Source organism: Algibacter luteus, assembly GCF_030344935.1.
GTDB lineage: Bacteria > Bacteroidota > Bacteroidia > Flavobacteriales > Flavobacteriaceae > Arenitalea > Arenitalea lutea.
In genome coordinates this window covers 2,858,772-3,089,457 of sequence record NZ_CP128313.1, presented here as the reverse complement: position 1 = coordinate 3,089,457, position 230,686 = coordinate 2,858,772, and the positions used below count along the sequence as shown (strand labels likewise).

Annotated in this window: 200 protein-coding genes, 6 tRNA genes and 1 other RNA gene (2 of these 207 only partly in view); 126 read left to right on the top strand and 81 right to left on the bottom strand. The window is 33.5% G+C overall.

Features of this window, described 5'->3' with window-relative positions:
* Positions 1–1,099, bottom strand: partial view of a pyridoxal phosphate-dependent aminotransferase gene (locus O5O44_RS13080; protein WP_289194718.1) — the 5' portion only. It extends 92 nt beyond the left edge of the window; only the first 1,099 of its 1,191 coding nucleotides appear in the window; its start codon is at positions 1,097–1,099; the stop codon falls past the left edge of the window.
* Between the two features lie 123 nt (positions 1,100–1,222).
* Between O5O44_RS13080 and O5O44_RS13075 the strand changes: the two genes are divergently transcribed.
* A complete protein-coding gene (locus O5O44_RS13075; RefSeq protein WP_289194717.1) occupies positions 1,223–2,548 on the top strand; it encodes a retropepsin-like aspartic protease in 1,326 nt (441 codons plus the stop codon).
* A 61-nt stretch (positions 2,549–2,609) separates the two neighbouring features.
* Here the strand turns inward: O5O44_RS13075 and O5O44_RS13070 are convergent, their stop codons facing one another.
* A complete protein-coding gene (locus O5O44_RS13070) occupies positions 2,610–3,026 on the bottom strand; it encodes a DUF1573 domain-containing protein (protein ID WP_019387828.1) in 417 nt (138 codons plus the stop codon).
* A gap of 296 nt (positions 3,027–3,322) precedes the next feature.
* Between O5O44_RS13070 and O5O44_RS13065 the strand changes: the two genes are divergently transcribed.
* Complete coding sequence (locus O5O44_RS13065) at positions 3,323–5,959, top strand: valine--tRNA ligase (RefSeq protein WP_289194716.1); 2,637 nt, start codon at positions 3,323–3,325, stop codon at positions 5,957–5,959.
* A 10-nt stretch (positions 5,960–5,969) separates the two neighbouring features.
* On the opposite strand, the gene O5O44_RS13060 is transcribed toward O5O44_RS13065, so the two are convergent.
* The 7 genes from O5O44_RS13060 to rsfS form a co-directional block, all read right to left on the bottom strand.
* Positions 5,970–6,356 (bottom strand): hypothetical protein, encoded by a 387-nt coding sequence (locus O5O44_RS13060; protein WP_289194715.1) that lies wholly within the window; start codon positions 6,354–6,356, stop codon positions 5,970–5,972.
* A 73-nt stretch (positions 6,357–6,429) separates the two neighbouring features.
* Entirely contained in the window at positions 6,430–6,696 is a 267-nt protein-coding gene (locus O5O44_RS13055) for an acyl-CoA-binding protein (protein ID WP_019387825.1), read from the bottom strand.
* Positions 6,689–7,345, bottom strand: a complete 657-nt coding sequence (locus O5O44_RS13050; RefSeq protein ID WP_289194714.1) for a phosphatidylserine decarboxylase family protein — start codon at positions 7,343–7,345, stop codon at positions 6,689–6,691. The genes O5O44_RS13055 and O5O44_RS13050 overlap by 8 nt, the downstream gene beginning before the upstream one ends.
* Positions 7,335–8,159, bottom strand: a complete 825-nt coding sequence (locus O5O44_RS13045) for a phosphatidate cytidylyltransferase (RefSeq protein ID WP_289194713.1) — start codon at positions 8,157–8,159, stop codon at positions 7,335–7,337. The genes O5O44_RS13050 and O5O44_RS13045 overlap by 11 nt, the downstream gene beginning before the upstream one ends.
* A 1-nt stretch (position 8,160) precedes the next feature.
* Positions 8,161–8,769, bottom strand: coding sequence for an LUD domain-containing protein (locus O5O44_RS13040; protein WP_019387822.1), 609 nt, complete (start codon positions 8,767–8,769; stop codon positions 8,161–8,163).
* A 121-nt stretch (positions 8,770–8,890) separates the two neighbouring features.
* On the bottom strand, positions 8,891–10,855 hold the full coding sequence (gene ftsH, locus O5O44_RS13035) for an ATP-dependent zinc metalloprotease FtsH (protein WP_289194712.1): 1,965 nt from the start codon (positions 10,853–10,855) through the stop codon (positions 8,891–8,893).
* Between the two features lie 8 nt (positions 10,856–10,863).
* The gene (gene rsfS, locus O5O44_RS13030; protein WP_019387820.1) at positions 10,864–11,235 is read right to left on the bottom strand and encodes a ribosome silencing factor; all 372 of its coding nucleotides are present in this window, start codon (positions 11,233–11,235) and stop codon (positions 10,864–10,866) included.
* Positions 11,236–11,328: 93 nt separating this feature from the next.
* Here rsfS and O5O44_RS13025 point away from each other — a divergent pair, with 93 nt between their 5' ends.
* Positions 11,329–12,060 (top strand): biotin--[acetyl-CoA-carboxylase] ligase, encoded by a 732-nt coding sequence (locus tag O5O44_RS13025; RefSeq protein WP_289194711.1) that lies wholly within the window; start codon positions 11,329–11,331, stop codon positions 12,058–12,060.
* On the opposite strand, the gene O5O44_RS13020 is transcribed toward O5O44_RS13025, so the two are convergent.
* Together O5O44_RS13020 and pyrE are read right to left on the bottom strand one after the other, a co-directional pair.
* On the bottom strand, positions 12,057–12,452 hold the full coding sequence (locus tag O5O44_RS13020) for an SRPBCC family protein (RefSeq protein WP_019387818.1): 396 nt from the start codon (positions 12,450–12,452) through the stop codon (positions 12,057–12,059). The two genes, O5O44_RS13025 and O5O44_RS13020, sit on opposite strands and share 4 nt — an antisense overlap.
* A gap of 65 nt (positions 12,453–12,517) precedes the next feature.
* Positions 12,518–13,162, bottom strand: coding sequence for an orotate phosphoribosyltransferase (pyrE, locus tag O5O44_RS13015; protein WP_289194710.1), 645 nt, complete (start codon positions 13,160–13,162; stop codon positions 12,518–12,520).
* A gap of 249 nt (positions 13,163–13,411) precedes the next feature.
* On the opposite strand from pyrE, the gene O5O44_RS13010 reads away from it, so the two are divergent.
* Together O5O44_RS13010 and O5O44_RS13005 are read left to right on the top strand one after the other, a co-directional pair.
* Positions 13,412–17,998, top strand: a complete 4,587-nt coding sequence (locus O5O44_RS13010) for a T9SS type A sorting domain-containing protein (RefSeq protein ID WP_289194709.1) — start codon at positions 13,412–13,414, stop codon at positions 17,996–17,998.
* 142 nt (positions 17,999–18,140) lie between these two features.
* Positions 18,141–18,722 carry an NUDIX hydrolase gene (locus tag O5O44_RS13005; RefSeq protein ID WP_289194708.1) on the top strand — a complete coding sequence of 194 codons (582 nt, stop codon included), beginning with the start codon at positions 18,141–18,143 and terminating at the stop codon, positions 18,720–18,722.
* Between the two features lies 1 nt (position 18,723).
* Here O5O44_RS13005 and O5O44_RS13000 read toward each other — a convergent pair whose 3' ends face one another.
* Complete coding sequence (locus O5O44_RS13000; RefSeq protein ID WP_289194707.1) at positions 18,724–20,457, bottom strand: M14 family metallopeptidase; 1,734 nt, start codon at positions 20,455–20,457, stop codon at positions 18,724–18,726.
* A gap of 96 nt (positions 20,458–20,553) precedes the next feature.
* On the opposite strand from O5O44_RS13000, the gene O5O44_RS12995 reads away from it, so the two are divergent.
* Positions 20,554–22,167 carry a SulP family inorganic anion transporter gene (locus O5O44_RS12995; protein WP_019388836.1) on the top strand — a complete coding sequence of 538 codons (1,614 nt, stop codon included), beginning with the start codon at positions 20,554–20,556 and terminating at the stop codon, positions 22,165–22,167.
* Positions 22,168–22,304: 137 nt separating this feature from the next.
* Here the strand turns inward: O5O44_RS12995 and O5O44_RS12990 are convergent, their stop codons facing one another.
* The 3 genes from O5O44_RS12990 to O5O44_RS12980 all read right to left on the bottom strand — a co-directional run bounded on the left by O5O44_RS12990 (position 22,305) and on the right by O5O44_RS12980 (position 24,378).
* Complete coding sequence (locus O5O44_RS12990; RefSeq protein ID WP_289194706.1) at positions 22,305–22,760, bottom strand: HEAT repeat domain-containing protein; 456 nt, start codon at positions 22,758–22,760, stop codon at positions 22,305–22,307.
* A gap of 57 nt (positions 22,761–22,817) precedes the next feature.
* Entirely contained in the window at positions 22,818–23,273 is a 456-nt protein-coding gene (gene coaD, locus O5O44_RS12985; protein WP_289194705.1) for a pantetheine-phosphate adenylyltransferase, read from the bottom strand.
* A 121-nt stretch (positions 23,274–23,394) separates the two neighbouring features.
* Positions 23,395–24,378 carry a D-alanine--D-alanine ligase gene (locus O5O44_RS12980; protein ID WP_289194704.1) on the bottom strand — a complete coding sequence of 328 codons (984 nt, stop codon included), beginning with the start codon at positions 24,376–24,378 and terminating at the stop codon, positions 23,395–23,397.
* A gap of 402 nt (positions 24,379–24,780) precedes the next feature.
* Here O5O44_RS12980 and O5O44_RS12975 point away from each other — a divergent pair, with 402 nt between their 5' ends.
* Both O5O44_RS12975 and O5O44_RS12970 read left to right on the top strand, forming a co-directional pair.
* Positions 24,781–25,338, top strand: coding sequence for a PASTA domain-containing protein (locus tag O5O44_RS12975; RefSeq protein ID WP_019388832.1), 558 nt, complete (start codon positions 24,781–24,783; stop codon positions 25,336–25,338).
* A gap of 3 nt (positions 25,339–25,341) precedes the next feature.
* Positions 25,342–26,376 carry an RluA family pseudouridine synthase gene (locus O5O44_RS12970; RefSeq protein WP_289194703.1) on the top strand — a complete coding sequence of 345 codons (1,035 nt, stop codon included), beginning with the start codon at positions 25,342–25,344 and terminating at the stop codon, positions 26,374–26,376.
* 50 nt (positions 26,377–26,426) lie between these two features.
* Here O5O44_RS12970 and O5O44_RS12965 read toward each other — a convergent pair whose 3' ends face one another.
* A complete protein-coding gene (locus O5O44_RS12965) occupies positions 26,427–27,587 on the bottom strand; it encodes a tetratricopeptide repeat protein (protein ID WP_289194702.1) in 1,161 nt (386 codons plus the stop codon).
* 222 nt (positions 27,588–27,809) lie between these two features.
* Between O5O44_RS12965 and yaaA the strand changes: the two genes are divergently transcribed.
* Positions 27,810–28,568, top strand: coding sequence for a peroxide stress protein YaaA (yaaA, locus tag O5O44_RS12960; RefSeq protein WP_289194701.1), 759 nt, complete (start codon positions 27,810–27,812; stop codon positions 28,566–28,568).
* On the opposite strand, the gene O5O44_RS12955 is transcribed toward yaaA, so the two are convergent.
* Complete coding sequence (locus tag O5O44_RS12955; RefSeq protein WP_289194700.1) at positions 28,569–28,703, bottom strand: 30S ribosomal protein THX; 135 nt, start codon at positions 28,701–28,703, stop codon at positions 28,569–28,571.
* Positions 28,704–28,837: 134 nt separating this feature from the next.
* Between O5O44_RS12955 and O5O44_RS12950 the strand changes: the two genes are divergently transcribed.
* The 3 genes from O5O44_RS12950 (at position 28,838) to O5O44_RS12940 (ending at position 31,170) form a co-directional block, all read left to right on the top strand.
* Positions 28,838–29,518, top strand: a complete 681-nt coding sequence (locus tag O5O44_RS12950; protein ID WP_289194699.1) for a uracil-DNA glycosylase family protein — start codon at positions 28,838–28,840, stop codon at positions 29,516–29,518.
* A 122-nt stretch (positions 29,519–29,640) separates the two neighbouring features.
* Entirely contained in the window at positions 29,641–30,927 is a 1,287-nt protein-coding gene (locus O5O44_RS12945; protein ID WP_289194698.1) for a DEAD/DEAH box helicase, read from the top strand.
* Positions 30,928–30,939: 12 nt separating this feature from the next.
* Positions 30,940–31,170: a VF530 family protein gene (locus O5O44_RS12940; RefSeq protein WP_019388826.1), complete on the top strand. Its 231-nt coding sequence runs from the start codon at positions 30,940–30,942 to the stop codon at positions 31,168–31,170.
* A gap of 81 nt (positions 31,171–31,251) precedes the next feature.
* Here the strand turns inward: O5O44_RS12940 and O5O44_RS12935 are convergent, their stop codons facing one another.
* The 11 genes from O5O44_RS12935 to O5O44_RS12885 all read right to left on the bottom strand — a co-directional run bounded on the left by O5O44_RS12935 (position 31,252) and on the right by O5O44_RS12885 (position 43,208).
* On the bottom strand, positions 31,252–32,202 hold the full coding sequence (locus O5O44_RS12935; protein ID WP_289194697.1) for a sugar phosphate isomerase/epimerase family protein: 951 nt from the start codon (positions 32,200–32,202) through the stop codon (positions 31,252–31,254).
* Positions 32,203–32,214: 12 nt separating this feature from the next.
* Complete coding sequence (locus O5O44_RS12930; protein ID WP_289194696.1) at positions 32,215–34,836, bottom strand: chondroitinase-B domain-containing protein; 2,622 nt, start codon at positions 34,834–34,836, stop codon at positions 32,215–32,217.
* Positions 34,837–34,976: 140 nt separating this feature from the next.
* Positions 34,977–35,429, bottom strand: a complete 453-nt coding sequence (locus O5O44_RS12925) for a tRNA (cytidine(34)-2'-O)-methyltransferase (RefSeq protein WP_289194695.1) — start codon at positions 35,427–35,429, stop codon at positions 34,977–34,979.
* A gap of 54 nt (positions 35,430–35,483) precedes the next feature.
* Positions 35,484–36,563 (bottom strand): T9SS type A sorting domain-containing protein, encoded by a 1,080-nt coding sequence (locus O5O44_RS12920; RefSeq protein WP_289194694.1) that lies wholly within the window; start codon positions 36,561–36,563, stop codon positions 35,484–35,486.
* 64 nt (positions 36,564–36,627) lie between these two features.
* Positions 36,628–37,392 carry a tryptophan synthase subunit alpha gene (gene trpA, locus O5O44_RS12915; RefSeq protein ID WP_289194693.1) on the bottom strand — a complete coding sequence of 255 codons (765 nt, stop codon included), beginning with the start codon at positions 37,390–37,392 and terminating at the stop codon, positions 36,628–36,630.
* Positions 37,393–37,510: 118 nt separating this feature from the next.
* A complete protein-coding gene (gene trpB, locus O5O44_RS12910; protein ID WP_289194692.1) occupies positions 37,511–38,692 on the bottom strand; it encodes a tryptophan synthase subunit beta in 1,182 nt (393 codons plus the stop codon).
* Complete coding sequence (locus O5O44_RS12905; protein WP_289194691.1) at positions 38,689–39,321, bottom strand: phosphoribosylanthranilate isomerase; 633 nt, start codon at positions 39,319–39,321, stop codon at positions 38,689–38,691. The genes trpB and O5O44_RS12905 overlap by 4 nt, the downstream gene beginning before the upstream one ends.
* Before the next feature lie 126 nt (positions 39,322–39,447).
* The gene (gene trpC, locus O5O44_RS12900; RefSeq protein WP_289194690.1) at positions 39,448–40,236 is read right to left on the bottom strand and encodes an indole-3-glycerol phosphate synthase TrpC; all 789 of its coding nucleotides are present in this window, start codon (positions 40,234–40,236) and stop codon (positions 39,448–39,450) included.
* On the bottom strand, positions 40,233–41,225 hold the full coding sequence (gene trpD, locus O5O44_RS12895; RefSeq protein WP_289194689.1) for an anthranilate phosphoribosyltransferase: 993 nt from the start codon (positions 41,223–41,225) through the stop codon (positions 40,233–40,235). The genes trpC and trpD overlap by 4 nt, the downstream gene beginning before the upstream one ends.
* A gap of 8 nt (positions 41,226–41,233) precedes the next feature.
* Positions 41,234–41,800: an anthranilate synthase component II gene (locus O5O44_RS12890; protein WP_289194688.1), complete on the bottom strand. Its 567-nt coding sequence runs from the start codon at positions 41,798–41,800 to the stop codon at positions 41,234–41,236.
* Between the two features lies 1 nt (position 41,801).
* A complete protein-coding gene (locus tag O5O44_RS12885; protein WP_289194687.1) occupies positions 41,802–43,208 on the bottom strand; it encodes an anthranilate synthase component I family protein in 1,407 nt (468 codons plus the stop codon).
* Positions 43,209–43,505: 297 nt separating this feature from the next.
* Here O5O44_RS12885 and O5O44_RS12880 point away from each other — a divergent pair, with 297 nt between their 5' ends.
* From O5O44_RS12880 to O5O44_RS12860, 5 genes are all read left to right on the top strand, one after another.
* Positions 43,506–44,051: a TlpA disulfide reductase family protein gene (locus tag O5O44_RS12880; RefSeq protein ID WP_289194686.1), complete on the top strand. Its 546-nt coding sequence runs from the start codon at positions 43,506–43,508 to the stop codon at positions 44,049–44,051.
* 6 nt (positions 44,052–44,057) lie between these two features.
* Complete coding sequence (locus O5O44_RS12875; RefSeq protein ID WP_289194685.1) at positions 44,058–44,675, top strand: thioredoxin family protein; 618 nt, start codon at positions 44,058–44,060, stop codon at positions 44,673–44,675.
* Positions 44,676–44,779: 104 nt separating this feature from the next.
* On the top strand, positions 44,780–45,100 hold the full coding sequence (locus tag O5O44_RS12870) for a rhodanese-like domain-containing protein (protein ID WP_019388812.1): 321 nt from the start codon (positions 44,780–44,782) through the stop codon (positions 45,098–45,100).
* A gap of 4 nt (positions 45,101–45,104) precedes the next feature.
* Complete coding sequence (locus tag O5O44_RS12865) at positions 45,105–45,500, top strand: rhodanese-like domain-containing protein (protein ID WP_289194684.1); 396 nt, start codon at positions 45,105–45,107, stop codon at positions 45,498–45,500.
* A 211-nt stretch (positions 45,501–45,711) separates the two neighbouring features.
* Positions 45,712–45,981 (top strand): hypothetical protein, encoded by a 270-nt coding sequence (locus O5O44_RS12860; protein ID WP_019388810.1) that lies wholly within the window; start codon positions 45,712–45,714, stop codon positions 45,979–45,981.
* A 219-nt stretch (positions 45,982–46,200) separates the two neighbouring features.
* Here O5O44_RS12860 and ssrA read toward each other — a convergent pair.
* Positions 46,201–46,595, bottom strand: a transfer-messenger RNA (tmRNA) gene (ssrA, locus tag O5O44_RS12855).
* 282 nt (positions 46,596–46,877) lie between these two features.
* On the opposite strand from ssrA, the gene O5O44_RS12850 reads away from it, so the two are divergent.
* Positions 46,878–48,083 (top strand): NAD(P)-dependent oxidoreductase, encoded by a 1,206-nt coding sequence (locus O5O44_RS12850; RefSeq protein WP_289194683.1) that lies wholly within the window; start codon positions 46,878–46,880, stop codon positions 48,081–48,083.
* 34 nt (positions 48,084–48,117) lie between these two features.
* Positions 48,118–48,897 carry an SDR family NAD(P)-dependent oxidoreductase gene (locus O5O44_RS12845; RefSeq protein ID WP_289194682.1) on the top strand — a complete coding sequence of 260 codons (780 nt, stop codon included), beginning with the start codon at positions 48,118–48,120 and terminating at the stop codon, positions 48,895–48,897.
* A 14-nt stretch (positions 48,898–48,911) separates the two neighbouring features.
* On the opposite strand, the gene O5O44_RS12840 is transcribed toward O5O44_RS12845, so the two are convergent.
* The 5 genes from O5O44_RS12840 to O5O44_RS12820 all read right to left on the bottom strand — a co-directional run bounded on the left by O5O44_RS12840 (position 48,912) and on the right by O5O44_RS12820 (position 52,132).
* Positions 48,912–49,304, bottom strand: coding sequence for a ribosomal maturation YjgA family protein (locus O5O44_RS12840; protein ID WP_289194681.1), 393 nt, complete (start codon positions 49,302–49,304; stop codon positions 48,912–48,914).
* Between the two features lie 185 nt (positions 49,305–49,489).
* Positions 49,490–50,860: a cell envelope integrity protein CreD gene (creD, locus tag O5O44_RS12835; protein ID WP_289194680.1), complete on the bottom strand. Its 1,371-nt coding sequence runs from the start codon at positions 50,858–50,860 to the stop codon at positions 49,490–49,492.
* 52 nt (positions 50,861–50,912) lie between these two features.
* The gene (locus O5O44_RS12830; RefSeq protein ID WP_019388805.1) at positions 50,913–51,206 is read right to left on the bottom strand and encodes a winged helix-turn-helix domain-containing protein; all 294 of its coding nucleotides are present in this window, start codon (positions 51,204–51,206) and stop codon (positions 50,913–50,915) included.
* Positions 51,207–51,212: 6 nt separating this feature from the next.
* The gene (locus tag O5O44_RS12825; protein WP_019388804.1) at positions 51,213–51,428 is read right to left on the bottom strand and encodes a hypothetical protein; all 216 of its coding nucleotides are present in this window, start codon (positions 51,426–51,428) and stop codon (positions 51,213–51,215) included.
* 89 nt (positions 51,429–51,517) lie between these two features.
* Complete coding sequence (locus tag O5O44_RS12820; RefSeq protein WP_289194679.1) at positions 51,518–52,132, bottom strand: hypothetical protein; 615 nt, start codon at positions 52,130–52,132, stop codon at positions 51,518–51,520.
* A 91-nt stretch (positions 52,133–52,223) separates the two neighbouring features.
* On the opposite strand from O5O44_RS12820, the gene O5O44_RS12815 reads away from it, so the two are divergent.
* A complete protein-coding gene (locus O5O44_RS12815; protein ID WP_289194678.1) occupies positions 52,224–52,604 on the top strand; it encodes a DUF1801 domain-containing protein in 381 nt (126 codons plus the stop codon).
* A gap of 318 nt (positions 52,605–52,922) precedes the next feature.
* Here O5O44_RS12815 and O5O44_RS12810 read toward each other — a convergent pair whose 3' ends face one another.
* The 7 genes from O5O44_RS12810 to O5O44_RS12780 form a co-directional block, all read right to left on the bottom strand.
* Complete coding sequence (locus O5O44_RS12810) at positions 52,923–53,321, bottom strand: hypothetical protein (protein WP_019388801.1); 399 nt, start codon at positions 53,319–53,321, stop codon at positions 52,923–52,925.
* A complete protein-coding gene (locus O5O44_RS12805; RefSeq protein WP_289194677.1) occupies positions 53,299–53,907 on the bottom strand; it encodes an exosortase/archaeosortase family protein in 609 nt (202 codons plus the stop codon). The genes O5O44_RS12810 and O5O44_RS12805 overlap by 23 nt, the downstream gene beginning before the upstream one ends.
* A complete protein-coding gene (locus O5O44_RS12800) occupies positions 53,882–54,103 on the bottom strand; it encodes a PID-CTERM protein-sorting domain-containing protein (RefSeq protein WP_143148154.1) in 222 nt (73 codons plus the stop codon). The genes O5O44_RS12805 and O5O44_RS12800 overlap by 26 nt, the downstream gene beginning before the upstream one ends.
* 12 nt (positions 54,104–54,115) lie before the next feature.
* Positions 54,116–60,088 (bottom strand): MopE-related protein, encoded by a 5,973-nt coding sequence (locus O5O44_RS12795; RefSeq protein WP_289194676.1) that lies wholly within the window; start codon positions 60,086–60,088, stop codon positions 54,116–54,118.
* A 614-nt stretch (positions 60,089–60,702) separates the two neighbouring features.
* Positions 60,703–61,602: a sugar phosphate isomerase/epimerase family protein gene (locus tag O5O44_RS12790; RefSeq protein WP_289194675.1), complete on the bottom strand. Its 900-nt coding sequence runs from the start codon at positions 61,600–61,602 to the stop codon at positions 60,703–60,705.
* A 28-nt stretch (positions 61,603–61,630) separates the two neighbouring features.
* Positions 61,631–62,449: a 3-deoxy-8-phosphooctulonate synthase gene (gene kdsA, locus O5O44_RS12785; RefSeq protein WP_289194674.1), complete on the bottom strand. Its 819-nt coding sequence runs from the start codon at positions 62,447–62,449 to the stop codon at positions 61,631–61,633.
* Positions 62,450–62,648: 199 nt separating this feature from the next.
* The gene (locus O5O44_RS12780; RefSeq protein WP_072794762.1) at positions 62,649–63,008 is read right to left on the bottom strand and encodes a hypothetical protein; all 360 of its coding nucleotides are present in this window, start codon (positions 63,006–63,008) and stop codon (positions 62,649–62,651) included.
* A gap of 143 nt (positions 63,009–63,151) precedes the next feature.
* Here O5O44_RS12780 and typA point away from each other — a divergent pair, with 143 nt between their 5' ends.
* The 7 genes from typA (at position 63,152) to O5O44_RS12740 (ending at position 73,125) form a co-directional block, all read left to right on the top strand.
* Complete coding sequence (gene typA / locus O5O44_RS12775) at positions 63,152–64,951, top strand: translational GTPase TypA (protein WP_289194673.1); 1,800 nt, start codon at positions 63,152–63,154, stop codon at positions 64,949–64,951.
* A gap of 413 nt (positions 64,952–65,364) precedes the next feature.
* On the top strand, positions 65,365–66,666 hold the full coding sequence (locus O5O44_RS12765) for an O-antigen translocase (RefSeq protein ID WP_289194671.1): 1,302 nt from the start codon (positions 65,365–65,367) through the stop codon (positions 66,664–66,666).
* Between the two features lie 66 nt (positions 66,667–66,732).
* Positions 66,733–67,989, top strand: a complete 1,257-nt coding sequence (locus O5O44_RS12760) for an O-antigen translocase (protein ID WP_289194670.1) — start codon at positions 66,733–66,735, stop codon at positions 67,987–67,989.
* Positions 67,990–68,257: 268 nt separating this feature from the next.
* Complete coding sequence (locus O5O44_RS12755) at positions 68,258–69,613, top strand: phosphoethanolamine transferase (RefSeq protein ID WP_289194669.1); 1,356 nt, start codon at positions 68,258–68,260, stop codon at positions 69,611–69,613.
* Entirely contained in the window at positions 69,610–70,695 is a 1,086-nt protein-coding gene (locus O5O44_RS12750; protein WP_289194668.1) for a glycosyltransferase, read from the top strand. Before O5O44_RS12755 ends, O5O44_RS12750 begins: the two co-directional genes overlap by 4 nt.
* Before the next feature lie 188 nt (positions 70,696–70,883).
* The gene (locus O5O44_RS12745; RefSeq protein ID WP_289194667.1) at positions 70,884–72,017 is read left to right on the top strand and encodes a hypothetical protein; all 1,134 of its coding nucleotides are present in this window, start codon (positions 70,884–70,886) and stop codon (positions 72,015–72,017) included.
* A complete protein-coding gene (locus tag O5O44_RS12740; RefSeq protein ID WP_289194666.1) occupies positions 72,007–73,125 on the top strand; it encodes a glycosyltransferase family 2 protein in 1,119 nt (372 codons plus the stop codon). The genes O5O44_RS12745 and O5O44_RS12740 overlap by 11 nt, the downstream gene beginning before the upstream one ends.
* 11 nt (positions 73,126–73,136) lie before the next feature.
* Here O5O44_RS12740 and O5O44_RS12735 read toward each other — a convergent pair whose 3' ends face one another.
* Genes O5O44_RS12735 through O5O44_RS12720 form a run of 4 tightly spaced genes read right to left on the bottom strand, consistent with a single transcriptional unit; the run spans position 73,137 to position 76,384 of the window.
* Positions 73,137–74,075, bottom strand: coding sequence for a glycosyltransferase family 2 protein (locus O5O44_RS12735; protein WP_289194665.1), 939 nt, complete (start codon positions 74,073–74,075; stop codon positions 73,137–73,139).
* A complete protein-coding gene (locus tag O5O44_RS12730) occupies positions 74,072–74,962 on the bottom strand; it encodes a glycosyltransferase family 2 protein (RefSeq protein ID WP_289194664.1) in 891 nt (296 codons plus the stop codon). The genes O5O44_RS12735 and O5O44_RS12730 overlap by 4 nt, the downstream gene beginning before the upstream one ends.
* Positions 74,962–75,699 (bottom strand): class I SAM-dependent methyltransferase, encoded by a 738-nt coding sequence (locus O5O44_RS12725; protein WP_289194663.1) that lies wholly within the window; start codon positions 75,697–75,699, stop codon positions 74,962–74,964. The genes O5O44_RS12730 and O5O44_RS12725 overlap by 1 nt, the downstream gene beginning before the upstream one ends.
* 1 nt (position 75,700) lies before the next feature.
* The gene (locus tag O5O44_RS12720) at positions 75,701–76,384 is read right to left on the bottom strand and encodes a cell division ATP-binding protein FtsE (RefSeq protein ID WP_289194662.1); all 684 of its coding nucleotides are present in this window, start codon (positions 76,382–76,384) and stop codon (positions 75,701–75,703) included.
* A gap of 231 nt (positions 76,385–76,615) precedes the next feature.
* Here O5O44_RS12720 and O5O44_RS12715 point away from each other — a divergent pair, with 231 nt between their 5' ends.
* The 3 genes from O5O44_RS12715 to O5O44_RS12705 all read left to right on the top strand — a co-directional run bounded on the left by O5O44_RS12715 (position 76,616) and on the right by O5O44_RS12705 (position 82,054).
* Entirely contained in the window at positions 76,616–79,636 is a 3,021-nt protein-coding gene (locus O5O44_RS12715; RefSeq protein ID WP_289194661.1) for a tetratricopeptide repeat protein, read from the top strand.
* Between the two features lie 75 nt (positions 79,637–79,711).
* Positions 79,712–81,439 (top strand): TonB-dependent receptor, encoded by a 1,728-nt coding sequence (locus tag O5O44_RS12710; RefSeq protein ID WP_289194660.1) that lies wholly within the window; start codon positions 79,712–79,714, stop codon positions 81,437–81,439.
* 210 nt (positions 81,440–81,649) lie between these two features.
* Complete coding sequence (locus O5O44_RS12705; protein ID WP_289194659.1) at positions 81,650–82,054, top strand: hypothetical protein; 405 nt, start codon at positions 81,650–81,652, stop codon at positions 82,052–82,054.
* Between the two features lie 2 nt (positions 82,055–82,056).
* Here O5O44_RS12705 and O5O44_RS12700 read toward each other — a convergent pair whose 3' ends face one another.
* Positions 82,057–82,755: a class I SAM-dependent methyltransferase gene (locus tag O5O44_RS12700; RefSeq protein ID WP_289194658.1), complete on the bottom strand. Its 699-nt coding sequence runs from the start codon at positions 82,753–82,755 to the stop codon at positions 82,057–82,059.
* 82 nt (positions 82,756–82,837) lie between these two features.
* On the opposite strand from O5O44_RS12700, the gene O5O44_RS12695 reads away from it, so the two are divergent.
* Together O5O44_RS12695 and O5O44_RS12690 are read left to right on the top strand one after the other, a co-directional pair.
* Positions 82,838–83,329, top strand: a complete 492-nt coding sequence (locus tag O5O44_RS12695; RefSeq protein WP_289194657.1) for a YkgJ family cysteine cluster protein — start codon at positions 82,838–82,840, stop codon at positions 83,327–83,329.
* Positions 83,330–83,355: 26 nt separating this feature from the next.
* Positions 83,356–84,207, top strand: coding sequence for a sterol desaturase family protein (locus tag O5O44_RS12690; RefSeq protein ID WP_289194656.1), 852 nt, complete (start codon positions 83,356–83,358; stop codon positions 84,205–84,207).
* Here the strand turns inward: O5O44_RS12690 and O5O44_RS12685 are convergent.
* The gene (locus O5O44_RS12685; RefSeq protein WP_289194655.1) at positions 84,204–84,599 is read right to left on the bottom strand and encodes a DUF2721 domain-containing protein; all 396 of its coding nucleotides are present in this window, start codon (positions 84,597–84,599) and stop codon (positions 84,204–84,206) included. The two genes, O5O44_RS12690 and O5O44_RS12685, sit on opposite strands and share 4 nt — an antisense overlap.
* 67 nt (positions 84,600–84,666) lie before the next feature.
* Here O5O44_RS12685 and O5O44_RS12680 point away from each other — a divergent pair, with 67 nt between their 5' ends.
* The 24 genes from O5O44_RS12680 (at position 84,667) to O5O44_RS12565 (ending at position 106,684) form a co-directional block, all read left to right on the top strand.
* A complete protein-coding gene (locus O5O44_RS12680; RefSeq protein ID WP_289194654.1) occupies positions 84,667–85,944 on the top strand; it encodes a DUF2851 family protein in 1,278 nt (425 codons plus the stop codon).
* A 90-nt stretch (positions 85,945–86,034) separates the two neighbouring features.
* Entirely contained in the window at positions 86,035–86,262 is a 228-nt protein-coding gene (locus tag O5O44_RS12675) for a PspC domain-containing protein (protein WP_019388690.1), read from the top strand.
* A complete protein-coding gene (locus O5O44_RS12670; protein ID WP_019388691.1) occupies positions 86,259–87,278 on the top strand; it encodes a potassium channel family protein in 1,020 nt (339 codons plus the stop codon). The genes O5O44_RS12675 and O5O44_RS12670 overlap by 4 nt, the downstream gene beginning before the upstream one ends.
* A gap of 108 nt (positions 87,279–87,386) precedes the next feature.
* On the top strand, positions 87,387–89,090 hold the full coding sequence (locus O5O44_RS12665) for an alanine/glycine:cation symporter family protein (RefSeq protein ID WP_019388692.1): 1,704 nt from the start codon (positions 87,387–87,389) through the stop codon (positions 89,088–89,090).
* Between the two features lie 20 nt (positions 89,091–89,110).
* The gene (locus tag O5O44_RS12660; RefSeq protein ID WP_289194653.1) at positions 89,111–89,992 is read left to right on the top strand and encodes a ComEA family DNA-binding protein; all 882 of its coding nucleotides are present in this window, start codon (positions 89,111–89,113) and stop codon (positions 89,990–89,992) included.
* Positions 89,993–91,162, top strand: coding sequence for an acyl-CoA dehydrogenase family protein (locus O5O44_RS12655; RefSeq protein ID WP_289194652.1), 1,170 nt, complete (start codon positions 89,993–89,995; stop codon positions 91,160–91,162).
* Positions 91,163–91,408: 246 nt separating this feature from the next.
* Positions 91,409–91,603: a 30S ribosomal protein S21 gene (rpsU, locus tag O5O44_RS12650; protein ID WP_019388695.1), complete on the top strand. Its 195-nt coding sequence runs from the start codon at positions 91,409–91,411 to the stop codon at positions 91,601–91,603.
* A gap of 149 nt (positions 91,604–91,752) precedes the next feature.
* On the top strand, positions 91,753–92,643 hold the full coding sequence (locus O5O44_RS12645; protein WP_289194651.1) for a tyrosine-type recombinase/integrase: 891 nt from the start codon (positions 91,753–91,755) through the stop codon (positions 92,641–92,643).
* 35 nt (positions 92,644–92,678) lie between these two features.
* Positions 92,679–92,981, top strand: coding sequence for a ribosome hibernation-promoting factor, HPF/YfiA family (gene hpf, locus O5O44_RS12640; protein WP_019388697.1), 303 nt, complete (start codon positions 92,679–92,681; stop codon positions 92,979–92,981).
* Positions 92,982–93,082: 101 nt separating this feature from the next.
* A tRNA-Thr gene (locus O5O44_RS12635) sits at positions 93,083–93,156 on the top strand.
* Between the two features lie 33 nt (positions 93,157–93,189).
* Positions 93,190–93,271 (top strand) — tRNA-Tyr (locus tag O5O44_RS12630).
* A 61-nt stretch (positions 93,272–93,332) separates the two neighbouring features.
* Positions 93,333–93,405, top strand: a tRNA-Gly gene (locus tag O5O44_RS12625).
* Between the two features lie 94 nt (positions 93,406–93,499).
* A tRNA-Thr gene (locus O5O44_RS12620) sits at positions 93,500–93,571 on the top strand.
* Positions 93,572–93,639: 68 nt separating this feature from the next.
* Entirely contained in the window at positions 93,640–94,827 is a 1,188-nt protein-coding gene (tuf, locus tag O5O44_RS12615) for an elongation factor Tu (protein WP_019388698.1), read from the top strand.
* 64 nt (positions 94,828–94,891) lie between these two features.
* A tRNA-Trp gene (locus O5O44_RS12610) sits at positions 94,892–94,964 on the top strand.
* 47 nt (positions 94,965–95,011) lie between these two features.
* A complete protein-coding gene (secE, locus tag O5O44_RS12605; protein ID WP_019388699.1) occupies positions 95,012–95,209 on the top strand; it encodes a preprotein translocase subunit SecE in 198 nt (65 codons plus the stop codon).
* Positions 95,210–95,220: 11 nt separating this feature from the next.
* Positions 95,221–95,775 (top strand): transcription termination/antitermination protein NusG, encoded by a 555-nt coding sequence (gene nusG / locus O5O44_RS12600; protein WP_019388700.1) that lies wholly within the window; start codon positions 95,221–95,223, stop codon positions 95,773–95,775.
* A 74-nt stretch (positions 95,776–95,849) separates the two neighbouring features.
* Positions 95,850–96,287: a 50S ribosomal protein L11 gene (rplK, locus tag O5O44_RS12595; RefSeq protein WP_019388701.1), complete on the top strand. Its 438-nt coding sequence runs from the start codon at positions 95,850–95,852 to the stop codon at positions 96,285–96,287.
* A 20-nt stretch (positions 96,288–96,307) separates the two neighbouring features.
* A complete protein-coding gene (gene rplA / locus O5O44_RS12590) occupies positions 96,308–97,000 on the top strand; it encodes a 50S ribosomal protein L1 (RefSeq protein ID WP_019388702.1) in 693 nt (230 codons plus the stop codon).
* Between the two features lie 18 nt (positions 97,001–97,018).
* Positions 97,019–97,540, top strand: coding sequence for a 50S ribosomal protein L10 (gene rplJ, locus O5O44_RS12585; RefSeq protein WP_289194650.1), 522 nt, complete (start codon positions 97,019–97,021; stop codon positions 97,538–97,540).
* 64 nt (positions 97,541–97,604) lie between these two features.
* On the top strand, positions 97,605–97,982 hold the full coding sequence (rplL, locus tag O5O44_RS12580) for a 50S ribosomal protein L7/L12 (RefSeq protein WP_019388704.1): 378 nt from the start codon (positions 97,605–97,607) through the stop codon (positions 97,980–97,982).
* Between the two features lie 124 nt (positions 97,983–98,106).
* Positions 98,107–101,919: a DNA-directed RNA polymerase subunit beta gene (gene rpoB / locus O5O44_RS12575; protein WP_019388705.1), complete on the top strand. Its 3,813-nt coding sequence runs from the start codon at positions 98,107–98,109 to the stop codon at positions 101,917–101,919.
* 32 nt (positions 101,920–101,951) lie between these two features.
* Positions 101,952–106,253 carry a DNA-directed RNA polymerase subunit beta' gene (gene rpoC / locus O5O44_RS12570; RefSeq protein WP_019388706.1) on the top strand — a complete coding sequence of 1,434 codons (4,302 nt, stop codon included), beginning with the start codon at positions 101,952–101,954 and terminating at the stop codon, positions 106,251–106,253.
* 113 nt (positions 106,254–106,366) lie between these two features.
* Complete coding sequence (locus O5O44_RS12565; RefSeq protein WP_019388707.1) at positions 106,367–106,684, top strand: DUF3467 domain-containing protein; 318 nt, start codon at positions 106,367–106,369, stop codon at positions 106,682–106,684.
* 8 nt (positions 106,685–106,692) lie between these two features.
* On the opposite strand, the gene O5O44_RS12560 is transcribed toward O5O44_RS12565, so the two are convergent.
* From O5O44_RS12560 to O5O44_RS12550, 3 genes are all read right to left on the bottom strand, one after another.
* A complete protein-coding gene (locus O5O44_RS12560) occupies positions 106,693–107,280 on the bottom strand; it encodes a hypothetical protein (protein WP_019388708.1) in 588 nt (195 codons plus the stop codon).
* A 293-nt stretch (positions 107,281–107,573) separates the two neighbouring features.
* Positions 107,574–107,804 (bottom strand): (4Fe-4S)-binding protein, encoded by a 231-nt coding sequence (locus tag O5O44_RS12555; protein ID WP_289194649.1) that lies wholly within the window; start codon positions 107,802–107,804, stop codon positions 107,574–107,576.
* Between the two features lie 118 nt (positions 107,805–107,922).
* A complete protein-coding gene (locus O5O44_RS12550; RefSeq protein ID WP_289194648.1) occupies positions 107,923–109,512 on the bottom strand; it encodes a peptide chain release factor 3 in 1,590 nt (529 codons plus the stop codon).
* A gap of 693 nt (positions 109,513–110,205) precedes the next feature.
* On the opposite strand from O5O44_RS12550, the gene O5O44_RS12545 reads away from it, so the two are divergent.
* The 7 genes from O5O44_RS12545 to O5O44_RS12515 all read left to right on the top strand — a co-directional run bounded on the left by O5O44_RS12545 (position 110,206) and on the right by O5O44_RS12515 (position 131,695).
* Positions 110,206–127,245, top strand: coding sequence for a T9SS type B sorting domain-containing protein (locus O5O44_RS12545; RefSeq protein WP_289194647.1), 17,040 nt, complete (start codon positions 110,206–110,208; stop codon positions 127,243–127,245).
* A gap of 31 nt (positions 127,246–127,276) precedes the next feature.
* A complete protein-coding gene (locus tag O5O44_RS12540; protein WP_019387417.1) occupies positions 127,277–128,209 on the top strand; it encodes a PorP/SprF family type IX secretion system membrane protein in 933 nt (310 codons plus the stop codon).
* A 12-nt stretch (positions 128,210–128,221) separates the two neighbouring features.
* A complete protein-coding gene (locus tag O5O44_RS12535; protein ID WP_289194646.1) occupies positions 128,222–130,141 on the top strand; it encodes an OmpA family protein in 1,920 nt (639 codons plus the stop codon).
* 103 nt (positions 130,142–130,244) lie between these two features.
* On the top strand, positions 130,245–130,772 hold the full coding sequence (gene idi / locus O5O44_RS12530; protein ID WP_019387415.1) for an isopentenyl-diphosphate Delta-isomerase: 528 nt from the start codon (positions 130,245–130,247) through the stop codon (positions 130,770–130,772).
* Entirely contained in the window at positions 130,769–131,179 is a 411-nt protein-coding gene (locus O5O44_RS12525; RefSeq protein ID WP_019387414.1) for a 6-pyruvoyl trahydropterin synthase family protein, read from the top strand. Before idi ends, O5O44_RS12525 begins: the two co-directional genes overlap by 4 nt.
* A gap of 112 nt (positions 131,180–131,291) precedes the next feature.
* Entirely contained in the window at positions 131,292–131,561 is a 270-nt protein-coding gene (locus O5O44_RS12520; RefSeq protein ID WP_019387413.1) for a hypothetical protein, read from the top strand.
* 60 nt (positions 131,562–131,621) lie between these two features.
* A tRNA-Thr gene (locus O5O44_RS12515) sits at positions 131,622–131,695 on the top strand.
* 57 nt (positions 131,696–131,752) lie between these two features.
* On the opposite strand, the gene O5O44_RS12510 is transcribed toward O5O44_RS12515, so the two are convergent.
* Positions 131,753–132,454: a DUF4369 domain-containing protein gene (locus O5O44_RS12510; protein WP_289194645.1), complete on the bottom strand. Its 702-nt coding sequence runs from the start codon at positions 132,452–132,454 to the stop codon at positions 131,753–131,755.
* A gap of 571 nt (positions 132,455–133,025) precedes the next feature.
* Entirely contained in the window at positions 133,026–133,619 is a 594-nt protein-coding gene (locus O5O44_RS12505) for an alpha-ketoglutarate-dependent dioxygenase AlkB family protein (RefSeq protein ID WP_289194644.1), read from the bottom strand.
* Positions 133,620–133,657: 38 nt separating this feature from the next.
* Here O5O44_RS12505 and O5O44_RS12500 point away from each other — a divergent pair, with 38 nt between their 5' ends.
* Complete coding sequence (locus tag O5O44_RS12500) at positions 133,658–134,323, top strand: M15 family metallopeptidase (RefSeq protein ID WP_289194643.1); 666 nt, start codon at positions 133,658–133,660, stop codon at positions 134,321–134,323.
* A 52-nt stretch (positions 134,324–134,375) separates the two neighbouring features.
* Here O5O44_RS12500 and O5O44_RS12495 read toward each other — a convergent pair whose 3' ends face one another.
* Positions 134,376–134,723 carry a DUF6249 domain-containing protein gene (locus tag O5O44_RS12495; protein ID WP_019387408.1) on the bottom strand — a complete coding sequence of 116 codons (348 nt, stop codon included), beginning with the start codon at positions 134,721–134,723 and terminating at the stop codon, positions 134,376–134,378.
* 141 nt (positions 134,724–134,864) lie between these two features.
* On the opposite strand from O5O44_RS12495, the gene O5O44_RS12490 reads away from it, so the two are divergent.
* Positions 134,865–135,452 (top strand): RNA polymerase sigma factor, encoded by a 588-nt coding sequence (locus tag O5O44_RS12490; protein ID WP_289194642.1) that lies wholly within the window; start codon positions 134,865–134,867, stop codon positions 135,450–135,452.
* On the top strand, positions 135,433–135,831 hold the full coding sequence (locus tag O5O44_RS12485; protein ID WP_289194641.1) for a hypothetical protein: 399 nt from the start codon (positions 135,433–135,435) through the stop codon (positions 135,829–135,831). The genes O5O44_RS12490 and O5O44_RS12485 overlap by 20 nt, the downstream gene beginning before the upstream one ends.
* Positions 135,832–135,863: 32 nt before the next feature.
* Here O5O44_RS12485 and O5O44_RS12480 read toward each other — a convergent pair whose 3' ends face one another.
* From O5O44_RS12480 to htpG, 5 genes are all read right to left on the bottom strand, one after another.
* Entirely contained in the window at positions 135,864–137,105 is a 1,242-nt protein-coding gene (locus O5O44_RS12480) for a DEAD/DEAH box helicase (RefSeq protein ID WP_289194640.1), read from the bottom strand.
* A gap of 42 nt (positions 137,106–137,147) precedes the next feature.
* Entirely contained in the window at positions 137,148–137,786 is a 639-nt protein-coding gene (locus O5O44_RS12475) for an MOSC domain-containing protein (protein ID WP_289194639.1), read from the bottom strand.
* Positions 137,787–137,859: 73 nt separating this feature from the next.
* Positions 137,860–138,213 carry a DUF3566 domain-containing protein gene (locus tag O5O44_RS12470; protein WP_019387403.1) on the bottom strand — a complete coding sequence of 118 codons (354 nt, stop codon included), beginning with the start codon at positions 138,211–138,213 and terminating at the stop codon, positions 137,860–137,862.
* 139 nt (positions 138,214–138,352) lie between these two features.
* A complete protein-coding gene (locus tag O5O44_RS12465; protein ID WP_289194638.1) occupies positions 138,353–139,507 on the bottom strand; it encodes an iron-containing alcohol dehydrogenase in 1,155 nt (384 codons plus the stop codon).
* A gap of 285 nt (positions 139,508–139,792) precedes the next feature.
* The gene (htpG, locus tag O5O44_RS12460; RefSeq protein WP_289194637.1) at positions 139,793–141,703 is read right to left on the bottom strand and encodes a molecular chaperone HtpG; all 1,911 of its coding nucleotides are present in this window, start codon (positions 141,701–141,703) and stop codon (positions 139,793–139,795) included.
* A gap of 161 nt (positions 141,704–141,864) precedes the next feature.
* On the opposite strand from htpG, the gene O5O44_RS12455 reads away from it, so the two are divergent.
* On the top strand, positions 141,865–142,869 hold the full coding sequence (locus O5O44_RS12455; protein ID WP_026010026.1) for a 3-oxoacyl-ACP synthase III family protein: 1,005 nt from the start codon (positions 141,865–141,867) through the stop codon (positions 142,867–142,869).
* A 510-nt stretch (positions 142,870–143,379) separates the two neighbouring features.
* Here the strand turns inward: O5O44_RS12455 and O5O44_RS12450 are convergent.
* Positions 143,380–145,854, bottom strand: coding sequence for a TonB-dependent receptor (locus O5O44_RS12450; protein WP_289194636.1), 2,475 nt, complete (start codon positions 145,852–145,854; stop codon positions 143,380–143,382).
* Between the two features lie 106 nt (positions 145,855–145,960).
* Here O5O44_RS12450 and O5O44_RS12445 point away from each other — a divergent pair, with 106 nt between their 5' ends.
* A complete protein-coding gene (locus O5O44_RS12445; protein ID WP_289194635.1) occupies positions 145,961–146,323 on the top strand; it encodes a CoA-binding protein in 363 nt (120 codons plus the stop codon).
* Here the strand turns inward: O5O44_RS12445 and O5O44_RS12440 are convergent.
* A complete protein-coding gene (locus tag O5O44_RS12440; RefSeq protein ID WP_289194634.1) occupies positions 146,294–147,742 on the bottom strand; it encodes a sodium:solute symporter in 1,449 nt (482 codons plus the stop codon). The genes O5O44_RS12445 and O5O44_RS12440 overlap by 30 nt on opposite strands.
* A gap of 167 nt (positions 147,743–147,909) precedes the next feature.
* Here O5O44_RS12440 and recR point away from each other — a divergent pair, with 167 nt between their 5' ends.
* From recR to O5O44_RS12380, 12 genes are all read left to right on the top strand, one after another.
* On the top strand, positions 147,910–148,527 hold the full coding sequence (recR, locus tag O5O44_RS12435) for a recombination mediator RecR (RefSeq protein WP_289194633.1): 618 nt from the start codon (positions 147,910–147,912) through the stop codon (positions 148,525–148,527).
* 12 nt (positions 148,528–148,539) lie between these two features.
* Positions 148,540–149,640 carry a glycosyltransferase family 2 protein gene (locus O5O44_RS12430; RefSeq protein ID WP_289194632.1) on the top strand — a complete coding sequence of 367 codons (1,101 nt, stop codon included), beginning with the start codon at positions 148,540–148,542 and terminating at the stop codon, positions 149,638–149,640.
* Positions 149,641–149,726: 86 nt separating this feature from the next.
* The gene (locus O5O44_RS12425; protein ID WP_289194631.1) at positions 149,727–151,058 is read left to right on the top strand and encodes a dihydrolipoamide acetyltransferase family protein; all 1,332 of its coding nucleotides are present in this window, start codon (positions 149,727–149,729) and stop codon (positions 151,056–151,058) included.
* A 92-nt stretch (positions 151,059–151,150) separates the two neighbouring features.
* Entirely contained in the window at positions 151,151–151,927 is a 777-nt protein-coding gene (locus tag O5O44_RS12420; protein WP_289194630.1) for a 3'-5' exonuclease, read from the top strand.
* A gap of 160 nt (positions 151,928–152,087) precedes the next feature.
* Positions 152,088–152,699, top strand: a complete 612-nt coding sequence (locus O5O44_RS12415) for a fumarylacetoacetate hydrolase family protein (protein ID WP_019387392.1) — start codon at positions 152,088–152,090, stop codon at positions 152,697–152,699.
* Position 152,700: 1 nt separating this feature from the next.
* Complete coding sequence (locus O5O44_RS12410) at positions 152,701–153,042, top strand: Hpt domain-containing protein (RefSeq protein WP_019387391.1); 342 nt, start codon at positions 152,701–152,703, stop codon at positions 153,040–153,042.
* Between the two features lie 3 nt (positions 153,043–153,045).
* The gene (locus O5O44_RS12405) at positions 153,046–154,296 is read left to right on the top strand and encodes a competence/damage-inducible protein A (RefSeq protein ID WP_289194629.1); all 1,251 of its coding nucleotides are present in this window, start codon (positions 153,046–153,048) and stop codon (positions 154,294–154,296) included.
* A gap of 82 nt (positions 154,297–154,378) precedes the next feature.
* Positions 154,379–154,615, top strand: coding sequence for a 50S ribosomal protein L28 (gene rpmB, locus O5O44_RS12400; protein WP_019387389.1), 237 nt, complete (start codon positions 154,379–154,381; stop codon positions 154,613–154,615).
* 25 nt (positions 154,616–154,640) lie between these two features.
* A complete protein-coding gene (rpmG, locus tag O5O44_RS12395; RefSeq protein ID WP_007648529.1) occupies positions 154,641–154,823 on the top strand; it encodes a 50S ribosomal protein L33 in 183 nt (60 codons plus the stop codon).
* Positions 154,824–154,829: 6 nt separating this feature from the next.
* Positions 154,830–154,982 carry a DUF4295 domain-containing protein gene (locus O5O44_RS12390; protein ID WP_019387388.1) on the top strand — a complete coding sequence of 51 codons (153 nt, stop codon included), beginning with the start codon at positions 154,830–154,832 and terminating at the stop codon, positions 154,980–154,982.
* A gap of 275 nt (positions 154,983–155,257) precedes the next feature.
* Positions 155,258–156,232: a signal recognition particle-docking protein FtsY gene (ftsY, locus tag O5O44_RS12385; protein ID WP_019387387.1), complete on the top strand. Its 975-nt coding sequence runs from the start codon at positions 155,258–155,260 to the stop codon at positions 156,230–156,232.
* Between the two features lie 66 nt (positions 156,233–156,298).
* On the top strand, positions 156,299–156,727 hold the full coding sequence (locus tag O5O44_RS12380) for an SRPBCC family protein (RefSeq protein WP_289194628.1): 429 nt from the start codon (positions 156,299–156,301) through the stop codon (positions 156,725–156,727).
* Here the strand turns inward: O5O44_RS12380 and O5O44_RS12375 are convergent.
* The gene (locus tag O5O44_RS12375; RefSeq protein ID WP_289194627.1) at positions 156,724–157,797 is read right to left on the bottom strand and encodes a serine hydrolase domain-containing protein; all 1,074 of its coding nucleotides are present in this window, start codon (positions 157,795–157,797) and stop codon (positions 156,724–156,726) included. The two genes, O5O44_RS12380 and O5O44_RS12375, sit on opposite strands and share 4 nt — an antisense overlap.
* A 136-nt stretch (positions 157,798–157,933) precedes the next feature.
* On the opposite strand from O5O44_RS12375, the gene rimO reads away from it, so the two are divergent.
* Positions 157,934–159,244, top strand: a complete 1,311-nt coding sequence (rimO, locus tag O5O44_RS12370; RefSeq protein WP_289194626.1) for a 30S ribosomal protein S12 methylthiotransferase RimO — start codon at positions 157,934–157,936, stop codon at positions 159,242–159,244.
* A 3-nt stretch (positions 159,245–159,247) separates the two neighbouring features.
* On the opposite strand, the gene ttcA is transcribed toward rimO, so the two are convergent.
* Positions 159,248–160,069 (bottom strand): tRNA 2-thiocytidine(32) synthetase TtcA, encoded by an 822-nt coding sequence (ttcA, locus tag O5O44_RS12365; RefSeq protein WP_289194625.1) that lies wholly within the window; start codon positions 160,067–160,069, stop codon positions 159,248–159,250.
* Positions 160,070–160,120: 51 nt separating this feature from the next.
* On the opposite strand from ttcA, the gene O5O44_RS12360 reads away from it, so the two are divergent.
* Positions 160,121–160,798, top strand: coding sequence for a peptidoglycan DD-metalloendopeptidase family protein (locus tag O5O44_RS12360; protein ID WP_289194624.1), 678 nt, complete (start codon positions 160,121–160,123; stop codon positions 160,796–160,798).
* Between the two features lie 155 nt (positions 160,799–160,953).
* Here the strand turns inward: O5O44_RS12360 and O5O44_RS12355 are convergent, their stop codons facing one another.
* The 8 genes from O5O44_RS12355 to O5O44_RS12320 form a co-directional block, all read right to left on the bottom strand.
* Entirely contained in the window at positions 160,954–162,462 is a 1,509-nt protein-coding gene (locus O5O44_RS12355) for a cadherin domain-containing protein (protein ID WP_089263150.1), read from the bottom strand.
* Between the two features lie 95 nt (positions 162,463–162,557).
* Complete coding sequence (locus O5O44_RS12350; protein ID WP_289194623.1) at positions 162,558–163,244, bottom strand: N-formylglutamate amidohydrolase; 687 nt, start codon at positions 163,242–163,244, stop codon at positions 162,558–162,560.
* Positions 163,241–164,467: a glutamate-cysteine ligase family protein gene (locus O5O44_RS12345; RefSeq protein WP_289194622.1), complete on the bottom strand. Its 1,227-nt coding sequence runs from the start codon at positions 164,465–164,467 to the stop codon at positions 163,241–163,243. Before O5O44_RS12345 ends, O5O44_RS12350 begins: the two co-directional genes overlap by 4 nt.
* 1 nt (position 164,468) lies before the next feature.
* Positions 164,469–165,914 carry a RimK family ATP-grasp domain-containing protein gene (locus tag O5O44_RS12340; protein WP_289194621.1) on the bottom strand — a complete coding sequence of 482 codons (1,446 nt, stop codon included), beginning with the start codon at positions 165,912–165,914 and terminating at the stop codon, positions 164,469–164,471.
* A gap of 81 nt (positions 165,915–165,995) precedes the next feature.
* Positions 165,996–167,339, bottom strand: coding sequence for a GntP family permease (locus tag O5O44_RS12335; protein WP_289194620.1), 1,344 nt, complete (start codon positions 167,337–167,339; stop codon positions 165,996–165,998).
* A 151-nt stretch (positions 167,340–167,490) separates the two neighbouring features.
* Positions 167,491–170,844 (bottom strand): preprotein translocase subunit SecA, encoded by a 3,354-nt coding sequence (gene secA / locus O5O44_RS12330; RefSeq protein ID WP_289194619.1) that lies wholly within the window; start codon positions 170,842–170,844, stop codon positions 167,491–167,493.
* Between the two features lie 165 nt (positions 170,845–171,009).
* Entirely contained in the window at positions 171,010–171,231 is a 222-nt protein-coding gene (locus O5O44_RS12325; protein WP_019387375.1) for a DUF2795 domain-containing protein, read from the bottom strand.
* A gap of 380 nt (positions 171,232–171,611) precedes the next feature.
* Positions 171,612–172,184, bottom strand: coding sequence for a cob(I)yrinic acid a,c-diamide adenosyltransferase (locus O5O44_RS12320; protein ID WP_289194618.1), 573 nt, complete (start codon positions 172,182–172,184; stop codon positions 171,612–171,614).
* 160 nt (positions 172,185–172,344) lie between these two features.
* On the opposite strand from O5O44_RS12320, the gene O5O44_RS12315 reads away from it, so the two are divergent.
* A complete protein-coding gene (locus tag O5O44_RS12315; protein WP_289194617.1) occupies positions 172,345–174,432 on the top strand; it encodes a DUF5723 family protein in 2,088 nt (695 codons plus the stop codon).
* Positions 174,433–174,529: 97 nt separating this feature from the next.
* Here the strand turns inward: O5O44_RS12315 and O5O44_RS12310 are convergent, their stop codons facing one another.
* Positions 174,530–175,303 (bottom strand): O-methyltransferase, encoded by a 774-nt coding sequence (locus O5O44_RS12310; protein ID WP_289194616.1) that lies wholly within the window; start codon positions 175,301–175,303, stop codon positions 174,530–174,532.
* Between the two features lie 132 nt (positions 175,304–175,435).
* On the bottom strand, positions 175,436–177,310 hold the full coding sequence (locus O5O44_RS12305; RefSeq protein ID WP_289194615.1) for an ABC-F family ATP-binding cassette domain-containing protein: 1,875 nt from the start codon (positions 177,308–177,310) through the stop codon (positions 175,436–175,438).
* A 100-nt stretch (positions 177,311–177,410) separates the two neighbouring features.
* Here O5O44_RS12305 and O5O44_RS12300 point away from each other — a divergent pair, with 100 nt between their 5' ends.
* The 31 genes from O5O44_RS12300 to O5O44_RS12150 all read left to right on the top strand — a co-directional run bounded on the left by O5O44_RS12300 (position 177,411) and on the right by O5O44_RS12150 (position 211,830).
* Positions 177,411–178,205, top strand: a complete 795-nt coding sequence (locus tag O5O44_RS12300) for a polysaccharide biosynthesis/export family protein (protein ID WP_289194614.1) — start codon at positions 177,411–177,413, stop codon at positions 178,203–178,205.
* Between the two features lie 6 nt (positions 178,206–178,211).
* Positions 178,212–180,677, top strand: a complete 2,466-nt coding sequence (locus O5O44_RS12295) for an exopolysaccharide transport family protein (protein ID WP_289194613.1) — start codon at positions 178,212–178,214, stop codon at positions 180,675–180,677.
* 14 nt (positions 180,678–180,691) lie between these two features.
* Positions 180,692–181,564 carry an ABC transporter permease gene (locus tag O5O44_RS12290; RefSeq protein ID WP_289194612.1) on the top strand — a complete coding sequence of 291 codons (873 nt, stop codon included), beginning with the start codon at positions 180,692–180,694 and terminating at the stop codon, positions 181,562–181,564.
* On the top strand, positions 181,564–182,838 hold the full coding sequence (locus tag O5O44_RS12285; RefSeq protein ID WP_289194611.1) for an ABC transporter ATP-binding protein: 1,275 nt from the start codon (positions 181,564–181,566) through the stop codon (positions 182,836–182,838). The genes O5O44_RS12290 and O5O44_RS12285 overlap by 1 nt, the downstream gene beginning before the upstream one ends.
* The gene (locus O5O44_RS12280; RefSeq protein ID WP_289194610.1) at positions 182,835–183,977 is read left to right on the top strand and encodes a polysaccharide pyruvyl transferase family protein; all 1,143 of its coding nucleotides are present in this window, start codon (positions 182,835–182,837) and stop codon (positions 183,975–183,977) included. Before O5O44_RS12285 ends, O5O44_RS12280 begins: the two co-directional genes overlap by 4 nt.
* Positions 183,974–185,209 (top strand): UDP-N-acetylglucosamine 2-epimerase, encoded by a 1,236-nt coding sequence (locus O5O44_RS12275; protein ID WP_289194609.1) that lies wholly within the window; start codon positions 183,974–183,976, stop codon positions 185,207–185,209. The genes O5O44_RS12280 and O5O44_RS12275 overlap by 4 nt, the downstream gene beginning before the upstream one ends.
* Positions 185,210–185,221: 12 nt before the next feature.
* Positions 185,222–185,998 (top strand): glycosyltransferase family 2 protein, encoded by a 777-nt coding sequence (locus tag O5O44_RS12270; RefSeq protein ID WP_289194608.1) that lies wholly within the window; start codon positions 185,222–185,224, stop codon positions 185,996–185,998.
* A gap of 28 nt (positions 185,999–186,026) precedes the next feature.
* A complete protein-coding gene (locus O5O44_RS12265) occupies positions 186,027–186,977 on the top strand; it encodes a glycosyltransferase family 2 protein (protein ID WP_289194607.1) in 951 nt (316 codons plus the stop codon).
* A 4-nt stretch (positions 186,978–186,981) separates the two neighbouring features.
* Entirely contained in the window at positions 186,982–188,520 is a 1,539-nt protein-coding gene (locus tag O5O44_RS12260; RefSeq protein ID WP_289194606.1) for a DapH/DapD/GlmU-related protein, read from the top strand.
* An 11-nt stretch (positions 188,521–188,531) separates the two neighbouring features.
* Positions 188,532–189,314: a glycosyltransferase family 2 protein gene (locus tag O5O44_RS12255; protein WP_289194605.1), complete on the top strand. Its 783-nt coding sequence runs from the start codon at positions 188,532–188,534 to the stop codon at positions 189,312–189,314.
* 2 nt (positions 189,315–189,316) lie between these two features.
* Positions 189,317–190,153, top strand: coding sequence for a glycosyltransferase family 2 protein (locus O5O44_RS12250; RefSeq protein ID WP_289194604.1), 837 nt, complete (start codon positions 189,317–189,319; stop codon positions 190,151–190,153).
* A gap of 1 nt (position 190,154) precedes the next feature.
* Positions 190,155–190,934 carry a glycosyltransferase family 2 protein gene (locus O5O44_RS12245; protein WP_289194603.1) on the top strand — a complete coding sequence of 260 codons (780 nt, stop codon included), beginning with the start codon at positions 190,155–190,157 and terminating at the stop codon, positions 190,932–190,934.
* A 47-nt stretch (positions 190,935–190,981) separates the two neighbouring features.
* Positions 190,982–191,791: a glycosyltransferase family 2 protein gene (locus tag O5O44_RS12240; RefSeq protein ID WP_289194602.1), complete on the top strand. Its 810-nt coding sequence runs from the start codon at positions 190,982–190,984 to the stop codon at positions 191,789–191,791.
* Positions 191,775–192,848 carry a glycosyltransferase WbsX family protein gene (locus tag O5O44_RS12235; protein ID WP_289194601.1) on the top strand — a complete coding sequence of 358 codons (1,074 nt, stop codon included), beginning with the start codon at positions 191,775–191,777 and terminating at the stop codon, positions 192,846–192,848. The genes O5O44_RS12240 and O5O44_RS12235 overlap by 17 nt, the downstream gene beginning before the upstream one ends.
* Positions 192,848–193,774 carry a glycosyltransferase gene (locus tag O5O44_RS12230; protein WP_289194600.1) on the top strand — a complete coding sequence of 309 codons (927 nt, stop codon included), beginning with the start codon at positions 192,848–192,850 and terminating at the stop codon, positions 193,772–193,774. Before O5O44_RS12235 ends, O5O44_RS12230 begins: the two co-directional genes overlap by 1 nt.
* Complete coding sequence (locus O5O44_RS12225) at positions 193,771–194,838, top strand: glycosyltransferase family 2 protein (protein WP_289194599.1); 1,068 nt, start codon at positions 193,771–193,773, stop codon at positions 194,836–194,838. Before O5O44_RS12230 ends, O5O44_RS12225 begins: the two co-directional genes overlap by 4 nt.
* A gap of 7 nt (positions 194,839–194,845) precedes the next feature.
* A complete protein-coding gene (locus O5O44_RS12220; protein WP_289194598.1) occupies positions 194,846–195,994 on the top strand; it encodes a glycosyltransferase in 1,149 nt (382 codons plus the stop codon).
* Positions 195,995–196,062: 68 nt separating this feature from the next.
* Positions 196,063–197,217, top strand: a complete 1,155-nt coding sequence (locus O5O44_RS12215; protein ID WP_289194597.1) for an acylneuraminate cytidylyltransferase — start codon at positions 196,063–196,065, stop codon at positions 197,215–197,217.
* A 16-nt stretch (positions 197,218–197,233) separates the two neighbouring features.
* Positions 197,234–198,109 carry an N-acetylneuraminate synthase family protein gene (locus tag O5O44_RS12210; protein WP_289194596.1) on the top strand — a complete coding sequence of 292 codons (876 nt, stop codon included), beginning with the start codon at positions 197,234–197,236 and terminating at the stop codon, positions 198,107–198,109.
* 1 nt (position 198,110) lies between these two features.
* The gene (locus tag O5O44_RS12205; protein WP_289194595.1) at positions 198,111–198,932 is read left to right on the top strand and encodes a polysaccharide pyruvyl transferase family protein; all 822 of its coding nucleotides are present in this window, start codon (positions 198,111–198,113) and stop codon (positions 198,930–198,932) included.
* Between the two features lie 14 nt (positions 198,933–198,946).
* The gene (locus tag O5O44_RS12200; RefSeq protein WP_289194594.1) at positions 198,947–199,741 is read left to right on the top strand and encodes a class I SAM-dependent methyltransferase; all 795 of its coding nucleotides are present in this window, start codon (positions 198,947–198,949) and stop codon (positions 199,739–199,741) included.
* Positions 199,742–199,752: 11 nt separating this feature from the next.
* Positions 199,753–201,147 (top strand): UDP-glycosyltransferase, encoded by a 1,395-nt coding sequence (locus tag O5O44_RS12195; protein ID WP_289194593.1) that lies wholly within the window; start codon positions 199,753–199,755, stop codon positions 201,145–201,147.
* Positions 201,144–202,292: a glycosyltransferase family 4 protein gene (locus tag O5O44_RS12190; RefSeq protein ID WP_289194592.1), complete on the top strand. Its 1,149-nt coding sequence runs from the start codon at positions 201,144–201,146 to the stop codon at positions 202,290–202,292. The genes O5O44_RS12195 and O5O44_RS12190 overlap by 4 nt, the downstream gene beginning before the upstream one ends.
* Positions 202,289–203,818, top strand: coding sequence for a glycosyltransferase family 2 protein (locus O5O44_RS12185; protein ID WP_289194591.1), 1,530 nt, complete (start codon positions 202,289–202,291; stop codon positions 203,816–203,818). The genes O5O44_RS12190 and O5O44_RS12185 overlap by 4 nt, the downstream gene beginning before the upstream one ends.
* Before the next feature lie 2 nt (positions 203,819–203,820).
* Positions 203,821–204,816, top strand: a complete 996-nt coding sequence (locus O5O44_RS12180; protein WP_289194590.1) for a glycosyltransferase family 2 protein — start codon at positions 203,821–203,823, stop codon at positions 204,814–204,816.
* A complete protein-coding gene (locus tag O5O44_RS12175) occupies positions 204,816–205,766 on the top strand; it encodes a hypothetical protein (RefSeq protein WP_289194589.1) in 951 nt (316 codons plus the stop codon). The genes O5O44_RS12180 and O5O44_RS12175 overlap by 1 nt, the downstream gene beginning before the upstream one ends.
* 34 nt (positions 205,767–205,800) lie before the next feature.
* On the top strand, positions 205,801–206,919 hold the full coding sequence (locus O5O44_RS12170) for a glycosyltransferase family 4 protein (protein WP_289194588.1): 1,119 nt from the start codon (positions 205,801–205,803) through the stop codon (positions 206,917–206,919).
* Positions 206,919–207,992, top strand: a complete 1,074-nt coding sequence (locus O5O44_RS12165; protein ID WP_289194587.1) for a glycosyltransferase — start codon at positions 206,919–206,921, stop codon at positions 207,990–207,992. The genes O5O44_RS12170 and O5O44_RS12165 overlap by 1 nt, the downstream gene beginning before the upstream one ends.
* Positions 207,993–208,021: 29 nt before the next feature.
* Positions 208,022–209,368 carry an O-antigen ligase family protein gene (locus O5O44_RS12160; protein ID WP_289194586.1) on the top strand — a complete coding sequence of 449 codons (1,347 nt, stop codon included), beginning with the start codon at positions 208,022–208,024 and terminating at the stop codon, positions 209,366–209,368.
* The gene (locus O5O44_RS12155) at positions 209,365–210,378 is read left to right on the top strand and encodes a glycosyltransferase family 4 protein (protein ID WP_289194585.1); all 1,014 of its coding nucleotides are present in this window, start codon (positions 209,365–209,367) and stop codon (positions 210,376–210,378) included. Before O5O44_RS12160 ends, O5O44_RS12155 begins: the two co-directional genes overlap by 4 nt.
* A gap of 60 nt (positions 210,379–210,438) precedes the next feature.
* Positions 210,439–211,830: a sugar transferase gene (locus O5O44_RS12150; protein WP_289194584.1), complete on the top strand. Its 1,392-nt coding sequence runs from the start codon at positions 210,439–210,441 to the stop codon at positions 211,828–211,830.
* Between the two features lie 18 nt (positions 211,831–211,848).
* On the opposite strand, the gene O5O44_RS12145 is transcribed toward O5O44_RS12150, so the two are convergent.
* Both O5O44_RS12145 and O5O44_RS12140 read right to left on the bottom strand, forming a co-directional pair.
* Positions 211,849–213,018, bottom strand: coding sequence for a lipoprotein N-acyltransferase Lnb domain-containing protein (locus O5O44_RS12145; RefSeq protein WP_289194583.1), 1,170 nt, complete (start codon positions 213,016–213,018; stop codon positions 211,849–211,851).
* Positions 213,018–214,088, bottom strand: a complete 1,071-nt coding sequence (locus O5O44_RS12140; RefSeq protein ID WP_491524961.1) for a putative type IX sorting system protein PorV2 — start codon at positions 214,086–214,088, stop codon at positions 213,018–213,020. Before O5O44_RS12140 ends, O5O44_RS12145 begins: the two co-directional genes overlap by 1 nt.
* A gap of 116 nt (positions 214,089–214,204) precedes the next feature.
* Here O5O44_RS12140 and O5O44_RS12135 point away from each other — a divergent pair, with 116 nt between their 5' ends.
* Together O5O44_RS12135 and O5O44_RS12130 are read left to right on the top strand one after the other, a co-directional pair.
* Positions 214,205–214,951 (top strand): CDP-alcohol phosphatidyltransferase family protein, encoded by a 747-nt coding sequence (locus O5O44_RS12135; protein ID WP_289194582.1) that lies wholly within the window; start codon positions 214,205–214,207, stop codon positions 214,949–214,951.
* A 7-nt stretch (positions 214,952–214,958) separates the two neighbouring features.
* Positions 214,959–215,852 (top strand): DUF808 domain-containing protein, encoded by an 894-nt coding sequence (locus O5O44_RS12130; protein ID WP_289194581.1) that lies wholly within the window; start codon positions 214,959–214,961, stop codon positions 215,850–215,852.
* Here O5O44_RS12130 and lptB read toward each other — a convergent pair.
* The 4 genes from lptB to O5O44_RS12110 all read right to left on the bottom strand — a co-directional run bounded on the left by lptB (position 215,849) and on the right by O5O44_RS12110 (position 218,741).
* A complete protein-coding gene (lptB, locus tag O5O44_RS12125; protein WP_019387335.1) occupies positions 215,849–216,589 on the bottom strand; it encodes an LPS export ABC transporter ATP-binding protein in 741 nt (246 codons plus the stop codon). The two genes, O5O44_RS12130 and lptB, sit on opposite strands and share 4 nt — an antisense overlap.
* 67 nt (positions 216,590–216,656) lie before the next feature.
* Positions 216,657–217,004: a carboxymuconolactone decarboxylase family protein gene (locus tag O5O44_RS12120; protein WP_019387334.1), complete on the bottom strand. Its 348-nt coding sequence runs from the start codon at positions 217,002–217,004 to the stop codon at positions 216,657–216,659.
* Positions 216,997–217,824, bottom strand: coding sequence for a twin-arginine translocase subunit TatC (tatC, locus tag O5O44_RS12115; RefSeq protein ID WP_019387333.1), 828 nt, complete (start codon positions 217,822–217,824; stop codon positions 216,997–216,999). Before tatC ends, O5O44_RS12120 begins: the two co-directional genes overlap by 8 nt.
* Positions 217,824–218,741, bottom strand: coding sequence for a KpsF/GutQ family sugar-phosphate isomerase (locus O5O44_RS12110; RefSeq protein WP_434088355.1), 918 nt, complete (start codon positions 218,739–218,741; stop codon positions 217,824–217,826). The genes tatC and O5O44_RS12110 overlap by 1 nt, the downstream gene beginning before the upstream one ends.
* A gap of 243 nt (positions 218,742–218,984) precedes the next feature.
* On the opposite strand from O5O44_RS12110, the gene recQ reads away from it, so the two are divergent.
* The 5 genes from recQ (at position 218,985) to O5O44_RS12085 (ending at position 223,816) form a co-directional block, all read left to right on the top strand.
* The gene (gene recQ, locus O5O44_RS12105; protein ID WP_289194579.1) at positions 218,985–221,189 is read left to right on the top strand and encodes a DNA helicase RecQ; all 2,205 of its coding nucleotides are present in this window, start codon (positions 218,985–218,987) and stop codon (positions 221,187–221,189) included.
* A gap of 69 nt (positions 221,190–221,258) precedes the next feature.
* Positions 221,259–222,191, top strand: a complete 933-nt coding sequence (locus O5O44_RS12100) for a peptidylprolyl isomerase (RefSeq protein WP_289194578.1) — start codon at positions 221,259–221,261, stop codon at positions 222,189–222,191.
* Positions 222,192–222,340: 149 nt separating this feature from the next.
* Complete coding sequence (locus O5O44_RS12095; protein ID WP_289194577.1) at positions 222,341–222,763, top strand: hypothetical protein; 423 nt, start codon at positions 222,341–222,343, stop codon at positions 222,761–222,763.
* Between the two features lie 21 nt (positions 222,764–222,784).
* Positions 222,785–223,330 (top strand): YfiT family bacillithiol transferase, encoded by a 546-nt coding sequence (locus O5O44_RS12090; RefSeq protein WP_289194576.1) that lies wholly within the window; start codon positions 222,785–222,787, stop codon positions 223,328–223,330.
* Positions 223,331–223,816, top strand: a complete 486-nt coding sequence (locus O5O44_RS12085) for a GNAT family N-acetyltransferase (protein ID WP_289194575.1) — start codon at positions 223,331–223,333, stop codon at positions 223,814–223,816.
* Here the strand turns inward: O5O44_RS12085 and O5O44_RS12080 are convergent.
* Positions 223,813–224,370, bottom strand: coding sequence for a thioredoxin family protein (locus O5O44_RS12080; RefSeq protein ID WP_289194574.1), 558 nt, complete (start codon positions 224,368–224,370; stop codon positions 223,813–223,815). The genes O5O44_RS12085 and O5O44_RS12080 overlap by 4 nt on opposite strands.
* A 47-nt stretch (positions 224,371–224,417) precedes the next feature.
* On the opposite strand from O5O44_RS12080, the gene O5O44_RS12075 reads away from it, so the two are divergent.
* Genes O5O44_RS12075 through O5O44_RS12065 form a run of 3 tightly spaced genes read left to right on the top strand, consistent with a single transcriptional unit; the run spans position 224,418 to position 226,690 of the window.
* The gene (locus O5O44_RS12075) at positions 224,418–224,753 is read left to right on the top strand and encodes a tRNA-binding protein (RefSeq protein ID WP_289194573.1); all 336 of its coding nucleotides are present in this window, start codon (positions 224,418–224,420) and stop codon (positions 224,751–224,753) included.
* Positions 224,754–224,756: 3 nt separating this feature from the next.
* Positions 224,757–225,662 carry a bile acid:sodium symporter family protein gene (locus tag O5O44_RS12070; RefSeq protein WP_289194572.1) on the top strand — a complete coding sequence of 302 codons (906 nt, stop codon included), beginning with the start codon at positions 224,757–224,759 and terminating at the stop codon, positions 225,660–225,662.
* Positions 225,659–226,690, top strand: coding sequence for a lysophospholipid acyltransferase family protein (locus O5O44_RS12065; RefSeq protein ID WP_289194571.1), 1,032 nt, complete (start codon positions 225,659–225,661; stop codon positions 226,688–226,690). Before O5O44_RS12070 ends, O5O44_RS12065 begins: the two co-directional genes overlap by 4 nt.
* A 51-nt stretch (positions 226,691–226,741) precedes the next feature.
* On the opposite strand, the gene O5O44_RS12060 is transcribed toward O5O44_RS12065, so the two are convergent.
* The gene (locus O5O44_RS12060) at positions 226,742–227,125 is read right to left on the bottom strand and encodes a PUR family DNA/RNA-binding protein (RefSeq protein WP_019387321.1); all 384 of its coding nucleotides are present in this window, start codon (positions 227,123–227,125) and stop codon (positions 226,742–226,744) included.
* A 141-nt stretch (positions 227,126–227,266) separates the two neighbouring features.
* Complete coding sequence (locus O5O44_RS12055; protein ID WP_289194570.1) at positions 227,267–229,030, bottom strand: ABC transporter ATP-binding protein; 1,764 nt, start codon at positions 229,028–229,030, stop codon at positions 227,267–227,269.
* 203 nt (positions 229,031–229,233) lie between these two features.
* Here O5O44_RS12055 and nusB point away from each other — a divergent pair, with 203 nt between their 5' ends.
* Together nusB and O5O44_RS12045 are read left to right on the top strand one after the other, a co-directional pair.
* Positions 229,234–230,181 (top strand): transcription antitermination factor NusB, encoded by a 948-nt coding sequence (gene nusB, locus O5O44_RS12050; protein ID WP_289194569.1) that lies wholly within the window; start codon positions 229,234–229,236, stop codon positions 230,179–230,181.
* Positions 230,182–230,286: 105 nt separating this feature from the next.
* On the top strand, positions 230,287–230,686 hold the 5' portion of the coding sequence (locus O5O44_RS12045; RefSeq protein WP_019387318.1) for a DUF1573 domain-containing protein. The gene runs 74 nt beyond the window's last position; only the first 400 of its 474 coding nucleotides appear in the window; its start codon is at positions 230,287–230,289; the stop codon falls past the right edge of the window.

Genomic DNA, 230,686 nt, shown 5'->3' with positions numbered 1-230,686 from the left:
TTACACCTATGCCTGGAGTTGAGTAAAACCCTTCAGCTGGAGCAACCATAATCGTTTCATTATCTACTTCAAAATGCTCTAATAACCATTGCGCAAAATCGTCAGTATTTTTTACAGGCAACTCAACAATACAATAAAAGGCCCCTTGAGGTACTGCAACTTTTAGTTTATCTATTTTTTGTAATTCTGTAATTAATGTATTTCTTCTTTCAACATATTCCTTGATTACATCATCAAAATAACTTTGAGGTGTATCTAGCGCCGCTTCACTAGCTATTTGCGCATATGTTGGCGGACTTAACCTTGCCTGTGCAAATTTGAGTACCGTTTGCATAACGGTTTTGTTTTTAGAAACTAAACAACCTATACGCGCACCACACATGCTATATCTTTTTGACACCGAATCAATAACAACAGCGTGTTGGTCTATCCTTTCAGCCTGTAAAATTGAAAAATGTTTATGACCGTCGTAAACAAATTCTCTGTAAACCTCATCGGCCACTAAAAATAAATCATGTTTTATTGCTATTGCTGCAAGCTTTTTTATATCATCTTCAGTATATAAACAACCTGTAGGGTTCCCCGGGTTACAAATTAATATAGCCTTGGTTTTTGGAGTAATTAATTTCTCAAAAGTTTCTATTGAGGGTAACGCAAAATTATCGTCAATATTACACACTGCAGGAATTATATTAACACCTGAAGCTTTAGAAAATGCAATATAATTTGCATAAAAAGGCTCAGAAATAATTACTTCATCCTCAGGATCCATTATACTACTAAATAAAAAAAGTAGTGCTTCACTCGCACCTGTTGTAACAACTATGTCTTTATAAGTTACATAAATGGCATGTTTACTGTAATATTGAGCTAATTTTTTTCTGTATGTTTCAGATCCTTCAGATCTTGAGTAGGACAAGATTTCAATATCATTATTTTTAACCGCTTCTAAAGCAATTTCAGGGGTTTTAATATCCGGTTGACCGATATTTAAATAATAAATTTTTCTTCCCTTCTCAATAGCCTGTTCAGCATAAGGAACAAGTTTTCGAATCGGTGAAGATGGCATATCTCGACCTTTATTAGATATTGTTGGCATTATTAACTGTTTGGCTACAAAGTTGAGAAAATTATCTTAAAGTTTTTTTAAAATACGCTAGTAAATAAAAATGCTCGATTAAAGATTTGTAAATTGATATTCTAATTAATTAATTTCTCTTCGATGAATAAATGGTTTTATGCCTTATTGCTTGTTTTAAGTATATGCCTTTCTGGATATTCTCAAGATAAATTTGTTATTCAGAATAAAAAGCAATCGGATAAAATTCGATTTAAATCGGTTAATAACTTAATTATCATTCCTCTTGAAATTAATGGTGTTACACTTTCATTTTTATTAGACACGGGAGTGAGTAAACCAATAATATTTAACTTCTTAAACGTCTCAGATTCGCTAAAAATAAAAAATACTACTACAATTCATTTAAGAGGTTTAGGTGGAGGTGATACGGTAGAAGCATTAAAGTCTACCAACAACGTTATCAAAATAGGAGAGGCTGTCAAGTTAAAACAAGATTTATATGCTGTTTTTAATAATAATTTAAATTTTGCGCCTAGGTTAGGTGTTCCTGTTCATGGTATAATAGGTTTAGATGTATTTAAAGACTTGGTTGTTGAAATAAATTATGCTTCTGGCTATTTAAGGCTTACTATGCCTGAAAAATACAAGTATAAATCGTGCAAAAAATGCGAAAGAATCAATCTGGAGTTTTACAATGGTAAACCTTATATAAATGCCAAGGTTACCATAAAAAACAAGGAAATACCAGTTAAATTATTAATTGATTCTGGCGGTAGTGATGCTTTGTGGTTGTTTGAAGACGACTCTTTGGGTATTACATGTGGTGATAAATATTTTGAAGATTTTCTTGGTCTTGGATTAAACGGAAGTGTTTATGGAAAACGTTCTAAAATAGAAGCATTTTCATTAAATAGTTTTGTGCTTAAAGATGCCAATGTGGCCTATCCAAACGATGAGAATATATTTTTTGCAAAGAAAATAAAAGACAGAAATGGTAGTGTTTCAGGAAATATACTAAAACGGTTTAATATTATTTTCGATTACCAAAATGCAAAAATGACAATTTCTAAGAATAGTAAGTTTAAAGAGAGTTTTAGTTATAATAAAAGTGGTATGGAGCTTGCTCATGATGGGGTGAGAATACTAAGAGAAATTAAACGTAGCGCAATTAAAGCAAACAGTAATACTCAAAGTACTAATGATGGTATTGTTTTAGGCAACCAATATAAATTATCGTTAAAACCAGCTTATGCGATTGTTGAATTACGATCAGGTTCGCCCGCTGAGGAGGCCGGTTTACAAATAGGAGATATTATTATAAGTATAAACGGCAAGCAAACCTATCAATTATCACTTCAACAAGTTATGCATCTATTTTATGAAGAACATGATAAAAAAATGAAGATTAGAGTAGATAGGAATGGTAAATATTTAACATTCAATTTTAAACTAAAAAAATTGTTATAAGACATAAAAAAAGGCTTGAAAAGTTATTCAAGCCTTTTTTAATTAATGTGTTTATCTTTTACTATTGCTGCATAACGCTTTTTTCTTGTTTGTCAAGAACACTTACTTTACTAGGGTCAATGACTTCACCTTTAATTTTTAATGCAACAGTTGGAGTTTCAGCATTCGAAATTACCGTTATTGTTTTTCTAATTGGGTTTACTCTATTCGTATCATACTTAACCTCAATTTCTCCAGTTTTTCCTGGTAAAATTGGATCTTTAGGTTTTTTTGGTATTGTACATCCACAAGTAGATGAAACTTTAGATATTATTAAAGGTTCATTGCCAGTATTTGTAAATTCAAACACACGTACACCATTTGACCCTTTTTCTATTGTTCCGTAATCAATAACTTCAGATTTAAATTCAATTTTAGCTTGAGCGTTTACAGTAAAACTGATTAAACCAATAAATAAAATAGTAATTAATTGTTTCATGATTCTATTTTTTGTTGTTTTTTGTTTTACCCTGAAATCTTCAAGGTTTTGGTTAAAATTCGTTCATTTAACAAGTCAAACATAGTTACTTTTTCTACAACCTACAAAAATAATAGACGTAATGCAGGGATATTAACATATTCAACTCGTTCAAAAGTACGTATAGCTTTTAATGAAATAGCCCGTATACAGCTTAAATATGTTGTTTTCAATATTATCATTAAACTTATATGGCTTTCATAGAAAAAGAAATATAAGTACTTTTGCAAATCATTATTCAAAAACTATTCCAAAGCATGCAAATTCCATCAAAATATGATGCAAGTCAGGTAGAAAGTAAGTGGTACGATTACTGGATGAAACATAATTATTTTCATTCTACACCCGATGAAAGAGAGCCTTACACTATAGTTATTCCTCCACCAAACGTTACTGGAGTACTTCACATGGGGCACATGCTTAATAACACCATTCAAGATGTTTTAATACGTCGTGCACGTTTATTAGGTAAAAATGCTTGTTGGGTGCCAGGTACAGATCATGCATCTATCGCCACTGAGGCTAAAGTTGTTGCCAAGTTAAAAGAGCAGGGGATAGATAAAAATGACTTATCGAGAGATGAATTTTTAAAACATGCTTGGGACTGGACGCACGAATATGGCGGTGTGATTTTAGAACAGCTTAAAAAACTTGGATGCTCTTGTGATTGGGATAGAACCAAATTTACCATGGATGATGACATGAGTGAAGCCGTTATAAAAGTTTTTGTTGATTTATATGAAAAAGGTTTGATTTACCGAGGTTATAGAATGGTAAATTGGGATCCAGAGGCAAAAACGACATTGTCTGATGAAGAAGTAATTTATGAAGAAAAACAAGGTAATCTTTACTATTTAAATTATAAGATTGAAGGGAGTAATGATGCTTTAACGATAGCAACTACACGACCTGAAACCATTTTTGGTGATACAGCAATTTGTATTAATCCGAACGATGAGCGTTTTACGCACTTACGTGGAAAAAAAGCCATTGTACCAATTTGTAATCGAGTTATTCCAATTATTGAGGATGAATATGTTGATATTGAGTTTGGTACAGGTTGTTTAAAAGTAACACCTGCGCACGATGAAAACGACAAGGTTTTAGGAGATAAACATAATCTTGAAGTAATCGATATTTTTAATGAAGATGCATCGTTAAATAGTTTTGGCTTGCATTACCAAGGAAAAGATCGTTTTGAGGTAAGAAAAGATATAATTGAAGAACTAAAATCAGAAGGTGTTTTAATTAAAACTGAAACACATACCAATAAAGTAGGAACTTCAGAACGAACCAAAGCCGTTATTGAACCTCGCTTAAGCGACCAGTGGTTTTTGAAAATGGAAACCTTGGCTAAACCAGCAATTGAAGCTGTACTAGGAGAGAATCCAGATATTAATTTATTTCCAAAAAAGTTTGAAAACACCTATCGTCATTGGATGGAAAACATTCGCGATTGGAATATATCCAGACAATTAATGTGGGGGCAACAAATACCGGCTTATTACTATGGTGATGGAAAAGAAGATTTTGTTGTTGCTGAAAGTATTGATTTGGCATTAGAAAAAGCGAAACAAAAAACCAATAATCAAGAATTGGCAGTTGATAATCTTACGCAAGATAAAGATGCTTTAGATACTTGGTTCTCCTCGTGGTTGTGGCCAATTAGCGTTTTTGATGGTATTCGTAATCCTGACAATGAAGATATTAATTATTATTACCCAACAAACGATTTAGTAACCGGACCAGATATTTTATTTTTCTGGGTGGCTCGAATGATTATTTCTGGGTATGAATATAAAGGCGAAAGACCTTTTAAAAATGTTTATTTAACAGGATTGGTGCGCGATAAGCAGCGCCGAAAAATGAGTAAATCTTTAGGAAATTCTCCTGATGCTTTAAAACTTATTGAAGCATATGGTGCTGATGGTGTGCGTGTAGGTTTACTATTAAGTTCGGCAGCAGGTAACGATTTAATGTTTGATGAAGCGCTCTGCCAACAAGGAAAAGGTTTTGGTAATAAAATATGGAATGCATTTCGCTTAATTCAAGGTTGGGAAATCGATGAAAATATTCCGCAACCAGAAACAGCAAAAATAGGATTAGAATGGTACGAAGCTAAGTTTCAAAAAACTTTAATTGAAATTGAAGACCATTTTAGTAAATACAGATTAAGCGATGCCTTGATGAGTATTTATAAATTGATAATGGACGATTTTTCTTCTTGGCTTTTAGAAATTATAAAACCGGCATATCAAAAACCAATTGATGCAAAAACTTATAAATCGGTTATTGAAGCTTTAGAAAATAATCTTAAAATTCTTCATCCGTTTATGCCATTTTTAACCGAAGAAATTTGGCAATATATTTCTGAGAGAACGCCAGGAGAAGCATTAATTGTAGCTAAATGGCCTGAAAATAAAGCTATAAATGAAAATCTAATAACAGAGTTTGAATTTGCAGCAGAGGTTGTTTCTGGAATAAGAAATGTTAGAAAACAAAAGAATATCGCTTTTAAAGATGCGATAGGTTTTTCAGTGATTAATAATGAAAACATAAGTCCTAATTTTAATACCGTTATTGCGAAATTAGGAAATCTTGAAAGCATTAAAGAAACTTCTGAAGCCATTGATGGTGCATTGACTTTTAGAGTAAAATCTAACGAGTATTTTATTCCTATGGTTGGTGCTATTGATGTTGAGGCTGAAATCAAAAAATTAACCGAAGAATTAAATTATACTGAAGGCTTTTTGAAATCGGTGCAAAAGAAATTATCTAACGAACGATTTGTAGCAGGGGCTCCTGAACAAGTTGTAGCTAGTGAAAAGAAAAAAGAAGCAGATGCTTTAGCTAAAATCGAAACCTTGAAGGCAAGTTTAGCTAGCTTGAGTTAATTCGTTTATTCTATTCTTTAATTCCTGTCCAGGGAGCTGTAAATCCTCGTTTTGGACAATAGGTAATGCCGTAAAGTTTACCATCTTTTAAGTATCCTGAATGATAGTATTCATTGCTTTGATCTGTAGTGGAGAATGCAAAATACAATTCTGGCCAATTGTTATTTAGTATGCCGTTTGTAATTTCGCTACTGTAGAATGTTCCATTAAAGGCATTTTTATTTATAGTTTTCACGACAAAATATTGAAAATATTCATCAGAATCTGGAGTTGGCCTTAAGTCTATATTCCAATTACCAATAAAAGAATTGCTAGTTTCTGAAAGTTTTGAAGGTGTTTCTTGCGCTATACCATATTTTGGTAATGAAAGAAACAACATAAATATTAAATATTTCATCTTATAGTAATTATTATAAAACGAAGATACTCAATTCTTTATAAGGGGTCAATGGGTTTTATAATAGGGGTTTCTATTCTCTGTATAAAAAATAGTTATTTACCAAGTCGATGTAGTTTTGTTTAGCTTCGTCTTCGCTTAAGCTTTTAGCTTGAAATAGTGCATTGGTTTTAAAAGCATTAATTATAGGTTTTTTGCTTCTTGGTTTGCCGTAGTCGTTAGTTGCTTTTTTATAATAGGCATATAATTTTAAAAGTGTATCAGCGGGAAAAGGCTCGGTATGAGCATTAACGCGATCTACAGCCTCAAGAAATTCTATGTCTAATTTTTTACTACTCATTAATTTCTGCGATAATACTTTCGCCACCTCGAACTTTCTGGTTTAACGCAACCTTAATTTTAGTGTCTAATGGTAAGAATAAGTCCACCCTAGATCCGAATTTTATAAATCCAGATTCTCCACCTTGAATGGCTACATCGTCAACTTTTGCGTAATTTACAATACGTTTTGCTAATGCTCCAGCTATTTGTCTGTGTAATACTTTACCGTATGTTTTGTTTTCTACAACAACAGTTGTTCGCTCGTTTTCTTCACTGGCTTTAGGATGCCATGCTACTAAATACTTTCCAGGATGGTATTTACTAAACACCACTTTGCCTCCAATTGGATAACGCGTTACATGCACATTTATTGGGGACATAAATACACTTACTTGTAAGCGTTTGTCTTTAAAATATTCTTTTTCAAAAACTTCTTCAATCACCACTACTTTTCCGTCAACAGGTGATATAACTTGACCGTCGTTGAGAGCAGTGTTTCTTTTAGGGTTTCTAAAAAATTGTAATATTAAAAATAGTAATATTAACAAAGCGATCATGATAAGTGTTCTCAACCACATGATATCAATAAAATAATCAGTTAGTAAATAACCCCCAACAACAAGTATCAGAGTTATCACTATAATTTTATGTCCTTCTTTATGAAACATAGTTCAATATTTTTAAAAATAAATATACAAATGGTGCAGCAAAAATAATACTGTCAAGTCTGTCTAATAATCCGCCATGACCAGGCATGATTACACCACTATCTTTTACCTTAGCTTGTCTTTTAAATTTAGATTCTATGAGGTCGCCTAAGGTGCCAAACACACTAATTATAATGCTTAAAATTAGCCAACTTGTAAAATCTAAAGTCTCGGTAAAGGTAGTAATAAAATAACTTGCGATACATGAAAAAAACAACCCACCAATAAATCCTTCAACAGTTTTTTTAGGTGAAATAATTTCAAAAAGTTTTTGTTTCCCAAAGTTTTTTCCAACCAAATAAGCAAAAGAATCATTAACCCAAACTAAAATGAAAGCACCTAGTAAAATTTTTGGATTGTACGTGTCTTGAAAATAATTTGCTATTAATATTAAAAAAACAAAAGCACTAGATAAATAAAATGTGGTAAGTAAAAAGCGCTTGGTGCTAAATAACGGGATGCTTTTAATAGAAAATAAATCTTTAATTAAAAATAGATTTATAAATATGGATAAAACCGTTAAAATCTGTGTGGCTTCTTTTAATCCCGTATCTGTTTTGAGAACAACTTGCCAATATCCAAAAATAGCGTATATAATAATAAAAATAAGATACGGAATATTGCTTTTTAGCTGAATCAATTTTTTAAATTCGGCCAAACAAATAAGTCCGAAAACAAAAAATAGTAAACTTAGTGCATGTTCAAAACAAAGACTAATGAGTAATAATGCAACATAGATTAAACCAGAAAGTGATCGTACAAGCGTTTCCTTCATGTTATAAATCTTCTAACAGTAAAAGGTATAGGTTTTTAGCGCTACTACCATAACTCAAAAAATCTTTCTCATCGCCAGATTTAAAATGTTTAATGGTCGTAATATTTGTAGGGATGCGTTGTTTGTTTTTAGATTTAATTCCACGTAAACCTTCTCCAATATTTTCAACAATTTGGCTGGTTGTAGCAAAAACAATAAAATTAAAAGGAAGCTCTGGAAGTTTTTTTTCAAATATTTGTTTTGATGAAATTAATAATGATCCATCATTAGCAATCAAATTTTCACAAGTGGTTAAAAAATAAGTTGCTTCACTAATTTTTTTCGTTGGAAGTAAATGAGAGTTTTTGAATTTTTCTTTTAAATCAGAGTCCAACATTAAAACTTGTTCTTCTTCCCAACTATTTTCTTCGATAATATTCCCAAGATTACTGTAAATCTCAGTTAAATTTTCGCAATACAAGAACTTACCGCCATTAGCTTTAAAGTTTATAGTAAACCTTTCGTCTATTGGTAGTTTTATCTCCGGCATATATTTGCCACGGTCGTCAGATTTTAATTCTTCACCTGAACGTTCAGATTTAGAACCAAAAATTTTTCTAAAAAGACTCATTTAATGTGTTGCTATTAACTGAATATATTCTGAGGTTTTCCAAATATAAAAAATCTTAAATTAACCTTACGATTAATTCAAGATTTTTACCAAATGCTTAACAAATAGTAATGGTTTGGACTTATTCCTCTTCGTCTTTTACTTTATCACTAGAGTTTATAGGTTGCTCCTTTTCAAAAGCACGCTTTCCAAATATTTTTTCAAGGTTATCCTTGAAAATAACTTCTTTTTCTAACAATACCTCTGCAAGTTCTGTTAGTTTATCTTTATGTTCTTCTAATAATTTTATAGCACGTTCATATTGCTCCTCAATAATACGAGAGATTTCTTTATCTATAAGTTCGGCAGTCTGTTCGCTATATGGTTTTGTAAATCCGTATTCGCTTTGTCCAGATGAATCATAATAGGTAAGGTTTCCAATTTTATCACTTAGGCCATATACGGTAACCATGGCTCGAGCCTGTTTAGTAACTTTTTCTAAATCACTTAGTGCTCCAGTAGATATTTTATTAAAAATTACTTTTTCTGCAGCACGACCACCTAAGGCTGCACACATCTCATCTAGCATTTGCTCTGGACGAACAATTAAGCGTTCTTCTGGCAAATACCAGGCAGCACCTAATGAACGACCACGAGGTACAATTGTTACTTTTACTAAAGGTGCGGCATGTTCAAGCATCCAGCTAGTTACAGCGTGTCCAGCTTCGTGGAATGCCACTGCGCGTTTTTCGCTTGGCGTTATTATTTTGTTTTTCTTTTCTAAACCTCCTATAATTCTATCTACAGCGTCTAAGAAATCTTGTTTATCTACAGCTTTCTTACCTTGTCTCGCAGCAATTAATGCGGCTTCGTTACACACATTAGCAATATCGGCTCCTGAAAACCCTGGGGTTTGCTTTGATAAGAAATCTAAATCCAAATCTTTAGCTTTTTTCAAAGGTCTTAAATGCACTTCAAAAATTTCTTTACGCTCACGAACATCTGGTAAATCAACATATATCTGTCTATCAAAACGTCCAGCACGCATTAAAGCTTTATCTAGTATATCAGCTCTGTTGGTTGCAGCAATTACAATAACATTTGTATTCGTGCCAAAACCATCCATTTCAGTTAATAACTGGTTTAAGGTATTTTCACGCTCGTCATTACTACCAGACATAGCGTTTTTACCTCTTGCTCGACCTATGGCATCAATTTCATCAATAAAAATGATTGAAGGCGATTTTTCTTTGGCTTGCTTAAACAAGTCTCTAACACGAGAAGCACCAACCCCTACAAACATTTCAACAAAATCTGAACCTGATAGAGAAAAGAAAGGTACTTTTGCTTCACCTGCCACTGCCTTTGCTAATAAGGTTTTACCGGTTCCTGGAGGGCCTACAAGTAAGGCTCCTTTTGGGATTTTACCACCAAGCTTCGTATATTTTTCAGGAAATTTTAGGAAGTCTACTATTTCTTGAACTTCTTCTTTAGCCCCTTCAAGTCCTGCAACATCTTTAAAACTAGTTTTTACCTCTGTATTCTGGTCAAACAGTTTTGCTTTAGATTTTCCTATATTAAAAATTTGACCACCAGCACCTCCTCCGGCGCCACCAGACATACGTCTCATGATAAATATCCAAACACCAATTAAAAGAATAAATGGTAAAATACCCATGAGCAAATTCCCCCAATCGTTCGTTTCAGTATCAAAAGTTACAACTGGTTTTACAGAAAGGTTTTCTGTTAATTCTTTTAACTGATTTTCAAAATTTTGGAGGTCACCAAATTCAAACCTATAATTAGGTAATTTAGTCGCAGACGGTATAATTGTTTGAGGTTTAGAATTTTTATGAATTTCTTTGGCCTCGGCATCTTTGGTCAAATAAACTTTTGCTACACGTGTGTTTTTGACAATATCAACTCGCTCAACGTCACCATCTTCTAAATATCTAAAAAAATCTGATGGTGTTGTTTTATTTGCGTCTTGATAGGTGCTACCATTAAATAATTGATAGCCCAAAAACAATGCTATGAGTATGCCATAAATCCAATAAGGACTGAATTTAGGTTTTTTATCTTTTATATTTTTCTTTTCGTTTGCCATTCGTTTTTTTAGTAACTCGTTTCTATTATTGTTGTTTTAGCATCGCCCCAAAGACTCTCAATATCATAATAATCTCTTATATGTTTCTGAAAGACATGTACAACAACGTTTACGTAATCTATTAATACCCATTCGGCGTTATCTACACCTTCGGTATGCCATGGGTTATCTTTAAGTTCTTTGCTAACCTTTTTTTGTACAGAACTAACTATGGCGTTAACTTGCGTATTTGAAGTACCTTCGCAAATAATGAAGTAATCACAAACGGTGTTTTCAATTTCTCTTAAATCAAGAATATTTATTTCTTTACCTTTAACATCTTCAATTCCACTAATTATTACAGATATTAATTGGTCTGCACTTATTTTTTGTTTCGCCATTAATTATTTTTAATTTATGCAAAGTTATTATTTTTTTAGTTCTTTATACTTTAAAATAAGCATAAGATTTTAGAGTATTTTAATAACCTTTATATGCACTTAATCAAACTTAATGCCATTGGCTCCACAAATAGCTATTTAAAACACTTAAATGCTACAGAATCTATAGCGGATTATACTGCCGTAATAGCCGAAAACCAAACAGAAGGTAGAGGGCAAATGGGCACAATTTGGAACGTCGAAAATTCTAAAAACCTTACTTTTAGTGTGTTTAAAGACCTTTCTGAATTTCAATTTGAATCCGCCTTTTATATTAGTATGGTTGCTGCTTTATCTGTATATAGGACTCTCGATTTATTTTCTATTCCTAAACTAAATATTAAATGGCCTAACGACATTTTGTCAGAAAACAAGAAAATATGTGGTATTTTAATTGAAAATGTCATTAAGCAAAATACTGTAAATGCTTCAGTTATTGGAATTGGGTTAAATGTGAATCAAAATAATTTTGATAATTTACCTCTAGCATCTTCATTAAAATTGGTTACAGGCAAAACTTATGATTTAAATGAATTAGCTATTACGATTATCAATCAACTCAAAGAATATTTTTTATTACTAAATGATAATAAATTAAATGTGATAAAAAATGAATATGTTTCCTATCTATTTAGAAAAAATAAACCTTCAACATTTAAGGATGCGGAAGGTGTTATGTTTTCTGGATTTATAAAAGGTGTTTCTGAAACTGGTAATCTTCAAGTTTTGTTAGAAGATGAAATATTAAAGGAATTCGATATGAAGACTATTACCCTTTTGTACTAAATGGCTTTTGGAATACTGCTAGCCAATGTTTCAATAAATTTACTTATTGGACTTTTAATCATCATTGCCATCATTGGGTTAAAATCGCCAGTAAAATCTAATTTTACTTCACTTGAATCTGAGTTTACTTCTGTAATATTTGCGATAAGCGAAAAATCTATTTTACCCCCAGCAGCACCTAATACTATTTTATTTGGCGGGATAACTTCTTTTTTCTTTAGTATAATTTCTGGCATTCCTTTTAATGCGAAAAGAAATTTATCTTCACTTATAACTTCAAATTTACTTATGTTTTCAGGCATTAAAGATTCGAAGTTTTTTATATCAGCTAAAAAATTAAAGACATCTTCTGGAGATTTATCTACACTAATTTTTGGAGATTCTAAATTCATTATTTTTTTTAGTTATTAATTGTTAAGTGGTTTTGTAAAATCCAACTCCACCGTATAAAGCTATATCAATTAGCGTTCCATTTACTTGGATTGGAATTCCAATCTGATAATGTTTTTAATTCTTTCTCAGAAATATAATTGGTTTCTAGAGCTTCTTCAAGTAAGTTTTCATAGTTGCTTAATGTATTTAGTTGTATATTCTCTTTTTCAAAATTTTCAGCAGCAACATCAAAACCATAGGTAAAAATAGCAACCATTCCTTTTACGTTAATGCCGGCTTGTTTCAATGCTTTAACGGCATTTAAACTGCTTTTACCTGTGCTAATTAAGTCTTCTACCACTACAACATTTTGTCCGCTTTCTATAAAACCTTCTATTTGGTTTTTGCGCCCGTGTCCCTTAGCATCTGGTCTTACATAAATGAATGGTAAACCTAAATATTCGGCAACTAAAATGCCAATACCTATGGCTCCTGTTGCTACGCCTGCTATAACATCTGGTTTGCCATATTGTTTTTCAATATGTTTGGCCATGGTTTCGCGAATGTAATTTCTAATGGTAGGAAAAGATAATAGTATTCTATTATCACAATAAATTGGGGATTTCCATCCAGAAGCCCAAGTAAATGGCTCCTTTGGGCTTAGTTTTATAGCATTTATTTGCAATAAAACTTCAGCTGTTTTTTTAGCGGTGTCTTTGTCAAAAATCATGGTAGCAAAATTACGTATAAATTTAAATTTAACTCATTGTAATTAATATATAATCAGTTTTTTTTTAACTATTTAAAAAGCGGCTATTTATTTGTGTTCTTTCAATTTGCTTTTTACAAATAGGAAATAGATTACATTTAAATCTATTTTTTCGATAAAGCGTATTTTTTATTTGTTTAAATATATTTTACAAAAGTTAAACAAATAATATTATTGTTTAACTTTGAACAAAATAAATTAAACAATATCATGAAAGCAACACTACCAAGCCAAAGAACCAAATCTAGGAGCCTATTATTTTTTGCCTTTCTTTTTATTACATTTCAATCATTTGCAGATGTGACATGTGGAAATATTGAAGGATTCGAATTTACCAACGGACATGAGTCAACAACTTTATCTGATGGAGGTGTATACTCTATTGAGAATTTGCCTGATAATTTTTATATCAATTTGCATGTTGATGGTTATTCTCAGAGTGTACGTTACGTTTTGGAAAATTTAGATACTGGTAAGAAAATAAAAATTACTGAAAACTTATTACCATACACTTTTCCAGCTGGAAATAAACCTTGGTATCTAGGAAACGCCAATTATAAATTAACCGCATCATTATATAAATACGACTTGGGGTTTGGGCGTTGTGATACTAAAACAATTTATTTTACTCTCGGAGATACATGTAGTGCGGATGCCGGTGGCTTACATGCCAATGCCGATAGCGTTGTATTAAGTGGCGGTAAAGCGATGCTTAGTGCTACAGCGGATGGCAATATCAATATTCCAGAAGGATATAGCAGTATTTATGTCTTAACTTCAGGAACAGACTTAGTGATTGAAGCTGTAAACACAGATCCAGAGTTCACAGTAAACAGTGCCGGCTTATACACCATCCATACCTTAGTGTACGATGGCAGACCAGACAGTGCTAACTTTTTAGATTTAAGCATAGTAACTTTTGGAAGCACCACAGGTGTCGATGTATTAAATGTGGTAACCAATGCAGGTTTATGTGCGTCGTTGGATGTTGCAGGAGCACCAATTATGGTAGAAGACTGTAGTGCGGATGCCGGTGGCTTACATGCCAATGCCGATAGCGTTGTATTAAGTGGCGGTAAAGCGATGCTTAGTGCTACAGCGGATGGCAATATCAATATTCCAGAAGGATATAGCAGTATTTATGTCTTAACTTCAGGAACAGATTTAGTGATTGAAGCTGTAAACACAGATCCAGAGTTCACAGTAAACAGTGCCGGCTTATACACCATCCATACCTTAGTGTACGATGGCAGACCAGACAGTGCTAACTTTTTAGATTTAAGCATAGTAACTTTTGGAAGCACCACAGGTGTCGATGTATTAAATGTGGTAACCAATGCAGGTTTATGTGCGTCGTTGGATGTTGCAGGAGCACCAATTATGGTAGAAGACTGTAGTGCGGATGCCGGTGGCTTACATGCCAATGCCGATAGCGTTGTATTAAGTGGCGGTAAAGCGATGCTTAGTGCTACAGCGGATGGCAATATCAATATTCCAGAAGGATATAGCAGTATTTATGTCTTAACTTCAGGAACAGACTTAGTGATTGAAGCTGTAAACACAGATCCAGAGTTCACAGTAAACAGTGCAGGCTTATACACCATCCATACCTTAGTGTACGATGGCAGACCAGACAGTGCCAACTTTTTAGATTTAAGCATAGTAACTTTTGGAAGTACCACAGGTGTCGATGTATTAAATGTGGTAACCAATGCAGGTTTATGTGCGTCGTTGGATGTTGCAGGAGCCCCAATTATGGTAGAAGACTGTAGTGCGGATGCCGGTGGCTTACATGCCAATGCCGATAGCGTTGTATTAAGTGGCGGTAAAGCGATGCTTAGTGCTACAGCGGATGGCAATATCAATATTCCAGAAGGATATAGCAGTATTTATGTCTTAACTTCAGGAACAGACTTAGTGATTGAAGCTGTAAACACAGATCCAGAGTTCACAGTAAACAGTGCAGGCTTATACACCATCCATACCTTAGTGTATGATGGCAGACCAGACAGTGCCAACTTTTTAGATTTAAGCATAGTAACTTTTGGAAGTACCACAGGTGTCGATGTATTAAATGTGGTAACCAATGCAGGTTTATGTGCGTCGTTGGATGTTGCAGGAGCCCCAATTATGGTAGAAGACTGTAGTGCGGATGCCGGTGGCTTACATGCCAATGCCGATAGCGTTGTATTAAGTGGCGGTAAAGCGATGCTTAGTGCTACAGCGGATGGCAATATCAATATTCCAGAAGGATATAGCAGTATTTATGTCTTAACTTCAGGAACAGACTTAGTGATTGAAGCTGTAAACACAGATCCAGAGTTCACAGTAAACAGTGCCGGCTTATACACCATCCATACCTTAGTGTACGATGGCAGACCAGACAGTGCTAACTTTTTAGATTTAAGCATAGTAACTTTTGGAAGCACCACAGGTGTCGATGTATTAAATGTGGTAACCAATGCAGGTTTATGTGCGTCGTTGGATGTTGCAGGAGCACCAATTATGGTAGAAGACTGTAGTGCGGATGCCGGTGGCTTACATGCCAATGCCGATAGCGTTGTATTAAGTGGCGGTAAAGCGATGCTTAGTGCTACAGCGGATGGCAATATCAATATTCCAGAAGGATATAGCAGTATTTATGTCTTAACTTCAGGAACAGATTTAGTGATTGAAGCTGTAAACACAGATCCAGAGTTCACAGTAAACAGTGCCGGCTTATACACCATCCATACCTTAGTGTACGATGGCAGACCAGACAGTGCTAACTTTTTAGATTTAAGCATAGTAACTTTTGGAAGCACCACAGGTGTCGATGTATTAAATGTGGTAACCAATGCAGGTTTATGTGCGTCGTTGGATGTTGCAGGAGCCCCAATTATGGTAGAAGACTGTAGTGCGGATGCCGGTGGCTTACATGCCAATGCCGATAGCGTTGTATTAAGTGGCGGTAAAGCGATGCTTAGTGCTACAGCGGATGGCAATATCAATATTCCAGAAGGATATAGCAGTATTTATGTCTTAACTTCAGGAACAGATTTAGTGATTGAAGCTGTAAACACAGATCCAGAGTTCACAGTAAACAGTGCCGGCTTATACACCATCCATACCTTAGTGTACGATGGCAGACCAGACAGTGCTAACTTTTTAGATTTAAGCATAGTAACTTTTGGAAGCACCACAGGTGTCGATGTATTAAATGTGGTAACCAATGCAGGTTTATGTGCGTCGTTGGATGTTGCAGGAGCACCAATTATGGTAGAAGACTGTAGTGCGGATGCCGGTGGCTTACATGCCAATGCCGATAGCGTTGTATTAAGTGGCGGTAAAGCGATGCTTAGTGCTACAGCGGATGGCAATATCAATATTCCAGAAGGATATAGCAGTATTTATGTCTTAACTTCAGGAACAGACTTAGTGATTGAAGCTGTAAACACAGATCCAGAGTTCACAGTAAACAGTGCAGGCTTATACACCATCCATACCTTAGTGTATGATGGCAGACCAGACAGTGCCAACTTTTTAGATTTAAGCATAGTAACTTTTGGAAGCACCACAGGTGTCGATGTATTAAATGTGGTAACCAATGCAGGTTTATGTGCGTCGTTGGATGTTGCAGGAGCACCAATTATGGTAGAAGACTGTAGTGCGGATGCCGGTGGCTTACATGCCAATGCCGATAGCGTTGTATTAAGTGGCGGTAAAGCGATGCTTAGTGCTACAGCGGATGGCAATATCAATATTCCAGAAGGATATAGCAGTATTTATGTCTTAACTTCAGGAACAGATTTAGTGATTGAAGCTGTAAACACAGATCCAGAGTTCACAGTAAACAGTGCCGGCTTATACACCATCCATACCTTAGTGTATGATGGCAGACCAGACAGTGCTAACTTTTTAGATTTAAGCATAGTAACTTTTGGAAGCACCACAGGTGTCGATGTATTAAATGTGGTAACCAATGCAGGTTTATGTGCATCGTTGGATGTTGCAGGAGCACCTATTACGGTAGAAGAAGAAACGGAGATATGTACGGCAGATGCTGGAACTACGTACTCAAAAAATCCAATTCAATGTTTAGTAAGGAGGAGTGCAACAATTTCAGCTAAAACGAATAAACAACCAGTTATACCTAATGGATATCAACAATTATATGTTTTAACTGAAGCACATTCTTTAACCATATTAAATGTGTCAGATAGCCCAGTGTTTGAAGTAAACCATAGAGGTTTTTACAGAATTCACAGCTTAGTTTATAATCCAGATACTTTAGATTTATCTGTTGTTGTGCCAGGTCAAACAACTGGATTTGATGTAGTCAATTTAATTACAGAGAATAATATCTGTGCATCTCTTGATGTTCATGGAGCTATAAATATTGTATTAGGTTCGAAATGGTTTTGCTATTTCTTTAACAAATATTTCAATGGTGGAAATAGCGGAAAAAGTAGCTTATCGGCTAAAGGAGCTAATGATTTTAGTATTGATGGATTTGTAGATAAATATGATAGTTATGAAGCTTTCAAAAAAGATTTTATTAAAATGAATAGCATATCTAATTTTTTCCCAAACCCTGTAGTGCATAGTCTAAATGTTGAAATAGAGCTTATTGAAAATGAGGTTATGAATTATAATATCATTGATGTAAGCGGAAGAAGTGTGATGTCTGGAGTGGCTAATGATTTAGAATCTGGTTTACAAACTTTAAATACAAGTAGGTTGAATTCTGGAATGTATTTAGTGCAATTCTCATCGGAATATAGAACCATAACCAATAAAATTATAGTTAAGAAATAAGAAAAAGAAAGATTAAATGTTTAGAGAAAGTCGTTGTATTTACAACGACTTTCTTTTTTTTTGAAATAATTTATTTTTCAGAAGGTAAAAGTGTAAGTAAAAATGATATTTTTACCCTTCCAAAAAGTTAACTCTAACAAGTATGTATAAAGTTTTTGTTGGTGATAAGCCAATAATTTTAACCTCGGTCGTTGAGAAAGAAACCAACTTTAAAAATTATTTACTAAAAACCGTAAATATGGCTAAAGTGATTAGAAGGCTTAACAGAACATCGTTAAGTGAAGTTCGCTTAATACATAAAAACCCCGATAAAATATTAAAAAAATTTTTAAAGAAACTGCCTAATGTTATTGCTGGAGGAGGAAAGGTTTATAATGAAAAGGGAGAAATTTTATTTATTTATAGAAATGATAAATGGGATTTACCTAAAGGGAAAACAGAGAAAAAAGAATCCATTGAGGAAACTTCCATTCGAGAAGTAGAAGAAGAAACAGGCGTAAAAGGCTTAAAAATCACTAAACCATTAGATACAACTTATCATATTTTTAAGCGAAACGGTCGCTATAAAATTAAGATTACCTATTGGTTTGAAATGAAAACAAGTTATAATGGTAAATTAAAGGCTGAAGAATCTGAGGGCATCACTAAAGTTGCATGGTTAAATGGAAAAGAAATAGAAAAGGCTCTTGAAAACTCTTATGCTAATATAAAATTATTGTTGTAAGTTAATTTAATCGATATACAGGATACTGCATATGCGCTTTTTCATAGTATTCACTTTGTTTATACAACCAGTCTAACTGAGCATACCAGTTCGCATTAAATTCTGAATCGCTTTTTTTTCTTTGATCAAAAGCTTCACGTAAATCAGGATTATTTTCTAATAGTTCTAAAGCAATATCTTCCCAGACATATGGCGAAAAGCCTTCTTTTTGTTGCAAAATAGTATCAAAGAAGTTCCAGTTGAAAAACGAATCGATAGCTTGTGGTTCGAGAGTTTCTATCAAATACCTAATGGCTTCCTGTTCTGTATGTATGATGTAATCGCCTTTTTGAAAGTTTTTATTTTCTAAACTCGAACTAATTTGAACATTATAGTGGGGATAATGGCCTTCGTAAGCCATCCTTCTAGTGTCATAATCTGTAATTTTATAATGCTCAACTTCCAAAATAGTATCGTTTTCAAATCTTTTCATTTCAACCTTATTAAGCTTCAGTAAGTTAATAACTTGGTGCCAACCTTGAGGTATAATATATGCTGATGGAATTTCAATTATTTTAGTTGGTTTAAAGTAATTCTGATATTTTATAGTTTTAATAAAAGGCTTATTGGTGTCGTATTTTAATCGATTGAATCCAGTAACATCGCTTTTAATGGTTTTAGCTTCATATCCTTTAAAATTTAATTGTGATATTTCAGTGGTATCCACTTCCCAAAGCAACCTATAGGTTTTACTTTCATATAATCGTTTTATCTGCTCATTTTTAATTTTTGAAATGGTTTCACCATCTTCTTCAGTAATTGCAATCATACTTTTCAAAAGCTCATAAGTGCCCTCAACTCTTTGTTCGTAAGGTTTAAGCATGTGTGTTTCCACCATCATGCCCAAGCAATTAAAAAGTGTTGTATAGCCCGTTGAATATCTGGGGTAATCCATAAATTGAGAAAACCCTTTTTCAGGCACTTTGTTAAACACATTAACGTACGGTGTAATATCCCATTCTTTTTCAGCTAATTTTTGTTCTAATTTAGGCATCATTTCGGTATGTAAATAATGACCTAAATCACCTCCTAATTTATTGTGTTGCGTGAACAGATGGGTAAGTGTATATTGATAATTGGCACCATTACTAACGTGGGTATCAATAAAAACATCAGGTTTTACCAAATGAAAGATTTTTGAAAAGGTTTCGGCATTTTTAGTGTCACACTTTATAAAATCTCTATTTAAATCATAATTTCTGGCGTTTCCTCTAAAACCATATGCTTTTGGTCCGTTTTGGTTAGCTCTACTAGAGGTATTTCTATTTAAACTTCCACCAACATTATATATTGGAATAGTTGCCAAAATCGTGTTTTTCGGAGGTTCTATTCGCCCATGAACTAAATCTCTAAACAATAGCATGGTAGCGTCGATACCATCCGATTCTCCTGGATGAATACCATTATTTATAAAAAGAATGCGTTTATTTTTTCTAATCTCTGAAAAATCGAATTGGGTGTCTACATTAAAAGTTACCAAATGTAATGGTTTTCCTGAATCAGTTTCGCCTATAGAATCTATTGTAATTTGAGGATATGCTTCAGCTAAATTATTATAAAATTGAATTGTTAGTTGATAAGTCGCAGTTTCTAAACCATTAGAAATTTCAAAATGAGTTTCAAAGTTAAAATTTGGTTTTTCATTAGTTGTATTACAAGAAAATACAAAAATGAATAAGTAAAGCAGGCGTTTCATTTCAAACGATTTAGAATAAACTTTAACAAATATAACAATATGTACTTGTGAGTCTTTATATTAACTGTAAATTTGCACCTTCAAAAAAAAGCGACCATGACCGAGTTTATAAGAAGGCGAACAGCTAACGCCAAAAACGATATTTTAAGTGGAATTACAGTAGCTTTAGCCTTAGTGCCAGAAGCTGTAGCATTTGCATTTGTTGCAGGTGTTGATCCATTAGTCGGATTATATGCAGCCTTTATGATTGGTTTAATTACCTCAATTTTTGGAGGTCGACCAGGAATGATTAGTGGCGCAACAGGTGCATTAGCCGTAGTTATGGTTAGCTTAGTTGCCGAAGGAAATGCCATGGGAGCAGAAGGTGAGCAATTAGGATTATACTATTTATTTGCAACGGTTATTTTAATGGGAATTATACAAATGCTTGCTGGGGTTTTTAAGCTTGGTAAATTTGTGCGTTTAATTCCACATCCAGTAATGATGGGGTTTGTTAATGGTCTAGCAATTGTTATTTTCTTATCGCAATTGGGTATGTTTAAGGATGCCAATGGCGATTGGTTTTCAGGTAACGAGTTAACTATTATGGTTGCTTTAGTGGCTCTTACAATGGGTATTATGTTTGGCTTACCAAAGCTTACCAAAAAACTTCCAGAAGCGTTAATTGCGATTTTAGTAGTATCAGCCATTGTAATTTTTGGAAAATTAGATGTAGCCACAGTAGGAAGTTTTATAAGAGATGGAGGTGGAGAAGGTTTAAAAGGAGGGTTACCTCAATTTCAAACCGATATTTTTAGCAAAGTGCCTTTTAATTGGCAAACCATAAAATTTATTGGTCCGTATGCCTTAATACTTGCAGCCATTGGTTTAATAGAATCGTTAATGACCTTAAATTTAATTGACGAATTAACTGAAACTCGGGGAAACACTAACAGAGAATGTTTAGCTCAAGGTGGTGCTAATATTATAACTGGCTTCTTTGGAGGTATGGGTGGTTGTGCCATGATTGGGCAATCGTTAATCAATATTAAATCTGGCGGACGCACACGATTGTCGGGTATTGTTGCAGCTGTTTTGTTATTGGTATTTATACTTTTTGCATCTGGTTTAATAGAACAAGTACCTATTGCAGCCTTAGTAGGCGTTATGTTTATGGTAGTTATTGGTACGTTTGCATGGAGTAGTTTTAGAATATTAAATAAAATTCCGTTAAGTGATGTTATTGTCTTAATTGCAGTATCTGCATTAACTGTTATTTTCGATTTGGCAATTGCCGTTATCGCAGGAGTTATTATCAGTGCTTTGGTGTTCTCATGGGAAAACGCAAAACGTATTCGTGCACGTAAGCGCATTCGTGAAGATGGCACAAAGGTTTACGAAATTTGGGGGCCTTTGTTTTTTGGTTCTATTATCGCATTCAACGAAAAATTTGATGTTAAAAACGATCCAGATACTGTTGAGATTGATTTCGTAGAATCTCGTATAAGCGATCATTCGGCTATCGAAGCCATTTTCAATCTGGTAAACAAATACGAAGAGGCTGGTAAAAACATCAAACTTAAACACCTAAGTGAAGATTGTAAAATATTACTTTACAAGTCTAGTCCTAAGTTTAGAGAAGTGATTATTGAAGATATTGACGATCCGCGTTACCATTTAGCCGAAAACCCTGAGGCATTCACCAAAGGGCTTTCAGAGTATAAATTTTAAGATTTTTTTGGGCGCCTGCCTGTCTGCAGGCAGGTTACCACAAGGGTTGGGCTTTTCACTGCAATCTCTAACGTAAACCTGAACACCTGTTTTGGAATTCGATAGGGTTAAGCTTCATTATTCTATTAGACTATGTTTCAACGTATGGGTCTTTTTAATCGCTCTTTAACCATGTCAAAAGATTTTTTGCTGGCACGTTCCCAACGGTAAATGTTATGTTTTTTACCCTTGTTGGCTTCGAATTTCTCACGTTTTTCACGAATTTCATTAACCCATTTAAAACGTTTTTTTACAATGGTTTTAATAAGCTCATCATTCGTAGAAATGCGCTCCAAAGCATTTAAGCACGCAATTGATACATTTTGTACTTTATCATTAATACACTTTAATAAAGCAGGGATAGAACAGGGTTTTGCCAATTGCTCTAGAGCTTCGGCGGCCAGTTTTCTGGTTTTGTAATTTCCTTGTGTTACAGCATACTCTAACTTATCGGTATCCTCACTCTGCAACCAAAAGTTTATGGTACTTTCAGAGGGCTGAAGAAGCTTCAGTTTAAAAAGAAAGAATATGATTTTGTGTGACAAGGCGTTCATTGTAACGTTTACTTATTAGTATATAATTGATAAACTTTGTTACAATAAATCGAGTAGCTATTTTACCCTGACACTATCAGGAACCAATTTGGTATAATCTCCATTATTTCTAATCACATCGCGTACTATAGAGGATGCGATATACGACGTTTTTGCAGCAGTTAATAAAAACACAGTTTCAATTTCAGACAGACTTCTGTTGGTATGGGCAATGGCTTTTTCAAACTCAAAATCTGCCGGATTTCTTAGTCCGCGTAATATAAAATCAACACCAATTTCCTGACAAAAATCCACCGTTAAACCTTTATAAGTCACTACTTTTATTTTAGGCTCGTCGTCAAAGGCCTTTTCAATAAAACGTTTACGTTCAGCAAGTGTAAACATGTATTTTTTATCAGAATTCACGCCGATGGCAACAATAACTTCATCAAAAAGTGTTACGCCACGTTTAATAATATCGTAGTGTCCTAAAGTTAACGGATCAAAAGACCCTGGGAATAAAGCTCGTTTCATATGGCGCTTTTTTTCTCTCTATTTCAACTGCTTTACAAGCAATGTTCAGAGAAAAATTAATATAATGTAAATATAAGATTCTATTATTAATTCTCGTAATGGATTCTATCCTTTGAACTGATTATGAGTGGTTTTTTAGAGCTTCTTCAATGGCACTATCAAACAAATCGCTCAAACTAATTCCTGCAGCAGCAGCTTGTTGCGGTAGGATACTTTCTCTGGTTAGCCCAGGCACGGTATTCATTTCTAATAAATGTGGTTCACCATTTTTAAAAATAAACTCGCTTCTGCTAAAGCCTTTCATTTTTAAAACTTCGAATACCTTTTTGGCTTCTTTAGTTACTTTTTCTTCCTCCTCATTGGTTAATCTGGCTGGTGTTATTTCTTGAGATTTACCTAGATATTTGGCTTCGTAGTCAAAAAAATCATTTTCTGAAACTATTTCAGTTATCGGTAAAACTTTCGTTTCGCCTTTGTATGTTATAACGCCAACTGAAACTTCGGTGCCATCTAAAAACGACTCGATAATAATTTCGTCGTCTTCTTTAAAAGCCACATTAATGGCTTGCTGTAAATTTTCTTTGGTGTGTACTTTACTAACTCCAAAACTACTTCCAGCTTTATTGGCTTTTACAAAGCAAGGTAAGCCTACTTTGGCAATAATAGCATCTTCGTTAATTTGGTCGCCAAGATTGAGGTAAAAAGATTCGGCCGTTTTTATACCGTATGGTTTTAAAACACTTAAACAATCGCGTTTATTAAAAGTTAAGCTGGCTTGATACATATCGCAACTGGTGTGCGGAATATTTAATAATTTAAAATACCCTTGCATAAAGCCGTCTTCACCTGGTGAGCCATGAATGGCATTAAAAACACAATCGAAAGTAACTTTAAAACTGTCGATATTTATTGAGAAATCGTTTTTATCGATTGGAAATTCTTCATCGTCCTCATCTACATAAACCCATTTGTCTTTAAATATATGAACACGATATGGAGTGTATTTTGAAGTGTCTAGTGTTTCATAAACCACGTTACCGCTTGTTAATGAGATTTTGTATTCGCTGGAATAACCTCCCATAATGATGGCAATATTTTTTTTCATTTAATATTTAAATTATGTGATACTCACGATGGAGTAAATTTATTTAACACCTTTTATTAATTTAAGTAAAAATATGAAAGTTAGATTAATATTGTTTAAAATGAAACGCGAAACAGCGTTAAGGATTGTAGCCGTTCGTCTATCCCTCGATAGCCTTAACCTTTTTTGAGATTCGATAAAAAGGTATAGCTAAAAGCCCGACTCTTTTGGTAACCTGTCTGCAGACAGGCTGTCGCCCAAAACATTAAACTGAAAATTCTAATTGACTTTTTTACAACCAAAAACCAACAATAAAACGTATCTATTATTAGTTTATAAATTGGTATAGGCTAAAATATCATATATATTGCAAAAGAAAAAACAGTTGTGTTTTATATATTTGCCTAATTGAAAAATCTATAGATGAGTGTAATTAAATTCTTGACCAGTAAAACATTTTTAAAGCAATTAGTATTGGCAGTAGTAGCCGTTGTTGTATTTTGTTTTTTAATGTTAAAATATTTGAATTTTTCAACAAATCATGGAGATTTTGAGACCGTTCCGGAGCTTAAAGGGAAGTCTATAAATGTGGCTCAAATAGAGTTAGAGGATAATAATTTGGTTATGAAAATTCAAGATTCTGCTAATTATAATCCCGATTATCCTAAATTCTCGGTGATAGAACAAGAGCCATTGGCAGGTACTCAGGTTAAAGAAAATAGAAAAATATATATTACGCTTAATCCGTCGGGGTATCGAAAAATGAATATTCCTGATGGCTTAATAGACAGAACATACCGACAAGTAAAACCAACGCTGGAGGCTTTAGGTTTTAAAGTTGGACGCATTACATATGCTGATAATATTGGAAAAGATATGGTTTTAAAGCTTTCGCATAAAGGAAAAACACTTAATCCGGGCGATAAGCTAGCCAGAACTTCTGAGATTGATTTAGTGCTTGGTAATGGTAAGAGACCTTAACTAATGGACGACTTCACACCGCAATTACCAGACGAAGATAATCTTTACGAACACCACGCCTTTACAGTTGATAAAGGGCAAACGCCGTTACGTATTGATAAATATTTAATGAATTTTGTTGAAAATGCAACGCGAAACAAGATTCAGGCAGCAGCAAAAAACGGAAGTATTTTTGTTAATGATGTTCCTGTAAAATCGAATTATAAAGTAAAACCTAACGACCAAATTAGGGTGCTATTTACACATCCGCCTCACGAAAACTTGCTGGTTGGTGAAGACATTGAAATAGATGTGGTTTACGAAGATGACGATCTGTTAGTAGTTAACAAACCGGCTGGAATGGTTGTGCATCCGGGACATGGAAACTATTCGGGAACCCTTATAAACGCCTTAATTCATAGGTTTGATAACTTACCAAATAACTCTAGTGAACGCCCCGGATTGGTGCATAGAATTGATAAAGATACAAGCGGACTTTTAGTAGTTGCTAAAACCGAACAAGCCATGACGCATTTGTCGTTACAGTTTGCAAATAAAACCAGCGAACGCGAATATGTTGCCATTGTTTGGGGAAATATTGAAGAAGACGAAGGTACTGTTGAAGGCAATATTGGCCGTCACCCAAAAAACAGATTACAGAATACGGTTTTTCTTGACGATGAAGAAGATAAAGGCAAACCAGCCGTTACGCATTACAAAGTTTTAGAACGCTTAGGCTATGTAACCTTAGTGTCCTGCAAACTAGAAACTGGGCGTACGCACCAAATTCGTGTACACATGAAACACATTGGGCATACCTTGTTTAACGACGAGCGATATGGCGGTGAAAAAATATTAAAGGGCACCACTTTTACCAAATACAAACAGTTTGTAGATAATTGCTTTAAAGTATTGCCAAGGCAAGCTTTACATGCTAAAACCTTAGGGTTTGAGCATCCAACAACTGGTAAAATTATGCGTTTTGAAACACCAATACCAGAAGATATGCAGCAATGTATTGAGAAGTGGCGCACGTACTCTAAGCATCAGGATATTTAAATATTTGAGAAGCCAAGAATGTCTCCTTATTCGTTCGTTTTATTGCAGTTTTATGGGATGTTCGGTCGTCTTCGAACTCGATAAATGGGCGTCTTGAACTTGTTTGAGTTTTTAGCTTTTTTGTTTAGGATATGAATGACATTTTTTTTAAGCTCTTCGTAGTTAAAGTGTTTCTTAAATTTACTTGGAAATGTTAAAACCGTTTCATTGTTATCCATTTCAATCATGTAATCAGAACCGCTTAATTCAGAAGAAATAGGTGTGTTTTTAGTTGAAAATTTAATTATAACCTTGAAATTGTTGTTAAGAACGTAAAATTTATGCTGGTAATAGGGCTCACCTTTAATTAAGCTAAATTTTTCAAAAGCATAAATTCTATGGCGTTTCCAAAAGAAGTAATCATAACGATACCATCTCTTTTTGTAATTGTTTAAGGTATCTTTAGCTTGATTCTCATAGATTAATTTCTTGTAAGATTCTGTTTTATTGTACTTTTTTTGCCCATAGTATGCTTGAATCATTTTATAACAATTAAAGTTTGTTGGATGTTTTTCCGCTAGTTCTTTATAAGTGATTTCTGCCTTGATGTAGTTATTATTGCGCATTTCCAGTTCTGCTAAATTGTACAGAACGTCGCTATAGGCATTCGATTCCTTTGAAATGTTATTTTTAGCTATATAAAAATATTTTAAAGCATTTTTAAAGTCTTTTTTCATTAAATAAACTTCCGCTATTTTTTTGAAATGGTATTCAGCGGCATCCTCCTTAGTAATAGCTAATTTGTAATTTTTCAGAGCTTGTTCCCATTTACCAGTTATGAAATAAGTGTCTGCAAGCTGACTAAAATATTCACTTTTATTTGGATTCAGTTTAATGGCTTTTTTAAATGATTTTATGGCCTCTAAAAACCTCCCTTTATAGCTGCATACCGAACCTTTATGGATATGTACTTCAGGGTCGGTATTATCTTTTTTTATTGACAAATCGATTATTTTATAAAAATTATCAAAATCAGATTTCCTATCGTATGCCATAGCTACATAGTAAACTACTTTTGCAGAATAGTCTTTTACTTGAGGTGCATAATCAGAGATGATTTTGTCGTATTCCTTGTTTTCAAATAAGGTTTCTACCGTTTTTAGAATGTCTTCTTGTGAATGCCCAACGAGTCCCATAAAAGCTATGAAAACAGTAATCGTTATTTTTTTCATTAATAAATTTTTAAGCTCAGAGAAAAATGCAGTTTTAAAATACGCATATGTTTTATCCTACAAAAACGAATTTAGAAAAATTTCTCACAAAATCAAAAACTATCAATTCCATTTATAACCACATCACAAATAATTTTAAGCTTCAATTTAAAAAGTAAATTAGTAATTGTAACTTTGATGTAAATTCAAACAATTTCCTTGTCAGGGAATTAAAAGAGGCTTATGAAATTAGTATTATCACCAGCAAAGTCATTAGATTTTGAAACCAAATTACCAACCAAGATATACACGCAACCGCAGTTTTTAAAACAATCGGAACGTTTAAATAAATTGCTTAAAAAGAAATCTGCCAGAAGTTTATCTAAACTCATGAGCATTTCTAATGATTTAGGACAATTGAATTACGAACGTAATCAAACTTGGTCGTTACCGTTTTCAACTGAAAATGCACGACCCGCAGTGTATGCATTTAATGGCGATGTATATAGAGGTTTGGATGCTTATACGATTCCTGAAGAAAAATTAGAGACACTACAAAACACCGTTTTTATACTTTCAGGATTATACGGTTTATTGAAACCAACCGATTTAATTCAGCCTTATCGCTTAGAAATGGGAACGAAAATAAAAATTGGTGTAAAAAAGAATCTTTATGAATTCTGGAAAAAAGACATCACAAAGGCTTTAAACGAAGCGCTTGAAGATGATGAGTTATTTTTAAACCTTGCAAGTAACGAGTATTTTAAGGCCATAGATAAGAAAGCTTTAAAAGTACCGGTCATTACTGCTAATTTTAAAGATTTTAAAGACGGCGAGTATAAAATGATTTCGTTTTTTGCCAAAGCTGCGCGTGGTATGATGGCGCGTTATGTAGTTGATACCAATGCAAAAACTATCGATGATTTAAAAGGATTTAATTACGACGGGTATAGTTACAGCGAGTCCATGAGTTCAGATTCCGAACTTGTATTTATCAGATAATTATTTGGCTTTTGCCTTATCGCCAACATTTATTTTTTGTTCAATACTAGGTTTTTTTTTAATTCTTGGTCTTCTGGCTCCGAAAGTACCTCGATTAATTTTGCCTCGTTTTGTTTTTTTATCGCCTTTTCCCATATCTTTATTTTATATTCTTAAAATAGTGATTTTTTTACTTTTAAACAAATTAAAACCGTTGTCTTTACTGCAACTTCAAGAATTCAATTTAAAGACTAAAACAATAATATTTTCGCTTTCGCAGAAAAAAAGAAATGTTTAAACACAAACACCCATATAAACCATTTATAAAGAAGGATACGACTAAACTTATTGTGGGCACATTGCCACCACCACGATTTTCAACTCGTGCGCTTTTAGAAAAGGATGTCGATTTTTGTTATGGAAGTTATTATAATTCGTTATGGTTATTTATTGATAAGATTCATGGTTTAAATTTGAGATATGACAATTCTCAAGAAGCTATAGAACAGCGGAAACAGTTTTTAATACAACACAAAATAGGCGTTTGCGATATTGTTGACAGTGCAGAGCGCGAAAAAATTGATGCATCCGATTTAGGAATGCAAAACATAAAGCTTCGCGATATTATTGGGATTTTAAAACAATATCCGAATATTGATACGCTTTTATTCACTGGTGGAAACAGTAAAAACGGACCAGAATATTTCTTCAGAAGGCATATAAAAAAATACAACCTAAAATTGGAATTGGTTACTGATGAAGTACCACGAATACACCAATTTAATCTACCTGTCGGGTTGAGTACAGACGAAACCTCTATAAGAACAATCAAAACCGTTTCCCTAACTTCAGGCTCTGGAGCTGCTAACATATCAATAAGTAGAATTCCCCTTTACAAACAACTTAAAGCTAAAAACCCAAAATTTAACACGTTTGATTATCGAGTGATGCAGTACAGTGAGTTTTTTTAAACGAAATAATAAATATTACCCAGATAATTAGCTGTACCTTTGCGCCTTTAATTAGAAGGAGGTAGAATGCATTATGTTTTGTTATCTCAAACGTCCGTTACGGATCTTCATAAACACAATATATGTCATTTCAATCTTTAGGCTTATCCGAAGCCTTGCTAAAAGCAGTTAGCAAAAAAGGATACACCACCCCAAGTCCTATTCAACAAAAAGCAATACCTCCAGTTTTAGAAGGTAAAGACGTATTAGCATCGGCACAAACAGGAACAGGAAAAACAGCGGGTTTTACATTACCACTATTACACATTCTTTCTGAAAACCCAAAAGAAAAATACAGACCCATTCGTGCTTTAATACTAACACCAACCAGAGAACTAGCAGCTCAGGTATATACCAATGTTAAAGAATATAGCGAGTTTTTAAACTTAAGAAGCGCTGTTATTTTTGGTGGTGTTAATCAGAAGCCTCAAGCCGCAACCATTCGGCAAGGTATCGATATTTTGGTGGCTACTCCGGGTCGTTTATTAGATTTACAGAGTCAAGGGTTATTATCGTTAAAGCGTGTTGAAATTTTTGTTTTAGATGAAGCCGACCGTATGCTAGATATGGGTTTTTTAAGAGATATCGAGCGCGTTATAAAATCAATGCCTGAGAAACGCCAGAATTTAATGTTTTCGGCAACGTTTTCTAAGGATATAAAGAAATTAGCACATGGTATTTTAAACCATCCCGTGCAAGTTGAAGCAACACCTGAAAACACGACTGTTGAAGCCATAAGTCAAAAAGTATATCGTGTTGCTAAAGGCTTAAAAACAGGATTGATTATTAAGTTAATTTCTGAAGGTAACTGGAAACAGGTTTTGGTATTTACCAGAACAAAACATGGCGCTAATAGGCTCTGTGAAAAAATGATAAAATCTGGAATTACGGCAGCGGCTATTCATGGCAATAAAAGTCAAGGAGCAAGAACAAAAGCTTTGGCAGGATTTAAAACCGGAAAAGTTCGAGTTTTAGTAGCTACAGATATTGCGGCTCGTGGATTGGATATTCCGTTGTTACCACATGTTATAAATTTTGAATTGCCAAATATCTCTGAAGATTATGTACACAGAATTGGTAGAACTGGTAGAGCAGGAGCTAGTGGTGAAGCATTGTCGTTAGTAAGCGCAGATGAAACAACTTTTTTAAGAGATATTGAAAAGTTGATTGAAATGAAATTACCAGTTGAAATTATAGAAGGATTTGAACCCGATCCTAATGCTTCGACACAGCCTGAAAAAAGGCAACAACGTGGAGGAGGTAATCGTTCTAGAAATTCAAGATCGAATAATTCGAATAGTCAAAAAAGTAATAATTCCAGACGCCCAAAACGCAATAGTGATAGTCGCAGAAACGACAGACGGAATTAATAAATATCGTTAATGGAATCGCAACCCAATAATCCACTTCATGGAATTAAATTAGAACAAATTATAAACGATTTGGTGGCGCATTATGGTTGGGAATATATGGGCTATAACATAAAAATTAAATGTTTTACTGATAATCCTTCGGTAAAATCAAGCTTGAAATTTTTACGTAGAACGCCTTGGGCAAGAACTAAGGTTGAAACAATGTATTTGAAGATGCTGAAAAACAGAAAAGCGAATTAAATAAAAAGGCTCAAGTGAAAACTTGAGCCTTTTTTTAGAAGCAGTAAATCTACTTAGATTGCTATTTAATTAGTCCTATATTTAAGCTTCTTGCCATAACCGTTGTACAGCAACTAAATCTTTTTTCATGGCTTTATAAACCTCTTTTTTTTCAATGGTAATCTCTTTTTTACCTTTTTCAGCACCTCCTAAATCATATTCCAAATGCAGACTTACCGGAACATTGATTTTATATGCTTTTAATAGCGAAAAATATTTTTTAAAATTTACCATACCTTCGCCTATAGGCACATTAATAGGTTTCCACACACCATTTACTTGTCCCCATTTGTAATCTTTAAGAACAATAGTATTTATTGATGATTTTATAAGTTTTAAGCCATTTTCCCAAGACAGTCCACCTTCTACCATAGCATGTCTGATATCATATTGAGTACCAAAATAACCAGGTTCAGCTTGCTCTAATATCTTTTTAATTTCCCAAATAGAAGCTCCCACAGAGCGTCCTGCATGGTTTTGGTAACAACCCGAAATACCAAGTTGTTTATTAAGTAAACTAAGCGTTTTTATCTTTTGTTGGTAGTATTCTAAATCGGCTTCCATGGTGCGTTCTTCAGAATATTTAAACCAATTAGCTCTATAGTATTTTATACCGAGTTGAGCAGCAGTTTTTAAGACGTTAACATCTGTTTGGTTCGCTGCGTCTTCAACAGCGGTTGTCATCATTAAACAAGTCGAGCCACCTTTTTTAATATCGGCTATGGCTTTTGGTAAATCTTCAATTACAGTTTCTGGCAAAACATGGCCTTTTGGTCTTACAGTTAAATCTAACCCTTGAAACCCTAATTCAGCAGCTTTCTCACCTGCTTGTTCAAGGTTAAGAAATTGCAAATGTTTTGAAAATAAATGAATAGATAATGTATCTGTATTAGATTCATTTTCAAATAAATTATTAGAAAAACCTAGCAAAGGAATGAACCCAATGCCCAGTGCTGCTTGTTTTGTAAAAGATCGTCTAGTAATTGAGCTCATGTTTTTTATTTTTTAATGTGAAACAACAATAGGTTTTGTTTGTTGAGAATCGCTATCACTTGAAAGATTTATTAAATATAAGCCATTTGAAAATGATGACACATCAATACTAATTTCAGATTGTGATGATTTATAAGATTGCTCTAAAACTAATCTACCATCAAGATTATAAACTTTAAGGGCTTTTAAATTGCTTTGTTCACTCTTAATTGTAAAGTTATCTGTTACTGGATTCGGATATATTTTAATCTGCTTTTCAAAGGCATTGTCTTCAACTGATAAAGAACTTAATTCACCAAAAAACTCAATTTCACCAATGGCATTCCATTGACTTGTTCTTGTATCTCCTGCACTGTTAAATCTTCCGTAGCCCATTAATTTCACATAACGAGCTTCAGCATCTACTTCATATTGATTAAAAGCGGTTGTGCTAGTTGCGGTAAGCAATAACTCGCCAGTTGTGGGTAAAACCATAGTGAAGTCTGCTGTTTCTGTTCCAGTAGTAGAAACCCATATTTGATATCCAAAAGGATCTGATTTGTTAGTGGTTGTAAACTGGATAAAATCTAAGTTATATAAATCGCCTAAACTGTAAATAATGTATTCACCATCACCTTTGTAATCTCCAGCTAAAACAGCGCCATCATCGGCTGCCCAAACCGATCCATTATCTTTATCTAAAGTGTTTGCGGCATAATTAAATTTTGTTGTGCCGTTTACTTCTTCTTTCGAAAAGGAATCTATAGTCACTGGGTCGGTCGCAGTTCCTGTGTTTATTAAGGTATAAAGTGAGGTAATTTCAGCGCCTTCTTGTGTTACATTCAAGGTTCTTACAATATCATCGCCTCCTGGATCTTGTGTAAAAGTTACAGAACCTGTTCTGGTACTTGTATCTGTATTTTCGGTAACGGAAACCGAAACAGTTGCATTTCCTGTTCCAGAGTTTGTATTGATGGTTATCCAGCTGTCATTTGAAGCAGCCGTCCAACTTACATTCGAATTAACAGTTATATCGTTACTAGATGCCGATGCAGGAAGTGTTGATAAACTACTAACCGTTAAATAATCGCCTATAACTACTGAGCAATCACCATTTGAAATTGGACCTCCTACATTATTTAAAAAACAAGCTCCTATGCCATAACCTACCGTAGCATCGGTGGCTGGTTCATAAGCACCCATATCCGCACCTTTGCCAGCAGAACCAGTCCCTGAAAATGTAAATATTTCACCATCTGCTGTTGCTGTTATTCCGTTTTCTTCAGAAAACCCTGTAGTTGTTGCTCCTAAATTGGTACCTGTAAAAACGTTTCCTGAATAGGCTAAAGCGGTTCCAAGATTAGCAAATGCACTGGCGCTATCACCTGAAATAACATCAGATAAATTTGGATCACTAGTAGCAAAATAGATTAAGTTATTTGAAACTGTTCCCGTTGGATCGGTTGAGCCTTTATCTTCGTTATAAAATAACGGTGCATTAGTGTTTACAATAGTGTTGTTGGAAACATTAATGTTTTCAGATTTTTGATAACCGTTTGATACGCTTGTAGATGTACAAACAACGTTTGCACTATCGCCACCACCTATAAATGTGATACCGTTGTTCCATCTAGCTTGATCAAGCACAGTTATACAGTCTTGAATATAATTATTGGTGATGGTATGATTACTATCTGTAATTCTAATACCACCTGTTCCGTCTACATCTTCACCTAAAAAATAATTGCCATCAACAGTAGCGTTTGAACCATGACGAAGCACTAAAGAACCTCGACATCTTCTAAACGTATTATTCGTATAAACGTTGTTTTTACTCTTATTTGTGATGATTTCATTTTCCCCGTCAGCTTCCACAAAGTAATTATTACTTACAGTTACACTACTATCAACATTTTGATATTCGCTAGTACCAACACGAATAGTTTCACTATCTCCTGAATTGGATAGTGAAGCATTCATTTTAGCATATTTATAAAAATAATTGTTAGTAATAGTATGCCCAACAACCGCGCAACGGTCAGCTTCAGCATTATAAGCCACTTCTACTAGAACTAGCGCACCAGCACTTTGCTTATCCATGAACGAACAATTTATTACCGTATTATATGTGCCATATAAAACAATCCATCTGTGTTTTGTAATAGAATTATTCGCTATATCATCGGCAACATCATCTGGATGTATCGCCAAACTTTCAATTACACAGTTCTGGATGGTACTGTAAATAGCATAATCAAAGCCATCTCTAAATTCAATAAAATTGCTTGCACCATAACCATTTTTCCAATGGAAATCTGCAACAACAACGTGATCTCCACCAATACTCATGCGCAAACCACCATCAAATATTACTCCACCAGGAGTTTCGGCTTTAAATGTAATAGGCATGGCTGCGGAACCTGTAGTTGGCGAAAATTTAATTCTGGCATCGGAAGAGTAAGTTCCGTTTGCTAAAATAACAGTATCTCCAGCGGCTAGGGTTGCAGATAAAGCCGTAAGATCCTCAGGGTCGCTAATATTGTGTGTGGTTTGTGCTACCCCGCTATAGGAACTGAATACTATCAGTAACATGACACAGAACTGAGTTAAAACTTTTTGAAATGAAAGCTGGTTTTTTGTAGTTTGATGTTTCATAATTGTAAAGTTTGATTGTTGAAATAATTGGTTAACCAGTGTGGTAAACCAAATATAATAATAATCAAATTAGTATCAAACTTTTATGCGTTTAAGTATTTCAGTTTTAGATAATCGGTAAGATTTTGACGGTGAAGATGTTACTTGATTTGTTTGATGCCTTCGTAAACCACAATACTAACGGCGTTTGCAAGGTTTAAGCTGCGTACATGTTGGCTAAATAGTGGAATTTTAAATAAATTTTCGGAATATTGATTAAGAAGATCTTTGGGCAGTCCAACAGATTCTTTGCCAAAAATTAAAAACATGTCGTCTTCAAAAGGAATATCCCAATGATTTTTTGAGCCATGACTAGATAAAAACGCCATGGTTTTATCTTTATTGATAGAAAAAAACGCATCAATATTATCGTAATATGTAATTTGAAGATGTTGCCAATAATCTAAACCAGCGCGCTTTAAGCGCGTATCGTCAATTTCAAAGCCAAATGGTTTTACAAGGTGGAGATGAGAGCCAGATGCTAAAGCTAAACGCCCAATATTTCCTGTGTTATTAGGAATTTCGGGTTCAAATAAAACGATGTTTAGTGGCATTTAGTTTTGACTTTTAATTAACTGTAGCCATCAAAAATAAACAATTAATATGGATTATTTTTTAATGAATTTAGTTCTAAAAACGGCATTGTTTTGATCCTTAAATGTGGCAAAATAAATACCATGTCGTAAACTAGAAACGTCGATGCTAGATGAATTTACAGTTTCAAAATTTAATACCTTTTTTCCAGAGATATCACAAATTTCTATTTCAGAAAAATCAAAATTACGCGTTTCAATTGTCATAATATCTTTAACTGGGTTTGGAAATATTTTCAACAATGATTTTTGAAAATCTTCAGTATTCAAAGTAGGAACTTCTTCAATGCTAAAATTCGCAAACAAGACTTCTTCATCTCTTAAATCTGTGCGATTGTTTAAACTTCTGTAAATACCCCATTTAGGTCGTACAAAGTCGGCATTAGTTTGCCAATTTTTCACTGCATTATCGGTATAACTTAATAATACAGCATTATCACTCACTCTTTTTAATTCAATAGAATATGTACCTGAATCTGGACCCGCATTAGTGCCGTATTTTATAGATTCTGTAGCTTCTACCCATTCGCCTTTAAATGGCGCTATCGCCGTTTGAATCAATGTAGTTTGAGAGTTGGTTTCAGCATAACGTAATTCCAACCTGTCAGGAGTCGATTTACGAGCCGTTAGGGTGTACATAGGCATACTTTCATACAATCCACCCACAGATTTTAATTGGTGTAAATGCGTAAAGCTTGATGAAACTTGAAAACCGGCATCCAATTTAAACTTCCATTTATATATCACACTTTCGCCTTCAACGCCTTTTAAATTTGCTGGCGATTTATCGTATGTTTTTATTTCATTTCTTTGGCGGTCTGTAGAACCATTATATCTATCAGTGTCTGTGGCTTCATGAATATAAAAACGAAAGACGTTTATACCTAAAGTCGCATCAAAAGGTTCATCAATATGCTGAAAAGTTGGGGCGTGGCTACAATCTGGTTCCTCCACGGCGTCGTAGCCTGGAGCTAAAACTGAGTTTATTAAATCATAAGTTTGCATACCGCCAGAACCATCGGCATCAAGGGTAACTTGAGCATGTATTTGTGATACTGAGAAAAGTAAAACAACTAAATAGTATATAGATTTCATAGCAATTAAATAATTGGTTAACCAATTTCGTTAACCAAAGATAATCAAACAATTGTAATAAAATCTATTTCAAAATATTTTTCACAAACTTAGATATGGATGTAATGCCCTCTTTAGTAACATGCTTTACAAAAGCGCTACCAATTATGGCACCTTTGGCATATTTTGTAGCTTGTGTAAACGTGTTGTTATTACTTATCCCAAAACCTATAATTTGAGGGTTTTTAAGGTTCATTTTGGCAATTCGCTCAAAATAGGCAGTTTGTTCGTCACCAAAACCAGATTGAGCTCCCGTTGTACTTGCACTGCTTACCATGTAAATAAATCCGTTAGATATAGAATCTATAAATCTTATACGCTCATCACTCGTCTGTGGAGTAATTAAAAATACATTTATCAATCCATATTTTTCAAAAATAGTTTGATATTCTTCATGATACACATCAACCGGTAAATCAGGAATAATCAAACCGTCAATACCTATTTCTTTACATGTTTTACAAAAAGCTTCAACACCATACTGAAACATGGGGTTAAAATAGCCCATTATAATCAACGGAATATCCACAGTTTTACGAATATCTTTTAACTGATTAAAAAGTACCTCCGTAGTCATTCCATTTTTTAAAGCCTGGGTAGAGCTATCTTGAATCGTGGGTCCATCGGCCAATGGGTCGCTAAACGGCAAACCAATTTCAATCATATCTACCCCATTTGTCTCTAAATCTTTAATAATAGAAACCGTGTCGTTAATATTTGGGTACCCCGCCGTAAAATAGATAGACAATAATTTTTTATCTTCTTTAAGTTTCGCTTTAATACGATTCATTTTCTTTATTATTTTTTGGGCGTTACCACAAGGGTCGGGCTTTTCGCTATATCTTTTTTGCAGAAAAAGCAAAAAAGGATGTCGCTATAATCCCTAACGCATGCGTAACATTATCAATTTATATTTTGAAATATTCAATGTAATTCTGTAAATCTTTATCTCCTCTACCAGACAAACTCACAACAACAACATCGTCTGGTTTAAAGGTTTTCTGTTCAAAAATAGCCAAGGCGTGTGAGGTTTCAATGGCTGGAATAATACCTTCCAACTTACAAAGTTCTAAGCCTGCATTCATAGCATCATCATCAGTAATGGCCATAAATTCTGCACGCCCCGTTTTAGCTAAATGCGCATGCATGGGGCCAACACCAGGATAATCTAAACCAGCTGAAATCGAATAAGGCTCAGTAATTTGTCCATCTTTGGTTTGCATCAATAAGGTTTTACAGCCATGGATAATGCCTTCTTTTCCTAAAACCGATGTGGCTGCACTTTCACCTGAATCTACACCCAAACCAGCAGCTTCAACAGCAATAAGTTTCACATCAGGATTTTGTAAATAATGGTAATAGGTTCCGGCTGCATTACTACCGCCACCAATACAAGCCACCAAATAATCAGGATTTTCATTACCAGTTTGTTCCTTTAATTGCCATTTAATTTCATCTGAAACCACAGCCTGAAATCGGGTTACCATGTCTGGATACGGGTGCGGTCCAATAGCAGAACCAATAATGTAATGAGTGTTTACAGGATTGTTAATCCAATCCCGAATGGCTTCGTTTGTGGCATCTTTTAAAGTACGGCTTCCAGATAACGCAGGAACAACTTTGGCGCCTAACATTTTCATTCTAGCTACGTTTGGTGCTTGTCTTGCAATGTCAATTTCACCCATGTAAACGATACATTCCATTCCCATTAAAGCGCAAACGGTAGCAGTAGCAACACCATGTTGTCCTGCTCCAGTTTCGGCTATAATTCTAGTTTTCCCTAAACGTTTAGCCATTAATATCTGGCCAATGGTATTATTAATTTTGTGCGCTCCAGTGTGGTTTAAATCCTCGCGCTTTAAGTAAATTTTAGTGTTGTATTTTTTAGAAAGTCGTTTGGCAAAATAGAGTGGAGAAGGGCGACCAACATAGTCTTTTAAAAGCTGATTAAACTCCTTTTGAAATTCAGGTTCAGCCATTACTTTTAAATACTTTTGGCGTAATTCTTCAACATTTGGGTATAGCATTTCTGGAATAAATGCACCTCCAAATTCGCCATAATAGCCTTTTTCGTTAACATTATAATTCATAGCTTTTTTTTTAATTTTGTTATTCCTGATAAAGCAGAAATCTTTTTGAATTTTTTTAAATCGTCAATATTTTTTAGTCCGGGTTCAATCTCAAATTTGCTATTTACATCTAAAGCATAGCAATATTTTGATGCTTTGCTCTTTGCAAAGTTTTTAATGTCTTCAATTTCACTTAATCCAATACCACCACTTAAAAAGAATGGTTTTTCTGAAGGATAATTATTTAAAACATTCCAATCAAAGGTGTAGCCATTGCCTCCAGGTAATTTTCCTTTGGTGTCGAATAAGAAATAATCAACGAATGCTACATAAGGATTTAAAACACTAAAATCAAATGCATCTTTAATTGAAAATACTTTTATAACTTCAATGCCTTCAGATTTAATTTTTTCGCAATATTCTGGCGATTCTTTTCCGTGTAATTGTACGGCTTGTAAATCGTGTTTTTTAATATAATCAACAACCAAATCGAGATCGGCATCAACAAAAACACCTGTTTTTTTAATTGATTTCGGTAATTGAGGAATACTCTCAGAATCAAAGTTACGCGCAGATTTTTCATAGAATATAAAACCAAGATAATCAGGCTGCAATGCTGCAACTTGCTTTATGTTATCTTGATATTTCATACCGCAAACTTTTAGAGCAAGCCCCTCCCTAGCCCTCCCCAAAGGGGAGGGAATTGATTGCGGAGTATGTCGTTTATCTTTATTCATGTTTTTTACAAGAGTGAGTGTTCTCCTCCTTTGGAGGAGTTAGAGGAGGCTAAGATTTTTTATAAACTCCTTTGCGCTAGCTCCAGGATTATCAGTTTTCATAAAATTCTCACCTATTAAAAAACCTTGATACCCATAAGGTTGTAATTCTTTTATCGCTTCAATGTTACTAATGCCACTTTCTGATACTTTTACAAAGTCATCAGGAATCTTACTGCTTAAATTTTTACTCGTGTTTAAACTCACATCGAAGGTTTTTAAATTTCTATTGTTTACACCTAACATATCTATTGAAGGCATTATGGATTTTTGCAACTCTTCTTCATTATGAACTTCTAAAAGCACATCCAATTTCAAGCTTTTGGCAAACTCTGAAAATTTCTTGATATCGTCTCTAGTTAAAATGGCAGCAATTAATAAAATAACATCAGCACCGTAAGCTTTGGCTTCAAGCATTTGATATTCATCAATTATAAACTCCTTACGCAACAAAGGTAAGTTGCAACTCGCTCTTGCAGTAAGTAAATCATCTAACGAGCCACCAAAGTACTTGCCATCGGTTAAAACAGACATCCCGCAAACACCAGCATTTTCGTATCCTGATGCGACATCTTGAACATTTAAATTGTTATTGATTACCGATTTTGAGGGTGAGCGTCGTTTGTGTTCTGCGATTATGCCAGATTTGCTGTTTCGTAATTTATAAGCCAATGAAACGGTTTCTCTATTGAAAAGCACAGAATTTTCAAGTTGAGATATTGGAATCAATTTTTTTCTTAAATCAACTTCTTTGCGCTTATCGATTACTATTTTATCTAAAATATTCATTTGCTTAACTCTATTAAAGTGTCTAAACTTTGCTTTGCTTTACCAGAAAACAACGATTCTTTCGCGATTTCAAATCCTTCTTTATGGGTCAATTTATTGGAGGTAGCAATGGCTAATCCTGCATTGGCACATACCACATTGTTTTGTGCGTCTGTTCCTTTACCTTTAATAATATCAACGAAGATATTAGCTGCATCTTTAACGCTATCTCCGCCAAAAATAGCTTCTTGTTTTATCGTTTTTAGCCCTAAATTTTCTGGCGAAAACAGTTTTTCAGAATGATTAGAAACGATTTTAGCTTTTCCAGTTAATGAGATTTCATCATAACCATCTAAGGCGTAAACAATATTGTAATTATGTCCAGAGTTTTGATGTAAAAAACTATAAAGTCTTAAAACTTCCAAATTAAAAACACCTAGGACATGATTTTTAGGAAATGAAGGGTTAACTAATGGTCCTAACATATTGAAAAACGTTTTAACGCCCAATTCTCTTCTTATAGGTGCAACATTTTTCATTGCTGGATGAAACAACGGCGCATGTAAAATACAGATGCCTGCTTGATCTAAACATTTTTTTAGAAAGCCTTCATCGTTCGAGAATTTTACACCTAGAGATTCCATGACATTTGATGAACCTGAAGTAGAGGATACACCATAGTTTCCATGCTTAGAAACATGAACTCCAGCACCAGCGGTAATGAAAGCCGATAAAGTTGAAATATTGAAGGTGTTTTTACCATCACCTCCTGTACCAACTATGTCAATGGCGTTATAGCCGCTAAGATTTATTGGAACACATAATTCTAAAAGTGCATCTCTAAATCCTCTTAATTCTTCTATAGTAATGCTACGCATCATATAAACCGAAAGGAAACACGTAATTTGACTAGGGTTATACATATTGTTTGATATGTTAACTATAACCTGTTTTGCCTCCTCAGTTGTAAGGGTTTCGTGGTTTATAAGTCTATTTAAAATGTCTTTCATTACTTATTTTAGTTATTTACCCAGTTTTCTAAAATTGATTTTCCTTCAGGCGTTAAAACCGATTCTGGATGGTATTGTACGCCTCTTACATCGTAGGTTTTGTGCCTTAAAGACATGACTTGTCCGTTCGCATCAAATGAAGTCGCTTCTAAACTTTCTGGTAATTCTGGGTTAACAACCCAAGAGTGATACCGACCTACTTCAATATTTTTATCTAAGCCTTTAAAAATATATTCGTCATCAACACAAATCGTTACGTTAGTAGCAACACCGTGATAAACGTCATCGAGATTTATTAATGAACCGCCAAAAACTTCACCAATGGCTTGTTGTCCCAAGCATACACCTAAAATACTTTTAGTTGGTGCGTATTGTTCAATAATAGCTTTTAATAAACCTGCTTCGTCTGGTATTCCAGGACCTGGAGATAAGACTATTTTTTCAAAAGGCTCTACATCTTCTAAAGCTAACTTATCGTTTCTCACTACAGTAACATAACAATTTAAGTCTTCTAAATAGTGTACTAAATTGTACGTAAAACTGTCGTAGTTGTCTATAACTAATACTTTTTTCATCTTAAATATCTTCTGCTAATTTAATAGCTTTAGTTAATGCTCCTAATTTATTGTAAACCTCTTGCAGCTCGTTTTCTTGGTTTGATTTTGAAACCAATCCTGCTCCTGCTTGCCAGTTTAATTTGTAATCCTTACTTAAAAACGTCCGAATCATTATGGCGTGGTTAAAATTACCATCAAAATCCATAAAACCTATAGCTCCCCCGTAATATCCTCTGCTTGTCTTTTCATATTTTTCAATGAGTTGCATAGCCATATGCTTTGGTGCGCCGCTCAACGTTCCTGCAGGAAATGTATCTGCAACCACTTGCATGGTTGAGGTTGATTTGTGTTTTTGCCCTGTAACTTTACTAACCAAGTGAATAACATGCGAGAAAAATTGAACTTCACGATAGGTTACGACTTTTACATCGCTTCCGTGACGACTTAAATCGTTACGCGCTAAATCCACAAGCATTACGTGCTCTGCATTTTCTTTATCGTCTTTCTTGAGTTTTTCAGCCAAAATCTCATCTTTATGCTCATCTCCTGTGCGTTTAAAAGTTCCTGCAATGGGGTGGATTTCAGCTAAACCATCATCAACAATAAGCTGCGCTTCTGGCGAACTTCCAAAAATTTTAAAATCGCCGTAATCAAAATAAAATAAATAAGGCGACGGGTTTATGCTTCGTAAGGCACGATAAATATTAAAATCATCACCAGTAAATTCTTGAGAAAATCGTCTAGATAACACCAATTGAAAAACATCTCCGCGTTGGCAATGTTTTCTTGCCACCTCGACATGCTCTCTAAACTCATCATCAGTTAAATTAGATTTAATATCACCTTTAGCATTGAAACTATAAGAGGCAAAATTTTGAATATTAATCAGCTTATCAATGTCATCAATGTTATTTGGTGTGTCTTCAAAACAGTGCGCAAAAATATAAGCTTCGTTTTTAAAATGATTTATGGCTATAATGTTTTGATAAACCGCATAGTACATATCTGGAATAACCACTGAATTGTCTTTCTTTCCAATTTCAATATCTTCAAAATACCTAACCGCATCATAGGCTGTGTAACCAAAAATACCGTTGTTTATAAATTTGAAATTTTCTTCAGATTTAGTATCAAAGCGTTTGGTAAAATTGTAGATTTCATCAACCACATTAACATCTTCAGTAATATCCAACGATGCAGAACTTCCATCCGGAAAGGTCTCAGTAATCACTTCGTTTTCAACTTTAATTGTAGCAATCGGGTTAAAACAGATGTACGAGAAGTTTTTATGACTTCTGTGGTAGTCACCACTTTCCAACAGAATACTATTCGGAAATTTGTCGCGTATTTTATAATAAACAGAAACCGGCGTAATGGTATCTGTTAAAATTCTTTTGTGGTGTGTGAACAGACTAAATTTTTTCATTTTCGTTTCTCATTTTCTTCTAGATTCTGAAACAAATTCAGAACAAAGAAAAAGGCTTGTCGTGAATGACAAGCCTTTTGGATATTTTAGTTTTAAATATACTAGGGTTTTACTTCACGAAGATTAGTTTCGAAAGCACCACCACCAAGTATTATTTAAAAAAGTTTTCATTATTTATGTTTTACTGGTTCAAATATAGAAATGAAAATAGTTTTACACAAAACTTTAAATCATTTTTTACATAAAAGTTTGTTAAACTAGAAGAAACACAAAGAAGTATTAATTAATTTTATACTTATGAAGTTAAAACTATTATTTATTGCTATTCTTTTAATAGTGAGTTGTGCTAAAAAGAATAAAACAGCCGAAGTTTCTGCAGTAACGCAACAAGAGATTATTGAAAATGAGATAATTTCTGATGATTTTCAGTTAGAAGTTTATGATTATGCAGGTCTAGAACCATTTTTGAATAAAAAAGATGATAAAATTTACGTGGTTAATTTTTGGGCAACTTGGTGCGCACCTTGTGTAAAAGAGCTTCCTTATTTCGAGAAATTATATTCAGAATATAAAAACCAAAATGTTGAGGTTGTTTTAGTAAGTCTCGATTTCCCGCATCTTTACGATAAAAAATTAAAGCCTTTTATAAAAGAAAATAATCTCGTCTCTAAAGTAATTGCTTTAGATGATGCCGATATGAATACGTGGATTCCAAAAGTAGACGAAAGTTGGTCTGGATCCATACCAGCAACTGTAATTTACAAGAATAGTGAACGTCGATTTTATGAGCAATCTTTTAACTATGAAGAGTTAGAAACAGAAGTGAAACAATTTATAAAATAATAAAATATGAAAAAGTCAGTCAAAATCCTTTCAGCAGTTGTTCTGCTAGTTTTAATTAGTGCATTCAATGTAAACACACCTATAAGTGGTGGTTATCAAATTGGCGATATAGCCGAAGATTTTTCATTAAAAAATATCGACGGAAAAATGGTTTCAATGGCAGATTATAAAGATGCCAAAGGTTTCATCATTACATTTACATGCAATACCTGCCCATTTGCAGTGATGTATGAGGATAGAATACAAGCCCTCAATGAAAAATACGCGCCAAAAGGTTATCCTGTAATAGCAATAATGCCGAATAATACTGATGTTAAACCAGGCGATGCGATGCCTGAAATGAAAAAACGCGCGAAAGAAAAAGGCTTTACGTTTCCTTATTTAATGGACGAAGGGCAAAAAGTATATCCTAAGTTTGGAGCTACTAAAACACCACACATGTACGTACTGGAAAAAACGAAAAAAGGCAATGTAGTGCAGTATATTGGTGCTATTGATGATAATCATAAAGATGCTTCAGCAGTAAAAGTAAAGTATGTTGAAAATGCTGTGGATGCCCTTTTAAATGGTGAAGAAGTAACGCAAAAAGAAACCAAAGCTATTGGTTGTTCTATTAAAGTTTAAACGTTAAATTTTATAATTGGAATCCGGAGTGTAATACTTCGGATTTTTTTTCGTCTATAAATTTAGTTATCTTAATTTTGTAGGATATAATTTTAAAAGTAAATATGGAAGATTTAACGCAAGAAGAATGGGTAGAAAAATTATCAAACGATGATAACGCTGTAATTTTAGATGTAAGAACCGATGCCGAAGTAGCTGAAGGTATAATACCAAACGCCATTCATATTGATATTTACAAAGGGCAAGAATTTATTGATGAAATTGAAGATTTAGACAAAAGCAAAAATTATTACGTGTATTGTCGTTCTGGGAATAGAAGCGGTAAAGCGTGCCAAATCATGGAACAGCTTGGTTTTGAAAATGCCTATAATCTTGAAGGTGGTATGTTGCAGTGGACAGGAGATATTGTAGATTTAAAAACATAAAAAAATGAATCGATTTTATATTTTTCTTAGTTTAGTTTTATCAGTATCCGCGTTTAACTGCCAATCAAATACAGAAATTCAAACCGCTAAATTAAGCCCTCAGGTATTTAAAGATTCATTGGCTTTGATAGATGCGCAATTGGTAGACGTGAGAACCCCAGAGGAGTACAACGAAGGACATATTAAAAACGCTATAAACGTCAATTATCATTCTAGTTCGTTTAAGGACGATATTGGTAAACTCGATAGAGAAAAGGCAGTTTTTGTGTATTGTCGTTCTGGGAGAAGAAGTTCTAATAGTGTGGCCGATTTTAAAGCTCTAGGATTCAAAACGATTTACGATTTAGAAGGTGGCATTTTAAACTGGCAAAAAGAAAGTCTCGATACTGTTACCAAATGATGAAATTGGCCTAAATGAAATATTGCCGGTGTATTTTATCGATAATATGATCTTTCAACTACTTTTTTTAGTACTTCACCTTTTTTATTTTATATCGCCATTATAATTTCTTTTTTTTGATATAAAGTTTGCCATTTTATCCCTTATTTATTATTTTAATGGTGAATTTTTTGAAAATAATTAATTAATAGCATTTAAAATAGAAAGTGTAATGGAAAACGGTTACATCATATTAGGAATTATTGCTCTTTTATTCTTGAGCATGTATGGGTTCTCATATTTTTCTGTAGCAAGAGAAAAAATGATTCAAAAGAGAACGCAGCAAAAAGAGTTGGAAAAAGCTGAATTAAGAAGGCAAGCTCGTATTAAAAATCAAGAATTGATTGATGAGCGCGTTCGAAAATTCAACGAAAGAAAAGAAGAAATACAACATGAATTAATGTTGCTTAATAAAATGAAAGAAAAACAAAAAGCTGGTTAAGATTATTGTTTTGTTTCAATAAAAAAAAGCTCCTGAGATAAAATCTCAGGAGCTTTTTTTTGTGGAGTCGGAGAGATTAACTTTGTTTTTCACTAATGAATCCCATCCTGTAAATGTAACTTCCAGTCCTTTCAGGACTGACGCTTTAAAACAACAAAGTGCAATCAATTAAAATTGTTGCACTTTTCATGTCATAAATCGTAATCAAGTTACGCTTAATTGTGGAGTCGGAGAGAATCGAACTCTCGTCCAAACAAGTAACCAAAGAGCTTTCTACACGTTTATTCTTTTCTTGTTTTTTCGATTGCAAGCTGGTTAAAGACAACCTACTTACAACTTAGCTTCTTAATCTCGAAAAGGCAACAAAGCACTACCTAATCTTAGTCAATATTTACGATGCCTCAAAAAAGAACGCCATTAACCAAGGCTTTCCGGAGACATTTAGCCTTTCTACCTAGTAGAAATGTAGCAAATCTTACTATAATTCAGATTACGCAGCTAAAGCGTAGTTATTCTCGCCGTTTAAAATTTGATTTAGCCTTTTACGTGTCTCAAAATCATTACACGACGTGCTTACCGTTCAATTAATCTCGCTGTCAAAACCAGTCGACCCCGTTTTTAATGTCATAGTAAATTCTGTCACTTCGAGTGTCCCGAATAAATTACGGGATGTTTCAAGAAGTGGGCGTTACCCTTTCGGGTCAGGCTTTCGGCAGTCGCTCTCTGCGAGGAGCTCCAACAAATGCCTCAATCCTTAACGCGGGCTGCAAAGGTATCAAAAAGTTTCAATAACCTTGCATTTACACTTAGTTTCGTTCAAAATTTATACCAAACTATAAGTTTGTCAGATATTAAAAATTTTATCAATTTAGCAGGATACAATTATAAGTAATAACATGAAATTCGCCATTATAAAAGAACGTAAAAATCCACCAGACCGTCGCGTGGTGTTTTCGCCGTCAAAACTCAAAGAACTTGTAAATCAATTTCCTAAAGCTCAATTTAAAGTAGAATCTAGCGATATTCGTGTTTTTCCAGATGAGCAATATCAAGATGCTGGTTTCGAGGTGGTAAATGATGTTTCCGATTACGATGTTATGATTGGTGTTAAAGAAGTACCAATTGATGCGTTAATACCAAACAAAAAGTATTTTTTCTTTTCGCACACCATTAAAAAGCAGCCTTATAATCGTAAACTCTTAAAAGCTATTTTAGAAAAAAATATCGAATTATACGACCACGAAACCATTACAAACGAAAAAGGATTTCGTTTAATAGGTTTCGGACGTTTTGCTGGAATTGTAGGTGCTTATAACGGTTTTCGGGCTTGGGGATTAAAATACAATACGTGGCAATTACCAAAAGCAGGACCATTGCCAAATCAAGCGGCGTTAATAAAAGAGCTTAACAGTATTAAGCTTCCAAACATCAAAATATTGCTAACAGGAAGCGGTAAAGTATCTAACGGTTCACAAGAAATGTTAGATGCCATGAAAATTAAACGAGTTACAGTCGAAGCATATTTAAACGAAACTTTTAAAGAACCTGTTTATTGTAAAATTGATGTACTGGACTATAACAAGCGTAAAGACGGAAAAGTCTTTGATAATTTCGATTTTTTTAATAATCCACAGGCATATGAATCCGATTTTATGCGATTTGCCAAAGTGACAGATTATTTCATAGCAGGTCACTTCTATGGAGATGGCGCACCTTATTTATACACGCGAGGCGACGTAAAATCTCCAGATTTCAATATTAAAGTCGTTGCTGATATTAGTTGTGATGTAGATGGTCCTGTTGCTACAACATTACGAGCATCAACAATAGCAGATCCAATTTACGGTTACGACCCGAAAACTGAAACCGAAATAGATTATAAAAACGATAATGCTATTGTAGTTATGGCAGTAGATAATTTACCATGCGAACTTCCGCATGATGCTAGCGAAGGTTTTGGCGAGATGTTTTTACAACATGTAATACCTGCATTTTTTAATAACGATAAGGATGGTGTGTTAGAACGTGCAAAAATTACAGAAAACGGTAAACTAACTCCACGTTTTTCTTATTTACAAGATTATGTAGATGGAAAGGAATAAGTTTGTAGTATATTGCACATTCTTATTTTAAAATATGTCTAAAATCGCTTTAGTTACAGGCGCAGCATCTGGTTTGGGTTATGAGTTAGCAACACTTTTAGCTAACGATGAGTATACATTATTTTTAGTAGATATTGATGCGGAAAGGTTGGCGAATGTTAAAACCGAACTTAAAGAAAAGTTTAATGTTGAAGTGATTACGCTAGTAAAAGATTTATGCGAAACCAATGTGGCTCAAGATATATTTAATGCCGTTGAAGGCAAACCAATAGATGTATTAATCAATAATGCAGGATTTGGTTTGTTTGGTTCGTTTGTAGATACCGATTGGGAACGCGAATCTGAAATGCTTCATGTTCATATCATCACAACCACCCATTTAACCAAATTAGTCTTGGAAGGCATGGTTAAACGAGGTTCGGGTAGAATTTTAAATATGTCGTCGTTAGCAGCTTTTCAACCAGGACCATTAATGTCTATTTATTATGCCTCAAAAGGATTTATGTTATCGTTCTCTGAGGCCATTGCCAATGAACTTAAAGGCACTGGTGTTACGGTCACAGCATTATGTCCGGGGCCCACGAAAACAGCGTTTCAAAAAACGGTATCTGGTAATACTGGCGACAATAAAATTACTTTTAATATGGCTTCGGCTAAAGCTGTGGCCTTATATGGTTATAACTCCATGTTAAAAGGTAAAACCTATGCTATTCCGGGTAAATTCAATAAATTTTTAGCACTTTTACCAAGATTGGTAACTCGAAATGCTGCAGCCTCTATAGTTAGAAAAATTCAAGAAAAAAATAGAGATTAATTGTATTAAATTGATTATTTCAAAAGAAGTTTAGACTTATACTTCAATTTTTTCTCAAGGATTAAAACACTAATAATACCAAGCGAGTAGGCTACTAAATCGGTAACTTCAAAAGTGCTTCCTAGAAAGAGTTTCGCGACGTCATTGTTGTTTAAATCAAATAATTCCAGATAATTAGTGAGTTGTAAAAACTCTATGCAGAATGCTATGGCTAAAACAATAAGGGAAATTGTTACATGAAGCCCTTTTATGAAGCTTTTAAAAAAACAATAAAGCAAAATAACACATAAGTAATCGCCAAAAGTATGCCTGATAAATCCGGTTTTAAAATAGATTGCAATAAAGGCTTCTGTTACTAAAAGCAGAAAAGCAAATAGAAAATATGTTTTATTAAATTGAAACTTCATTGTATTTTCTTCTTAAAGATTATTGGTATGAATTAAGCTGCCATTAATAATAAAATATCTCATAGTTGTTTTTTGCGTTAGGGATTGTAGCGGTTAGCTTTTGCCGAGGCGTGCATCGAGGCAAAACTAGTAGCGAAAAGCGCGACCCCGCCAAAACGGGGTAACGCCCATAACTCATTTTAAAATTAACCGTTGTTCCAATCTATTTTACGAGATACAAACATGACGATGGCTAGGATTAAGAATAAGCCTATGCTGCCAACTAACAATGCGTAGTTTTCGAGTTGGATGATGACATAAATGAAAGCGTATAATGCGCTTAAGGATGCTCCAATAAATAACGGAAATTTGAATGTTTTTAATATGGATTTTGAATATAACGTAATGAGTAAAATTACCGAAATACCTGCAATTAAATAGGCTTTTAGAAAGTTACTGTGCTCTGAAATGGAAACTAAAAGGGTGTAAAACATGGTAAGTGCGAGCCCTATCATTAAATATTGAAAAGGGTGAATATTGATTTTACTGAGGGTTTGAATGAGGAAAAAAACTAAAAAAGTAAGCCCGATAACTAAGAAGCCATATTTTGCTGAACGTTCGCTTTTTTGATACTCGTCTACCATGACCATAAATTTGGTTCCGAAGGCGAATTGGTTGAGTTTGGGAATGTTTTTTAGGTGTTGCTGCGAGAAAGCTCTGTTAATGTGAAGCACTTTCCAATCGGCTTTAAACCCGTTTTCTGTGATTTGTTTGGTTTCGTCGTTTGGTAAATAATTACCCATAAAACTGGGGTCTGGCCAATTCGATTCCATTTGCATGGTCGTGGTTTTTCCAATGGGGATAATTTCTATTTGTCGGCTGCCATTAAAGGTTATAGAAAAGTTGAAATTTGTTGATTTGGTGGCAAAAAGTGTTTCGCCTTTTATAAACGAAGATTCTAAAACATCGAGATTGTGATTATCGTTTTGGTTGAAGTTGGTTTCAAAATTATAGGTTTTATCGTTGAGATTTATTTGTACTTCGCTTTTAATTCCTTTTAAGTTTGATGTTTTTAAGATGATGGTGGCTTCGTTCCATACTATATCTTCTGGTTTAATGCCCTTTGCTGTTAAATCGACTGGAATATAGTGACCAGAGAAATCCATTTGCGTTGTAAATACGGCAGATTCAAAATTGCCTCTGCTTAAGGTTTTAGAATTTACCTTAACTTTTGAATCGAGATTTTCTGGAAATATATAGGCGTTTTTAATGTGGGTTTGAGTTTCTTTAAAATAGGTTTTGGTTTTCTCATTATAGGTTTTTGTTTCGGTGTACGATTTATAAGGTAATTTTAAAACAGGACCGTAAACTAAAACGTGGTTTCCCCATTTGCTGTTTATTTCATTGACAACATCGGTTTGCCTAAAAGCTCTTTCGTTTATTAAACTACTGATATATGATAACGGAATGAGAAGGATAATAACTAAAAAGCCTACCATTAACATGCGTGCTGTAATTGAAGTTTTAAGCCAATGGCCAATTTTGTTTTGTTGGGGATTGTTGTTTTGTGTTTCCATTTGTTTGATTTAAAAGTACTTTGAATTACAAAGTAAATTGATAAAAAAATATTTACTGTTTATTTATTAATTTTTCTAGAGCTTCAATATGTTTTTTAAACTCATGTTCGCCAAGAGTGGTGGTAGAGTATCTGGTATTTGGTTTTCTGCCAATAAATTGCTTTTCAACCTTAATGTATTCGGCATTTTCCAGAGCTTTGGTATGGCTTGCTAAATTACCATCGGTGGCTCCAAGAAGTTCTTTAAGCATATTAAAATCGGCATACTCATTTACCATTAAAACAGACATAATGCCTAATCTAATTCTATGATCGAATACTTTATTTATGTTGTTTATAATACTCATTATTGTCTAACTTCCTGCCAATGGTGTTCCGAATATACCAACCGCTAGTTCTATCCATATTAATATAATAATGGCTAAAATACCAAGTATTAATAACAGTTTGATGCTTTTTTTATTGATGTTTTGCACAACAAATTCAATTGCAACGACAGTACTAAGTAATAAGATGCCAGCAACTAAAAAATCTAAAAAAGACCAGTTAACTTCATTGGTAAATTGCATACTAATTAAAGGCAGTAGTAAAATTAGTAATATAAGAAGGACTAAATATTTTAATCTTTTGGTTATAGTAATCATGATTTTATGTGTTATTAATTAGACTTTTTGTCGAATTTTAAATACATCCAAGTACCGTAAACAATATGCATTATGCCAAACCCCATAACCCAGAACCAAAAACCATATCCAGGTTTCCACGAAGCTAACAAGCCCAATATTATTTGGATATAGCCCAAATACCTGATGTCTCCAATGCTATATTTTGAAGCATTTACCAAGGCCAAACCGTAAAAGATAAGCATTAATCCACCCGATTGGCCGTACTTGCCTTGGCTTAGAATGATTAAAATATAAAGCCCACCAACTATTAGAGGAATTAAAAAGTTAATAATTAAGCGCTGTGATGTAGCGTCCCAAATTTTAGCGTTGTGTTTTTTTGCTTTTCTAGTAGTTAGAAAAATCGCGGTAATAATACTAACTATAGCTACCATAATAAGTGTTAATAGGCAAGATTGAAACACCCATCCGTCTAGTGTTAATATGCCATTACTGTGGTTTGTAACCAACCAATAGGCTATTGCGGCACCAATTAATGCATAAATACCAGCTAATATTCCTGATAATCCGCTTAAGGAAATAAAGCGGGATGATTTATTCATTAAATCTTTTATCTCGCTAATGTCTTTTAGATAATCTTTTGATTCCATATAAAAGTACTTTGAAATACAAAGTAAATAAATTTTATTTAATTTTCACATATAATTTTTAGTTAATTTTATAAAGATTTAATTGAAGCTTATGAATCCAGCCGAAGAATATATTCTAAAAAAGGAAGAACCTTATAAGTCTATATTACTGCAATTGCAGGTTGTTATTGAGGCCGTTTTACCAAATTCTGAGATGTTATATAAATGGCGCATTCCATTTTTTTATAATAGAGGTATTCCTATTTGCTTTCTCAATCAGTCTAAAGATTATGTGGATTTGGCATTTTGGCATTTTGAACATATGGATCGCTACACAGAGTATTTTGTGGGTACTAATAGGAAATCTATACGTTCATTACGTTACAAATCGGTTGAGGATATTGATGATGAAATTATAGTGTACGTACTTGAGAAACAGTTGGAAATAAATACTAATCCGTTTAAATTAATTCTGAAACCAAAACGGAAGTAGTAAAAGATTTTAATATAATCTATTGTGCCATTATTTATTTTAAGCACTGAAAAGGGTGTAATATATATATCATAATGACCTTAGAATCGCCATCTCAGAGATTTTCAGTAGACTCCTTGTATGTTAAGTATTATTCTATATGTGAATTTTAATTTCAAAAGGCATGGAGTAATTAAAAAAGAGTTTATATCGTGAAGTTAGAAATATGAAAATTTGGTAGAAATCCGCTATGAACAATTCTAAAGTGTTCTTTTTATTCCTTAAGAATATTAATTGTTTTAGTATTCCTTTAAACCAAATTTTAATAAAGAATATGCTTTAATTTGATTTTTTCAAACTACGGTTTAGTAACCCCATAGCAACATATAGCACAGGAGATATTAATATTTCTTGAATGGTTCGAGCAAAACGTGTTAACATTAAACTTCCTCCAATAAACCAATCAAATAATCCAATGGAACAAATTATTAATAAACCTGAAATATGGACAATATGCCAGATAGTAGCCATCCAAGTGTCCTTTAATTTACCAAGGTGAAAAGTTCCAACAAAATATACAGTTATTGTAATAAAAAATGTAATGATATGCCTTAATTTTCGATTTAAGGATGCGGTTTGGATGTTTTCTGCAAAATACAAGAAATACCAAGAATAAATTATTACGATTACAATAAGTCCTGATATGAATCGAACCTTATCTGATTTGTATAGCTTCATTTTTAAAATTTATGTTGCGAGAATAAACCATCCAAATTATGAAAGTTGCTGTATAAATTGAAGCTTTTGCAAGGTAATGATGCGCAAATTCAAAATAACCATGATAATTTTCATGTAAAAAAATTAGTCCAGAACATCTTAAAATATTAGTGATGTCAAGAATAATAACCCCGATAATAACGTAAAGTACTTTACGCCAAAATTTAGAAGGCATACAGACGATAAAACCAATGTATAAAACTATTAATTCTAATCCGTTACAACGATCTACAATATAAATAACTTCTTTACCCTTGTGATAAATTAAGGACGCTTCTTCTTGTGATACTTTGCCAAAATAAGTCGAAGTTTTAATTTCTCTTTTTGATGTAAAGCCAGACATGGGAGTTGCTATATTTAGTAATTTAACAGTGGCTTCTCCAACATGAATGGTTAACGGATGGTCTAGAACCTTTGAATCGTATAAGAACACCCCATAAATAATTTTCCAAACAACAAAAAACAATAAGGCTTTTCCTAAAAAAAGCCTTATTGGTAAAGGGATATCATTGATTAAAGCCTTAAGCTTTGTTATTTTTATTGTCATACAATTTTTTAACTCCAAATGCTACTGCACCTATTAACAACGCTATTAGTCCACCGTCCAAAGGCAGTGAGTCTAGGGTGTCGGTTGGTCCTCCTGGAGGTCCTTGTAAAGCGTTTAAAGTTGTGGTGCCCATGATTGCAAAAATAGCAATCAGGTTAAAAATAGTCTTAAAAAATGTGTTTCTTTTATTTTTCATAATGGTTATATTTTAATTTATATTTAATTTTTTCATAATGGTTTGTCCATGAGAACTCAATTTCACAAAATACATGCCTTGGTTTGATATAAAGCTAGTATCTATGCTTGCTTTACTTCCTCCAATTAATCCTGTTTTACTATATAATTTAGCGCCTAGAGCATCGTAGATGGTAACTTCTAAATCATCCATTCCTAATGGAATGTTTAAGTAAAACTTACCAATGCTTGTCGGGTTAGGATACAATAAAATCTGCTCCATGTTAAAAGTGTTAACTGATAAAGATGTAGCTGCATAGACTATTTTAAATCGATTCCCTGCAATAGATTCAGGTACTCCAGAATCAACAGTATATGTATAATTGATAGATCCACTTTGTGGAATTTCAGTCATTGCGGTAGTATAAGCATCAAATAGATAAGCCGTTTCACCTTGTAATGCAATACCTTTAGCAACAATTGTATAATTGGTATTTCTATAGGTATTAATTTCTAACTGAATTTCTTCACCACTTTGAGGAGCTGCTCTATTTTCAATACTCAATAAAGTACCATTATTATTTGTTGCAAAATTCTCATCTAAGTTAGTGATTTTAGGAGCATCTAAGCCATCGATAGCATTATTCCCTTCGGTATCAAACAGAATTAATACACCATCTACTGCCGATTCATTATTGGCTAAAGCACTACTTTCATATAATGATAAAGATATTTGACCAACACTTTCATTGGCTTTATCAGAAGTTTTAAATACGTTGGTTTCCGGTTCAGAATTGGCTTTACTTGCTTGGGTAAAACTTAATGATGATTCGCCAGCATCTTGAGTATAAACCCAGCCTGCTTGACCTGCTTGTAAAAACTGATTAGCATCTGAATCACTAGGAACAGCCATACCGGTTGAAGCAATAATAGTCGTATAAGCCCCTCTAGAGCCTAATGTCGGATCCCAAACCCAGTAATAAGTCGGATTTATATTGGTTGCATTGGTAGTTAATACCGCATTCATATCTACTTGTGATTGGAAAGGATTCCCAACAGCTATAAAGCGTTGTTCAGGAACAGAAATTGCTATCGTACTCGAACCTTCGTTTTCTGCAGTTAATTCTCCTGTTGCACTTAAAGTAGTAACAGATGGCGTTGCATTATTATTGGTTAAATCGGTATTTCTATCACCTCTAATTAATATATGATACATAGTATCCGGCATTAAATTAGTTGCATTGGTATTAGCCATTTGCACATAATTATAGGCGTCGTTATCAAAAACATACATAGACGGATTACCAGAACTAGTGGTGTCAAAACCATTGGCTCCAGAATTGGACCCTGTAATATGAGTGTTTTGTTGCCAGTTCTCAGAAATAGGAGTACTAGTGGCTACCGGCGAAGCTAATTGTCGGTAAGCTCTTTTTGCTGGTATATATCGCTCAACTGTATAATCTCCTATAAAAGTACCTGTTCCTGAACCAATATATGCAGATCCAGTTGCATCTGATTCGAAGGTTGTCATACCATTATTAGTTACTGTACCATGATTAGTAAGCACAGTATTAGGGCTCATTTTTAATGAGGCATTGTTTTCAATCAAAAGACTTAAACCCTCATCAATGTTAAGATTGTCTGTTAATAGTGGGTAACTGTTGCTTTCTACATCTGGTATAATTACATTATTTGTAGGTGTTAAACCTGGTGCGTTATTACTTAACCAGTTGCCTGCATTCGTCCAATCAGAATCAATTGTACCAGACCAAATAAATGCTGAAGGTTCAACTGTGTCAGGTGTTCCTGGGTCACAATCATCATCAATACCATTGTCTAATATTTCTGTATTTCCTGGGAATCTAGCCGCATCATTATCATCACAATCGGTATCGGAGTTTACACCATCACCATCGGCATCAACCGTATCTGGTGTAGATTCATCACAATCATTATCAATACCATCATATAATATTTCTGTGTTTCCTGGGAATCTAGCTGCATCATTATCATCACAATCGGTATCGGAGTTTACACCATCACCATCAGCATCAACTGTGTCAGGTGTTTCAGGATTACAGTCGTTATCTATTCCATCGTAAAGAATTTCGGTAGCTGACGAGTTAACTGCAGGGTCATTGTCATCACAATCTGTATCAGCAGTCTCACCATCGCCATCGGCATCTTCTGCTTCATCAGCTTTAAGAGTAAATGTCATATAATCAAAACTTGGGCCGTTATCTAAAACTCTAAACCTAATTAGTAGAGGACCAGCTGGTAATTCAAATTCTCCTAAATTATCTGTTGTTGCATAATCACTTTGCGGTAGCCCCCCATCAGAAGTTGAATCATATAACAACGTTTTATCAGTGCCGTCTGTATTGTGCGAGTACACTTTAATATCTTTACTAGACCCACCATGTTTGTAGTTTACTCCCATATGGTATGTACCAGCAGTTACAACATTTACGGTATATATGGTATACTCATTAGGTAAAACGTCGGTAACAACATTCCCTGAGCCTCCAGCCTTAATATCAACATCACTAGACAGTCTAACCGTTTGTGTACCGGATGTAGAGCCACCTGCAGTCCTATCGTTATATGTTCCTAAAACTCCGGTAGGAATGTCATCTGTATTATCATTAAAGTTTGCGCCGTCGTCTCCAGAAGGCTCTCCAATTAATTCATCATAATTTTCAAGCTCTATTACTACTGGAGTATTAGGAGTAACTCCAAGTTGCGGTGTTGCACCATTGTAAGCCACACCACTGTATTGTGACGGGATTGTATCTGGTGTTTCAGGATTACAATCATCATCAATGCCATTATTTAATATTTCAGTAGCTGAAGAGTTTACATCTGCATTGTTATCGTCACAATCTGTATCAGAGTTTTCGCCATCACCATCAGCATCTTCAGTGTCTGGTGTATCTGGGTTACAATCGTTATCTATTCCATCATAAAGAATTTCAGAAGCTGAAGAGTTAATTGCTGGGTCATTGTCATCACAATCCGTATCAGAGTTTTCACCATCGCCATCAGCATCTTCAGTGTCTGGTGTATCAGGGTTACAATCGTTATCGATACCGTCGTAAAGAATTTCAGTAGCTGAAGAGTTCACAGCTGGATCGTTATCATCACAATCTGTATCTGAGTTTTCACCATCACCATCGGCATCTTCAGTGTCTAAAGTTTCAGGGTTACAATCGTTGTCGATACCATCGTAAAGAATTTCAGTAGCAGAGGAATTAACCGCTGGATCTGTGTCATCACAATCACCTTCATTTTCAGTTTGACCATCACCATCATCATCACTATCCGCAGAACTATCTAAAGTTTCAGGATTACAATCATCATCAATGCCATTATCTAATATTTCAGTAGCTGAAGAGTTCACAGCTGCATTGTTATCATCACAATCTGTGTCTGAGTTTTCACCATCGCCATCAGCATCTTCAGTGTCTAAAGTTTCAGGGTTACAATCGTTGTCGATACCATCGTAAAGAATTTCAGTAGCTGAAGAGTTCACAGCTGGATCGTTATCATCACAATCTGTATCTGAGTTTTCACCATCACCATCAGCATCTTCTGTATCTAAGGTATCAGGGTTGCAATCGTTATCGATACCGTCATAAAGAATTTCAGTAGCTGAAGAGTTCACAGCTGGATCGTTATCATCACAATCTGTATCTGAGTTTTCACCATCACCATCGGCATCTTCTGTGTCTAAAGTATCAGGGTTGCAATCGTTGTCAATACCATCGTAAAGAATTTCAGTAGCAGAAGAATTAACCGCTGGATCTGTGTCATCACAATCACCTTGATTTTCAGTTTGACCATCACCATCATCATCACTATCCGCAGAACTATCTAAAGTTTCAGGATTACAATCATCATCAATGCCATTATCTAATATTTCAGTAGCTGAAGAGTTCACAGATGGATTGTTATCATCACAATCTGTATCTGAGTTTTCACCATCACCATCAGCATCTTCAGTGTCTGGTGTATCTGGGTTACAATCGTTATCTATTCCATCATAAAGAATTTCAGTAGCTGAAGAGTTCACAGCTGGATCGTTATCATCACAATCTGTATCTGAGTTTTCACCATCACCATCGGCATCTTCAGTGTCTGGTGTATCAGGGTTGCAATCGTTATCGATACCATCGTAAAGAATTTCGGTAGCTGAAGAGTTCACAGCTGCATTGTTATCATCACAATCTGTATCTGAGTTTTCACCATCACCATCAGCATCTTCAGTGTCTGGTGTATCTGGGTTACAATCGTTATCTATTCCATCATAAAGAATTTCAGTAGCTGAAGAGTTCACAGCTGCATTGTTATCATCACAATCTGTATCTGAGTTTTCACCATCACCATCAGCATCTTCAGTGTCTGGTGTATCTGGGTTACAATCGTTATCTATTCCATCATAAAGAATTTCAGTAGCTGACGAGTTAACTGCTGCATTGTTATCATCACAATCTGTATCTGAGTTTTCACCATCACCATCGGCATCTTCTGTGTCTAAGGTATCAGGGTTGCAATCGTTATCGATACCGTCATAAAGAATTTCAGTAGCTGAAGAGTTCACAGCTGCATTGTTATCATCACAATCTGTATCTGAGTTTTCACCATCACCATCAGCATCTTCAGTGTCTGGTGTATCTGGGTTACAATCGTTATCTATTCCATCATAAAGAATTTCAGTAGCCGAAGAGTTAACTGCTGGGTCATTGTCATTACAATCTGTATCCGAGTTTTCGCCATCACCATCAGCATCTTCAGTGTCTAAGGTATCAGGGTTACAATCGTTGTCGATACCATCGTAAAGAATTTCAGTAGCTGACGAGTTAACTGCTGGGTCATTGTCATCACAATCCGTATCAGCAGTCTCACCATCTCCATCGGCATCTTCAGCTTCATCACCTTTAAGAGTAAATGTCATATAATCAAAACTTGGGCCGTTATCTAAAACTCTAAACCTAATTAATAGAGGACCAGCTGGTAATTCAAAAGACCCTAAATTATCTGTTGTCGCATAATCACTTTGTGGTAGCCCCCCATCAAGCGTTGAATCATATAACAACGTTTTATTAGCGCCGTTTGTATTGTGCGAGTACACTTTAATATCTTTACTAGTTCCACCATGTTTGTAGTTCACTCCCATATGGTAGGTGCCAGCAGTTACAACATTTACAGTGTATATTGTGTATTCATTAGGTAGAACATCTGTAAGTACATTGCCAGTTGCACCAGCCTTAATATCAACATCACTAGACAGTCTAACTGTTTGTGTTCCAGATGTAGAGCCACCTGCAGTCCTATCGTTATATGTTCCTAAAACTCCGGTAGGAATATCATCTGAATCATCATTAAAGTTCCCGCCGTCGTCTCCTGAAGGCTCTCCAATTAATTCATCATAATTTTCAAGCTCTATTACTACTGGAGTATTAGGAGTAACTCCAAGTTGCGGTGTTGCACCATTGTAAGCCACACCATTGTATGGAGCTAGTTCTACTTGTTCCTCGAGTACCCATTTAGTACTATCATCTGTACCATCTGCCAAAAGTTTAAGGGTGCCAGAAACAGTGTCCCAATGTACCAACATAGTGGCATTATCTTTTAAATAAAATTGATAAACATTATCTTCAACATTAACCGCTGTCCAAATTTTATCAGGATCATCGGTAGGAGGTGCTTTTGTGGTATGAACTGTAGTTCTAGTGCTTCCTACACCTCGCATAGAACCTCTGTTTTCGCTATCAATATTCCAATATGCATCACCAGCACCTGCTGCCACAAAATTAAAGTTAAAATCTGCGCCGCCTGCACCTAAAGGACCAGATTCGTAAACACTGGTTGATAAACCTTTTAGGTATTCACCAGTTGCAACATTTTTTAAGTTGTAAGTTGTTCCTTCAACAATTTGCGCTTGTATTTGGAGCGCAAACAATGTTAGTATTAAGAACCCTGTGATTTTTGAAGTAATTCTTTTCATTCGTTTCTAATTTAGTTTAATAGTTTCGAAACAAAGAAGTTAAAGTGCTATTACTATTGATTAATGGTTATAATAAATAATAATATTATGAATAGATAATAGGGAGTATAAAAAAATTTATGAATGTCTAAATATTTCAAATTAAATGATTAACGAAAAAAAATTCCGTTAAATTACAGATTAATCTACATGAAAAGATATTATTGAAAAACCCATCCTGTACAATCATGTACTATCCTGTACTGTCATGTTTTTCAAAGGTTTACGAAGATTTTTGGGGTGTGAATAATAAAGAATGTGGTTCGAAAAATAATGGGATACCATCTTAGTAATTCAGTTCTCAAATCTAAGTTTAGGAGGTTATTAGTGGATTGCGATTACCGGTTGTATGAAACTTAAAAAAGATTGTAGATTTGGATTTAATAAAATTTTGAAACGCTTTTAAATGCAACCGCAGATCGTGTTAGAAAAAGTAAGAGGGCTTGGTTTATTTAAGCTTAACATTTTTAAAGTTTTTGAGATTGCAATCAGGTTAGTTAATTACAATTCTAATTTGTTTAGAGGTATTAAATTCCAAATTCTTAATAATATCTATTGGCTTGTAGAAATTATAATTACATAACAGATTGAAACGTTTCTAGCATATCTTTAATAATAGCTTTTGTGTCGCCATCTGCGAGACTTTCAAAAGACACGTAGCCTTTATAGTTTTGATTTTTGATAATGGATGCAATTCTTTCTATATCCGCGGGTATTTTAGTACTATCTTGAGTTTTTACATGTTCTTTCACAAAATAGTAGTTGGCATAAGGCGCTAGTTTTTCAATTTCTGTGTAAGGGTCGTTAGAAGGTAAACTACCACAGTCTAATATAAGCCCGAACCAATCGGAATTAACACGTTTAAGAATATCAATCACCTCACTGCTAGTAAATAAAAACTCATCATGGTTTTGTAGTCCAACAATCACGCCGTTTTCTGCACCGTATTCAGCACATGTTTTGAATTCAATTACAAGCCAATCTTTTATTTGGTCTTTAGTGAAATCTTCGCTTTTGTTTCTGCCTGTAAAAACCCTCATTATGGTGGCGCCTAGTTTTGAGGAAACTTCAAGCCAATCTTTTATGTGTGCTTTATCCGCATTTCTACTTTCGATATCTGGTGTTACAAAATCATTTCGAATCCCTGTCCATGCAATGTCAAGACCCAATTCTAGAGCTTTTCGTTTTAGTGTAAAAAGTTCTTCGTTTGATGGTTTTTTTGGATATGATGAAAAATAATAACCAGTCAAATCTACAGCATCTAAACCAATATCTACAGCGAATTCCATCATGTCAACAAATGTCATTTCGCCACTTCTAAGCAAGGAGTTGAATGAGTAGGCATTAACACTATATTGCACTCTATTCTTTTTATTAGGTTGCTCTGTGCTAGGAAATGCCATGAGCCTGCCAGTACCCAAGATAAGAGGAGCTAATGCCATATTTTGTAAAAAAGCTCTTCTTGATTTTTGCATAATTGGTAATATTTAAAAGTTTAGATTCTTAGAAATTAGAAATTGTTTTTCTAATTGCAACCAAACGTGTCAATAACCCTTCTAAATTATCTAAATGTAACATATTGGCACCATCGCTTTTTGCATTTGCAGGATCGAAATGTGTTTCAATAAACAGTCCATCCACATGATTTACTACACCAGCTCTGGCTATGGTTTCTATCATATCTGGTCTGCCGCCTGTTACCCCAGCAGATTGATTAGGTTGTTGTAAAGAATGTGTAACATCTAGAACTGTAGGAGCAAAGGCCCTCATAGTTGGAATGCCTCTAAAATCTACAATCATATCTTGGTAGCCAAACATGGTACCACGATCGGTAATCCACGCTTTATCACTGCCCGCATCTTTTACTTTTTGCACAGCGTGTTTCATGGCTTCTGGACTCATAAATTGTCCTTTTTTTAAATTCACCACTTTACCTGTTTTTGCTGCTGCTACCACCAAATCGGTTTGGCGTACTAAAAACGCCGGAATTTGCAATACATCAACATACTGTGCTGCGAGTTGAGCGTCTGAAATTTCGTGAATATCTGTTACGGTTGGTATATCGAAGGTTTCGGATACTTTTTTAAGAATTTTTAAAGCTTTTTCGTCGCCAATACCCGTAAAACTATCAATTCTGCTGCGGTTTGCTTTTTTGAAACTGCCTTTAAAAATATATGGAATTTCTAACTTGTTAGTTATAGTAATCACTTTTTCGGCAATGCGAAGCGCCATATCTTCGCCTTCAATGGCACATGGTCCGCATAATAGAAAAAAGTTATTGGAATTGGTATGTTTTAGTTTGGGAACGTCGTTGAGGTTCATGTGCTTAAAAATTTAAGCAGCAAAGTTACAAAATTGCCTATTAACATAAGTGAAAAGTACTAATCTGATACCGAATATAAATTGCTGTTGGCAGTTACGCCCGCGTTAGGGATTGTAATGGTTAGCTTTTGGCGAGGCGCGCATCGAGCCAAAACTAGTAATGAAAAGCCCGACCCTTGTGGTAACGCCCAAATTGAAATTACATACTTTCTTTTAAGCTGTTTCTTATAATCCAGAGTGCCATAATGAAACTGGCAAAAACAAATAATCCGCCATACATCATGAGTTGTTTTATAGGGCTGGAAAGTGATACAATTTGTAGCAGGTCTGAAATAAAGGCTAAAATTAAATACGATGAAATACAAACGAAGGTAATACCAAGTGTGAAATTTAAGCGTTTACTTGGTTTTATAATTTGCCATAAAAACGGAATTCCAAACAGTAAAATTGGGTATGCGGTGATGCCTTCGCTTCGGTTTACAACAGTGAACCAGTACGCAGAAATGCTGATGAAATATAAATAAGGAATAACCTTGGTTATTTTATTGAAAAGGGACATAATTATTCATTTTTGATGTTTGAGAGAACGCTATTTTTATAAAATTAACGAAAACGACATTTAAAAAGTATAATACTATTTAATTATAACATATAATTAACTAAATATCATGTACCTTTGCACGCTTAAAATAAGGCACTGTTATGGCTAATATAAAAAATATTGCAATTATTGCACACGTTGATCATGGTAAAACAACCTTGGTTGATAAGATTATGTATCATTGTCAGCTCTTTAGAGAAAACGAAAATACTGGAGATTTAATTCTTGATAATAACGATTTAGAGCGTGAAAGAGGAATTACTATTACCTCTAAAAACGTTTCTGTAATATACAAAGACACAAAAATTAATATTATTGATACACCAGGTCACGCCGATTTTGGAGGAGAAGTAGAGCGTGTACTTAATATGGCAGATGGTGTTTTATTATTAGTTGATGCTTTTGAAGGACCAATGCCACAAACCCGTTTTGTATTACAAAAAGCGATTGATTTAGGTTTAAAACCTTGTGTGGTTGTTAATAAAGTAGATAAAGAAAACTGTACGCCAGACGAAGTACATGAAAAAGTTTTTGATTTAATGTTTGAATTGGGTGCTGAGGAATGGCAGTTAGATTTCCCTACCGTTTATGGGTCTGCGAAAAATAATTGGATGAGTGAAGATTGGCAAAAACCAACTACTAATATTGAGCCATTGTTAGATATGGTAATTGAGCATATACCTGCACCAAAAATTGCTGAAGGAACTACTCAAATGTTAATTACATCGTTAGATTTTTCATCATTTACAGGACGAATTGCTATTGGTAGATTAACACGTGGCGAATTAAAAGCAGGACAAAACATATCTTTAGTAAAAAGAGATGGTAGCGTTGTGAAATCAAAAATAAAAGAACTACATACTTTTGAAGGTTTAGGTCGTAAAAAAGTAGACGAAGTTCAAACTGGAGATATTTGTGCACTTGTTGGTCTAGAAAATTTTGAAATTGGTGATACTGTTGCTGATTGGGAAAACCCAGAAGGCCTAAAAACTATTGCTATTGATGAGCCAACAATGAGTATGTTGTTTACAATTAACGATTCGCCATTTTTTGGTAAAGACGGAAAATTTGTAACATCTCGACACATAAAAGATAGATTAAATAAAGAATTAGAAAAAAACTTAGCATTAAGAGTTGAAGAAACTGATAGTGCAGATAAGTTTATGGTTTTTGGTCGTGGTGTATTACACTTATCGGTTTTAATTGAAACGATGCGACGTGAAGGATACGAACTTCAAATTGGTCAGCCACAAGTAATTGTAAAAGTTATTGATGGTGTAAAATGTGAACCTGTTGAAGAAATGACTATTGATTTACCTGAAACAGTTTCTGGTAAAGCGATAGAAATGGTAACGATGCGTAAAGGTGAAATGCTGAGTATGGAAGCTAAAGGTGAACGTATGGTTTGTCAGTTTATGATACCATCTAGAGGTATTATTGGTTTACGAAACCAATTACTAACGGCTACTGCTGGTGAAGCTATTATGGCTCACCGTTTTAAAGAATATCAACCCCTGAAGGGAGGTATTCCTGAGCGTCAAAACGGATCGTTAGTTTCTATGGAAAAAGGACAAGCGATTCCTTATTCTATTGATAAATTACAAGATAGAGGTAAGTTTTTCGTTGATCCGGGTGAAGATATTTACGAGGGGCAAGTTATTGGTGAAAATTCTCGTGGTGATGATATGACGGTTAACGTAACCAAAACTAAAAAGTTAAGTAACGTACGTTCATCGGGTGCTGATGATAAAGCTAAAATTGTTCCGGCGATTAAATTCTCATTAGAAGAGGCTTTGGAATATATTCAAAAAGATGAGTATGTTGAGGTAACGCCTAACTATTTACGATTACGTAAAATTTACTTAACAGAAGTAGAGCGTAAACGAAACAAATCTATTTAATATGGAATTCTTAGGGGTTTCGTGGATAGAGTGGGTTGGTTATGCTGCAATGGCAACTGTACTGATATCATTCTTAATGAAATCTGTATATAGCTTACGAATAGTAAATGCCTTTGGGTGTTTACTATTTGTGTTTTATGGATTTATTCTTCAGCCCATATCCAAACCAATAATTATTACAAACATTGCCATTTTTTGTATTAATTTATACTACATTTTAAAAAATAAAAATTAGTTTTCTGCCTAAAGATTTAATTTATTAATGGCAGTTTTAGTGCGGATTTCAAGTATAACTTAAATCATTTTGTATATTTGATTACATTTATAAATCCAGAGAAATTGTAATCCCTTTAAGCGTTTATTGATATTAATAGCGTGTAATAAGTTAAATGGCCAAGGAAATAAAATATTAATTGAAAAAATTAATTGATTATATCAACAATAAGGTTTTAGTAAAAATAGCCTCATTACAAACCGCTTCAGTACTAACCAGAATAATAGCCGGTATTTTAACGTCGAAAGCTATAGCCGTATTTATTGGTGCAGAAGGGTTGGCTCTTATTGGTAATTTACGAAATTTTGTAGGAGCTTTTCAAACCGTTGCCACTGTTGGGTTTTATAAGGGGGTAGTTAAGTATATTTCTGAATTTAAAGAGGATACTGTAAAGTTAAGTAAAACCCTCTCTACGGTTTATTACATGGGATTTATAGCTACCGTTATAGTCTCATTTTTTTGTTATTTCAGGGCCGAATGGATAAATGATATCATATTTCCAACTTATAACGACTACGCATACGTTATTAAAATCTTCGCAATTGTGCTTCCTTTTTATGCTTTAAACATGTTCTCGTTCTCGATTATGAATGGGTTTTCAAAGTATAAAATCTTAATTATTATAAATATAATAGGGCAAATTTTAAGTGTTTCCATTGCCTTACTTTTAATTTATCAAAATAAGATTGATGGCGCATTAATATCGGTAGTTATAGCGGAGTCGTTAATTTTTCTAATCACGCTGGTTGGTATTATTAATAGAAAAAGTTTAGTCTCACAAATTAAAGTTAGTCAGGTTAGTTATAGTATATTTAAAAAGTTAAGTCCGTATTCATTAATGGCGCTTTTTTCGGCAGTGTTTTTGCCTTTTATTGCTATAGCCATAAGATCTTATATTATTGAAAATATTGGTTACAAAGATGCTGGTTTCTGGGAAGCTATGACTCGAATTTCAGACTACTATTTAATGTTTGTGAGTTCGTTAGTTGCACTTTATCTATTACCTCGATTTTCGGAAATTAATACGAAAAGGGAGTTTAAAAAAGAAGTAATAAGCTTTTATAAAACAATAATTCCGTTACTTTTTGCTGGGTTGGTTGTTATTTATTTGCTACGACATGTGATTGTATTAATCATATTCACTGAGGAATTTGAACCTGTTGAAGATTTATTTTTATTTCAACTTTTAGGCGATTTTGTAAAAATACTATCTATCATAATTGCATATCAATTTTTAGCTAAGAAAATGTTTTGGCATTATATATTAACCGAAGCTTTTTTAGTAATAATTTTATACGTTACTAGTGTTTATTTTATTGATTTACTTGACAACGTAGAAGGTGCGGTTATTGCTCATTTAGTGAGTTATTTAATGTATTTTGGTATATTATTGCTCATATTTGGAAGTTCTCTTTTTGGTGTAGAAAGCGAAAATAATTAACTATCCATTTTATTAATTTATTCTCCTTAATTATTGAAAATACCAAGTTTCATAAAAAATAATTTATTGTTAAAAGTAACTTCTGCTAACACAGGGTTGGTTTTAGTAAGAATGTTGTTTTCCTTAGTTTCACAAAAAGTATTGGCCATTTTAATCGGCGCAGAAGGAATTTCTTTAGTTGGTAATTTAAAAAATGTATTAGCTTTTCTTGAGCAGTTTTCAATATTAGGGACCTCAAATGGTTTAGTAAAGTATATTGCGCAACATAAAGACGATAAAAAGCAATTAAACAACTTATTTTCAACGGTTTTTGTTTTATCTGCTATTACCTGTATAATTTCCTTTATAATTTTATTTTTCTGGTCTAATACCCTGAGTAACTTCATTTTTGGAGAGGGTTCTGGTTTTGGTTTTATCTTTAAGATTTTAGCATTTATACTGCCTTTTACAAGTGTTAATGCCGTTTTGTACTCATTATTAAATGGATTGTCTGCCTACAGACTATTCTCGAAAATAGGGTTAGTTGTCGTTATTACAAGTACTGTTTTAATTGTGCTTTTAACTATAAAATTTGGACTTACAGGAAGTTTAATTGCCTTTAGCACCATACCTTTTTTGCAATTTCTCATTTATATTATTTTAAGTTCAAAAACTTACAGTGGTTATATTAATTTAAGAAGTATATCATTTAATTTAAGTTTTAAAAAGCAATTACTGTCTTATAGTTTAATGACCTTGGTAGTTGTTTTTCTTATTAACATAACAGATGTTGCCATTAGGCATTTAATTCAAGATAAAATAAGTATGGCCGATGCTGGTTATTGGACGGCTATGAATTCCATTTCTAAGGTATATATGCAATTTACCGCAGCAATATTTCCTTTGTATATTTTACCTGTGTATGCAAAATTGAACAATACGGTTGATTTTAGAAAAGAAGTGATTAAAATATATAAAATGCTATTGCCTTTGCTTTTTATTGGAATGGTAATCGTTTTTATTTTTAGGGATTTTATTATTAAAGCGTTATATACCAACGAGTTTTTAGAAATGTCTAGCCTTTTTAAATGGCAATTATTAGGAGATTTAGTTAAGTTTATAGCCATTGTATTATCTTATCAGTTTATAGCAAAAAAACAAATGGGTTATTTCATTATTACTGAAGTGTTTTCAGTTTTAATGTTCTATGGCTTTTCAGTTTATTTTATAGATATTTATGGAACAGACGGTGTGGTAATGGCACATTTTGTTAGATATGTTTTGTTTTTACTAATCGTACTATTTATTTTGAGACATAGTTTAATAGGTAGGGAAGTGGAGTAAAGAGCTTTGATGAATTAACTTTATGAAAAAATTATTGAAAATTTTCTATAAATATGGCACACTAATCATAGTTGCTTTTTTGTTTGAAATTATTTCAAGTTCAATAACAATATTTAGTTTATATAATTTTCTCGAAAATATTTTTTTCGCTAGCGCTTTAATCTGTCTGATTTATATATTCCAAAGTAATAAGTTAAAAACGATTTGTTTTTATATATCGTTTGTATTTTTTTCAATCTGTCTTTTTTTAGAAACTGCTTATTATTACTTGTTTGATACCTATTTTAGTTCGTCTGCTATATTTGTAACTTTAGATTCAAATGCCGAAGAAAGTAAAGAATTTTTAAACTTTTATATTGATACTCCAATAATCGTTTTCACACTTATTTTTGGTCTACTTGTTTTATACCTGCTTTTAAAATCACGTAATATCTTCGAAAATAACTTTGTTCAATCAAAATACTCAAAGCTTAAGATTCTATTATTGTTTTTTGGAATTGTTTTATTTATCCGTCAATCGACATTAATTCGATTTAATCTTCCTTATTTAATATTAAAATCTGGTATAGAATATAGAGCTGAATCTGAAAAACTTGGAGACTATAAAAATAACAAAACGGGTAACTTCAATGATGTTTCAAGGCTATCTGGTACTAATGAAGACGAGGTTTATGTTGTAATTATTGGCGAGTCTACAGCTAGATCACACATGGGAATTTATGATTATTACAGAGAAACAACGCCTAAACTTAGCAGTATTAAAAATCAATTGGCAATATACAACGATGTTATTAGTCCTCATGTTTATTCTGTTGGTGCCTTAACCAAGATTTTAACTTTAGCGAATTATGAAAATCCAGATAGAATATCAGAAGGCTCTATAATTCAACTAATTAATGCAGTAGGTTTTGATACGTATTGGCTTTCAAATCAAAGACCAATTGGCCCATTTGAAAGCATGATTACTAAAATTAGTCTCTCATCTAAAGAAAGTAAATTTTTAACAACAACTGTTGCAGGTAATAGTAAAGTTTTAGATGGTGAACTTTTAGTTGAGTTTAATAAAGCATTACGTTATAAAAAACAGAAGAAGGTTATATTTCTTCACATGATGGGAACACACCACCATTACGAAAACAGATATCCTGAGTCATTTAGTAAATTTAATGATGAACCTCGCACTAATTTTAAATCTGAAGAAAGCTTCGCTAAAATAAATCATTATGATAATACCATTTTATATAACGATTTTATCATTTCCGAAGTCATAAGAAAAGTGGACAGTCTTAATAAAAAAAGTTTTGTCTTATATTTTTCTGATCATGCAGAAGAAATGTATTCTGAATTAGATATGGCAGGTCATAATGAAGATATTTATTCCAAACAAATGTTTGATATCCCTTTCTTTTTGTGGCAATCACAAAAATATAAAGAGGAAAAGGCTTTGTATTTTGAAAGTAATAGAAAATATATGATTGACGATTTATTTCATTCAATAGCAGATTTACTTCATATTTCTGCTAAGGAGGTTGAAACATCAAGAAGTATTTTTAGTGAAGATTTTAAGGACCGAAAACGTATCATAAAAGATACTATTAATTATGATACTTTTTTTGCACCATGAAAAAAATATGCATCGTTACAACATCGTTAGGAAAAGGAGGCGCTGAACGTTTTAGTGCATTACTTTCTCTAATGCTTAGTAATTTGGGACATGAGATACATATTGTAACTACTAAAAGTGTTGTCGATTTTGATTTTTCAGGTCATTTATTTCAACTTGATGAATTATTAAGCAATAGTAATTCTAATTTTAAAAAAGTTAAAATCTTAAGGGCATATTTTAAAAATCAGAATTTCGATATTATTATAGATAACCGCACAAGACCAAATTTTTTTAAAGAATATATTCTATATAAAATTGTATTTAAAGCGAAAAGCATCATAACAGTTATTCATAGTTATCATTTAAAAAAGTATTTACCGCGTTTACCTTTCCTAGCAAAAATATTGTACAAGAATGTTGAAATTGTTGCTGTAAGCAAAGAAATTCAAAAAGTGCTTGTAAGTAAGTATAAGTTTGTCAATACTCATCAAATATACAATCCAAATAATATTGAAAGTATAACAAAAAAAGCGAATGAACCCATTATAATAAATGAAGATTATATATTGTTTTTTGGCCGTATTGACGAGAAAGTAAAGAATTTAACTTTGTTATTATCAGCATATAAACGTTCAATTTTACCGGAAAGAGGAATTAAACTATATGTAATAGGTGAAGGAGAAGATCTTGCTTTTTTACATGGAAAAATAAATGAATTTCGATTAGATTCTTACGTAAATCATATTAACTACCTCGAAAATCCTTTCCCATATGTTAAAAAGGCTATTTTTACGGTTTTAACTAGTAGACATGAAGGGTTTCCTATGGTTTTAGTAGAATCTTTAAGCTGCGGAACACCTGTTGTTTCAGTAGATTGTAAATCTGGACCGAATGAGATTGTTCAGCATAAACAGAATGGGTTGTTGGTAGAAAATCATAACGAAATGGCTTTGGCTGATGCTTTTAATTTATTTATTGAAGATCAATCTCTTTATTTAAAATGTAAAGAAAATACTAAAGCTAGTATACAAAGTTTTTCAATGGAAAAAATCTCTAAAACTTGGAATGAATTATTAAGTGAATTGGAACAAACAAAGTAGTATTTATAAATAAATTAACGAGATTATTGAAACTTTTTAGCAAACAAATTAATTTAAATAGTATAATTCAGATTCTTATATATGTATTTATAGGAATTTTTGTTATTTCAAAAGGTGCCATTTACTTTCCTGATAGTTATACATTTATAGATATGGCGTTGAATCATAGCCCGTTCTATTGTACTTTTTTGAAAATTTTCACTAGCGTTTTTGGAGATAGTTTTGAATTACCTCTAGTTATAGCCCAATATGGAATAATAGTATTTGGAGTGCATTTTTTTCTTTCCTATTTAAGACAGGTTTTTAATATTCATAAAGTTGGTATTATAATAATACAACTTATCTGTTTAGCACCTTGTGTTTATGTTCACGATTTAGGCAGCGCTATACTGAGTGAGGCTTTAACTTATCCTATTTTTTTGGTGATTTTTGCCTTAACCTTAAAAATGTTTGTGGAAGAGAATTTGACGTATTTATATAAGATTAGCGTTTTATTGTTTGTTCTAATTTTAACACGAGGACAATTTTTATCTTTAATACCGGCATTAATTTTAATAGTTGGTTTTATTCTTTATAAGAAGAAATCTTTCAAGAAATATTACTATTTTTTAGTTCTTTTGATAGCTATTCCAATTCTAACAAGTTTTACAGAAAGAGTCTATAATAAAATAGTATTTGGTCATTTTGTAAACAACGCTATGAATTATGTTCATGTTATTGCTTCACCATTTTATATTGCCAATGAAAGTGATATTAACCTTTTTTCTGATCAAGATCAAAGAACATATTTCAATTTAATTTATACGAGTTTACAAGAAGCAGAATTAACACGAAACCAAAACTTAAGTGTAGATAAGGATGATTATTTATTCTTTCAGCATAATTTTGCTAAAATATGTAATAGAAGAATTTATGACTTAGGTTTAGATTATTACCAAGCCAAAGGACTAAATTATATTGAAAGTAATATTGCTTTAAACACCTTGTGTTCCCAAATGGTTATTCCATTAATAAAGCAAAACTTTAAAGTTTGGATTAAACTTTTTACTAAAAACCTAAAAAACGCATTTGGCTCATCAAAACAATTCCTATTCTTTTTAATGTTACTCTGCTATGGAGTGTTTAACTTTATTAAGACGAATAAAAATATTTATAAATTTATTGTCATCGCTACATTGTTTATGTTTGCTAATAATGCGCTTATAGCTTTAGTAATACATTCTATAAAGCGCTATATTTTCTATTTTGATTGGGTTATTTTTGCAACTTTCATCATATTGTTAAACGAATTTTTTAAAAACGAAAAGCCACGTGAGTCTTGAATTATCTATAGTTATGCCATGCTTAAATGAAGCAGAAACTATCGCATCTTGTATAAAAAAGGCACAAACTTTTATGCAAGTAAATAATATTGATGGTGAAGTTGTAATTGGCGATAATGGAAGTACAGACGGCTCTCAGGAAATCGCTAAGAACTTAGGAGCAGTAGTCGTGAATGTTGAGAAAAAAGGATACGGAAACGCATCCAGAGGAGCAATAGAAGGTTCGCAGGGAAAATACATTATTACGGCAGATACAGATGATAGTCATGACATTCTTAACCTTAATTTATTTCTTGATAATTTGAGGTCAGGTTCAGACTTAGTCATGGGAAATCGTTTTAAAGGTGAAAATAAAAAAGATGCCATGCCTTTTTTACATCGCTATGTTGGAAACCCTGTTTTGACCTTTATTGGTAATTTATTTTTCAGAACTAATTTAGGCGATTTTCATTGTGGGTTAAGAGGTTTTACTCGAGATGCGTACAATAAAATGAACTTGTCAACTCCAGGTATGGAATTTGCCTCAGAAATTATTGTAAAGGCATCGTTATTAAATTTAAAGATAACTGAAGTACCTACAACAGTTTTTCCGGCTGGAAGAAATAGAAAAGCGCATTTAAGAACTTTCCCAGATGGTTGGCGACATTTAAGATTTTTATTGTTGTATAGTCCAAAATGGTTGTTCCTCATTCCAGGATTTTTATGCATGCTTATTGGTATAATTGGAGCCGTAAATATTTCGTTTGACACCAATAACCATAATTTAAAATGGATTCCACTTTTTGCTGGATTATTTTTAATAAGCTTTCAATTTGTAGTATTTTATGCACTCACTAAAATTTATGCAACTAACCATGGGTTAATTCCAAGAAAAAAAAGCTACGATAATTTATTCGTTTATTTCACTCTAGAACGTGGGGTAATACTTGGTTTTTTTCTAACATTAATAGGCCTAGCTATATATTATTTTGGCTTTAAAAACAATATGGAAAGTACAGAAAGAATACTAAAAATAATAGTGCCAGCTATAGTAGTTGTGGTTTTAGGAATTCAGACTATTCTTTTCAGTTTCTTTTTTAGCATCTTAGGTTTAAAAGAAGAGAAATAGTAAAGCGTAAATTACCTGTTGGCAGAATAGTACAATCCGTTTTTAACTAAAAGACTATGGATTTGTTTAGTTAATTTTAAAACATACTTTGGAGAATTAAGTAAAAATTTTTGCTTAAAGTTCAAATTAGAATCGTCAATTTCTGATTTTAGTTTTTTGTAAAGCTCATGCTCGTCATTCATTTTACATCGAATAGCTACAGCGCATCGGTTGATATCTAAATAAAGTTTAAGTGAAGCGTTTGTTTTTTCTTCTTCTGAGAAATTATTAATAAACTCATATCTAATATCATTATAATTGCTTTTTGATAAACTATTATCAACATGAAATTTATAAGACATGGTAATGCTGGGGTTGAAAGCAACTTCATATTTCAAAGCCATTTTAATCCATAAATCTAAATCTTGAGCAGTTTTTAAATTGGTATTGAAACCTCCAACAGAATTAAATTTTTCTTTTGTAAATCCAACTGCAGAAGTCCAAGCAACAGAATTAGTAACACTAGCTTTGAAAAAGTCTTTAACTATTAAGCAGTTTATATCATATTCAAAATTAAATTTGGCAGGTTGTTTTAACCTGTTCGTATAAATTACTTCGTAGTTATTACAAAATAAACCTGCGTTTGGGAATTTATCGATGAGCTTTTTTAATTCTAAAAGATGGTTTTCACTCCAAAGATCGTCGGCATCCAACAGAGCCATATATTTGCCTTCAGCATTGGCAACACCTACATTTCTAGCGTATGATGCGCCTTTGTTTTCTTGATTTATAATTTTAAAACGCGCATCAACTAAGGGTTTTATTTTATCTAAACTGCTATCTGTGGAGCCATCGTTTACTATAACGACTTCAAAATCTGTAAATACTTGCTTAAGCACACCTTTTATGGTTTGCTCAATCAAATCTTCCTTGTTGTACAAGGGTATAATTACAGAAAAAAAAGGCGTCATGTTTTTAAATTAATATGACAAAAATAACTTAATCTAAATAACTCAAAGACATATAGCGACGGGTGTTTAGATTTTAAATTGTAAGCAAAAAAAGGTGAAAAAATTTTATAAACGAATGCAAAAACGTAATTCAATTTAAACCTTTCCAATTTTATAAAAACCTTTAAAAATGTTGTGAATTCTGGTTCAATCATTCTGGTTTTGTATATAGTATCTAGATTCTCTAACGATTTATGTGTTTTCTTGAAATACACTTCATTCAAATCAACATCGCCATGTAAAACTGGGTTGTCTATATGTAAAATTGAGGCTTTAATTTCACTTAAATTATATGCAAAAACAGTGTCTTCATGACCATATTCAGTAATGCTTTTCTCAAAACCAATTGTGGTGAAAACACTTTTTTTAATTAATGTATTATTAAAAAGGACGCTTTTGTAAATATTTTTATTTCTTTTATTGGCGCTAGCATCTTCTTTAAAAATACCATATTTCCAGCGAAGTTTCCTGTTTGCTTCTACTTTTTCTGGGTGGATTCTTCCACCGTAAATAACATCGGTATCGGCTTGTAATGCTTTTTTATATCTCACTATGAATTGTGCATCTGGTAGTAATGAGTCGCCGTCAATAAATAGCAAGTTTTCATATTTCGATTCTCTTGCCAATGCATTTCTATTATTACTTAAACCAACATTTTTTGTTTGTGCAATGAATTTTGAATTTTTGAGCCTATTGATTTTTTCATTTTCCACGTTGATTGCAGATTTCGAGCCATCATCAATACAAATAATTTCAAACGCGATATTAGAATCGAGAGCTTGCTTTTCAAGTTGGCTTGCAAGCGGATATACATTGTAATTGTATGTAGGAATTAAAATTGAAAGCATTATTTGTTAGCAATTAATACTGTTTCTGGCGACAAAAATCCGTATTTTAAATCATCTTCATTTTGACTGTATGTGATTTGCTTCACATTAAAACCATTAGATTCCAATCTGTCTTTCAAACCCTCAATTGAATAAACTCTTACGTGATCTTCTTGTCCAAAATGTATAAAACGTTCTTCCGGAGTTGTTATAGAATCATTTTCATAAATATCACCTGTCTTATACGGTGTTTGAATATAAACTTTACCGTTTGGTTTAAGTACTCTGTAAAGTTCTTTCATAGCTTTTTGGTCGTTTGTAATATGCTCTAAGATATGATAACAAATAATAGTATCAAAAGTGGCGTCTTTTTGTTCGATATTGGTGATGTCGAATTTATAGTCGGCTAGAAATTCATTCTCAAAATCACTACTAAAGTAATTGATGTTTTTGTTTTTTTTTAGTGTTCTATAAAGGTTTCTAGAAGGTGAAAAATGCAGCAGATTTCCTTTTAATGTATCATTTTCATGAAGTAATTGCCAAAGCCTTCGGTTTCTTGATAAACTACCACAAAAAGGACAAAGTAAATCTTGATTTTCTAATTCAATAAAAGCTCTTAATTTTTTTTTACAAATATTGCATTCGTGATTGTTGCCTTTATAGAAAACACCAAATATATTCCGAAAAAGCATTTCATTCTTAATTAAGAAGCGCTTCGGAATTACAGATTTAAGACCTTTTTTTATAGAATTGTACATATTATCCTTTACGCTGAACTACCTCATATACCTGATTCTCATCACATTTCAAAGTCTTACTTGGGTATTTAAGAAGCAAAGCATAGTCGTGAGTTGCCATTAATATAGTATTGCCATTTTTATTAATGTCTTGAAGCACTTCCATGACTTCAACGCTTGTTTGCGGGTCTAAGTTTCCAGTAGGTTCGTCGGCAAGTATAAGCTCAGGATTATTTAACAATGCTCTTGCAATAGCAACACGTTGTTGTTCGCCTCCTGAAAGTTCGTGAGGAAATTTAAAACCTTTAGTTTTCATATCTACTTTGGTTAAAACTTCTTCAACACGTGTTTTCATTCTATCTTTGTCTTTCCAACCAGTCGCTTTTAAAACAAATAATAAATTATCATTTATAGTTCTATCCGTTAGCAGTTTAAAATCTTGAAATACCACGCCTAATTTTCGGCGTAGATAAGGAATGTCTTTTTCTTTAAGGTTTTTTAAATCGAAATCTACAATATGTCCTTCGCCTTCGGTAAGTGGTAAATCGCCATAAAGCGTTTTCATAAAACTACTTTTTCCGGTTCCCGTTTTTCCAATTAAATACACAAATTCGCCTTTATTAATTTCAACATTAACATTTGAAAGCACTAAGCTATCACCTTGAAAAATAGAAGCGTCTTTAAGTTGTAAAATAGGATCTGGCATAGATTAAATAGAATTCTTAATTGTCTGTTGTAAAAGTATTATTTAAAACTTGAATGTAAAAGATAAACGTCAAAACTTTAAAATAGTTGTAGATAAAACAATTGAATTCTGTGTTGTAATTTTCAGCATGTTTTAACATTTAATAACTCGGTTTATAATTATGGCACGATTATTACGTTATAAGATTCATATTAATTTATCTTTGATTTTAAATTTAATAATTAGTCCAAAATGATTAAGAAAAGTATCGGTTTATTAGTTATTGCAATAAGTTTTAGTTTTCAAATCATAGCGCAGCAATCTGCAACCTATACAAGTAGTTTGGTAGATTATCAAAAAGCATTGTCGCTTTATAATAATCAGCAGTATCAGGCGGCTCAAACTATGTTCAGTAATGTAAAGAAGACCGCGCAAGAAGATATTTTACAATCTAATTGTGCCTATTATATTGCGAACTGCGCAGTGCGATTAAACCAACAAAATGCAGACCAGTTGGTTGAAGATTTTGTAAAAGAATACCCAACTAGTACCAAAAGAAATACGGCATTTGTTGATGTAGCCGATTATTATTTTGAAAACTCAAAATACGCCTACGCTAGAAAATGGTATGATAAAGTTGATGAAAATGCTTTAGGTAGAAAAGAACGTGAAAAATTCTATTTTAATAATGGATATACTGCGTTTTCTACAAAACAATATAAAGATGCTAAAAAGTATCTAAGCAAAGTGGAAAACTCACAAGAATTCGGCTCGCAAGCGAAATACTATATCGGTTTTATGGCTTATGAAGGTGATGATTACGATCAGGCTAATGCGTATTTCGATCAAGTTAGCGACCAAGAGCGTTACAAAGAAAAACTTTCGTACTATCAGGCCGATTTAAATTTTAAACTCGGAAAATTTGAAAAAGCCATCGAACTTGCCAAAGCACGACTAGCGTCTAGCGATGATAATGAAGTTTCAGAGCTTTCAAAAATAATAGGCGAGAGTTATTTTAATTTAGAAAAGTATCAAACGGCAATTCCTTATTTAAAAGCATATAAAGGCAAAAGAGGAAAGTGGAATAATACCGATTTTTATCAACTTGGTTATGCTTACTACAAGCAAAAGGATTATGAAAATGCCATTTCAGAATTTAATAAAATAATTGGAGGGAATGATGCTATTGCCCAAAATGCATATTATCATTTAGGTGAAAGCTATATCAATTTAGATAAAAAACAAGAAGCATTAAATGCGTTTAGAAATGCATCACAAATGAATTTCGATTTAAAAATCCAAGAAGATGCTTGGTTAAATTATGCAAAAATTAGTTACGAAATAGGAAACCCATATCAATCGGCACCACAAGTGTTAGCCGGTTATTTAGAAAAATATCCAAATACGGGTTATAAAGAAGAAATTGAAACACTTTTAATTGATTCTTATATCACTTCCAAAAATTATAAAGAAGCCTTAAAACTACTCGAAAACAAAAATAGTTTTGAGAATAAAATGGCATATCAAAAAGTAGCATTTTACAGAGGTTTAGAATTATATAATGAAGGAAATTATCAAGAAGCCGAATCTCTTTTTGATGCGTCATTAAAAGAACCTCGTGATCCTATTTTTACTTCGAGAGCAACATTTTGGAAAGCAGAAGCCGATTATAATTTAACAAATTATGACGATGCACTTGTAGGTTTTAAACAGTTTCAGCAACAAACTGAGGCATCTTCTACTCCTGAAATCGAAAATATAGATTACAACTTAGGGTATACTTATTTTAAATTGAAAAACTATGGAAAAGCTTCCGAGTATTTCAATCGATTTGTGGCTAATAAAAAGGACGACAAAGTAAGACTTAATGATGCTTATTTACGCTTGGGTGATGGTTATTTCGTGTCTAGTCAATACCAAAGTGCCGTTTCAGCTTACGAAAAAGCAATCAAACTAAATGAAATTGATTCAGATTATCCCGCATTTCAAAAAACAATAAGCGTTGGGTATACAGGGCAAACTTCGAATAAAATAAAAGGCTTAGAAGATTTTATTGTCGAGTATCCTGACTCAAAACTTAGAGACGACGCACTTTACGAACTCGGAAATTCGTATGTAAAGGCCAATGAAGTAAATAAAGCGATGAAAGCTTATGATCAATTAAGTAGTGAATACCGTATGAGTTCTTTCGTGCCGAAAGCATTGTTGCGACAAGGGTTGGTTTATTATAATGGTAGTGATAACGAGCAAGCTTTAACAAAATTTAAAAAAGTAGCTGGCGATTATCCAGGAACACCCGAAGCGGTTCAAGCGGTTTCTACGGCACGATTAATTTATATTGATTTAGGTCGAGTAGATGAATATGCCCGTTGGGTAAAGCAATTGGATTATGTTGAGGTTACAGATGCCGATTTAGATAATGCCACCTATGAAGCAGCCGAAAAACAATATTTAGATAACAATACTGAAAAAGCCATAAAGCAATTTAATGGCTATTTAAATCAGTTTCCGAATGGCTTACATGCATTACAAGCACATTTTTATGTGGCGCAATTATATTACAAAACCAACTTATTGGAAAATGCAGCACCTCATTATAAATATGTGGTAGATGCAAGTCAGAGCGAATTTACAGAAGAAGCCTTATCGCGATTATCGCAGTTTTATTTAGAGCGTAAAAGTTGGAACAAAGCAATTCCCTTGTTAAAGCGTTTGGAAGCTGAAGCTAATTATCCACAGAATATTGTTTTTGCTCAATCCAATTTAATGAAAGCCCATTATCAATTAGAAGATTATACCAATGCGGTTTCCTATGCTGAAAAAGTTTTAGGAAGCTCTAAAATTGATAACAAAATTAAAAGCGATGCACATATTATAATTGCACGTTCTGCGATGAAAACAGGAAATGAAGACAGAGCAAAATCGGCATATGCGAATGTTGAGCGCGTGGCTACTGGAGAAACCGCAGCAGAAGCTTTGTATTTTAATGCATATTTTAAGAATAAAGAAGGTAGGTTTGAAGCTTCAAATAGTTCCGTTCAAAAATTAGCAAAAGATTTTTCAGGATATAAATATTATAGCGCCAAAGGCTTGGTGCTTATGGCTAAAAATTATTATGCTTTAAAAGATGCTTTTCAGGCTACTTATATTTTAGAAAGTGTCATTCAAAATTTCCCAGAGTTTGATGATGTCGTTTCCGAAGCCAAGACAGAACTGAATAAAATCAAAAGGGAAGAAGCCAAAACAAACGCATCTATTTCACCAGAAGATTAAATAGTCTGGTTGAGTGCAGCAAAAACCTAATACATAAATCAAAAATCGTCAATCGTTAATCAAAACATATCAAATATGCGTAAGCAAATAAAATATATTTTCACTGGTATTCTTTTATTTAGCATAACCCTAGGGTTTTCACAAAGAACACAAAACGACACTATTAACACTGGTGTAATTGATGTAGTAAAGCCATATACACCATCAATTTCAGATGCTTTTAAGGTTAAAGAGGTACCATCATTAAACGATGAAACTACCGAAACCAAAAAAGACATCAAATACAATATATTTTCGTTTCCTGTTGCATCAACCTTTACACCGGCAAAAGGAAAAGCGGCGGTTGTAGAAAAACGCGCCCCGGTAAAATTATTTGATAATTATGCTACTTTAGGCGTTGGAACTTACACGACTATTTTGGGTGAAGTTTATTTAAATCACGCGATAAATAGAAATGAAAGCGTTGGTGGTTATGTAAGCCATCATTCATCTGCGGGCGGAATTGAAGGCATATCATTCAACGATAATTTTTCAAATTCAAAATTAAATTTAAACTATTCCAGCCGATTAAAAGATTTAGCTTGGAATGTTGAAGGCGGTTTTCAGCATCAAATATACAATTGGTATGGTGTTCCAGAATCTCAAATAGCGCAAGCACAAGCCAACAATATTGAAGTAGATCATGCGTTTTTCGATGCCCATTTTGGTGGCGATATTTCATTTGAAGACACTTACATTAATTCCGGAAGTTTCTTTTTCAGACGCTTTGGAGACAATCAGGGCTCAGGAGAAAATAGATTTACCGTAAAAGCTAAAGTCGATGTACCTATTAACGATGTAGAAATTTCAACCGATTTAAAAATTGACTATTTAGGTGGAACTTTCGATAGAAATTATGAAGATACCAACGAGCTCAATTACGGTAACTTTCAAGTAGGGTTATCACCAACATATCAACTAAAACAAGACGATTTAACTTTAGATTTAGGCGTGTCTTTATTCTATTTAAACGATAAAGAATCAGGCGATAACAATTTTTATGTGTATCCAAATATTACGGCAACCTACAGATTAGTAAACGATGTTTTAATAGCTTACGGCGGCTTAAAGGGCGATTTAATTCAGAATTCATATCACGGATTTGCAAACGAAAATCCCTTCGTTTCGCCAACCTTATTCATCCAGCCAACAGATCAATTGTACAACGCATTTGTAGGTTTAAAAGGGAAATTATCGAGCAATATGAGCTATAATATTAGCGGTCGTTACATTGCCGATAGAAACAAAGCTCTTTTTAGAAACAACGAAATCACTTTAACAAACGAAGACTATACCTATGGTAACTCATTTGGCATCGTTTACGACGATATTGAAACCTTTGGAGTTGCAGGCGAAATAAATGTAGATGTTAACCGAAATTTTAAACTGGGCATAAAAGCGGAATATTTCTCTTATAACTCAGATAATGAAACCGAAGCGTGGAATTTACCAGACATAAAAGGTTCACTCTTTTTAGATTATCAGATAAACGAACATTGGTTTGCAGGCACAAATTTATTCTATATTGGCGAGCGTAAAGACCAGTTTTTCTTAAACGACGGCATGACAATTACTACGCCATTTACGGTGGTTCTAGATAGTTATTTCGATGCGAATGCGCACCTTGGCTATCACATAAACAATCAGCTTTCGGTATTTGCCAAAGCCAACAATATAGCTAATGAGGCTTATCAAAAATGGCAAAATTTCCCTGTACAGAGCATTCAGTTTTTAGCAGGAGCTACTTATAAGTTTGATTTTTAACACTTGTGTTACCCAAATCTCGTTTCAGGATCTCCTTAAAAATAATTTGGGCGTTACCCTGTCGGGTCGGGCTTTTCATTACAATCTTTTGCTCGTGCCTCACAAAAGGATTTTCATTGCAATCCCTAACGCGGGCGTATCAGCCAGAAAATGTATAAACCCAATGTGCATTGCTTAATTATGGCTATATTTATTTCAATTAAATAACACATGCAGAAAGTTTTTCTTTTTATCATTTTATTTTCGGCATTAAATGCGTTTTCTCAAAATCTGAAAAGCTGCAAATCTGTGGATGATGTAGAATCACTAATTGAAGGCGATTGGAAATTAAAAAACGATACTAAAAACGTTGTTTACAGGTTTAGTATTTCAAACCATAAAGGTTTTATTGAGGTGCTCCCAGAAATGAATTTACCACCAAAAGCCGAAAAAACTACAGAAAATGAAATCATTATCAACGATCATGAAAACTTCACAATTGTATTAAAACAAGGAAATTATTATATCGAAATTCAAAGTCTGTATTATCAAATGACCGAAAAGATTACGGTGTTAAATCAAACAAACTTTGTTTACGGTAAAGGAAAGTCTCAGCGCACTTTCATAAGAGATTAAAATTAGATTGTAATACGCGCCAAATAATCAAAATGTTCTCCTTCCATAGACATTTCACATGTAAGTCCAACAGTTTCACAGGCCAATTTTAAAGTTTCAAAATCTAAATACAACCACTTCATTGGTGATTCTTTTTCACCTTTATAGCTCAAAAAATAATCAAGCTCACCGTAGTAACCAGCATTCATATCCATCCAAAACCCGCCATCTTCATCTTCATACATATATTTTATATCCGATGAGTCAATTAAAATCTGTCCACCAGGATTCAAAAGTGTTTTTAACTGCGATAAGTATTTTGAAACTTGGGTCAGTTCTTGAAAAATACCAGTGCCATTCATTAACAATAAAATGGTATCAAACGTCTCGGTCTCATCCAAAATATTTAAAACTTCAGCATGCAATACACCGCGTTGTTTTGAAACTTCAATAGCACCTTTAGAAATATCAATAACTTTAACTTTATAGCCTTTGCTTTGCAAATACAAGCTATGGCTTCCTGATCCGCATCCAACATCTAAAATGTCACCTTTGCAAAGTTTTAAAGCTTTCTGCTCTATTTTAGGCATGTCTTTATATTCTCGAAACAAATAGGGAAGAGGTAACACATCTTCATCAGAAATATGCGTTGAAGTTATAATATCTTCGGAATAATTTCCATTTTGATAGTCTAATAAAGCGTTCCCAAAAAGGTCTTTCATTTTAAAAATTAAAAGGTATTAAATGCGTTAAAAATAAAACCCATTTAAGAGTCTAATAAAACAAATTGTCTAATTTTACACCATGCAAGACCTAATTAATAATCTTTCAAAGCTCGCCAAAGATAAACATAACGAAAACAAAAAGTTCTTCGCGAAGTTAAAAAAGAAACCGCCAAAAGATTTGGATTATCTTATGCAAGAATTGCATGAAGAGGAGTTTAAACGAACCGATTGTTTGGAGTGTGCCAACTGTTGTAAAACTACAGGTCCATTGTTTACAGATAAAGATGTGGATAGAATTGCGAAACATTTTAGAATGAAAACTCAGCAATTTATCGCCGAATTTTTACGAATCGATGAAGATAACGACTATGTTTTGCAAAGTGTACCTTGTACGTTTTTAGGGCCAGACAATTACTGTTCTATTTATGAGGTTAGACCAAAAGCATGCAAAGAATTTCCGCATACAGATAGAAAAAAGTTTCAGCAAATTTCAAACCTTACTTTAAAAAATGTGGCAATATGTCCTGCAGCTTATAACATAGTTGAGGACATGAAAAAGAGAATAAAATAGTATCTTTAAAACAAAAATTTAAACTTTTGGAAACTATTTTAAACTATTTCGAGACCATACCACCGTTACATAGAGGGATTATTATTGTGGCAGGTTTAACCTTTTTCTGGATTTTAGAAGGTGCAATGCCTTTAGTAAATTTCAATTACAAAAAGTGGAAACATGCAGTACCTAATATATTTTTCACTATTACAACAATTGCTGTAAATCTTCCTATGGCATTTTTGTTATTATATTCTGCCGATTGGGTAATGACTAATAATTTCGGAATTTTAAATTGGCTGCCAGAAATGTCGCTTTGGTTGTATGTATTATTAGGTGTCTTCTTAATGGATTTTTTTGGAGCTTATTTACCGCATTTAATTGAGCATAAAGTACCACCATTGTGGATGGTGCATTTGGTTCATCATTCCGACCATAAGGTGGATGCTACAACAGCAAACAGACATCATCCTATTGAGAGTGTTATTCGTTATTTGTTTACTTTATTAGGTGTTTTTGCGATTGGAGCGCCTATTGGGATAGTCATGTTATATCAATCTATGTCTATTGTCGCCACACAATTCAGTCATTCCAATATTAAACTTCCAAGAAAGGTTGATAAATGGTTAAGTTATGTGTTAGTATCTCCTAACATGCATAAAGTGCACCATCATTATAAAATGCCATATACAGATTCTAACTACGGAAATATTTTTTCGGTATGGGATAGACTACTTGGAACATACATGGAATTAGATCCAGATAAAATAATTTATGGCGTTGATGTGTTTCCTAATGAAGAAGAAAACAGCAATATTAAAGATTTACTGAAACAACCGTTTCAAAAGTATCAAAAGCCAACATCGTATGAAGCTGTAAATACTAATGAAGATTAGCTATTTTCAATATCGCTAATATGATGCTCTAAAGCCTTAACAGAGATTTTAATTTCTTTGATTAAAAGTGCTAAAGAAATAATTAATAAAATTAGAGCTGCACCAAAAACCCAAATAGCAACAATAGGTTGTTCTACATAAATTAAAAACATGGTGAGTACACAAAGTAACAAGCTGCTTATACCAGTTATTTGCATAGCTTGAGTCAAGTATAGCCGCTGTTTTAAGTTTTTTATTTGTTTTATTAATCGCTCGTCTTTCTGTTGTAAATATTTGTCATGTAAGTTTCTTATTATAGCAGCATAAGCTATAAACCTATTGGTGTAAGCCAGCATTATCAAGGAAATAGCAGAGAATAAAAGTGCAGGTGTTGTAAGTGTGAGTTCTTCCATAATTCAAATTTCTTTTAAATTTCAACAACATCAAATAAAAAAGCGGAATATTTTCTATTTTAGATGCATGCGAGAAGACTTCCTACATTACATCTGGAAACATAAAAAAATAGGAGTAAATAATTTAAAAACTGTTAACGGAGAGCCTGTCATGATAAATTCCGTGGGACAGCATAACTATAATTCAGGTCCAGATTTTTTTAATGCTCAACTTAAAATTGGAAATCAGCTTTGGGCTGGAAATGTTGAAATTCATATCAAATCTTCTGATTGGTTTTTGCATAATCATGAACAAGATAAAGCCTATGATAATGTCATTTTACATGTGGTTTGGGAAGATGACACTGAAGTTTTTAGGAAAGACAATAGCGTTATACCTACTTTAGAGCTCAAAAATATTGTTGATGTTGGTTTATTGCACAATTATGAAAGGTTATTTGCGAAACAAAACAAATGGATTAATTGTGAAAACGATTTTGCAATAGTAGATGGTTTTATTCTAGATAATTGGCTTGAGCGTCTATACTTTGAACGGTTAGAACGAAAATCTAAAAACATTGAAACGCTTTTAGCAGCATCAAAAAACGATTGGGAAGCTGTTTTGTTTAAAATGTTGACTAGAAATTTCGGATTAAAAGTCAATGGTGAGTCATTTTTTAGTTTAGCCCAATCCATCGATTTTTCAATTATTAGAAAAACACGAAATACTCCTCTAGTTTTAGAAGCATTGTTACTTGGACAATCGGGTTTACTTGAAAAAGATGTAGAAGATGCCTACCATCTAAGTTTAAAAAAAGAATATGAATTTCTAAAGCTAAAATTTAATCTAAATAATACTCAAGTGCTGCCGCTACAGTTTTTTAGATTAAGACCGCCTAATTTCCCAACCATAAGGTTATCTCAACTGGCAAGTTTATATGGTACAAATCAAAATTTATTTTCAAAAATCATCGAGATAAAAAAACTGGAAGAATTTTATGAGTTGTTTAAGGTATCAACTTCTAAGTTTTGGGAATCTCATTATACGTTTCAAAAAAAGTCAAAAACTATAAAAAAAACACTTACAAAGTCATTTGTAGATTTATTATTAATCAATACAATTCTGCCTTTAAAGTTCAGTTATTCCAAGCAAAAAGGAGAAGTAATAGATAATGAAATAATAAAACTAGCAACTTCCATTACTTCAGAAAAAAACAACATAATTAAAGCGTTTAACAATTTGAAAAAGGTTTCAAATTCGTCATTACATTCACAAGCACTCATACAACTTAAATCAGAGTATTGCGATAAAAACAAATGTTTACAATGTGCTATTGGGAATTCTCTTATTTCAGCGAATGCTTAATAAAACAGATAAAAATGAATAAATTCACAATCACTTTAAATTGTAAGATTATTTAAATAACTAATATTAAATTTATAGTTAAATTGCAGCATGAATAATATTTATAAACCTCTATTATTTTTCCAAAAACATGGTTATTACGTGTGCCAACGTATTGCAGAGAGGCTTGGGATAAGAGCTAAAGTGGTAAGAACATCATTCATGTATTTAACTTTCGTTACTCTTGGTTTTGGTTTTGCACTTTATTTGTTTTTAGCATTTTGGATGCGTATTAAAGATTTAGTTTATACAAAACGCTCATCGGTTTTTGATTTATGAACCAACTTGTACAGTTTTTTAGAACAAAAATATATACAGCCGTTTTGTTATTGGCTGCACTATTACTTATTGGAGTTACTGGTTATAAAATGATTTCTGGTTACACCTGGATCGATGCTTTGTATATGACCGTTATAACCATGACCACGGTGGGTTTTGGAGAAGTGGTGCCATTGGATGATCAATCTAAAATATTTACCATATTTTTAATTTTAGCGAGTGTAGTTATAGTAGGTTATGCTTTATCTATAATTACAGAATACATTTTAAGTAAAAATGACCTAGACGAATTAAAACAAAAAAAGATGCAAAAGGATATTGATAATTTCAAGAATCACATTGTAATTTGTGGCTACGGAAGAAACGGTAAGCAAGCAGCAAGAAAGCTCATGGCATACAATAAACAGTTTGTTGTAGTTGAAAAGAATAAAGAATTAGAAGACCGTTTAAAATTGGATGAAGTTCCCTATGTCATTGGAAATGCTAATGAAGATGAAACCTTAATTCAAGCAGGAGTTGATAGAGCTTCCTGTTTTATTTCGGCACTACCAAACGATGCCGATAATTTATTTGTGGTTCTTTCAACAAGACAACTGAATAAAAAAATAAATATAATTAGTCGTGCTTCAAACGAATCATCTTATGATAAGTTAAAGTTCGCGGGAGCCAATAATGTTATTTTACCAGATAAAATTGGAGGCGATCATATGGCATCATTAGTTGTTGTCCCTGGTTTAATGGAGTTTATTGATAATCTATCAATAGTTGGTAAGTCTGATATCAATATTGAAGAAGTTGCTGTTGAAAAATTTTATAATTCAAAAACACCTAAAACTATTAAGGATTTGGATCTAAGAAAAAAAACCGGATGCACCGTAATAGGCTATAAAGATGAAAATGGTGAATATATTGTAAATCCTGGGGCAGAATTAAAATTGGCAAGACATTCGAAAATTATCGTTCTAGGTCGTCCAGAACAAATTGAAGCCTTAAATACAGAGTACGATATCGATTAACGATTATGCTATTTTAACAACCATTGTTTTAAAAAATGATTTTTTTTTAGCATCTTGCTACCTTTTAATAAGAATCTTTCAATAAAAACTAACTAACATAATTTTCCAATGAAGAAATATCTTCTTTCAGTGCTCACTTTAATATTTCCATTTTTAATATTTGCTCAAGAAACTTCCGAAATAGGTTTAGACCAAAAAATAGATCAAGCATTTGCTCCCGTAGCTCAATTTTTTACAGATGTAATTTTCTTTCCAATTTACGATGATGGGGTTTATACAATTCCATTTGTATTATTATTATTAGTTGGTAGTGCATTGTTTTTTACAATTTATTTTGGGTTTCCAAATGTTAGATATTTCTGGACAGCTATTAATACGGTAAGAGGGAAGTATGAAGATATTGAAAAACATGGTGCTAAAGAACTTTATGGAGAAGATGGTATTGCACAGGGTCAAGACCTCTCAAATGTAGATATCGAGGAACATATTGAGAATCTTAAAACCGATTTAGCCATTGATGGCGATATTGTTGATACCATAAGAGATGAAAGTTCTGAAGGTGAAGTTTCGCATTTTCAAGCTTTAGCAACAGCAGTTTCCGGAACTGTAGGTAATGGTAATATTGCTGGTGTGGCATTGGCAATTGCTCTAGGAGGACCAGGCGCAACATTCTGGATGATTGTTTGTGGTTTATTAGGAATGTCTACAAAGTTTGTGGAGTGTACTTTAGGTGTGCAATACAGAGATGTTGGTGAAGATGGAACAGTATACGGTGGCCCTATGTATTATATAAGTAAAGGTCTTAAAGCCAAAGGATTTAAAACTTTTGGTAAAATAGCAGCAGGAATATTTGCTGTTTTCTGTATAGGAGGTTCTTTTGGTGGAGGTAATGCGGCACAATCTAATCAAGCCACTATCGTGATAAAAGAACTTTTCGAATGGGAAAGTACAGCGGCAGGAGCCATTGTTGGTTTGGTGTTGGCTGTTTTGGTTGGGGTAATTATCATTGGTGGAATTAAACGTATTGCATCGGTAACCGAAAAAGTAGTGCCTTTCATGGCCTTAATGTATATAGTTGCATGTGTTTATATTATCCTAAGTAATTTTAGCTTAATTGATGATGCAATTGGTCTAATAGTTGAAGAAGCTTTTAGTCCAACAGCTTTTGGAGTAGGTTCGTTAATTGGAGTATTGTTGGTAGGATTTCAACGTGCTGCCTTTTCGAACGAAGCAGGTGCAGGTTCAGCATCTATTGCTCATTCTGCAGTAAGAACAAAATACTCAGCGAGTGAAGGTTTAGTGGCTTTACTAGAGCCGTTTATTGATACAGTGGTAATTTGTACCATGACAGCTTTAGTAATTGTTATATTTAACTTTGGAGGATTCTTCGAATACGGTGGCGATGGATCTGGAGTTGTTTTTATTGACGGTATGCCTTTTGAAGGCGCAGGAATTACATCTAAAGCATTTGCACAATATATTCCATATTCAAATGTGTTTTTAACCATTGCCGTAGTTTTATTTGCGGTTTCAACAATGATTTCTTGGTCTTACTATGGCTTACAATCTTGGAAATTTCTTTTCGGTAGAGGTAAAACAGCCGATTTAATCTATAAACTTTTATTTTTAACTTTCGTAGTAATTGGTGCAGCGGCAAGTATGAACTCTATTTGGTCGTTCTCAGATGCCATGATTTTTGCCATGATTTTCCCGAACATGGTTGGTCTGTTCCTGTTGTTCCCAGTTGTTAAGCGACAATTAAAGCGCTATCTTGATGCTATTAACCTTAAAAAGGAAGCAATAGATAACTAAATAAACAAAGACTATAACAAATGAAATCCCATTTCACGTTTACTAAACAACAACGTAATGGGATTTTTTTATTGTTAATCCTCATAATTACCTTTCAATGTATTTACTTTTTTGTCGATTTTACTTCGGAAGAAGTTTCAGTTGATGAACAACAACTTTCAGATTTCATTAAAGAAATTGATTCTTTGAAAATAATTGAGTTACAAGAAAGAACACCTAAAATATTTCCATTTAACCCTAATTATTTAACCGATTTTAAAGGCGCTTCATTAGGAATGACTAATGAAGAAATTGATAGATTATTAAGGTTTAGAAATCAAAATAAATGGATAAATTCTGCTGAACAATTTCAAGAAGTTACCCAAGTATCAGATTCACTGTTGGCAGCACTTTCTGTGTATTTTAAATTTCCAGAATGGGTTACAAGTTCTAAACCTTCAAAAGTACGGTTTCCAACATCTTCGAATAATAAACCTAAGACATATGCACAAAAACAAGATTTGAATACAGCAACAGCACAAGACCTTCAAAATATTAATGGTATAGGCAAAACCTTTTCAGAACGTATTATTAAATATCGAAATAAATTAAAAGGTGGTTTTATTGCAGATGTTCAACTCGAAGATGTCTATGGTCTTACACCAGAATTAATTGAAAAAATTACAAATCAATTTACTGTTAAAACACCAAATTCAGTTAATAAAATAAACGTAAATAAGGCTTCAAGTAATGAATTAGTAAAGGTTCCTCATATAGATTACGAATTAGCCTATAATATTATTGAGCAACGAAAATTAAGACAGGGTTTCAATTCAATTGAGGAATTAACTAAAGTAAAAGACTTCCCTTTAAATAAAATAAAGATAATTGAATTATATTTGCACTTCGAAAAAGAAAAATAAATGAATAACATGTACTTCACTGAAGAACATCAGCTTTTTAGAAAAAGTATTCAAGACTTTTTACAGAAAGAGGTTGTACCGCATATTGAAAAATGGGAAGAAACTGGATCTATCGACCGGTTTATTTGGAAAAAATTTGGAGACATGGGTTTCTTCGGTATCAATTATCCAGAAGCATATGGTGGAATGAATTTAGATTTATTCTATACTGTTATTCTTCTTGAAGAACTTCAAAAAATAAATTCTGGCGGTTTCGCAGCAGCAATTTGGGCACATGCCTATTTAGCTATGACGCATTTAAATGCTGAAGGCGATGAGGCTATAAAAGAAAAATATTTAGCTCCAAGTATAACTGGAGATAAAATTGGATGTCTTTGTATTACTGAACCCTTTGGAGGAAGTGATGTAGCAGGTATGCGTACAACAGCAGTAAAAAAAGATGACCACTATATTATTAATGGTTCGAAAACATTTATTACTAATGGGGTGAGTAGTGATTATTTAGTGGTTGCTGCAAAAACAAATCCAGAACTTGGTAATAAAGGTATAAGCATATTTGTTTTAGACAGAAAAATGGAAGGTGTATCGGCAACCAAACTAAAAAAATTAGGTTGGAACGCTTCTGATACTGGCGAAATTGCTTTTGATAATGTTAAAATTCCAATTACAAATCGTTTAGGCGAAGAGAATAAAGGTTTCTCTTATATTATGGAGCATTTTTCATTGGAACGTCTAATCATGGGTGTTAATGCTCATGCCCGCGCAGAGTATGCGCTTGAATATGCTTTAAAATATATGAGTGAGCGTCAAGCTTTTGGAAAAACAATCAATAAGTTTCAAGCACTTAGACATAGTATTGCTGATTTTTATACCGAAATGGAAATCTGTAAAGTTTTCAATTATAATGTTGCTGCAAGATTAGATAAAGGCGAATATGTTGTAAAAGAAGCAACAATGTCTAAATTAAAGTCTACAAAAATGGCCGATGAGGTTATTTATCAATGCTTACAGTTTTTAGGAGGATATGGTTATATGGAAGAATACCCAATGGCTCGATTGTTAAGAGATAGCAGACTAGGACCAATTGGTGGTGGTACTTCAGAAATCTTAAGAGAGATTATCGCTAAAATAATAATAGATAAAAAAGAATATCGACCAGCAACTAAATAACTTATATTATTTTGGCGAAAATTGTATCTCAATTAGCTAAAATAATAATTGACAAAAAGGAATATCGCCCAAGTACTAAATTGATTAGTCATTTTTTAGCGAAAATTGTATCACAATTAGCTAAAACAATACTTGAAAAGTATTACATCCTTAAATTAAAAAAAACTTTAAAAGGTGTTTTTGTAATTCCAAAATAGTTTTATATTTGCAGCCAGAAATTTCTAAAAGAGAGGAGGTTAAGACACTATGTTAATAATTCCAGTTAAAGAAGGAGAAAATATAGATAGAGCGTTAAAGCGTTACAAGCGTAAGTTTGTTAGAACAACTATTAAAAATCAGTTGCAAGAACGTAAGCAGTTTACAAAGCCTTCAGTAGCTCGTAGAGCTCAAGTTCAAAAAGCACAATACATTCAATCATTAAGAGATGCAGAAAACATCTAATCTTAAATGATTTGATTTATTAAGAATATAAAAATCCCGCATTTTGCGGGATTTTTTTGTTTTGATAATTGTGGAATAACTACATTAAAGAAATTAAACTTGTCGTTTTGACTAATAACTTCTAACTTTAAATCTTTAACATATTTAAGATGCCTTTTAAATCTTTTCTGGATTACCTCTTATTAGAAAAAAACTATTCGAAGCTTACTGTTAAAGCTTATCAAAATGATTTGAATGATTTCTCAGAATTCATAAAAGTTGAATTCAATACTGCTTCTATAAATCAAGTTAATTATTCGCAAATTCGAAGCTGGATTGTAATCCTTGTAGAAAATCAACTTTCTAACCGTACAATTAATAGAAAAATATCAGCTTTAAATTCATATTATAAATTTCTTTTAAAAACAGGCGATATTAAGTTAAACCCGTTAGCAAAACACAAAGCATTAAAAACAAGTAAAAAAATTCAGGTACCTTTTTCTGAAGAAGAAATTAAAGACGTTTTAAACGACTTAAATTTTGCCGATGATTTTGAGGGGTTAAGAGATAAATTTATAATTGAACTTTTTTATTCTACTGGTATAAGAAGAATTGAATTGGTTGAGCTTAAATTATCGAGCTTAGATTTACATAAAAATACGTTAAAAGTATTAGGTAAAAGAAATAAAGAACGTATTATACCGTTAATAAAATCAGTGCATCAAACAGCTATTAAATACTTAGAAGCAAGATTACAATTGGATAAGATTGTTGATAAGGAATATCTTTTTTTGACGAAAAAAGGCGTTAAAATATATGAAACACTTGTCTACAGAATAATAAATGAGTATTTTAGTAAGGCATCTTCAAAGGTAAAGAAGAGTCCACATATTTTGAGGCACTCCTTCGCTACACATTTGTTAAACCAAGGTGCCGATTTAAATGCTGTTAAGGAGCTTTTAGGACATTCAAGTTTAGCTGCAACACAAGTTTATACACATAATAGTATTGCAGAATTAAAAAAAGTGCATATTGATGCACATCCAAGAAGTAAAAAATAGTAGTTGTAATAAAGTCTAACCAAAAAAGTAAACAGATGAAAGTAAACACCCAATCAGTAAATTTTAATGCAGACCAAAAATTGATTGATTTTATTCAAAAACGAATGGATAAATTAGATTTGTTTTACGATAAAGTTATTAAATCTGATGTTTTTTTAAAAGTTGAAAACACAAGTGATAAACAAAATAAAATTTTTGAAGCAAGAGTTAGTGTTCCAGGAGATAGCTTGGTAGTTAAAAAGCAATGTAAATCCTTTGAAGAAGGTACAGATATGGCAGTTGCATCGTTAGAAAGACAATTAAAAAAGAGAAAAGAGAAATTAAGAGCACATTTATAATAAAAATTCTCAAAAAATGTTTTGAATAAAATAAAAAATCTATACATTTGCAGTCCGTTAGAAATAACGGGCTTTTTTTATGCGCCAAAAGTATAAAAAACGCCGATGTAGCTCAGCTGGCTAGAGCAGCTGATTTGTAATCAGCAGGTCGTGGGTTCGAGTCCCTCCATCGGCTCAAGTTCTTAAAAAAAAATGAAATAAGTAAATTGGGGAGATACTCAAGCGGCCAACGAGGGCAGACTGTAAATCTGCTGACTACGTCTTCGCAGGTTCGAATCCTGCTCTCCCCACAACTTTTTTAGTTTTTTGTATATTTTGAAAACCTGATAAATAAGCATTTATCAAAAAATTGCGGGAGTAGCTCAGTTGGTAGAGCGTCAGCCTTCCAAGCTGAATGTCGCCGGTTCGAACCCGGTCTCCCGCTCTAAAATTCCTGCGAAGGCAGGAATCTCTTCTTTCATATTAGCTTAAATCTTGAAAAAGATTGGTTTTGAGAGAATAGGAAATAAAAACTTTACGCCGGTGTAGCTCAGGGGTAGAGCGTTTCCTTGGTAAGGAAGAGGTCACGAGTTCAAATCTCGTCATTGGCTCTATTTTTAGAGAAATTTAGAATACACTAATATTATTATATAACTAAGATTAAAATTATTTAAAAAACATGGCAAAGGCAACTTTCGATCGTTCAAAACCACATTTAAATATTGGTACAATTGGACACGTAGATCACGGTAAAACAACTTTAACTGCTGCTATTACTAAAGTATTAGCTGATGCAGGTTACTCAGAAGCAAGATCATTTGATCAAATTGATAATGCTCCAGAAGAAAAAGAAAGAGGTATAACAATTAATACTTCTCACGTTGAATATCAAACAGCAAATCGTCACTATGCTCACGTTGACTGTCCAGGTCACGCGGATTACGTAAAGAACATGGTAACTGGTGCTGCACAAATGGATGGTGCTATTTTAGTTGTTGCTGCAACTGATGGTCCTATGCCACAAACTCGTGAGCACATCTTATTAGGTCGTCAAGTAGGAATTCCACGTATCGTTGTTTTCTTAAACAAAGTAGATATGGTTGATGATGAAGAGTTATTAGAATTAGTAGACATGGAAGTTAGAGATTTATTAAACTTCTATGAATATGATGGAGATAACGGTCCTGTAATTTCAGGTTCTGCTTTAGGTGCACTTAATGGTGAGCAAAAGTGGGTTGATACAGTTTTAGAATTAATGAAAGCTTGTGATGAGTGGATTGAAGAGCCAGTTCGTGATATGGATAAGCCTTTCTTAATGCCTATCGAAGATGTATTTTCTATTACTGGTCGTGGTACTGTAGCAACTGGTCGTATTGAGACTGGTGTTGCTAATACTGGAGATCCTGTAGAAATTATTGGTATGGGTGCAGAGAAATTAACTTCTACTATTACTGGTATCGAAATGTTCCGTCAAATATTAGATAGAGGTGAGGCTGGTGATAATGCCGGTATCTTATTAAGAGGTATTGAGAAATCTCAAATCTCAAGAGGTATGGTTATTACTAAACCAGGTTCAGTAACACCACATGCTAAATTCAAAGCTGAGGTTTATATCCTTAAAAAAGAAGAAGGTGGACGTCATACTCCATTCCATAATAACTACCGTCCACAGTTCTACGTACGTACAACTGACGTAACTGGTAACATTGCTTTACCTGATGGAGTTGAAATGGTTATGCCTGGAGATAACTTAACTATTACTGTTGAGTTAATTCAACCAATTGCAATGAACGTAGGTTTACGTTTCGCTATCCGTGAAGGAGGTAGAACAGTTGGTGCAGGTCAGGTAACTGAGATATTAGACTAATACAGTTTAAATAAATATTAAGTTAAGGTATTCCGTTTTTTTCGGAATACCTTCCCTTATATTTACGGGTTTAGCTCAGTTGGTAGAGCACTGGTCTCCAAAACCAGGTGTCGGGAGTTCGAGTCTCTCAACCCGTGCAATAGTAATTTGAGTATCATTTCAAATTGGAATAAAAAATAAGAACATGGCTGGAATTGTAAATTATATAAAAGAATCATTCGGAGAACTAAAAAATAATGTGTCTTGGCCAACATGGGCAGAAGCACAAAGTTTAACAGTTTTAGTTGCTGTATTTTCAATTATATTTTCCCTTGCTATTTGGGGTGTAGATACAGTATTCAGTAAAGTTATAGCAACTTACTTTCAATGGATTAACGGTTAAAAGAAGAATTTATGTCTGAAGTAAGTGAAAAAAAATGGTATGTTGTTCGAGCCGTAAGTGGTCAAGAAAACAAAATCAAAACGTATATCGAGAATGAAATTGCTCGTTTAGGTTTACAAGATTATGTTGATCAGGTTCTTGTTCCAACAGAAAAGGTGATACAAATCCGTAACGGAAAGAAAATTCAGAAAGAAAAAACGTTTTTTCCTGGATATATCATGATACAAGCAAATCTAACTGGTGAAGTTCCTCATATCATAAGATCGGTTACAAATGTAATTGGGTTTTTAGGGGAAACAAAAGGTGGAGACCCTGTACCATTAAGACAATCTGAAGTAAACAGAATGTTAGGTAAAGTTGATGAATTATCTGTAGAAGAAAGTGCTAATGTAGCGATACCTTTTACTAAAGGTGAAACTGTAAAAGTTATTGATGGTCCGTTTAATGGATTTGATGGTACTATTGAAAAAATAAATGAAGAAAAGCGTAAGCTAGAAGTAATGGTAAAGATTTTTGGAAGAAAAACACCATTAGAGCTAAGCTATATGCAAGTTGAAAAAGTATAATAATTGTTACACTATATAAATGATATATTACTAGGCTTCCAAATTTAGAAGTATATCAAACTAAATTATTAAAAATGGCAAAAGAAATTGGCAAAGTAGTTAAGTTACAAGTTCGGGGAGGTGCTGCGAATCCGTCGCCACCGGTTGGACCCGCTTTAGGAGCTGCTGGAGTTAACATTATGGAATTCTGTAAGCAATTTAATGCGAGAACACAGGATAAACCAGGTAAAGTGTTACCAGTAGTGATTACTGTTTATAAAGACAAATCATTTGACTTTGTAATCAAGACTCCTCCTGCAGCGGTACAATTATTAGAAGCGAGCAAAATTAAAAAAGGTTCAGGAGAGCCAAACCGAAAAAAAGTAGCTAAAGTATCTTGGGATCAGATTAAAACTATTGCAGAAGACAAAATGGTAGATTTAAATGCATTTACTGTTGAATCTGCTATGAAAATGGTTGCTGGTACAGCAAGATCAATGGGTATAACCGTAACTGGGCAATTCCCATCGTAATCTAATAAAGACATTATAAAATGGCAAGATTAACAAAAAAGCAAAAAGAAGCTTTAGCGAAAATAGAAAAAGGTAAAGTATATTCTTTAAATGAAGCATCGGCATTAGTAAAAGAAATTACTAATACCAAGTTTGATGCCTCTGTAGATTTAGCAATACGTTTAGGTGTAGACCCACGTAAAGCTAACCAGATGGTGAGAGGTGTAGTTTCATTACCTCACGGAACTGGTAAAGACATGAAAGTTTTAGCATTAGTAACTCCTGATAAAGAAGCAGAAGCTAAAGAAGCTGGAGCTGATTATGTAGGATTAGATGAATATCTCGAGAAAATCAAGAATGGTTGGACAGATGTTGACGTTATTATTACTATGCCTAGTGTAATGGGTAAATTAGGTCCTTTAGGACGTGTATTAGGTCCTCGTGGTTTAATGCCAAACCCAAAAACTGGAACAGTAACTATGGATGTTGCTAAAGCAGTTACTGAAGTAAAAGCTGGTAAAATTGACTTTAAAGTTGATAAAACTGGTATCGTTCATGCTGCAATTGGTAAAGCATCATTTAGTGCTGATAAAATTGAAGGTAACGCTCAAGAATTAATTCAAACATTAGTTAAACTTAAACCAACAACTGCAAAAGGTACATATGTAAAAAGCATTTTTATGTCTTCTACTATGAGCCCTAGTATAGCTGTTGATCCTAAAGTTGGTGGTTAATTAGTTAAAACTTTTATTATGACAAGACAAGAAAAATCACAAGTAATTGAGGAATTAACTGTAGAATTAGCTAACAATGGAAATATCTATTTAACCGATATTTCAGGATTAAACGCCGCTACAACCTCAGATTTACGTCGTGCTGCATTTAAAGCAAACGTAAAATTATCAGTTGTTAAAAATACATTATTAGCAAAAGCTATGGAAGCTTCAGACAGAGAGTTTGGAGATCTTCCTTCAGTATTAAAAGGAAATACATCTGTAATGTATTCTGAAACTGGTAATGTACCAGCTAAGTTAATTAAAACTTTCCGTAAGAAATCAGAAAAGCCTTTATTAAAAGGAGCATTTATTGAGGAAACAGTTTATATTGGCGACGATCAATTAGACATGTTAGTTGATATCAAGTCTAAAGAAGAGTTATTAGGAGAGATTATAGGATTACTACAATCGCCTGCTAAAAACGTTGTTTCAGCACTTAAATCAAGTGGCGGAACATTAGCTGGAATTATTAAAACACTATCTGAAAAAGAAGGATAGTCTTAACAAGTACGCACTTATTACAATTATATTATTATTAAAAATTTATTAAAACGATAGAAAAATGGCAGATTTAAAAGATTTCGCAGAACAATTAGTTAACCTTACAGTAAAAGAAGTAAATGAGTTAGCTACTATATTAAAAGATGAGTATGGTATTGAGCCTGCTGCTGCAGCTGTAGCTGTTGCTGCTGGTCCTGCTGCTGGTGGTGGAGACGCTGCTGAAGCTCAAACTGAATTTGATGTTATATTAAAAGCTGCAGGTGGCTCTAAGTTAGCTGTTGTAAAACTAGTAAAAGAATTAACTGGTCTTGGCTTAAAAGAAGCTAAAGAATTAGTTGATGGTGCACCTAGCCCAATTAAAGAAGGTGTTTCTAAAGATGAAGCTGAAGGCTTAAAAGCATCTTTAGAAGAAGCTGGGGCTGAGGTTGAGCTTAAGTAAGCTTAATAACTCAAGAACATAAAGGTTTAGGTCTGGAGAGTTGTCTTCAAGACCTAAACCATTTTGTGTATATAACAATTATATACAAAATTCAATTTTTTTTTAATCAAAATTCCGTCTATTGATGTTGTCAACACAAGCTGAAAGATTAAATTTCTCCTCTATTGTAAATAGAACAGAATATCCAGATTTCTTAGATATTCAAATTAAATCCTTTCAAGATTTTTTCCAATTGGAAACAAAATCAGAAGAAAGAGGTGATGAAGGTTTATACAATACCTTCATGGAAAATTTTCCAATTACAGATTCGCGTAATCAATTCATTTTAGAATTTTTAGATTACTTTGTAGATCCACCAAGATATACTATTGAAGAGTGTATCGAAAGAGGGTTAACTTATAGTGTTCCACTAAAAGCAAGGTTAAAGTTATATTGTACAGACCCTGAACATGAGGATTTCGAGACCATTGTTCAAGATGTGTACTTAGGAACTATTCCTTACATGACACCTAGTGGTACTTTTGTAATCAATGGCGCTGAACGTGTTGTTGTATCACAATTACACCGTTCACCTGGAGTATTTTTTGGACAATCACACCATGCTAATGGTACTAAATTATATTCAGCGAGAGTAATTCCTTTTAAAGGATCTTGGATTGAGTTTGCTACAGATATCAATCAAGTGATGTACGCATACATTGATAGAAAGAAGAAGTTACCAGTTACAACACTTTTCCGTGCAATTGGTTTTGAACGTGATAAGGATATTCTAGAAATCTTTGATTTAGCAGAAGAAATTAAAGTATCTAAATCTGGATTAAAGAAATATACTGGAAGAAAATTAGCGGCACGTGTACTTAATACATGGCACGAGGATTTCGTTGATGAAGATACTGGCGAAGTAGTTTCAATCGAGCGTAATGAAATTGTGCTTGATCGTGATACGGTTCTAGATAAAGAAAATATTGAAGAAATTATTGAAGCTGAAGTTAAAACCATTCTTTTACATAAAGAAGGTACAGAACAAGGTGATTATGCTATTATTCACAATACGCTTCAAAAAGATCCAACAAACTCTGAAAAAGAGGCTGTTGAACATATTTACAGACAATTACGTAATGCAGAACCGCCAGATGAAGAAACGGCTCGTGGAATAATTGATAAATTATTCTTTTCAGACCAACGTTATTCTTTAGGTGAAGTTGGGCGTTACAGAATGAACAAAAAATTAGGTCTTGATATTGGAATGGACAAGCAAGTGCTTACCAAAGAAGATATCATTACCATTATAAAATATTTAATCGAGCTTATCAATTCTAAAGCAGAGATTGATGATATTGATCACTTATCAAACCGTCGTGTACGTACTGTTGGTGAACAATTATCTCAACAATTTGGAGTTGGTTTAGCACGTATGGCACGTACTATTCGTGAGCGTATGAACGTTCGAGATAATGAAGTGTTTACACCTATAGATTTGATTAATGCTAAGACTTTGTCTTCAGTAATTAACTCATTTTTTGGTACAAACCAGTTGTCTCAGTTTATGGATCAAACCAATCCTTTAGCTGAAATTACGCATAAGCGTCGTTTATCAGCTCTTGGACCAGGTGGTTTATCAAGAGAGAGAGCAGGGTTTGAGGTACGTGACGTTCATTACACACATTACGGAAGACTTTGTCCTATTGAAACACCAGAAGGACCAAATATTGGTTTAATTTCTTCGCTTTCAGTATTTGCTAAAGTGAACTCTATGGGATTCATTGAAACACCTTATAGAAAAGTAACAGATGGTGTAGTTGATATTAAAAATGAGCCAATTTACTTAAGCGCCGAAGAAGAAGAAGAAAAATTGATTGCTCAAGCTACGGTTAAAGTTGATGATAAAGGTAAAATTACACACGATAAGGTAATTGCTAGAATGGAAGGTGACTTCCCAGTTATCGACCCTAATCAGTTACATTATACGGATGTTGCACCTAATCAAATTTCATCAATTTCGGCTTCTCTGATTCCATTCTTGGAACATGATGACGCAAACCGTGCATTGATGGGATCAAACATGATGCGTCAGGCTGTACCTTTATTAAGAGTAGATGCACCTATTGTTGGAACTGGTTTAGAACGTCAAGTAGCATCAGATTCTCGTGTTTTAATCAACGCTGAAGGATCAGGTGAAGTTTTATACGTAGATGCAAACGAAATCAAAATTAGATACGACCGTACTGAAGATGAGGCTAAAGTTAGTTTTGATAGTGATATTAAAACATACCAATTAGTTAAGTTCAGAAAAACGAACCAAGGTACTTCTATCAACCTTAAACCAATTGTTGTTAAAGGAGATAAAGTAACTAAAGGTCAAGTACTATGTGAAGGGTATGCCACTCAAAAAGGTGAGCTAGCACTTGGTAGAAATATGAAAGTAGCCTTTATGCCTTGGAAAGGGTATAACTTTGAGGATGCAATTGTAATTTCAGAAAAAGTAGTTCGTGAAGATATATTCACATCTATTCATATAGATGAGTACTCTTTGGAAGTAAGAGATACAAAATTAGGAAACGAAGAGTTAACTAATGATATTCCTAACGTTTCAGAAGAAGCTACTAAAGATCTTGATGAAAATGGAATGATTCGTATTGGTGCTGAAGTTAAACCAGGCGATATCTTAATTGGTAAGATTACTCCAAAAGGAGAGTCAGATCCAACTCCAGAAGAAAAATTATTACGTGCTATCTTTGGTGATAAAGCAGGTGATGTAAAAGATGCTTCTTTAAAAGCTTCTCCTTCATTAAACGGTGTAGTAATTGAGAAAAAATTATTTGCAAGAGCCGTAAAAGATAAACGTAAAAGAGCACAAGATAAAGATGATATTCTTGCTTTAGAAGCTCAATACGATAGAAAATTTGATGAGTTGAAAGATGTTTTAATCGAAAAACTTTTCAATATCGTTAACGGGAAAACAGCTCAAGGTATTTTTAATGATTTAGGTGAAGAAGTATTACCAAAAGGTAAAAAATTCACACTTAAAATGTTAAATGCTGTTGATGATTATGCGCATTTAGTATCTGGAAAATGGACTACAGATGATCATACAAATCAATTGGTAGCAGATTTAATTCATAACTACAAGATTAAAGAAAACGATTTACAGGGTTCTTTACGTCGTGAGAAATTTACAATTTCAGTAGGTGATGAGTTACCAGCAGGAATCATTAAATTAGCTAAGGTTTACATTGCTAAGAAACGTAAACTTAAAGTTGGTGATAAAATGGCAGGACGTCACGGTAACAAAGGTATTGTAGCTCGTATCGTTCGTCAAGAAGATATGCCGTTCTTAGAAGATGGAACGCCTGTTGATATTGTATTAAATCCACTTGGTGTACCTTCTCGTATGAACATTGGGCAGATTTATGAAACTGTATTAGGTTGGGCAGGTCAAAAATTAGATCGCAAATATGCGACTCCTATTTTTGATGGAGCAACTATCGATCAGATTAATGAATTTACAGATGAAGCTGGAATTCCTAGATATGGTCATACGTACCTATACGATGGTGGAACTGGTGAAAGATTTGATCAGCCAGCAACAGTTGGTGTAATCTATATGTTGAAATTAGGACATATGGTTGACGATAAAATGCACGCACGTTCTATAGGGCCTTACTCATTAATTACACAACAACCATTAGGTGGTAAAGCACAATTTGGTGGTCAGCGTTTTGGTGAGATGGAAGTTTGGGCACTTGAAGCTTATGGAGCATCAAGTACCTTACGTGAGATTTTAACTGTAAAATCTGATGATGTAATTGGTAGAGCCAAAACTTACGAAGCAATCGTAAAAGGTGAACCAATGCCTGATCCAGGTTTACCAGAATCTTTCAACGTACTTATGCACGAATTGAAAGGTTTAGGTCTAGACATCAGATTAGAGGAGTAGTTAATTAATTAAATTCATTTCAACCATTTATTATGGCAAGAAAACAAGATAAAAATACAGTTAAGAGATTTAATAAAATCTCAATTGGTTTAGCATCACCAGAGTCTATTTTAGCAGAATCTAGAGGTGAAGTTTTAAAACCAGAAACTATCAATTATCGAACGCACAAACCAGAACGTGATGGTTTGTTCTGTGAGCGTATTTTTGGTCCTGTAAAGGATTATGAGTGTGCTTGTGGTAAATATAAAAGAATACGTTACAAAGGTATTGTATGCGACCGTTGTGGTGTAGAAGTTACAGAAAAGAAAGTACGTCGTGATAGAGTAGGACACATTAACCTTGTTGTTCCTGTAGCACACATCTGGTACTTCCGTTCGTTACCAAATAAAATTGGTTATTTATTAGGATTACCATCTAAGAAATTAGATATGATTATTTACTACGAACGTTACGTAGTAATTCAACCAGGTAATGCTAAGAATGAAGAAGGAGAACCATTACAAAAAATGGATTTCTTAACTGAAGAAGAATATTTAAATATTTTAGAAGAACTTCCTCAAGATAACCAATATCTAGACGATTCAGACCCTAACAAGTTTTTAGCTAAAATGGGTGCTGAATGTTTAATTGAGTTATTAGCGAGAATTGATTTAGAAGCGTTATCATATGAGTTACGTCATAAAGCAAATACTGAAACGTCTAAACAACGTAAAACAGAAGCTTTAAAACGTTTACAAGTTGTTGAATCATTACGTGAGTCAAATCAAAATAGAGAAAACAGACCAGAGTGGATGATTATGAAGGTTATTCCTATCATTCCGCCAGAATTACGTCCGTTAGTGCCTTTAGATGGTGGTCGTTTCGCAACTTCAGATTTAAATGATTTATATCGTCGTGTAATTATCCGTAACAACCGTTTAAAGCGTTTAGTAGAGATAAAAGCTCCTGAAGTAATTTTACGTAACGAAAAACGTATGTTACAAGAATCTGTAGATTCATTGTTTGATAACACACGTAAATCATCTGCAGTAAAAACTGATTCTAACAGACCGTTAAAATCATTATCAGATTCACTTAAAGGTAAGCAAGGGCGTTTCCGTCAAAACTTACTTGGTAAGCGTGTTGACTATTCTGCACGTTCTGTAATTGTTGTTGGTCCAGAATTAAAATTATTTGAATGTGGATTGCCAAAAAATATGGCAGCTGAACTTTACAAGCCTTTTGTAATTAGAAAATTAATTGAAAGAGGTATTGTAAAAACAGTAAAATCTGCAAAGAAAATTATAGATAAAAGAGAGCCTGTGGTTTGGGATATCTTGGAAAATGTTCTTAAAGGACATCCAGTATTACTAAACCGTGCGCCTACATTACACCGTTTAGGTATTCAAGCTTTCCAACCAAAATTAATTGAAGGGAAAGCGATACAGTTACACCCATTAGTGTGTACAGCATTTAATGCCGATTTTGATGGTGACCAGATGGCAGTACATTTACCATTAGGGCCAGAAGCTATACTAGAATGTCAATTATTAATGTTGGCTTCTCATAACATCTTAAATCCTGCAAATGGTTCACCAGTAACGGTTCCTTCTCAAGATATGGTACTTGGTCTTTACTATATGACTAAGTTACGTAAGTCTACTCCAGAAGTTCCCGTGCAAGGTGAAGGATTAACTTTTTATTCTCCAGAAGAAGTAGAAATTGCTTTTAACGAGAAGAAAGTAGATTTAAATGCCGGAATTAAAGTACGTACCATTGACATTAATGAAAATGGTAAGTTAGACAGAATGATAGTTGAGACAACTGTTGGTAGAGTATTATTTAACCAACATGTACCTCAAGCGGCTGGATATATAAATGAAGTTCTTACTAAGAAATCTTTAAGAGATATTATTGGTAGAATTTTAAAAGTAACTTCTGTTCCTGAAACGGCAGATTTCTTAGATGGTATTAGAACTTTAGGATTTAAGTTTGCATTCCAAGGTGGTTTATCATTTAGTTTAGGTGATATTATTATTCCGCCAGAAAAACAAGGCATGATTGATAAAGCCAATACATTAGTTGACGGTATTACTGGAAACTATAACATGGGACTTATCACTAATAACGAGCGTTACAACCAAGTTATTGATATATGGACTTCAACAAATGCAGAATTGACTGAATTGTCAATGAAACGTATTCGTGAAGACCAACAAGGTTTCAACTCGGTATTTATGATGCTTGATTCTGGTGCTCGTGGATCTAAAGAACAGATTCGTCAGCTTACAGGTATGCGTGGATTAATGGCAAAGCCTAAAAAATCAAATGCAGGTGGAGGAGAAATTATTGAAAACCCAATTCTTTCTAACTTTAAAGAAGGACTTTCAATTTTAGAATACTTTATTTCTACTCACGGTGCTCGTAAGGGGCTTGCGGATACTGCACTTAAAACTGCAGATGCTGGTTACTTAACACGTCGTTTAGTTGATGTGTCTCAAGATGTTATTATTAATAGCGTTGATTGTGGTACCTTAAGAGGTGTAGAAGTTGAACCATTAAAAAAGAACGATGAAGTTGTTGAAACTTTAGAAGAAAGAATCGTTGGTCGTGTATCATTAAATGATGTGCATAATCCATTAACTGACGAATTATTAGTTTCTTCTGGGCAATTAATAGAAGATGATATCGCCAAGTCTATTGGAGATTCGCCAATTGAAAGTATCGAAGTTCGTTCTGCATTAACTTGTGAAGCTTTACAAGGTATTTGTGCTAAATGTTATGGTCGTAACCTTGCAACCGGTAAAATGGTACAAAGAGGTGAAGCTGTTGGTGTAGTTGCTGCACAATCTATTGGAGAACCTGGTACACAGCTTACGCTTCGTACATTCCACGTAGGTGGTATCGCAGGTAACATTTCAGAAGATAACAAGTTAGCTGTTAAGTTTGACGGTATTGCTGAAATAGAAGATTTAAAAACGGTTAAAGGTCAAGATAGTGACGGAAAAGCAATTGATATTGTAATTTCAAGAACGTCTGAACTTAAACTTACAGATAAGAAAACTGGTATTGTTTTAAGTAATAACAACATTCCTTATGGTTCGACAATTTTGGTTAAAAACGGTCAAGAACTGTCAAAAGGAGATGTGGTTTGTACTTGGGATCCATATAACGGTGTTATTATTTCAGAATTTGCTGGTAAAGTAAAATATGAAAACATCGAGCAAGGTGTAACATACCAAGTAGAAATTGATGAGCAAACAGGTTTCCAAGAAAAAGTAATTTCTGAATCTAGAAACAAAAAGCTTATTCCAACTTTACATATCGAAGATTCTAAAGGTGAAACTGTACGTTCGTACAACTTACCAGTAGGAGCTCACTTAATGATTGATGATGGCGAAAAGATTAACATAGGTAAAATTTTAGTAAAAATACCTCGTAAATCTGCTAAAGCTGGTGATATTACAGGTGGTCTTCCTCGTGTAACTGAGTTGTTTGAAGCACGTAACCCATCTAACCCCGCAGTAGTAAGTGAGATTGATGGTGTTGTTTCTTTCGGAAAAATTAAAAGAGGAAATCGTGAAATAGTTGTAGAATCTAAATTAGGAGAGGTTAAAAAGTATCTTGTAAAACTATCTAATCAAATTCTTGTTCAAGAAAATGATTATGTGAAAGCTGGTATGCCTTTATCTGACGGATCTATTACTCCAGATGATATCTTAAATATTAAAGGACCATCAGCTGTTCAGCAATACTTAGTAAACGAGGTACAAGAAGTTTATCGTTTACAGGGTGTAAAAATTAATGATAAGCACTTTGAAGTTGTTGTTAGACAAATGATGCGTAAAGTGAAGATTATTGATTCTGGTGATACTATCTTCTTAGAAGATCAATTAGCTCATAAAGATGAATTTATCAAAGAAAATGATGAAATCTTCGGAATGAAAGTTATTGAAGATGCTGGAGATTCGGCAAATCTTAAAGCGGGACAAATTATTTCGCCTCGTGATTTAAGAGATGAGAATTCTATCTTACGTAGAGAAGATAAGCAACTTGTAGTAGCAAGAGATGCTAAGCCTGCAACGGCTACACCTATTTTACAAGGTATTACAAGAGCATCACTTCAAACCAAGTCATTTATTTCTGCGGCATCGTTCCAGGAAACAACTAAAGTACTTAATGAAGCGGCAGTTGCCGGTAAAGTTGATACGTTAGAAGGCTTGAAAGAAAATGTAATTGTTGGACATAGAATTCCAGCAGGTACAGGTATGAGAAATTATACCGATATCATTGTAGGCTCTAAAGAAGAGTTTGATGAAATGATGCAAGTAAAGCAAGAATTAAATTATAATTAAATTTTATTTCCGCGCCTGCCTGCCGGCAGGCAGGAAGGCGGGAATATATAAAACTAAAAGCCTTCATGTTTAATATACTTGAAGGCTTTTTAAATATTTAAATAAAGATTATTATGGCAGATGATAAAAACAATCCAAAACAAGGACAGATTAACATAGAACTAGATGAGAAGGTAGCAGAAGGAACATATTCCAATCTAGCTATTATTAACCATTCTGTTTCTGAGTTTGTTGTTGATTTTGTAAATATTATGCCAGGGATTCCTAAAAATAAGGTAAAGGCTAGAATAATATTAACGCCGCAGCATGCTAAACGATTGTTAAAAGCATTAGGTGATAATGTAGCCAGATTTGAGAGCGCACATGGTGAAATTAAAGATTATGAGCAACCGCCAATGCCACTAAATTTTGGACCGACAGGGCAGGCATAATTATTAATTTAATTATGGTGTTGCATGATAATCCATTTGGATCTGGCACCGTCATAAACCAGTTCAATCATTCCCCAATCCTTTGCTGCCATTTTATCGTTTACTTCAATTCTATTTCCTGCGTTAGATCCAGCATTGTTATCCAATAGCTTAACTTCATTGCCTTGTGCGTAGATCCAAATATGTTGGCCATCATAGCCATCTTTTATACCAGTAATTTCAGTATCTCCGGCAGAATTATTTATACGAATTATATGCTTACCCTCATTGGCTTCACCCGGATCTAGTAAAAGATCTATGTTATGGTTAGTTTTTGTTGAGAAGGATACACTGCCAAAATAATAATCGAAATTGCTGGATAATGTATTATTAGTAAGTTTTAGATTACTCCCTATATAAATTTCTCGTAAGGTTCCAGAATTATCAAGACCAGTTACCTTCGTGGTTGTAACGCCTACTTGATTTGTTGTTTCTATTCGTGCTGTACCTACAACATGTAATGTTTCTTGAGGATTGGTAGTGTTAATTCCAACTTGTGCCGAAAGATTTAACGTAAAGAGACATACAAAGATACTAATAGTATTAAGTAGCTTCATGATATTTATTGAGAGTTATGTAATAGCAATTTATATACTGAAAATCAGTGTTATAACTAGTTACAAATTAAATACTTTATAATTTAAAACGCAAAATTATATATAAAAACCTGTAAATAAGTGTGTTATATTGGATTTGTCTGTTGTAATGGTGGGAGTTATTATCCTATAACCACATCAGAAATAGCTTAAAACATAACAAGTATTAAAATAATTGTTATAAAAACATAAATATTTTAAGTTTAATAACTTGTTACTGGAACAGTTTTTAAAGTTATAATTAGTTTGTGAATCTACGCAACTTCTTTCTTATTTAAATAATATTTCAAGGCACCAGTGGGGCACTTCTTTACTTGTTTAATAATTTGTACAGAACTTGCTCCATTAATATCTATCCAGGGTATTACGGAGTCTCTAAATACATTAGAAAGCTGTTTAGCACAATTGTCTGCATGTTTACAGATGCATGGGTCGTAGGTTACTGTGATTTCCGAATTACTAAATTCTCTTGCATTTATTTTCATAATCAATCAATTTGGGGTTGAGATTTGTTTTATAAATTTATAAGGAGCCCCAAAAAATGAATCTAATAATCGATTAAAAACCTATTTTTTCTTATGAATAGATGAAATGCAGCCTTAGTTAATCAAATTCCGATGTAAAATGAAGTTTAATATTCGGATATTTTTGTTGCGTCATTTGCAAAGAGAAAGGAGAATCTGCTAAAAAAACTAATTGGTTTTGTTTGTCTTTGGCTAGAAAACGCTGTTTTACGCGCACAAACTCTTTGTATTCTTCAGATTTTGAGTTTTTTGGATCTACCCAACATGCTTTATGCACATTTAAATTTTCGTATGTACATTTGGCACCATACTCATGTTCAAGTCTATATTGTATAACTTCATATTGCAGCGCACCAACAGTTCCAATAACTTTTCTACCATTAAGTTCTAAGGTAAATAATTGTGCAACCCCTTCATCCATAAGTTGGTCAATGCCTTTAAACAATTGCTTCGACTTTAACGGGTCGGCATTATTAATATATCTAAAATGTTCTGGAGAGAAACTAGGAACCCCTTTGTAATTTAAAACTTCGCCCTCGGTTAGGGTATCGCCAATTTTAAATGTTCCAGTATCTTGCAGGCCTACAATATCACCAGGGTAAGAGATATCTACGATTTCTTTCTTTTCAGCAAAAAAAGCATTTGGACTAGAAAATTTCACTTTCTTATTATGCCTTACATGAAGGTATTGTGTATTTCGTTTAAATTCTCCTGAAACAATTTTAACAAAAGCTAAACGGTTTCTATGGTTAGGATCCATATTGGCATGAATCTTAAAAACAAACCCGCTAAAATTTTTCTCTTCAGGTTTAACCAAGCGTTCTTCACTTTGTTTTGGTCTTGGTTTAGGAGCAATATCAACAAAACAGTCCAGTAATTCTCTAACCCCAAAGTTATTTAATGCTGAACCAAAAAACACAGGTTGTTGGTTTCCGTTTAAATATTCTTCCTTATTAAAACTTGGGTAAATACCTTCTACTAATTCAATTTCCTCTCTTAATGTATTGGCAGCTTTGTCTCCAACGAGTTTATCTAATTCGGAAGACGATAAATCCGAAATTTCAATGGTTTCTTCAATGTCTTTTCTACTATCTCCACTAAAAAGGTTCACATTTTTTTCCCAAATATTATAAATACCTTTAAATTCATAACCCATGCCAATTGGGAAGCTAAGTGGTACAACTTTAAGTCCTAATTTTTGCTCAACCTCATCTAGCAAATCAAATGCATCTTTTCCTTCTCTATCCATTTTATTAATGAATACAATCATCGGGATTTTTCGCATACGGCAAACTTCAACTAGTTTTTCAGTTTGCTCCTCAACTCCTTTTGCAACGTCTATAACAACTATTACACTATCTACTGCCGTTAATGTTCTAAAAGTATCTTCAGCAAAATCTTTATGCCCCGGGGTGTCTAAAATGTTTATTTTTATACCATTGTACTCAAATGCTAAAACAGATGTTGCTACCGATATTCCACGTTGGCGTTCTATTTCCATAAAATCACTGGTAGCACCTTTTTTTATTTTGTTGCTTTTTACAGCACCAGCTTCTTGAATAGCACCTCCAAAAAGTAATAGCTTTTCTGTTAAAGTCGTTTTACCAGCATCAGGGTGAGAAATGATACCAAATGTGCGTCTACGCTGTATTTCTTTTAAAAAACTCATAATAATCGTGCAAATAGTTTGCAAAGATACTATTAATTAATAAGTGCCAACAATAATAATTGTTTCTAAATGTGACCTTTAATTTAAAGGTGTGTCATACTTTTTGTGAAATACCGTTTTATTATTTTTTGATCAAGAATTGAGTTACGTGAATTAATTGTTTATTTTTGTTCGACGAAAGGAAAATAAATACGATATCATGTATTCATTTAATTATTTTAATAGCCCTAATTTGGCTATTGAGTATTAAATGCGTAGTTACTAATTATTAAAATTGTTTGATACTTTAAGTATTTGCCGTTAATTTACCGGAGAAAATTATTTTATAATTAGGTTTTAGGTGTCTTTGTTGAAGCATAAACATTTGTTAATTAAAATTTTATTAGATACTTTTAGCATTAATGATTTTTAAAGATTCTTTTCAAATGAATATTGAAGAAACATTCTATTATATTAAATTAACTTTTGAAGGCGCCGTTGGCGCTTTTTGTGTTATATAAAAAATTAAATTAGACTAAAATTTTACTCCATAATAATATGCAAATCACTACTCGATTCTCATTTAAATTCTTAATCTGTTTTTCGTTTGTTATTTTTTCGCAGGGATTAAATGCGCAAGATTGTCCTACCATATCATCCGAAGGTATATTTGATCCTCTTTCAGACGTATTAATAACATCCTATCATCAATCCATGGCAAAAACATCCACAAATATTGTGGCTTGGGGTGAAGATATGACTGCAAACGGTACTACTGATGCAACAAGCATTACTGAAGTAATACCTGCTAATGGTTATAATTACACTGGGACTCCAGTTCATTTTGGTGTGTCAGGTAATACTGGTGGTCAAGCTTTTTTAGCAACAACCACGAGTTTATATGCTTGGGGTTTAAGTGGGGAAGTGGTTGACGGCTCGTTTGTATCAGGTAATGCATTTAACGATATGAATGCTACACAAACCTTACCATTTACCGCAGCTAATATTACACAAATTCATGCAAGTTCAGACGTGCTATTTATTTTAGCGTCGGGTCAAGTATGGGTAGCTACCACTGGTACAACAGCACCAAATGGCAATGCAAGTGGAGATGGAAATATTTGGCATCAAGTGCAAACGTCTGCAGGAAACCCTTTAAATAATGTAGTTCAAGTAACTGGAAATAAATACGCAGGATATGCTTTGCTTAATGATGGTAGTCTTTATGCATGGGGAGACGATGTTGAATTAGGAAATGGAGGTGGTACTCAAAATTTAGATTATGCAACGCAAATGACGGCACCACCCGTTTCGGTAACGTTTATTTCTTCATTTACACATAATGATGGAGATACTGGGCTTCTTGCATTAGGCTCAGATACCAAAATATATGGAGTAGGGGCAAATACATTAGGTGAAATTATTACAACTGGAACCGGAAATGTAGACACATGGACAGCCATACAGGCCGCTGGTGGTGGCGATTTTGTTGGAGTGATTCAACTGTCAACATCGCATACTTCCGAAGAATGGGCTGGTGCATCTGCAATTATTGCTGGAGCAACCTCCTCAGACCCAAATGTTCTTTATACTTGGGGTTTAAATAATACTGACTCTTTAGGTCATGGGGCTAATGCCACAATTGACGATCCAACAATTCCACCATCATTTAACGTTGGAGTAGACGACCCTGTTCATGCAAGTGTAGGAGGTCATGCAACTACCTTTTTTAACAGAGCAAATGGTGGTTCAATTTGTTTTGTAGGCCATATTTCGAATGGAAGTACTGGTGGATTGACCACAGGTGATGGTTCTACTTTTGAATGTGTTATTCCCGCAACAGTTGAACTATGTGGGTTTGTAACACCTATTGCTGCCAATGATGATAGTGGGTCTGTGAACGAAGGAATAGGAGGAATAGCTATTGCTAACGTTCTAGCTAATGATGATTTAGACGGTAATACACCCACAACTTCTAATGTTATATTAACTCAGATAAGTACTAGTAATCCTGGAGTAACGTTGAATACGGCTACAGGAGCTGTGAATGTAACTTCTGCGGTTCCAACCGGAACTTATGTTGTAGAATATCAAATATGTGAATCTGCTGTACCAACCAACTGTAAAACAGCTTTAGCTACTGTAACAGTATTGTTAGATACCGATGGTGATGGAATTGCTAATATCGACGATTTAGATGATGATAATGATGGTATTTTAGATACTGTTGAAAATGTTTGTGTGCCTTCAACTTTAGATTGGTTTAATCATTATGTTGAGGGGAATTCTGAAACAACAGGAGATGATCCTACAGTAACTCCTGCCTCACCACCTTTAGATTTTGACGGCGTATCAATTGCATTCAGTAGAACCTCAAATACAACCGGAAACTATAGAATTAACGATTTTTATGGAATTGATGGTTATACTATGTTCCAAGCTTCAATCGCTGGAGGAGAATCTATACATACTTTTGATTTTACTAGAGAAGTAAACGACCTAGCTTTTACTTTGTTCGATCTTGATATTGGTTCCAACTTTACAGATGAAATCCAGTTTGTGATTATCTCGCAAGGAGTAGAATATACGATGACTCCTGCTGATTATACATTAGGAGCAAATATGATTTACGCAGGAAATAACACCTTTGTTGGAAATGGACTTGATGAAAATTTAGGGATAAGTTTTACTGTTCCTATCGAAAAAATGGTGATCTATTACAGGCAAGTTGGAGATAATCCTTCAGTAAATCAAGGAATGGCGCTAAGCGATTTATCGTTTTGTGTACCACCTGATACCGATGGTGATAATATTCCAGATTATTTAGATGTAGATAGTGACAATGATGGTTGTTTTGATGCACTTGAAGGTGATGGAGGAATCACTTTAGCACAAGTTAATGGAACCACGGGTCAAATTAATGGTTCAGTAGACGCCAACGGTGTTCCTGATTTAGTTTCAGGTGGTCAAGGAGATGTAAGTTCTACTGACGATACAATATTAGGTCCTTTATGTGCAATCGATGCTGTAGTCGATGATTTTAGTGGAAGCCCAATAAATAGTTTAAATGGAGGCAGCACAACTACAGTATTAGGCAACGACACCTTAAAAGGTGCGGCAGTAGTTCCAGCAGATATCACATTAACACCAGGTACAGCACCAAGTCCAGCATCAGGAAGCATTACGATGAATGCTGATGGTACGATTACGGTAGCTCCAGGTACAACAGCAGGAACATACACTTACGATTATACCATATGTGAGGATGCTAATCCAAGTAACTGTGATACCGCTACAGCAACTGTAGTCGTAGATCCAGCGCCAATCGATGCCGTAGCAGACGATTACAGCGCCTCTCCAGTAAACGGATTTGCAGGTGGTAGCACGACAACGGTATTAGGCAACGACACCTTAAACGGTGTAGCCGTAGTTCCAGCAGATGTGACATTAACACCAGGTACAGCACCAAGTCCAGCATCAGGAAGCATTACGATGAATGCCGATGGTACGATTACGGTAGCTCCAGGTACAACAGCAGGAACATACACTTACGATTACACAATTTGTGAGAACTTAAACCCAGCAAACTGTGATACCGCTACAGCAACTGTAGTCGTAGATCCAGCGCCAATCGATGCCGTAGCAGACGATTACAGCGCCTCTCCAGTAAACGGATTTGCAGGTGGTAGCACAACAACGGTATTAGGGAACGACACCTTAAACGGTGTAGCCGTAGTTCCAGCAGATGTGACATTAACACCAGGTACAGCACCAAGTCCAGCATCAGGAAGCATTACGATGAATGCCGATGGTACGATTACGGTAGCTCCAGGTACAACAGCAGGAACATACACTTACGATTACACAATTTGTGAGAACTTAAACCCAGCAAACTGTGATACCGCTACAGCAACTGTAGTCGTAGATCCAGCGCCAATCGATGCCGTAGCAGACGATTACAGCGCCTCTCCAGTAAACGGATTTGCAGGTGGTAGCACAACAACGGTATTAGGGAACGACACCTTAAACGGTGTAGCCGTAGTTCCAGCAGATGTGACATTAACACCTGGCACAGCACCAAGTCCAGCATCAGGAAGCATTACGATGAATGCCGATGGTACGATTACGGTAGCTCCAGGTACAACAGCAGGAACATACACTTACGATTACACAATTTGTGAGAACTTAAACCCAGCAAACTGTGATACCGCTACAACAACTGTAGTCGTAGATCCAGCGCCAATCGATGCCGTAGCAGACGATTACAGCGCCTCTCCAGTAAACGGATTTGCAGGTGGTAGCACAACAACGGTATTAGGCAACGACACCTTAAACGGTGTAGCCGTAGTTCCAGCAGATGTGACATTAACACCTGGCACAGCACCAAGTCCAGCATCAGGAAGCATTACGATGAATGCCGATGGTACGATTACGGTAGCTCCAGGTACAACAGCAGGAACATACACTTACGATTACACAATTTGTGAGAACTTAAACCCAGCAAACTGTGATACCGCTACAGCAACTGTAGTCGTAGATCCAGCGCCAATCGATGCCGTAGCAGACGATTACAGCGCCTCTCCAGTAAACGGATTTGCAGGTGGTAGCACAACAACGGTATTAGGGAACGACACCTTAAACGGTGTAGCCGTAGTTCCAGCAGATGTGACATTAACACCTGGCACAGCACCAAGTCCAGCATCAGGAAGCATTACGATGAATGCCGATGGTACGATTACGGTAGCTCCAGGTACAACAGCAGGAACATACACTTACGATTACACAATTTGTGAGAACTTAAACCCAGCAAACTGTGATACCGCTACAGCAACTGTAGTCGTAGATCCAGCGCCAATCGATGCCGTAGCAGACGATTACAGCGCCTCTCCAGTAAACGGATTTGCAGGTGGTAGCACAACAACGGTATTAGGCAACGACACCTTAAACGGTGTAGCCGTAGTTCCAGCAGATGTGACATTAACACCTGGCACAGCACCAAGTCCAGCATCAGGAAGCATTACGATGAATGCCGATGGTACGATTACGGTAGCTCCAGGTACAACAGCAGGAACATACACTTACGATTACACAATTTGTGAGAACTTAAACCCAGCAAACTGTGATACCGCTACAACAACTGTAGTCGTAGATCCAGCGCCAATCGATGCCGTAGCAGACGATTACAGCGCCTCTCCAGTAAACGGATTTGCAGGTGGTAGCACAACAACGGTATTAGGCAACGACACCTTAAACGGTGTAGCCGTAGTTCCAGCAGATGTGACATTAACACCTGGCACAGCACCAAGTCCAGCATCAGGAAGCATTACGATGAATGCCGATGGTACGATTACGGTAGCTCCAGGTACAACAGCAGGAACATACACTTACGATTACACAATTTGTGAGAACTTAAACCCAGCAAACTGTGATACCGCTACAGCAACTGTAGTCGTAGATCCAGCGCCAATCGATGCCGTAGCAGACGATTACAGCGCCTCTCCAGTAAACGGATTTGCAGGTGGTAGCACAACAACGGTATTAGGGAACGACACCTTAAACGGTGTAGCCGTAGTTCCAGCAGATGTGACATTAACACCAGGTACAGCACCAAGTCCAGCATCAGGAAGCATTACGATGAATGCCGATGGTACGATTACGGTAGCTCCAGGTACAACAGCAGGAACATACACTTACGATTACACAATTTGTGAGAACTTAAACCCAGCAAACTGTGATACCGCTACAGCAACTGTAGTCGTAGATCCAGCGCCAATCGATGCCGTAGCCGACGATTACAGCGCCTCTCCAGTAAACGGATTTGCAGGTGGTAGCACAACAACGGTATTAGGCAACGACACCTTAAACGGTGTAGCCGTAGTTCCAGCAGATGTGACATTAACACCAGGCACAGCACCAAGTCCAGCATCAGGAAGCATTACGATGAATGCCGATGGTACGATTACGGTAGCTCCAGGTACAACAGCAGGAACATACACTTACGATTACACAATTTGTGAGAACTTAAACCCAGCAAACTGTGATACCGCTACAGCAACTGTAGTCGTAGATCCAGCGCCAATCGATGCCGTAGCCGACGATTACAGCGCCTCTCCAGTAAACGGATTTGCAGGTGGTAGCACAACAACGGTATTAGGGAACGACACCTTAAACGGTGTAGCCGTAGTTCCAGCAGATGTGACATTAACACCAGGTACAGCACCAAGTCCAGCATCAGGAAGCATTACGATGAATGCCGATGGTACGATTACGGTAGCTCCAGGTACAACAGCAGGAACATACACTTACGATTACACCATTTGTGAGAACTTAAACCCAGCAAACTGTGATACCGCTACAGCAACTGTAGTCGTAGATCCAGCGCCAATCGATGCCGTAGCAGACGATTACAGCGCCTCTCCAGTAAACGGATTTGCAGGTGGTAGCACAACAACGGTATTAGGCAACGACACCTTAAACGGTGTAGCCGTAGTTCCAGCAGATGTGACATTAACACCAGGTACAGCACCAAGTCCAGCATCAGGAAGCATTACGATGAATGCTGATGGTACCATTACGGTAGCTCCAGGTACAACAGCAGGAACATACACTTACGATTACACCATTTGTGAGAACTTAAACCCAGCAAACTGTGATACCGCTACAGCAACTGTAGTCGTAGATCCAGCGCCAATCGATGCCGTAGCAGACGATTACAGCGCCTCTCCAGTAAACGGATTTGCAGGTGGTAGCACAACAACGGTATTAGGCAACGACACCTTAAACGGAGTAGCCGTAGTTCCAGCAGATATCACATTAACACCAGGCACAGCACCAAGTCCAGCATCAGGAAGCATTACGATGAATGCCGATGGTACGATTACGGTAGCTCCAGGTACAACAGCAGGAACATACACTTACGATTACACAATTTGTGAGAACTTAAACCCAGCAAACTGTGATACCGCTACAGCAACTGTAGTCGTAGATCCAGCGCCAATCGATGCCGTAGCAGACGATTACAGCGCCTCTCCAGTAAACGGATTTGCAGGTGGTAGCACAACAACGGTATTAGGCAACGACACCTTAAACGGTGTAGCCGTAGTTCCAGCAGATGTGACATTAACACCTGGCACAGCACCAAGTCCAGCATCAGGAAGCATTACGATGAATGCCGATGGTACGATTACGGTAGCTCCAGGTACAACAGCAGGAACATACACTTACGATTACACAATTTGTGAGAACTTAAACCCAGCAAACTGTGATACCGCTACAACAACTGTAGTCGTAGATCCAGCGCCAATCGATGCCGTAGCAGACGATTACAGCGCCTCTCCAGTAAACGGATTTGCAGGTGGTAGCACAACAACGGTATTAGGCAACGACACCTTAAACGGTGTAGCCGTAGTTCCAGCAGATGTGACATTAACACCTGGCACAGCACCAAGTCCAGCATCAGGAAGCATTACGATGAATGCCGATGGTACGATTACGGTAGCTCCAGGTACAACAGCAGGAACATACACTTACGATTACACAATTTGTGAGAACTTAAACCCAGCAAACTGTGATACCGCTACAGCAACTGTAGTCGTAGATCCAGCGCCAATCGATGCCGTAGCAGACGATTACAGCGCCTCTCCAGTAAACGGATTTGCAGGTGGTAGCACAACAACGGTATTAGGCAACGACACCTTAAACGGTGTAGCCGTAGTTCCAGCAGATGTGACATTAACACCAGGTACAGCACCAAGTCCAGCATCAGGAAGCATTACGATGAATGCCGATGGTACGATTACGGTAGCTCCAGGTACAACAGCAGGAACATACACTTACGATTACACAATTTGTGAGAACTTAAACCCAGCAAACTGTGATACCGCTACAACAACTGTAGTCGTAGATCCAGCGCCAATCGATGCCGTAGCAGACGATTACAGCGCCTCTCCAGTAAACGGATTTGCAGGTGGTAGCACAACAACGGTATTAGGCAACGACACCTTAAACGGTGTAGCCGTAGTTCCAGCAGATGTGACATTAACACCTGGCACAGCACCAAGTCCAGCATCAGGAAGCATTACGATGAATGCCGATGGTACGATTACGGTAGCTCCAGGTACAACAGCAGGAACATACACTTACGATTACACAATTTGTGAGAACTTAAACCCAGCAAACTGTGATACCGCTACAGCAACTGTAGTCGTAGATCCAGCGCCAATCGATGCCGTAGCAGACGATTACAGCGCCTCTCCAGTAAACGGATTTGCAGGTGGTAGCACAACAACGGTATTAGGGAACGACACCTTAAACGGTGTAGCCGTAGTTCCAGCAGATGTGACATTAACACCAGGTACAGCACCAAGTCCAGCATCAGGAAGCATTACGATGAATGCCGATGGTACGATTACGGTAGCTCCAGGTACAACAGCAGGAACATACACTTACGATTACACAATTTGTGAGAACTTAAACCCAGCAAACTGTGATACCGCTACAGCAACTGTAGTCGTAGATCCAGCGCCAATCGATGCCGTAGCAGACGATTACAGCGCCTCTCCAGTAAACGGATTTGCAGGTGGTAGCACAACAACGGTATTAGGCAACGACACCTTAAACGGTGTAGCCGTAGTTCCAGCAGATGTGACATTAACACCAGGCACAGCACCAAGTCCAGCATCAGGAAGCATTACGATGAATGCCGATGGTACGATTACGGTAGCTCCAGGTACAACAGCAGGAACATACACTTACGATTACACAATTTGTGAGAACTTAAACCCAGCAAACTGTGATACCGCTACAGCAACTGTAGTCGTAGATCCAGCGCCAATCGATGCCGTAGCAGACGATTACAGCGCCTCTCCAGTAAACGGATTTGCAGGTGGTAGCACAACAACGGTATTAGGGAACGACACCTTAAACGGTGTAGCCGTAGTTCCAGCAGATGTGACATTAACACCAGGTACAGCACCAAGTCCAGCATCAGGAAGCATTACGATGAATGCCGATGGTACGATTACGGTAGCTCCAGGCACAACGGCAGGAACATACACTTACGATTACACAATTTGTGAGAACTTAAACCCAGCAAACTGTGATACCGCTACAGCAACTGTAGTCGTAGATCCAGCGCCAATCGATGCCGTAGCCGACGATTACAGCGCCTCTCCAGTAAACGGATTTGCAGGTGGCAGTACAACAACGGTATTAGGCAACGACACCTTAAACGGAGTAGCCGTAGTTCCAGCAGATATCACATTAACACCAGGTACAGCACCAAGTCCAGCATCAGGAAGCATAACGATGAATGCTGATGGTACCATTACGGTAGCTCCAGGCACAACGGCAGGAACATACACCTACGATTACACCATTTGTGAAAATATAAATCCAGCAAATTGTGATACAGCAACAGCAACTGTAGTTGTTTTACCGGATTATGATCAAGATGGAGTAATCGATATTATTGATATTGATGATGACAATGATGGTATTCCTGACACACTAGAAACCAATGGAACAGATCCAACAGCAGATGTTGATAACGATGGTGTTCCAGCATATTTAGATGAGGATGATACTAATCCCGTAATTGGAGATGATACTCCTGGTATAGAGAAAGAATTTGATTTTGACGGTGATGGAATTCCTAATCATTTAGATTTAGATGCCGATAATGATGCTATTCCTGATGTATTAGAAGCAGGAAATACAGATTCAAATAATGATGGTATTGTTGATTCAATAAGTTTTGGGGCAAATGGTCTTGCGGATGAAGTAGAAACAAGCGCTGAAAGTGGAGTATTAATAAATAATCCTCTAAATACCGATTCTAATTCAGATAGTAGCCAAAGTTATACGCTTTATGATTTTCTGGATGTAGATTCTGATAACGATGGTATCACAGATACTGCTGAAGCATTTTCAAATAATGCTACCTATAATGATGCCGATAATGATGGGCAAGTTGACGGACTAGTAGATTTAGATAATAACGGTTGGCATGATACTATTGATAATGAAGTAACATTTCCGGTATTAAGAAATTCTGATGCGGATACCATACCAAATCATTTAGATTTAGATTCGGATGGAGACGGATTGCCAGATACTTTTGAGGGTAATTTCCAAGTTGCCGATAATGATAACGATGGTATAGTTGGAACAGGAATACCAGTAGATTCAGATGGAGATGGACTTGCCGATTCGAATGATCCTGATAATGCAGGAAATATTCTTGGAGGTTTTGGTTTTAATCAAGATAGAGATGGAGACGGCGTAAACAATTATTTAGATATCGATATCGACAATGATGGTATCATCGATAATATTGAAGGACAAGGTACATTTAGCTATGTAAGTCCTACAGGTTTAGATACCGACGGTGATGGAATAGATAATGCATATGATGTTGATAATAGCGGTGTTGGAATAGGTTATACAAATACCGATGGAGGAAGCGCACCAGATTATGCTGATACTGATTCAGATGGTGTTGATGGCGTTGGCGATGCTTTCGATTTATTAGAAAATGCTGTAGATAATTCTATAGATGGTCCATTAGATACCGATAATGACGGAATCGTTGACCCTGCATTATTTGTTGATGTTGATGGCGACGGTTTGCATGATGATTTTGAGTATTCTAATCCAGCAATTGATGGAGCCAATAACACAACAAATCCTGACAATGCCACAAATAACAATCAACTACCTACAGATCAACCTGATGTTGACCCTGCTGGTGGAGATAGAGATTGGAGAGAATTAAGTTCTCAAGATAAAGATCAGGATGGAATTCCAGATGTTTCAGATTTAGATGATGATAATGATGGCATACTTGATACTGAAGAAGACGAAAATTTAGATGGAGATAATGACCCAAGAACAAACCCAACAGATTTTGATGGCGATGGTGTTCCTGATTATTTCGATTTAGATTCAGATAATGACGGTATTCCAGATTATACTGAAGCTGGAGGAACTAACGACCCAGATGGAAATGGACAAGAAGGAACGGGTGTTTTAGATAACACAGAAGTCGATGCTAACGGTATACCATTAGGAGTCGCTCCTGGAGGATTGTCACCAATTGATACCGATGGAGATGGAAACTTTGATTTTCTAGATTTAGATTCTGATAATGATGGTATATCTGATGTGCTTGAAGCTGGAGGTGTTGATTCCAATGGAAACGGAAGATACGGATCTGGAACAACCAATGATAGTGATGCAGATGGGTTAGTTGATGCCTTGGATCCTTATGATGACCGAGATGGTAATTTGGATTCAAATCAAGGAGGCACACCTTTAATCATAGAAGATACTGACGGTGATGGTCAATTGAACTACTTAGATTTAGATTCTGATAATGATACTATACCAGACAATGTCGAAGGTCAGTCGACTGTTGGTTATATCGCACCGAGTGGTGTAGACACAGATAACGATGGGTTAGATGATAGTTATGATAATTCTAATGGAGGTACTTATATAAATGTTGTTAATACCGATGGTACTGATACTCCTGATTATCTAGATTTAGATTCTGATAACGATTCATTATTTGATATTGATGAAGCAGGAAATAGTGTTGCTGACACCGACTCCGATGGACAAACTAATGGGGTAACTGGAGCTAATGGATTGGATGATGCTTATGATGATGGTACAGCTGGTGATACATTTACGGATCCAAACGGTATTTTAGATAATACACAAACAGATAATTTCCCTGATACTGATGCTGATGTATTCACTGGAGGAGATGTAGATTATAGAGATAACACTTTTGAAGATAATGACGGGGATGGTATTGCTGATGCTATAGATTTAGATGATGATAACGATGGGATTCTAGATACTGAGGAATCAAATGGTACAGATCCTTTAGCTGATGCAGATGGAGATAATGTACCAGATTATCAAGATCCCGATTTTTGTACTTTAAACAGTTTCGGTATCTGTGAAAATTTAGATATCGATAATGATGGTATTCCAAACCATTTTGATACTGATAGTGATAATGATGGTTGTCCTGATGCAAACGAGGCATATTCTGATTCAACTGCTGATTCGAATAATGATGGAACATATGGCGGTGTTGTCGGGGCATCAGAAGTGAATTCGGATGGAACAGTAATAGCTGCTACTTATCCGGGAACTAATGCTAATGTAATTACTGCAGTTCAAGTTACTGTTGATGTGGTACCATCTAATCAAAGTGAAATTGAAGGTAATCCAGCAACTTTTTCTGTAACTGCGTCATCTGAAAGCACTACAACTTTTGCTTTAGGTGTACCAGATTATGGAATTCCACCTGCTACGGATGATTCAGCTTCCCTAATTTATCAATGGCAAGAAAATGGATTAAATTTATCAGATACAGGTGTTTATAGTGGCACGACAACGGCAATTTTAAATATATCTGATGTTACAGGTTTAGATGGAAATATATATAATGTCATTATAACACATGCCAATAATGTTTGTATTGAAGAGCAGAATAGCGCAACATTAAATGTTATTCCAAGAATAATTGCTAATGATGATGACTTTTCTTCAGTCGCTGTCAATGGAACAGATGGTGGAACTAGTACTACAGTATTAGCTAATGATACTATTAATGGTGCAGCAGTAATATCAGCAAATATTACGTTAACACCAGGTACAGCACCAAGTCCAGCATCAGGAAGCATTACGATGAATGCTGATGGTACCATTACGGTAGCTCCAGGTACAACAGCAGGAACATACACTTACGATTATACAATTTGTGAGAACTTAAACCCAGCAAACTGTGATACCGCTACAGCAACTGTAGTCGTAGATCCAGCGCCAATCGATGCCGTAGCGGACGATTACAGCGCCTCTCCAGTAAACGGATTTGCAGGTGGTAGCACAACAACGGTATTAGGCAACGACACCTTAAACGGTGTAGCCGTAGTTCCAGCAGATGTGACATTAACACCAGGTACAGCACCAAGTCCAGCATCAGGAAGCATTACAATGAATGCTGATGGTACGATTACGGTAGCTCCAGGTACAACAGCGGGAACATACACTTACGATTACACAATTTGTGAGAACTTAAACCCAGCGAACTGTGATACGGCAACAGCGACATTAGTTGTAGAAGCTTGTCCATCTCCTATTGATACAGATGGTGATGGTTTAACGGATTGTGAGGAAACGACAGGAATCGATGATCCATCGACACCAGCAGATCCAACAACGTTCCCAGGAGGCCCAACTTCAGATCCGAATGATCCATGTGATCCAATCGGAATCAATACAACAGATACCGATGGTGATGGTTTAACAGATTGTGAGGAAACAACTGGAATTGATGATCCAAGTACCCCAGCAGATCCAACAACGTTCCCAGGAGGTCCAACTTCAGATCCAAATGATCCATGTGATCCAATCGGAATCAATACAACAGATACCGATGGTGATGGTTTAACAGATTGTGAGGAAACGACAGGAATCGATGATCCATCGACACCAGCAGATCCAACAACGTTCCCAGGAGGCCCGACATCAGATCCAAACGATCCATGTGATCCAATCGGAATCGATACAACAGATACCGATGGAGATGGTTTAACGGATTGTGAGGAAACGACAGGAATCGATGATCCATCGACACCAGCAGATCCAACAACGTTCCCTGGAGGCCCGACATCAGATCCGAACGATCCATGTGATCCAATCGGAATCGATACAACAGATACGGATGGAGACGGATTAACAGATTGCGAGGAAACCACTGGAATCGATGATCCAAGTACTCCTGCAGATCCAACAACATTCCCTGGAGGCCCAACATCAGATCCAAACGATCCATGTGATCCAATCGGAATCAATACGACAGATACCGATGGTGATGGTTTAACCGATTGTGAGGAAACTACAGGAATAGATGATCCAAGTACGCCAGCAGATCCAACAACATTCCCAGGAGGACCGACATTCGATCCAAATGATCCTTGTGACCCAATCGGAATCAATACGACAGATAGTGATGGTGATGGTTTAACAGATTGTGAGGAAACAACAGGAATCGATGATCCATCGACTCCAGATGATCCAAACAATTACCCAGGAGGACCATTTGATCCAAATGATCCATGTGATCCAATCGGAATTAATACGACAGATACTGATGGTGATGGTTTAACAGATTGTGAGGAAACAACAGGAATCGATGATCCATCGACTCCAGATGATCCAAACAATTACCCAGGAGGACCATTTGATCCAAATGATCCATGTGATCCAATCGGAATTAATACTACAGATACTGATGGTGATGGTTTAACAGATTGTGAGGAAACAACAGGAATCGATGATCCATCGACTCCAGATGATCCAAACAATTACCCAGGAGGCCCATTTGATCCTAATGATGATTGTGATCCAATTGAGTCAAATTGTTACCCAGTAGCTAATAACGATGGCGCTAGTACAGACCCTGGAGTAGATGTTATAATTAATATTACAAATAATGATTCTGATCCAAATGGAACTATTGATATTTCAACAATCGATTTAGATCCTAGTACACCAGGACAGCAAAGTACATTTACTGTACCAGGTGAAGGAACATTTACAGATAATGGAGATGGAACTGTAACATTTAGTCCTGCTCCAGGATATAATGATGGAACAACAGTGATTACTTATACTGTTAATGATAATGAAGGAAATACTTCAAATGTAGCTACAATTACCGTAGTTGTTCCGTTATGTACTTCAACAGTAGATACTGACGGTGATGGTTTAACAGATTGCGAGGAGATTACAGGAGTAGATGATCCAAGTACGCCAGCGGATCCAACAACATTCCCAGGAGGCCCGACATCAGATCCGAACGATCCATGTGATCCAATTGGAATCAACACGACAGATAGTGATGGTGATGGTTTAACAGACTGCGAGGAGATTACAGGAGTAGATGATCCAAGTACGCCAGCAGATCCAACAACGTTCCCTGGAGGCCCGACATCAGATCCGAACGATCCATGTGATCCAATCGGAATCGATACAACAGATACAGATGGTGATGGTTTAACGGATTGTGAGGAAACGACAGGAATCGATGATCCAAGTACACCAGCAGATCCAACAACGTTCCCAGGAGGTCCAACATCAGATCCGAATGATCCATGTGATCCAATCGGAATCAATACGACAGATACAGATGGAGACGGATTAACGGATTGTGAGGAAACGACAGGAATCGATGATCCATCGACACCAGCAGATCCAACAACGTTCCCAGGAGGTCCAACATCAGATCCAAACGATCCATGTGATCCAATCGGAATCAACGCAACAGATACCGATGGTGATGGTTTAACTGATTGTGAGGAAACGACTGGAATCGATGATCCAAGTACCCCAGCAGATCCAACGACGTTCCCTGGAGGTCCAACATCAGATCCGAATGATCCATGTGATCCAATCGGAATCAATACGACAGATACAGATGGAGACGGATTAACGGATTGTGAGGAAACGACAGGAATCGATGATCCATCGACACCAGCAGATCCAACAACGTTCCCAGGAGGTCCGACATCAGATCCGAACGATCCATGTGATCCAATCGGAATCAATACAACAGATACCGATGGAGACGGATTAACAGATTGTGAGGAAACTACTGGAATTGATGATCCATCTACACCAGCAGATCCAACAACGTTCCCAGGCGGACCGACATCAGATCCAAACGATCCATGTGATCCAATCGGAATCAATACGACAGATACCGATGGTGATGGTTTAACAGACTGTGAGGAGATTACTGGAATAGATGATCCATCTACACCAGCAGATCCAACAACATTCCCAGGCGGACCGACATCAGATCCAAACGATCCATGTGACCCAATCGGATTAAATACGACAGATACTGATGGTGACGGATTAACAGATTGCGAGGAAATTACTGGAATAGATGATCCAAGTACACCAGCAGATCCAACAACATTCCCAGGAGGACCATTTGATCCAAATGATCCATGTGATCCAATCGGAATTAATACGACAGATAGTGATGGTGATGGTTTAACTGATTGTGAGGAAACAACAGGAATCGATGATCCTTCAACTCCAGATGATCCAAATAGTTATCCAGGAGGACCATTTGATTCAAATGATCCATGTGATCCAATCGGAATTAATACGACAGATACTGATGGTGATGGTTTAACAGATTGTGAGGAAACAACAGGAATCGATGATCCATCGACTCCAGATGATCCAAACAATTATCCAGGAGGACCATTTGATCCAAACGATCCATGTGATCCAATCGGAATCAATACGACAGATAGTGATGGTGATGGTTTAACCGATTGTGAGGAAACGACTGGAATCGATGATCCTTCCACACCGGCGGATCCAACAACATTCCCAGGAGGTCCAACATCAGATCCGAATGATCCATGTGATCCAATCGGAATCAATACAACAGATACAGATGGTGACGGTTTAACTGATTGTGAGGAAACGACTGGAATCGATGATCCAAGTACCCCAGCAGATCCAACAACGTTCCCAGGAGGTCCAACTTCAGATCCGAATGATCCATGTGATCCAATCGGAATCAACACAACAGATACCGATGGTGATGGTTTAACAGATTGTGAGGAAACGACAGGAATCGATGATCCATCGACACCAGCAGATCCAACAACGTTCCCAGGAGGACCGACATCAGATCCGAATGATCCATGTGATCCAATCGGAATCAATACGACAGATACCGATGGAGATGGATTAACTGATTGTGAGGAAACGACTGGAATCGATGATCCAAGCACACCAGCAGATCCAACAACATTCCCAGGAGGACCGACGTCAGATCCGAATGATCCATGTGATCCAATCGGAATCAACACAACAGATACCGATGGTGATGGTTTAACGGATTGTGAGGAAACGACTGGAATCGATGATCCAAGTACACCGGCAGATCCAACAACATTCCCAGGTGGACCAACATCAGATCCAAATGATCCTTGTGATCCAATCACTACCGGTTGTCAAATTTCAATAGAAGTAACAAAAACGGCACAAGTATTTGGAACTGATTTAGGAGATGAGATTGAGTATACCATCGAAGTTCAAAATACTGGAGACATTATGTTAACAAACATATCTTTAGTAGATACGTTCTTAGATGCCAATGGAAATGTGATAACATTAACTGAAGAACCTGAGTTTGATAGTGCAGACCAAGGAAGTACAGAAGGGACTCTGCTTGCAGGTGAAACAGCTACTTATTATGCTAGCTTTACCATAACCCAAGAAGCAATTAATGCCGGTGGTGTTAGTAATAGTGTAGTAGCAAATGCATCATCGAGTTCATTAGGTACTGTTAGTGATACGAGTGATAATGGTGACGATTTAGACGGAAATGCATCTGATGACCCAACATTTACAGAACTGGGATGCTTACTTGTATTTAATGAGTTCTCACCTAATGATGACGGAGTTAATGATACTTTAATAATTAATTGTATTGAAAACTATCCAAATAATAAATTAGAAGTATATAATCGTTGGGGTAACATCGTTTATGAAAAACGAGGTTATAATAATGATTGGGATGGAACATCAAACGGAAGAGTTACAGTAAATACTGCTGAAAAACTTCCGGAAGGAACCTATTACTATGTTTTAGACTTTGGTGATGGCTCTAAACCTAAAGTAGGATGGTTATACATAAATAGATAATTAAAGTAAACGACTAAAAAATATTTAAAAAATGATAAAAAAATCATCATTAATAAAAAGTTTAATTTTAGTAGTGTTTACTGCACTATTAAGTATTGAAACAGAAGCTCAGCAAGACCCTCAGTTTACTCATTATATGTATAACACAATGAGTGTAAATCCGGGCTATGCAGGACAACGAAATACCTTAAGTGCTACAGCTTTATATAGAACCCAATGGGTAGGTATTGACGGGGCTCCAAAAACAATGACATTTGGTATTCATTCCCCATTAAGAAACGATAGAATAGGATTAGGTTTAAATGTAGTGAGTGATCAATTAGGACCAGCCGAGGAAACAAGCATTGATGCCAATTTTTCGTATTCTATTCCTGTTAATGAATCTGGCGATTTAGAATTGTCTTTCGGAATAAAAGGTGGATTACACCTTCTTGATACAGATTGGAGCAAGGGTCGATATCAAAATGAAGACAATGCATTTAATGAGAACATTAATTTAATATCTCCAACTCTGGGAGCTGGATTATACTTACATTCAGAAAAATGGTATTTAGGATTTGCAGTGCCTAATATTTTAAATACCGAACATTACGATGATTTTCAAGAATCAATTGCTACTGAAAGATTACATTACTTTTTAATAGGAGGATATGTTTTTAATTTAAGTGATAATACTAAATTAAAACCAGCCTTTTTAGTAAAAGGTGTTTCGGGAGCACCAGTAATAGCAGATCTTTCAGCAAACGCTTTATTCAATGAAAAGTTTACTTTAGGATTAGCATATAGATGGGATGATTCTGTGAGCGGCTTAGTAGGATTTCAACTAAGCCCCGAAATATTTATAGGATATGCTTATGATGCGACTACTACGGCACTTAACAATTATAATAGTGGTACTCATGAAATAATGCTGCGATTTGAATTACAACAAATTGCGAAAATTTTATCACCAAGATTCTTCTAAAAAGACATAGATATGAAATTAAGAATATATATTTTAACCTTAGTAAGTGTTTTTAGTTTAAGTTTTTCTTTTGCTCAAAAAGGTAAAATAAAAGCAGCTGAAAAACAATATGAAAATTTGTCTTATAAGAAATCTACAGATGCTCTATTAAAACTTGTAGAAGAAGGTAATGCTAATGGAGATGTTTATCAAAAGTTAGCAAATGCCTATTATTTTAATGGGCAAATGGAAAATGCTGTAAAATGGTATAAAGAGTTATTTTTCTTAGGTAAAGAAATTGAATTAGAAAGTTATTACAGGTATGCTCAAGCATTAAAAGGCATTGGAGAGTATTTTAAATCAGATGAAATTATGGAGAAATTCAGTGAATTACATCCAGCAGACTCCAGAGCAATAGCGTTTACAAAGTCACGTAATTATTTGGACATGATTGAAAATATTTCAGATGATTATGTTTTGGAAAATCTCGATTTCAATACATCTTATTCAGATTTTGGAGCAACATTTTATGGTACAGAACTATATTTTGCTTCCTCAAGAGAAGAGAAGGATGATATTTACCAATGGAATCAACAACCGTTTTTGAATATCTATAGAGCCAAAGAAGGAGCTTCAGAGGTCGTTAAAATTCAAGGTGATGTAAATTCAAAATATCATGAATCTTCAGCAGTTTTTACTAAAGATGGTAAAACTATGTATTTCACAAGAAATAACTTTTTTAAAGGTAATTTTAAGAAGAGTAATGAAGATATACATGGATTAAAAATTTATAAAGCTACATTAGTAGATAGTCTATGGACCAATATTGTATCACTCCCGTTTAATAACGACGATTATAATGTAGCTCACCCAGCACTTAGTGTAGACGAAAAGAAACTATATTTTGCGTCTGATATGTTCGGCACTCAAGGTGCTTCAGATATTTTTGTAGCTGATATTAATGAAGATGGTACATATGGCGAACCAATAAATTTAGGTCCAAAAGTTAATACAGAAGGAAGAGAGAATTTTCCTTTTGTTAGTGAAAAGGGTATACTTTATTTTTCATCCGATGGACATGTAGGTTTAGGAGGTTTAGATGTTTTTAAAGTTGAATTAGATAAATTAAATGAAACTTCAATATTAATTCAAAACCTAGGTAAACCCATAAATAGTTCTAAAGATGATTTTGGATTTATAATTAATGAAACCAGTGGAAAGGGTTTCATTTCTTCAAATAGAGAAGGAGGAAAAGGAGATGACGATATTTATAGTTTTGTAAAGCCACCATGTTCTAGAGCAATTACTGGAACCGTATTAAATAAAAGAACTTCAGAAGTGTTAAGTAATGCTGATGTTTTTGTATACGATTCTAGTAGAAACTTGTTAAAGTCTTTAAAAAGTGACGATTCAGGAAAATTTACTTTTGATTTAAGTTGTAATGAAAGAACTTATTTAATCGAAGCAAAAAAAGATAAGTTTAAAGATGATTTTACTGATTTTTCGATAAAACCTAATGAAGAAACTAGTTTGAAATTAGAATTGAAATTAGACCCGGCGGTTGCCAAAGTAGGTACAGATTTAGCATTGTTACTTAATTTGAATCCAATTTATTTTGATTATGATAAATCTTTTATCCGTCCGGATGCCGAAATAGAATTGGCTAAGGTTATTAATTATATGAAAGAATATCCAAACGTAAAAGTGGATGTTCGATCTCATACCGATTCAAGAGGTAGAGATGCTTATAACTGGGCATTATCGAATAGAAGAAACAAATCAACACGAGAGTATATAATTAATAAAGGCGGTATTTCTGCTGGCCGACTTTCAGGTCAAGGTTATGGAGAAACTCGTTTAACTAATCGTTGTACAAATGCTTTTAAATCCATTTGTTCAGAAGCAGAGCATCAAGCTAATAGACGAAGCGAATTTATAGTCGTTGAAAATTAACAGATCTAACCATCAATAAAAAAGCATCTAATTCATTTAGATGCTTTTTTTATTTATACATGGATTTAACAAGTTGCAATTTTGTTTGTATTTTTGTTAAACTATGAAAGAAGAAAAAGTGATCCTTGTTAACGAAAAGGATGAGCAAATAGGTTTAATGCCAAAGCTAGAAGCCCACGAAAAAGCGTTGCTACATCGGGCATTTTCGGTTTTTATTTTTAATGATAAAAATGAATTGATGTTACAACAAAGAGCTTTTAATAAATACCATTCTCCAGGGCTATGGACAAACACCTGCTGCAGTCATCAGCGTGATGGTGAATCTAATTTAGAAGCAGGAAAAAGACGTTTAATGGAGGAAATGGGATTTGTTGTTGACTTAAAAGAGACCATTTCCTTTATTTATAAAGCGCCATTTGATAATGGTTTAACCGAGCACGAATTTGATCATGTTTTACTTGGTAAATACAATGGCGAGCCGCACATTAACAAGGAAGAAGTGGCTAGTTGGAAATGGATGCCTCTGGAAGAAGTAAAAACAGATATTGCAAAACACCCAGAAAGTTATACTGAATGGTTCAAGGTAATTTTTGATAAATTCTACGAGCATATAAATATAGCATCAGAATGATAGTAACTGTAAGTAGAAAAGCACATTTTAATGCGGCACACAGACTGTATAGAAAAGATTGGAGTTTTGAAAAAAACGACGAAATTTTCGGAAAATGCAATAACCCAAATTTTCACGGTCATAATTACGAACTCATTGTAAGTGTTACTGGTGAAATAGATAAAGAAACGGGCTATGTTATTGATATGAAAGTTTTAAAGGACATTATAAAATCTGAAGTTGAAGATGCTTTTGACCATAAGAATTTAAACGAAGAAGTCCCTGAATTTAGAGATTTAAATCCTACTGCTGAAAATATATCGGTTATAATTTATAATAAAATTAAGCCTAAGTTAAGCCCAAATTTAAAACTCGAAATTACACTTTATGAAACACCTCGTAATTTTGTGGTTTATTCAGGACATTAAGAGGAGGATAAGCAATTAAATCTAATTAAAAACACACTTAATAATTAATTTTAAAAACGGTAGACTATTAGAAGTTTATGTTTAATTTTGCAACCTAAATAAATAAGAAATTATGGCAAATGTTAGAGATTTAAAAAAGGATATAAATTACGTTCTAGGAGATATTATAGAAGCAGTTTACATTTGGGAATATTCCAATACAGATAAGGACACTAAGAAAAGTGAGGCAATTATTGACGAAGCTATTGAGACTTTCGATGAATTAATCGCAAAGGTAAATGCTAAAGACGTTGATAACCCAAAAGCTCATTTTAAAGCAATAAATAATGAGCTTGAAACTAAAGGGCGTGCTTTAATTGAAAAAATCAACAAACTAGGGTAAAATTTTATAACGGGTGTTTGCAATTGTAATTTTTGCTATTATATTTGCACCCGTTAAAACGCCGATGTAGCTCAGCTGGCTAGAGCAGCTGATTTGTAATCAGCAGGTCGTGGGTTCGAGTCCCTCCATCGGCTCAAAAAAAAAGCCTTTCCGAACGGAAAGGCTTTTTTGTTTATATATATGAATTCATTTTAATTTACTTCGTTCTTTTTGATTTCCTTAATAAAGGTCCCGAGTTCTTTACCATATTTAGACGCTTTAACTTTAGGTGTTAAAGAATTATTTATGGTATCTAATAAATCAATTCTTGCATCGTAAATTTCTGATAAAGCCAGATAAGGCGCAACTTCACTGTCTTTATTGTTTAGTGCAAAGTTTACAGTATACAAATATTTTCGTTTAATATTTTTGTTAGATTCTTTAATAAGAGCATTTAATTTAGCCGTATCACCAACTTTTTGAGCTTCAAATTGTTCTTTTAGAACATCTAAATTTCTATTATTTAGTTTAGATATTACGGTATTATATTCTTCTAAAGTTTTTTGTTGTTTTGATCCTTTAATATTGGCATCAAAAGCAAAGTTTTTTAAAGTAGTATTAATCTCCGTTATACCTTTATCTGCGAAAAACTCAATTCGGTCTTTTTCAGCACTTTTTTTATCTAGGTATAAATAAAAAACTTCTGGGGTTTCTAAAGTACTATATAATTCTATTGGTACTGCACCATTAACAACAATTGAGTCTACCGTAACCAGAGCGGTATCTTGTATTTTTTTAAGATAAAGAGTTCCTTTTTTTAAGCCCTTTACATGGGCTTTTACAGTTAAATCATGTTGTTCTTTACCGCAAGAAATAAATATAATAGTTAATAATAGAATTGATAATTTCTTCATGAAGTTTAATGTGATTTTATAGAAGCACAAATATCATATAATTAAACGTGAATTACTAGTAGGTCTATATAATTTTAGAAGTCCTTGTTATTTGTTAAAGTATTCTTAAAAATAAATTAACAAATTCTTTGGCATAAGGATTGCTATATATTAATCGTAATTACATTCGTTATTAAAGTTTATTGAGTAGTTACTTTAAACTGAAGATTTGTAATTCATATTTGGTTGGTTAGTTAGAAAAAGAGCATCTTATTTAAGATGCTTTTTTCGTTCATCTTGTTTAGTGGAATAGGTTTTTAAAGTACATTGATAGTGCATTTCATCGATAATATCGATGAACTCATCCGTAAATGTTAAAATTAAATGTATTTCATCGATTTTTAATGTATTTTGTCGTTCAAATATATTTTGAAATTCTATATTTGACATGTACTAAATAACACACTTTTTAGTTCAATGGATTAATTAATTAATATTTGCATTATGTTGTTAAAAAAGGAAACCCCAAATCTAGCATCATAGTATAAAAAGCAAATTGAAAAAAGACCGAGTTTGAGGGAACTCGGTTTTTTTATGCAATAATTCTAAATGTTAAATTAATTCGATTTCCTATTTTCTTTTTAGTTTTTGGAATTTGATGTAACCAGTTTGTTTGTGTTTTACCTTTCATGAGTAAAAGGCTACCATGTTGCAATGTTAATTTGGATTTAAGTGATTTATTAAATTTGTGTTTAAATTGAAAAACTCTTTCAGCACCAAAAGTTACTGAAGCAATAATTGGGTCTTTACCCAACTCTTTTTCGTTATCTGCATGCCATCCGTTGCTATCATTACCATCTCGATACAAATTGGCTAAACAACTAGTGAATTTGATATTAATTTGCTTTTCAATTTTGTTTTTAATCTCTAATAGGTCACCTTTAAAAGGATTTGGTTGCATAGTAATATTACTGTATTTATAATTCTTTTTGTTATCTGCATAAAAAGCTGTTAAGCGTGGCTGTAAGAAGGTTTTCCCGTATACTTTTATATAATCTTGTTTCCAGTTAATTTGACTCATTAAACTATCAAAATAATCATTGGCTTCTTGTAAACTGAAAAAAATAGGAAAATATGCAACATCTGCATCTTTCAAGTTCAAATTTATTGGAGATTCAAAAAGCATATTCTTTTATTTTCTAAATTAGCATAATTCAAAAAATAATGAATTATACTTTACCTATTTTTATTTGCCTGTTTATTAACAGCATATTTGCCCAACTTCCTAATGGTTTTGTGTATGTTGAAAATATTATACCCGATTTAGAAGTTGAATTGCGGTATTTTACTTCAAACAATTTTGTAGGAGAACCTATTGAAGGTTATCACGCTAATAAACTTATATTAACAAGAGAGTCTGCCGAAGCACTTAAATTGGTTCATGAAGCTTTGCAAGAACAAAACCTGTGTTTGAAGGTTTATGATGGTTATAGGCCGCAGCGTGCCGTAAATCATTTTATAAATTGGGCAAAGGATTTAAATGATACCATTAACAAAACCGTTTTTTATCCGAATGTAAAAAAACGAAATTTATTTAAGGAAGAATACATTGCTTCTAGGTCTGGACATAGTAGAGGGAGCACGCTCGATTTAACCATTATAGACGCTAATACAGGTGTTATTTTGGATATGGGAAGTGTATATGATTTTTTTGGTGAAGAATCATGGGTGAATTATGATAACTTAACAGACCAACAGAAAAAGAATAGACAACTACTTCAATTTTATATGAGCAAATATGGGTTTAGAAATTACCCAAAAGAGTGGTGGCATTTTACATTGCGTGGAGAACCATTTCCTAATACGTATTTTGATTTTCCTGTAAACTAAAAAACTGCTTTACATAAAAAGGCAGTTTTTTAGTTTATTAAAAATCATATGACTATTCCTTATCTAAGTTCTTGGTCATATTAAAACCTATAAATAAACCTAGTCCAGCCATAAGGAAAATAGTTGCAGGATATACCGCATCTTCATCCAGAGTCGTGTATTGATCTAAAATTGAAGCTATAAATACTCCTAAACCAATACCCATAAGTAAAAGGGATAAGTTTAAAATAAGTATTTTCCAAATTGGCGCTGTGTACCCTTTTCCTTTTACAAAAATACTGGCGTCTGCTCCTTTTTCTATTAGTGCCAAACGCTCTTTATTTCTAGTTGAAAAATATAAATAAAATACTCCGAAAATTGCACCAAATATAATTGGTATAATGATTAATTCTGATCCCATAATTGTTCGTTTTTAATTGATTACTTTTAATTTGTACATAGCTTATGACGACAAATATTTTATTTAGGTTACACAATTAGTTAATTTTTTTTTCAAAGTTTATTGTAACCTTATAAGAAAAATGGTCGTCTTACTTTCAAAATGACCATCAACGACCAACACTATATTGATTTAATTAATAAAGGAGATACCAATGCATTTGCTAAACTGGTAGACCGTTATAAGGATTTAGTGTACACTTTAACTTTGCGTATGTTGAAAAATAGAGAAGAGGCTGAAGAAGTATCTCAAGATACTTTCATAAAAGTTTATAAGTCTATAAATCAATATAAAGGAGAATCAAAATTTTCAACATGGATTTATAGAATAGCATATAATAGAAGTTTAGATCGTTTGAAGAAGAATCGAAAGTATTTTAACAATGTTGCTATTGATGAATTTACTGAGCATCAGGTAAAAACAATAGATAATGCTTTGAGTAAATTAGAAGATGAAGAGCGTAATCATGCTATTCAAAAATGTATTGCATTACTGTCAAGTGATGATGCCTTTCTTTTAACTTTATATTATTTTGAAGACCAAAATTTAGATGAAATTTCGAAAGTCATAGGTTTAACAATAAATAATGTGAAAGTGAAATTGTTTAGAAGTAGAAAGAAACTTGCAACTATTATGATGGCACATCTAGAACCAGAAATTATTGAACATTATGGAAGAGAAAGAAACTAAATACTTAGAGGATTTATTAAGAAAAGTTATTGGAGAAACAACTATCGAAAGTCCTTCTTTAGATTTTACCAATGCAGTGATTACAAGAATAAACGAGTTGCATAAAAGTGAAGTAACAGTATACAAACCGCTAATTTCTAAAATGGCCTGGATTCTAATTGCTTTAGTTGTGGTCTCATATATTATATTCTTTGCATCTAAAACGGAATCTTCTAATTGGCTAACGTCAGTAGATTTTAAAATTCTTTCAAAAATAAATGTTTTATCAGATGTAACACTATCGAAAACATTTACTTACGCTATTCTCTTTTTAGCATTAATGTTTTGTATACAAATACCTCTAATTAAAAATCATGTTAATAAACGCTATGAAATTTAGATAATCAATTACGTTTGTTTTGGATAAAGATTTTAATACCAGCGTTTCTTTTTCTTTTTAGAAGCGACACTTTTTCTCCCTTTTTTATGCTTGCTTCCTGTTTTTTTCGACTTATGGATAATAGGTTTTGCCTTAGGGTCTAGCGGGTAAGGATGCTCATCAATAACATCTAATTGCATTTGAATGAGTTGTTGAATAGTGATAATGTAACTCTTCTCATCGGCAGAACAAAGCGAATACGCCATTCCTGTATTTCCTGCTCTCGCAGTTCTTCCAATGCGGTGTACATAAGTTTCTGGTACGTTTGGTAAATCGAAATTCACAACAGCATCAAGGTCGTTAATATCAATCCCTCGTGCAGCCACATCGGTAGCAATTAAAATGTTAACTTCTCCTTTTTTAAATCTGTTTAAAGCTTCTTGTCTTGCGGTCTGACTTTTATCACCATGAATACTATCAACTTTATAGCCATTATTTATAAGGGTCTTTTCAAGTTTATCCACACCAAATTTTGTTCGTCTAAAAATGATAATATTGCCTTTAATGGTATTTCTAAGTAAGTGTAAACACAACTCTATTTTGTTTCGCTTTGGAACATAATAAAGTAATTGATTTACGTTTTTTGAAGTTGATGAATTTTGCGAAACTTCCACCCGTTCTGGCTCGTTTAAAATAGAATTCGTTAATTGCTCAACTTTATAAGGTATAGTTGCAGAAAACAATAAAATCTGTTTTTCTTTAGTGCATAATCGCTCTATTTTTTTAACATCGTCAATAAACCCCATGTCTAGCATTAAATCAGCTTCATCTAATACTAATGTTTCTACATAATCTAGGTTAACGAAATCTTGTTTATGTAAATCGAGTAAACGCCCCGGAGTTGCAATTAAAATATCGATGCCTTTTTTTAAAACATCTTTTTGCGGTTCAATTGAAGTGCCACCAAAAACAACGGTTGTTCTTAAATTGGTATATGTGCTATAAGCTTTAAAATTTTCTTCTATTTGTATAGCTAATTCGCGGGTAGGACTTACAATTAAAGCTTTAACAGTTTTTCCTTTTTTTGGCGCATCTTGTTTATCTAATAAAGATTGAAGAATGGGAAGTGCAAAAGCAGCTGTTTTACCAGTACCTGTTTGCGCAGAAACGATAACATCTCTTTTGTTTAATACAAAAGGAATGGTTTTTTCTTGAACCAGAGTAGGATTGTCGTAACCAGCCTCAGCAACCGCACGTAAAATCGGTCGGCTTATTTTTAATTCTTTAAAAGACATTTGTAAAAGTTTGGCACAAAGATATGACAAACATGGCCAAAATTAATTTTTTAAATATCCACCCAGGAGAGCTCTTTTTTTAGCAGGAATTGCAGGGCTTTGAATTGCTATTTTTAGTAAATCTTGGTCTTTTTTCTTTGCATACACCAATTGAAATAGTTGTGCCACAGAAATTCTATGTTCAGGTCGTTCTAGCAATTTAAATTCATCATTTACACTAACAGTGCCTTCTTCTATTACGCTTAGATAGGTGCCACCAAAACCATGTTGAATAAATTGCTTTATAACATGTTGATTTTCAAATTTATGTCCTAATTTATAACAGGGCTCACGGTATTGAGAAACTCTAACTGTGGCATGACCTATTTTATAAACATCTCCTAAGAATACTTCGTTTTCATTAAAATCTGAAACTGTTAGATTCTCACCAAACATTCCCCAAGACCAATTTAAATTTGGGTAGAGGTTTTTCCAATACGGATATTCTTCAGCAGAAAACATATAACAAGCTTTAAACTCGCCACCATGATGTACTCTATCTGTAACTTCATCACCTTTAATATCATTTTTTGTTAGGTAAATAGGTTGATTGGTAGGCTTTTTAAAAATACCTGTTGTTTCTTCTTTACCGTTCCAATTAAAAGTTACAGGTTCTGCGATGTTAGTTGAGATTATTTTCATGAGCTATTTTTACGCATTTTTAAAACTTATGATTTATACAAATAATCATAATTTCAAGTAATATAACATTTTCTTAGCTTCTAGCTTCAATACTGTATTGAATATCTAATTTAAGACCTCCAAACCATTTCGTTGAAAAGTTATAAAGTGATGCTTCTATAATTCCTAAAAAAAAACCAATGCATGAAAAAATTAAAGGCATGCCAATAAGTGCTCCAAATGCTAATACACTTCCATAACTTAACCCAGGTGTTTCAGTAGATGTCATCCAATCTAGCGTTACAAGAGTATCAATTATTAATCCACCAAAAGCATATATAATTCCTAAAATGAATCCAATAATAATCCCAAGAAATGCCTGTAATTTCGCAAAAGATAATACTCCAATTTTCTTTATTTTTCTCATCATTTTTTGTGTTAAATTCATAAATGAGTTCTAGTACATGTTCTTTTTCGTTAACATAATTCTTTCTCTTCTAAATTAAGACTTTTTGTTAGTTTAATTGCAAAAAAAAACCACCTTGCTTTCGCAAAGTGGTTTTATGTGTAGTTTAATTTCTATTTAATTACATGGCTGCTTTGTAAATATTTATAGTGTCTTCTAGTGTTACATCTCTTGGGTTTCCCCCAGTACATACATCTGCAAGTGCATTTTTAGCCATTTCTTCAAAGTCTTTTTCTTTTACACCTAACTCTTTTAATCCAGAAGGTATGCCAACTGATTTTGACAAAGCTTTTATCGCTTCGATAGCAGCATTGGCACCTTGAGTATCGCTCATTTCTAAAACTCCAACGCCCATGGCTCGTGCAACCCTTTTAAGTTTATGTGCACATGCTGGAATATTGAATTGTTCTACATGCGGTAATAGTATAGCATTCGCAACACCATGCGGTAAATCATACATACCTCCCAATTGATGTGCCATAGAATGCACGTATCCTAAACCAGCATTTGAGAATGCCTGTCCTGCAATGAATTGGCCCCATGCCATCTTGCTTCTCGCTTCGAGATCTTTACCATCCACAACGGCTTTTTCTAAACTTTGTGATATTAATTTTATAGCTTCTAGCGCTAAAGCATCAGACCAACCAAAGGCGCCTTTCGTAACATAAGTTTCTATGGCGTGAGTTAAGGCATCCATTCCTGTAGCTGCCGTTAAAGCTGCAGGTTTTCCTAACATTAATTTTGGATCGTTTACAGCAATTTTAACTAAACAGTTTTTATCAACCATTACCATTTTTATATGGCGTTCTTCATCTGTAATTACATAATTAATGGTTACCTCACTTGCGGTACCCGCTGTAGTATTTATTGCAATAATTGGTAACGATGCATGTTTTGATAAATGAATTCCTTCATAATCACCAATGTTGCCCCCGTTGGTTGCAAGAATTCCAATGGCTTTACCACAATCTTGAGGTGATCCTCCACCAAGTGTTATAATAAAATCACAATTGTTCTTTTCTAATAATTCTAAGCCGTCGTTTACGTTTTTAACTGTTGGATTTGGATGAACATCGTCAAATATTATGGCTTCAATATTAGAAGATTTGATAACTTTCAATACTTCTCTGGCAACTCCTAATTTTACTAAAACTTTGTCAGTAACAAATAGTGCTTTTTTATAAGGAAGTGTCTTTAATTCTTCTCCTAAATCATTTAATGCACCTGGTCCTATTAAGCTTAAAGGGGGTAAATATATTCTTCTGTTTTGTAACATGTTTGATAGTTTTATTTAAATTTAAAAGCATAAAGGACTATAATAGTTGCCACTTATTTTATGACTTTTATCAATTTTATAAATGCAAAAGCATTAATGAAAATTTAAAGATTGTAAAGTGTTTATTATATCTTATTTTGATCTTAATATTTGTAATTTTTTGCCTGCTATTAATGTTAAAAGTTGAATGGATTTGTTAAAAAAATGATTTAATAAAAAAACCACCTTGCTTGCACAAAGTGGTTTTAAAATATAATAGGTTGCCGAATAATTTCAGCGTATCAACTATTTAATCATCTCATAGCTACGTTTAATGAAGTTTGTTAATTCTTCACCTTTTAATAACCCTTGAGATAAACGTGCTAAATCTAAACTTTGGTTAATTAAACGCTCTTGCTTCTTTTTGGTTTTTGTGTTTAAAATTTCACTAACCAAATCAGAGTTTGTATTAACAACAAGGTTATACAATTCTGGCATATTACCCATGCCAAACATACCGCCACCGCCAGTTTGCTGCATTTCTTTCATACGGCGCATAAATTCTGGTTGCGTGATTATAAACGGGTTTGCACTACTATCCATAGCTTCAAGTTGAACCATGAATTTTTCAGAAGGAATAACTTCTTTTAAAACTTCTTCTAATGTTTTCTTTTGATCATCATCTAGTTTAGAAATTACATTATCGTCTTTCTTAATTAAATTATCAATGTGATCGCCATCAACACGTGCAAATGAGATATTTTCTTTAGTAGATTCTAACTTCTGGATTAAATGAGAAACAATTGGAGAATCTAATAATAATACCTCGTAGCCTTTAGCTTTAGCAGCTTCAATGTAGCTGTGTTGTGCATCTTTATCAGAGGCGTAAAGAATTACCAATTTATCGTCTTTATCTGTTTGTTTTGCCTTTATTTTATTGAAAAGCTCTTCGTAAGTGTAATATTTACCATCTACCGATGGATATAAAGTAAATGCATCGGCTTTTTCAAAGAATTTTTCTTCAGAAAGCATACCGTATTCGATTACGATTTTAATATCGTTCCATTTAGCTTCAAAATCTTCACGATTGTTATTGAATAGCGATTTTAACTTATCAGCTACTTTTCTTGTGATGTATGACGAAATCTTTTTAACAGCACCATCGGCTTGTAAATAAGAACGTGATACGTTTAATGGAATGTCTGGAGAATCTATAACACCGCGCAACATGGTTAAAAATTCTGGAACAATACCTTCAACATTATCTGTTACAAATACTTGGTTTTGGTACAGTTGAATTTTATCCTTCTGAATTTGCATGTCGTTAGACAGTTTAGGGAAGTATAAAATACCAGTTAAATTAAAAGGATAATCTACATTTAAATGAATATTGAATAAAGGCTCTTCAAATTGCATTGGATACAATTCTCTGTAAAAGTCTTTATAATCTTGATCTTCTAAATCTGCTGGTTGTTTTGTCCATGCCGGATTTGGGTTGTTAATGATATTATCAACCGTAATTTTTCGTTTTGGCTCTTTTGTTTCCTTACCATCTTTGTCGGTAATAGTTGCAGGTTCATGCTCTGGGTCATTTATTTCTTTCGTTCCAAACTTAATTGGAATTGGCATAAACTTGTTGTACTTCACTAAGAGTTCACGAATTCGTGATTCTTCTAAAAATTCTTTGTCATCATCAGTAATGTGAAGTATAATTTCGGTTCCTCTATCTGTTTTTTCAGCAGGTTCTAAGGTAAACTGTGGTGAACCATCGCAAGTCCAATGTGCTGCAGGTTCATCTTTATATGATTTTGTAATAATTTCAACTTTCTCAGCTACCATAAAAGCAGAGTAGAATCCTAAACCAAAATGCCCAATAATACCTGAATCTTTTGCAGAATCTTTGTATTTATCTAAAAACTCTTCGGCCCCAGAAAAGGCAACTTGATTGATATACTTTTCAACCTCTTCAGCAGTCATACCCAAACCTTGATCTATGATATGAAGTTTTTTACCTTCTTTATCAATTTTAACTTCAATCTGAGGGTTACCATACTCAACCTTGGCATCACCAACGTTAGTTAAGTGTTTTAATTTTAAAGTTGCATCTGTAGCATTACTAATAAGCTCACGTAAAAATATTTCGTGATCGCTATACAAGAATTTTTTAATGAGCGGAAAAATGTTCTCTACCGATACATTAATGTTTCCTTTTGTCATGATATCTTAGTTTTATTCAATTTATAATTATGTTTCTGTTATAGTCAACAAAAATGCCAATTACATAAATATGACAAACTGACATTAATATTTTGGGAAATACTATTTTGCATTTTGAAGATTTAATTTTGTATTTTGCTTATTCTAAACTGAATAAAAACATGTATAATTCAAAAATTATAGGATTAGGAAAATACGTTCCAGATAATGTGGTTACCAACCATGATTTATCTAAAATGATGGATACTAACGATGAATGGATCCAAGAGCGTACGGGAATAAAAGAACGCAGATGGATTCCGGAAGGGTCTGACGATACATCGGCAGTCATGGGTGCCAAAGCAGCAAAAATAGCTATTGAGCGTTCTGGATTGACTAAAGACGATATCGATTTTATTGTATTTGCTACATTAAGTCCAGATTACTATTTTCCAGGTTGTGGCGTGCAAATTCAGGATATGCTAGATATGAAAACCGTAGGTGCATTAGATGTTAGAAACCAATGTTCAGGTTTTGTTTATGCCATCTCTGTTGCAGACCAGTTTATTAAAACCGGCATGTATAAAAACATTTTAGTAATTGGAGCTGAATATCATAGTAACGGACTAGATAAAAGCACAAGAGGAAGAGGTGTAACTGTTATTTTTGGAGACGGGGCAGGAGCTTGTGTTTTATCAAGAGAAGAAGATAACACCAAAGGTATACTCTCTACACATCTACATAGTGAAGGTAAATATGCCGATAAATTAATTGTTGAAGGCCCTAGTATTGCACATTGGGTGCCCGAAATTATTGCGGCAGGAGAAGAAGACACAACCTATTTCCCATATATGGATGGAACATTTGTGTTTAAACATGCAGTTGTACGTTTTAGCGAAGTTATTATTGAAGGCTTACAAAAAAACGGATTGCAAAAAGAAAACATAGATATGCTTATTCCGCACCAAGCCAATTTACGTATAGCACAGTTTATACAGAAAAAATTTGGATTAAGAGACGATCAGGTCTTTAACAATATCATGAAATATGGTAATACCACTGCGGCATCAGTAATAATTGCACTTACTGAAGCTTGGGAAGAAGGCAAAATAAAAGAAGGCGATAATGTAGTTTTAGCAGCTTTTGGTAGTGGATTTACTTGGGCGAGTGCCATAATCAAATGGTAAGCTTTGATACTTGTATGAAATTGGATAATTAACTGAAGGTGCAAAAATAGAGTTACCTTAAATCAAGAGATTTATATCGAAAAACCCGAAACTAATATTTCGGGTTTTTCTAGCTATTAATCAACTTCAATTAACACTAATGTGAAGAATCTTAATGGTTTAGACGTTTAAAATCCAATAAAATAACAAGCGCATGCTTTCATTTAACGATTTTTAACAACTAATAAAAAACTCGAAACAAGTTTCGAGTTTTTTTAATACTAATCTTGTTTACGAATATGTTTTTTGTAGACGACTAACTCTAAATAATTACTTCTTCGTTTTGGTTAGATTGTGTATTATACGTTTAACGTAAGTTTATTGTATGTTATTGTGTTGATAATCAAATTTTAACATTTTTTTATTTAGCCGAATAAACAAAACCCCTAAATCGTAAAGATTTAGGGGTTTCTTATTTAATATATCCAGATAAATACTAACCATCAAATATTTGAGGACTATTAAATAATTCTATAAAAATCCGCCACCACCAGATTTGGTATTGTCATCACGTTGTTTTCTGCGCAGTGCACGGTATTTATTTCCGCCAAATCGATAAGAAAGGGCTATGTTCCAGGTGTTACTCTCCCAATTAAAACCACCTACCGATGGGTAGGGTGTATCGCCTTCAAACTCAAATTTCATGGTATTTAAGATATCGCTATAATTAAAACTAAACGTTGCTCTGTCGTCTTCTAAGAAGCTATAGCGCATTCCTGTATTAACCATAAACATGGGCAATCTTGTAAACTGAATTCCTTTTTCTTCGCCTCGATACATTGTAAATAAAGAGAAACTTAGTTTTTTTGATACTTTAAAATTATTAAACGCTCTCAGGTTCCAAATCACATTATCTACCTCGGTATCTAATCTCACAATATCATCAACGGTTGCATTATCAATATCATCGGTATCAATAATTTCGGTAATACCTCGTTGCGTTTGCGAGTACAAATCAAAACTAGCATTTAAACTCCACCATTTTGTTGGGCGATAATTAGTAGATAATTCTAAACCAAATGCTGTGGTGTTATCAAAATTGTCGAATGATAAAATGGCATTCCCTAAAGAAACATCAGTTCTGTCGATATAAACGTACCTATTAATATTGTCTTCAATTATTCTATAAAACACACCTGCTGTTATGCTGCCGTTTTTAAGTTGTCGGGTATAATTTGTTTCCATAGAATTTGTGAATTGTGGCTGTAACTGTGTGTTTCCAAAAGAAGAAATACGCGGTGTACTCCATTCTCTAATTGGATTTACTTGTTGTAAACCAGGACGATCAACACGTCTGCTAAAACTTAATTGATATGAATTTTTTTCAGAAGGATTGAAAGTTAAAAATGCTGAAGGATACACTTGAAAATAATCATTGGTAAACGGAATTAATTCTGTACTATTATCATCAAAAGTTCTTAAGGCATCTGCCGAAACGTTAACTTGTTCTGCACGTACACCTAATTGATAATTCCACTTTTCAAGGGTTTTTCCGAAGGTAAAATATGCCGAATAAATATCTCTGTTATAGGTAAAATCTGTGCTTGGGGTTGGTATAATATTGGCGTCGCTAGAAAAGGTCTGTCCTGTAGAAGAATAATCAATATCCGAATCAAAAAGTCGAGCTTCTAATCCTGCTTCAATTTTAGTTTTTTCGTTAATTGGTTTAACATAATCTACGTTTACTGTAGTTTGATTACGCTTGGTATCTACATTGTCAACATAATTTGGTGGAAAACTAAAATTAAAGAAATCGAAATTCGCAATTTCATCATTTTCAAAATCGTTATAATCAATTTCAATGTCTAATGTTTCGTTTTCATCAGTAAACTCATGTTTATAAGCTAGATTATATTGCCCTGAACTGTTTTCAGAATCATTGCTAAATAATTGACTTTGTGTAAAAGTATTATCAGTAATAATTGTGCTTCCAAACCCATCACCTTGAAAAATATTTTGATTGGTAAAAAACGAAATGGTGTTTTTATCGTTCATATAAAAATCAACACCTATTTTGTATAAGTGCGATTTATTATTGTTACCAAATTTAAAATCTTGTCGGGTATTATCGTCCAACCTGTCAATACCTCCAAAATTGTCGTACTTACCAATATTGTTTCCGTAGTTGCCATAAAAATTGAATTTGCCATTTCTATAATTCATATCAATAGAACTATTAAATTTAGCAAACACCTCTTTAGTTACACCTACATTAAAATTTCCGTTAAAACCAATTTGAGTGTTTTTATGGAGTTTAATGTTAATAATACCACTCATGCCTTCAGGATTATACTTGGCAGAAGGGTTAGTAATTAATTCAATTTGTTTTATCGAAGTAGAAGGAATCTGTTTTAAAAGTTGAGCAATTGGCACATTACTGAGTTTACCATCAACCATAACACGAACATTTTCGTTGCCTCGTAAACTAATGTTACCTGTTTGCTGATCTACACTTACAGACGGGATATTATTCATAATATCACTTGCACTCGCACCAGCAGTTGTTAGGTCTTTTCCTATAGTAATTACTTTTCTATCTACTTTTTGTTGTATTGTTGAAACATCGGCTACAACGGTAACTTCATCCAAGCCTTCAGCTTCTTCTTCTAATAAAACATCGCCTAAATTAACTTTGTAATTACCTTTGCCAATTGTTATATTCTTGTTTACCGTTTTGTATCCTATGTATTGAATACTAACTACAACTTTTCCTTCTTCAATTTTCTCAATAATAAAGGATCCATCGTCAAGTGTTATACTTCCAGTAACTGTTTTGCCAGCATCATTTTTAATAATAATGTTAACATAGGGTAAGGGTTCTTTTAAAGTGGCGTCTAAAACTCTACCTGAAATAGTTCCGGTTTTATCATCTTTGGGGTCTGTGTTTGTGGCTTGTACTGTAAAAAAAGAAAATAGAACAGTACATAAAATGAATAAACTTCTCATTTGATTTGTTTGGTTTTTTGATTGATATATCTAAAATAGACGAAAAAACTGAGCTTCTGTTACTATATTTAGTGGATATTAACAGTCTTTTAACTTTTATTAACGAATGAATAAACCTACGTTGGTGCTTGGGGCATCATTAAAACCCAACAGATATTCTAACTATGCTATACAAAGATTGGTGGCTAACAACATTGAAGTAAAGGCTTTGGGAGTGCGAACCGGAGAAGTTTCTGGTGTAACTATTGAGACTGAAAAATTACCTTTTAAAAATATTGATACCGTTACGTTGTATTTAAATCCTAAAAGACAAGAGGAATATTATGATTATATCTTAGCGTTAAATCCAAGGCGTGTCATTTTTAATCCTGGAACGGAAAATCCTGAATTATATAAAATTTTAAAAGAGAATAATATTGAATTTGAAGCTGCTTGTACTTTAGTGTTGCTTTCTACGAATCAATATTAGACCTAAAAATGTCAATATGCCGTTTATAATTAGTATTTCAAAACCAATTTGATAACCACTTAATATATCTACGGAGTATGCATTAATAATATATGAAACTATTGGTGCAATAATGGCAACAATCCATACATACTGGTCTTTAAGTTGAATTTTGGTATAAATTCCAAAAGCAAATAAACCCAATAATGGTCCGTAAGTGTATCCTGCCGCTTTAAAAAGCTCCCAGATAACCGATACATCTTTAAAAATAGCATCAAAGAGAACAATAACAACAACGAGCAGTAAGCTAATAAAAACATGTGTTCGTTTTCTAATTCGTTTTTGCGACGCTTTGGGTTTTTTATCTAATTCAATAATATCAATACAAAACGAAGTGGTTAACGATGTTAAAGCAGAATCGGCGCTGGAATAAGCCGCAGCAATAAGCCCCAGCAAAAAGAAAGCTGAGGTTAGTACACCAATTTCTGGTAACATGGCTATGGTAGGAAATAAGTCGTCTTTTTTGGCTGTTATTCCATGTTGGTTAGCGTATTGCGTAAGCATCAAACCCAAAACTAAAAACAAAATATTTACAAAAATTAACACAATACTAAATGATACCATATTTTTTTGAGCCTCTTTGAGGTTTTTACAAGTCAGGTTTTTTTGCATCATGTCTTGGTCTAGTCCCGTCATGGTAATAGTAATAAACATACCTGCTAGAAAACTTTTAATAAAATATTGCGCATCGTTCACATCGTCTAAGAAAAAAACTTTACTCATGGTGCTTTGTTTTACATTGGAGTAAACCTCAGAAATACTATTTAAATCTAGTGCCGAGGCCAAAAAACCAATAGTAATAACTACTGATACCAACATGAAAAGCGTTTGAAGCGTATCTGTAAAAATGATTGTTTTTATACCACCTTTAAACGTATAAAGCCATATCAAAGCTATAGTGATAATTACTGTAATTGTAAAAGGCACTTGAAATTGATCAAAGATGAGTAACTGCAATACTTTTGCAACTAAAAACAACCTAAAAGATGCACCAACAACACGAGAAATTAAAAAGGCGACAGAGCCTGTTTTGTAACTAACATTCCCAAATCGGTCTTTTAAATAAGTGTAAATAGAGGTTAAATTGAGCTTGTAGTAAATAGGTAATAACACATAAGCGATAACTAGATACCCGAAAAAATACCCAAATACCACTTGTAAATATCCAAATTGTTTGGCTTCAACAGCACCGGGAACCGAGATGAAAGTTACACCTGAAAGCGATGCACCAATCATGCCAAAAGCTACTAAATACCAAGGAGCCGATTTGTTGGCTTTAAAAAAAGCTTCGTTGCTGTCTTCTTTTCCGGTGAAGTAAGAGATTAATATCAAAACAACAAAATAGGCTGCTATAAGTAGCATGATTTGAGTGGTGCTCATAAAAACGATTTTTTCAGGATTTGAAAGTACAAATATTAATTGAAAAAGTGTGTTTAGGGCGTTTTCTGAAAAAATTATAGTCTCAAAACAACTAAAGCTTCCTGTCAATGTGTTAAAAGGGTAATTTAAAATTAGCGAAATTCAGGTCTAAATAGTAATTTCGCTGCATGGAATTTTCTTCAAAATTATTGGAGCGTGCAGTAAACGAAATGTCTCAATTGCCAGGTATTGGTAAGCGAACAGCATTACGTTTAGTTTTACATATGTTGAGACAACCTAAGGAGCAAACATTAGCTTTGTCTGAAGCGCTTCAAACTATGCGAAAGGAAATAAAATTCTGCAAATCTTGCCATAATATTAGTGATGTTGAGCTTTGTGAGATTTGTGCCAACCCAAAACGAAATACCCAAATTATCTGTGTTGTAGAAGATATAAGAGATGTTATGGCTATTGAAAACACAAGTTCGTTTAAAGGGTTGTATCATGTTTTAGGAGGAAAAATTTCTCCTATGGATGGTATTGGTCCGCATGATTTAAACATTGAAACATTGGTAAATAAAGTAAAGGAAGGTGAAGTTACAGAACTAATTTTAGCATTAAGCTCTACTATGGAAGGCGATACAACCAACTTTTATATCTACAAGCAAATTAAAGATTACAATGTAACCACTTCTACCATAGCCAGAGGAATTTCGGTAGGCGATGAGTTGGAATATGCAGATGAAATTACCCTTGGAAGAAGTATTGTAAACCGAATTCCATTTGAATCTTCCATAAAACTATAAAACCAATAGCATTTGAAACTATCTGTAGTTATTTTAAATTATAAGGTTCAATATTTCTTGGAATTATGTCTAAGTAGTGTTGAGGCTGCCATTTCAAATATTGATGCAGAAATTATTGTTGTGGATAATAATTCAGAAGATGGAAGTTGCCAAATGGTAAAAAACTTATTTCCAGATGTTGTCCTCATTGAAAATAAACGGAATGATGGTTTTTCAAAAGGTAATAATATTGGGGTTGAAAGAGCAAAAGGTGAGTTTATATGCATATTAAATCCAGATACTGTAGTTGCTGAAGATACCTTTTTAAAACTTTTAGATTTCTCGAAGGATAAAGATAAACTGGGTATTGTTGGTTGTAAATTAATTGATGGTAGAGGAAATTTTTTACCAGAAAGCAAGCGTAAAATACCGTATGTAATAGCTTCATTTAAAAAACTAATGGGAAACCCAGAAGATTACTATGCAACTCATATTCAAGAAAATGAAATTAGCAAAGTTGAGATTTTAGTGGGGGCTTTCATGTTTTTAAAAAAATCGGTTTATCAAGCGATAGAAGGGTTTGATGAAGATTATTTCATGTATGGTGAAGATATTGATATTTCATATAAAGCACTGAAGCATGGTTTCGAAAATTACTATTACGGTGATACAACAATCATTCATTTTAAAGGCGAAAGTACGTTAAGAGATAAAAATTATGCGCGCCGTTTTTATGGAGCAATGCAAATTTTCTACAAAAAGCATTTCAAGAAAAATGTGTTGTTTGATTTGTTTGTTTCTTTCGGAATTAGCTTTGTATATTTTTTTAGAAAGCAACACGTTAAAAAGATTAAAAATGTAAAACGATATGTGTTCATTTCTAATCAAAAAAGTGAGCAATTAAATAAAGCTTTAAATATTGAAGTTATATTACGGAAGGATTTACAACATATTGAAAACGAATCAGAAGTTATATTTGATGCTAATATGCTAAGTTATAAAGAGATTATTACTTTCATGGACACGAATACGTTAGATGCGTCAATAACCTTTAAAATCTGGCCTAAAAGCTCTAAATTTGCAATTGGAAGTGATGATGCAATAAGCAGAGGTGAGGTTATTAGATTAGCATAGTATTTTTTGAAGATAATAAGACGAAATACTAGTTTTTTTGCTAATTTTGCAAAATAAAATAAAAAATCAAGTAGTAGATTATTAATATGGCAAAGTTTGAGCTTAAATTACCAAAAATGGGGGAGAGTGTTGCAGAAGCAACAATAACATCTTGGTTGAAAAATGTTGGTGATACTATTGAAATGGACGATCCTGTATTGGAAATTGCAACAGATAAAGTAGATAGTGAAGTGCCAAGTGAAGTTGACGGTGTTTTAGTTGAACGCTTTTTCAATGTTGATGAAGTGGTTCAAGTTGGCCAAGTATTGGCTATTATTGAAACTGAAGGAGATGAAACTGATGAAGCCGAAGAATCAACTAATGTTGAAGAGGAAATAGTTCCTGAAGTTGCAGTTCAACAAATAGAAGAAACCATTACTAAAGCCAAAGAAACTGTTGCTCCTGCAGTATCTACAAGCGATCGTTTTTATTCGCCGTTAGTTAAAAATATTGCTAAGGCAGAAGGAGTTTCTCAAGCAGAATTAGATCAAATTTCTGGAACAGGAAAAGATGGTCGGGTTACTAAAAACGATATTCTAGATTATATTAAAAATAAAGGTAGTCAACAACAACCTGCTGCCACTAAATCTCAGCCAACAGTGGCGTCAGTAGCACCTGTTAATACTGAATCGTTGCCAAAACAAGATAAACCTGTTGTTGTTTCAAATGGTGAAGATGAAATTATAGAAATGACCAGAATGGGTAAACTTATTGCGCATCATATGGTTGAATCTGTTCAAACGTCTGCACATGTGCAAAGTTTTATTGAGGCTGATGTAACGAATATCTGGAATTGGAGAAAGAAAGTTAAAGATGCTTTTATGAAGCGTGAAGGTGAAAACTTAACGTTTACGCCAATTTTTATGGAAGCTATTGCAAAAGCTTTACGCGATTATCCGATGATGAATATTTCTGTTCAAGGTGACAAAATCATTAAAAAGAAAAACATCAATCTAGGAATGGCTGCTGCTTTGCCAGATGGAAATTTAATAGTGCCTGTTATTAAAAATGCCGACCAATTAAATTTGGTAGGGATGACGAAGCAAGTAAATGATTTAGCTAATCGTGCAAGAATAGGTAAATTAAAACCAGATGATACTCAAGGCGGAACTTATACGGTTACTAATGTTGGTACATTTGGAAGTATTATGGGTACACCAATTATTAATCAGCCACAAGTTGGTATTTTAGCACTTGGTGCTATTAGAAAAGTACCTGCGGTAATTGAAACTCCAGAAGGCGATTTTATAGGTATTCGATACAAAATGTTCTTATCACATTCATACGATCATCGTGTGGTTAATGGTGCTTTAGGTGGGCAATTTGTAAAAGCAGTTACAGATTATCTTGAGGCTTGGGACATGAATAGAGAGATATAAATGAAGTAAAGTAATCAATAGTTAAGCCCGACCTTAAAAACGGTTGGGTTTTTTTATTTTTGTAAAAAATTAGTATTAAACCACCAGAATTAATGCAGTTAAACTTAACAAAACCAATTTGTTTTTTCGATTTAGAAACAACGGGAATTAATATAACAAACGATCGTATTGTTGAGATTTCAATTTTAAAAGTGTTTCCTAATGGGACACAAGAAAGCAAAACGTGGTTAGTAAATCCTGAAAAGCCTATTCCAAAAGAAGTAACAGAAATTCATGGTATAACTGACGAAAAAGTAGCAAACGAACCTACTTTTAAAGAACTAGCCAAAGAGATTTATGACATGATTAAAGATTCTGATTTGGGTGGGTTTAATTCCAACAGGTTTGATATCCCTTTGTTAGCTGAAGAAATGTTGCGCGCTGAAATTGATTTTGATATGAAAAATAGAGTGGCTATTGATGTGCAAACCATTTTTCATAAAATGGAACAACGTACTTTAAGCGCTGCGTATAAATTTTACTGCGACGAAAATCTAGATGATGCCCACAGTGCGGAGGCTGATACTATGGCTACTTACGAGGTATTAAAGGCACAATTAGCTAAATATGACGAATTGGAAAATGACACTAAATTTTTAGCAGAATTTAGCTCGCGTAAAAAGTTTGCAGATTTTGCAGGTTTTATAGCGTATAATAAAAAAGGAGAAGAGTGTTTTTCTTTTGGAAAACATAAAGGCAAGTTGGTAACGGAAGTTTTAGAAAAGGAACCAGGTTATTTTGGCTGGTTGTTAAATGCCGATTTTCCGTTGTACACCAAAAAGGTGTTAACAGCTATAAAGCTTAGAAGTTTTAATAATAAATTAGGATAGTATAGGCTTAAATTTTTGTGTCTAAAATATCTGGATATTTCGCGTTAGAGATTGCAATTGAAAGCCCAAACTCAGGAACGAACGAGGACGTGCAATGTAAAGCCCGACCCTTGTGGTAACCTGCTTGCCGGTAGGCAGGCGCCCAAATAAATTTTAATGAATGAAATTAATTTGTATTGGTAGAAATTATACCGAACACATAAAAGAGTTAAAAAACGAAAAACCAACCGATCCTGTGGTGTTTTTAAAGCCAGATACCGCAATTTTGCTCAAAAAACAGCCATTTTTTATTCCAGATTTTTCGGATGATGTGCATTATGAAGTTGAGGTTTTGGTGAAAATAAACAAGGTTGGAAAGTATATTGATAAGAAATTTGCCCATAAGTATTATGATGAGATTGGGTTGGGTATTGACTTTACTGCTCGCGATTTACAAAGTACATTAAAAGCTAAAGGATTACCTTGGGAGAAGGCAAAAGCTTTCGACGGAGCTGCTGTAATTGGCAAATGGATTGATAAAAAGGAGATTGAAAATATTGATGCATTAAATTTTTCTTTAAAAAAGAATGAAGAAATTGTACAAAATGGAAATACAAGCCATATGCTTTGGAAAATTGATGAATTAATAGAATATGTGTCGAAATATTTTACTTTAAAGATTGGAGATATTATATTTACAGGTACACCAGCAGGAGTTGGCAAAGTTATTGCTAATGATAAGTTAAAAGGATTTATAGAAAACAAAGAAATGTTTTCGATAACAGTTAAATAACATGGAATTAAATTACAAATTACACCGAGTACGAGAATTAGCTGATAATGATGAGGATTTTATAGCCTCGTTAGCCGAAGCTTTTTTAGAAGAAGTTCCTGAAGATGCAGAGCGTTTAAAAAATGCTGTTGCAGAAAAAAATTATCAGGAAGCTTATCAGGCAGCACATAAAATGAAGCCTACGGTTGATTTATTTGAACTTGGTGTTTTAGATAAATTAATAGAGGTACAAGATTGGGGTAAGTTTACTAAAACTGAAGAGGATGTAACGACTCAGTTAGAAATTGTACTTACCGCGGTTGAAAAAGCTAGTGCCGAAATAAAATCTGATTTTAAATTATAGCTTATGATAGCCGAAATTATAACCATCGGCGACGAACTATTAATTGGCCAGGTTATAGATACCAATTCTTCTTTTATTGCTAAACAGCTTAATAAAATTGGAGTATCTATTTATCAAATTACATCGGTACAAGATGAAAAGTCGCATATTCTTCAAGCCTTAAGCGACGCAGAACACCGTGTAGATATTGTTATTATTACTGGTGGTTTAGGGCCAACTAAAGACGATATTACCAAAAAAACCATTGCAGAATATTTTGATGATTCGTTAGTTCGAGATGATTCTGTACTTCAAAATATTGAATCGATTTGGAAGCAGCATGTAAGAACAACGTTGCTTCAAGTGAATAAAGATCAAGCTTTAATCCCATCAAAATCAAAACCTTTAATGAATAGGTTGGGTACTGCACCTGGGATGTGGATAGAAAAAGCGGAAAAAGTTTTTATTTCGCTACCAGGAGTACCTTATGAAATGAAAGCTTTAATCGATTATGAAGTTATTCCAAAATTAACTGATAAATACCATTGTCCTTTCATAATTCACAGAACTCTGATGGTTTATGGTCTGGGGGAAAGCGCGCTGGCCGAAAGAATAGAAGCTTGGGAAGATGCATTACCAGAACATATTAAACTCGCTTACTTACCTAATCTGGGGCAAATGCGTCTACGTTTATCAACAAAAGGCTTTGATGAGCAGAAGTTAAAAAGAGAAGTACAAGAACAAATTGATAAAGTATTACCTTATATAAAAGATGAATTTGCTGGATTTGAAGACGAAGAAGGTTCTGTTGAAATGGTTATTGCTAAACAATTAACTAAAATTGGAAAAACATTGGCAATTGCCGAAAGCTGCACAGGTGGTGCGGTAGCAGAACGTTTTACGGTGCATTCTGGAGCCTCAGCCTATTTTAAAGGCGGTGTTGTTACGTATTCTACACAATCAAAAATAAATGTTTTACAGGTTCCAAAATCTTTAATAGATCAATATTCAGTAGTAAGTGCACAAGTTGCAGAGGCTATGGCTAAAAATGCCTTGGATTTATTTCAATCAGATTATGCGATTGCGACAACCGGAAATGCGGGACCAACAAAAGGCGATTCTGATGCCGATGTGGGTACAGTTTTTATTGCTATTGCTACCAAAACACAAGTATATTCGCAGGAATTTAACTTCGGAAATTTACGCTTAAAAGTGATAAATAAAGCAGTAAATAAAGCTTTAGAAATGCTTCTAAAAGAAATTTTTAAAAATTGATAAAAATTAGGTTGTCATAATATAAAGAATTTGTATATTTGCACCTCGATTTTAAGCAACAAAGAATTTAAAGTTATATAGAATGTCAAGAGTTTGTGAACTTACAGGAAAGAAGGCCATGGTTGGAAACAATGTGTCTCATGCAATGAACAAAACTAAACGCAAGTTTCATGCGAATTTAGTTAAGAAACGTTTTTATATTCCAGAAGAAGACAGCTGGATAACTTTAAAAGTTTCTACATCTGCTTTGAAAACTATCAATAAAATAGGTATATCTGCAGCAATTAAGGAAGCAAAATCTAACGGATTTTTAAAATAATAGCTGTATTTAATAAGTAATAGACATGGCAAAGAAAGGTAATAGAATACAAGTAATATTAGAATGTACAGAGCATAAAGAGTCTGGTCAACCAGGAACTTCTCGTTACATCACTACAAAAAATAAAAAGAATACGCCAGATAGAATGGAAATTAAAAAATTCAATCCTATCCTTAAACGTATGACAGTTCATAAAGAGATAAAATAATAAGTCATGGCAAAGAAAACAGTAGCAACGTTACAAACATCTTCTAAGAGATTAACAAAAGCAATAAAAATGGTGAAATCACCTAAAACAGGTGCTTACATGTTTGTTGAATCAATCATGGCTCCAGAACTTACAAACGACTTTTTCAACAAAAAGTAAGAATAAGTTTTTTAAAATATACAAAGCTGCTTTCTTTATTGGAAGCAGCTTTTTTATGTTTATATTTGAGCGTAACTAAGTTTTTCTGCCATATTATCAGTAAAATAAATATGGTAAGGAATTTGCTTAATTGTTATTAGAGCGCCTGCCTACCGGCAGGCAGGTTACCACAAGGGTCGGGCTTTTCGCTATATCTTTTGCTTTGGCAAAAGGATGTCGCTACAATCCCTAACGCATAGTCAAGTATAAATGAAACAACCAATCAGATAATTGAAATGAGTTTTTTTAAAAAAATATTTTCTTCAGAAAAAAAGGAAACCCTAGATAAAGGTTTAGAAAAATCTAAGTCTAGTTTTTTTGGTAAACTAAGTAAAGCCGTCGCAGGAAAGTCTAAAGTAGATGATGAGGTATTAGATAATCTTGAAGAAGTTTTAGTAAGTAGCGATGTTGGTGTAAACACCACTTTAAAAGTTATTGAACGCATAGAAGAGCGCGTATCTAAAGATAAATATTTAGGAACCGATGAGCTCAACCAAATCCTTCGTGAAGAAATTGCATCATTACTAAGTGAAACCAACGTTGGTGAAGAAACCGATTTCACAATTCCAGAATTACCTAAACAAGAAAACGGAACTAAAACACCATACGTATTAATGGTTGTAGGGGTTAATGGCGTTGGAAAAACAACAACAATAGGCAAGTTAGCTTATCAATTTAAAAAGCAAGGATTAAATGTGGTTCTTGGTGCTGCCGATACGTTTAGAGCGGCAGCCATAGATCAGCTTCAAGTTTGGGCAGACCGCGTAGAAGTGCCTATGGTAAGACAAGATATGGGCAGCGATCCTGCATCCGTAGCTTTCGATGCTTTAAAATCTGGTGTAAGTCAAGATGCCGATGTTATCATAATAGATACCGCTGGTCGTTTACATAATAAAGTAAACCTCATGAACGAGCTTACTAAAGTAAAACGCGTGATGCAAAAAGTAGTTGCCGATGCGCCACACGATGTTTTATTGGTTTTAGATGGCTCAACAGGACAAAACGCTTTCGAACAGGCTAAACAATTTACTGCAGCGACAGAAGTTACATCGTTAGCCGTAACCAAACTTGATGGAACTGCAAAAGGTGGTGTTGTTATAGGAATATCCGATCAATTTCAAATTCCAGTAAAGTATATTGGTGTTGGCGAAGGGATTGAAGATTTACAAGTTTTTAATAAATACGAGTTTGTAGATTCTTTTTTCAAATAATCGATTTTACTTCTTGAGGAGATAGGAATCCACTTTTTTTGCTATTTTTAATGTAAAACATTGAAAATGAGTTACAATATTTACCACAATCTCTTAATAAAAGCTTCGCCAAAGCAAGTTTTCGATGCGGTTTCGCAACCAGAACACTTAAATAATTGGTGGTCGCTAAAATCTTCAGGGAAACCAGAACTCAATTCAGAATACAACTTAAACTTTACAGATAAATACAATTGGTATTGTAAAGTTTCAAAAGTAAAAGTGAATGCATCTTTTCATTTAAAAATGACAGAATCTGACGAAGATTGGCTGCCCACAACCTTCGGATTTGAATTAGAACCAAAAGAAAATGGTACGTATTTAAGATTCAGTCACCAAAATTGGCCAGAAATTAACGACCATTTTAAACATTCCTCGTTCTGTTGGGCGTTGCTTTTAAATGGCCTAAAAAATTATCTTGAAAAAGGTGTTGTCATTCCATTTGAAAGTCGTGCCTAATCGATAAAGGCGTTAATTTTAGCCCATAAGTCATTATCAAAATTAGATAAGGCAAAATTGTCGCCATCTGCGGCATCTCCTAATCGAACAACCACTAATTTTTTACTAGGCACCACATATATTTTTTGATCGTTTTTTCCTAAAGCAGCATACATATCATCTGGTGCATTCGGAACTAATTTGCCATTAAATTCTAGCTGACTCTGTGGTAAATGATAACTCGATTTCCCATTAAGCCACCATAAATATCCATAAGCTTCATTGATGTTTTGAGATGTATTTATGGCTTCGTTTAAATAACTTTTTGAAACTATTTGTGTGCCATCCCAATTCCCATCGGCATAAATTAATAAGCCAAATCGTGCCATACTTAACGTGTTACTGGCATAAACATTTAAATCACCTATGTTAAACCAACCGCCATTCATTCCAATTTTATCCTTCAGTTTGGAATTGAAATAATCATTCCAACTTCTATTAGAGGCCTCTGCAATAACATCTTGCATTTTTACATAAACATTATGATATGCCCATCGTGTTCCGGCATCGGCAACATATTGCAGATTACTTGAAGATACATCATCACCTAAAGTATCATCTAAACCGGAATTCATAGATAACAAATGTTTACACGTAATCAAGTTCTCTTTTTCCAAAGCAGCATTTGTCCAACCATTACCTAAATAGTCTGAAACTTTTTTGTTAATAGTAATTAGGCCTTCATCTTGTGCAATACCTGATAGGGTAGAAGTTAATGTCTTTCCAGCACTCGCCCAATACCAGAGTTTAGATTCATCATGATTATTAAAGTACGCCTCTAATACAATGCGTCCGTTGTAGAGCATTATAAAGCCTTTGGTGTTTTTTTCTTCTAAATAATTTAACAGTGATTGTTTTGCAGTTTCGTTGTATCCTAATTCTGTAGCTGAAATTGTTTCCCAAGTATCAGAGTTAACTGGTGGAAAATAAAGATTAGTATTCGTAGGACTTGGTTCTTCTGAAGAATCATCAGATGAGCAGCTAAAAACAAATAAGGAAATGAAAATACAGTAATATAATATGGATTTCATAACGTAGGTTTTCAAATTTGGACACTCAAATATATAAAAGGTTTAATTATAAAGAGTTATTAAACTTAAAAATCAAAATTCGTCAATCTAAAATCATTAATCATTCCGTATCTTTGCGCCCTGATTTATAGATAGTATGCGCACAAAGACTCTTAAAAAGAACAAGATTAATGTTGTAACCCTTGGTTGTAGTAAAAATGTTTACGACAGCGAAGTGCTTATGGGGCAATTAAAGGCCAGCGGAAAAGATGTGGTACACGAAGAAGAAGGCAATATTGTTGTTATAAATACCTGCGGATTTATTAATAATGCGAAGGAAGAAAGTGTGAATACCATTCTGGAGTATATGCAGAAGAAAGAAGATGGCGATGTGGATAAAGTGTTTGTAACAGGTTGTTTAAGTGAGCGTTACAAACCAGATTTGCAAAAAGAAATACCTAATGTAGATCAATATTTTGGAACTACAGAGTTACCAGGTTTGTTAAAAGCTTTAGGTGCAGACTATAAACACGAATTGATTGGAGAGCGTTTAACCACCACCCCAAAAAATTACGCGTATTTAAAAATTGCAGAAGGTTGCGACCGACCATGTTCTTTTTGCGCGATTCCAATCATGCGAGGGAAACATAAAAGTACGCCTATTGAAGAGATTGTTATTGAAGCTGAAAAGTTAGCGGCAAACGGAGTTAAAGAATTAATTTTAATTGCTCAAGATTTAACGTATTACGGATTGGATTTATACAAAAAACGTAACCTTGCTGAATTGCTTGAAGCTTTAGTGAAAGTAGAAGGTGTGGAGTGGATTCGTTTGCATTATGCATTTCCAACAGGGTTTCCGTTGGATGTTTTAGACGTTATGAATCGTGAGCCAAAGATTTGTAATTATTTAGATATTCCGTTGCAGCATATTTCAGATGATATCTTAAAGAGTATGCGTCGTGGTACGACTAAAGAGAAAACAACTAAGTTAATTTCCCAATTTAGAGAAGCTGTTCCAGAAATGACAATTAGAACCACGCTTATTGTGGGATATCCGGGAGAAACCGAGGCACATTTTCAGGAATTAAAACAATGGGTAAAAGACATGCGTTTTGAACGTTTAGGCTGTTTTACTTATTCTCATGAAGAAAACACTCATGCTTATAATTTGGAAGACGATGTACCTGAAGAAGTAAAAATTGAAAGGGCCAACCAAATTATGGAAATTCAGTCGCAAATTTCTTGGGAGCTCAACCAACAAAAAATAGGTAAAACATTTAAAGTAGTTATTGATAGAAAAGAAGGGAATTACTTTATTGGGCGTACTGAGTTTGATTCTCCAGATGTTGATAACGAAGTTTTAATAGATGCTACAAAAACCTATTTAAAAACAGGCGAATTTGCTCAGGTTAAAATAATTGAAGCCGAAGATTTCGATTTATACGCTGAAGTTGTTACGCCGCAATAAATCTTAAACCAAACAGTTTTTAGGTATCAATTCTTCAAGCGAATTAAAGTTATAGATTTTATGATCTAGTAAATGTGACGGATACACATTTTGTAAGGCATGCATCATTACAGAACTTCTATCAGGAAAATCAGTTTCCCAATCGGCTATCATTTGTTTTACTTTTTTACGTTGTAGGTTTTCTTGCGAACCACATAAATTACAAGGGATTATCGGAAAATTCATGTGATGCGCATACATCTCAATATCATTTTCTTTACAAAAAGCTAAAGGTCTTAAAATCACTAAATCGCCAGCGTCATTTTTAAATTTAGGAGGCATGGTTTCTAGTTTTCCAGCAAAAAAGAAATTCAATAAAAAGGTTTCTAAAATATCGTTTCTATGATGCCCTAGTGCCAGTTTGTTATAACCTAAATCTTTGGCAGCTTCGTACAACGTGCCACGTCGTAATCTTGAGCAAAGACTACAGGTAGTTTTGCCTTCGATTGTTTTTTCCATAACAACCTTATAGGTATTTTTTTCTATAATTTTATAGTCAACCTCCAAAGCATCAAGATAATTTGGTAAGACCTCTTCTGGAAAACCCGGTTGTTTTTGGTCGAGGTTAACCGCTATAATTTCAAACGAAATGGGTGCCACTTTTTGGAAGTGTAACATCATTTGCAGCAAAGTATAACTGTCTTTGCCACCAGACAAACAAACCATAATTTTATCGCCATTTTCAATCATTGTAAATTGCTCGATAGCTGCACCTACTGCGCGGTGTAATTTTTTTGTAACCTGAACTAAATTTTCCATAGATGCAAAAATATTATTTAATCGCATAAAATGTAATATTTTAATACTTTTGAGTATGTATTTATAAATGTCACTCCATTGAATTTTTCAGATTTTCTATTTAACATTAGCGCTATACCTATTCGAGTTTTAGATCCTACTATTCAGGCGTCTAAATACGTTAGCATGGATTTATCTGAAAACAACGACACGCTTAATGCTATTGATGTGTCGTCAGCTTCAAAATTAGGCGAATACGTTAATAATTTCATCTCTCAGCATCAAGCCGAAGTGGCTTATGGTGGCTATTTAGAAGTTCGAAATATTTATAAAAGAAGCCAGCATTTTAATAGTCAAGCGCATGATGAACGTAATATTCATTTGGGTGTCGATTTATGGTGTGCCGCTAAATCGCCTATTTATGCGCCTTTTAGTGGAACAATTCATAGTTTTAAGAATAATACGAATTATGGTGACTACGGACCAACAATCATCTTAAAACATACTTTTGAAGGTGTTGAATTTTATACCCTTTATGGGCATTTAAGCGCAGATTCTATTGAAAATTTACAAGAAGGACAACCCATTTCTAAAGAAGAACCATTTGCTGTTTTAGGTGATGAAACAGTCAATGGAAATTATCCACCACATTTACATTTCCAAATAATAAAAGATTTACAAGGATTAAAAGGCGATTATCCTGGAGTCTGTTCTAAAAAAGATTTAGAGTTTTATAGATTGAATTGTCCCGACCCGAATTTGCTGTTGAAGTTTTGAGATTTTTTTGGGTTCGTTTAACGTTCTCGGCTATGAGTAGTTGCGTGGGATAGTACTTAACTTTGCAAGTACACATCAAACTGAAAATTCGCGAGGATTTTCTGAAGTAGGCAAGAACAAGCAATTACTTATAGCCATTGTTAGCAAATGTTTTTTTATTCTGTACAAATTCCATTCATTAAATCTTCTTTTGTTGGGTTATAAGCATTACCATAAATAGAGTAATGACTATAGGGGAAATTTTCAAAAAAATTTGTCAACCCACAAAAATCATTGAGTATCGAATTACCTCCGATAGAAAAATGATAGTCTTCATATTCAGAAGTAATTCCTACTATAGTTTCTAACTTATTCAACCCATCCAAGTTCTCAAGTATACTATTATCATCAATTTTAATAACTCCGGCTACACTTTGAAGGTTGCTCAAAGCATTAATATTTTGAAAAACAGTATTAAAAATATATAGATGACCTCCTATAGCGGTAAGTTTATTTAGGGCATTCATATTGGGTAAGATAGAATTCGAGCTGATAGCTAAGTCACCATTTAAAGTAGTAAGGTTAGACAAACCATCTATATTTTCTAAAATCGGATTTTTAGATATAGTCAAACCTCCAAGTTGATTTATTTTTGATAAAGCATTGACATTTATTAACTTCTTATTCTCACCAATTCCTAAACCTCCGCCAACATAAGTTAAATTTTCAAAAACATTTAAATCACTCAAATTAGTGTTCTCAAGTATTAGGTTATACTTAACCAAAGATAATTGATTGAAAGTATCATAATTATTTAGCTCTGGTAGATTACTCAGAACTAAACTTCCATTTATTTCAGTGAATTTTGGAAAAAGACTTATATCAGTGAGATTTGGTAAAAAACGCAAGACTAAATCACCTCCTAAATAATTGAGATTTACTAACCCGTTGATATTAATTAAAATACCTCCAGATATATTTAGGTCTTCATCAATATTTTCAATTCCGTCTAACCCATCAATATTATTCAACTTATCATTACTGTCAATATATAAGCTTTTTCCGATACTTTTAATTCCCTTTAGTCCGTCAATATTATTTAATAATTTATTTCCGGAAATGTCCAAAGTACCAGTAATCAAAGTAATACTATTCAGCGCATCAACATTGGTCATATTGAATTCGGAATCCTGAAAATCATGAATACGTAAACTTCCGTGTATTTCTTTATAATTTTGGCTACCAAAGTGGTTTAATTCTTCTTGCGAACTTAAAAAAAGAGATCCATTAAATATTTCTATTTCAACATCTGTTAAAGTAATTGTAATCAATATTTCTTTTGAAACATTTGAATTTGTAAGTTTAACTGTTCCAGTAATTTCAGGGTTAGATTCATAGTTGAATAAAGTTTCATCTAATACAGTTATTTCTCCGTTTTCTGAATTAATGGAAAAAGCCCCATTTGGACTTTGGCTTACCAATGAATACGATATTTGGCCAACATTTGTAGTTGCTTGAATTTGACCAATAATTTCGCCAGATATGGGGTTTTCAGAAATTGTAATATTTAGGTTCGAAGATTCAATAGTAATTTGTTCTTGGATATTATCTTTATTTTCATCTTTGCTGCATGAAAAATTAATAATAAAAATTAATAATGTGAAAATTTCTAATAGTTTTTTCATTTTTTTTTTTAATGTTTGCTAACTCAGGCGGATATAAAACGTTTAAATGTTTTATATCCGACGTTAAACGAAGTTAGTTGAAATTTATTACAAAATCAAGTAGTCAATGTATTTTTTAAAGCTAAAATGATAACTTCTTTAATTTCAAAATGCATTTGATTGTGTTGAGCATATTTTTGATTCACTTCAACCTCAATACCCAGATAATTTAATGGAAATTGTTTGCGTAAGTAGGTTGTAAACCCGTCTGCTTTTCCTAAATACGGATAGTTAAAACGTATATTTAAGTTTGGGTTTTGAGCTTTTAATTCTACTTTGAAATTAGTAGCAAATATTTTTTCACTTTGTTTTTTAGAATCATATAACAAGCCAACGTCGCATTGTCTTTCAACCTTGTTTAAAATAGGCGTAAAAGAATGCATAGAAAGATGCATAACAGCTTCACCGTTATCAATCCAATTTTTAATAGTGTTTTCAACTTGATTGCGATACACCAAATAATGCGATTGAATAATGCTTACTTTTTCTTGTTTAGGAATATCTTTTGTGAATTCTGAAAATAATTTGGGATGATGCAACGACCTGTTGAGTTCAATAAGCAATCTGCTTGTTTCAGAATACAAAGCATAATCCGCAAGAGGTCCTAAAGATTTAAAAATATCTAAAGCGCCCAAATCATAACCGCGGTGTGAGTTTAAAACCGATACGGAATCTTTAAAGTATTTTTTAAAGGGCTTTGGTATATCATTGCCTCCATGTTCGCATGTTACTATAAGTTTCATGGTACAAAAAGCTTGTTTTCTTGCAAACATTGTGCGAGTTGCAGATACACTTTTTTGATATTATCTTCTGAATAATTATTAGCAACTGCTTTTAAAATACGGGTTGATAAAGTGCCATTTTCCAAAATGTTTTGAAGAGCTTCATAATGAGATTTATGAATATTTGGTTTAACCAATTGATAGAGTTGTTTCCAAATATCTTGTACAGTACAGGCTTGTTCTATTTCGAACAAATTTAAATAGGTTAGGTCTGTTACAATGTAGTCTTCACCTTCTTTGATGCACGGATTCAAAATACTGTATAGCGATTCCTTCGACCATGATTTTTGTTGGTTGAGGGTAGATGTTTTATTCTCAACAAGAAGTTTAATCACTTCAATGATTAATACACAAATGGCAATATCTGCTTTTGGGCATTCTTGAATATCAACCAACCTAATTTCAATAGCATTTCTATCAAAACGGGCAATAGCACCTCTGGAGTTTAGAAAATAATGATCTAAAATATGCTCGGTATCAAAAGGTTTTATGACTTTGTTAATAGGAGTGAAAATGAAAATTTCATAGTCTTTTTTCGAAAATACCTGTTCAGGAATTACCATACCAGTCATTTCTGGAATTTCTTTTTGATTGGTTTTGTAATATTCTAATCGGGTATCTTTAAAACCTGTGTTTTTGCCTTCTAAAATAGGTGAACTTGCACATAAGCCTGGAATGATAGGTAAAATCAATCGTACAGCTGCATGTAGTTTTTCAAATTCTTCATCGTCAAAAAATGGCAAGTTAATGTGCGTACTTTGTACGTTGCTCCAACCATGTCCTTTACAGTTAAAAATGCGATTGTACAAGGCATAAACTTCGCTATAACTATGTTTCCAAAGCTCGGTATCGGTTAACGGACTCATGAGTGGATGCGCTGCGGTTGGTAATAATTGCGCATTTATAGTACTTAAAATCGCATTGATTTCTTTTATGTTATCATGGAAAGAATCGGCAAGTGAATCCAATTCGTGGGTTGGTCCGTTTGTTTTTAACTCCACAACATGCGCCACCAATTCGTTACTCCAAGCCACGTCACCATTATCAATGTCATCAGTCAAAGTGCCATTTTTGATAGTCAGTAATGAATCTACTTTAGACGCAACTTTAAAATCTGTTTTGTTAACGAGCATGTATTCCAGTTCGATACCAAAAACTTCAAACAAATGATATGTTTTACTCATGTTAGTCTAACCTATTTTTAAATGCCGTTAATATCTCAGTATAAACCAAATCGCCATAATACCCATCTTCAACACCAAAATCGATATTTGGGTTATCATTAATTTCTATAACCATTGGCTTTTCATTTACCACTTTAATATCAATACCTAACAAACCATCTCCAATAAGTTTAGCAGATTTTAGTGCCATTTTTAGTACTTTTTTAGGAACAGCATCAATTGGTAGACAATCGGCATCACCATCTTGTTCCGTTTTCTTTTTAGCTTTCCAGTTATAAATTTGCCAATGCCCTTTAGCCATGTAATATTTACAGGCGAAAAAGGGTTTACCATCTAGAATGCCAATACGCCAATCGTAATCTGAAGGACAGAACTCTTGAGCAATAATTAAGTCGGATTCTTTTAACATGGCGTTCGCCAATTCAAAAAATTCTTCGTTGGTTTTTGCCTTTTTCACCCCAAATGAAAATGTAGAATCTGGAGCTTTTAGAACACACGGTAAACCAGTAAGTTCCAAGACTTGATTCAGATTGTCCTTATGTACAATAACTGTTTTAGGTGTTTTAATATTCGCATTTTGAAGCGCTTCGGCCATATACACTTTGTTGCAGCATTTTAGAATGGCATCCGGATAATCAATAATAGCAATGCCTTCTTGTTGTGCTTTTCGTGAAAAAGCGTAGGCTTCGTTATTAACCTCGGTGCTCTGTCTAATAAATAAAGCGTCAAAGGATGATAATCGCGATAAATCTTTAGGCTCAATAATTTCGGCATAAATATTCATCTTTTCTGCAATTTCAATAAACTTCTTTAAGGCCTTTGGATTACTTGGTGGTGCAGGATCGTTGGGGTTTACCAAAATAGCTAAATCGAATTCACTTTTGGTTAATTTAGGTGAATCGTATCGCTTCTTAGAAAAATATTGATTAGCAAATTCTTGAACACTTTCGAGATGCTCTTGCGGAATTTCAGATTCTGAAATCACTTTTACACTTTGAATATTCCACTTCGTATTAAAATTAAATTTCACACGAAAAAACGGTACTTGAAAATGTTTATAAAACAGCGTGCTTAATTCCTTGTATTTTTGAGCCACATTCTGTCCGAAATAAATACTCAATGTAAATTCTCTAGATTTAATGTTTTTAAGACTTTGCTGAATGATATCGTCAAATTCATCAGATACAATTCTAACCAGTTTTAAAGTTTTTAAATCGACAATATTTTTTACCGTGGGAATAGCTAAATGTCCTCGAGCTTCGGCTAGAAGTGACACGTAATAACCTTTCGATTGGTAGTTATACTCTTTACAGAGATTAAATATTCGAGCTTTTTTGAGTACTGAAAATTTTGGGTTTGTTAAGTAATCTTGTGAAGAAATTACCGTAATATTCTCAATCGAAAAATTCCATTTTTCAGGTTGATTGACAACAATATATTTTTGCATTAAATTAGCTTATCGCCATTAAAATTTTAAACAAAATTAGTCTTTTTTTGAATTCAAAAATTATTTTGATTTAAATATATTTTAGAAAATTATCCATAGCAAACAAACCGTGCTAAACCCTACTAATGCTATAATAGTAGTCATTACTGTCCAACTTTTAAAGGTCTGTTTTTCTGATAGTCCGAGGTATTTACTAACTAACCAGAACCCACTATCGTTTACATGAGACATAATAGATGCACCAGATGCAATAGCAATTACTAAAAGGGCTTTGTTTATTTCAGTTGAATCACCTAACAATAAGGGAGCAGTTAATCCTGCAGCAGTTATCATTGCTACCGTTGCAGATCCTTGTAAGATACGAACCAAAACGGCAGCTAAAAAGGCAAAAACTAAAATGCTAACACCTTTATCAGCAAAATAATTAGCCAGCATTTCACCAGTTTTGGTATTGACAAGCATTTGTTTGAAAACGCCACCAGCGCCTGTAAGTAGAATTATAATTCCAGCAGGAGCCATGGATGCCGTAGTTATTTTTAATAAAATATCTTTAGTGGTTTGTCTTCTTATCCCTAAAACATACCATGCTATGATATTAGCAATTATTAATGCGGTAAAGGGATGTCCAATCATTTTTAACCAAGACTTAATATTTTCAGAGATGTTGACATTTTCCAATAAAGGACTGTTGAGAAGCGTATTGCCAACTATTAAAATAATAGGAATGCCAATAATTGAAAGTATCACACCAATTCCAGGAAAATTATGCGTTTCCTGATTAGTTTCTATCAATTTAGGAGCTTCCACAAATATTCTTTTCGAAATGTATTTTGCAAATAATGGCCCACTGGCAATGGCAGTAGGAATTCCAACGATAAAGCCAAATAAAATAACCCAACCTAAATCTGCTTTTAAAATATCGGCTACGGCAACTGGTCCAGGAGTAGGAGGTATAAAGGCATGAGTTATGGCTAATCCTGCTAGAAGCGGCATCCCATAAAGTAGAAGTGATTTTTTAGTTTTACGTTGTAATGAATAAATTAAAGGCACTAAAATGATGAATGCCACATCGAAAAATACTGGAATTGCCACAAAAAACCCAGTAAGCATCAAAGCCCAAGAGGCACGTTTTTCGCCGAATTTTTCAAGCAAGTAATTGGCGAGCGCTTCGGCACCACCAGAATGTTCTAAAATGGCTCCGAACATAGCACCTAACCCAACAACCATAGCAACAAAGCCTAAGGTGTTTCCCATACCTTCTTGCATGGTTTTGATGATGGCTTCAGGCGACATTCCAGCCATAACTCCTACAACAATACTAGCAATAAGTAACGCTATGAATGCCTGAATTTTAAAGCGAAGAATTAGTATCAGTAAAACAGCTATTCCAGAAAATACAGCTATTAGAAGTGAAAAGTCTATCATAAATATGAGTCCTAAAAAGTACCGCAAATTAGCAGATTACGTTTAGGAAAAATACATAAAAAAATAAAGATGACTTTTAAGGCTTATTTTTTAGATATAAAAAAACCCGATAATTTATATCGGGTTCATTTTAATTTATGCTGGATATAGATTAATCCTCAACCAATACCCAATCCCCTTTAGATAATAGAGGTTCTGCTTGTTTGTATTTTAAGGTTTTGTTTTCACCATTTATCACGTGCTTAATAGTTACACGATCATTACGTCCAATTTTAGGTTTATCGCGAACAATCGTTTCAACAACTTCTTGTCTACGTTGTGTATTTCCTGCAGCTCTATTTTGTGCTGAGCGTTCGTCTAGATTAGGAATTTCATCTTTTTGAACATTCAGTTTTTCCTGTTTTCTAGCACGAGCTTCTTGAATGGTATCTTGTGTTTCTTGAGGTAATTCTCCTTTAAATAAGAATGAAATCACATCTTTATTCACTTGGTCAATCATAGCTTTAAACAATTCGAAAGCTTCAAATTTGTAAATTAAAAGCGGATCTTTTTGTTCGTGAACAGCCAATTGAACCGATTGTTTTAACTCATCCATTTTACGTAAATGCGTTTTCCAAGCATCATCAATAATTGCTAAAGTAATGTTCTTTTCAAAATCGGTAATTAATTGTTTACCGTTGGTTTCATATGCTTTTTCAAGGTCGGTAACAACATTTAGCGTTTTTACTCCATCTGTAAAAGGCACGACAATACGTTTGAATTTATCGCGCTGTGTTTCGTATACATTTTTAATTACAGGAAAAGCAATTTCAGCATTACGAGTCATTTTATCTCTGTAATGTTCAAAAGCCGATTTGTATATTTTCGATGTAATTTCTTGAGCCGATAGTTTTCCAAATTCACTTTCAGTAATTGGCGAACTCATTGAGAAATAACGAATTAATTCAAATTCGAAATTTTTAAAATCGTTGGCCATTTTATTGGTTTCAGCAATGCCTTCAGAAGTATCAAAGATCATATTTGCTAAATCCACACGTAAACGCTCACCATGTAAGGCGTGCTTTCTACGTTTGTAAACAACTTCACGTTGGGCATTCATAACATCATCATATTCTAACAATCGCTTACGAACACCAAAGTTATTTTCTTCAACTTTTTTCTGAGCACGCTCAATAGATTTTGAAATCATGGAATGCTGAATAACTTCACCTTCCTTCAATCCCATTTTATCCATCATTTTCGCAATACGCTCAGAACCAAATAAACGCATCAAGTTATCTTCAAGAGATACATAAAATTGTGAGCTTCCTGGATCTCCTTGACGACCAGCACGACCACGTAACTGTCTGTCTACACGACGCGAATCATGACGTTCTGTACCTACAATGGCTAAACCACCTGCGGCCTTCACTTCATCTGATAATTTAATATCGGTACCACGACCAGCCATATTGGTTGCTATAGTTACTTGTCCAGATTTACCTGCCTGATCTACAATTTCAGCCTCTTTTTTATGTTGTTTAGCATTTAATACGTTGTGTGGTATTTTACGAATGCTAAGCATTTTACCCAGTAACTCAGAAATTTCTACCGATGTTGTACCAATTAAAACAGGACGTCCTGCTTCTGATAATCTTGTAACATCGTCAATAACAGCGTTGTATTTTTCACGCTTGGTTTTATAAACCAAATCTTCTTTATCATCACGGGCTATAGGGCGGTTGGTTGGAATTTCAACCACATCTAATTTGTATATTTCCCAGAATTCGCCAGCTTCAGTTACCGCAGTACCTGTCATACCAGAGAGTTTACGGTACATTCTAAAGTAATTTTGAAGTGTTACTGTGGCAAAGGTTTGCGTAGCATCTTCAATTTTTACATTCTCTTTGGCTTCAATGGCTTGGTGTAAACCGTCAGAATATCGACGACCATCCATAATACGACCCGTTTGTTCATCAACAATCATCACTTTATTGTCCATCACCACATATTGTGTGTCTTTTTCAAATAAAGCATATGCTTTAAGCAGTTGATTTAAGGTATGTATGCGTTCAGATTTTACACCAAATTCCTTGAATAAATCTTCTTTTAAACTCGCTTCTTCCTCTTTGCTAAGTCCTTGTTCTTCAATTTTGGCAATTTCAATACCTATTTCTGGTAGAATGAAAAAGTCTGGATCATCTTTTCCAGAAATGTATTCAACACCTTTATCGGTTAATTCTATTTGATTGTTTTTTTCTTCAATTACATAGTATAAATCGGCATCAACCTTTGGCATTTCGCGGTTGTTGTCTTGCATGAAAAAGTTCTCTGTTTTTTGAAGTAATTGCTTAACACCTTCTTCACTTAAAAACTTTATTAAAGCTTTGTTTTTAGGAATACCACGATACACTTGTAATAGTTTAAAACCACCTTCTTTAGTATCACCTTCGTTAATTAATTTTTTAGCCTCGGCTAAAACACCCGTTAAATATTTACGTTGTACCGAAACAATATCGTCAACTTTGGGCTTTAATTCAGTAAACTCATGGCGATCGCCTTTTGGAATTGGACCTGAAATAATAAGCGGTGTACGGGCATCATCAACCAAAACTGAATCAACCTCATCCACTATGGCGTAGTGATGCGGACGTTGCACTAAATCTTCTGGGGCATGCGACATGTTATCACGCAAGTAATCAAAACCAAACTCGTTATTGGTACCATAAGTAATATCGGCATTGTAAGCCTTTCTACGTGCTGCAGAGTTGGGTTGATGGTAATCAATACAATCTACACTTAACCCGTGAAACTCAAATATTGGAGCCATCCACGCGCTATCACGTTTCGCTAAATAATCGTTTACTGTTACTAAATGCACACCTTTCCCAGCAAGGGCGTTTAAGTAAACCGGCAAGGTTGCAACCAACGTTTTACCTTCTCCAGTTTGCATTTCGGCAATTTTACCTTGATGCATGGCAATACCACCAATTAACTGCACATCGTAGTGCACCATGTCCCAAGTAATAGGTTTACCAGCTGCATCCCAAGAATTTGCCCAAATCGCTTTGTCATCATCAAGTGTGATATAATCTTTCTCACCAGATAAAGTACGATCAAATTCATTAGCCGTAACAGTTATATTGGTGTTATCTACAAAACGCTTAGCAGTTTCTTTTACTACCGCAAAGGCTTCAGGTAAAATGTCGTTTAAAACATCTTCAGTAATTTTGTAAGCATCATCATTTAGTTTATCAATGTCTTGATAAATGTCTTCACGTCTGTCAATATCTTCAGTATTTTCAGCTTCTATCTTTAAATTTTCAATTTGCTTGTCAATATCGGCGTTGGCTTCAGCAATTTTAGCCTTGAATTCGGCAGTTTTAGCCCTCAACTCATCATGAGATAAAGCCTCAAGAGCGGCTTCAAAAGTTTTAATTTTATCAACAATAGGTGTAATGGCTTTCACGTCTTGTTTAGACTTGTCGCCAACAAACATTTTTAGTACAGAATTTAAAAAACTCATTGGTATTATTTTATATATTTTATCTAGGATAACCCTAGGTTTTGTTCGTTATAATAGGTGCCCAATCAAAAGGCATTCAAAGATACATTTTGTTACGCTTTTTTTACGGTTAAGAACAAAAAAAAAGCCTCAAATCGAGACTTTTTAACTATTCTTTATGCTTTATTAATATTCATCTTCATTCCAGAGGTAATCCTCATCGGTAGGATAATCGGACCAGATTTCTTCAATAGAGTCATAAGAATCTCCTTCATCTTCAATAGATTGTAAGTTTTCTACAACCTCCAAAGGAGCTCCAGTTCTAATGGCGTAATCTATCAACTCGTCTTTTGTTGCTGGCCAAGGCGCATCACTTAAATACGATGCTAATTCTAATGTCCAATACATTTCTTTGTGTTTAATTTTTTGCAAAAATAATTTTTTAGTTTAAACAGGCAAGAAAAAAATGAATTATTTACTCATTAATTTTAAGAACGTATCTTTTTGTAATCTAAACCCTTGCAATTATTCCTGCTAGGTTAATAATAATGTAGCAAATAAATTGTTCATGTCACTTCGAGTGATTCCAAATTTTTTTTTGGAATTTTATCGAGACGTGGGCGTTACCCCAAAAAAGGGTCGGGCTTTACGTTACAAGTCCTCGCGCTCCCGATATTAATCGGTTTCGCTGTGGGCTTTTCTCTGCAATCCCTAACGCGGGTAAGTCTGCTGTTTTTAGTATTCAACAATTAGTTATTTAATTACTGCTTACTTCAAACTTCAAGCTTTTATTTCTTCTCAGGAATCCACTTAATTTCGTTTGCTTGTAAATCAAAAGACAACTTTCGTGCCAATACAAAAAGGTAGTCAGAAAGACGGTTTAGGTAAGTCAGTGCATTCGCTTCAAAAGGTTCCAAATCGTTAAGCGCAGTGGCTAATCGTTCCGCTCTACGGCATACACAACGCGCTATATGACAGAATGACACGGTTTGGTGGCCACCAGGAAGCACAAAATGAGTCATGGGCGGTAAGGCCTCATTCATAGTATCCATGTCCTGCTCTAAAAGTTCAATATCTTTTGCAGAAATTTTTTCAATATTCAAGCGTTCTTTACCATTTTTTAATACCGCTTTTTCAGGGTCCGTAGCTAGAATAGCACCAATGGTAAATAATTTTGACTGAATTTCAATAATCCGGTCTTTATAATTCTGGTTGATGTCTTGGTCGCGTATTAAACCTAAATGCGAGTTTAATTCGTCTACGGTACCATAGCTTTCTATTCTTATGTGGTGCTTAGGCACTCGTGTGCCACCAAATAATGCAGTAGTACCTTTATCCCCAGTTTTAGTGTAGATTTTCATATGTACGAAGTTATTGCTTTTTTAAGAGTTTCACAAAGCATTTTTTAATACCATTTGTTGATATCTTCTTTATAAATAAGGACTTTTCAATTTAATTTGTAAGTATTTTATGGATAGAAAAAATTAAATTTGTTACTAGCTATAACAATAAACTCTAACCATGAAAAAAATTACCTTACTCACGTTTTTTTTCACATGCTCACTTTTAGTTAACAGTCAATCATACCTAGGATTTCTTACAGATAATTATAGTGGTGTACACGGCTTAATTTCTAACCCTGCGAATATTACAGATTCTCGTTTTAAAACCGATATTAATCTAACAGGGCTAAGTGCTTTTGCTACTAACGATTATTATGGAATTAATATTTGGGATACTACAAAAGATGGCTATAGTTTCGATTTGGAAGCTAAAACACACCCAAAAGATATTAATAGCGGAGGTTTAAATGTTGATGTTTTAGGTCCTTCATTTATGTTTAATTTGTCTAAAAATAGTTCTTTAGCCGTTTTTTCAAGAGCTCGTGCTTTTGTAAATGCTTATGATATTAATGGTAATTCCATAGCGGTTGTAGATGACGATTCTACAAGAGATTTTGCGTTCAACGAGGGTAGTATTAATGTTTTAGCACATTCTTGGGCAGAAATAGGGTTAACCTATGCGAGAACCTTAATCGATAAGGACCAACATTTTGTAAAAGGAGGTGTCAATTTAAAATATTTACAAGGTTTAGGTAATGCTTACGGTTCTGGAAATAATATCTCAATTGATTATGATGCGGATGGAACAGACCTTGGAGGAGGAGAAACTACAGGTAGTATTACAACTACTGGAACATTAACCTATGGGCGATTTGATAATTTTGACAACGATGATTACGATTATAAAACGCCTAAAAACGCTAGTGGTTTTGGAGTAGATTTAGGTTTTGTTTATGAATTTAGACCAGATCATGCAGATTATGATGCTGATGATTCTAGCCCATACCAGTTTAAAGATAAAAATAAGTATAAACTAAAATTAGGTATTTCAGTATCAGATATTGGTTTCATTAATTATAAAGAGGGCATTAAGGAAGGTTATGCTATAAATAATAATAACGTAAGTGAACAGGATCTTGAAACTGCAGAAGACATTGAAGCTTTTTTAAATTCCTTCTATACCAAAACCATTGAAGGTGTAGGTTATAAAATTGATTTGCCTACGGCATTGCATGTTAATGTAGACTGGAATCTTAATAGTAAAATCTATTTAAATTTAAATACTGATTTTTCATTGATGTCTAAGGAACGAATCACAGCTAATAGAATAGCTAATGTGGTATCCTTAACACCGCGTTACGAAAGTAAGTGGTTTAGTTTTTATTTACCATTAAGCGTGATTGAAAATAATGGTTTAAGAATGGGTGCTGGGTTTAGAGCAGGTCCTTTATACGTGGGCTCGGGATCTTTAATTTCGTCTTTTACCAGCGATGATAATAGACAAGCAGATGCTTATGCCGGTTTGAAAATTCCAATTTACCAAAGCCATCCAAAAGATAAAGATGGCGATGGTATCGTAGATAAGTTAGACGATTGCCCAAAAGAACCAGGGCCTGAGTCTAATAACGGTTGCCCTGTTGAAGATAAAGATGAAGATGGTGTTTTAGATGATGTTGATGAATGCCCAGAAGTAGCAGGTCCTGAAGATAATTATGGATGCCCTTGGGGTGATAAAGATGGTGATGATATTATTGACAAACTTGATGCTTGTCCTGATGAAGCCGGCCCTATAGAAAATAAAGGTTGCCCTTACAGAGATTCTGATGGCGATGGCGTATTAGATAAAGATGACGATTGTATTGATCAAGTAGGTACCGTAGCGAATAACGGTTGTCCTGAGGAAGTTATGGAAGAGCTTCAAAAAACATTGAATGATTTTGCAAGAGTTATATTATTTAATCCAGGAAGAGCAACTTTAAAAACAGAGTCAGCATCAGTGCTATTCGAAATCATTTCGGTATTAAATGAATATCCTAATGCGAAGTTTACCATAGAAGGGCATACTGATAGTATTGGTAGTTATGAGTTGAATCAAAGGCTATCTGAAGATCGCGCTTTTGCTGTTAAAGCCTTTTTAGTTAAAAATGGTATTAACCCAGGCAGATTGTCAGCAATAGGCTATGGTGAAAAAAGGCCCATTGCAACCAATATGTACAAAGCTGGTAGAGCACAAAACAGACGTGTTGAGATTAACTTAGTGAAGTAATTTAACAACAAAAAAGGTTAGTTTGAGCGTAGTCGAAAATCCTAAAAATTTAATTAGGTTTTGACTGCGCTCAACTTGACTTCAATACTTTTCGGAATTAAACTCTTATTGTAAAGTTTTCTTTTAGTTGTTCTTTTCTGAAAAATACAAATCCCCAAAAATAAGTATCAATGGTTACCGTAACTTTTGGGTGGTTTTTTATGATTTCCCAAGCTTTAGTCATGCCTTTAGACCAATAAATATCGTCGAAAATAAAAACGGTTTCGTTATGAGCAGTTTCTAAAAGTGATTCAAAATATTGTAAAGTAGCTTCTTTTTGATGATTTCCATCAAAGAATATAAAATCGAATTTATTCGGTTTTAGTTTTTTAATTTCATTGTGAAATTCACCAGTAATCAACTTGATGTTATTTAGATTCTCATTTTTTAAATTTCTTTCTGAAAATTTAGAAATATTTGGGCATCCTTCAATAGTTATAATTCTAGCATTAAGGTTGCCTAAACTCATGGCATGGGTTGCAATACCTAATGACGTTCCTAATTCTAAAATATTTTCAGGTTTAAAATATTGAGTAAGTCTAAAAAGGAGTTTAGCCCGATTAACAGTTGTTCCAGCATTTTTCGCCATTTGTGATATTAATCGTTTTTGGTTCTTCATAACTTGAGAACCGGCGCCTAAATCTGTAACCGAAATTGTTGACTTATTTTGAAGCAACAATTTTTTATAGTTAAATATAGAATGAAATGCTTTATACCTAGTTTTATCATAAAAGCATTTTGTAACTAAATCGTACACAAAAGGGGAGTGCACCCCATGTTGATTGGTGGATTTTAAAAGGAATTTTAAATATGATAAAATTTGATAAAACATATTACTATGTTTGCCCGAGCACAGTTAAGACCGTATGTTTTGTTAGTATTAATAAAACCTCTCGACTGCGCTCGAGGGGACCAAGTTTTTATCAAGAGAAACTTTAAAACTTATAGCATTACCAAAAAAAAATTAACCTTCTAGTTTTGAAGATAGTTCAAACCAACGTTCTTCTTTCGCTTCAATGGTATCAATGATTTTCTGTAAATCTTCTGAGAGTTTATTTATGTCGTCTTGCGATAATTCTGGATTATTGAATTTTTGCTCAAGTTCTTTTTTGTCATAATTTAAGGCATTCAACTTACTTTCAATATTTCGCAATTCTTTTTCTTCATTAAAAGAAAGCTTTGAGGCTTCGTTTTGTTTCCAAGATGTTTTTTCTTTTTTATCTTCAGATGACTCGGTATTTGAGATTACAGGTTGGCTGTCTTCATATACTCTGTAATCGGTATAATTTCCAGGAAAATCTTCAATTACACCTTCGCCTCTAAATACAAATAAATGATCAATCACTTTATCCATAAAATAGCGATCATGCGACACTACAATAATGCAACCTGGGAAATCTAAAAGAAAACTTTCCAAGACATTAAGTGTTACAATATCTAAATCGTTTGTTGGCTCATCAAGTATTAAAAAATTCGGATTTTGAATTAAAACCGTACATAGATAAAGTCGTTTGCGCTCACCACCACTTAATTTTTCAACAAAATCATATTGCTTTTTTCTGCTGAATAAAAATCGTTCTAATAGTTGTTGCGCACTAATTTGTCGGCCTTTTTTTAATGGGATGTAATCACCAAACTCGCGTATGACATCAATAACTTTTTGTTCAGGTTTTATGGTTATCCCGTTTTGCGTATAATATCCAAATTTTATGGTGTCGCCTTTTACAACCTTGCCAGAATCTGGTTGAGCCGTCTGGGTTAAAATATTTAAAAATGTGGTTTTGCCTGTACCATTCTTACCAATTATTCCAACACGTTCTCCCTTTTTGAAGGTATAATCAAAGCTGTCTAAAATAATCTTCTCTTTAAATGCTTTGGATACTTTGTGGAATTCTAGAATTTTGCTTCCTAAACGTTCCATGTTCAGCTCCAATTGAACTTCATGATCGTTTCTGCGTTGATGTGCCCTGTGTTTAATATCCGTAAAATCATCTATTCTAGATTTAGATTTAGATTTAGTAGTTCGCGCTTTGGGTTGCCTGCGCATCCAATCTAGTTCCTTTTTAAAAAGTTGTTTTGCTTTACCCGTTTCAACTACTTCACGCTCTATACGGGCATCTCGCTTTTCAAGATAGTACGAATAATTACCTTTATAGCTGTATAGTTGGCCTTCATCTAACTCAATTATTTCATTACAAACACGCTCTAAAAAGTATCTATCATGAGTAACCATAAAAAGCGTCATGTTCTCTTTTGCAAAAAAGGCTTCAAGCCATTCAATCATTTCTAAATCTAAGTGATTGGTGGGCTCATCTAAAATCAATAAATCAGGTTTATTAATTAATGCATTGGCTAAGGCTAAACGCTTTTTTTGTCCGCCAGAAAGCGTGCTTATTTTTTGAGATAAATCATCAAGTTTTAATTTGAAAAGAATTTGTTTGTAAAGGGTTTCGAAATCCCATGCTTGGTGTCGTTCCATAGCTTCAAATGCCGCTTGATAAGTATCGGTATCTTCAAGGTTTAGAAGTGATTTTTCGTAATTAGATATAATTTTTAAAATAGGATTATCACTCTTAAAAATAGCTTCTTCTATCGTCAACGAGTTATCAAATTTAGGGTCTTGTGATAGAAAAGATACCTTTATATCTTTTCTATAAATTACTTCCCCTGAGTCGGCAACATCATCACCAGATAGAATATTTAAAATAGATGTTTTGCCAGTACCATTTTTAGCCACAAAGGCAATTTTTTGGTCTTTATGTATACTAAATGAAATGTTTTCGAAAAGGGTTAGCTCTCCATAAGATTTAGATATATTTTCAACAGTTAAGTAATTCACTAGTAAACTTTTTTGCAAATAACGGACAAAAAACCAAAATATCCGATGGGAGTTTTATTATTCACGACGAAAAGTTATATTTGCTTAAATCAATACCCCAATGCTAAAACGTTTTTTTTTATTTTTTTGTATAACTACAATTGTTCTATCAACTTCTTGTATAACTAATAAAGATGTTGTTTACTTACAAGAAAAGGAAGGTGCCGACAATACAGAGGCTCTTCTGAATGAAATATCTAAACCTTACAGAGTTCAAGTTAGTGATATATTAAGTATTAATGTTAAAGCTTTAGATAAGGAACTTGTTGATATATTTAATCCACTTGAAAGTTCAAATGGTTCTGCGCAAGGGGGAGGATTATATTTTAGCGGATTTACGGTTGACCTACATGGGAATATTGAGTTTCCTATTTTGGGAAAAATTAACGTTTTAGGATACACAATTGCTGAAATAAAAACTAAAGTTGAAAACGAACTTCTAAAACAATATTTTAAAGAAACAGCAGAAATATTTGTAACGGTTAAATTGGGCGGTTTAAAATATACCGTTACTGGAGAAGTTGGAGGTACCGGAATTTATACTTTATATCAAGATCGTGTTAATTTAATAGAGGCATTAGCAAATGCTGGCGATATATTGCAAACAGGTGATAGAAAAGATATTTTAATAGTTAGGCAATATCCTGAGGGTCAAAAAATTCATCATATTGATTTAACAGATATTAAAGCGATGCAATCGCCGTTCTATTATATACAGCCTAATGATATTATATTGGTAAAACCTTTAAAACGCAAAGTAATAGGAGCAGGACAAACAGCTTTTCAGAATTTAACCACTATAGCATCAATATTATCTGTATTAGTTTCAACTTATTTTTTAACAAAGAATCTTTAAGTTTATATGGAAGAAGAATTTGAAATATCAGAAGCACAATCACAACAACCTTCTTTTGATATTAAGGCTTTTTTGATTCGAGTTTTAAGTTATTGGAAACTCTTTATTTTATTTATAGGAATTGGTCTTTTTGTTGTTTATCAACAAAATATTAGAATGCAACAATCATACAGATTGTCTACCCAAATATCTATTGAGGAGGAATCGAACCCTCTTTTTACTTCTACTACAAGTTTAACCTTTAATTGGGGTGGCGTTTCTGGTAAAGTGCAAACCATGATGACCTCATTAAGATCTAGAACAATACACGAAAAAGTAGTAGAAAATCTTCAGTTTTATATAAGCTACTTAAAACAGGCAAGGTTTAGAAAGAATGATGTTTATTTAGATGCACCATTCAGGTTTAACATCACTCCTAATTCTTATCAATTACTTAATGTTCCAATAAAAATTACGTTTTTACAAGATGGAAAGTATGAATTGTCTATAAATTTCGAGTCGGAACTTGCTAGAAGACAAAACTTTACAAGTCATGAAAAAGCGAATTTGGATGTGTCTTTGGGTGAGTTTAAACAAGTGTTTAATTTAGGTGATACCATAGAGCTTCCATATATAAATGGCGTAATATATTTAGCCGAAAATAGAGTTGCTAAAACAAACGATGAATATTTTATACAATTTAGTGACTTTGATGCTGTAGTATCGAAATACAGAAGTAAATTAAGAATTGATAATCCTAGAAATTCGGCCATACTAAATTTGAGCATGGTTGATGTTAACAAAGGTAAAATTGTTGATTACTTAAACGAAACGGTAAAAGTTTTAAGTGAAGATCAATTAAATAGAAAAAATCAATTCGTAACTAATACTATAAAATTTATTGATGACCAATTAAGTCGCGTAAAGAATCAACTTAGCCTAAACGCAGATTCTTTAAATGATTATAGACAAAAAAACAGAATTTATAATTTAGATGATAAAAGTACTACGATTAACAGCAAACTATCAGATTTAGATTTAAATAAAGATAATATTAACAGAAAGTTAGCTTATTATTCTAGTTTAAAAAACTACTTAATAACTAGTAATAATTTTACAGATGTGCCTGCACCTGCAGTTACTGGTATTGATGAAGGAAATATTTTAGCAAATGTATCTCGAATAAACGCTTTATCAGTTCAAAAATCCAAATATGGCTCAACAGTTAGAAAAGACGCCACAATTTTTGCAGATTTAAATAGACAAATAGAAGGACTCAAAGAAGTATTACTAGAAAATATAAGTTCGGTAACCAAGGAGTTAAATAGAGAATTACAAACCATAAACAATAAAATAGCAATTGAAGATGCCAAAATTAGAAAACTCCCTGAGGCTCAACAGAAATTATTTGACATACAAAGACAATATTCTTTAAGTGAAAAAACTTACAATGTTTTTTTAGCCAAACGCGGTGAAGCAGATATCATTAAATCAGCGAGTGTTTCAGATATTTTGGTTATTGATCCAGCAAAAGATACTGGGGCGACTCCAATCGATTTAAAATTAAGCTCTCGATATTTATTTGCCATAATTGGTGGATTACTGCCACCGTTGTTACTTGCCTTTTTATTAACTTTTTTAGATAATAAATTACATAACCCACAAGTGTTAGAGAATTTATCAAGCATTCCTCTTTTAGGCGTTGTTGGTAAAAGTAATTTAGAGAATAATTTAGCAGTACATTTAAAACCAAAATCTACAATAGCCGAAGCGTTTCGTTCTATCAGGTCTAGTTTGCAATACTTTTATAAAAAACACAATTTAGAAGGCACAAAAACAGTTATGGTAACATCATCTGTAAGTGGTGAAGGAAAAACGTTTTGTTCAATTAACATTGCAACTGTATTTGCAATGAGTGGTAAAAAGACTGTACTTGTAGGTCTAGACTTAAGAAAACCAAAAATTTTCGACGACTTCGAGATTAAAAATGACATAGGTGTAGTTAACTATTTAATAGGTCAAAAAGAAGTTGTGGAAGTTGTACAGAAAACTAAAGTACCCAATTTAGATGTAATAACATCTGGTCCTGTCCCTCCAAACCCTTCTGAATTATTAATTGGTGAAAGAATGGATTTTCTTATAGATGAATTGAAAAAGACTTATAATTATATAGTTCTCGATACACCACCAATAGGCCTCGTTGCTGATGCTTTTGAACTTACAGAATATTCAGATGCAACGGTATATGTTGTGAGGCAAGATTACACGAAAAAAGGGATGATAAATCTAATAAATACCAAGTACAATAAAGGTGAAATTAAAAACTTAAGTTTCATCTATAACGATTATAACCAAAAGGGTAAATATGGATATGGTTATGGCTACGGATATGGTTATGGCTATGGTTATGGAAGTTACGGTAACGGTTATAACGATGACGATACTTCTAAAAAAACTATTGTTAACAAAATAAAATCTTTTTTTAAAAAATAAAAACAAAAAATAAATTGGCTAATAATAAAGAACATTGGCTTTACGTCATTTCTCCAAATCAAAAGTTAATTGATTTAAATTTAAGAGAAGTTTGGCATTACCGAGACTTGTTAATATTATTTGTAAAACGTAATATAATTACTGTTTACAAACAAACAATTCTAGGGCCATTATGGTATTTTATTCAACCACTTTTTACTTCAGTTATATTTACGTTGATATTTAATAACATGGCGAATATTCCAACTGGCGAAGGAGTTCCTGCTTTTTTGTTTAATCTGGCTGGAATTACGTCTTGGAATTATTTCAAAGAATGCTTAAATGGAACTAGTGATACTTTTCGACAAAACCAAGGTATGTTTGGTAAAGTATATTTTCCAAGAGTTATAGTGCCGTTGTCTGTTGTATTTACTAATCTGGTTAAGTACGGAATACAAATGCTAGTATTTATAGGGTTCTATATTTATTACGTGTTTTTTACGGATAAAGCTGAAAATACAAGCTTGCAAAGTGCGGTTGTTTTAATGCCAGTTCTTATCTTATTTATGGCTTTCTTAGGTTTAGGTTTAGGCATGACAATTTCATCAATGACTACAAAATATAGAGACTTAAAATTTTTAATAAGCTTTGGTGTTCAATTACTCATGTATGGTTCTGCAGTTATGTATCCCTTGTCTTATTTTAAACAAAAACTCCCCAATCTATCGTGGTTAGTTGAATATAATCCAATGACAACCATTATTGAAGCCTTTAGATATATGACTCTTGGAGTTGGAGAATACACAATAACAAGCATGGTTTATGCGGGAATTATAAGCTTTGTTTTGTTTATTATTGGTTTGATAATTTTTAATAGAACCGAAAAAAGTTTTATAGATACTGTTTAATGAAAAAGGATGTTATTTTAAAAGTAGAAAATCTTTCTAAGCAATATCGATTAGGTTTGGTTGGTACTGGCACCTTAGGGCATGACTTAAATAGATGGTGGTACAGAATTAGAGGTAAAGAAGATCCGTATCTTAAAATAGGAGATAGTAATGATAGAAGTACGAAAGGCGATTCTCAATATGTTTGGGCTTTAAAAAATATTAATTTTGATGTACAACGAGGAGAAGTTTTAGGTATTATTGGTAAAAATGGAGCAGGAAAATCAACCTTATTGAAAATACTATCGAAAGTTACCGGACCGTCCATAGGAGAGATTAAAACTAAAGGACGAATAGCCTCACTACTAGAAGTTGGAACTGGATTTCATCCAGAAATGACAGGAAAAGAAAATGTGTTTTTAAACGGTGCCATTTTAGGAATGACTAAAAAAGAAATTCAATCTAAATTGAATGAAATTATTGAGTTTTCTGGATGCGAAAGATATATAGATACTCCTGTGAAGCGTTATTCTTCAGGAATGACCGTACGTTTGGCATTTGCCGTTGCCGCTCATTTAGATCCAGATATTTTAGTGATAGATGAGGTTCTTGCAGTAGGCGATGCCGAATTCCAAAAAAAGGCTATAGGGAAAATGCAGGATATAAGTCATAGCGAAGGCAGAACAGTATTATTTGTAAGCCATAATATGGCTGCTGTTAAAAGCCTTTGTACTAAAGCTATAGTTTTGCAGCATGGAACTAAAGTGTTTGAAGGAGATACTCATGAAGCCGTAGATTTTTATCTGAAGAATGACATGTCTAACAATACTGCAAAATATGTCAATGAAAATTCAGAGAAAGATTCAGACATTTTAGAAATATCAGTGTTAGATTCTCAATCAGAATTGTGTAGTGTTTTCGCGTTTGATGATACAATTCGATTAAAAGTAAAATTTAAAGTATCACAAGAAAAACTAAATTTTGATCCGATTATCGGACTAAAAATCATTGATCAACAGGAGCGAAGTATTTTTACAACGCAAAAATATTTATCAGAATTAAACATAGATAACAGCCTAAATAATAGTGTAATTATTGAGCTGCCAAATAGTTTTCTAGTACCTAGTAATTATAGTATAAATTTAGGTTTTCACATAAAAAATAGAGAGCAAATTACGGCTCTTAAAAAAATAGTTTCATTTACTATTGAAGAAACAGGTACTGATTTTAGTAGTTATTCTACAAAAGATTATGGTTGTGTTATTGTAGATTGTAATTGGAGTAAAGATTTATGAAAATCCTACTATTTAATGATACAAGAATAGAAACCAACCCCGGGTGTCACGCTACTGTCACAGAATTAGCTAATTTTATTACCAATTGTATTCCTAGCGCTAAAATTAATTTCAAACCATTAGGTTTAGAATATGATATATTTCCAAAAGGCTTATATAAAGAAGGCAATATTCTTTTACAGAATAAGTATTTATCTAAACTTCTTTTAAAGTTTTATCTAGTTACTAGCAAAAAGGTATTAGATGCTAATTTATGGAAGAAAAATGCACTAAACAACTTATCTCAAGCGACTATTGAGTCTATTAATAATTCGGATTTAATAGTGATTAATATGGAAGGAACAATCCATCACAATTCAACGGGTGGATTTGTTTTATTGGCTATTGCTTATTATTCTAAACTTGCGGGTAAGCAAGTAGCTATGGTAAATGGCAGTTATCAAGATTTTGATTTAGGCATTACTAAAATAGTATTAGAAAATATCGATTACATAGCAGTCAGAGAGCCATCATCTTTAAAATATTTACAAGATAATGGCTTAAAAGTGTCACTAATACCAGATTTTGCATTTCGAGCTCAAATCAATTCAAAAAGAATTCCAGAGACTCCAAAATTTATAAACTTAAATAAAATTAAGAGAAAATGCTTGTATTCTGTAGGTGTATTAGGCGTTTATCCTAATCAAAAAAATGGTATTTATTGGGAAACTATCAAGAAACAAATTGAAGATATAAAAGATCTAGGTTACACACCCTATTATCTTAAAATTGAAGAAAAAGAAACTCAAATAGCTTCAAAATTACAAAATTTAGGAGTCGAAATATTTTCATTTGAAGATGATATATATTTTGAGAATATTGGAAATTTATTGCAAAAATTTGATTTGCTAATAACTGGGAGATATCATATTGGGATTTTTGGATTAATGAATTATATACCAACGTATTTTTTAAAATCAAATACATATAAGATTGAAGGTTTGCTGAATATGCTTCAATTAGAAAATCGGATGATTGCAGATAACGATATTAAAAAGGTGAATTTGTCGAAATTAGATATGGCTTATAACCTGCCTAAAAATGAAGATTTTGAAACTTTTAAACTTTTTTTAAATAAATCTAAAACTTCAAATAATTGAGTTTTAATAATAAAATTAAAAATTTCCTATTCTGTCAATATACCACTATTGACGACTATTTTCCAATTACAAAAGCTCATTTTTTTAAATTTTTGATAGATAAGGTTACTGGAATTTCATTCTACAAGAAAAAAGAAATACATGTTAATTTCATAATTACTTCAAAAGCAGAAATTAGAGTCTTTGCTCCAATTTTAAATTATGTTATAGATAACAGTATTAAATTAAATTGCAATCTCTTATATGCTAAAAATGATTTAAATTTCGATATATTACTTGAAAATAAAATTAAAAATTCTGAGCATGTTACGATTCAAAGTTCACCTTTTTATCTTTTAAATTATTCTCATAGTGTAAATTTAATTTGTTTAGATCATCAAAAATATAACAAAGCACATAAAATAGGGATTAATATTATAGAATCTATAAATAAGAAGAATTCTAAAACTGTTTGTATTCAACATGGAGGTAATCAAGACGATTATGTAAAAGGACAGCTTACATCAAAATCAATTAATCAAATAGTTTTTGGTGAAATAATATATAATAGGTTTATAGAGGCTGGATATCATAAAAATCATGTTTTTTTAACTGGTAACCCCTTACACGATAAATTAGTTAAAACTAAACAAAACCTGAATTTAAATGATTCTAGGAAGATAATTTCTTTAATAACGTGCATGCATACCGAGTACGATAAAAAAAGCAACCCTAAAGCATGTTATATTGAATATTTAAAAAACATTTACCAAAGCATTAATTTTGAAGATAGTATACTGGTAATAAAAATGCATCCTTATGATTCCTTAACAGATAATCTGTATGAACGTGTGATGCTGGAATTGAAAATAACTACGGATGATATAAAAATAGTTCACGCAGATAATTTAGAATATTCAGTATATGATATTATATCCGTTTCAGACTTAGTGTTAAGTAGGGCTTCTACAATTATTGAAGAGGCTTTAATGCTTAAAAAAAATGTAATTGCGTATGATTTATTTGAAGATGGAAGTAGTATGTATTACGATTTTTTATTAAAATACAGGTCTTATAATAAAATAATTAGCAATGCTGAACAATTAGCTTCTGTTATTAAAAAAAATATCAAAAAACCCTTGTATAATGAAAATGATATTGATGAATTAATAAAAAATTCAACTTATAAATTAGATGGTAAATCTACCTCTAGAATAATTGATGCCATAAGAGTTATATCAAGAACACAATAGAATTGATTGAAGATGTTACTTTCCATTATAACGATAAATTACAACGATAAATTAGGATTTGAACGCACATTGAATAGTGTAAAGAATCAATCGTACAACAATTTTGAGCATATCATCATAGATGGTGGTTCTAGTGATGGTAGTAAAGAATATATTGAGGAAAACAGTGCAAACTTTAGTTATTGGGTAAGCGAACCAGATAAAGGTATTTACAATGCCATGAACAAGGGAATAAAAGTAGCAAAAGGAGACTACTTATATTTTTTAAACAGTGGAGATCATCTTAATGATAGCAATGCAATAAACAAAGCTTGTCAGCATTTAAAAGGTGAGGATGTTGTTTATTTTGATATTCAGGTAATAGGAGAAAATAAAACGCACGTTAAAAAATGCCCTAAAGAATTAACGTTTAAATTTTTACATGAAAATTTACCCGCACATCAAGCTACCTTCATTAAAAAGGAATTATTTAATGAATTTGGGTTTTATGACGAGAATTTAAAAATAGTATCCGATTGGAAGTTTTTAATTCTGGCTATTTGTAAACAAAACGCAACTTATAAATATGTTGAAGAAACATTTTCAACCTATTATAGTGATGGATTAAGTTCTTTGATAGAAAATCAAGCTCTTGTAAAAGCTGAAAGAGAACAAGTTTTAAATGAAGAATTTAAGCCCTTTATGAACGATTTAAAAAATCGTTATGTTTTAGAAAGAACAATAAGAACCTTACGAAAATCAAGAACTATTAAACTATTAACTAAACTTGGTTTAATTCATGAATTTTGAAACATTTAGTATTAAGCAATAACAAGTTATGAAATTTACAGTTTCCGTTATTATACCTGTTTTCAATGCAGAAAATTTTGTTGAAAAGGCGATAAAATCAGCGCTACAACAAGCTGAAGTATTGGAGGTTATTGTTGTTAATGATGGGAGTACAGATAAAACCTTAGATGTAATTACTCAAATTCAAAGTAATGAATCTAGAGTTAAAATTTATCATCATGAAAATCAAGAAAACAAAGGAAGGTCGGCAAGTAGAAATCTTGGAATTACCAAGGCAATTGGAAATTATGTTGCATTTTTAGATGCAGACGACTATTTTTTAGCTAATAGGTTTAAAAACGATAAATCTATTTTTGAAGCTGATTTAAAAACACATGGTGTTTATAATGCCATAGGTGCTCATTTTTATCGTAAAAGTAATCTTGAAGAAGAAAAAAAATTAAAATTAACCACAGTAAACCAAATTATAAAACCTCAAGAACTTTTTGAAGATTTACTTTTTTACAGAAAAGGACATTTTTCTATTGATGGGTTGACTATAAAACGATCTATATTTGATTCTTGCGGAGTATTCAATGAAACGCTAGCAGTTTCTGAGGATACTGAGTTGATATATAGAATGGCTTTAAAATGCCATTTAAAAACAGGAATTATAAATAAACCTGTAGCCATGAGAGGTGTTCATGATTCAAATGTTTTTAATGATGATAATTTATATGAAGAATCAAGACTGAAAGTATTAGAATCGCTTTTTTTTTGGTCTTATAAAAATAAAATTCAGTTGGTTAAAATTGATCATTTCCTAAATGTTTTATGGATTTTTAAATATCAACAGTCAAAAAATATATTAAAGAACATAGGGTATTGGTTCTGGTTATTTTTCAAAACTCCTAAGTTTTTATTAACAAAGCTCGGAGTAAAATACTTTCCAGTAGTTAGGCTTAGACAGAAACTTTTCCCATTTTTGTATAAACATTAATATTATGAACTTTTCACCCATTGTGCTTTTTGCTTACAATAGGCCAACACATACTCAAATAACGTTGGATGCTTTAGCTGCAAATCCAGAGGCCATAAAGAGTGAATTGTTTATTTTTTGCGATGGCCCCAAAACTAATATTACTGATGATGAGTTAGAAAATATCAATCAGGTCATTGCTATTGCAAATTCAGAAAAAAGATTCAAAAAGGTTGAGGTAAGGGCGGCTCGTTCTAACAAAGGTTTGGCCAATTCAATTATTGATGGCGTAACAGAAATAGTTGAAGAATACGGAACTATTATCGTTTTAGAGGATGATATTGAAACCTCTTCAGGATTTTTAAAATATATGAATGATGCTTTAAACACGTATAGATATAACGAAAGTGTTATGCATATTTCTGGCTATATGTATCCTAATACTCAAAAATTACCAGAAACGTTTTTTTATAATGTCCCACTATGCTGGGGTTGGGCAACTTGGAGTCGTGCATGGAAACATTTTAATAACGAAGGTATTTATCTTTGGAACCAATTAAAAAAGAAACATTTACTCAGTAGTTTAGATAAGTTTGGTAGCGATTACTTAAGTAGTCAATTGGCAGATAACATTACCGGAAAGCTTCATACTTGGTTTATAAAATGGCATGCTTCGGTATTGCTTCAAAACGGATATACTTTATACCCTAAACAATCTCTCGTTCAAAATTTCGGATTTGATAATACAGGAGAGCATAATGGTGTGCACACAGAATTTAATCATAACAATTTGATTCATGCAATAGATGTAAATCCTGTTGAATTGGTTGAAAATAAAGATGCTGAATTAATAATAACCAATTTTTATAAATCTGTAAAAGAAAAACCTAAGTCTAAAAGTATTAAGAGAACAATTAAGTATAAACTTAGGAAGTTGTCTTTTTTAGTTTTTCCTGAATTGAAAAAGGTGCTAAAGTATAATCAAAACATTGTTATGTCTAAAACGTATTTAGGTAAACATTGTAAAATTTATCCGCCTTCTAGACTTTCCAATACTCTAATTGGCAATTACACTTATGTTTCAGGAAATTCGGTTATCAATAACACTATAATTGGAAAATTCTGTTCTATTGGAGCCAATTTTATGGCTGGTCGAGGATTACACCCAACAAATGGGGTTTCAACCCATCCCATGTTTTACTCTACTGCAAAACAAAATGGTGTATCAATAAGTACAGTTAATAAAATTGAAGAGTTTAACCCAATTACCATTGGAAATGATGTTTTTATTGGAATGAATGTTACAGTTTTAGATGGTGTTACAATTGGAGATGGCGCTATTATTGGGGCCGGTGCTGTAGTTTCAAAAGACATTCCAGCATATGCCATAGCAGTAGGAAATCCAATTGAAATAAAAAAATATAGATTTTCCGATGACATCATTCAGAAGCTATTAAATATAAAATGGTGGAATTTTAATGACCATGATTTGGCAATTGTGGAAAAGAATTTTTTTAAAATAGAAGATTTTATTAAAGCAACTGAAAACAAAAATAGAAGCTAATTTAGTATTATTTGAAACCTAAAATATCCATAATAACTGTTAATTATAACAATCTTGAAGGTTTAAAGAAAACCGTTGAGAGTGTTAAAAATCAATCATTTACAGATTTTGAATATTTAATTATAGATGGCGCCTCTTCCGATGGAAGCGCCAGTTTTATTGAAGAAAATGAAACTCTTTTTGATTATTGGGTTAGCGAGCCAGATAGCGGGGTGTATCAAGCCATGAACAAAGGCATTGAAAAAGCAAATGGCGAATATTTGTTGTTTTTAAATAGTGGCGATCATTTTGTTGACCAAAAAGCCGTAGAGAGATATCATCATAACATTCAAGATTTTGATCTCATTTATTTCGATTTAAAAGTTTTTGAAAACAATAAACCATTCGTTAAATCATATCCAGACGAACTTTCTTTTTCATATTTTGTTGAAGATACTTTACCACATCCGGCAACATTTATTAAGAGAGAGGCGTTCTTAAAAACAAATGTGTATAAAGAAGATTTTAAAATAGTATCCGATTGGAAGTTCTTTATCGATGCCGTATGTAAATATAATTTAAGCTATAAGAGAATCGCCGAAACCTTATCAGTTTTTTACATTGGTGGGCTAAGTTCAAACCCAAAAAATCAAAGTATTAAATTTAAAGAAAAAGAAAGTGTACTTTATGGTGATTACGGCATTTATATGAACGACATCCAAGAGGTAGTTACTTATAAAAAAATACTAAATAATTTAAGACAATCAAGAATTATTAGTCTCATGGTAAAACTAGGGGTTCTAAATAAATTTTAATAATGAGTAAGTTGGTTTCCATAATCGTTCCTTGTTATAATCATGCTGAATTTCTGGATGAAGCATTGCAATCAGTTTTGAATCAGACTTATGAAAATTGGGAATGTATAGTGGTTAATGATGGTAGCCCCGATAACACTAAAGAAGTGGCTACAAAGTGGTTTGAAAGAGATAAAAGATTTCAATATTTAGAAAAGAAAAATGGTGGTTTAAGTAATGCGAGAAATGCTGGAATAGCCATGAGTAAAGGTGAATATATTTTGCCTCTAGATGCCGATGATATTTTAGATGAATCTTTTCTTAGTATAATGGTGCCAGAATTAAATCAAGACCAGACATTAGCCATAGCATCCTGTTATAGTAAGTTTTTTTACAAGCATAAAGAAAATATAATTCATGAGTTAAAACCAGTTGGGACAACCTATCATGCCTTACTTTTTGAGAATAGCTTAATAGCAACTTCTCTATATAGAAAAATATGTTGGGAAGAAGTTGGCGGATACGATGAGAACATGAAAAATGGATTTGAAGATTGGGAATTTTGGATTGCCATTACAAAATCTGGATGGACATATAAGGTAGTTGAAGAGTTTTTATTTTACTATAGAAAACAAAAGCAATCCATGTTAATAGACACGCTTGAAAATCATAGAGTTTCAAATATGGCATATGTTTTTAATAAGCATAAAGAAGTTTATTTAAAGCATCATGATAACACCATCGATTACTTGTTGTATTTATTGAAAAATAATGAAGAGTCCGCTTCAAAATTGAAAAATTCAAATACTTATAAAATTGCAAAACTTATTTCAAAGCCTTTAAATCTATTTAAGAAGTAATATGATTTCAGTAGTTATCAGAAATAAAAATCAAGAAGAAGCACTTTCATTTTTGCTTAAAAATTTAACTGAACGCTATTTAGATGATATTGGTGAAATTATAGTAATTGATAATCTGTCTTCAGATAACAGTGAAGCCATAACAAAAAAATACAAAGCCAAATTTGTTACTATTAAAGAGTTTAGTTATGGTGGGAGTGCAAACTTTGCGGCGCAACAAACCCAGTTTCCAATAGTCGTTATTTTTAGTGCGCATTCATATCCTGTGAGTCATGATTTTTTTAAATTAATCAAACAAAAATTTGATGAAAATTCGAATTTGGCAGGTTTAAGGTGTTTGCATAACCCTAACGATTATAGAAATTACATTAACAAAATTCAGGCATCGGAGGACCCAAATAAATCAGGATTAATTTTTTCAGGTTCAGCATTTAGCAGAACTGTATGGGAAAAACATCCATTTAGAGAAGATGTGGCCACTTTTGAAGATAAAGAATGGACCAAACGTGTTTTAAATGCTGGATATGATATTGATTTTGTTCCAGCTATATTTTGTTATCAAATAAATAGAACAAAAGAACAAACCTATTTTAGGTTTAAAAACGACCTGGTTGGTAATTATCAGCTTTGGCACGAGGATGTGAAATTTTCAAGTGCTTTAAAAGGTTTTGTTATGTCAATTATCAGATTGATAAAAAACTTTTTTATAGATATTTGGTACATTATTAAGCGATTTGTACATCAAATAAAATTTATATTTAATAAGCCCGAAAAATTTTGAGTGATAAGGTTTCTGTAATCATACCATGCTATAATCAGGCCCAATATTTGGAAGAAACATTAGTTTCTGTAAAGAATCAAACACATTCCAATTGGGAATGTATTATTGTAAATGATGGGAGTACAGATGATTCTGAAGATATCGCTAAAAGATGGAGCCAATTAGATTCAAGATTTATCTATTTAGTTAAGGAAAATGGCGGATTAAGTAGTGCTAGAAATTTTGGGTTAAAGCATGCAAATGGAGAGTTTGTTCAGCTTCTCGACTCAGATGATTTGATAAAACCTGATAAATTCACAGCGCAATTAAAAGATTTAGAAGAGAGTGATATTAGTATTTCTGATTATTTCTCGTTTATTGATGGTACTAATGAACCAGCAAAACATCGATATTTATCGCCGTTTTTGTCGGAAGACAATTATAAAAAAGAAATTATTTTAGATTGGGAATACAGAAAATCTATACCTTGCCATTCAGTATTATTTAATAGAAAACTAATTACAGAAAATAACCTAAGTTTTAACGAAAGCCTGCCTAACCATGAAGATTGGGTGTTTTGGGTGCAATTATTTTATTATTCAAAATCTATTAAGAACAACAAAAATAAATTTGCATTATATCGCATTCATAAGCGTTCTATGAGTAGCGATTTTAAGTTAATGAAAAAGGGGTTTTTACAAGCAGCAAAACTCTTGCAATTGTTTTTTAAAGCCGAAAACAACAAGGTTTTATGCGATTGCACAAAAGAAAAATATAAAGAAATTTACGAGAAGAATAGAGTGCCTTTTTTTAAAAAAATGAAGTCTAGAATCTATTCTAAACTCGTTCATTGTTACAGATATGTCAGAAAAAATTAAGCCAATAGCCATACATCTTCCGCAGTTTCATCCCATACCAGAAAACGATGCATGGTGGGGTAAAGGGTTTACCGAATGGACCAATGTAACTAAAACAACACCAAGGTTTGAGGGGCATTACCAGCCGCATTTACCGGCAGATTTAGGGTTTTATGATTTACGTTTAGAAGAAGCAAGATTAGCTCAAGAAGCATTGGCTAAGGCATATGGTATTCATGGTTTTTGTTATTATCATTACTGGTTTAACGGCAAGAAAATGCTATTTGAGCCATTAGATAGAAAACTAAAAAACCCAAAAGAAGATTTACCATTCATGATGTGTTGGGCAAACGAAGATTGGACTAGAGCTTGGGAAGCTTCAGAGAATAAAGTGTTATTAAAGCAAGATTATGGTTTTGAAGATGACGTAAACCACATCAAGCATCTTATCAATTATTTTAAAGATTCACGATACATAAAAGTAGATGATAAACCGGTGTTTATAGTATATCGCCCTGAATTGTTTCCAAATATTAAAAAAACCATAGAAATCTGGCGAGATGAGGCTCAAAAGGCAGGTTTAACAGGGTTGTATTTAGGTTATGCTCAAAAATCGAAGCTTGAGTTTTTAACTGCTGGATTTGATTTTGCATTCCAATTTCAACCTAACTTTGGCAAAGTTCCGAAGCCTATTGGCAATCATACAATAAAAAGAATAAAACGAAAAGTGTTGGAGAAAATGGGAATACAAGAGAATCAACAATCTTCGGTGTATGATTACGAATCTTATGCTAAACTTCAAAATTCTGAAGGATTTACGGCACCTATTTATCCAGGGATTACGCCTATGTGGGACAATTCAGCTAGAAAAGATAAGGCCTTTGTGTTACACGATTCAACTCCTAAAAAATATGAAAACTGGTTGCGTTTTATTAAAGAAAAATACCCTTGGAACAAGGTGCCTGAAAATTTTGTATTTATCAACGCTTGGAATGAATGGGCAGAAGGAAATCACCTAGAACCTTGTCAAAAATGGGGAACAAGCTATTTGGAAGTCACGAAAGAAGTTTTTAAATAATGTCTAAAGTCACGGTTAGTATTTTTATGCTTACTTATAACCAAGAGCAATATATTGCTCAGGCTATAGAGAGTATTTTAATGCAAAAAACTAACTTTAATTTTCAATTGGTAATTGGTGAGGATTGCAGTACAGACACCACTAGAAATATTTGCGAAACTTATGCCGATAGTCATCCAGAAAAGGTAAAATTATTACCTGATTTAGATAAGAATATAGGATTAATTAATAATTATATAAGAACTCTAAAAGCTTGCGATGGTAAATATATTGCCATTTGTGATGGTGATGATTATTGGATTGATGACTTAAAGCTGCAAAAGCAAGTCGATTTTTTAGAGTCGAATCCAGATTGTGTAATTGTTGGAACCAATTTCAAACGGCTTTATAGCAACGGAGAACTGGAAATCATAGAAAAGGAAAGAACTAAATCTAGTTATACTTTTGATGATTTAATTTTCGAAAATATGATTACCTCCGTAACGGTGATGTTTAAGAATCTTCAAAAGAACGAAAGAATTCCTGAATGGATAACTAAGTTTCCATATGGCGATTGGCCAACTTATTTATGGACAATTAAAAATAAAGGAAACATAAGATTTTTAAGCGATGTTACTGCTGTTTATAGAACAGATATTGGCATTTCAGCAGGTATTCGAAAACAACATAGTGTAACGGCTAAGGTCAATTTAAATATTGTAAAGTGTATTGCGGGCGATTCTAGTTTCTCAAATAAAAAGGAAGTGGTTCAAAAAAGTATACTTGAGCATAAAAAAGCACTAATTGCTTGTTATAACCGAGAAAAGCAATATTTTAAAGGCATAATTGTTTTTTTAAATACTATGTTAAAGAGTTTCAAGGTGCAATCCTTAACCAAATATTATTTGTATTCATTAAAACAATCTTTCAATAAAAAGATAGTATGATAACGGTTGTTTTAACAAATAGAAATCGAGATTTAAAATTAGTAAAGCGCTGTTTTACTTCACTAAATACTCAATCGAATAAACAATTTAAATTGGTAGTTGTTGACTATGGCTCTAAAACTGAAAATTTAGATGCATTAAAGAATCTAATTGAAGAATTTCCTAAGATAGAATTAATATGTTGTGATACTTCAATGCAATTATGGTGTAAGTCTAGAGCAATAAATATAGTGTTAAAATCATGTGAAACATCTCATTTCTTTGTTGGTGATATCGATATGATTTATCATTCAGACTTTATTGAAAACCTTTATCAGATTAACGAAAAGGCAGATGCAGTTTATTTTCAAGTTGGATTTTTAAGTGAAACGGAATCTCAGAATAATAAGAATTTTGATGATTACAAGATAAATTTCGAGTCTACTGAAGAAGCCACGGGAATGACTTTATATAACACAGAAGTATTAACGTCAATTAATGGGTACGACGAGTTTTATCATGGCTGGGGAAGTGAAGATACCGATGTGCATTTAAGACTAAAAAACGCCAATAAACGAGTGCTTTATTATAGCGATACAATTTTAATGTTGCACCAATGGCATCCTAAAAATTATAGAAGTAAGACTAGTAAAGAGCCATTTCACTCATATCTTGAAAAGATAAATCAAAAGTATTTGTATTATACAGAAGTCAGTAAAAAAGTAAAAGCGAATACTAATTTTGATTGGGGTATACATAACATTAACAACTCTAAGAACCTTAAAAATATTGATGTTGAATATAGGATAACTAATGAATTAGCAGACTTTAAAGGATTTGTAAATAATGTTCTGATGAACACAAAAGGTCAGGTTGTTTCGGTTACTATTAAAAATCATCAGGAATATAAATCATTAAAACAAGCTGCAAAAAAAGTTTTAGATAAAAAGACCTTAACCTTTATAGATTTGCAATCTGTTAACAACATGCTTTTAGAAACGTTGATTGTGAATTGTAGAAATTCGCCATATCAATATAGTTATGATAGAAAAGCACAGCATATTTCATTGATTATAAAATTGTAGTTGTTCCATGAAAATTTTAATGGTTTCTATAAATTCTATCCATTTTGAAAGGTGGACCAATCAATTACAAGAGTCAGGGCACGAGGTGCATTGGTTTAATGTAAGAGATGGCGGCTTTTCTAAGAAATTATCATGGGTAAATCAAATAGTTGGTTGGAAATTTAAATTTATTAACAACAAGGCACGAGTATTTATAAAGAAACGTTGGCCTTGGCTTTATAACAAACTAAGTTTTTTAATAGAAAACAGTACAGAAAAAGCTTTTGAAAAAGCACTTTTAGAAATACAACCAGATGTCGTGCATAGCTTTGTGCTATATATTTCTTGTGTTCCTATTCTACCAGTAATGCAAAAGTATCCAAACATAAAATGGATGTATTCATCCTGGGGAAGCGATTTGTTTTATTTCCAAAATCAACCTAAGTATCTAAATGATATTAAACAGGTTTTACCCCGAGTTAATTATATGTTCGCCGATTGTAAACGTGATATCGATTTAGCTAAAGCATATGGATTTGATGGTCAAGTTTTAGGTGTTTATCCTGGTGGAGGAGGCTATCCCATTGACGATTATAAAGCGCATATTTCATCTTTAAATCAAAGAAAACTCATTCTTGTTAAAGGTTACCAAGGGCGTTCGGGTAGAGCAATTGCAGTGCTTAAAGCATTAGAGTCAATTTCAGTCAAATTAAATACCCATCCAGTATTAGTTTTTGGAGCCGATAATGAAGTTGAAGACTATATTATTAAAAGTGATTTGAACAGCAAGCTGGATTTAACCGTTTATCCAAAATCGGAATTTTTACCACACATGGAGATTATTAAATTAATGGGTCAAGCCTTGATTTACATTGGAAATAGTAACTCTGATGGTATGCCAAATACGTTGTTGGAGTCAATTATTATGGGCGCATTTCCAATACAATCAAATCCTGGAGGAGCAACGGCAGAACTAATTGAACATGGTAAAAATGGATTTTTAATTGAAGATTGTAATAATAGTATCGAAATAGAAACTTTGATTGATAACGCGTTAAACAATATGGAATTAATTCAATCTGTATGTAAGTATAATCAAAAAACAATAATGCCTAGTTTAGATAGGACAACGATTTCTAAAGAGGTGATTGCAAAATATAATTCAATAATTAATTGAAGATTTTAAATTTATGGTTTAAAAAACAAACTGTATTTTAGCATGATATATATTAATATACATTATAAATGAAAAAAATAGGTTTTATCCCGCTTAGAAAAGGCTCAAAAGGTATTTCTAATAAAAACAAACGAAAAATGGTTGGAAGGCCTTTGTTTACATGGGTTTTAGGTGAAGCTATTTTTTCTAATTTAGATGAAATTATTGTATATACTAATGATGCATCAATCATTGATTTTATCAGTAAAGAATATCACTGGACAAATAAAGTTAAGGCATTAATGCGAAGTGAAGCAAGTTCCAGTGATACGGCATCCACAGAAATGGCGATGCTAGAATATTGCGAATCTATTAAATATGATTTTGATGTTTTTTGTTTATTACAAGCTACATCTCCTTTTACAAAAAAAGAAAATATTAATGCATGTTTGGATAAACTTACAGAAGGTTTTGATTCTGCTTTAACCGTTGTAAATACGCATCGCTTTTTATGGGATATAAACGGAAAGCCCTTAAATTATAATCCTTTTAATAGACCTAGACGTCAAGATTTTGAAGGTTTGTTAATTGAAAACGGAGCGGTTTATGCAGTAAAAAAAGAAGCTTTAAAGAAACATAAAAATAGAATAGGAGCTAAAACTGCTGTTGTTCAAATGCCAGAAGATTCGTTATTAGAAATTGATTCTGAATCGGATTGGATTGCTGTTGAAAGCCTCTTAATTGAAAGACAAAAACGAGAAAAAGAATCGAAACAAATAACACATCTTGTTTTAGATGTTGATGGCGTTTTTACAAACGGTACTATTTCATATACAAAGGACGGTGAACACACTAAAAACTTTGACATGCGAGATGGCATGGGACTTGAAATTTTAAGACAGTTTGATGTTGAGGTCATGATAATGACTTCTGAAAATTCAGAGTTAGTTGCCAAACGCATGGAAAAATTAAAAATAGAACATGTGTTTCTTGGTGTGAAAGATAAATTTTCACTTTTAAAGCACATCATCTCAGAAGGGAATGTGTCTTTAAGCAATGTGGCTTATGTAGGTGATGATGTTAACGACCTCTCGAATATTTGCAGTGTAGGATGGTCTTTAGCGCCAAACAACGCCACCGATATTGTAAAATCACATGCCGATGTGGTACTTTCTAAAAACTCTGGGAATGGTGCCATTCGCGAAGCCTGTCAGTTTGTTATGAATTATAATAAAAGATTTTAATTAGCTCCTAAATCTTATGAATACATATAAAAAACCATATATCATCGCAGAAATTGGATGCAACCATAAAGGCGATATGGAAATTGCCAAAGAACTTATAAAAGTTGCAAAAATATTCTGTAATGTTGATGCTGTTAAATTTCAGAAGCGAAATAATAAAGAATTATTAACTGAAGATCAGTATAATCAACCACACCCTAACCCTGCAAATTCTTATGGAGACACTTATGGTGCGCATAGAGAATATTTAGAGTTTGATGTTAATCAACACCAAGAATTGAAAGCCTATTGTGATGAGATTGGAATTACGTACTCAACCTCGGTATGGGATTTAACTTCCGCAAAAGAAATCTCGTCCCTTAATCCTGAATTTATCAAAATACCATCAGCTTGTAACAACAATATACCCATGCTAGAATGGTTATGTGATAATTATAAAGGCGAACTTCACATTTCTACTGGTATGACTACCAAGAATGAAATTGAAGATTTGGTCAATCTTTTCAAAAGAAAAAATAGAAATAAAGATTTGGTGCTTTATAATTGCACTTCGGGTTATCCCGTACCTTTTGATGATGTATGCTTGTTAGATATTAATGTACTTATTGATAAGTATAAAGACGATGTAAAACATATAGGTTTTTCAGGTCATCATTTAGGAATTGCTGTTGATGTTGCTGCCTTCACTTTAGGTGCTAGTATTATTGAAAGACATTACACGATTGATAGAACCTGGAAAGGTACAGACCATGCTGCTTCTTTAGAGCCAATGGGACTGCGCAAATTATCTCGAGATGTTAATGCGGTTTATAAGGCATTGAAATTTAAAAGTCAGGATATTTTACCCATTGAGCAGGTACAACGCGATAAATTAAAAAACCAAAAAGTATAGCATGTTTTCATCGGATAAGATTAGATTATTTTGGTGGAATGAAATTAAGATTCAAGGGAAGTCTAAAGAAAATTATGGCGACCTTTTAGGAAAATATCTCGTTGAAAAAATTTCTCAAAAAAAAGTAATTTGGGCGAAGCCTTCAAAGTTTTCAATACACGATTTTTTTAGCCCTATTTATGTTACTATTGGCAGTATTTTAACCAATGTAAATTCAAAATGCATTGTTTGGGGTAGCGGTATCGTTTCAAAAGATTATCCTATAAAAAATGCTAAATTTTTAGCTGTAAGAGGTCCGCAAACAAGAAAACATCTCTTGAAACAAGGTTACGAAGTTCCAGACGTATATGGTGATCCAGCATTATTGCTGCCTAAGTTTTACAATCCAAAAATTAAAAAAGAATACGCCATAGGAATTATTCCACATTATAGCGACTTTAATAAAGTGAAAGATTTTTATAAAAACGAAGATTCAATGTTGTTGATTGACTTAATGACGAACAATATTGAGAAAACCACTGATGATTTTTTAAAATGTAAAAAAGTAGTTTCTTCCTCATTACACGGTTTAATAGTCGCTCATGCCTATGGAATTCCTGCCGTATGGCAAAAATTTTCTGGAGATATTTTTGGCGATGACATAAAATATCAAGATTACTTTGAATCTGTTGAAATACCAACTTACAAACCAGACATTACCAATTTTAAACTGAGTATTGATGAATTGGAAGCACTTTTTAAGGATAAAAAATCAATTCCTGAAGCAGGTATAATAGATAAATTAGGTGCTAATTTAATGGAAGTTTGTCCTTTTATACCTTAAAATAAAATCTAATAATGTTATTTATAAAAAGCATAAAAAATAAATTATGGCGTGTAAAAAAAGCTATTAAAAATAGTTTGTTAGAGCGTGTTTTGCCTTATGGATTTTATTTTTCTCATAAAGGATATTGTCCTTGTTGTGATAACAAGGTAACTTTTAAATCTAAAAGCCATTGGTTAAGGGATTTTTTTGTTTGTGATAATTGTAATTCCATACCACGCGAAAGAGCATTAATGTTGGTTATTGAAAAATATTATCCCAATTGGAAAGATCTTGATATTCATGAATCTTCTCCGGGCAATAGAGGCGCAAGTGTAAAGTTGAAGAACAATGCAAAAAAGTATATAGCTTCACAATATTATCCGCATAAACCACTTGGTACGGTGGTTGATAATTTTCAAAATCAAGACTTAGAAAATTTAACTTTTCTAGATGAATCATTTGATTTGGTTATTACTCAAGATGTTATGGAGCATGTTTATAATCCTAAAAAAGCATTTTCAGAAATAGCAAGAACTCTTAAAAAAGGAGGTGCGCATATATTTACTGTTCCATTAATCAATAAACATAAAAAAACAGAAATTTGGGCTGTTAAAGGGGAAGATGGAAAACCTGTTTTTACAAATACTCCCGAGTGGCACGGTAATGTGGTCGATCCAATTGGTTCGGCGGTAACTATGCATTGGGGGTTTGATATTGTAGAATTTATTAAAGAGCATAGTGGTCTAGAAACAATAATTGAGCATATAGATAATATAGATTATGGTATTCGGGCTGAATTAATCGAGGTTTTGATTACCAAGAAATAGTTGAATAAATTATGAAGAAAAAAGTTTTTGTTTTTTTTCCAGATGGTGTTGGTTTAAGAAATTTTGCCTTTACAGATTTTAAAAAAATAGGTGAAGACATGGGGTTTGATATCACGTATTGGAACAATTCTATTTTTTCACTAAAAGACAATTTAGGATTCAATGAAGTTAAGATAGAAGACCATAGTGCGCATCCGTTACTATCAATTTATTCAAGAGCAAGAAAACGCGCTGAATTAAATGTTTCAAGAGATAAATTTAGGGATAAGGTTTATCCAACTTACAAGTTTCCATTTAATTACAAAGACTTAAAAAACAGTATTAAAAGCCTTTATACCCAGTGGCTAATTGGTTTGTATTCATCTGAAAAAGGCGTTATTAAATTAAGAGCAAAGATTAATAAATTAGAACGATCAACTTCAAAATATAAATATTGTAGAGCACAATTACAAGAGCATAAACCCGATTTGGTGTTTTGTACAACGCAACGTGCAACACAATCTATAAGTGCCTTATTGGCCGCTCAAGATTTAGGCATTCCAACCGTAGCATTTGTGTATTCTTGGGACAATGTTCCAAAGGCAATGCAAGTTGTAGAAACCGATTATTATTTTGTTTGGAGCGATTTAATGAAACAACAAGTGTTACAATACTATCCTTTTGTAAAAGAAAATCAAGTATTTGTTACCGGAACACCTCAGTTTGAACCACATTACGATACATCGCTAAAGCAAAGCAGAGAAGCGTTTTTTGCACAGTATGAATTAGATATTAACAAAAAATATATCTGTTATTCTGGAGACGATGAAACAACTTCCCCGTTAGATCAATTTTATTTAGAAGATTTAGCAAATGCAGTGAGGAAGTTAAATAGTAAAGGTGAAAACTTAGGCATTATTTACCGGAAATGCCCTGTAGATTTCACGCCAAGATACGATAAGGTTATTGAGGCTAATAAAGATATAATTAAGGTGTTAGATCCTATTTGGAAACAAGTGGGAAGCCAATGGAATCAAATATTACCTACACCTGAAGATTTTAAAATGCTTTACAACGTCTGCGAACATAGTGAATTTGTAACCAATGTATGCTCGTCAACGGTATTCGATTTTGTGGCTCATAACAAACCTTGCATTTATTATAATTATGAGCAACCACAATTAAAAAAAGGCATTCGAGATATTGGTCAGAATTATAAATATGTGCATTTTAGAAGTATGCCAAGTCTTGACGCGGCTGTATTTTGCACTGATAAAAATGATTTAGAAAGTTTGGTTAAGCAAATATTAGATGGTAAATTATCTAATGTGACAACTTGTAAAAAATGGTACGAAATTGTTGTTGGGAAAACACCAACTGAAGCTTCAAAAAACATCTGGAATACCATTGATTCCATTATAAAATGAGAATAGGCTTTATAACATCTGAATATCCTCATCCAACGGTAAAACATGCTGCTGGAATAGCTTCAAGCATAAAAAACTTGGCCGTTGTTTTAGCAAAACAAGGGAATGATGTAACCGTTTTTGTTTATCATCAGGAAGTCTCAGAGATTATAACGGATCAGGGTGTTGAAATTCATTTGATAAAAAAAGAAACATTCAAGTTTTTTACATGGTATTTCTATCGAATGCATTTACAGTTATACATCAATAATGTTGTGCAATATAAAGGGATTGATATTCTAGAAGCACCCGATTGGACCGGAATAGCGGCATTCATGAAACTTAAAGTACCACTCGTTATTCGCTTGCATGGTAGTGACGCATACTTCTGTAAATTAGAAGGCAGAAAACAAAAGTTCAAAAATTTTGTGCTCGAAAAAAAAGCATTGAAAAAAGCTAACGCCTATATTGCTCCAACATCTTTCGCTGGAAATGAAACCAGAAAAATATTTGGTTTAAATAAACACAAGATTAAAACCATATATAATGGACTTCAATTGGAGTTATTTAATAATGAAAGCCCTAGTTTATATAATAGAAATACAATCTTGTACATTGGCACGATTATAAGAAAAAAAGGCGTTTTAGAATTGGCAGAAATTTTTAATCAAGTCATAAAAAAGCAACCAAATGCACAATTAATTTTGATAGGAGGAGATTCAAACGATATAAAAACTGGAAGTAAGTCCACTTATAAACTCATGGAATCTCTTTTTACAAATGAGGCAAAAAAGCAAGTCAATTATTTAGGGAAAATTCCATATGAAGATGTGAAAGAACATATAAAAAAGGCACATGTTTGTGCTTATCCTTCATTTGCGGAAACATTCGGAATGGTAACTATAGAATCTATGGCAATGCATAAACCTGTTGTAAATACAAATATAGGTTGGGCACAAGAACTTATAGATGATGGTGTAAACGGATTTTTAGTACATCCTTCTGAAATTGATGAATATGCAAATAAAATTATAGAATTATTAAACGATGAAAGTTTGTGTGAGCAAATGGGTAAAGCTGCCAGATTGAAAGTGGAGAATCTTTTCGATATTGAAAAAAATACTGAAATAAATCTAGAATATTATAAATCTATTCTGAAGACATGATACTGCTAGTTCATAGAAAAGAGAAGGTTATTAAGATTGTCGATTGTAATTCGAACAAATTATTAAGTAGTCCATTTGAAAAGCCTCTACATGTTTTATTCTATTTAGCAAATCGTTTTCAAAATTCACTTCTAATTTGGTGTCATGAATCGGTTGAAGCAAACGTCAATTTTGAAGCTATAAAATCTTCATTTAAATTAAAAAACACATTATTATCATATAGCAAGACTAACTATATTCCAGAGCAAATAGGCTATGTTGAAGACTCACCTTTCATTAAAGTTAATACAAGCGTTAAATACCCTACTTGGTTAATTAGTAGTTTGGTGGGTGTTATTCATACTTCTCAAATCACCCAGTTTGAAAAAATTGTGAATAAAAGTGATACTTTCGATTTTGGCTTAAATTCTATTGCAAAATTAGGGATGTCTCAAGGTTTGTTTTGTTATTCTGATCCAGGTTTGATTGAAGGTAATAGTAACATAAAACCTAAAAGAGCTTCAACCTATAATTTATTTAAATTTGTAAAACAGCACTACAAAGGCGTTTGGGGCTTTCTATTGCTATTGAATTTTATAGTGAATGAGAAAAAATTTCCTCTGGTATCATTTTTAAGAACCCTATTTGTTAAAAGGAAAACTCCAATTCTTAATTTCGATTTAGAACCATTAGAGAAAATTGAAGCAAAAGCAAAAAGCACTATTGATGTTATTATACCAACCATCGGGAGATCGGAACACGTTTATAATTTTCTAAAAGATTTAGAAGCGCAATCGCATAAACCAAAGCTGGTTATCATCGTAGAGCAAAATAAAAATGTAAATAGTGTTTCTAATTTAGATTTTATTAAAACTGAGATTTGGTCTTTTGAAATTATTCATAAATTTATACATCAAACAGGAGCTTGTAATGCAAGAAATTTGGCTTTGGAAGAAGTTAAATCTGATTATACTTTTCTCGCCGATGATGACATTCGAATTCAAGAGAATTTTTTGGATTCAGTTTTAAAAAAGATGCAAAGATTAGGTTTGTCTGCTACCACCTTGAGTTGTTTAGGTGTAAACGATATAAAAAGCTTAAATAAGACAGTGCAATGGACAGCTTTTGGCTCTGGTTGTAGCGTCGTTAAATCAACTGAACATGAAGGCATTAAATTTGATTTGAAATATGAGTTTGGTTATGGTGAAGATGTAGATTTTGGAATGCAATTACGCAATAAAGGTGTTGATATTATCTATTTGCCTTCACCGGAAATTGTTCATTTAAAAGCGCCGATTGGAGGGTTTAGAACTAAGTTTACGCATCCTTGGGAAACTGATGAATTGTTGCCAAAACCTTCACCAACCGTGATGCTAAATAGGATGCAAAATTCAACAGGGCAACAATTATTAGGATATAGAACAACTTTATTTCTGAAGTACTACCGGCAACAAGACATCAAAAATCCATTTAAATACTACTCTAAATTTAAAAAGCAATGGTTGGTTAGTAAAACTTGGGCTAATCGATTAGATAATAACTTGTAACTATGAATTTCACTTTAATTGTTTGTACTTACATGCGCGAAAAGCCGTTGCTCGAATTACTTAATTCGGTCAAAGTACAAACCCTATATCCAAATGAAATTCTTATTATTGATGGCTCAACTAATTATGAAACTCAAAATGTACTTCAAATTAATCATTTTGATAATTTAAAATATTTTAGAGTAGAAGATAAAGACAGAGGTTTAACCAAACAACGAAATTTTGGTGTTCACTTGGTTTCAAAAGATTCAGAAATTATTTGTTTTTTAGATGACGATATAGTTTTAACACCAACTTATTTTGAGCACTTAATTGATACTTATAAGAAAAAGCCAGATGCTTTGGCTATTGGGGGTTATATTACTAACGAGGTTGACTGGAAAAAAACCGCAGAAAATAGAACAAGTTCAGATAAATTTTATTTTGATGGATGGGAACGTACAGAACCTTCAAGATTTAAATTAAGACGAAAATTCAAATTAGCACCCGATGTTCCTCCAGGATATTTACCAACTTTTGCTCATGGTAGATCTGTTGGTTTTTTGCCGCCCTCTGGTAAAATCTATCCAGTAGAATTAATAATGGGAGGCGTATCATCGTATAAAAAAGAGGTATTCTCTAAATTGAAATTTTCAACTTATTTTGAAGGTTACGGACTTTACGAAGATGCTGACTTTTCGCTTAGAATCGCAAAACTTGGCAATTTATATGTGAATACGAATGCGCAACTTGCACATCATCATCATGCTTCTGGTCGTCCAAATCAATACAATTATGGCAAAATGGTTGTAAGAAATGGCTGGTACGTTTGGCGGGTTAAATATCTAAAACCTTCATTAAAAGCGAAATTAAAATGGCATGCCACGGTATTTTTATTAACGGTAATTCGTTTAAGTAACGCCATAACTAGCAAACAAAAGAAACAAGCATTAACCGAAGGTATTGGTCGTGTTGTTGGTTGGATTTCACTTATATTTAACAAACCAAAGACTAATTGATGCAAACTGTTTATATACTGAACATACCTAACTTTTACTCATCTTACTATTTATACGGTTTCAATAAAGAGTTTAGGGTGAAATTTCAAATGGATAATTCGTTTGTAAAGTATAATAATAAGCCAGTTATTATATTTAAAATAAACGATAAAGTTGGCGTTATTAATAATGATGACCCTGTGTATTTCGATCAGGATTTATACAACCAAGTGGATTCGTATTTTGTAACAAACAAGCTTATAGATAACGAAGCTTTTAAGCAAGAAAAGGTAAAACCATTATTTCCACATTATCCCATAAATATTTTGCCGCTTTATTTAAGACTTTTTAATGTAGGGTTACTTAAATATTTAAAACCAAGAACTCTTGCAAGAGAATTATATATATTAAAAAGGAGACCCAGATATAAAAATTATAATTTAAAAACTGAGAAAGAAGATTTTATATTTTTCACTGCAAGTATTTGGAAAAAAGAGCCAGAAACGAATCAAATACGTGCTGAATTTATTAGATATTGTAAACAAGACCCACGATTAAAGTTTGAAGGTGGCTTTATTCCAAGATCAGATGGGAATAATTTTGATTTTGATGATGTATTAAATGATAAAAAATATCCACCAAAAGTCTTTTCTAAATTAAGTACAAAATCAAAAGTTGCGTTAAATAATGCCGCTGTTTATGGAGCTGTAAGTTGGCGATTGGCAGAATACTTAAATCAAAGTTTGTTTGTATTATCGTTTCCATTTAAAATAGAACTTCCTGTTGATTTTACTCATGAAAACAATATTTATTTCATAGAACTAACAGGTGAATTTAAAATCGTGTTTGATAAAGTTATAAATAATCCTGATATTCATAAAAGAGTTGCGGAAAATGGGAAGCAATATTTTAGCAGGCATTGCACCCCTCAAGCTCAAGCTAAATACATTTTAAAAACAATGTTTGAATAAAGCCTATGTTATTTTAAATAACTTAAATCACCCAATGAAATTCTTAATCATATCACATGTAGAGCATAAGCTAATTGGAAATCGCATTTCGGCATATGCCCCTTATGTTCGTGAGATGAATATTTGGTTTAATCATGTCGATGAAGTAACTGTTGTGGCTCCTTTAGGTATGGAACAGATAAGTGCCATTGATTTAGAATATAAGCATCAAAATTTAAGCTTTAATGCCATTCCTTCAATTCAATTTACAGGATTTAAACACGCACTAAAATCAATTATTAAAATACCTAGAATTTTTATTGTAATTTTTAGTGCTTGTAGAAAAACCGATCATATTCATTTAAGGTGTCCGGGAAATATTGGATTAATTGGGTGCTTGGTTCAGGTTTTTTTTCCAAAAAAAATGAAAACTGCTAAATACGCAGGTAATTGGGATCCAAATGCTACTCAACCTTTAAGCTATAAGTTTCAAAAGTGGATGCTTTCAAATACATTTCTAACAAGAAATATGACTGCTCTAGTTTATGGCGATTGGAAAAACCAGACAAAAAATGTAAAATCCTTTTTCACAGCAACTTATAGAGATGCTGATCGACAAGTACCAACATTAAGAAGTTACACAGGTGCTTTGAAATTTGTTTATGTTGGAAGTTTAGTTGAAGGAAAACGTCCTCTATTAGCCATTCAAATTGTAACTAAATTGAAGAATAAAGGTTTTGATGTTATGTTAGATTTATTTGGAGATGGTGTGCTGAAATCTAATTTGCAAAATTATATTTCCAAAAACAATTTAAATTCGTTTATTAAATTAAAAGGGAATCAAGAAAAAGAAGTTGTTAAAGCCGCATTAAAAGAGGCAGATTTTTTAATATTACTTTCAAAATCTGAGGGTTGGCCTAAAGCCATAGCCGAAGGCATGTTTTTTGGGGTTGTTCCAATTGCTACTTCGGTTTCATGTATTCCAAATATGTTAGGTTATGGTAGCAGAGGTATAATTGTTGATCCAGATATTGATAACGCTGTTGAAACGATTCAAGGATTTCTAAATAATACTGAACGTTTAAAATTAATCTCTGTTGAAGCATCTAAATGGTCTCAAAGTTATACTTTGGATGTTTTTGAAAATGAATTAATAAAATTGTTAAAAGCATAATGAGAGTATTACAATTAATAGACTCTTTAGAAACAGGTGGAGCAGAGCGTGTGGCAGTAAATTTAGCCAATGCACTATCCCATGAAATAGAAAAGTCTTTTTTATGTACTACTAGAAAAGAAGGGCTGTTAAAAGAAAGTTTATTAAATGAAGTAGGGTATTTATTTTTAAACAAGCAAAAAACTATTGATTATAAGGCAATAAGCGCACTAAACGCTTATGTTAAAGCTAACAATATTAATATAATTCATGCTCATTCGAGTTCGTTTTTTGTAGCCACACTTATTAAGTTTTTAAATAAGAATGTAAATATTGTTTGGCACGATCATTATGGAAACAGCGAGTTTTTAGAAAATAGAAAGTATGGAGTTTTAAAGTTTTTTGCTAAATATTTTTCACATATTTTTAGTGTGAATAAGGCTCTAGAAACTTGGGCAAGAGAAAATTTAAAAGCGAAAAAGGTAACTTATTTACCTAATTTCGCAACAATAGATAGGCAATCGGGAATTACAAATTTAAGTGGTGTTTCAGGAAAGCGAATAATATGTTTAGCGAATTTAAGACCGCAAAAAGATCAGATGACGCTATTAGATGCTTTTAAAATAGTAGTTGAACATTATCCTGATTGGACTTTGCATTTAGTAGGTAAAGATTTTCAGGATGCTTATTCTGAAGATGTAAAGTATAAAATAGATGAACTAGATTTGAAAGAATCTGTATACTTATTAGGTAGCAAACCTGATGTATTTCATATTTTAGAACAATGCGATATTGGTGTATTGTCTTCAAAATCGGAAGGATTACCTATAGCTTTGTTAGAATACGGTTTGGCTAATTTAACAGTAATTGCCACTAGAGTAGGAGAGTGTGAAAGTGTTATAAAACATGATAAAAATGGAATGGTGGTAAATGCTCTTGATACAAATGCGTTAGCTCATGCCATAATGTTTTATATCGAAAATGAGGAAAATAGAAAGACACATGCTAAAAAGTATAACAAGCATATTCAAGAAAATTTTTCAGAGAAATTTCAGATAAAAACTATGATAGAAATTTATAATCAAATCATTTGAAAAACAGTAACTACATAAAACTAATTGTTTTGCATATCCTTATTGGGTTAGCTGTATATAGTTTAGAGGTACTTTCTAAAGTTTATATACTAGGCATAGTTCTATATTTTTCAAATAAAATATTATATAGCAAGCCTTCTCAAAAAACATTACATGTATTAATAGCTTGTAGTTACGTGGTTGGTGCCGAAGTATTTTTACGAATGACTGGAGGGAACTTTCTCTACGAACTGTCTAAATATCTCGTAATTCTTTTCTGTTTGATGGGTATTTTAACGACTAGACTCAAACAACCTATTCCGTTTATTGTATATATTTTTCTATTAATCCCAGGAATTCTAGTGGCTGGTTTTAATATGACAGAGCAAACTACAATTCGAACGGCAATAGCCTTTAATTTAAGCGGTCCGGTATGTTTGGGAGTGGTAGCAATTTTTTGTTATAAACGTAAAATTTCTTACCAAAATATTCATAGAGTGTTGTTAGCTATGTTATTGCCTTTAATTACCACAACCATCTATTTGTTCGTTTTTACGCCAAGTATAAGAGATATAATAAGTGGCACTGGATCAAATTTTGCAGCTTCTGGCGGGTTTGGTCCTAACCAAGTTTCTACAGTTTTGGGGATTGGAATGTTTGTATTAAGTGTTAGGTTTTTCATGTTATCACCTTCATTATTCCTAAAAATACTTAATGGTTTGCTTCTTGCTGCAATAAGTTACAGAGCTATTGTCACATTTAGTAGAGGAGGCGTAATAACTGCTATTATTATGATAACTGTTTTTGTTTTCTATTATTTCAGGAAAGTTAATCAAAAAGCAAAATTTAGAATTAGTAGAACCGTTTTACTTTTTGTGAGCATGGGTTTATTAATTTGGTTATATACTTCTTTTCAAACAAGTGGTTTAATAGATATGCGCTATGCTAATAAGGATGCATTAGGTAGAGAGAAATCAGATATTTCAACAGGAAGGGCAGATTTGGTTTCCTTTGAAATAGACGAATTTTTAAAAAATCCAGTTTTGGGAGTGGGAGTAGGTAAAATAAAAGAACTCAGACAAATAAACGAAGGTATTGATGCGGCTTCACATAATGAAATGAGTAGAATTTTATCTGAACATGGTTTATTTGGCATGGTGGCTTTTCTAATATTATTAATCTCGCCTTTGCTTTTTCGAATTAGAAATAAATCTAATATTTTCTTCTTTTCTTGTTACTTTTTTTGGTTTTTAACGATAAATCATTCTTCTATGCGTATTGCGGCACCTGCGTTTATCTACGGACTCTGTTTGCTTGATATCCAGTTTACATCTAAAAGAACTAAAAAGGCTAATGTAGCACTTAAAAAGAAGCATCTAATGCCTGTTGCACCTTGAAGACTTTAATTTATATAGGAAACAAATCTGGGGTTAGTAAGCATGCTAATATGTCATCGATTGACATTTTAGGCCGGTTGTTAGAAGAAAGTGGGTATAAAATATACTATGCTTCAAGTAAAAAAAATATTGTTCTAAGATTATTACATATGTTATGGGTTTGTTTTAAGTATAGCAATCGTGCCGATTATGTACTTATTGACACTTATAGTACGTTAAATTTTTACTACGCCTATTTTGTTAGTCAAATGTGCAGATTACTTCATTTAAAATATATTCCAATCCTTCATGGAGGTAAACTACCAAATCGCTTGCAGCAATCACCAAAACTCTCAAAAGCCATTTTTAATCATGCGTATAAAAACGTATCGCCTTCAAAATATATTAAATCTAAATTTGAGGCGTTCGGTTATAAAAATCTTATTTGTATTCCTAATTCAATAGAATTAGGAAATTATAAATTTAAGAAGCGCGAGTTCGATGAGGCTAATTTACTTTGGGTGCGTTCATTTTCTGAAATTTACAATCCGTTTCTAGGAATAAAAGTTTTAAAAGCTTTAAAAGATGAAAGTATAAATGCTAAACTCTGTATGGTTGGTCCGGATAGTGACGGAAGTTTACAAAAAGCTAAAAATTACGCAAATGAATTACAAGTAGAAGTGATTTTTACAGGTAAACTTGATAAAAAAGAATGGATTGATCTTTCTGAAAATTATAATATTTTTATCAATACAACACATGTTGATAACATGCCGGTTAGTATTATAGAATCATGGGCACTTGGATTACCGGTAGTTTCGACCAATGTAGGAGGTATACCTTTTTTTGTTAAACATAATGAAAACGGAATTCTCGTTGAGCCAAATATGGAAAGCGCATTTGTTGACGCGATAAAGAAATTAATAAGTTCGAAAAATTATGGTAATAAGATTGCAGAAGAAGCAAGAAGATGTGCCGAAAATTTAGACTGGAACGTTGTTAAAAACCATTGGATTAAAGTCTTAAATTAATACCATGTTTATAGATTTTACTTACTATCTTTATAGTCTCTCAAAATAATTCTCAAAATAATGTTTGATAGCGGTATTCATTTCAATATTTCTGAAAGAAAAATACTCTTGCGTATTTTTGATATACTCTCTATCCTTTTTGTACTTTATTTAGTTAGTAATAGTTTTGAATTTGATTATTTTACTTTAACAAAAGAAAATTGGACCTGGGTTTTTGTACTTATTTTATACGTATCTGTATTTGGGACTGTTTTTGAAATGTATGATTTACAAAAATCAAGTAGGATTGAAAAAATTTCTACGGCTATTGTATTTACGGTTTCTACTACGGTTTTGTTTTACTTGTTAACGCCCTTCTTTACTCCAGTATTACCAGATAATAGACTCCAAATACTGTTTTTTTATTTTGCCATTCTCATTGCCTTAATTTTATGGCGATTAGCTTATATAACCTTTATCGTATCTCCTAGATTTTATAAAAAAGTTCTTATAATTGGCGAAACTTCGAATATTGAAACTATTGTTGAAGCTTTTAAAAGTTCAGATCCTAACTATAAGATAGTTGGTTTTGTTAACTGCGAAAAAGATAAATTGGCTTCAGTAAAATATAAAGCCATTCCTGAATTTGGAGCTAGCCAAATTCGCGAGATTATTAAAAATGAAAATTTATCTGAAATTGTTGTGGCAAGTTATAGTTCAGAAAACATTACTTCTGAAATATATTATACGCTCATTAAATTGTTAGAAGAGGGTTTTCCTATTAATGAATACACTCAAGTTTATGAAGATTTAGCGCAACGAATTCCTGTGCAGTTTGTTGGAAAAGATTTTTATAAATACTTTCCATTTAGTAGAAACAATCAAAATAAACTGTATCTGTTTTTTCATAGACTTTTTGATGTTTTAATTTCTTTATTAGGAGTTTTATCTGGCCTAGTTTTTTTACCAATTGTATTGTTAGGGAATGTTTTAGGAAACCGTGGACCTTTGTTTTATACACAGGATAGAATTGGTAAAAACGGAAAAATATTTAAAATTATTAAGTTCCGTACCATGATAAAAAATGCTGAAGAATCTGGTGCGGCTTGGGCTAAGAAAGGAGATATTAGAGTAACCCCTTTTGGTAAATTTTTGAGACATTCAAGATTAGATGAAATGCCTCAATTTTTAAATATTTTAAAAGGTGAAATGAGTTTGATTGGTCCAAGACCTGAACGTCCGTTTTTTGTAAAAGAATTATCGAAAATGCTTCCATTTTATGAAACAAGACATATTGTAAAACCAGGACTTACGGGTTGGGCTCAAGTAAAAACGAGATATGCTTCTTCTATTGATGATAGTTTATTGAAGCTTCAATATGATTTATATTATATTAAACATAGAGGCTTTTTCTTAGATATGAACATCATGATTAAAACCTTGAGTACCATCATCTTTTTTAGAGGTCAGTAATAAGCATAATAGATTCAATTACAGTTTATTAAAATGCTTCACCAAGAAAATATACCTAACAAAAAGTGCTATTAAAAACGGAATTAATCCGATGGCAAATACTTGAACACCAATTGTCCAGTGTAGTGCTAACAGACATAATAATATTACTAAAAGCTTAATGTATTTTATAAACCATAGATTAGGTATTGGTTTTAAAAGTTGACCAATAAAAAGTATGTTTAAGGCAAAAGCCCAAAGTAAATTATAGTTTTGGTGCGTGCCAGTATGATTTGTTGCAAACCACAGTAATAAAATAACAATGCCTATTAACCCTGTGACTGCGAATATAGAAATATCTAACCATTTAGTACGCTGCTCATTTTTATGATCTTGATAGGTAATGAAAAGTATAATTAAGCCAATAATTCCAAAGATAAATAATGGACTGCTAAAAAACGAGTTAGTAAATTTTGTTTCACGTTTAGCATATAAAGTTTTACTTTCTTTAACTAAGGGCTCTTTGTTTTTAATGGTGGCATTTTTAAAAAATTTGTAAATGTTTTCAGGTAAAAACATGTGGTCTTCAGGCGAAGCTTTTCTATCGATTACGGCACCTAAAGCTAAGTCTATACCCAAGCTACCCCACGAATTTCGATTTAGATTGTTTTGAATTAAGGTTCTAAATGAGGCTTCTTTAAAATCTTTTGGCTTGTTAAAAGTTATCGCGTTATTCAACACAATATTACTCACATCTTTAATTTTTGTGGCGCAATTATCATAAAAGAACTCATATAAATAAGCTCTATTTTCTGGTTTATAGTTATTTACCAAATAATCATAAAGCTTTTGTTTTTCAGTAGATGATAAATTAAGAACTTGCTCTTTTATGCTTCTATTATAATAAGTATAAACTTGATAAAATCTATTAAAGTTAGTTCTACTTATTAAATAATTAAGTTTCCCTTGAGCAAATTTTAAGTAGAAATTTGGTGCATCAAAATCATATTCGCCATAACCATATACTAGGTCAATACCTTGATTTAAATCTTTAATTCTAAATGCACTGTGGCCAAAGGCATCATTTAAAGAAGTACCTGGACCAACGGTAAGTACACTAATTTCAGCTGCTTCAGATAATTGATGCTGTTGAGCGAAACTAAGTTTAAAAAACAAAAAAAGAAATAAAAGTAGGAATGTTTTTTGCATTATCTAAAGATACTAAAATCAAGTTTTAGTGAAAACACGTTTGAATAAAGGGCAACACTTTGGTCGCCAATATCAGTAAACGCGTAATCTATTTGAATTCCGTTATATTTAAAACCTAAACCGAAACTTGGTTGAAAAGTAAGTTCCTGACTATTATCAAACTGAGTTTCATTTTGAAAATTACCCATTCCGGCTCTTAGATAAACCATATCAATATATCCAAATTCAAAGCCCAAAGCTGGGTTTATACTAGCAAAAGATGTTGAGAAGATATCGTTGTTTTCTTCAAAACGTACATTCAAATTTACCGAGGTTAATAGCGTATAATCATAATTAAAATCTACCAACTTAGATATTCCAATTTGTAATTTTGGAATAGTAATTTCAGTGCTTTCAGGTAATTCTTGATTTTGGCCTTCAACAGCATCACTAATCGTAGCAAATTCTTCTTCATCTATTGCCCATGCGTTAAATGTTGTCGTTATATCTCTCGCCATAAGGCCGAACTTCCAATTGTTTTGAGTTTCAAATTGAAGACCAACATCCAATCCAAAACCCCAAGACGAAGCAAAATCGCCAATAACTCTTCTTATAACTTTTGCATTCACACCATAATTTAAGCCTTGCACGGGTAATTCTCGTGCAAATGAAAACGTTAACCCGTAGTCGGCAGTAGAAAATAAGCTGATTCTATCGTAATTTATATTACCCTCTGCATCGATAAGCTGGGTGGTGTTTAATATATCATCAACAGCAAAACGTATTAAAGAGATGCCTACGGCGCTTCTATCATCTAAAGGCATAGCAAAAGCGGCATAGTCATAATTAGCAATGTTCGCAAAATAACTAGAATGCATTAAGGCAAGTTGATTGTCTTCTAGTTTCAATAACCCTGCAGGATTCCAATATCCTGAATTTACATCGGAAGAATGTGAAGTTACTGCACTACTCATACCCAAAGCGGCTGCATCAACGCCAATATTCATAAACTCATTTGAATATTTTCTAACGGTTTGTCCAAATAATGATATCGATAAGGCGCAAAGTATCGTAGTGATGTAAAGTCTCAATCGCAATTTTTTTACAAAGATGCACATAATTTACATTCTTTAAAACTTCAATTTATAATAGATATTGCTTAAGACTCAAATTGTTTGTTATTTTTACAGCATAAAAATAACATTATATGAAAAAACAAATACCCAATGCATTAACATTATTAAATTTATTTTGTGGTAGTATAGCAGTAATTTTAGCGGTAAATAACAACTTTGTTACGGCAGCATTATTTGTTTTTTTAGGTATATTTTTCGACTTTTTTGATGGTTTTGCAGCCAGAAAATTAAATGTTCAAAGTGAGTTAGGATTGCAATTGGATTCGTTGGCAGATATGGTGACTAGCGGATTGGTTCCAGGAATAGTCATGTTTAAGTTGTTGTCATTAACGCTTGAAAATGAAATTGTAACCGAAGGTACTTGGGTCTCTAACAACTTAGATTTCCATTTGAATCAACCATTATTACCGCTTTTGGGCTTATTAATTACTTTAGCTTCAGCCTACAGACTTGCAAAATTTAATTTAGATGAAGACCAACAAACTTATTTTAAAGGCTTACCAACACCAGCGAATACTTTACTAATTATTTCGTTGCCTTTAATTTTAGAATTTCAGAATAATAATGCTATTAACTCAATAATACTCAACCCATGGTTTTTAGTTATTTTGACGCTTGTAAGTTGTTATCTGTTAAATTCAAGCATAAAATTATTCGCTTTAAAATTTAAAAATTATAGTTTCAAGGATAACTCCATACGTTATATTTTTATACTACTTTGTGTTGTATTACTTATTGTTTTAAAGTTCGCGGCAATTCCTTTAATTATATTATTATACATCATAATGTCTGTTCTAGACAATTTAACTACAAAATAAAATTTAAATGGCTTCAGGTTTTTTTGCATTACTAGATGATATCGCTGCTTTAATGGATGATGTGGTGGTCATGAGTAAAATATCAACTAAAAAAACGGCTGGTATTTTAGGTGATGACTTGGCCGTAAATGCTGAAAAAGCAACCGGATTTGTGTCTTCTAGAGAGTTGCCAGTGCTTTGGGCAATAACTAAAGGTTCAGCTCGAAATAAGGTAATTATTCTACCAGTTGCATTTTTACTAAGTGCTTTTGCGCCTTGGGCGATTACATTAGCGCTTATTCTTGGTGCTATTTATTTGGCTTATGAAGGCGCGGAAAAAATTTATGAATACATTGTGCCTCACGAAACTGTAACTGAACAACATCTGGATTTAAAGGCTAACCTTTCTAAAAAAGAATTGTTAGAACTTGAAAAAACGAAGATAAAATCAGCCATATTTACCGATTTCATTTTATCCGTTGAAATCGTCATTATTGCACTAGGAACCGTTTTAGCAAAACCTATTTTATTCCAGATTTTGGTAGTTTCAATTGTTTGTGTAATTGCTACTGTTGGTGTATATGGAATTGTAGCACTCATAGTTAGAATGGATGATCTGGGGTATAGACTAGTTAAATTCAGTAAAAGAGAAAAAAGCATTTCTAAAACTATAGGTAACCTTTTAATTAGAGCTTTGCCAATAATAATTAAAAGCTTAGCAGTAATAGGTACTATTGCTTTAATTCTTGTTGCAGGAGGAATTTTTTCTCATAATGTGGAATACATTCATCACCTTTTAGAAGAAATAGAATTACCGACAATTGTTGAAGAATTTATTGTTGGGCTTCTGGTTGGAATTTTAGCTTTATTTTTTGTGAAAATTTTTAAAAAGATTTTTAAGAAGAAAAATGCCAATCACTAATCTCTAATTTTCTTTTTACGAAGCTCGAAATTTTGTCCTAAATATACTTTACGAACCATTTCATCGTTGGCCAATTCTTCTGGTTTTCCCGCTTTTAGAATACTCCCTTCAAACATTAAATAGGTTCTATCTGTAATCGCTAACGTTTCTTGTACGTTATGGTCGGTAATAAGAATACCAATGTTCTTTTTAGTAAGTTGCGCAACAATTCTTTGGATGTCTTCAACCGCAACAGGATCTACACCTGCAAAGGGTTCATCCAAAAGAATAAAACTTGGGTCTGTTGCTAAGGCACGAGCAATTTCAGTTCTTCTACGTTCGCCACCCGATAATAAATCGCCACGACTTTTTCGAATGTGTCCTAACCCAAACTCTTCAATTAGCGATTCCATTTTATCATGCTGCTCTTTTTTACTCAATTTAGTAAGTTGAAGCACACTTAAAATATTGTCCTCAATACTTAATTTTCTAAATACCGATGCCTCTTGAGCCAAATAACCAATACCATTCTGTGCACGTTTGTACATAGGGTATTTAGTAATTTCGGTATTATCTAGGAAAATATGACCGCCATTGGGTTTTATTAAGCCAACAATCATGTAAAACGATGTTGTTTTTCCAGCACCATTAGGTCCTAAAAGTCCAACAATTTCACCTTGATTTACCTCAAGAGAAACGTCTTTTACTACTTTTCGTCCGCTGTAGGACTTCATTAAATTTTCGGCTCTTAAAATCATATTGTTATAACAAACGCTAAAAATAGTAAAATCATATACACTATTATAGCAGAATTTTTTATTTATATTATTCTTGAGATTCTAAAGCATCCCAAAATTCGTAGGCTTTTCGTAAGTGCGGAATAACAATGGTACCACCAACCAAAGTTGCGATACTTAATGCCTCAACAACTTCTTCTTTTTTTAATCCAATTTTATAACTGGTTTCCATGTGGTATTTTATACAATCATCACATCGTAATACTGTAGAAGCTACTAATCCTAAAAGCTCTTTTGTTTTCACATCTAAGGCGCCTTCCGCGTAAGCGTTAGTATCTAAATTAAATATTCGTTTAATTACCTTGTTGTTATCGGCTAGAATTTTATCATTCATTTTAGCACGATAATCATTAAATTCTTTTACAATATCAGCCATGTTTTAATTTTTCTTTTCTTTTTTGGTTTCTAATTACAATTTTAGAAATATAAATACTTACTTGATATAAAACTATAATTGGAATTGCAACAATAACCTGACTTGCAATATCTGGAGGGGTAATTATTGCCGACAGAATAAGTACGACTACCAAAGCATATTTTCGGTATTTTCTTAAAATTTCTGGTGTAACTAAACCTATTTTGGTTAAAAAATAAATAATGATTGGCAGTTCAAAAATAAGTCCCGAAGCTAAAGCCGAAGAACGCACTAAGGCTATATAAGAACTAATATCAATTTGGTTATCTACTTTGGGAGATATACTATAATTAGCCAAAAAGTTTAAAGATAAGGGCGTAACAATATAATACCCAAAAAGGACACCTATAAAAAATAATAGGGATGAGATGATGATGAAACCTCTTGAGTGTTTACGTTCTTTACTATGTAAGCCTGGACTGATAAATTTCCAAAGTTGATAAATAACATAAGGAAAAGAAATGACGAACCCACCTAATATGGCGGTCCAGATATCTGCCGAAAATTGACCGGCCATAGTTCTGTTTTGCAGAATCATCGGCATTTTTTCAGCACAAAAGGTGGTATCTACGCCAATAAAATTTGCTGTTCTACATAGCATATCGTAAGTGGGGAAACTCATTTCTAGAGGCGCAAAAATGATGGCTTCAAAAACAAACCTGCTAAAAATAAATACAAGCGTAGCAACGATTATAACTGCTAAACAAATTCTAATTAAATGCCAACGTAAATCTTCAAGATGATCTAGAAAGGACATCTCGTTAATATTTTTCTTTGCCATTATATAATACCTTCTTTTATTAAATCGTGTAAATGCACCACTCCGGCGTATTTACCTTGTTCCTCCACTAATAGTTGAGAAATGCCGTTGGTTTCCATAAGTTCTAAAGCGTCTATAGCCATAGCATCAGATTCAATACGCTTTGGATTTGCACTCATGATATCTTTTGCTGTTAATTTTGAAAAATCGTCAACTTTACTTAGCATTCTACGTAAATCACCATCTGTAATAATACCAATAATTTTATCATTTTCAACAACCGCAGTTACACCTAACATTTTCTCGGTAATTTCAATAATTACATTTTTAATATTAGTAGATGGTAATACTTTTGGTTTTTCATTAACAGAGGATATATCTTGAACTCTTAGGTATAACTTTTTTCCTAATGCACCTCCTGGGTGATATTTTGCAAAATCGTTTTTTGAGAAGCCTCTCAATTCTAACAAACATATAGCAAGAGCATCTCCCATAACCAATTGAGCGGTTGTACTTGTAGTTGGTGCTAAATTATTTGGACAAGCTTCTTTTTCAACAAAGGTGTTTAAAATATAATCGGCATGTTCTCCTAAAAAAGAATCTTTATTACCAGTTATAGCAATCATTTTGTTATTAGCACTTTTTATGAGCGGAATTAGCACTTTAATTTCGGGGGTGTTTCCACTTTTAGAAATACAAATAACGACATCATCTTTAAGAATTGAACCTAAATCACCATGAATGGCATCTGCGGCATGCATAAAAATAGCAGGTGTTCCAGTTGAATTTAAAGTGGCAACAATTTTATTAGCAATAATGGCGCTTTTTCCAATGCCTGTAATTATGACACGCCCTTTAGAATTGTATATAAGTTCCGTGGCCTCTGCAAAATCATTAGTTATAAGGCTTGACAAGTTTGAAATGGCATTAGCCTCCATTTCAATAGTCTGTTTAGCTATGTCAATAATAGAATTTTTGTTTTTCAAAATTTATTATTTTTGGTTCATTTTTAAAGATTTTGTTATCTTTAGTGTAAATCAAATTAAAATTTGTTGTAATTTGAAAATTAGTTACAAAACTAACGAAAAAAATATGAGGGTTCTCTAAATGCTTTATGAAATTAACTAACCGATGTTTCGGCATAAGAGAGATGTAATTAAAACAATAATTTTATTCAATTCATGTCCATATCAAAGAGTGACTTGCATGCTTCACTAAAAAAATATTTTGGATTTAATAAATTCAAAGGACTTCAAGAAGGCGTTGTAGAAAGTATATTATCAGGAAATCACACGTTCGTAATCATGCCTACAGGTGGTGGTAAATCATTGTGTTACCAATTGCCTGCTCTTATGCAAGAAGGCACAGCAATTGTTGTTTCCCCTTTAATTGCATTGATGAAAAATCAAGTGGATGCTATTCGCGGCGTTTCAAAAGAGAATGGTGTTGCACATGTATTAAATTCTTCTTTGAATAAAACCGAAATTAAGCAAGTTAAAACAGATATTGTTAATGGGATTACTAAGTTACTTTATGTAGCTCCAGAATCGCTTACCAAAGAAGAGAATGTTGATTTTCTCAGGTCTGTAAAAATATCTTTTATGGCTATTGATGAGGCGCATTGTATTAGTGAATGGGGGCATGATTTTAGACCAGAATATCGAAATTTACGCCATATCATCAAGCGCATAGGCGATAATATTCCCATAATAGGGTTAACGGCTACAGCAACTCCAAAAGTTCAAGAAGATATTATTAAAAACCTCGGTATCAATAATGCAAAAACCTTTAAAGCTTCTTTTAACAGACCAAATTTGTATTACGAAGTTCGACCAAAAACGAAAAATGTTGATGTCGATATTATCCGATTTATAAAACAAAACGATAATAAATCTGGTATTGTTTACTGTTTGAGCAGAAAACGTGTTGAAGAACTTGCGCAAGTATTGCAGGTTAATGGTATAAATGCAGTGCCTTATCACGCTGGGTTAGATGCTAAAACACGCTCCAGCCATCAAGATAAATTTTTAATGGAAGATGTTGATGTGGTTGTTGCTACCATTGCTTTTGGTATGGGTATAGATAAGCCCGATGTGCGTTTTGTAATTCATCATGATATTCCTAAAAGTATTGAGAGTTATTACCAAGAAACAGGAAGAGCCGGAAGAGATGGCGGCGAAGGACACTGTTTAGCATATTACGCTTACAAGGATATAGAAAAGCTTGAGAAATTTATGTCTGGTAAGCCTGTGGCTGAACAAGAAATAGGACAAGCCTTATTACAAGAAGTTGTTGCATTTGCCGAAACATCTATTTCAAGGAGGAAGTTTATACTTCATTATTTTGGTGAAGAATTTGATAACAAAACCGGTGAAGGTGGCGATATGGATGATAATGTAAGGCATCCTAAAAAGAAAGTTGAGGCCCAAGATCAAGTAAAATTAATGCTCGAGGTCATCGATAAAACCAACGAAAAATACAAATCGAAAGATTTGGTTAATGTTATTATTGGAAAAGAAAACGCTTTAATTAACTCCCATAAAACTAACGAACAACCATTTTTTGGTTCAGGAAAGCAAAAAGACAATAAATATTGGATGGCGTTATTAAGGCAAGTATTGGTTGCAGGTTTCCTTCGAAAGGATATTGAAACTTACGGCGTTATAAAATTAACCCAAGAGGGTAAAGATTTTATTAAAAATCCGAAATCTTTTATGATGACCGAAGATCATGTTTTTGAAGGAGAGCAAGAAGACGGCACGATTATAACCGCTGCTAAAGGCGGAGGGGCTGTGGCAGATGAAGTATTAATGGGGATGCTTAAAGATTTGCGAAAAAAGAACGCTAAAAAGTTAGGCGTTCCACCATTTGTGATTTTTCAAGACCCTTCATTGGAAGATATGGCATTAAAATACCCAATTAATCTCACTGAACTCTCTAACGTACATGGTGTAGGTGAAGGAAAGGCGAAAAAATACGGTAAAGATTTTGTAGCTTTAATTGAAAAGTATGTCGATGAAAACGATATTATTCGTCCAGACGATTTGGTTGTAAAATCTACAGGTAGTAACTCTGCAAATAAACTTTACATCATTCAGAATATAGATAGGAAATTACCTCTTGATGATATTGCCAGTTCTAAAGGGATGTCTATGGAAGAGTTTATCAAAGAAATGGAAGCTATCGTATACTCTGGCACAAAATTAAATATTGATTATTGGTTGCACGATATTTTAGATGAAGATCAACAAGAAGAAATTCATGACTATTTTATGGAATCTGAATCAGATAGTATTGATGCCGCTATTGAAGAGTTTGATGGTGATTATGATCATGAAGAATTGCGTCTTTATCGCATCAAATTTATCAGCGAAGTTGCCAACTAAACTTTGTCATTCTAACTTTATACTTCACACTTTGTTTGCTATATTTGCACTTTCTTAAAAATTAGAATCATGCAAGACGGCTTATACGCAAAATTTAATACAACAAAAGGAGAAATTCTTATCGCTTTAGAATACAAAAAAACACCTGGAACAGTAGGTAACTTTGTTGCTTTAGCAGAAGGAAATCTAGAGAACAAAGTAAAACCTCAAGGCACACCATATTATGATGGTTTGAAATTTCATAGAGTGATACCAGATTTTATGGTTCAAGGTGGATGCCCGCAAGGTTCAGGTGCTGGAAATCCTGGATATCAATTTGATGATGAATTTCACCCAGATTTAAGGCATGACGGACCTGGAGTATTATCTATGGCAAATGCAGGACCAGGAACTAACGGTAGTCAGTTTTTTATAACTCATATTGAAACACCATGGTTAGATAATAAACATACCGTTTTTGGAAAAGTAGAGCACGGTCAAGAAGTAGTTGATGCCATCGCACAGGGTGATAAAATTGAAAGTATTGAGATTTTAAGACAAGGAACTGAGGCAGAAGCGTTCAATGCTGTTGAAGCTTTTCGAACTTTTGAAGGCTCAAGAGAAAAAAGATTAGCTGAGGCTAAAGCTGCTGCAGAAGCGGAGTTGGATAAATTAGCAGCCGGTTTTAGTAAAACTGAAAGTGGTTTACGTTACCAAATCATTCAAGAAGGTGCTGGGGTCAAAGCAGAAAAGGGTAAAACAGTTTCTGTACATTACAAAGGTCAATTATCAGATGGAACTGTGTTCGATTCTTCATACAAACGTAATGCACCAATAGATTTTCCACTTGGCGTTGGTCAAGTTATTCCAGGTTGGGATGAAGGTATTCAATTATTAAAAGTAGGTGATAAAGCTAGATTAGTAATACCTAGCAACTTAGCTTATGGAAGTGCAGGAGCAGGTGGCGTAATACCACCAGATGCAACATTAGTATTTGATGTTGAACTTATGGATGTGAAATAATAACATTCTTACAAATACGAATTAAATTAGAATCAATAAATTAAAAACACCCTTTAAGGGTGTTTTTTTATATCGTTTCTTTAACTTTTTTAATTACTATTTGGTCGAATATTATTAATCTGGTAAGTCATTCTGTATATTTTTACGGCATGATTAGTATAGTGAATACAGAATTGTATAAAGATTGCTTAAAAGAGATTAATTATTCCTTCGGCAATGTTTTTATTTTTAAAGAATTTGTAATTTCTCAATTTTGTAGAGGTGAAGTTATAAGTTGGGAAAATCAAATTAAACTTATGGTTGAAGATATTGCGGCATTTTATAATTCGGATGGCTCTAATGTGGTATATATTTCTAATCGAATCAATTCATATTCGCTTGTGGCAGCAGATTGGTTGAAGTTTTATAAAACTAATTATAAAGTAAAAGCCTATTGTGTGGTTTCACATAACAAAGCAGGGTTTTTAAATTCTATGATAGAAAAATTATTTTTCAAAAAGGAAATTAAGCATTTTTCAAATTTGTACGAGGCCGTAAATTATGTTAAACAAGGCTTGATAGAAATCTCTTAGCAATTGTCTATATTTGTTCTTATGACAGAACAAGAGCTAGAAAGATTAAAGTATCCTATTGGGCAGTTTGATTGCCCTAATAACATTTCAAAACAACATATTGAAAGTTGGATTTCTATTTTAGAGCATTTTCCAAACCGATTAGAAAATTTGGTAATAGACTTATCTAATAACCAACTTGATACTCAATATAGGCCGGATGGCTGGACCATTAGGCAGGTGGTTCATCACTTATCTGATAGTCATCATCATAGCTATACACGATTCAAATGGGCCTTAACAGAAGAGAAACCAGTTATTAAAGCCTATTATGAAGAACGATGGGCAGAACTTGTGGATTCTAAAACGGCACCTTTAGAAATGTCTTTAAATCACCTTAAAGCGATTCATTATAAACTAGTGTATTTGTTAAAAACGTTGTCTGAAGTTGATCTAAAGAAATGCTTTATTCATCCAGAAACCAATAATGAAGTAGCCCTAGGTTTTAATGTTGGTAACTATGCATGGCATAGTAATCATCATTATGCGCATATTGAAAATTTAATAAAACGTAAAGGCTGGAGTTAAATGATTAGATCTGTCCATATTGATGATGCGTCAGCATTACTGGATATTTACAATTATTATGTATTAAATACTACGGTTAATTTTGATATTGACCCATTATCACTTGAAACATTCACGGATAAAATTAATCATATCGTTTCCGAATACCCTTATATTGTTTATGAAGAGAACAATGAAATTTTAGGGTTTGCATACGGCAGCCGTTTTAGACCACGACCTGCCTATAATTATACCGCAGAATCTACGGTTTACGTCAAGCATACCGCCCATGGGAAGCAAATAGGTTCTAAACTATATGCCGAATTAATAAGACTGTTAAAAGAAACAGATTTGCATACCGTTTTAGGAGTTTTAACCGTTCCTAATGATGCTAGTATTAATCTTCATGAGAAATTCGGTTTTGAAAAAGTCGCACACTTAAAAGAAGTTGGGTTAAAATTTGGTGAATGGCAAAATATTGGCATTTGGCAGTTAAAACTGCGTTAATGCTTCCATTTAATATTACAACCAATACTTGGTTTTTGTTCAGTTTTATTCTCTTTTCCTTCAATTAAACAATCCAGTGCATGTCTTAAATCCTTACCTGTAAGCGGTATACCATTTCCTGGTCTAGAATCATCCAATTGACCTCTATAAACTAATTCTAATTTATCATCAAAAACATATAAATCTGGAGTACAAGCGGCATCATATGCTTGAGCTACTTCTTGTGTTTCATCATATAAATATGGAAAAGGGTAACCTTCGTTTTTAGCATGTATTTTCATTTTTTCCGGTGAATCTTGTGGGTAATTAATAGCATCGTTACTAGAAATCGCAACAAAACTGATGCCTTTGTCCGCGTAAGTATTAGCAACTTTAACTAACTCCGAATTAACATGAATTACAAAAGGGCAGTGGTTACATATAAACATAATAACCGTTCCTTTTATTCCTTTTAAATCATCAAGACATAAAACTTTATTTGAAATTGAATCTATAATCGAAAAATTAGGTGCTTTGGTACCTAAAGGAAGCATATTTGAGGGTGTACGTGCCATATTAAAAAGTTTTATTCAAAGTTCGACATTATTTGTATTTTTAAAAAATGAATGAAACAATAACTTTTGATGATTTTACTAAAGTTGATTTAAGGATTGGAACCATAATTGAAGTCAACGATTTTTTAGAAGCTAGAAACCCCGCGTACCAACTGACTATTGATTTTGGCGATTTAGGCATTAAAAAATCTTCAGCTCAAATTACAACATTATACAAAAAAGAAGACTTATTAAACAAGCAAATTGTTGCTGTAGTAAACTTTCCTAAAAAGCAAATTGCAAAATTCATGAGTGAATGTTTTGTGTTGGGCGCTGTTGATGGAAAAGATGTGATTCTCCTTAATCCAGAAGATAAGGTAAAAAACGGTACTTCGGTAAATTAAAATATGCAAGAGTTAGATAATGTTCGAATAAACTTCGATAGTGGCGGATTATGGGTGTTAAATATTGCTCTGGCAGTAGTGATGTTTGGAGTTGCTCTGGGTATCACTCCAAATGATTTTAAACAATTATTCAAGCAGCCTAAACTTGTTGTAGTAGGTGTATTATGCCAGTTTGTACTTTTACCTCTTGCAACTTTTCTATTAGTTGTTTTACTAAACCCAAAGCCAAGTATAGCTTTGGGGATGTTTATGGTTGCCGCTTGTCCTGGTGGCAATATATCTAATTTCATGACACATTTGGCTAAAGGTAATACGGCACTATCAGTTAGTCTTACTGCTTTTGCAACGTTTTTAGCAGTGTTTATGACGCCATTTAATTTTCACTTTTACAGTGAACTCTATCAGCCAACATCTGATATTTTAAAGACTGTGGAATTAAATTCATCAGAGTTAGTAAAATTAGTAACACTAATATTGGGTATACCTTTGGTGTTAGGAATGCTTTTCAGATATAAATTTGAAAACCTAGCGCTAAAGCTCTCTAAAATATTAAAACCGTTGTCGATTTTTGTGTTTGCTGCCATTGTTATTGTTGCTTTTTCACAGAATATAGATGTTTTTAATGCTTACATTCATCATGTTTTATTAATAGGAATTGGGCATAATATTCTAGCGTTGGCATTAGGTTTTTTTATTGCGAGAATGTTAGGCTTATCATTAAAAAATCAAAAAACTTTAGCCATTGAAACAGGAATTCAAAACTCAGGATTAGGATTGTTACTCATATTTTCGTTCTTTAACGGACTAGGAGGAATGGCTATTTTAGCGGCATTCTGGGGTATTTGGCATATTATTTCAGGGCTCTTGTTAGCCTTTTATTGGTCAGCACAAAAAACAGCGGTAGTTTGAAATTTTTATGGTTAACTTTTGTAAGGGCGTATTTAAGCGTAGGGATGTTTTTCTATTTCAGAAGGATAAAAATCTATGATGTAAAACATGTTCCGAAAAACAAACCTGTGTTATTATTAAGTAACCACCAAAATGCACTTTTAGATGCATTAATTATTGCAACAATATCTGGTAGATTTTCATATTTTTTAACTAGGGCGGCTGTTTTTAAAAAGCCTCTCATTGCAAAAATTTTAAAAAGTTTACAAATGCTTCCGGTGTATAGAATTAGGGACGGTTGGGGAAACATTAGCAACAATAATGCAATTTTTGAAGCTTGCTCTGAATTATTAACTGAAAATGCGTGCGTTGTTATTTTTCCTGAAGGCAATCATAATTTAAACCGGACGGTTAGACCATTAAGTAAAGGGTTTACAAGAATAGTTTTTGCTGCTTTAGAAAAGCATCCTAATCTCGATTTACAACTACTTCCTGTTGGTGTTAACTATAGGCACGCTCACAAATTTCCAGATAGTACATCGGTTTATTTCGGCAAGCCCATAGCGGCAACGCAATTTATTTCAGACAACAGAAATAATGATGTTGTGGAGTTAAAGGCTAGAATACATGCTGAAATCACGCAACTAACAACCCATATACCCTCGGAAAGCTATCAGGAAACTTTGAAACGATTAGAAGACTTAAATTTCGATTTTTTAGATCCTAAAGCTGTTAATGCTTGTATCAAATCGAACTTTGAAAATTATAATATTCAGAAATTTAAGAAAAAGAACATTTTAAGCCGAATTTTAAAATTTCTTTTTATCATCGTGTTTATTGTGCCTTATGTTATTTGGAAATTTGCAGTAAAACCTAAAGTGAAAGAGATTGAGTTTGTTTCTACGTTTAGGTTTGCAGTAGCTATAACTTTAGCACCACTATGGTTAGCTAGCTTATTTGTTGCAATGCTATTGTGTTTTAATATTGTAACGGCATGTTTTGTAATAATTGTCTGTTTAGTTGTGGCTATAGCAGCAGTTAAGTCATAAAAAAACCGCAATGTTTACCATGCGGTTTAAGTATTTTAATTGAATTTGAGATTAAATATCATCAAAATCTATATCTGTAAAGCTTTCAGGTGTTTTTAAGTCTGCTTCAGTAACTCTGGTACCATCATCTTCAACTTCTTTTTTGAAATCTTTTTGATGACGCTCACTTATAACTTCATCTCCTTTTTCATTTACGATATATTCAGTCATTTCAGCTAATATATCTTTAAACTCAGCAAAGTCTTCTTTATAAATATAAATTTTATGTTTTTTGTAATGAAACGACCCGTCGTCATTTGTGAATTTTTTACTTTCTGTGATTGTTAAGTAATAATCTTCAGCTTTCGTAGCTCTAACATCAAAAAAGTAGGTTCTTCGTCCTGCTCTTAAAACTTTTGAAAAAATTTCTTCTTTCTCCATCATACCATTATTCATAATTTAATATTCTAGTTATAGTATCAAAAATCTAAAAAAAATCGATACTAACCAATAAATAATGAATAATCTTTTTAAAATATTGGTTTTTCTTGCATTTAATTGAATAAAAAATGCGTTACCCACTTATAAATTAAACCATTATAAATTGCGTTTTGGTTTTTCACTAAGTTGTTTTAAATACAAATCTTTGTAATAGCCTTCGTCATTAATTAACGAGTCGTGATTACCTTGTTGTACTATTTTGCCATCTTCTAATACAATAATTTTATTGGCGTTTTTTACTGAAGACACACGATGGCTTACTATGATTGAAGTTTTACCTTTAGTTATTTTGTTGAGGTTGTTTAAAATTTTCTCTTCAGTTTCAGTGTCTACTGCAGATAAGCAATCGTCAAATAATAATATTTTTGGCGACTTTATTATAGCTCTAGCAATAGAAACACGTTGTTTTTGTCCTCCAGATAAGGTGATGCCTCGTTCTCCTAAAACGGTATCATAACCCTTATTGAACTTAATAATGTTTTTGTGTACTTGGGCGTTTTTTGCTGCTTCAAAAACCTCTTCATCTGTAGCATCTTCTTTCCCGAATTTTATGTTATTTTTTATCGAATCAGAAAACAAAAAGGCATCTTGTGGCACATAACCAATACTATCACGTAAATCGGTTAAATTAAGCTGACTTATTTCGGTATCATTTATAATTATAGACCCTTTATCAATATCATAAAGTCTACCTACCAAATCTAAAACAGTAGATTTTCCTGACCCCGTTTTTCCTAGAATAGCCAAAGTTTCTCCTTCTTTTATTGAAAAACTTATGTTTTTTAGTGCCTGAATATTCGTGTCGTCGTAGGTGAAGGATACGTTCTTAAATTCAATATCGCCAGTAATTTCAGAATGGGCTTCTGTAGTATTTTTAACTTCTGGACTAATCTTTAAAAACTCATTAATTCGTTTTTGTGATGCTTCAGCTTGCTGCACAATAGAAGTTACCCAACCCACAGTTGCTACAGGCCACGTGAGCATGTTAACATAAATAATAAACTCCGCGATAGTACCAATACTTTCAATTTCGCCATTAATATATTGTAATCCACCAATGTAAATAACCAATAAGTTACTTGTGCCAATAAGTAAAATCATCATGGGGAAAAACCAAGCCTGAACTTTAGTTAAATTGATGTGTTTTGCTTTACTTTCTGCCGCTAATGCTTTAAAATTAACCGATGTTTGTGGTTCAATACCATAGGCCTTTATAACAGAAATACCACTAAAAGATTCTTGTGTAAATGTTGAAAGCTTCGATAAATATTCTTGTACTATGGTGCTTCGTTTGTGAATTTCTTTACTCAATTTATAAATGATAACCGATAAAATTGGTAACGGAACTATGGTATATAAGGTTAATTTAGGAGAGGCATTAATCATGTAAATGATAACAACCACAAATAAAGCAATAGTATTTATACTATACATAAGCGCAGGACCAGCATACATTCTAACCCTTGAAACATCTTCGGTAATGCGGTTCATTAAGTCGCCTGTTCTGTTTTTTTTATAAAAGTTTAACGACAGCTTCTGGTATTGGGCATAAATTTCATTCTTTAAATCGTACTCAATATAACGGGACACATTAATAATGGTTTGCCTCATAAAAAAGGTAAGAATTGCTGCAATTAAAGCGGCACCAATAATATACATTATAGCTTCTGCTATTTCTGCTTTAAAAACATCTTTAGTTATAGTCTCATCAAAATACCTTTCAATAGCTACAAATATTTTTTTGACATAACGAGGTGTGTAAAGTAAAAATAAACGCGCTACAACAGTAATGATAGAACCAATGATAAGATGAGTTCTGTATTTGTAAAAGTATTTATTTAAATGCTTTAATTCTTTCATTTGAAGTCTTCCGAATAGGTTAGCAAATATAAAGTATAAATGCCAAATTCTAGAGTTTATGCACCAAGCTATTTGTTAAATCTAGCTTAAAGTGTTTCAGTGTAATATTTATAAAATTAGCGTGTTTATTTTAAATATAGTGTTATTTTTGCGGCACTAAAAACAATGAAAATACTTCATCTTTTTAATAAAAGTTCTTTGTAATGATGCTAAATAGAAGACATATACGTGTAAAAGTTATGCAAACCATGTATGCCTTTAAGGGTAGTGAAAGTGATGACTTTAGTAAAGACCAAAAATTTTTACTTTTCAGTATAGATAATATGTACAACTTGTATTTGTTATTAATGTCCTTATTAATTGAAGTTCAAAAAAGAGCAGAAAGCGATTTACAAAAGAAACAACAAAAACACCTTGCTACTAAAGAAGATAAAGATCCAAACCGAAAGTTTGTTAATAACCAGCTATTAAAACTTTTAAGGGAAAATAAAACATTACAATCTCAATTTGAAGCTAATAAAATTACCAATTGGGAATTAGATGGTGAATACATCGATATTATTTTTAAAGACATTTTAGCTAGCGATTTATATAAGGACTATATGAAAACTAGGGTGTCTGATTTTAAAGAAGACAAAGACTTTATAGTTGATGTATTTAAAGATATTATTGCGCCAAACGAAAAGCTTTACGAGTATATGGAGGATAAAAATCTGACGTGGTTAGATGATCTTCCAACCGTAAATACGACTATTTTAAAATTGCTTAGAAAAGTTAAGGAAGCTTCGCCAGAGCAATATTTTACTCCAAAATTGTATAAAGATGCAGAAGACAAGGAGTATGCAATTGATTTGTTTAAGAAAACACTTTTAAATCAAACTGCGATTAACGAAGAAATAAGTCAGAAAACAAAAAACTGGGATGCTGATAGAATTGCAACAGTTGATTATGTGTTACTTCAAATGGCGATTTGCGAGATTAAAAGTTTTTCATCTATACCAGTTAAAGTGACTATTAACGAGTATCTTGAAATATCAAAGGAGTATTCAACACCAAAAAGCAGCATATTTATAAATGGTATTTTAGACAAGCTTGTAAAAGAATATGAAGCGTCTGGCGAATTAAAAAAAGTAGGACGAGGTTTGATGTAAGCCACATTCTTATTGTTAGAAGTGTTAAGAAGGATGTAAAAAATTTTTAATCGTTTAAATAATTACTATTTTTGTGCATCTTAAAAAAATTAAAAATTTTCTATTATGAAAAAAATAATATTAGGTCTTAGCGCCATGTGTTTAATAGCATTTACATCTTGTAAAGAGGATGCTACAAAAAAAATTGATGAAACTAATATTGCAGTTGCTGCAGAAAGAGATGCTGTTGCATCTAAGTTTCCAGTAATTGAATTCGATAAAACCGAGCACGATTTTGGTGAAATTGAAGCTAAATCTAAAGTAGAAACTACTTTTAAATATAAAAACACTGGTGATGCACCTTTAGTTATTACAGATATTAAAAGTTCTTGTGGATGTACAGTGCCACAAAACTGGAGTAGAGAACCGTTGATGCCTGGAGATTCGGGAGAGTTTACTGTTAACTTTAATGGCAGTGGTTCTAATAAAATATCTAAAACTATAACAGTAACTGCAAATACAGAAA

Coding starts and splice junctions, on each gene's coding strand:
- O5O44_RS12465 (WP_289194638.1), bottom strand. CDS start 139,507: ATGTTACAAAACAGAAGAATATATTTACCCCCTTTAAGCTTAATAGGA.
- O5O44_RS12270 (WP_289194608.1), top strand. CDS start 185,222: ATGTTACTTTCCATTATAACGATAAATTACAACGATAAATTAGGATTT.
- O5O44_RS12060 (WP_019387321.1), bottom strand. CDS start 227,125: ATGAATAATGGTATGATGGAGAAAGAAGAAATTTTTTCAAAAGTTTTA.
- O5O44_RS12235 (WP_289194601.1), top strand. CDS start 191,775: ATGTCAGAAAAAATTAAGCCAATAGCCATACATCTTCCGCAGTTTCAT.
- O5O44_RS12410 (WP_019387391.1), top strand. CDS start 152,701: ATGGAATTAAATTACAAATTACACCGAGTACGAGAATTAGCTGATAAT.
- nusG (WP_019388700.1), top strand. CDS start 95,221: ATGTCTGAAGTAAGTGAAAAAAAATGGTATGTTGTTCGAGCCGTAAGT.
- O5O44_RS12380 (WP_289194628.1), top strand. CDS start 156,299: ATGAGTTACAATATTTACCACAATCTCTTAATAAAAGCTTCGCCAAAG.
- O5O44_RS12260 (WP_289194606.1), top strand. CDS start 186,982: ATGAACTTTTCACCCATTGTGCTTTTTGCTTACAATAGGCCAACACAT.
- O5O44_RS12130 (WP_289194581.1), top strand. CDS start 214,959: ATGGCTTCAGGTTTTTTTGCATTACTAGATGATATCGCTGCTTTAATG.
- O5O44_RS12510 (WP_289194645.1), bottom strand. CDS start 132,454: ATGAAGAAATTATCAATTCTATTATTAACTATTATATTTATTTCTTGC.
- O5O44_RS12685 (WP_289194655.1), bottom strand. CDS start 84,599: ATGGAAGAACTCACACTTACAACACCTGCACTTTTATTCTCTGCTATT.
- O5O44_RS12285 (WP_289194611.1), top strand. CDS start 181,564: ATGAAAAAGGATGTTATTTTAAAAGTAGAAAATCTTTCTAAGCAATAT.
- yaaA (WP_289194701.1), top strand. CDS start 27,810: ATGAAATTAGTATTATCACCAGCAAAGTCATTAGATTTTGAAACCAAA.
- O5O44_RS13075 (WP_289194717.1), top strand. CDS start 1,223: ATGAATAAATGGTTTTATGCCTTATTGCTTGTTTTAAGTATATGCCTT.
- O5O44_RS12505 (WP_289194644.1), bottom strand. CDS start 133,619: ATGCTTTTTGAATCTCCAATAAATTTGAACTTGAAAGATGCAGATGTT.
- kdsA (WP_289194674.1), bottom strand. CDS start 62,449: ATGAACCTCAACGACGTTCCCAAACTAAAACATACCAATTCCAATAAC.
- O5O44_RS12950 (WP_289194699.1), top strand. CDS start 28,838: ATGTTTAAACACAAACACCCATATAAACCATTTATAAAGAAGGATACG.
- O5O44_RS12955 (WP_289194700.1), bottom strand. CDS start 28,703: ATGGGAAAAGGCGATAAAAAAACAAAACGAGGCAAAATTAATCGAGGT.
- O5O44_RS13055 (WP_019387825.1), bottom strand. CDS start 6,696: ATGAGTAGTAAAAAATTAGACATAGAATTTCTTGAGGCTGTAGATCGC.
- tuf (WP_019388698.1), top strand. CDS start 93,640: ATGGCAAAGGCAACTTTCGATCGTTCAAAACCACATTTAAATATTGGT.
- O5O44_RS12880 (WP_289194686.1), top strand. CDS start 43,506: ATGAAGTTAAAACTATTATTTATTGCTATTCTTTTAATAGTGAGTTGT.
- O5O44_RS12980 (WP_289194704.1), bottom strand. CDS start 24,378: ATGAAAAAAAATATTGCCATCATTATGGGAGGTTATTCCAGCGAATAC.
- rpmG (WP_007648529.1), top strand. CDS start 154,641: ATGGCAAAGAAAGGTAATAGAATACAAGTAATATTAGAATGTACAGAG.
- O5O44_RS12825 (WP_019388804.1), bottom strand. CDS start 51,428: ATGCAATTTACCAATGAAGTTAACTGGTCTTTTTTAGATTTTTTAGTT.
- O5O44_RS13010 (WP_289194709.1), top strand. CDS start 13,412: ATGAAAGCAACACTACCAAGCCAAAGAACCAAATCTAGGAGCCTATTA.
- O5O44_RS12875 (WP_289194685.1), top strand. CDS start 44,058: ATGAAAAAGTCAGTCAAAATCCTTTCAGCAGTTGTTCTGCTAGTTTTA.
- O5O44_RS12700 (WP_289194658.1), bottom strand. CDS start 82,755: ATGAAAGACCTTTTTGGGAACGCTTTATTAGACTATCAAAATGGAAAT.
- O5O44_RS12485 (WP_289194641.1), top strand. CDS start 135,433: ATGGAAGAGAAAGAAACTAAATACTTAGAGGATTTATTAAGAAAAGTT.
- O5O44_RS13020 (WP_019387818.1), bottom strand. CDS start 12,452: ATGAATTTAGAATCTCCAAAAATTAGTGTAGATAAATCTCCAGAAGAT.
- O5O44_RS12335 (WP_289194620.1), bottom strand. CDS start 167,339: ATGATAGACTTTTCACTTCTAATAGCTGTATTTTCTGGAATAGCTGTT.
- O5O44_RS12890 (WP_289194688.1), bottom strand. CDS start 41,800: ATGAAAAAAGTATTAGTTATAGACAACTACGACAGTTTTACGTACAAT.
- O5O44_RS12440 (WP_289194634.1), bottom strand. CDS start 147,742: ATGAGCACCACTCAAATCATGCTACTTATAGCAGCCTATTTTGTTGTT.
- creD (WP_289194680.1), bottom strand. CDS start 50,860: ATGGAAACACAAAACAACAATCCCCAACAAAACAAAATTGGCCATTGG.
- O5O44_RS12670 (WP_019388691.1), top strand. CDS start 86,259: ATGAACCAACTTGTACAGTTTTTTAGAACAAAAATATATACAGCCGTT.
- O5O44_RS13050 (WP_289194714.1), bottom strand. CDS start 7,345: ATGTTTCATAAAGAAGGACATAAAATTATAGTGATAACTCTGATACTT.
- recQ (WP_289194579.1), top strand. CDS start 218,985: ATGTCCATATCAAAGAGTGACTTGCATGCTTCACTAAAAAAATATTTT.
- O5O44_RS12725 (WP_289194663.1), bottom strand. CDS start 75,699: ATGTACAATTCTATAAAAAAAGGTCTTAAATCTGTAATTCCGAAGCGC.
- O5O44_RS12490 (WP_289194642.1), top strand. CDS start 134,865: ATGACCATCAACGACCAACACTATATTGATTTAATTAATAAAGGAGAT.
- rplL (WP_019388704.1), top strand. CDS start 97,605: ATGGCAGATTTAAAAGATTTCGCAGAACAATTAGTTAACCTTACAGTA.
- O5O44_RS12810 (WP_019388801.1), bottom strand. CDS start 53,321: ATGAAGCTATACAAATCAGATAAGGTTCGATTCATATCAGGACTTATT.
- O5O44_RS12840 (WP_289194681.1), bottom strand. CDS start 49,304: ATGAAGTTTCAATTTAATAAAACATATTTTCTATTTGCTTTTCTGCTT.
- ftsH (WP_289194712.1), bottom strand. CDS start 10,855: ATGGCAAACGAAAAGAAAAATATAAAAGATAAAAAACCTAAATTCAGT.
- O5O44_RS12975 (WP_019388832.1), top strand. CDS start 24,781: ATGAGTGTAATTAAATTCTTGACCAGTAAAACATTTTTAAAGCAATTA.
- O5O44_RS12080 (WP_289194574.1), bottom strand. CDS start 224,370: ATGGCACGTACACCCTCAAATATGCTTCCTTTAGGTACCAAAGCACCT.
- rsfS (WP_019387820.1), bottom strand. CDS start 11,235: ATGGCGAAACAAAAAATAAGTGCAGACCAATTAATATCTGTAATAATT.
- lptB (WP_019387335.1), bottom strand. CDS start 216,589: ATGATTTTAAGAGCCGAAAATTTAATGAAGTCCTACAGCGGACGAAAA.
- recR (WP_289194633.1), top strand. CDS start 147,910: ATGGAATTTTCTTCAAAATTATTGGAGCGTGCAGTAAACGAAATGTCT.
- O5O44_RS12120 (WP_019387334.1), bottom strand. CDS start 217,004: ATGGCTGATATTGTAAAAGAATTTAATGATTATCGTGCTAAAATGAAT.
- O5O44_RS13060 (WP_289194715.1), bottom strand. CDS start 6,356: ATGAAATATTTAATATTTATGTTGTTTCTTTCATTACCAAAATATGGT.
- O5O44_RS12135 (WP_289194582.1), top strand. CDS start 214,205: ATGAAAAAACAAATACCCAATGCATTAACATTATTAAATTTATTTTGT.
- O5O44_RS12925 (WP_289194695.1), bottom strand. CDS start 35,429: ATGCCACTAAACATCGTTTTATTTGAACCCGAAATTCCTAATAACACA.
- O5O44_RS13025 (WP_289194711.1), top strand. CDS start 11,329: ATGCACTTAATCAAACTTAATGCCATTGGCTCCACAAATAGCTATTTA.
- O5O44_RS12355 (WP_089263150.1), bottom strand. CDS start 162,462: ATGAAAAAACTATTAGAAATTTTCACATTATTAATTTTTATTATTAAT.
- O5O44_RS12195 (WP_289194593.1), top strand. CDS start 199,753: ATGAAGAAAAAAGTTTTTGTTTTTTTTCCAGATGGTGTTGGTTTAAGA.
- O5O44_RS12965 (WP_289194702.1), bottom strand. CDS start 27,587: ATGAAAAAAATAACGATTACTGTTTTCATAGCTTTTATGGGACTCGTT.
- O5O44_RS12540 (WP_019387417.1), top strand. CDS start 127,277: ATGATAAAAAAATCATCATTAATAAAAAGTTTAATTTTAGTAGTGTTT.
- O5O44_RS12445 (WP_289194635.1), top strand. CDS start 145,961: ATGAATAAACCTACGTTGGTGCTTGGGGCATCATTAAAACCCAACAGA.
- O5O44_RS12300 (WP_289194614.1), top strand. CDS start 177,411: ATGCTAAAACGTTTTTTTTTATTTTTTTGTATAACTACAATTGTTCTA.
- O5O44_RS12245 (WP_289194603.1), top strand. CDS start 190,155: ATGATTTCAGTAGTTATCAGAAATAAAAATCAAGAAGAAGCACTTTCA.
- O5O44_RS12180 (WP_289194590.1), top strand. CDS start 203,821: ATGAATTTCACTTTAATTGTTTGTACTTACATGCGCGAAAAGCCGTTG.
- rpoB (WP_019388705.1), top strand. CDS start 98,107: ATGTTGTCAACACAAGCTGAAAGATTAAATTTCTCCTCTATTGTAAAT.
- rpmB (WP_019387389.1), top strand. CDS start 154,379: ATGTCAAGAGTTTGTGAACTTACAGGAAAGAAGGCCATGGTTGGAAAC.
- O5O44_RS12555 (WP_289194649.1), bottom strand. CDS start 107,804: ATGAAAATAAATGCAAGAGAATTTAGTAATTCGGAAATCACAGTAACC.
- O5O44_RS12935 (WP_289194697.1), bottom strand. CDS start 32,202: ATGAGCTCAATTACTAGACGATCTTTTACAAAACAAGCAGCACTGGGC.
- O5O44_RS12190 (WP_289194592.1), top strand. CDS start 201,144: ATGAGAATAGGCTTTATAACATCTGAATATCCTCATCCAACGGTAAAA.
- O5O44_RS12655 (WP_289194652.1), top strand. CDS start 89,993: ATGAATAACATGTACTTCACTGAAGAACATCAGCTTTTTAGAAAAAGT.
- O5O44_RS12545 (WP_289194647.1), top strand. CDS start 110,206: ATGGCAAAAACATCCACAAATATTGTGGCTTGGGGTGAAGATATGACT.
- htpG (WP_289194637.1), bottom strand. CDS start 141,703: ATGACAAAAGGAAACATTAATGTATCGGTAGAGAACATTTTTCCGCTC.
- O5O44_RS12695 (WP_289194657.1), top strand. CDS start 82,838: ATGCAAGACCTAATTAATAATCTTTCAAAGCTCGCCAAAGATAAACAT.
- O5O44_RS12325 (WP_019387375.1), bottom strand. CDS start 171,231: ATGTATTGGACATTAGAATTAGCATCGTATTTAAGTGATGCGCCTTGG.
- O5O44_RS12660 (WP_289194653.1), top strand. CDS start 89,111: ATGAAATCCCATTTCACGTTTACTAAACAACAACGTAATGGGATTTTT.
- coaD (WP_289194705.1), bottom strand. CDS start 23,273: ATGAAACGAGCTTTATTCCCAGGGTCTTTTGATCCGTTAACTTTAGGA.
- O5O44_RS12100 (WP_289194578.1), top strand. CDS start 221,259: ATGCAAGACGGCTTATACGCAAAATTTAATACAACAAAAGGAGAAATT.
- rpsU (WP_019388695.1), top strand. CDS start 91,409: ATGTTAATAATTCCAGTTAAAGAAGGAGAAAATATAGATAGAGCGTTA.
- O5O44_RS12150 (WP_289194584.1), top strand. CDS start 210,439: ATGTTTGATAGCGGTATTCATTTCAATATTTCTGAAAGAAAAATACTC.
- typA (WP_289194673.1), top strand. CDS start 63,152: ATGGCTAATATAAAAAATATTGCAATTATTGCACACGTTGATCATGGT.
- O5O44_RS12405 (WP_289194629.1), top strand. CDS start 153,046: ATGATAGCCGAAATTATAACCATCGGCGACGAACTATTAATTGGCCAG.
- O5O44_RS12735 (WP_289194665.1), bottom strand. CDS start 74,075: ATGACGCCTTTTTTTTCTGTAATTATACCCTTGTACAACAAGGAAGAT.
- O5O44_RS12790 (WP_289194675.1), bottom strand. CDS start 61,602: ATGCAAAAATCAAGAAGAGCTTTTTTACAAAATATGGCATTAGCTCCT.
- O5O44_RS12865 (WP_289194684.1), top strand. CDS start 45,105: ATGAATCGATTTTATATTTTTCTTAGTTTAGTTTTATCAGTATCCGCG.
- O5O44_RS12520 (WP_019387413.1), top strand. CDS start 131,292: ATGGCAAATGTTAGAGATTTAAAAAAGGATATAAATTACGTTCTAGGA.
- O5O44_RS12475 (WP_289194639.1), bottom strand. CDS start 137,786: ATGAAAATAATCTCAACTAACATCGCAGAACCTGTAACTTTTAATTGG.
- O5O44_RS12200 (WP_289194594.1), top strand. CDS start 198,947: ATGTTATTTATAAAAAGCATAAAAAATAAATTATGGCGTGTAAAAAAA.
- O5O44_RS12210 (WP_289194596.1), top strand. CDS start 197,234: ATGAATACATATAAAAAACCATATATCATCGCAGAAATTGGATGCAAC.
- O5O44_RS12885 (WP_289194687.1), bottom strand. CDS start 43,208: ATGAAAAAATTTAGTCTGTTCACACACCACAAAAGAATTTTAACAGAT.
- O5O44_RS12220 (WP_289194598.1), top strand. CDS start 194,846: ATGAAAATTTTAATGGTTTCTATAAATTCTATCCATTTTGAAAGGTGG.
- O5O44_RS12470 (WP_019387403.1), bottom strand. CDS start 138,213: ATGAATTTAACACAAAAAATGATGAGAAAAATAAAGAAAATTGGAGTA.
- O5O44_RS12205 (WP_289194595.1), top strand. CDS start 198,111: ATGTTTTCATCGGATAAGATTAGATTATTTTGGTGGAATGAAATTAAG.
- O5O44_RS12420 (WP_289194630.1), top strand. CDS start 151,151: ATGCAGTTAAACTTAACAAAACCAATTTGTTTTTTCGATTTAGAAACA.
- tatC (WP_019387333.1), bottom strand. CDS start 217,824: ATGGCAAAGAAAAATATTAACGAGATGTCCTTTCTAGATCATCTTGAA.
- O5O44_RS12320 (WP_289194618.1), bottom strand. CDS start 172,184: ATGAAAATCTACACTAAAACTGGGGATAAAGGTACTACTGCATTATTT.
- ftsY (WP_019387387.1), top strand. CDS start 155,258: ATGAGTTTTTTTAAAAAAATATTTTCTTCAGAAAAAAAGGAAACCCTA.
- rimO (WP_289194626.1), top strand. CDS start 157,934: ATGCGCACAAAGACTCTTAAAAAGAACAAGATTAATGTTGTAACCCTT.
- O5O44_RS12095 (WP_289194577.1), top strand. CDS start 222,341: ATGATTAGTATAGTGAATACAGAATTGTATAAAGATTGCTTAAAAGAG.
- O5O44_RS12495 (WP_019387408.1), bottom strand. CDS start 134,723: ATGGGATCAGAATTAATCATTATACCAATTATATTTGGTGCAATTTTC.
- O5O44_RS12815 (WP_289194678.1), top strand. CDS start 52,224: ATGAATCCAGCCGAAGAATATATTCTAAAAAAGGAAGAACCTTATAAG.
- O5O44_RS12945 (WP_289194698.1), top strand. CDS start 29,641: ATGTCATTTCAATCTTTAGGCTTATCCGAAGCCTTGCTAAAAGCAGTT.
- O5O44_RS12425 (WP_289194631.1), top strand. CDS start 149,727: ATGGCAAAGTTTGAGCTTAAATTACCAAAAATGGGGGAGAGTGTTGCA.
- O5O44_RS12820 (WP_289194679.1), bottom strand. CDS start 52,132: ATGGAATCAAAAGATTATCTAAAAGACATTAGCGAGATAAAAGATTTA.
- O5O44_RS12665 (WP_019388692.1), top strand. CDS start 87,387: ATGAAGAAATATCTTCTTTCAGTGCTCACTTTAATATTTCCATTTTTA.
- O5O44_RS12090 (WP_289194576.1), top strand. CDS start 222,785: ATGACAGAACAAGAGCTAGAAAGATTAAAGTATCCTATTGGGCAGTTT.
- O5O44_RS13045 (WP_289194713.1), bottom strand. CDS start 8,159: ATGAAGGAAACGCTTGTACGATCACTTTCTGGTTTAATCTATGTTGCA.
- trpC (WP_289194690.1), bottom strand. CDS start 40,236: ATGAATATTTTAGATAAAATAGTAATCGATAAGCGCAAAGAAGTTGAT.
- trpA (WP_289194693.1), bottom strand. CDS start 37,392: ATGAATCGTATTAAAGCGAAACTTAAAGAAGATAAAAAATTATTGTCT.
- O5O44_RS12730 (WP_289194664.1), bottom strand. CDS start 74,962: ATGCTTTCAATTTTAATTCCTACATACAATTACAATGTATATCCGCTT.
- ttcA (WP_289194625.1), bottom strand. CDS start 160,069: ATGCGATTAAATAATATTTTTGCATCTATGGAAAATTTAGTTCAGGTT.
- O5O44_RS13070 (WP_019387828.1), bottom strand. CDS start 3,026: ATGAAACAATTAATTACTATTTTATTTATTGGTTTAATCAGTTTTACT.
- O5O44_RS12560 (WP_019388708.1), bottom strand. CDS start 107,280: ATGAAGCTACTTAATACTATTAGTATCTTTGTATGTCTCTTTACGTTA.
- O5O44_RS12225 (WP_289194599.1), top strand. CDS start 193,771: ATGATAACGGTTGTTTTAACAAATAGAAATCGAGATTTAAAATTAGTA.
- O5O44_RS13040 (WP_019387822.1), bottom strand. CDS start 8,769: ATGAGTCTTTTTAGAAAAATTTTTGGTTCTAAATCTGAACGTTCAGGT.
- O5O44_RS12070 (WP_289194572.1), top strand. CDS start 224,757: ATGCAAGAGTTAGATAATGTTCGAATAAACTTCGATAGTGGCGGATTA.
- O5O44_RS12280 (WP_289194610.1), top strand. CDS start 182,835: ATGAAAATCCTACTATTTAATGATACAAGAATAGAAACCAACCCCGGG.
- O5O44_RS12870 (WP_019388812.1), top strand. CDS start 44,780: ATGGAAGATTTAACGCAAGAAGAATGGGTAGAAAAATTATCAAACGAT.
- O5O44_RS12795 (WP_289194676.1), bottom strand. CDS start 60,088: ATGAAAAGAATTACTTCAAAAATCACAGGGTTCTTAATACTAACATTG.
- O5O44_RS12345 (WP_289194622.1), bottom strand. CDS start 164,467: ATGAGTAAAACATATCATTTGTTTGAAGTTTTTGGTATCGAACTGGAA.
- O5O44_RS12250 (WP_289194604.1), top strand. CDS start 189,317: ATGAGTAAGTTGGTTTCCATAATCGTTCCTTGTTATAATCATGCTGAA.
- rplK (WP_019388701.1), top strand. CDS start 95,850: ATGGCAAAAGAAATTGGCAAAGTAGTTAAGTTACAAGTTCGGGGAGGT.
- O5O44_RS12480 (WP_289194640.1), bottom strand. CDS start 137,105: ATGTCTTTTAAAGAATTAAAAATAAGCCGACCGATTTTACGTGCGGTT.
- rplA (WP_019388702.1), top strand. CDS start 96,308: ATGGCAAGATTAACAAAAAAGCAAAAAGAAGCTTTAGCGAAAATAGAA.
- O5O44_RS12905 (WP_289194691.1), bottom strand. CDS start 39,321: ATGAAATATCAAGATAACATAAAGCAAGTTGCAGCATTGCAGCCTGAT.
- O5O44_RS12780 (WP_072794762.1), bottom strand. CDS start 63,008: ATGTCCCTTTTCAATAAAATAACCAAGGTTATTCCTTATTTATATTTC.
- O5O44_RS12170 (WP_289194588.1), top strand. CDS start 205,801: ATGAAATTCTTAATCATATCACATGTAGAGCATAAGCTAATTGGAAAT.
- O5O44_RS12310 (WP_289194616.1), bottom strand. CDS start 175,303: ATGTTTTATCAAATTTTATCATATTTAAAATTCCTTTTAAAATCCACC.
- O5O44_RS12185 (WP_289194591.1), top strand. CDS start 202,289: ATGATACTGCTAGTTCATAGAAAAGAGAAGGTTATTAAGATTGTCGAT.
- O5O44_RS12415 (WP_019387392.1), top strand. CDS start 152,088: ATGAAATTAATTTGTATTGGTAGAAATTATACCGAACACATAAAAGAG.
- O5O44_RS12500 (WP_289194643.1), top strand. CDS start 133,658: ATGAATTATACTTTACCTATTTTTATTTGCCTGTTTATTAACAGCATA.
- O5O44_RS12165 (WP_289194587.1), top strand. CDS start 206,919: ATGAGAGTATTACAATTAATAGACTCTTTAGAAACAGGTGGAGCAGAG.
- O5O44_RS12750 (WP_289194668.1), top strand. CDS start 69,610: ATGAAAAAAATATGCATCGTTACAACATCGTTAGGAAAAGGAGGCGCT.
- O5O44_RS12645 (WP_289194651.1), top strand. CDS start 91,753: ATGCCTTTTAAATCTTTTCTGGATTACCTCTTATTAGAAAAAAACTAT.
- hpf (WP_019388697.1), top strand. CDS start 92,679: ATGAAAGTAAACACCCAATCAGTAAATTTTAATGCAGACCAAAAATTG.
- O5O44_RS12265 (WP_289194607.1), top strand. CDS start 186,027: ATGAAATTTACAGTTTCCGTTATTATACCTGTTTTCAATGCAGAAAAT.
- O5O44_RS12145 (WP_289194583.1), bottom strand. CDS start 213,018: ATGCAAAAAACATTCCTACTTTTATTTCTTTTTTTGTTTTTTAAACTT.
- O5O44_RS13065 (WP_289194716.1), top strand. CDS start 3,323: ATGCAAATTCCATCAAAATATGATGCAAGTCAGGTAGAAAGTAAGTGG.
- O5O44_RS12550 (WP_289194648.1), bottom strand. CDS start 109,512: ATGAGTTTTTTAAAAGAAATACAGCGTAGACGCACATTTGGTATCATT.
- secE (WP_019388699.1), top strand. CDS start 95,012: ATGGCTGGAATTGTAAATTATATAAAAGAATCATTCGGAGAACTAAAA.
- O5O44_RS12295 (WP_289194613.1), top strand. CDS start 178,212: ATGGAAGAAGAATTTGAAATATCAGAAGCACAATCACAACAACCTTCT.
- O5O44_RS12535 (WP_289194646.1), top strand. CDS start 128,222: ATGAAATTAAGAATATATATTTTAACCTTAGTAAGTGTTTTTAGTTTA.
- pyrE (WP_289194710.1), bottom strand. CDS start 13,162: ATGATTTTTGACAAAGACACCGCTAAAAAAACAGCTGAAGTTTTATTG.
- nusB (WP_289194569.1), top strand. CDS start 229,234: ATGATGCTAAATAGAAGACATATACGTGTAAAAGTTATGCAAACCATG.
- O5O44_RS12720 (WP_289194662.1), bottom strand. CDS start 76,384: ATGCCAGATCCTATTTTACAACTTAAAGACGCTTCTATTTTTCAAGGT.
- O5O44_RS12215 (WP_289194597.1), top strand. CDS start 196,063: ATGAAAAAAATAGGTTTTATCCCGCTTAGAAAAGGCTCAAAAGGTATT.
- O5O44_RS12350 (WP_289194623.1), bottom strand. CDS start 163,244: ATGAAACTTATAGTAACATGCGAACATGGAGGCAATGATATACCAAAG.
- O5O44_RS13000 (WP_289194707.1), bottom strand. CDS start 20,457: ATGAAACGCCTGCTTTACTTATTCATTTTTGTATTTTCTTGTAATACA.
- O5O44_RS12845 (WP_289194682.1), top strand. CDS start 48,118: ATGTCTAAAATCGCTTTAGTTACAGGCGCAGCATCTGGTTTGGGTTAT.
- O5O44_RS12995 (WP_019388836.1), top strand. CDS start 20,554: ATGACCGAGTTTATAAGAAGGCGAACAGCTAACGCCAAAAACGATATT.
- O5O44_RS12805 (WP_289194677.1), bottom strand. CDS start 53,907: ATGACAATAAAAATAACAAAGCTTAAGGCTTTAATCAATGATATCCCT.
- rplJ (WP_289194650.1), top strand. CDS start 97,019: ATGACAAGACAAGAAAAATCACAAGTAATTGAGGAATTAACTGTAGAA.
- trpB (WP_289194692.1), bottom strand. CDS start 38,692: ATGAATTATAATGTTAACGAAAAAGGCTATTATGGCGAATTTGGAGGT.
- O5O44_RS12920 (WP_289194694.1), bottom strand. CDS start 36,563: ATGAAATCTATATACTATTTAGTTGTTTTACTTTTCTCAGTATCACAA.
- O5O44_RS13005 (WP_289194708.1), top strand. CDS start 18,141: ATGTATAAAGTTTTTGTTGGTGATAAGCCAATAATTTTAACCTCGGTC.
- O5O44_RS12175 (WP_289194589.1), top strand. CDS start 204,816: ATGCAAACTGTTTATATACTGAACATACCTAACTTTTACTCATCTTAC.
- O5O44_RS12680 (WP_289194654.1), top strand. CDS start 84,667: ATGCGAGAAGACTTCCTACATTACATCTGGAAACATAAAAAAATAGGA.
- O5O44_RS12075 (WP_289194573.1), top strand. CDS start 224,418: ATGAATGAAACAATAACTTTTGATGATTTTACTAAAGTTGATTTAAGG.
- O5O44_RS12055 (WP_289194570.1), bottom strand. CDS start 229,030: ATGAAAGAATTAAAGCATTTAAATAAATACTTTTACAAATACAGAACT.
- O5O44_RS12930 (WP_289194696.1), bottom strand. CDS start 34,836: ATGAAACATCAAACTACAAAAAACCAGCTTTCATTTCAAAAAGTTTTA.
- O5O44_RS12110 (WP_434088355.1), bottom strand. CDS start 218,741: ATGGAGGCTAATGCCATTTCAAACTTGTCAAGCCTTATAACTAATGAT.
- secA (WP_289194619.1), bottom strand. CDS start 170,844: ATGAGTTTTTTAAATTCTGTACTAAAAATGTTTGTTGGCGACAAGTCT.
- O5O44_RS12715 (WP_289194661.1), top strand. CDS start 76,616: ATGATTAAGAAAAGTATCGGTTTATTAGTTATTGCAATAAGTTTTAGT.
- O5O44_RS12340 (WP_289194621.1), bottom strand. CDS start 165,914: ATGCAAAAATATATTGTTGTCAATCAACCTGAAAAATGGAATTTTTCG.
- O5O44_RS12375 (WP_289194627.1), bottom strand. CDS start 157,797: ATGAAATCCATATTATATTACTGTATTTTCATTTCCTTATTTGTTTTT.
- rpoC (WP_019388706.1), top strand. CDS start 101,952: ATGGCAAGAAAACAAGATAAAAATACAGTTAAGAGATTTAATAAAATC.
- O5O44_RS12990 (WP_289194706.1), bottom strand. CDS start 22,760: ATGAACGCCTTGTCACACAAAATCATATTCTTTCTTTTTAAACTGAAG.
- O5O44_RS12390 (WP_019387388.1), top strand. CDS start 154,830: ATGGCAAAGAAAACAGTAGCAACGTTACAAACATCTTCTAAGAGATTA.
- O5O44_RS12315 (WP_289194617.1), top strand. CDS start 172,345: ATGAAAAAAATTACCTTACTCACGTTTTTTTTCACATGCTCACTTTTA.
- O5O44_RS12450 (WP_289194636.1), bottom strand. CDS start 145,854: ATGAGAAGTTTATTCATTTTATGTACTGTTCTATTTTCTTTTTTTACA.
- idi (WP_019387415.1), top strand. CDS start 130,245: ATGAAAGAAGAAAAAGTGATCCTTGTTAACGAAAAGGATGAGCAAATA.
- O5O44_RS12565 (WP_019388707.1), top strand. CDS start 106,367: ATGGCAGATGATAAAAACAATCCAAAACAAGGACAGATTAACATAGAA.
- trpD (WP_289194689.1), bottom strand. CDS start 41,225: ATGAAAGACATTTTAAATAGACTTATAAACCACGAAACCCTTACAACT.
- O5O44_RS12085 (WP_289194575.1), top strand. CDS start 223,331: ATGATTAGATCTGTCCATATTGATGATGCGTCAGCATTACTGGATATT.
- O5O44_RS12970 (WP_289194703.1), top strand. CDS start 25,342: ATGGACGACTTCACACCGCAATTACCAGACGAAGATAATCTTTACGAA.
- O5O44_RS12455 (WP_026010026.1), top strand. CDS start 141,865: ATGTATAATTCAAAAATTATAGGATTAGGAAAATACGTTCCAGATAAT.
- O5O44_RS12850 (WP_289194683.1), top strand. CDS start 46,878: ATGAAATTCGCCATTATAAAAGAACGTAAAAATCCACCAGACCGTCGC.
- O5O44_RS12830 (WP_019388805.1), bottom strand. CDS start 51,206: ATGAGTATTATAAACAACATAAATAAAGTATTCGATCATAGAATTAGA.
- O5O44_RS12675 (WP_019388690.1), top strand. CDS start 86,035: ATGAATAATATTTATAAACCTCTATTATTTTTCCAAAAACATGGTTAT.
- O5O44_RS12710 (WP_289194660.1), top strand. CDS start 79,712: ATGCGTAAGCAAATAAAATATATTTTCACTGGTATTCTTTTATTTAGC.
- O5O44_RS12525 (WP_019387414.1), top strand. CDS start 130,769: ATGATAGTAACTGTAAGTAGAAAAGCACATTTTAATGCGGCACACAGA.
- O5O44_RS12940 (WP_019388826.1), top strand. CDS start 30,940: ATGGAATCGCAACCCAATAATCCACTTCATGGAATTAAATTAGAACAA.
- O5O44_RS12230 (WP_289194600.1), top strand. CDS start 192,848: ATGTCTAAAGTCACGGTTAGTATTTTTATGCTTACTTATAACCAAGAG.
- O5O44_RS12860 (WP_019388810.1), top strand. CDS start 45,712: ATGGAAAACGGTTACATCATATTAGGAATTATTGCTCTTTTATTCTTG.
- O5O44_RS12800 (WP_143148154.1), bottom strand. CDS start 54,103: ATGAAAAATAAAAGAAACACATTTTTTAAGACTATTTTTAACCTGATT.
- O5O44_RS12705 (WP_289194659.1), top strand. CDS start 81,650: ATGCAGAAAGTTTTTCTTTTTATCATTTTATTTTCGGCATTAAATGCG.